The sequence below is a fragment of the Synechococcus sp. LTW-R genome, from assembly GCF_014217875.1.
Lineage (GTDB): Bacteria > Cyanobacteriota > Cyanobacteriia > PCC-6307 > Cyanobiaceae > Vulcanococcus.
Map to the genome: position 1 here is coordinate 1,031,821 of NZ_CP059060.1, position 216,534 is coordinate 1,248,354.

General features: G+C 63.1%; 232 protein-coding genes, 7 tRNA genes and 1 other RNA gene (2 of these 240 cut by a window edge). 137 read left to right on the top strand and 103 right to left on the bottom strand.

Annotated features, from left to right (window positions below):
* From H0O22_RS05870 to H0O22_RS05880, 3 genes are all read left to right on the top strand, one after another.
* Positions 1 to 1,281, top strand: the 3' portion of a protein-coding gene (locus H0O22_RS05870) for a serine protease (RefSeq protein WP_185188027.1). Its footprint begins 699 nt before the window's first position; the window shows 1,281 of its 1,980 coding nt (coding positions 700-1,980); the start codon falls outside the window, past its left edge; the stop codon is at positions 1,279 to 1,281.
* A gap of 67 nt (positions 1,282 to 1,348) precedes the next feature.
* On the top strand, positions 1,349 to 1,906 hold the full coding sequence (locus tag H0O22_RS05875) for a COP23 domain-containing protein (protein WP_185188028.1): 558 nt from the start codon (positions 1,349 to 1,351) through the stop codon (positions 1,904 to 1,906).
* Positions 1,907 to 1,912: 6 nt separating this feature from the next.
* Positions 1,913 to 2,683 (top strand): hypothetical protein, encoded by a 771-nt coding sequence (locus H0O22_RS05880; RefSeq protein ID WP_185188029.1) that lies wholly within the window; start codon positions 1,913 to 1,915, stop codon positions 2,681 to 2,683.
* Between the two features lie 8 nt (positions 2,684 to 2,691).
* Here H0O22_RS05880 and H0O22_RS05885 read toward each other — a convergent pair whose 3' ends face one another.
* A complete protein-coding gene (locus H0O22_RS05885; RefSeq protein ID WP_185188030.1) occupies positions 2,692 to 4,476 on the bottom strand; it encodes a serine protease in 1,785 nt (594 codons plus the stop codon).
* Positions 4,477 to 4,612: 136 nt separating this feature from the next.
* Between H0O22_RS05885 and H0O22_RS05890 the strand changes: the two genes are divergently transcribed.
* Both H0O22_RS05890 and H0O22_RS05895 read left to right on the top strand, forming a co-directional pair.
* A complete protein-coding gene (locus H0O22_RS05890) occupies positions 4,613 to 6,553 on the top strand; it encodes a serine protease (protein ID WP_185188031.1) in 1,941 nt (646 codons plus the stop codon).
* A gap of 252 nt (positions 6,554 to 6,805) precedes the next feature.
* Positions 6,806 to 8,812 carry a serine protease gene (locus H0O22_RS05895; protein ID WP_185188032.1) on the top strand — a complete coding sequence of 669 codons (2,007 nt, stop codon included), beginning with the start codon at positions 6,806 to 6,808 and terminating at the stop codon, positions 8,810 to 8,812.
* A gap of 28 nt (positions 8,813 to 8,840) precedes the next feature.
* Here H0O22_RS05895 and H0O22_RS05900 read toward each other — a convergent pair whose 3' ends face one another.
* Positions 8,841 to 9,875, bottom strand: a complete 1,035-nt coding sequence (locus H0O22_RS05900; RefSeq protein WP_185188033.1) for a hypothetical protein — start codon at positions 9,873 to 9,875, stop codon at positions 8,841 to 8,843.
* Positions 9,876 to 10,164: 289 nt separating this feature from the next.
* Here H0O22_RS05900 and H0O22_RS05905 point away from each other — a divergent pair, with 289 nt between their 5' ends.
* A complete protein-coding gene (locus tag H0O22_RS05905) occupies positions 10,165 to 11,289 on the top strand; it encodes a glycoside hydrolase family 10 protein (RefSeq protein ID WP_185188034.1) in 1,125 nt (374 codons plus the stop codon).
* Here H0O22_RS05905 and pepN read toward each other — a convergent pair.
* From pepN to H0O22_RS05925, 4 genes are all read right to left on the bottom strand, one after another.
* Positions 11,286 to 13,991: an aminopeptidase N gene (gene pepN, locus H0O22_RS05910; RefSeq protein WP_185188035.1), complete on the bottom strand. Its 2,706-nt coding sequence runs from the start codon at positions 13,989 to 13,991 to the stop codon at positions 11,286 to 11,288. The genes H0O22_RS05905 and pepN overlap by 4 nt on opposite strands.
* 12 nt (positions 13,992 to 14,003) lie before the next feature.
* Complete coding sequence (locus tag H0O22_RS05915; RefSeq protein WP_185188036.1) at positions 14,004 to 14,501, bottom strand: hypothetical protein; 498 nt, start codon at positions 14,499 to 14,501, stop codon at positions 14,004 to 14,006.
* 92 nt (positions 14,502 to 14,593) lie between these two features.
* Positions 14,594 to 15,007 (bottom strand): cAMP phosphodiesterase, encoded by a 414-nt coding sequence (locus tag H0O22_RS05920; RefSeq protein WP_185188037.1) that lies wholly within the window; start codon positions 15,005 to 15,007, stop codon positions 14,594 to 14,596.
* Between the two features lie 43 nt (positions 15,008 to 15,050).
* Positions 15,051 to 15,587 carry a hypothetical protein gene (locus H0O22_RS05925; protein ID WP_185188038.1) on the bottom strand — a complete coding sequence of 179 codons (537 nt, stop codon included), beginning with the start codon at positions 15,585 to 15,587 and terminating at the stop codon, positions 15,051 to 15,053.
* A gap of 205 nt (positions 15,588 to 15,792) precedes the next feature.
* On the opposite strand from H0O22_RS05925, the gene H0O22_RS05930 reads away from it, so the two are divergent.
* Together H0O22_RS05930 and H0O22_RS05935 are read left to right on the top strand one after the other, a co-directional pair.
* Entirely contained in the window at positions 15,793 to 16,962 is a 1,170-nt protein-coding gene (locus H0O22_RS05930) for a histidine kinase (protein WP_185188039.1), read from the top strand.
* Between the two features lie 123 nt (positions 16,963 to 17,085).
* A tRNA-Glu gene (locus H0O22_RS05935) sits at positions 17,086 to 17,158 on the top strand.
* An 80-nt stretch (positions 17,159 to 17,238) separates the two neighbouring features.
* Here H0O22_RS05935 and H0O22_RS05940 read toward each other — a convergent pair.
* Complete coding sequence (locus H0O22_RS05940; RefSeq protein WP_185188331.1) at positions 17,239 to 17,709, bottom strand: SRPBCC family protein; 471 nt, start codon at positions 17,707 to 17,709, stop codon at positions 17,239 to 17,241.
* Between the two features lie 231 nt (positions 17,710 to 17,940).
* Between H0O22_RS05940 and H0O22_RS05945 the strand changes: the two genes are divergently transcribed.
* The 7 genes from H0O22_RS05945 (at position 17,941) to H0O22_RS05975 (ending at position 25,228) form a co-directional block, all read left to right on the top strand.
* On the top strand, positions 17,941 to 19,107 hold the full coding sequence (locus H0O22_RS05945; RefSeq protein ID WP_185188040.1) for a phycobilisome linker polypeptide: 1,167 nt from the start codon (positions 17,941 to 17,943) through the stop codon (positions 19,105 to 19,107).
* 115 nt (positions 19,108 to 19,222) lie between these two features.
* Positions 19,223 to 20,746, top strand: a complete 1,524-nt coding sequence (zwf, locus tag H0O22_RS05950) for a glucose-6-phosphate dehydrogenase (protein WP_185188041.1) — start codon at positions 19,223 to 19,225, stop codon at positions 20,744 to 20,746.
* 39 nt (positions 20,747 to 20,785) lie between these two features.
* Positions 20,786 to 22,090 (top strand): glucose-6-phosphate dehydrogenase assembly protein OpcA, encoded by a 1,305-nt coding sequence (locus H0O22_RS05955; protein WP_185188042.1) that lies wholly within the window; start codon positions 20,786 to 20,788, stop codon positions 22,088 to 22,090.
* Positions 22,091 to 22,098: 8 nt separating this feature from the next.
* Positions 22,099 to 23,457 (top strand): cobyrinate a,c-diamide synthase, encoded by a 1,359-nt coding sequence (locus H0O22_RS05960; protein WP_185188043.1) that lies wholly within the window; start codon positions 22,099 to 22,101, stop codon positions 23,455 to 23,457.
* A gap of 6 nt (positions 23,458 to 23,463) precedes the next feature.
* The gene (locus H0O22_RS05965; protein WP_185188044.1) at positions 23,464 to 24,066 is read left to right on the top strand and encodes a histidine phosphatase family protein; all 603 of its coding nucleotides are present in this window, start codon (positions 23,464 to 23,466) and stop codon (positions 24,064 to 24,066) included.
* 55 nt (positions 24,067 to 24,121) lie between these two features.
* The gene (locus H0O22_RS05970) at positions 24,122 to 24,541 is read left to right on the top strand and encodes an acylphosphatase (protein WP_185188045.1); all 420 of its coding nucleotides are present in this window, start codon (positions 24,122 to 24,124) and stop codon (positions 24,539 to 24,541) included.
* Positions 24,542 to 25,228: a GAP family protein gene (locus tag H0O22_RS05975; protein WP_185188046.1), complete on the top strand. Its 687-nt coding sequence runs from the start codon at positions 24,542 to 24,544 to the stop codon at positions 25,226 to 25,228.
* Here the strand turns inward: H0O22_RS05975 and H0O22_RS05980 are convergent.
* The 4 genes from H0O22_RS05980 to folD are packed head-to-tail and all read right to left on the bottom strand — an operon-like array spanning position 25,221 to position 29,049.
* Positions 25,221 to 26,681, bottom strand: coding sequence for an ATP-dependent RecD-like DNA helicase (locus H0O22_RS05980; protein ID WP_185188047.1), 1,461 nt, complete (start codon positions 26,679 to 26,681; stop codon positions 25,221 to 25,223). The two genes, H0O22_RS05975 and H0O22_RS05980, sit on opposite strands and share 8 nt — an antisense overlap.
* Positions 26,674 to 27,162, bottom strand: a complete 489-nt coding sequence (locus tag H0O22_RS05985) for a divergent PAP2 family protein (RefSeq protein ID WP_185188048.1) — start codon at positions 27,160 to 27,162, stop codon at positions 26,674 to 26,676. Before H0O22_RS05985 ends, H0O22_RS05980 begins: the two co-directional genes overlap by 8 nt.
* Entirely contained in the window at positions 27,159 to 28,097 is a 939-nt protein-coding gene (crtE, locus tag H0O22_RS05990; protein WP_185188049.1) for a geranylgeranyl diphosphate synthase CrtE, read from the bottom strand. The genes H0O22_RS05985 and crtE overlap by 4 nt, the downstream gene beginning before the upstream one ends.
* Before the next feature lie 55 nt (positions 28,098 to 28,152).
* Positions 28,153 to 29,049: a bifunctional methylenetetrahydrofolate dehydrogenase/methenyltetrahydrofolate cyclohydrolase FolD gene (gene folD, locus H0O22_RS05995; protein ID WP_185188050.1), complete on the bottom strand. Its 897-nt coding sequence runs from the start codon at positions 29,047 to 29,049 to the stop codon at positions 28,153 to 28,155.
* Positions 29,050 to 29,195: 146 nt separating this feature from the next.
* Between folD and H0O22_RS06000 the strand changes: the two genes are divergently transcribed.
* Together H0O22_RS06000 and H0O22_RS06005 are read left to right on the top strand one after the other, a co-directional pair.
* Positions 29,196 to 31,226 (top strand): HDIG domain-containing metalloprotein, encoded by a 2,031-nt coding sequence (locus H0O22_RS06000; protein ID WP_255439566.1) that lies wholly within the window; start codon positions 29,196 to 29,198, stop codon positions 31,224 to 31,226.
* A complete protein-coding gene (locus H0O22_RS06005) occupies positions 31,226 to 32,524 on the top strand; it encodes a Rieske 2Fe-2S domain-containing protein (RefSeq protein WP_185188052.1) in 1,299 nt (432 codons plus the stop codon). Before H0O22_RS06000 ends, H0O22_RS06005 begins: the two co-directional genes overlap by 1 nt.
* On the opposite strand, the gene H0O22_RS06010 is transcribed toward H0O22_RS06005, so the two are convergent.
* Complete coding sequence (locus tag H0O22_RS06010; protein ID WP_370521489.1) at positions 32,521 to 33,153, bottom strand: RluA family pseudouridine synthase; 633 nt, start codon at positions 33,151 to 33,153, stop codon at positions 32,521 to 32,523. The two genes, H0O22_RS06005 and H0O22_RS06010, sit on opposite strands and share 4 nt — an antisense overlap.
* Positions 33,154 to 33,197: 44 nt before the next feature.
* Here H0O22_RS06010 and H0O22_RS06015 point away from each other — a divergent pair, with 44 nt between their 5' ends.
* Positions 33,198 to 33,569, top strand: a complete 372-nt coding sequence (locus H0O22_RS06015) for a hypothetical protein (protein WP_185188053.1) — start codon at positions 33,198 to 33,200, stop codon at positions 33,567 to 33,569.
* Positions 33,570 to 33,572: 3 nt separating this feature from the next.
* Here H0O22_RS06015 and H0O22_RS06020 read toward each other — a convergent pair whose 3' ends face one another.
* The 4 genes from H0O22_RS06020 to H0O22_RS06035 all read right to left on the bottom strand — a co-directional run bounded on the left by H0O22_RS06020 (position 33,573) and on the right by H0O22_RS06035 (position 34,952).
* On the bottom strand, positions 33,573 to 33,875 hold the full coding sequence (locus H0O22_RS06020; protein WP_185188054.1) for a hypothetical protein: 303 nt from the start codon (positions 33,873 to 33,875) through the stop codon (positions 33,573 to 33,575).
* A 32-nt stretch (positions 33,876 to 33,907) separates the two neighbouring features.
* Complete coding sequence (locus H0O22_RS06025) at positions 33,908 to 34,189, bottom strand: cell division protein SepF (RefSeq protein WP_185188055.1); 282 nt, start codon at positions 34,187 to 34,189, stop codon at positions 33,908 to 33,910.
* A 16-nt stretch (positions 34,190 to 34,205) separates the two neighbouring features.
* Positions 34,206 to 34,484, bottom strand: a complete 279-nt coding sequence (locus H0O22_RS06030; protein ID WP_185188056.1) for a hypothetical protein — start codon at positions 34,482 to 34,484, stop codon at positions 34,206 to 34,208.
* A gap of 102 nt (positions 34,485 to 34,586) precedes the next feature.
* A complete protein-coding gene (locus H0O22_RS06035; RefSeq protein ID WP_185188057.1) occupies positions 34,587 to 34,952 on the bottom strand; it encodes an AbrB family transcriptional regulator in 366 nt (121 codons plus the stop codon).
* 138 nt (positions 34,953 to 35,090) lie between these two features.
* On the opposite strand from H0O22_RS06035, the gene H0O22_RS06040 reads away from it, so the two are divergent.
* Positions 35,091 to 35,288, top strand: coding sequence for a hypothetical protein (locus tag H0O22_RS06040; protein ID WP_185188058.1), 198 nt, complete (start codon positions 35,091 to 35,093; stop codon positions 35,286 to 35,288).
* Here the strand turns inward: H0O22_RS06040 and H0O22_RS06045 are convergent.
* Both H0O22_RS06045 and H0O22_RS06050 read right to left on the bottom strand, forming a co-directional pair.
* Entirely contained in the window at positions 35,285 to 35,752 is a 468-nt protein-coding gene (locus H0O22_RS06045) for a DUF427 domain-containing protein (RefSeq protein WP_185188059.1), read from the bottom strand. The genes H0O22_RS06040 and H0O22_RS06045 overlap by 4 nt on opposite strands.
* Before the next feature lie 11 nt (positions 35,753 to 35,763).
* Positions 35,764 to 36,009 (bottom strand): Nif11-like leader peptide family RiPP precursor, encoded by a 246-nt coding sequence (locus H0O22_RS06050; protein WP_185188060.1) that lies wholly within the window; start codon positions 36,007 to 36,009, stop codon positions 35,764 to 35,766.
* Between the two features lie 93 nt (positions 36,010 to 36,102).
* On the opposite strand from H0O22_RS06050, the gene H0O22_RS06055 reads away from it, so the two are divergent.
* Positions 36,103 to 36,468: a hypothetical protein gene (locus H0O22_RS06055; RefSeq protein WP_185188061.1), complete on the top strand. Its 366-nt coding sequence runs from the start codon at positions 36,103 to 36,105 to the stop codon at positions 36,466 to 36,468.
* Positions 36,469 to 36,476: 8 nt separating this feature from the next.
* On the top strand, positions 36,477 to 37,628 hold the full coding sequence (locus H0O22_RS06060; RefSeq protein ID WP_185188062.1) for an aminotransferase class I/II-fold pyridoxal phosphate-dependent enzyme: 1,152 nt from the start codon (positions 36,477 to 36,479) through the stop codon (positions 37,626 to 37,628).
* Here H0O22_RS06060 and H0O22_RS06065 read toward each other — a convergent pair whose 3' ends face one another.
* The 3 genes from H0O22_RS06065 to H0O22_RS06075 form a co-directional block, all read right to left on the bottom strand.
* Positions 37,629 to 38,465, bottom strand: a complete 837-nt coding sequence (locus H0O22_RS06065) for a carbohydrate ABC transporter permease (protein WP_185188063.1) — start codon at positions 38,463 to 38,465, stop codon at positions 37,629 to 37,631. It abuts the gene before it with no gap.
* Positions 38,465 to 40,105, bottom strand: a complete 1,641-nt coding sequence (locus tag H0O22_RS06070) for a 2-isopropylmalate synthase (RefSeq protein WP_185188064.1) — start codon at positions 40,103 to 40,105, stop codon at positions 38,465 to 38,467. Before H0O22_RS06070 ends, H0O22_RS06065 begins: the two co-directional genes overlap by 1 nt.
* A gap of 73 nt (positions 40,106 to 40,178) precedes the next feature.
* The gene (locus tag H0O22_RS06075; protein WP_185188065.1) at positions 40,179 to 40,685 is read right to left on the bottom strand and encodes an NYN domain-containing protein; all 507 of its coding nucleotides are present in this window, start codon (positions 40,683 to 40,685) and stop codon (positions 40,179 to 40,181) included.
* A gap of 66 nt (positions 40,686 to 40,751) precedes the next feature.
* On the opposite strand from H0O22_RS06075, the gene H0O22_RS06080 reads away from it, so the two are divergent.
* Positions 40,752 to 42,338 (top strand): glycoside hydrolase family 57 protein, encoded by a 1,587-nt coding sequence (locus H0O22_RS06080; RefSeq protein ID WP_255439513.1) that lies wholly within the window; start codon positions 40,752 to 40,754, stop codon positions 42,336 to 42,338.
* On the top strand, positions 42,335 to 43,360 hold the full coding sequence (arsS, locus tag H0O22_RS06085) for an arsenosugar biosynthesis radical SAM (seleno)protein ArsS (RefSeq protein ID WP_185188066.1): 1,026 nt from the start codon (positions 42,335 to 42,337) through the stop codon (positions 43,358 to 43,360). The genes H0O22_RS06080 and arsS overlap by 4 nt, the downstream gene beginning before the upstream one ends.
* On the opposite strand, the gene crtL is transcribed toward arsS, so the two are convergent.
* Both crtL and gyrA read right to left on the bottom strand, forming a co-directional pair.
* Positions 43,350 to 44,597: a lycopene beta cyclase gene (crtL, locus tag H0O22_RS06090; protein ID WP_185188067.1), complete on the bottom strand. Its 1,248-nt coding sequence runs from the start codon at positions 44,595 to 44,597 to the stop codon at positions 43,350 to 43,352. The two genes, arsS and crtL, sit on opposite strands and share 11 nt — an antisense overlap.
* Positions 44,598 to 44,637: 40 nt before the next feature.
* A complete protein-coding gene (gene gyrA, locus H0O22_RS06095; RefSeq protein ID WP_185188068.1) occupies positions 44,638 to 47,286 on the bottom strand; it encodes a DNA gyrase subunit A in 2,649 nt (882 codons plus the stop codon).
* Positions 47,287 to 47,331: 45 nt separating this feature from the next.
* Here gyrA and H0O22_RS06100 point away from each other — a divergent pair, with 45 nt between their 5' ends.
* The 7 genes from H0O22_RS06100 to rsmD all read left to right on the top strand — a co-directional run bounded on the left by H0O22_RS06100 (position 47,332) and on the right by rsmD (position 53,237).
* A complete protein-coding gene (locus tag H0O22_RS06100; protein WP_185188069.1) occupies positions 47,332 to 48,474 on the top strand; it encodes a homocysteine biosynthesis protein in 1,143 nt (380 codons plus the stop codon).
* 69 nt (positions 48,475 to 48,543) lie between these two features.
* Entirely contained in the window at positions 48,544 to 49,182 is a 639-nt protein-coding gene (locus tag H0O22_RS06105; RefSeq protein WP_185188070.1) for a CAAD domain-containing protein, read from the top strand.
* A 69-nt stretch (positions 49,183 to 49,251) separates the two neighbouring features.
* Positions 49,252 to 50,415, top strand: coding sequence for a GuaB3 family IMP dehydrogenase-related protein (locus tag H0O22_RS06110; RefSeq protein WP_185188071.1), 1,164 nt, complete (start codon positions 49,252 to 49,254; stop codon positions 50,413 to 50,415).
* Between the two features lie 197 nt (positions 50,416 to 50,612).
* Entirely contained in the window at positions 50,613 to 50,936 is a 324-nt protein-coding gene (trxA, locus tag H0O22_RS06115; protein WP_185188072.1) for a thioredoxin, read from the top strand.
* A gap of 74 nt (positions 50,937 to 51,010) precedes the next feature.
* Entirely contained in the window at positions 51,011 to 52,069 is a 1,059-nt protein-coding gene (locus tag H0O22_RS06120; protein WP_185188073.1) for a TIGR00730 family Rossman fold protein, read from the top strand.
* Positions 52,066 to 52,692 (top strand): imidazole glycerol phosphate synthase subunit HisH, encoded by a 627-nt coding sequence (gene hisH, locus H0O22_RS06125; protein WP_185188074.1) that lies wholly within the window; start codon positions 52,066 to 52,068, stop codon positions 52,690 to 52,692. Before H0O22_RS06120 ends, hisH begins: the two co-directional genes overlap by 4 nt.
* A complete protein-coding gene (gene rsmD / locus H0O22_RS06130) occupies positions 52,689 to 53,237 on the top strand; it encodes a 16S rRNA (guanine(966)-N(2))-methyltransferase RsmD (RefSeq protein ID WP_185188075.1) in 549 nt (182 codons plus the stop codon). The genes hisH and rsmD overlap by 4 nt, the downstream gene beginning before the upstream one ends.
* Before the next feature lie 2 nt (positions 53,238 to 53,239).
* Here the strand turns inward: rsmD and petG are convergent, their stop codons facing one another.
* Positions 53,240 to 53,353: a cytochrome b6-f complex subunit V gene (gene petG / locus H0O22_RS06135; RefSeq protein ID WP_006041770.1), complete on the bottom strand. Its 114-nt coding sequence runs from the start codon at positions 53,351 to 53,353 to the stop codon at positions 53,240 to 53,242.
* Positions 53,354 to 53,471: 118 nt separating this feature from the next.
* Here petG and H0O22_RS06140 point away from each other — a divergent pair, with 118 nt between their 5' ends.
* The 7 genes from H0O22_RS06140 to H0O22_RS06170 are packed head-to-tail and all read left to right on the top strand — an operon-like array spanning position 53,472 to position 59,146.
* Positions 53,472 to 53,813 (top strand): c-type cytochrome, encoded by a 342-nt coding sequence (locus tag H0O22_RS06140; RefSeq protein ID WP_370521509.1) that lies wholly within the window; start codon positions 53,472 to 53,474, stop codon positions 53,811 to 53,813.
* A complete protein-coding gene (locus H0O22_RS06145) occupies positions 53,810 to 54,526 on the top strand; it encodes an RNA methyltransferase (RefSeq protein WP_185188077.1) in 717 nt (238 codons plus the stop codon). The genes H0O22_RS06140 and H0O22_RS06145 overlap by 4 nt, the downstream gene beginning before the upstream one ends.
* 28 nt (positions 54,527 to 54,554) lie before the next feature.
* Complete coding sequence (locus H0O22_RS06150; RefSeq protein ID WP_255439518.1) at positions 54,555 to 55,661, top strand: serine hydrolase; 1,107 nt, start codon at positions 54,555 to 54,557, stop codon at positions 55,659 to 55,661.
* A gap of 11 nt (positions 55,662 to 55,672) precedes the next feature.
* Positions 55,673 to 56,998: a DUF3370 domain-containing protein gene (locus tag H0O22_RS06155; protein ID WP_185188078.1), complete on the top strand. Its 1,326-nt coding sequence runs from the start codon at positions 55,673 to 55,675 to the stop codon at positions 56,996 to 56,998.
* Complete coding sequence (gene bchI, locus H0O22_RS06160) at positions 56,995 to 58,083, top strand: magnesium chelatase ATPase subunit I (protein WP_185188079.1); 1,089 nt, start codon at positions 56,995 to 56,997, stop codon at positions 58,081 to 58,083. Before H0O22_RS06155 ends, bchI begins: the two co-directional genes overlap by 4 nt.
* A gap of 5 nt (positions 58,084 to 58,088) precedes the next feature.
* A complete protein-coding gene (gene ruvC / locus H0O22_RS06165) occupies positions 58,089 to 58,562 on the top strand; it encodes a crossover junction endodeoxyribonuclease RuvC (RefSeq protein WP_185188080.1) in 474 nt (157 codons plus the stop codon).
* Between the two features lie 32 nt (positions 58,563 to 58,594).
* Positions 58,595 to 59,146, top strand: a complete 552-nt coding sequence (locus H0O22_RS06170) for a 5-formyltetrahydrofolate cyclo-ligase (RefSeq protein WP_255439519.1) — start codon at positions 58,595 to 58,597, stop codon at positions 59,144 to 59,146.
* A gap of 40 nt (positions 59,147 to 59,186) precedes the next feature.
* Here H0O22_RS06170 and H0O22_RS06175 read toward each other — a convergent pair whose 3' ends face one another.
* Complete coding sequence (locus H0O22_RS06175; RefSeq protein ID WP_185188082.1) at positions 59,187 to 59,333, bottom strand: hypothetical protein; 147 nt, start codon at positions 59,331 to 59,333, stop codon at positions 59,187 to 59,189.
* Positions 59,334 to 59,405: 72 nt separating this feature from the next.
* On the opposite strand from H0O22_RS06175, the gene H0O22_RS06180 reads away from it, so the two are divergent.
* The 6 genes from H0O22_RS06180 to H0O22_RS06205 all read left to right on the top strand — a co-directional run bounded on the left by H0O22_RS06180 (position 59,406) and on the right by H0O22_RS06205 (position 64,631).
* Positions 59,406 to 59,852 (top strand): hypothetical protein, encoded by a 447-nt coding sequence (locus H0O22_RS06180; RefSeq protein ID WP_185188083.1) that lies wholly within the window; start codon positions 59,406 to 59,408, stop codon positions 59,850 to 59,852.
* Entirely contained in the window at positions 59,852 to 60,274 is a 423-nt protein-coding gene (locus H0O22_RS06185) for a SufE family protein (protein ID WP_185188084.1), read from the top strand. Before H0O22_RS06180 ends, H0O22_RS06185 begins: the two co-directional genes overlap by 1 nt.
* A gap of 48 nt (positions 60,275 to 60,322) precedes the next feature.
* Positions 60,323 to 61,633: a homoserine dehydrogenase gene (locus H0O22_RS06190; protein ID WP_185188085.1), complete on the top strand. Its 1,311-nt coding sequence runs from the start codon at positions 60,323 to 60,325 to the stop codon at positions 61,631 to 61,633.
* 162 nt (positions 61,634 to 61,795) lie between these two features.
* Positions 61,796 to 61,996 carry a hypothetical protein gene (locus H0O22_RS06195; protein ID WP_185188086.1) on the top strand — a complete coding sequence of 67 codons (201 nt, stop codon included), beginning with the start codon at positions 61,796 to 61,798 and terminating at the stop codon, positions 61,994 to 61,996.
* Positions 61,993 to 63,615, top strand: coding sequence for an ABC transporter substrate-binding protein (locus tag H0O22_RS06200; protein WP_370521491.1), 1,623 nt, complete (start codon positions 61,993 to 61,995; stop codon positions 63,613 to 63,615). Before H0O22_RS06195 ends, H0O22_RS06200 begins: the two co-directional genes overlap by 4 nt.
* A complete protein-coding gene (locus H0O22_RS06205) occupies positions 63,612 to 64,631 on the top strand; it encodes an ABC transporter permease (protein ID WP_185188087.1) in 1,020 nt (339 codons plus the stop codon). Before H0O22_RS06200 ends, H0O22_RS06205 begins: the two co-directional genes overlap by 4 nt.
* Here the strand turns inward: H0O22_RS06205 and H0O22_RS06210 are convergent.
* On the bottom strand, positions 64,576 to 66,237 hold the full coding sequence (locus H0O22_RS06210; RefSeq protein WP_255439521.1) for an alpha/beta hydrolase: 1,662 nt from the start codon (positions 66,235 to 66,237) through the stop codon (positions 64,576 to 64,578). The genes H0O22_RS06205 and H0O22_RS06210 overlap by 56 nt on opposite strands.
* A 2-nt stretch (positions 66,238 to 66,239) precedes the next feature.
* On the opposite strand from H0O22_RS06210, the gene H0O22_RS06215 reads away from it, so the two are divergent.
* Complete coding sequence (locus tag H0O22_RS06215; protein ID WP_255439522.1) at positions 66,240 to 67,457, top strand: MFS transporter; 1,218 nt, start codon at positions 66,240 to 66,242, stop codon at positions 67,455 to 67,457.
* Here H0O22_RS06215 and H0O22_RS06220 read toward each other — a convergent pair.
* Complete coding sequence (locus H0O22_RS06220; protein WP_185188088.1) at positions 67,454 to 67,624, bottom strand: hypothetical protein; 171 nt, start codon at positions 67,622 to 67,624, stop codon at positions 67,454 to 67,456. The genes H0O22_RS06215 and H0O22_RS06220 overlap by 4 nt on opposite strands.
* A 185-nt stretch (positions 67,625 to 67,809) precedes the next feature.
* Here H0O22_RS06220 and H0O22_RS06225 point away from each other — a divergent pair, with 185 nt between their 5' ends.
* Positions 67,810 to 67,992, top strand: a complete 183-nt coding sequence (locus H0O22_RS06225; RefSeq protein WP_185188089.1) for a hypothetical protein — start codon at positions 67,810 to 67,812, stop codon at positions 67,990 to 67,992.
* Here H0O22_RS06225 and H0O22_RS06230 read toward each other — a convergent pair.
* Positions 67,982 to 68,455 (bottom strand): early protein (E6), encoded by a 474-nt coding sequence (locus H0O22_RS06230; protein WP_185188090.1) that lies wholly within the window; start codon positions 68,453 to 68,455, stop codon positions 67,982 to 67,984. The two genes, H0O22_RS06225 and H0O22_RS06230, sit on opposite strands and share 11 nt — an antisense overlap.
* A 59-nt stretch (positions 68,456 to 68,514) precedes the next feature.
* Here H0O22_RS06230 and H0O22_RS06235 point away from each other — a divergent pair, with 59 nt between their 5' ends.
* Together H0O22_RS06235 and arfB are read left to right on the top strand one after the other, a co-directional pair.
* On the top strand, positions 68,515 to 68,751 hold the full coding sequence (locus H0O22_RS06235) for a hypothetical protein (protein ID WP_185188091.1): 237 nt from the start codon (positions 68,515 to 68,517) through the stop codon (positions 68,749 to 68,751).
* 14 nt (positions 68,752 to 68,765) lie between these two features.
* Entirely contained in the window at positions 68,766 to 69,206 is a 441-nt protein-coding gene (gene arfB, locus H0O22_RS06240) for an alternative ribosome rescue aminoacyl-tRNA hydrolase ArfB (protein WP_185188092.1), read from the top strand.
* A 3-nt stretch (positions 69,207 to 69,209) separates the two neighbouring features.
* On the opposite strand, the gene H0O22_RS06245 is transcribed toward arfB, so the two are convergent.
* Together H0O22_RS06245 and H0O22_RS06250 are read right to left on the bottom strand one after the other, a co-directional pair.
* The gene (locus H0O22_RS06245; RefSeq protein WP_370521492.1) at positions 69,210 to 69,458 is read right to left on the bottom strand and encodes a Nif11-like leader peptide family natural product precursor; all 249 of its coding nucleotides are present in this window, start codon (positions 69,456 to 69,458) and stop codon (positions 69,210 to 69,212) included.
* A 20-nt stretch (positions 69,459 to 69,478) separates the two neighbouring features.
* Entirely contained in the window at positions 69,479 to 71,515 is a 2,037-nt protein-coding gene (locus H0O22_RS06250) for a hypothetical protein (RefSeq protein ID WP_185188093.1), read from the bottom strand.
* Positions 71,516 to 71,830: 315 nt separating this feature from the next.
* Here H0O22_RS06250 and H0O22_RS06255 point away from each other — a divergent pair, with 315 nt between their 5' ends.
* From H0O22_RS06255 to H0O22_RS06270, 4 genes are all read left to right on the top strand, one after another.
* Positions 71,831 to 72,004 (top strand): hypothetical protein, encoded by a 174-nt coding sequence (locus H0O22_RS06255; RefSeq protein ID WP_185188094.1) that lies wholly within the window; start codon positions 71,831 to 71,833, stop codon positions 72,002 to 72,004.
* 37 nt (positions 72,005 to 72,041) lie between these two features.
* Positions 72,042 to 72,293, top strand: coding sequence for a hypothetical protein (locus H0O22_RS06260; RefSeq protein WP_185188095.1), 252 nt, complete (start codon positions 72,042 to 72,044; stop codon positions 72,291 to 72,293).
* Positions 72,294 to 72,978: 685 nt separating this feature from the next.
* On the top strand, positions 72,979 to 74,787 hold the full coding sequence (locus H0O22_RS06265) for an FkbM family methyltransferase (protein WP_185188096.1): 1,809 nt from the start codon (positions 72,979 to 72,981) through the stop codon (positions 74,785 to 74,787).
* 910 nt (positions 74,788 to 75,697) lie between these two features.
* Positions 75,698 to 76,099, top strand: a complete 402-nt coding sequence (locus H0O22_RS06270) for a hypothetical protein (protein WP_185188097.1) — start codon at positions 75,698 to 75,700, stop codon at positions 76,097 to 76,099.
* 97 nt (positions 76,100 to 76,196) lie between these two features.
* Here H0O22_RS06270 and H0O22_RS06275 read toward each other — a convergent pair whose 3' ends face one another.
* Positions 76,197 to 76,970 (bottom strand): outer membrane protein, encoded by a 774-nt coding sequence (locus H0O22_RS06275; protein WP_185188339.1) that lies wholly within the window; start codon positions 76,968 to 76,970, stop codon positions 76,197 to 76,199.
* An 822-nt stretch (positions 76,971 to 77,792) separates the two neighbouring features.
* On the opposite strand from H0O22_RS06275, the gene H0O22_RS06280 reads away from it, so the two are divergent.
* Positions 77,793 to 78,827 carry an inverse autotransporter beta domain-containing protein gene (locus H0O22_RS06280; RefSeq protein ID WP_255439523.1) on the top strand — a complete coding sequence of 345 codons (1,035 nt, stop codon included), beginning with the start codon at positions 77,793 to 77,795 and terminating at the stop codon, positions 78,825 to 78,827.
* A gap of 537 nt (positions 78,828 to 79,364) precedes the next feature.
* A complete protein-coding gene (locus H0O22_RS06285) occupies positions 79,365 to 80,372 on the top strand; it encodes a carbamoyl-phosphate synthase L chain (RefSeq protein ID WP_255439524.1) in 1,008 nt (335 codons plus the stop codon).
* Positions 80,373 to 80,469: 97 nt separating this feature from the next.
* Here H0O22_RS06285 and ychF read toward each other — a convergent pair whose 3' ends face one another.
* Positions 80,470 to 81,561 (bottom strand): redox-regulated ATPase YchF, encoded by a 1,092-nt coding sequence (gene ychF, locus H0O22_RS06290; RefSeq protein WP_185188098.1) that lies wholly within the window; start codon positions 81,559 to 81,561, stop codon positions 80,470 to 80,472.
* A gap of 115 nt (positions 81,562 to 81,676) precedes the next feature.
* On the opposite strand from ychF, the gene H0O22_RS06295 reads away from it, so the two are divergent.
* Positions 81,677 to 82,876, top strand: a complete 1,200-nt coding sequence (locus tag H0O22_RS06295) for an efflux RND transporter periplasmic adaptor subunit (RefSeq protein ID WP_185188099.1) — start codon at positions 81,677 to 81,679, stop codon at positions 82,874 to 82,876.
* 1 nt (position 82,877) lies between these two features.
* Here H0O22_RS06295 and wecB read toward each other — a convergent pair whose 3' ends face one another.
* On the bottom strand, positions 82,878 to 84,011 hold the full coding sequence (gene wecB / locus H0O22_RS06300; protein ID WP_185188100.1) for a non-hydrolyzing UDP-N-acetylglucosamine 2-epimerase: 1,134 nt from the start codon (positions 84,009 to 84,011) through the stop codon (positions 82,878 to 82,880).
* Positions 84,012 to 84,114: 103 nt separating this feature from the next.
* Here wecB and H0O22_RS06305 point away from each other — a divergent pair, with 103 nt between their 5' ends.
* On the top strand, positions 84,115 to 85,293 hold the full coding sequence (locus tag H0O22_RS06305; RefSeq protein WP_255439525.1) for a type IV pilus twitching motility protein PilT: 1,179 nt from the start codon (positions 84,115 to 84,117) through the stop codon (positions 85,291 to 85,293).
* A 10-nt stretch (positions 85,294 to 85,303) separates the two neighbouring features.
* Here H0O22_RS06305 and H0O22_RS06310 read toward each other — a convergent pair whose 3' ends face one another.
* Positions 85,304 to 85,486 (bottom strand): high light inducible protein, encoded by a 183-nt coding sequence (locus tag H0O22_RS06310; protein ID WP_185188102.1) that lies wholly within the window; start codon positions 85,484 to 85,486, stop codon positions 85,304 to 85,306.
* Between the two features lie 36 nt (positions 85,487 to 85,522).
* A complete protein-coding gene (gene tsaD, locus H0O22_RS06315; protein WP_185188103.1) occupies positions 85,523 to 86,590 on the bottom strand; it encodes a tRNA (adenosine(37)-N6)-threonylcarbamoyltransferase complex transferase subunit TsaD in 1,068 nt (355 codons plus the stop codon).
* A gap of 65 nt (positions 86,591 to 86,655) precedes the next feature.
* On the opposite strand from tsaD, the gene H0O22_RS06320 reads away from it, so the two are divergent.
* Positions 86,656 to 87,135: a Photosystem I reaction center subunit III gene (locus H0O22_RS06320; protein ID WP_185188340.1), complete on the top strand. Its 480-nt coding sequence runs from the start codon at positions 86,656 to 86,658 to the stop codon at positions 87,133 to 87,135.
* Positions 87,136 to 87,174: 39 nt separating this feature from the next.
* Positions 87,175 to 87,291, top strand: coding sequence for a photosystem I reaction center subunit IX (psaJ, locus tag H0O22_RS06325; RefSeq protein WP_010303754.1), 117 nt, complete (start codon positions 87,175 to 87,177; stop codon positions 87,289 to 87,291).
* Positions 87,292 to 87,354: 63 nt separating this feature from the next.
* Here psaJ and gmk read toward each other — a convergent pair whose 3' ends face one another.
* Complete coding sequence (gene gmk, locus H0O22_RS06330; RefSeq protein WP_185188104.1) at positions 87,355 to 87,924, bottom strand: guanylate kinase; 570 nt, start codon at positions 87,922 to 87,924, stop codon at positions 87,355 to 87,357.
* Between the two features lie 59 nt (positions 87,925 to 87,983).
* Between gmk and H0O22_RS06335 the strand changes: the two genes are divergently transcribed.
* Positions 87,984 to 89,675: an NFACT family protein gene (locus tag H0O22_RS06335; protein WP_185188105.1), complete on the top strand. Its 1,692-nt coding sequence runs from the start codon at positions 87,984 to 87,986 to the stop codon at positions 89,673 to 89,675.
* A gap of 4 nt (positions 89,676 to 89,679) precedes the next feature.
* Positions 89,680 to 90,528, top strand: coding sequence for a twin-arginine translocase subunit TatC (gene tatC / locus H0O22_RS06340; protein ID WP_255439528.1), 849 nt, complete (start codon positions 89,680 to 89,682; stop codon positions 90,526 to 90,528).
* Position 90,529: 1 nt separating this feature from the next.
* On the opposite strand, the gene H0O22_RS06345 is transcribed toward tatC, so the two are convergent.
* Positions 90,530 to 90,898 carry a DUF3067 family protein gene (locus tag H0O22_RS06345; protein ID WP_255439529.1) on the bottom strand — a complete coding sequence of 123 codons (369 nt, stop codon included), beginning with the start codon at positions 90,896 to 90,898 and terminating at the stop codon, positions 90,530 to 90,532.
* A gap of 98 nt (positions 90,899 to 90,996) precedes the next feature.
* On the opposite strand from H0O22_RS06345, the gene petC reads away from it, so the two are divergent.
* From petC to H0O22_RS06370, 5 genes are all read left to right on the top strand, one after another.
* Complete coding sequence (gene petC / locus H0O22_RS06350) at positions 90,997 to 91,545, top strand: cytochrome b6-f complex iron-sulfur subunit (protein ID WP_185188106.1); 549 nt, start codon at positions 90,997 to 90,999, stop codon at positions 91,543 to 91,545.
* A gap of 38 nt (positions 91,546 to 91,583) precedes the next feature.
* A complete protein-coding gene (gene petA, locus H0O22_RS06355) occupies positions 91,584 to 92,516 on the top strand; it encodes a cytochrome f (protein WP_185188343.1) in 933 nt (310 codons plus the stop codon).
* Positions 92,516 to 93,370, top strand: coding sequence for a prolipoprotein diacylglyceryl transferase (lgt, locus tag H0O22_RS06360; protein ID WP_185188107.1), 855 nt, complete (start codon positions 92,516 to 92,518; stop codon positions 93,368 to 93,370). The genes petA and lgt overlap by 1 nt, the downstream gene beginning before the upstream one ends.
* Positions 93,367 to 94,140, top strand: coding sequence for a precorrin-4 C(11)-methyltransferase (gene cobM / locus H0O22_RS06365; protein WP_185188108.1), 774 nt, complete (start codon positions 93,367 to 93,369; stop codon positions 94,138 to 94,140). Before lgt ends, cobM begins: the two co-directional genes overlap by 4 nt.
* A gap of 55 nt (positions 94,141 to 94,195) precedes the next feature.
* Positions 94,196 to 94,267, top strand: a tRNA-Val gene (locus H0O22_RS06370).
* A gap of 67 nt (positions 94,268 to 94,334) precedes the next feature.
* Here H0O22_RS06370 and H0O22_RS06375 read toward each other — a convergent pair.
* The gene (locus tag H0O22_RS06375) at positions 94,335 to 95,927 is read right to left on the bottom strand and encodes a Ppx/GppA phosphatase family protein (protein WP_185188109.1); all 1,593 of its coding nucleotides are present in this window, start codon (positions 95,925 to 95,927) and stop codon (positions 94,335 to 94,337) included.
* Between the two features lie 71 nt (positions 95,928 to 95,998).
* Between H0O22_RS06375 and H0O22_RS06380 the strand changes: the two genes are divergently transcribed.
* Positions 95,999 to 96,904, top strand: a complete 906-nt coding sequence (locus H0O22_RS06380) for a 4-hydroxybenzoate polyprenyltransferase (RefSeq protein WP_185188110.1) — start codon at positions 95,999 to 96,001, stop codon at positions 96,902 to 96,904.
* Positions 96,901 to 97,809, top strand: a complete 909-nt coding sequence (locus tag H0O22_RS06385) for an LD-carboxypeptidase (protein WP_185188111.1) — start codon at positions 96,901 to 96,903, stop codon at positions 97,807 to 97,809. The genes H0O22_RS06380 and H0O22_RS06385 overlap by 4 nt, the downstream gene beginning before the upstream one ends.
* Here H0O22_RS06385 and ispD read toward each other — a convergent pair.
* On the bottom strand, positions 97,806 to 98,483 hold the full coding sequence (gene ispD, locus H0O22_RS06390; RefSeq protein WP_185188112.1) for a 2-C-methyl-D-erythritol 4-phosphate cytidylyltransferase: 678 nt from the start codon (positions 98,481 to 98,483) through the stop codon (positions 97,806 to 97,808). The genes H0O22_RS06385 and ispD overlap by 4 nt on opposite strands.
* A gap of 73 nt (positions 98,484 to 98,556) precedes the next feature.
* Here ispD and H0O22_RS06395 point away from each other — a divergent pair, with 73 nt between their 5' ends.
* Genes H0O22_RS06395 through fabG form a run of 3 tightly spaced genes read left to right on the top strand, consistent with a single transcriptional unit; the run spans position 98,557 to position 101,299 of the window.
* Positions 98,557 to 99,390: a glycosyltransferase family 9 protein gene (locus H0O22_RS06395; protein ID WP_185188113.1), complete on the top strand. Its 834-nt coding sequence runs from the start codon at positions 98,557 to 98,559 to the stop codon at positions 99,388 to 99,390.
* A complete protein-coding gene (locus tag H0O22_RS06400; RefSeq protein ID WP_370521494.1) occupies positions 99,387 to 100,520 on the top strand; it encodes a TrkA family potassium uptake protein in 1,134 nt (377 codons plus the stop codon). The genes H0O22_RS06395 and H0O22_RS06400 overlap by 4 nt, the downstream gene beginning before the upstream one ends.
* Positions 100,521 to 100,546: 26 nt before the next feature.
* Positions 100,547 to 101,299, top strand: a complete 753-nt coding sequence (fabG, locus tag H0O22_RS06405; RefSeq protein WP_185188115.1) for a 3-oxoacyl-[acyl-carrier-protein] reductase — start codon at positions 100,547 to 100,549, stop codon at positions 101,297 to 101,299.
* Positions 101,300 to 101,302: 3 nt separating this feature from the next.
* Here fabG and H0O22_RS06410 read toward each other — a convergent pair whose 3' ends face one another.
* The gene (locus tag H0O22_RS06410) at positions 101,303 to 101,551 is read right to left on the bottom strand and encodes a hypothetical protein (RefSeq protein ID WP_185188475.1); all 249 of its coding nucleotides are present in this window, start codon (positions 101,549 to 101,551) and stop codon (positions 101,303 to 101,305) included.
* Positions 101,552 to 101,680: 129 nt separating this feature from the next.
* Here H0O22_RS06410 and groL point away from each other — a divergent pair, with 129 nt between their 5' ends.
* Positions 101,681 to 103,351 (top strand): chaperonin GroEL, encoded by a 1,671-nt coding sequence (gene groL, locus H0O22_RS06415; RefSeq protein ID WP_185188116.1) that lies wholly within the window; start codon positions 101,681 to 101,683, stop codon positions 103,349 to 103,351.
* Between the two features lie 7 nt (positions 103,352 to 103,358).
* Here groL and H0O22_RS06420 read toward each other — a convergent pair whose 3' ends face one another.
* The 7 genes from H0O22_RS06420 to H0O22_RS06450 all read right to left on the bottom strand — a co-directional run bounded on the left by H0O22_RS06420 (position 103,359) and on the right by H0O22_RS06450 (position 108,743).
* On the bottom strand, positions 103,359 to 103,550 hold the full coding sequence (locus H0O22_RS06420) for a hypothetical protein (protein ID WP_185188476.1): 192 nt from the start codon (positions 103,548 to 103,550) through the stop codon (positions 103,359 to 103,361).
* Between the two features lie 90 nt (positions 103,551 to 103,640).
* Positions 103,641 to 104,330 (bottom strand): N-acetylmannosamine-6-phosphate 2-epimerase, encoded by a 690-nt coding sequence (locus tag H0O22_RS06425; RefSeq protein WP_185188117.1) that lies wholly within the window; start codon positions 104,328 to 104,330, stop codon positions 103,641 to 103,643.
* Positions 104,320 to 104,847, bottom strand: coding sequence for a hypothetical protein (locus H0O22_RS06430; RefSeq protein ID WP_185188118.1), 528 nt, complete (start codon positions 104,845 to 104,847; stop codon positions 104,320 to 104,322). The genes H0O22_RS06425 and H0O22_RS06430 overlap by 11 nt, the downstream gene beginning before the upstream one ends.
* A gap of 18 nt (positions 104,848 to 104,865) precedes the next feature.
* Positions 104,866 to 105,732 carry an ABC transporter permease gene (locus H0O22_RS06435; RefSeq protein ID WP_185188119.1) on the bottom strand — a complete coding sequence of 289 codons (867 nt, stop codon included), beginning with the start codon at positions 105,730 to 105,732 and terminating at the stop codon, positions 104,866 to 104,868.
* A gap of 51 nt (positions 105,733 to 105,783) precedes the next feature.
* Entirely contained in the window at positions 105,784 to 106,803 is a 1,020-nt protein-coding gene (locus tag H0O22_RS06440) for an ATP-binding cassette domain-containing protein (protein ID WP_370521510.1), read from the bottom strand.
* Between the two features lie 49 nt (positions 106,804 to 106,852).
* Positions 106,853 to 107,869, bottom strand: coding sequence for a heme o synthase (locus tag H0O22_RS06445; protein ID WP_255439530.1), 1,017 nt, complete (start codon positions 107,867 to 107,869; stop codon positions 106,853 to 106,855).
* Positions 107,862 to 108,743 carry a heme A synthase gene (locus H0O22_RS06450; RefSeq protein WP_185188121.1) on the bottom strand — a complete coding sequence of 294 codons (882 nt, stop codon included), beginning with the start codon at positions 108,741 to 108,743 and terminating at the stop codon, positions 107,862 to 107,864. The genes H0O22_RS06445 and H0O22_RS06450 overlap by 8 nt, the downstream gene beginning before the upstream one ends.
* A gap of 205 nt (positions 108,744 to 108,948) precedes the next feature.
* On the opposite strand from H0O22_RS06450, the gene H0O22_RS06455 reads away from it, so the two are divergent.
* The 4 genes from H0O22_RS06455 (at position 108,949) to H0O22_RS06470 (ending at position 112,568) form a co-directional block, all read left to right on the top strand.
* Positions 108,949 to 109,788: a cytochrome c oxidase subunit II gene (locus tag H0O22_RS06455; protein ID WP_185188122.1), complete on the top strand. Its 840-nt coding sequence runs from the start codon at positions 108,949 to 108,951 to the stop codon at positions 109,786 to 109,788.
* Positions 109,785 to 111,461, top strand: a complete 1,677-nt coding sequence (ctaD, locus tag H0O22_RS06460; protein WP_185188123.1) for a cytochrome c oxidase subunit I — start codon at positions 109,785 to 109,787, stop codon at positions 111,459 to 111,461. Before H0O22_RS06455 ends, ctaD begins: the two co-directional genes overlap by 4 nt.
* A 5-nt stretch (positions 111,462 to 111,466) precedes the next feature.
* Positions 111,467 to 112,069, top strand: a complete 603-nt coding sequence (locus tag H0O22_RS06465) for a cytochrome c oxidase subunit 3 (RefSeq protein WP_185188124.1) — start codon at positions 111,467 to 111,469, stop codon at positions 112,067 to 112,069.
* Between the two features lie 127 nt (positions 112,070 to 112,196).
* The gene (locus tag H0O22_RS06470; protein ID WP_185188345.1) at positions 112,197 to 112,568 is read left to right on the top strand and encodes an AbrB family transcriptional regulator; all 372 of its coding nucleotides are present in this window, start codon (positions 112,197 to 112,199) and stop codon (positions 112,566 to 112,568) included.
* A gap of 17 nt (positions 112,569 to 112,585) precedes the next feature.
* Here the strand turns inward: H0O22_RS06470 and H0O22_RS06475 are convergent, their stop codons facing one another.
* Both H0O22_RS06475 and H0O22_RS06480 read right to left on the bottom strand, forming a co-directional pair.
* On the bottom strand, positions 112,586 to 113,170 hold the full coding sequence (locus H0O22_RS06475) for a DUF308 domain-containing protein (RefSeq protein ID WP_185188125.1): 585 nt from the start codon (positions 113,168 to 113,170) through the stop codon (positions 112,586 to 112,588).
* Positions 113,171 to 113,225: 55 nt separating this feature from the next.
* Positions 113,226 to 113,891: a riboflavin synthase gene (locus tag H0O22_RS06480; RefSeq protein WP_185188126.1), complete on the bottom strand. Its 666-nt coding sequence runs from the start codon at positions 113,889 to 113,891 to the stop codon at positions 113,226 to 113,228.
* Between the two features lie 55 nt (positions 113,892 to 113,946).
* Between H0O22_RS06480 and H0O22_RS06485 the strand changes: the two genes are divergently transcribed.
* Together H0O22_RS06485 and H0O22_RS06490 are read left to right on the top strand one after the other, a co-directional pair.
* A complete protein-coding gene (locus H0O22_RS06485) occupies positions 113,947 to 114,489 on the top strand; it encodes a bifunctional nuclease family protein (RefSeq protein ID WP_185188127.1) in 543 nt (180 codons plus the stop codon).
* A gap of 52 nt (positions 114,490 to 114,541) precedes the next feature.
* Positions 114,542 to 115,603 carry an aldo/keto reductase gene (locus tag H0O22_RS06490; protein ID WP_185188128.1) on the top strand — a complete coding sequence of 354 codons (1,062 nt, stop codon included), beginning with the start codon at positions 114,542 to 114,544 and terminating at the stop codon, positions 115,601 to 115,603.
* Here the strand turns inward: H0O22_RS06490 and H0O22_RS06495 are convergent.
* Genes H0O22_RS06495 through topA form a run of 5 tightly spaced genes read right to left on the bottom strand, consistent with a single transcriptional unit; the run spans position 115,600 to position 121,623 of the window.
* A complete protein-coding gene (locus H0O22_RS06495; protein ID WP_255439531.1) occupies positions 115,600 to 116,679 on the bottom strand; it encodes a hypothetical protein in 1,080 nt (359 codons plus the stop codon). The genes H0O22_RS06490 and H0O22_RS06495 overlap by 4 nt on opposite strands.
* A gap of 24 nt (positions 116,680 to 116,703) precedes the next feature.
* Complete coding sequence (gene cobT / locus H0O22_RS06500) at positions 116,704 to 117,822, bottom strand: nicotinate mononucleotide-dependent phosphoribosyltransferase CobT (protein WP_185188129.1); 1,119 nt, start codon at positions 117,820 to 117,822, stop codon at positions 116,704 to 116,706.
* Positions 117,819 to 118,457, bottom strand: a complete 639-nt coding sequence (locus H0O22_RS06505) for a DUF2232 domain-containing protein (protein ID WP_185188130.1) — start codon at positions 118,455 to 118,457, stop codon at positions 117,819 to 117,821. The genes cobT and H0O22_RS06505 overlap by 4 nt, the downstream gene beginning before the upstream one ends.
* A 14-nt stretch (positions 118,458 to 118,471) precedes the next feature.
* Positions 118,472 to 118,906 carry a hypothetical protein gene (locus H0O22_RS06510; RefSeq protein WP_185188131.1) on the bottom strand — a complete coding sequence of 145 codons (435 nt, stop codon included), beginning with the start codon at positions 118,904 to 118,906 and terminating at the stop codon, positions 118,472 to 118,474.
* A complete protein-coding gene (gene topA, locus H0O22_RS06515; protein WP_185188132.1) occupies positions 118,906 to 121,623 on the bottom strand; it encodes a type I DNA topoisomerase in 2,718 nt (905 codons plus the stop codon). Before topA ends, H0O22_RS06510 begins: the two co-directional genes overlap by 1 nt.
* 131 nt (positions 121,624 to 121,754) lie before the next feature.
* Between topA and H0O22_RS06520 the strand changes: the two genes are divergently transcribed.
* Complete coding sequence (locus tag H0O22_RS06520; RefSeq protein ID WP_185188347.1) at positions 121,755 to 123,326, top strand: NAD(P)H-quinone oxidoreductase subunit N; 1,572 nt, start codon at positions 121,755 to 121,757, stop codon at positions 123,324 to 123,326.
* On the top strand, positions 123,326 to 124,027 hold the full coding sequence (locus tag H0O22_RS06525; RefSeq protein ID WP_185188133.1) for an ABC transporter ATP-binding protein: 702 nt from the start codon (positions 123,326 to 123,328) through the stop codon (positions 124,025 to 124,027). Before H0O22_RS06520 ends, H0O22_RS06525 begins: the two co-directional genes overlap by 1 nt.
* On the opposite strand, the gene H0O22_RS06530 is transcribed toward H0O22_RS06525, so the two are convergent.
* From H0O22_RS06530 to H0O22_RS06550, 5 genes are read right to left on the bottom strand one after another with little or no spacing between them, the layout of a single operon-like run.
* Positions 124,024 to 124,974 carry a M23 family metallopeptidase gene (locus H0O22_RS06530; protein ID WP_185188134.1) on the bottom strand — a complete coding sequence of 317 codons (951 nt, stop codon included), beginning with the start codon at positions 124,972 to 124,974 and terminating at the stop codon, positions 124,024 to 124,026. The genes H0O22_RS06525 and H0O22_RS06530 overlap by 4 nt on opposite strands.
* 38 nt (positions 124,975 to 125,012) lie before the next feature.
* Positions 125,013 to 125,759 (bottom strand): biotin--[acetyl-CoA-carboxylase] ligase, encoded by a 747-nt coding sequence (locus H0O22_RS06535; RefSeq protein WP_185188135.1) that lies wholly within the window; start codon positions 125,757 to 125,759, stop codon positions 125,013 to 125,015.
* Entirely contained in the window at positions 125,741 to 126,949 is a 1,209-nt protein-coding gene (locus tag H0O22_RS06540) for an aminotransferase class I/II-fold pyridoxal phosphate-dependent enzyme (protein WP_185188136.1), read from the bottom strand. The genes H0O22_RS06535 and H0O22_RS06540 overlap by 19 nt, the downstream gene beginning before the upstream one ends.
* Positions 126,936 to 127,268 (bottom strand): co-chaperone YbbN, encoded by a 333-nt coding sequence (locus tag H0O22_RS06545; RefSeq protein ID WP_185188137.1) that lies wholly within the window; start codon positions 127,266 to 127,268, stop codon positions 126,936 to 126,938. The genes H0O22_RS06540 and H0O22_RS06545 overlap by 14 nt, the downstream gene beginning before the upstream one ends.
* 24 nt (positions 127,269 to 127,292) lie before the next feature.
* Positions 127,293 to 128,060, bottom strand: a complete 768-nt coding sequence (locus H0O22_RS06550; protein ID WP_185188138.1) for a PspA/IM30 family protein — start codon at positions 128,058 to 128,060, stop codon at positions 127,293 to 127,295.
* Between the two features lie 76 nt (positions 128,061 to 128,136).
* On the opposite strand from H0O22_RS06550, the gene H0O22_RS06555 reads away from it, so the two are divergent.
* Positions 128,137 to 128,706, top strand: coding sequence for a DUF721 domain-containing protein (locus H0O22_RS06555; RefSeq protein WP_185188139.1), 570 nt, complete (start codon positions 128,137 to 128,139; stop codon positions 128,704 to 128,706).
* Here the strand turns inward: H0O22_RS06555 and H0O22_RS06560 are convergent.
* From H0O22_RS06560 to H0O22_RS06570, 3 genes are all read right to left on the bottom strand, one after another.
* The gene (locus tag H0O22_RS06560) at positions 128,700 to 130,472 is read right to left on the bottom strand and encodes a glycosyltransferase family 39 protein (protein WP_185188348.1); all 1,773 of its coding nucleotides are present in this window, start codon (positions 130,470 to 130,472) and stop codon (positions 128,700 to 128,702) included. The two genes, H0O22_RS06555 and H0O22_RS06560, sit on opposite strands and share 7 nt — an antisense overlap.
* 63 nt (positions 130,473 to 130,535) lie before the next feature.
* Positions 130,536 to 131,624 (bottom strand): glycosyltransferase family 4 protein, encoded by a 1,089-nt coding sequence (locus tag H0O22_RS06565; RefSeq protein WP_185188140.1) that lies wholly within the window; start codon positions 131,622 to 131,624, stop codon positions 130,536 to 130,538.
* Positions 131,621 to 132,547, bottom strand: coding sequence for a DMT family transporter (locus H0O22_RS06570; protein WP_185188349.1), 927 nt, complete (start codon positions 132,545 to 132,547; stop codon positions 131,621 to 131,623). Before H0O22_RS06570 ends, H0O22_RS06565 begins: the two co-directional genes overlap by 4 nt.
* A 77-nt stretch (positions 132,548 to 132,624) precedes the next feature.
* Between H0O22_RS06570 and sppA the strand changes: the two genes are divergently transcribed.
* The 11 genes from sppA (at position 132,625) to H0O22_RS06625 (ending at position 139,311) form a co-directional block, all read left to right on the top strand.
* Positions 132,625 to 133,437: a signal peptide peptidase SppA gene (gene sppA / locus H0O22_RS06575; protein WP_185188141.1), complete on the top strand. Its 813-nt coding sequence runs from the start codon at positions 132,625 to 132,627 to the stop codon at positions 133,435 to 133,437.
* Positions 133,434 to 133,805 (top strand): chorismate mutase, encoded by a 372-nt coding sequence (gene aroH / locus H0O22_RS06580; protein WP_185188142.1) that lies wholly within the window; start codon positions 133,434 to 133,436, stop codon positions 133,803 to 133,805. Before sppA ends, aroH begins: the two co-directional genes overlap by 4 nt.
* 105 nt (positions 133,806 to 133,910) lie before the next feature.
* Entirely contained in the window at positions 133,911 to 134,507 is a 597-nt protein-coding gene (locus H0O22_RS06585) for a DUF2808 domain-containing protein (protein WP_185188143.1), read from the top strand.
* A gap of 57 nt (positions 134,508 to 134,564) precedes the next feature.
* Positions 134,565 to 134,702 carry a 50S ribosomal protein L34 gene (rpmH, locus tag H0O22_RS06590; protein WP_185188144.1) on the top strand — a complete coding sequence of 46 codons (138 nt, stop codon included), beginning with the start codon at positions 134,565 to 134,567 and terminating at the stop codon, positions 134,700 to 134,702.
* Positions 134,703 to 134,776: 74 nt separating this feature from the next.
* Positions 134,777 to 135,157 (top strand): ribonuclease P protein component, encoded by a 381-nt coding sequence (gene rnpA / locus H0O22_RS06595; protein ID WP_185188145.1) that lies wholly within the window; start codon positions 134,777 to 134,779, stop codon positions 135,155 to 135,157.
* Positions 135,154 to 135,606, top strand: a complete 453-nt coding sequence (locus H0O22_RS06600; protein WP_185188146.1) for a PH domain-containing protein — start codon at positions 135,154 to 135,156, stop codon at positions 135,604 to 135,606. Before rnpA ends, H0O22_RS06600 begins: the two co-directional genes overlap by 4 nt.
* Positions 135,607 to 135,647: 41 nt before the next feature.
* A complete protein-coding gene (gene yidC / locus H0O22_RS06605) occupies positions 135,648 to 136,784 on the top strand; it encodes a membrane protein insertase YidC (protein ID WP_185188147.1) in 1,137 nt (378 codons plus the stop codon).
* A 3-nt stretch (positions 136,785 to 136,787) separates the two neighbouring features.
* A complete protein-coding gene (locus tag H0O22_RS06610; RefSeq protein ID WP_185188148.1) occupies positions 136,788 to 137,330 on the top strand; it encodes a DUF177 domain-containing protein in 543 nt (180 codons plus the stop codon).
* Positions 137,327 to 138,814 carry an AAA family ATPase gene (locus tag H0O22_RS06615; protein WP_185188149.1) on the top strand — a complete coding sequence of 496 codons (1,488 nt, stop codon included), beginning with the start codon at positions 137,327 to 137,329 and terminating at the stop codon, positions 138,812 to 138,814. Before H0O22_RS06610 ends, H0O22_RS06615 begins: the two co-directional genes overlap by 4 nt.
* 69 nt (positions 138,815 to 138,883) lie before the next feature.
* On the top strand, positions 138,884 to 139,066 hold the full coding sequence (locus tag H0O22_RS06620) for a hypothetical protein (protein ID WP_185188477.1): 183 nt from the start codon (positions 138,884 to 138,886) through the stop codon (positions 139,064 to 139,066).
* 20 nt (positions 139,067 to 139,086) lie between these two features.
* Positions 139,087 to 139,311 (top strand): RNA recognition motif-containing protein, encoded by a 225-nt coding sequence (locus H0O22_RS06625; RefSeq protein WP_185188150.1) that lies wholly within the window; start codon positions 139,087 to 139,089, stop codon positions 139,309 to 139,311.
* Here H0O22_RS06625 and H0O22_RS06630 read toward each other — a convergent pair.
* Positions 139,308 to 139,469, bottom strand: a complete 162-nt coding sequence (locus H0O22_RS06630) for a hypothetical protein (protein ID WP_185188151.1) — start codon at positions 139,467 to 139,469, stop codon at positions 139,308 to 139,310. The genes H0O22_RS06625 and H0O22_RS06630 overlap by 4 nt on opposite strands.
* 200 nt (positions 139,470 to 139,669) lie before the next feature.
* Here H0O22_RS06630 and H0O22_RS06635 point away from each other — a divergent pair, with 200 nt between their 5' ends.
* Positions 139,670 to 139,867, top strand: a complete 198-nt coding sequence (locus tag H0O22_RS06635; protein WP_185188152.1) for a hypothetical protein — start codon at positions 139,670 to 139,672, stop codon at positions 139,865 to 139,867.
* 59 nt (positions 139,868 to 139,926) lie between these two features.
* Complete coding sequence (locus H0O22_RS06640; RefSeq protein ID WP_185188153.1) at positions 139,927 to 140,157, top strand: hypothetical protein; 231 nt, start codon at positions 139,927 to 139,929, stop codon at positions 140,155 to 140,157.
* On the opposite strand, the gene H0O22_RS06645 is transcribed toward H0O22_RS06640, so the two are convergent.
* Entirely contained in the window at positions 140,154 to 140,303 is a 150-nt protein-coding gene (locus H0O22_RS06645) for a hypothetical protein (RefSeq protein ID WP_185188154.1), read from the bottom strand. The two genes, H0O22_RS06640 and H0O22_RS06645, sit on opposite strands and share 4 nt — an antisense overlap.
* A gap of 153 nt (positions 140,304 to 140,456) precedes the next feature.
* On the opposite strand from H0O22_RS06645, the gene H0O22_RS06650 reads away from it, so the two are divergent.
* Both H0O22_RS06650 and H0O22_RS06655 read left to right on the top strand, forming a co-directional pair.
* Positions 140,457 to 140,657, top strand: coding sequence for a hypothetical protein (locus H0O22_RS06650; protein WP_185188155.1), 201 nt, complete (start codon positions 140,457 to 140,459; stop codon positions 140,655 to 140,657).
* An 8-nt stretch (positions 140,658 to 140,665) separates the two neighbouring features.
* The gene (locus H0O22_RS06655; protein ID WP_185188156.1) at positions 140,666 to 140,833 is read left to right on the top strand and encodes a hypothetical protein; all 168 of its coding nucleotides are present in this window, start codon (positions 140,666 to 140,668) and stop codon (positions 140,831 to 140,833) included.
* A 291-nt stretch (positions 140,834 to 141,124) separates the two neighbouring features.
* Here H0O22_RS06655 and H0O22_RS06660 read toward each other — a convergent pair whose 3' ends face one another.
* Complete coding sequence (locus H0O22_RS06660; protein WP_185188157.1) at positions 141,125 to 141,448, bottom strand: DUF3104 domain-containing protein; 324 nt, start codon at positions 141,446 to 141,448, stop codon at positions 141,125 to 141,127.
* A gap of 449 nt (positions 141,449 to 141,897) precedes the next feature.
* A complete protein-coding gene (locus H0O22_RS06665; RefSeq protein ID WP_185188158.1) occupies positions 141,898 to 142,647 on the bottom strand; it encodes a hypothetical protein in 750 nt (249 codons plus the stop codon).
* A gap of 791 nt (positions 142,648 to 143,438) precedes the next feature.
* On the opposite strand from H0O22_RS06665, the gene H0O22_RS06670 reads away from it, so the two are divergent.
* The gene (locus H0O22_RS06670) at positions 143,439 to 143,711 is read left to right on the top strand and encodes a DUF3303 domain-containing protein (protein ID WP_185188159.1); all 273 of its coding nucleotides are present in this window, start codon (positions 143,439 to 143,441) and stop codon (positions 143,709 to 143,711) included.
* Between the two features lie 824 nt (positions 143,712 to 144,535).
* On the opposite strand, the gene H0O22_RS06675 is transcribed toward H0O22_RS06670, so the two are convergent.
* The 4 genes from H0O22_RS06675 to H0O22_RS06690 form a co-directional block, all read right to left on the bottom strand.
* A complete protein-coding gene (locus tag H0O22_RS06675) occupies positions 144,536 to 145,387 on the bottom strand; it encodes an outer membrane protein (RefSeq protein ID WP_185188160.1) in 852 nt (283 codons plus the stop codon).
* 303 nt (positions 145,388 to 145,690) lie between these two features.
* Positions 145,691 to 146,119, bottom strand: coding sequence for a hypothetical protein (locus H0O22_RS06680; protein ID WP_185188161.1), 429 nt, complete (start codon positions 146,117 to 146,119; stop codon positions 145,691 to 145,693).
* Positions 146,120 to 146,167: 48 nt separating this feature from the next.
* Positions 146,168 to 146,563: a hypothetical protein gene (locus tag H0O22_RS06685; protein WP_185188162.1), complete on the bottom strand. Its 396-nt coding sequence runs from the start codon at positions 146,561 to 146,563 to the stop codon at positions 146,168 to 146,170.
* A gap of 716 nt (positions 146,564 to 147,279) precedes the next feature.
* Positions 147,280 to 148,470, bottom strand: a complete 1,191-nt coding sequence (locus H0O22_RS06690; RefSeq protein ID WP_185188478.1) for a tyrosine-type recombinase/integrase — start codon at positions 148,468 to 148,470, stop codon at positions 147,280 to 147,282.
* On the opposite strand from H0O22_RS06690, the gene H0O22_RS06695 reads away from it, so the two are divergent.
* Complete coding sequence (locus tag H0O22_RS06695; protein ID WP_185188163.1) at positions 148,427 to 149,647, top strand: aminotransferase class V-fold PLP-dependent enzyme; 1,221 nt, start codon at positions 148,427 to 148,429, stop codon at positions 149,645 to 149,647. The two genes, H0O22_RS06690 and H0O22_RS06695, sit on opposite strands and share 44 nt — an antisense overlap.
* Here the strand turns inward: H0O22_RS06695 and H0O22_RS06700 are convergent.
* From H0O22_RS06700 to yidD, 3 genes are all read right to left on the bottom strand, one after another.
* Complete coding sequence (locus tag H0O22_RS06700) at positions 149,644 to 151,155, bottom strand: UDP-N-acetylmuramoyl-L-alanyl-D-glutamate--2,6-diaminopimelate ligase (protein WP_185188164.1); 1,512 nt, start codon at positions 151,153 to 151,155, stop codon at positions 149,644 to 149,646. The two genes, H0O22_RS06695 and H0O22_RS06700, sit on opposite strands and share 4 nt — an antisense overlap.
* A 104-nt stretch (positions 151,156 to 151,259) precedes the next feature.
* The gene (locus tag H0O22_RS06705; protein WP_185188165.1) at positions 151,260 to 151,514 is read right to left on the bottom strand and encodes a glutaredoxin family protein; all 255 of its coding nucleotides are present in this window, start codon (positions 151,512 to 151,514) and stop codon (positions 151,260 to 151,262) included.
* Entirely contained in the window at positions 151,514 to 151,741 is a 228-nt protein-coding gene (gene yidD, locus H0O22_RS06710) for a membrane protein insertion efficiency factor YidD (protein ID WP_185188166.1), read from the bottom strand. Before yidD ends, H0O22_RS06705 begins: the two co-directional genes overlap by 1 nt.
* 131 nt (positions 151,742 to 151,872) lie before the next feature.
* On the opposite strand from yidD, the gene rpsD reads away from it, so the two are divergent.
* From rpsD to H0O22_RS06725, 3 genes are all read left to right on the top strand, one after another.
* Positions 151,873 to 152,481, top strand: coding sequence for a 30S ribosomal protein S4 (gene rpsD / locus H0O22_RS06715; protein WP_185188167.1), 609 nt, complete (start codon positions 151,873 to 151,875; stop codon positions 152,479 to 152,481).
* Between the two features lie 132 nt (positions 152,482 to 152,613).
* A complete protein-coding gene (locus H0O22_RS06720; RefSeq protein WP_185188168.1) occupies positions 152,614 to 154,359 on the top strand; it encodes an SGNH/GDSL hydrolase family protein in 1,746 nt (581 codons plus the stop codon).
* A 387-nt stretch (positions 154,360 to 154,746) separates the two neighbouring features.
* Positions 154,747 to 156,477, top strand: coding sequence for an SGNH/GDSL hydrolase family protein (locus tag H0O22_RS06725; protein ID WP_185188169.1), 1,731 nt, complete (start codon positions 154,747 to 154,749; stop codon positions 156,475 to 156,477).
* Positions 156,478 to 156,545: 68 nt separating this feature from the next.
* On the opposite strand, the gene trpC is transcribed toward H0O22_RS06725, so the two are convergent.
* The 5 genes from trpC to H0O22_RS06750 all read right to left on the bottom strand — a co-directional run bounded on the left by trpC (position 156,546) and on the right by H0O22_RS06750 (position 160,165).
* Positions 156,546 to 157,430: an indole-3-glycerol phosphate synthase TrpC gene (gene trpC, locus H0O22_RS06730; RefSeq protein WP_185188170.1), complete on the bottom strand. Its 885-nt coding sequence runs from the start codon at positions 157,428 to 157,430 to the stop codon at positions 156,546 to 156,548.
* 10 nt (positions 157,431 to 157,440) lie between these two features.
* Positions 157,441 to 158,883: a dihydrolipoyl dehydrogenase gene (gene lpdA / locus H0O22_RS06735; protein ID WP_185188171.1), complete on the bottom strand. Its 1,443-nt coding sequence runs from the start codon at positions 158,881 to 158,883 to the stop codon at positions 157,441 to 157,443.
* A gap of 35 nt (positions 158,884 to 158,918) precedes the next feature.
* Complete coding sequence (locus H0O22_RS06740) at positions 158,919 to 159,725, bottom strand: RNA methyltransferase (protein ID WP_185188172.1); 807 nt, start codon at positions 159,723 to 159,725, stop codon at positions 158,919 to 158,921.
* Positions 159,725 to 159,973, bottom strand: coding sequence for a hypothetical protein (locus H0O22_RS06745; protein ID WP_185188173.1), 249 nt, complete (start codon positions 159,971 to 159,973; stop codon positions 159,725 to 159,727). Before H0O22_RS06745 ends, H0O22_RS06740 begins: the two co-directional genes overlap by 1 nt.
* A 108-nt stretch (positions 159,974 to 160,081) precedes the next feature.
* Positions 160,082 to 160,165 (bottom strand) — tRNA-Leu (locus H0O22_RS06750).
* A gap of 186 nt (positions 160,166 to 160,351) precedes the next feature.
* Here H0O22_RS06750 and murA point away from each other — a divergent pair.
* The 5 genes from murA (at position 160,352) to H0O22_RS06775 (ending at position 164,722) form a co-directional block, all read left to right on the top strand.
* Complete coding sequence (murA, locus tag H0O22_RS06755) at positions 160,352 to 161,647, top strand: UDP-N-acetylglucosamine 1-carboxyvinyltransferase (protein ID WP_185188174.1); 1,296 nt, start codon at positions 160,352 to 160,354, stop codon at positions 161,645 to 161,647.
* Positions 161,648 to 161,666: 19 nt separating this feature from the next.
* Positions 161,667 to 161,748: transfer RNA gene (locus tag H0O22_RS06760), tRNA-Leu, on the top strand.
* A 41-nt stretch (positions 161,749 to 161,789) separates the two neighbouring features.
* Entirely contained in the window at positions 161,790 to 163,004 is a 1,215-nt protein-coding gene (locus H0O22_RS06765) for an aspartate aminotransferase family protein (protein ID WP_185188175.1), read from the top strand.
* A complete protein-coding gene (locus H0O22_RS06770) occupies positions 162,974 to 164,173 on the top strand; it encodes a folylpolyglutamate synthase/dihydrofolate synthase family protein (RefSeq protein ID WP_185188176.1) in 1,200 nt (399 codons plus the stop codon). Before H0O22_RS06765 ends, H0O22_RS06770 begins: the two co-directional genes overlap by 31 nt.
* A 21-nt stretch (positions 164,174 to 164,194) precedes the next feature.
* Positions 164,195 to 164,722 (top strand): pentapeptide repeat-containing protein, encoded by a 528-nt coding sequence (locus H0O22_RS06775; RefSeq protein WP_185188177.1) that lies wholly within the window; start codon positions 164,195 to 164,197, stop codon positions 164,720 to 164,722.
* On the opposite strand, the gene H0O22_RS06780 is transcribed toward H0O22_RS06775, so the two are convergent.
* The 3 genes from H0O22_RS06780 to H0O22_RS06790 are packed head-to-tail and all read right to left on the bottom strand — an operon-like array spanning position 164,719 to position 167,830.
* On the bottom strand, positions 164,719 to 166,116 hold the full coding sequence (locus H0O22_RS06780) for an FAD-binding oxidoreductase (RefSeq protein ID WP_185188178.1): 1,398 nt from the start codon (positions 166,114 to 166,116) through the stop codon (positions 164,719 to 164,721). The two genes, H0O22_RS06775 and H0O22_RS06780, sit on opposite strands and share 4 nt — an antisense overlap.
* Positions 166,116 to 167,408, bottom strand: a complete 1,293-nt coding sequence (locus H0O22_RS06785) for an amidohydrolase family protein (RefSeq protein WP_185188179.1) — start codon at positions 167,406 to 167,408, stop codon at positions 166,116 to 166,118. The genes H0O22_RS06780 and H0O22_RS06785 overlap by 1 nt, the downstream gene beginning before the upstream one ends.
* Positions 167,405 to 167,830: a DUF4359 domain-containing protein gene (locus H0O22_RS06790; protein WP_185188180.1), complete on the bottom strand. Its 426-nt coding sequence runs from the start codon at positions 167,828 to 167,830 to the stop codon at positions 167,405 to 167,407. Before H0O22_RS06790 ends, H0O22_RS06785 begins: the two co-directional genes overlap by 4 nt.
* 40 nt (positions 167,831 to 167,870) lie before the next feature.
* On the opposite strand from H0O22_RS06790, the gene H0O22_RS06795 reads away from it, so the two are divergent.
* Positions 167,871 to 167,943, top strand: a tRNA-His gene (locus H0O22_RS06795).
* A 67-nt stretch (positions 167,944 to 168,010) separates the two neighbouring features.
* Here the strand turns inward: H0O22_RS06795 and H0O22_RS06800 are convergent.
* Positions 168,011 to 169,072, bottom strand: a complete 1,062-nt coding sequence (locus H0O22_RS06800) for a DUF1611 domain-containing protein (RefSeq protein ID WP_185188181.1) — start codon at positions 169,070 to 169,072, stop codon at positions 168,011 to 168,013.
* A complete protein-coding gene (locus H0O22_RS06805) occupies positions 169,072 to 170,127 on the bottom strand; it encodes a dipeptide epimerase (protein WP_185188182.1) in 1,056 nt (351 codons plus the stop codon). The genes H0O22_RS06800 and H0O22_RS06805 overlap by 1 nt, the downstream gene beginning before the upstream one ends.
* 70 nt (positions 170,128 to 170,197) lie before the next feature.
* Between H0O22_RS06805 and miaB the strand changes: the two genes are divergently transcribed.
* The 5 genes from miaB to ftsZ all read left to right on the top strand — a co-directional run bounded on the left by miaB (position 170,198) and on the right by ftsZ (position 175,213).
* Positions 170,198 to 171,583: a tRNA (N6-isopentenyl adenosine(37)-C2)-methylthiotransferase MiaB gene (miaB, locus tag H0O22_RS06810; RefSeq protein ID WP_185188183.1), complete on the top strand. Its 1,386-nt coding sequence runs from the start codon at positions 170,198 to 170,200 to the stop codon at positions 171,581 to 171,583.
* A gap of 53 nt (positions 171,584 to 171,636) precedes the next feature.
* Positions 171,637 to 172,731: a D-alanine--D-alanine ligase family protein gene (locus tag H0O22_RS06815; RefSeq protein WP_185188184.1), complete on the top strand. Its 1,095-nt coding sequence runs from the start codon at positions 171,637 to 171,639 to the stop codon at positions 172,729 to 172,731.
* Positions 172,728 to 173,138 carry a hypothetical protein gene (locus H0O22_RS06820; RefSeq protein ID WP_185188185.1) on the top strand — a complete coding sequence of 137 codons (411 nt, stop codon included), beginning with the start codon at positions 172,728 to 172,730 and terminating at the stop codon, positions 173,136 to 173,138. The genes H0O22_RS06815 and H0O22_RS06820 overlap by 4 nt, the downstream gene beginning before the upstream one ends.
* A complete protein-coding gene (locus tag H0O22_RS06825; protein ID WP_185188186.1) occupies positions 173,135 to 173,974 on the top strand; it encodes a cell division protein FtsQ/DivIB in 840 nt (279 codons plus the stop codon). Before H0O22_RS06820 ends, H0O22_RS06825 begins: the two co-directional genes overlap by 4 nt.
* A gap of 96 nt (positions 173,975 to 174,070) precedes the next feature.
* Positions 174,071 to 175,213, top strand: a complete 1,143-nt coding sequence (gene ftsZ / locus H0O22_RS06830) for a cell division protein FtsZ (RefSeq protein WP_029626421.1) — start codon at positions 174,071 to 174,073, stop codon at positions 175,211 to 175,213.
* A gap of 61 nt (positions 175,214 to 175,274) precedes the next feature.
* Here the strand turns inward: ftsZ and ffs are convergent.
* An RNA gene (gene ffs / locus H0O22_RS06835) (signal recognition particle sRNA small type) lies at positions 175,275 to 175,371 on the bottom strand.
* Positions 175,372 to 175,415: 44 nt separating this feature from the next.
* On the opposite strand from ffs, the gene panB reads away from it, so the two are divergent.
* Complete coding sequence (gene panB, locus H0O22_RS06840) at positions 175,416 to 176,252, top strand: 3-methyl-2-oxobutanoate hydroxymethyltransferase (RefSeq protein ID WP_185188187.1); 837 nt, start codon at positions 175,416 to 175,418, stop codon at positions 176,250 to 176,252.
* On the opposite strand, the gene hemW is transcribed toward panB, so the two are convergent.
* Positions 176,155 to 177,357 carry a radical SAM family heme chaperone HemW gene (gene hemW / locus H0O22_RS06845; protein WP_255439572.1) on the bottom strand — a complete coding sequence of 401 codons (1,203 nt, stop codon included), beginning with the start codon at positions 177,355 to 177,357 and terminating at the stop codon, positions 176,155 to 176,157. The genes panB and hemW overlap by 98 nt on opposite strands.
* A gap of 79 nt (positions 177,358 to 177,436) precedes the next feature.
* Here hemW and H0O22_RS06850 point away from each other — a divergent pair, with 79 nt between their 5' ends.
* From H0O22_RS06850 to cbiB, 5 genes are read left to right on the top strand one after another with little or no spacing between them, the layout of a single operon-like run.
* Positions 177,437 to 178,624: a PIN/TRAM domain-containing protein gene (locus tag H0O22_RS06850; RefSeq protein WP_185186000.1), complete on the top strand. Its 1,188-nt coding sequence runs from the start codon at positions 177,437 to 177,439 to the stop codon at positions 178,622 to 178,624.
* A 32-nt stretch (positions 178,625 to 178,656) separates the two neighbouring features.
* A complete protein-coding gene (locus H0O22_RS06855; RefSeq protein ID WP_185186001.1) occupies positions 178,657 to 179,334 on the top strand; it encodes an ATP-dependent Clp protease proteolytic subunit in 678 nt (225 codons plus the stop codon).
* A gap of 36 nt (positions 179,335 to 179,370) precedes the next feature.
* Positions 179,371 to 179,973: an ATP-dependent Clp protease proteolytic subunit gene (locus H0O22_RS06860; RefSeq protein ID WP_185186002.1), complete on the top strand. Its 603-nt coding sequence runs from the start codon at positions 179,371 to 179,373 to the stop codon at positions 179,971 to 179,973.
* Between the two features lie 59 nt (positions 179,974 to 180,032).
* Entirely contained in the window at positions 180,033 to 181,028 is a 996-nt protein-coding gene (ilvC, locus tag H0O22_RS06865; RefSeq protein WP_185186003.1) for a ketol-acid reductoisomerase, read from the top strand.
* 11 nt (positions 181,029 to 181,039) lie between these two features.
* The gene (cbiB, locus tag H0O22_RS06870; protein ID WP_185186004.1) at positions 181,040 to 182,065 is read left to right on the top strand and encodes an adenosylcobinamide-phosphate synthase CbiB; all 1,026 of its coding nucleotides are present in this window, start codon (positions 181,040 to 181,042) and stop codon (positions 182,063 to 182,065) included.
* Here cbiB and H0O22_RS06875 read toward each other — a convergent pair.
* Both H0O22_RS06875 and H0O22_RS06880 read right to left on the bottom strand, forming a co-directional pair.
* The gene (locus H0O22_RS06875; RefSeq protein ID WP_185186005.1) at positions 182,039 to 182,722 is read right to left on the bottom strand and encodes a sugar transferase; all 684 of its coding nucleotides are present in this window, start codon (positions 182,720 to 182,722) and stop codon (positions 182,039 to 182,041) included. The genes cbiB and H0O22_RS06875 overlap by 27 nt on opposite strands.
* Before the next feature lie 76 nt (positions 182,723 to 182,798).
* Positions 182,799 to 183,995: a glycosyltransferase gene (locus H0O22_RS06880; RefSeq protein ID WP_185186006.1), complete on the bottom strand. Its 1,197-nt coding sequence runs from the start codon at positions 183,993 to 183,995 to the stop codon at positions 182,799 to 182,801.
* A 116-nt stretch (positions 183,996 to 184,111) separates the two neighbouring features.
* Here H0O22_RS06880 and H0O22_RS06885 point away from each other — a divergent pair, with 116 nt between their 5' ends.
* Positions 184,112 to 184,354, top strand: a complete 243-nt coding sequence (locus tag H0O22_RS06885; RefSeq protein WP_185186007.1) for a hypothetical protein — start codon at positions 184,112 to 184,114, stop codon at positions 184,352 to 184,354.
* A gap of 10 nt (positions 184,355 to 184,364) precedes the next feature.
* On the opposite strand, the gene H0O22_RS06890 is transcribed toward H0O22_RS06885, so the two are convergent.
* The 8 genes from H0O22_RS06890 to hisF form a co-directional block, all read right to left on the bottom strand.
* A tRNA-Ser gene (locus H0O22_RS06890) sits at positions 184,365 to 184,449 on the bottom strand.
* Between the two features lie 36 nt (positions 184,450 to 184,485).
* Entirely contained in the window at positions 184,486 to 184,965 is a 480-nt protein-coding gene (locus H0O22_RS13340) for a hypothetical protein (RefSeq protein ID WP_255439186.1), read from the bottom strand.
* The gene (locus tag H0O22_RS06895) at positions 184,905 to 186,464 is read right to left on the bottom strand and encodes a ComEC/Rec2 family competence protein (RefSeq protein WP_255439188.1); all 1,560 of its coding nucleotides are present in this window, start codon (positions 186,462 to 186,464) and stop codon (positions 184,905 to 184,907) included. The genes H0O22_RS13340 and H0O22_RS06895 overlap by 61 nt, the downstream gene beginning before the upstream one ends.
* Positions 186,465 to 186,502: 38 nt before the next feature.
* Entirely contained in the window at positions 186,503 to 187,390 is an 888-nt protein-coding gene (gene glyQ, locus H0O22_RS06900) for a glycine--tRNA ligase subunit alpha (RefSeq protein ID WP_185186008.1), read from the bottom strand.
* Between the two features lie 38 nt (positions 187,391 to 187,428).
* A complete protein-coding gene (locus H0O22_RS06905) occupies positions 187,429 to 188,379 on the bottom strand; it encodes a kinase (protein ID WP_185186009.1) in 951 nt (316 codons plus the stop codon).
* A 2-nt stretch (positions 188,380 to 188,381) separates the two neighbouring features.
* Positions 188,382 to 189,116 carry a bifunctional demethylmenaquinone methyltransferase/2-methoxy-6-polyprenyl-1,4-benzoquinol methylase UbiE gene (gene ubiE, locus H0O22_RS06910; RefSeq protein WP_185186010.1) on the bottom strand — a complete coding sequence of 245 codons (735 nt, stop codon included), beginning with the start codon at positions 189,114 to 189,116 and terminating at the stop codon, positions 188,382 to 188,384.
* Positions 189,100 to 189,417 carry a hypothetical protein gene (locus tag H0O22_RS06915; RefSeq protein WP_185186011.1) on the bottom strand — a complete coding sequence of 106 codons (318 nt, stop codon included), beginning with the start codon at positions 189,415 to 189,417 and terminating at the stop codon, positions 189,100 to 189,102. Before H0O22_RS06915 ends, ubiE begins: the two co-directional genes overlap by 17 nt.
* Positions 189,418 to 189,456: 39 nt before the next feature.
* Positions 189,457 to 190,248 (bottom strand): imidazole glycerol phosphate synthase subunit HisF, encoded by a 792-nt coding sequence (gene hisF / locus H0O22_RS06920; protein ID WP_185186012.1) that lies wholly within the window; start codon positions 190,246 to 190,248, stop codon positions 189,457 to 189,459.
* 54 nt (positions 190,249 to 190,302) lie between these two features.
* Between hisF and H0O22_RS06925 the strand changes: the two genes are divergently transcribed.
* From H0O22_RS06925 to H0O22_RS06935, 3 genes are all read left to right on the top strand, one after another.
* Positions 190,303 to 190,515, top strand: coding sequence for a DUF2862 domain-containing protein (locus H0O22_RS06925; RefSeq protein WP_010312876.1), 213 nt, complete (start codon positions 190,303 to 190,305; stop codon positions 190,513 to 190,515).
* 71 nt (positions 190,516 to 190,586) lie between these two features.
* A complete protein-coding gene (gene chlG, locus H0O22_RS06930; RefSeq protein WP_255439573.1) occupies positions 190,587 to 191,510 on the top strand; it encodes a chlorophyll synthase ChlG in 924 nt (307 codons plus the stop codon).
* Positions 191,507 to 193,573 (top strand): transglycosylase domain-containing protein, encoded by a 2,067-nt coding sequence (locus tag H0O22_RS06935; protein ID WP_185186014.1) that lies wholly within the window; start codon positions 191,507 to 191,509, stop codon positions 193,571 to 193,573. Before chlG ends, H0O22_RS06935 begins: the two co-directional genes overlap by 4 nt.
* Here the strand turns inward: H0O22_RS06935 and H0O22_RS06940 are convergent.
* Together H0O22_RS06940 and H0O22_RS06945 are read right to left on the bottom strand one after the other, a co-directional pair.
* The gene (locus H0O22_RS06940) at positions 193,570 to 194,895 is read right to left on the bottom strand and encodes a 16S rRNA (cytosine(967)-C(5))-methyltransferase (RefSeq protein WP_185186015.1); all 1,326 of its coding nucleotides are present in this window, start codon (positions 194,893 to 194,895) and stop codon (positions 193,570 to 193,572) included. The two genes, H0O22_RS06935 and H0O22_RS06940, sit on opposite strands and share 4 nt — an antisense overlap.
* Positions 194,892 to 195,224 carry an MGMT family protein gene (locus H0O22_RS06945; protein WP_185186016.1) on the bottom strand — a complete coding sequence of 111 codons (333 nt, stop codon included), beginning with the start codon at positions 195,222 to 195,224 and terminating at the stop codon, positions 194,892 to 194,894. The genes H0O22_RS06940 and H0O22_RS06945 overlap by 4 nt, the downstream gene beginning before the upstream one ends.
* 50 nt (positions 195,225 to 195,274) lie before the next feature.
* Here H0O22_RS06945 and trmH point away from each other — a divergent pair, with 50 nt between their 5' ends.
* The 3 genes from trmH (at position 195,275) to H0O22_RS06960 (ending at position 196,624) form a co-directional block, all read left to right on the top strand.
* Complete coding sequence (gene trmH / locus H0O22_RS06950) at positions 195,275 to 195,970, top strand: tRNA (guanosine(18)-2'-O)-methyltransferase TrmH (RefSeq protein ID WP_185186017.1); 696 nt, start codon at positions 195,275 to 195,277, stop codon at positions 195,968 to 195,970.
* Between the two features lie 67 nt (positions 195,971 to 196,037).
* Positions 196,038 to 196,271, top strand: coding sequence for a type II toxin-antitoxin system HicA family toxin (locus tag H0O22_RS06955; protein WP_255439191.1), 234 nt, complete (start codon positions 196,038 to 196,040; stop codon positions 196,269 to 196,271).
* Positions 196,272 to 196,294: 23 nt separating this feature from the next.
* Positions 196,295 to 196,624, top strand: coding sequence for a type II toxin-antitoxin system HicB family antitoxin (locus H0O22_RS06960; protein WP_185186018.1), 330 nt, complete (start codon positions 196,295 to 196,297; stop codon positions 196,622 to 196,624).
* Positions 196,625 to 196,627: 3 nt separating this feature from the next.
* On the opposite strand, the gene H0O22_RS06965 is transcribed toward H0O22_RS06960, so the two are convergent.
* Positions 196,628 to 197,452: an ABC transporter permease gene (locus H0O22_RS06965; RefSeq protein ID WP_185186019.1), complete on the bottom strand. Its 825-nt coding sequence runs from the start codon at positions 197,450 to 197,452 to the stop codon at positions 196,628 to 196,630.
* Between the two features lie 95 nt (positions 197,453 to 197,547).
* On the opposite strand from H0O22_RS06965, the gene H0O22_RS06970 reads away from it, so the two are divergent.
* From H0O22_RS06970 to H0O22_RS06990, 5 genes are all read left to right on the top strand, one after another.
* Complete coding sequence (locus H0O22_RS06970) at positions 197,548 to 198,261, top strand: response regulator transcription factor (protein WP_185186020.1); 714 nt, start codon at positions 197,548 to 197,550, stop codon at positions 198,259 to 198,261.
* Positions 198,258 to 198,506 (top strand): hypothetical protein, encoded by a 249-nt coding sequence (locus tag H0O22_RS06975; RefSeq protein ID WP_185186021.1) that lies wholly within the window; start codon positions 198,258 to 198,260, stop codon positions 198,504 to 198,506. Before H0O22_RS06970 ends, H0O22_RS06975 begins: the two co-directional genes overlap by 4 nt.
* Positions 198,503 to 199,225: a peptidylprolyl isomerase gene (locus H0O22_RS06980; RefSeq protein WP_185186022.1), complete on the top strand. Its 723-nt coding sequence runs from the start codon at positions 198,503 to 198,505 to the stop codon at positions 199,223 to 199,225. Before H0O22_RS06975 ends, H0O22_RS06980 begins: the two co-directional genes overlap by 4 nt.
* Before the next feature lie 10 nt (positions 199,226 to 199,235).
* Positions 199,236 to 202,187, top strand: a complete 2,952-nt coding sequence (locus H0O22_RS06985) for a peptidase domain-containing ABC transporter (protein WP_185186023.1) — start codon at positions 199,236 to 199,238, stop codon at positions 202,185 to 202,187.
* A 68-nt stretch (positions 202,188 to 202,255) separates the two neighbouring features.
* Entirely contained in the window at positions 202,256 to 203,347 is a 1,092-nt protein-coding gene (locus H0O22_RS06990) for an HlyD family secretion protein (protein ID WP_185186024.1), read from the top strand.
* 455 nt (positions 203,348 to 203,802) lie between these two features.
* Here H0O22_RS06990 and H0O22_RS06995 read toward each other — a convergent pair whose 3' ends face one another.
* A complete protein-coding gene (locus H0O22_RS06995) occupies positions 203,803 to 204,387 on the bottom strand; it encodes an alpha/beta hydrolase (RefSeq protein WP_185186025.1) in 585 nt (194 codons plus the stop codon).
* Positions 204,387 to 206,195, bottom strand: a complete 1,809-nt coding sequence (gene lepA / locus H0O22_RS07000; RefSeq protein ID WP_185186026.1) for a translation elongation factor 4 — start codon at positions 206,193 to 206,195, stop codon at positions 204,387 to 204,389. The genes H0O22_RS06995 and lepA overlap by 1 nt, the downstream gene beginning before the upstream one ends.
* Positions 206,196 to 206,282: 87 nt before the next feature.
* On the opposite strand from lepA, the gene H0O22_RS07005 reads away from it, so the two are divergent.
* Positions 206,283 to 206,561: a NifU family protein gene (locus tag H0O22_RS07005; protein ID WP_010312903.1), complete on the top strand. Its 279-nt coding sequence runs from the start codon at positions 206,283 to 206,285 to the stop codon at positions 206,559 to 206,561.
* Positions 206,562 to 206,604: 43 nt separating this feature from the next.
* Positions 206,605 to 207,885 (top strand): serine--tRNA ligase, encoded by a 1,281-nt coding sequence (gene serS / locus H0O22_RS07010; RefSeq protein ID WP_185186027.1) that lies wholly within the window; start codon positions 206,605 to 206,607, stop codon positions 207,883 to 207,885.
* On the opposite strand, the gene mqo is transcribed toward serS, so the two are convergent.
* Positions 207,882 to 209,321 (bottom strand): malate dehydrogenase (quinone), encoded by a 1,440-nt coding sequence (gene mqo / locus H0O22_RS07015; RefSeq protein ID WP_185186028.1) that lies wholly within the window; start codon positions 209,319 to 209,321, stop codon positions 207,882 to 207,884. The two genes, serS and mqo, sit on opposite strands and share 4 nt — an antisense overlap.
* An 87-nt stretch (positions 209,322 to 209,408) precedes the next feature.
* Between mqo and rseP the strand changes: the two genes are divergently transcribed.
* From rseP to H0O22_RS07030, 3 genes are all read left to right on the top strand, one after another.
* Positions 209,409 to 210,497 carry an RIP metalloprotease RseP gene (gene rseP, locus H0O22_RS07020; protein WP_185186029.1) on the top strand — a complete coding sequence of 363 codons (1,089 nt, stop codon included), beginning with the start codon at positions 209,409 to 209,411 and terminating at the stop codon, positions 210,495 to 210,497.
* Between the two features lie 41 nt (positions 210,498 to 210,538).
* Complete coding sequence (gene rpsN / locus H0O22_RS07025) at positions 210,539 to 210,841, top strand: 30S ribosomal protein S14 (RefSeq protein ID WP_010312910.1); 303 nt, start codon at positions 210,539 to 210,541, stop codon at positions 210,839 to 210,841.
* Between the two features lie 158 nt (positions 210,842 to 210,999).
* Entirely contained in the window at positions 211,000 to 213,132 is a 2,133-nt protein-coding gene (locus tag H0O22_RS07030) for a polyribonucleotide nucleotidyltransferase (protein ID WP_185186030.1), read from the top strand.
* 40 nt (positions 213,133 to 213,172) lie between these two features.
* Here H0O22_RS07030 and H0O22_RS07035 read toward each other — a convergent pair whose 3' ends face one another.
* A complete protein-coding gene (locus H0O22_RS07035; protein WP_185188352.1) occupies positions 213,173 to 214,093 on the bottom strand; it encodes a 3'(2'),5'-bisphosphate nucleotidase CysQ in 921 nt (306 codons plus the stop codon).
* 22 nt (positions 214,094 to 214,115) lie between these two features.
* On the opposite strand from H0O22_RS07035, the gene rsmI reads away from it, so the two are divergent.
* Both rsmI and H0O22_RS07045 read left to right on the top strand, forming a co-directional pair.
* Complete coding sequence (gene rsmI / locus H0O22_RS07040) at positions 214,116 to 214,973, top strand: 16S rRNA (cytidine(1402)-2'-O)-methyltransferase (RefSeq protein ID WP_185186031.1); 858 nt, start codon at positions 214,116 to 214,118, stop codon at positions 214,971 to 214,973.
* A complete protein-coding gene (locus tag H0O22_RS07045) occupies positions 214,973 to 215,215 on the top strand; it encodes a hypothetical protein (RefSeq protein WP_185186032.1) in 243 nt (80 codons plus the stop codon). The genes rsmI and H0O22_RS07045 overlap by 1 nt, the downstream gene beginning before the upstream one ends.
* On the opposite strand, the gene H0O22_RS07050 is transcribed toward H0O22_RS07045, so the two are convergent.
* Positions 215,194 to 215,925 (bottom strand): helix-turn-helix domain-containing protein, encoded by a 732-nt coding sequence (locus H0O22_RS07050; protein ID WP_185188353.1) that lies wholly within the window; start codon positions 215,923 to 215,925, stop codon positions 215,194 to 215,196. The genes H0O22_RS07045 and H0O22_RS07050 overlap by 22 nt on opposite strands.
* Positions 215,926 to 215,993: 68 nt before the next feature.
* Between H0O22_RS07050 and H0O22_RS07055 the strand changes: the two genes are divergently transcribed.
* Positions 215,994 to 216,067 (top strand) — tRNA-Arg (locus H0O22_RS07055).
* A gap of 231 nt (positions 216,068 to 216,298) precedes the next feature.
* Positions 216,299 to 216,534, top strand: the beginning of a protein-coding gene (locus H0O22_RS07060; RefSeq protein WP_185186033.1) for a site-specific integrase. 871 nt of this gene lie beyond the right edge of the window; 236 of the gene's 1,107 nt are visible here — the first part of the coding sequence; the start codon lies at positions 216,299 to 216,301; its stop codon lies off the right edge, out of view.

The following is a 216,534-nucleotide window of genomic DNA, read 5'->3' on the forward strand; positions in this document are numbered from 1 at the left end:
TATCTTCTTAAAGCCATCGACCGAGTAGATCTGATCGAGACCAATAGAGTTCGCGGCAAAGAGAACGAATACATAGCAAAGGCCATCCAATTGGTAGAGGAAAGCAAGCGGATGCACATGCTACTTGTGTATGAGTCGGAAGCGTTTGCGAGCAATGAAAGCAAGGTTGTACCAGCATCGCTTACCAAGCGTGCGTTGGAGATGGTAAACAAGGCGATAGAAATAAACCCACAGGGCTACTATTATTACCTACGCGGCAAGTACAGGTTTAATTGCATAAACTATAGCCTCGCCTGCGGGAACGGTGGCTCAAAGAGTATTAAAGAGGATTTTAGAAAAGCCATTGAACTGGAGCCTGATTTGGCCGAAGCATATGTCGCCCTTGCAAAGGAGACGAGTGCATATGAAGACCGGGATGAAGTTCTACGCTTAACCGAAAAGGCTATTTCACTAAACCCACGGCTTGTCGATGCCCACATAAGAAAGTCATTTGTAGCAGGACTTATTACCGACAGCGAAGAGGCTGGTATTTCAGGTGAACAGTGGGGAAGACTTCACGATCAAAGGCGCCAAGCATCTATCGACGTTCTTAGAAGGGCCCTCAAGATAATGCCTCTAAGTTACGAGCTTAATCGGGAGCTGGCAGATAAGCTGAAGAGTTTTGCTTGGCAACTGAATGAGGCCAACCCGCAATATAGACGTCTTCTGAAAGAATCTGTTGATCTATACACAAAAGCAATCAGCATAAAACCAATAGATGAATACGGAATTGGCTCTGACTATCAGATGAGAAGCTCAGCCTACAGATCCCTAGGTGACTTCACCAAAGCAAGGAATGACGAGATAGCCGCAGTAGAAATGATACTTTCAGGAAATTTTCCAGAAAACAAATGGCTCGGAAAACTCGCAAGTGCCTATCAGAGTATTGGGGACTTTGAGGACAAACTGGGTAACCTAGAATCCGCCAGAAGCTATTACAAGAAATCAATTGAGACCCTTAACATTGAGCCCGCGAAGAATGCATTGGGAGTGAGCATCGAGCTTCACTTGAACGAGATTCAACGGTCGGCACAGAAGAAGATGACATTAGCATATAAGAATGGTGACCTTGATGAATCATGCCTTGACTTTGACCTTTGGTTAGCAACTCACGAAGCTGGAATCAGGTGGTACTGGTTCCCAGAGAGTGAAGAACTTGATAGCTGGAAGGAACGTTGTTCAGGCAAAGTCAGCCCATATAGGTCTGTTGTTCAGGCGAGAAAGGGAAAGTACTATTTTTGAGCTGATTGCTAAGTCAAGTTGCGCGAATGCGTGCTGATATAAAGTGGTACCAGTGATCTTGGAAGTGATGAGGCTTCACGCCTTGGCAGTTGCGAGCGTCCTTGCGGTTCAGCCATCTGTACACGCGGCTGAACCTCTTGCATCCAGCATCTCCTGCATGGATGCTGAAGGAATCCCGGCGACCGTGGTCTCCACCAAGAGCGGCAAGCGGGTCCCGATCATCTACTGGAAGAGCGAGACCTTCAGCAGCTCAGGCTGGAACCCAACTCGCCGCTGCAAAGAAGTCTCCGCTCGTTTCCAGGAGTACCACCAAGCAGGAACACTGGAGTTCATCACCACTGGTCGGATGAACGGAATGCCAGTGCTTTGTGTCTCCAAGACCGACGGCGGCGGCTGCGCTGGTCTCCTCTACACGCTTAAGCCTGGTCAGAACGCAACTGCAACACTCAAGAAGCTCTTTGACATTAGAAATAAGCCTGGTGCAGCTCCTCTTGAGGAGACAACCGCTCGTCTCTACGTGAACTTCGAGACTGTCGTCCGAAACAAGGCTGCATCAGGGGTGACGTCCAGTCCGTCCTTGGTGAAGCCTGTAGCTGGTCCGAATCAGTCTGCACCGCTTTTCTGATCAGCCATGAGACAGATCGTCGTTCGCGCAGGCCTGCTTGCTGCTCAAGCTCTGGGTCTAATTGCTGTCTCGGCAGGCGGTGTCAAGGCGGACACGAATAAGGACGTTCAGGATTTCATTGGGCTGATTAAGCAGACCGGCACCAAGGTCCAAAAGAGCGATAAATGTCCCGGTGATACCTATGGTTTTTACCAGCAACCACAGAAAGACGGTACGGGTGACCGAATTGTCTTCTGTACAAACAACATTGACCTAGAGGATACCAGTGCTGTCTGGGAGGTTCTTGCTCACGAGGGTGCTCACGTCATGCAGGCCTGTAATGGCGGTCTGCTTTGGAAAGACGAGTACCACCCACGGATTCTGAGGAACCTCAAGGAACGCGCTCCTCACTACGCCAAGATCCTGGATCAGTACAGGGGGCGGGACAAGATGTATGAGCTTGAGGCCTTCGATATGGAGCTCAAGACCGCTCAGAACGTCATTCGATACTTCCGGGAGTTCTGCAAAGAGGCAGAAGAAACGCCACAGACAGCTGAGGCTCAACCAGCTCCAACAGGGAGAAACAGCTCGGTCGGTTCTGTGCTAGCAGTGGTTGGTGGAGAAGAATCCTTCAAGACACTGATGGCTTGGGCTGCAGAGAATCTGACAATTCAAGAGCAGCAACAGTTAATGGCGATTCTTAAGTCAGGGAACATAGAACAGATTAAGAAAACTCTAATTGCACTACAGAACCGGTTTAATCAGACTCAGAGTTACCAGAATTACAGATTATTCTAGGCTTGCGATTACTTACAGTAGTCTTCGAGCGAGCCCTGCATCTTGTCATATCTTAAGGCCAACTTCCAATCTCTACAGGCGCCAACAATGTCGTTAAGACGGGATTTGGCCATGGTTCGCAATGCATAAAGCTGGGCCATCGGGAAGGGGGCATCTGGAGCAAGGGGCAATGCTTTATTAACTAAATCAATCGTTTTCCCCGGTGAACCAATCCCTTGCTTCATAAGTTCATAGCCTATTCTGTAGCGCAAGCAGTCATCTTTGTCATAAGAACAATACTCCGGAGAATTTAGATAGTATTTCTCATACAGCGAGCCATCAAGAGTCACAAAGGAAGAAGAACTAGCAAGCTTCCAGTAAGGCTCCCAGTTATTTGGATCGAGGTCTCTGGCCTTCTCGTAAGCTGTGATTGATTGCAGAGTATTCTCTCGCTTAAGTGAAGGGTTAGCAGAAGTCGATCTGGCTCTGATGTAGTCGCCATAGGCAACATAAGCATCAGAGCTTGATGGAACTCTGGTCATCATTTCATCAATCACCAGCTTTCTTTCTCGCTTATCAGTGTATGTTCCAAGCAGTGCAATATATCCACTGACGGTGTTCGGCTCTAACCTAATCGCTGTTCTGTAATCACGCCTAGAGCGCAGCCTATCGGACTCTGCCGAGCCACGCTGAATATATAGAGATGCATTCTTAGGGTCCAGTCTTATTGCATTACTAAAGTCATCAACAGCATTTAGTTTTTGAAGTGCTATTTCTTGATCGACTGCGTCTACGGAAATCTGGAGCGGGATGGTGATCCTGTACATAGGGAATGCCTTCCTGGCAGCACCACGAAGCTCATAGGCTTTAGCACTGGGCTTAATCTGAAGAGCCAACGTAGATAGACGGATAACTTCACGAGCACGAGACTGATCGATACGTGGGTCGTTCAAGGTCATCCGTTCACGGAAAAGAAGAGACGATGTATTGGCAGCAGCAACTAGATACTCATCAAATCGAGAACTACTAGTACCTCCTGGCATCGGAGTAGCAGATGGGACTGCTCGGACTGATGTATTAGACCTCCCCAGGACAGAGTCCTCCTTCCTCGACAACGTACCGTACAAATTAATTGGCAGAGCAAGGTTTGTACCCGTCTTTACTGATACACCTGACTGCTCAGTAGCTTTGAAATCTGTTTCACCTCGCCCATGTATCCCCACTAAAAGACCGAAACTATTAATGACGGCACCACCACTCATTCCAGGTAGCGTACGGTTCGTATAAAGTATTTGATAACCATCTGGAAGTGGAGCAGGACTATAAGCAATCACTTGACCCGGCAAGAATCGCATGATTCGAACCGGGACTGCTGTTGTTGAGAGCGGAAAACCTGCAACATAGATTTTAGCCCCTTGACTAATTTTGTCAGCGCTTCCAATTTCAACGGGCTTATACACTTTAGAGCTTTTAAATGTAATAGCCGCCATGTCTACATTGCCTATTCTCCTTGCATTCACAATGCTTGTCTTATGACTTGCACCGTCAGGCGTCTTAATGACAATTTCTTCACCAAGCCGATTTCCATTGATTACATGCCAGGCGGTTAATACTGTATATTCTTCACCACGACGATCTACGAGAACTCCTGAGCCTTCAGTAGCACCTTCCACTAACACACTCGCACTTCTCGCCACTTCAGCAATTTCTGAAGCAGTCTTTGCTATGCACGGCAATGGTGAAATAAATAGAGCAAAAGTAAGCCCAAAGACTCTTCCATACAGAGTGTTTTTTACTAATGAATGGAGAGCCATCGCTTATAAGCCCTGGAAAGCAGAGCAAGGAGCAAAGAATGCTAGAGTATTGTATACCAAGTATTGACGGAAGAGATCCTTGAGTTTAAACAGGGCAATAGTTACTTGTGCACTATTAAGCTTAGCCGCTGGGTGCATGCAGAGTAGTTATTCATTAGATGAGGACAGCGGCATCAAACATAACAATGATTATGAGGTCAAAGTCATATCACCTGGGGCTTCTGCATTGGGGAAGAGGGAGCTAAGCCAAAAGTCAAAGGATATTTCACTATTAGTACAGGGTCCATCATCACCAGGAAGTGGCGTAATTATTGCAAGGACAGGAGCAAATTATTATGCACTTACCGCATGGCATGTACTTAAAAACTATGTAGAAGGAGAAGAGCTGCAGGTACGGACATCAGACGGCCAATGGCATGATGTAGTGTCATCCTCCATCAAGAAGATACAAGGAGTGGATATAGCCGAATTCACTTTTAGATCAAGAAATAAGTATGCAATAGCTGAGGTTGGCAATTTAAAGAGTCTCAGTCCCGGAGATGATGTATTTGTTTCGGGTTTCCCACTGCCAACAAGTTCAGTGCCGAAGAGCATTCACAGGTTTTTAGAAGGAAGTCTTGTAGCCCTTTCGGGGCAATCACAAGCCGATGGATATGATCTTTTATACTCTAATCCAACCCTGCCAGGAATGAGTGGGGGGCCTGTACTCTCCAAAAGAGGAGGATTAATCGGAGTGCATGGTAGAGCCGAGACTGACGTTACTCTTAGCGAGCAAGAAGGTATTGCTGTCAAGACCGGAATCAATCAGGCGATTCCAATCACACATGTATTAAAGCAGTTAAATGTAGGTTCAGTCCAAAAGGATCTATCACTTCCAGATGAGCATCAGCAACTGATTGCAGCAGCTACTCAGAAGATTGATTTGATTAAGACGATAAGAGAATCTACGCACCGAACAGAGTGGAAAAATGACCAGCGCAGAAACGAACTTAACGGAATGTCTGCTTCTCTTGCAAAGCAAGCCGTAGACCTAGTTTCAGCTTCGATCGTTCACAAGAAAGTCGGATATTCATATTACCTTCGTGGAACTTACAAGTTAGTAGCGAATGGATATCAACTCGATCAATACTCAGAAGATAGTATTTTAAGCGACTTCAAGAAAGCACTAAGCCTCGATGATCAGATAGCCCCGGCATATTTACGAATAGCAAGCATGATGGAATTTAACAATTACGAACTTGGAGACAAGAAGAACTTGGATGTAATCCGGTATTATGAAAAGGCACTTAGCCTTGACCCTTTTCTTGAGGAGGGTTACCTAAGGTACGGTGCAATTTACTGGGATCCCGACCATGTAGAAAAGAAATTAGCGATTTACGAGCGTGGGCTCAAGAAGATTCCAACCAGTGCGCGGCTTAACTGGGAAGTAGCTAACAATATATTGGCAATTGCAGTGAAAAGATCTATCAAGCTACAGAACGAAAAGACAGATGCAATGATCAAGAAGAACGCATATGACTTTGATAACCAGCCAGCACAAAATAAAAGGATTAGAGAAGAAGTGGCTAAGGAGATGGGTTATAGGAAGATCCTGTTGCGAGCTGAGAAGCTATTGGATACCTCGTTGGCCATGAACCCTGGAGACAGTTTTTGGGCAAGAAGATATAGAGCAGATGTCAGGGACAAGCTAGGAAACAAGAAGGGTGCAATCGATGACTATTCAATTCATATCTCTACCTCAACATTAGTTTGGCCTGAAGACCTCGCCAAGCTGAGTGATCTTTACAGAGAGGCCGGCAACCATAGCGGAATAGTAGATACAGTTGATACGGCGTTTCTTCTTCAATCCAAAAAGATTGTAAAGTTCACGGATTTTACACAATACGCAAATCTCTATATAAAGAGGGCCCAAGCTTACGAAGCTATGGGAATTCACGCGAAGGCATGTGAAGATCTTGGGGGCTTCCTTGCATATGGAGGAGGTTATGAGTTTGTCGGCTCAAAGGAAGACTTTGCTTCTTGGGCCGGTAGATGCAACTGGGAAGTGCCAAAGGAGATACTAGATAACTATTTTTAATAATGCCTAAATTGCGGTGTCTCTAATAGTTAGTGGAACAATCTTCTCTTGCTGTTCGAGCTCGAGCGTTAACCGACGGCCAAAATCATCTAAAAATTCACCATAGATTTCTGAGTGCCTTCACGATGGGCCTCACAGACGACTCTCTCTCCCACTTTCTCTCTTAGGCCCCCTATCGCAGAGCTGAGCTCCTACCTGTTCAACAGTGCACTCAGCGGTGAAACAGGTCGGTCTGGGTGCCGCCAGAATGTGTTGCATAACTCTGTTACAGAACTTCCCATCCAGGACAAGGTTTTTGGGCAGGGTATGCTTATGTCAGAAAGGTACAGACTTGTGAAGCCTTTTAAAGGTGTATTAACGGCACTGCTAGTCGCTGCCTCTCAGCCGTGTGTCCATAGCCTATCTATTGGGTCGCTAGCAATACTCTCTTCTCAGTTGCCTTCGCATGCGCAGGCTGCAGAGTCTGTGGCTGAAATTGCGAAGGAAATCACAGTTCGAATTGAAGGAGCAACGCAAGGCTCTGGTGTAATCGTCAAACAAGATAGAGATACCTATATCGTCTTAACAGCTTGGCATGTGATTGGTGGACAAAGAGCTAATGAGGAGATCTCTATCTTTACTAATGATGGCTATAGGCACGAGGTATCGCTCGGATCTATTAGGAAGATTGACAACGTTGACCTTGGAACGCTTGTATTTCAAAGCTCAAGGCGTTATACGTCAGCCAACGTCGGTAGCTCCCAGAGTGTTGTCATGGGGAGCCCAGTATATGTAGCTGGATTTCCTGTCTCAACGCAAGCTGTTCCTCAAAGACTGCTGAGATTTAAAGCTGGATTCGTTGAGGCTAACGCAAAGATAGCAATGCCTAGAGGGTACCAGCTCATCTATTCAAACTCAACTCTTCCTGGAATGAGTGGAGGTTCTGTTCTTAATAGCAAGGGTGAGTTGGTAGCTATTCATGGTCAAGCTGAAATAGATAAAAACCTTACAATCAAAGCGGGCATTGCTGTTAAGAGTGGGTCCAATCAGGCTATCCCAGTTGACCATTATTCTTCATCTGGTAATTGGTCTCGCCAGACTAACGTTTCAGCCTCGTTCTCAGTTGATGACTTGATTCTGAAGGCTAGGAACCTTGAGGGTGATCCGGCCAGGCAACAGGAGTTGCTTGAGTTATCCGACAAGATTATCTCACGCAAAGAAATTCCTATCGCATATTATTTAAGAGGCTCTGCACTAAATAAGTTAGGCAACTATGAAGCATCTAAGGCTAGCCTCTCAAGAGCAATAGAGCTTCTTCCAGATTACGATGAGGCGTATTATCTGAGATCAATAATTTACCAAAAGACGGGTGACCTTGGCAAAGCTTTTTCTGATATCGAAAAAGCATTGGAGCTCGACTCCAAATATGCACCTTACTTTGCGCAGAGAGCTGATTTAAAGAATGAATCGGATGACTACAGTGGTGCTCTTAGAGATAGCAACATTGCTCTTTCCCTAGACTCCGCTTCTGCCTTTGCATTATGGACCAGGGGTGACTCTTACTACTACACAGGAAAAGATGAGCTTGCCATAAGGGACTACAACCTGTCGCTAGATCTTGATCCTAACTCTTCATATGTGCTCTATTCAAGAGGCATGGCTTTCAACGCCTTGGGGCAGCATGCGAAATCTATAAACGACTGTCGCAAGTCTGCAGAGCTAGATACGAGCTACGCAAAGCCTCTCTGGTGTATTGGCCTTAACAAATATGACTTGGAAGACTACCCGGCCGCGATAGATGCGTTTAATTCTGCGATTCGAGTCGATTCAAAGTGGTATCGACCATATTTGTGGAGGGCTAAGGCCAGGATGGCCCTTGATGATCTGGCAAGTGCTTTGGACGATATTCAGATTGCACTTGGGATCAGTCCAGATGATGCTTACTCTCGAGAGACTCGTGCCGATATCTACTACGAGCTTAAGCGCTATATGAGCGCAATTAATGACTACTCGGCTGTCCTTAATATAGAGCCAGATAATCTATACGCTCTTGTGAGTCGTGGTATTGCCTTTATGGATAATGGCGATCATGAAGAAGCCCTTACAGACTTGACTGCCTATATCGAAAGGGATGCCGATGATGACAGTGTTTATGCTCTAAGGGGGTACATCCATGAACTTATGTCTGACATGAAGTCGGCATGTGCAGATTGGAGGGTCGCCTCATCGCTTGGGAATGAGAATGCTTCCAACGAGGTTTCCTCGAAATGCTCCTCCTAGCACTTTCTATTTGGCGTCTCTTCGTCTTTTAGAAAAGCCTGAAGACCGGGTCCATCTCATTGAGCTGTCTCTCCGTTTGTTGATCTGAAGAGCCTCTTCTGAGCATTTCTTTCCTGAGAGCAATAATTTCTTGCCGTAGTGCCTCTACTTGATCCTTGTAGAAGGTTCCTTGCCTCACTAATTCACTAGTTTGAATGGCTGCATTCCTCAGAAGATCAACTGCTTCTGGATTCGTCTCAAACCGAAGTAGCAAGTCCCTGATTTCATCGATTCCCTTTCTAGTTGCGATTTCACGTTCGAGGAACTTCCTGACCTCCTCAATTTTCTGCTCGAGCCGCTTTTCTTCAAGTGACTGTGTTTTGGAGCCCCGTTGCCTGGCAAGGTCATTGAGTGCAAGCTCCAACCTCTTAGCGGCATCGCTGTACGAGTCGATGTCTTTGGCCTTCCCAAGATCAGCCTCAGCTTGCTTCGCTCGATTTAGCGCTGAATCTTCTGTTTTCTCCGACCGCTGACCGTTCCCGCATAGGCCAACCCTGCAAAGGGCATCTGGAGCTGTTGCCGTGAACAAAGCCCCAAGAAGGACAACAGATGCTCCGATACCGGCACCGATGAGTGATCCTTTGCTGGGCTTTCGCAGGCTTCCAGTTCTTGGTCGTGGTTTGGTGTGTTCCTCGGCTTCCATTGCTTCAGGCTGCCCTGAGGCGCTGGGGCTTGGCTTCTCTTCCTTTGGAGTCTCTATCGGAAGGTTCAAGACCCCGCATAGAACGGCGTCTATCGCCTCGAGTGCCTGTGGTGCAAAGACAGTTGACAGATCAGACAGAAAAGCCTGCTTCTCGATCTGTCCCTTGCCGCTGCCGCTGAGGTTCAGCAGCTTGTGAAAGCCATCACGGCTCGCCACAACCTTGAGCGCGCTTCGTAAGTCAGGGTCGTTTGGCGCGAGGTCTGCAACCAATGCCTCGAGCTTCTTGCTACCGGATGGATCGTTACTCCAGGCCTTGGCATAAAGCCCGAGCTGCTCGCCTACCCATCGACGTTGTTGGGTTTGCTCTTGGGCACCAGGCATTGGCTCGCTACTTCAGCCCTTTGCTCTTGCAATCAGGCTAGCCATGCAAATCCTCTAAAAAATTCGCCGGAAATTTCCGAGGGCCTTCACGAAGAGCAGGCAACGAGAGCTTCCCCCCCTTGGGTCACTTACCTCTGAGCTAAGGCCCCCTCCCTCTTGATACGAAGGCTCCCGGCGGTCGAACAGGTCGGGCTTGGTGCGCCAAAATGTGCTGCATAACTCTGTTGCAGTACTGGCTCAGCTGTTGCAGAATTTCCTGTCCAGGACAAGGTTTTCGGGCAATGTTCCGTTGACGCGCAGGCTGGTAGGCCTGCTGCTCCTTGGACTGCTGGCCCCCCTTGCCGGGCTGGCGAAGGAGCCTGAACCGAGACTCATTGGCGTTTGGCTGACCAACAGCCCAAGCCCGCTCTACTACTCCAGGCAGCGGATCAACGAAGCCGTCGAAGAACTCAGCGCGGCGGGCTTCAACACCCTCTACCCCAACGTCTGGAGCCGCGGCACGACCTTCCACAGGAGCCGCTGGGCACCGATGGAGCCCGCCCTGCTCCAGAGCGCCCCCAAGCTCGATCCGATCTGCCGTTTCACCGAGGCCGCCCACCGGCGCAGCCTGCGGGTGATCCCCTGGTTTGAGTACGGCCTGATGGAGCCGGCGGATGCCGCGGTGGTCCGCGAACACCCCGAGTGGGTGCTGCAGAACAGCGCCGGCGAAAGCAACGTGGCCATGCATGGCAAGCAAATGGTCTGGCTCAACCCCGCTCACCCGGGGGTGCGGGCGCGGTTCCTTGGGCTGATCGGCGAGATCGTGCAGCGCTGCAAGGTTGACGGCATTCAGCTCGATGACCACTTCGCCTGGCCCGTCGAACTGGGGTACGACCCCTACACCCGCGCGCTCTACCGCGAGGAGACCGGCGAGGAGCCACCGGAGCTGCACACCGACCGGGCCTGGATGAACTGGCGTCGACGCCAACTGACGGGTCTGTTGCGGGACTTGCGCCGCACCCTTAAAGAGAGCGGCCAGGGGAGCCCCTACGTCAGCCTCTCTCCCGGCCCGTTCCGCTTTGCCTACAACCACTGGCTGCAGGACTGGGAGATCTGGGCCCTGGGGGGCCTGATCGATGAGCTGGTGGTGCAGAACTACGCCTATTCCTTGGCAGGGTTTGAAAAAGACCTCGAGCAGCCTGCGCTGACCAAATCCAGCAGCTGGGGCATCCCCGTGGAGATCGGCATCCTGGCGGGCTTTGGCGGACGGACCACACCGCTGCCGGACCTAAGTGAACGGGTCAAGTTGGCTGTCGCCCGCGGCCACGGGGTCATTTATTTCTATTGGGAGGGCCTCTGGGGCGCCCATGCCGGTCCGGAGGGAGCCGCCCTACGGCGCGAAGGCCTCAAGCAGCTCCACCAGACCCTGCCCTAGGCCAACTGCAGGCACTGATCCACCACTTCCCGGCTGTTCGGCGAGAGGGGCGTTGCGGACAACTGCTTGAGGGCCTCCAGCATCCGCTCGGAGCGCAGCGAGCCGTAGCTTTGCCAGCGGCTGAAGACCTTGGCCATCCGCGACGCGGTGATCGGATTGCGCTGGTCCAACGCCGAAATCTGCTCGGCCATGAAGCGATAGCCGCTGCCATCGAGGGCATGGAATTGGCTGACGTTGCCAGCAAAGCCTCCGAGAACCGCCCGCAGCGAGTTCGGTGCCGCCGGATCAAACCGGGGGTGATCCATCAGCTGCCGCACCCGCTCCACCCCATCGCCAAAGGGGGTGGCCGCCTCCAGGCCAAACCAGGCATCGAGGATGACGGGCTTCTCCTGCCAGCGGTCGTGGAAGGCCTGCAGGGCCGCGTTGCGCTCAGGGCTGTCGATGGACTGCAGCGCCCGCAAACCAGCCCGCGCGAGGGTCATCGACGGCCCTGAGACCGCCGCCGCCGCCTCGGCACGAACCCCTGCGTCACCCGCCGCCACACGCCAACTCCAGATGGTGGCCGTGAGATCGCGATCGCCGACACCCTCAGGCCAGTGCTGCTGCCACTGGTTGCGGCAGCTGGCCAAGACCGTCTCGAGCGGCCCCTGGAGCTCGTCGCCCAAGCGGGTCCGCAGGGCCAAGACCGCCTCAAACAACGCCGGCGGGTCCACCGTGCCGTTTTGGGCCAGGGCCGCATCCTCCAGCTCCGGCAATCCGGGGAACGCCATCAGAGCACTGCGGTACGAATCCCCCAAGTCCCCCTCCAGCAGGATCCGCTCAAAGGCGGCCACCAGCCCCTCTTCGAGCTCGTCATTGATCGCGCCCGACGCCCGCTCCAGCAGGGCCTGACGCAGCAGGACCTGGCCGGCATCCCAGCGGGCAAAGGATTCGCTGTCGCACGCGAGCAGGTGCAGTAGCTCATTGCTAGAGCGCTCCATCGCGACGCGCACCGGGGCCGAGAAGCCGCGGGGCAAGGAGACAGCCGGTGGGTGGGAATGGGCCTCGAGTCCCACGAACAGCAGGTCCTGCTCGGCGCGGTCGATCACAAAGAGGCGACTGGCGCTGCCCCATTCAGCGGGGAGCGTGGCTGCGGCCACGTCTTTGGCGTGCTCCCCGGGCAACTGGAGCGGCAGCGGATCACCGCCTTGGCCCACCAGACCCAGCACCAGTGGGATCACGACCGGCTCCTTCTGGGGTTGCCCTGGGGTCGCTGGGGTGCTCTGACGAACGCTCAGCCGCAGGGTGCCGGCATCACCATCCCAGTGACGCTCGATCTGCAACTGGGGCGTGCCCGCCTGGCTGTACCAGCGGCGGAACTGCTGAAAATCAAAACGGGGCAACGCCGCGCCCGCAGCCCAGGCCTGCTCAGCGGCATCTTCCATCGCTTGAACGAAGTCCTGGCAGGTGGCGGCGGTGCCGTCATGACGGCTCACATAGAGAGCCATACCCCGCATGAACGTCTCCTCACCCAGCAGGGTGTGCAACACACGGATGACTTCAGATCCCTTCTCGTAAATCGTCGTTGTGTAGAAGTTGTCGATCGCCTGGTAGTGATCCGGCTGAATCGGATGGGCCGTGGGTCCCGCATCCTCACGGAACTGGGTGTTGCGCAGCAGGGCCACATCATCAATGCGCTTCACCTCCGGTGAATGCAAATCCGCCGTGAAACTCGCGTCACGGAAGACCGTGAGTCCCTCCTTCAGCGAGAGCTGGAACCAGTCCCGGCAGGTGATGCGGTTGCCCGTCCAGTTGTGGAAGTACTCGTGGCCGATGACGCTTTCGATGCGCTCCAGCTCGGCATCCGTCGCGGTCTCCGCATCCGCCAGCACCAACTTGGAGTTGAAGATGTTGAGACTCTTGTTCTCCATCGCGCCCATGTTGAAGTGGCGCACGGCGACGAGGTTGAACTCCTCGAGGTCGTACTCGAGGCCATAGCGGCGTTCATCCCAGGCCATGGAGCGCTTCAGGGAGGCCATCGCGTGGGCCGTAAAGGGCGCATCCCCGGGCTCGACATGAATCCGCAGCTGAACCGTCCGGCCGCTGCAGGTCACGAATTGATCGCGCACCTCCTCCAGGGCGCCCGCCACCAGGGCGAACAGGTAGGAGGGCTTCGGGAAGGGGTCGTCCCAGACGGCGTAGTGACGGCCGGGCTCCCCGGGAATAACCCCCGTCTCCAGGCAGTTGCCGTTGGAGAGCAGCACCGGGCAGCTGGCTTGATCGGCTTCGATGCGCACCCGGAAACGACTGAGCAGATCAGGGCGGTCGGGATGGAAGGTGATCCGCCGAAAGCCCTCGGCCTCGCATTGGGTGGTGAAGAGGCCGCCGCTTACGTAGAGCCCCTCCAGGCTGGTGTTGGTCTGGGGCTGGATCTTGACCCGGGTGCGCAGGCAGCAGGCCGCCTCTGGTGGCGCCAGCAGCACCAACTTGCCGGGCTCCAGCCGATAGGCCTCCGCGGCGAGCAGCTCACCGTCCAGCTCAATCGAGAGCAGCTCCAGTTGCTCCCCCAGGAACTCCCAGGGAGCCGCCTCGGCGGCTCCCGCGGGAACCAGCTGAAACGCGGCGTCGACCACGGTGTGATCGGCGTGCAGCTGGAACAACAGCTGGGTGTGCTCGATCGTGAACGGGGCCGGGCGGTAGTCAGCGAGGCGGACGGTGGCCATGCGGAGGAACAATTACCAAGGAACGGGACCCCGCCCCGTCGCCACGCTGCAGCCCATCTGAGAGCCGAGCAGAGCACCAAGGGGAATCGCCCATGCCCGTCCATCCTGGCGGGAGAGCGCGTAGGCCGCCGCCCCTCCGGTTAAGCCGCCCAAGAGTCGTCCGGTGTTGCAACGCTCCGGCGTGGAGCGGACCTGGCGCCAGGGTTCCCGCTGGCTGAGGTGCGATTCACGCAGCTCGCCTGCTGGAGCTTGCTGAGCGTGTGACCAGCGCTTCTTGGCCTTGAGATTGGCGCGCTGCCAACTCTCTAAATGGTGTTGACGCCAATGCTGGGCGCGTGACCAGCGCCGCTCAGCCTTCAAGCTGCCCGAATGCCAGTGGTGCTCGTGTCGCCAACGCGGGGAGTGGGCGAGCGCGGGGTTCGGCAGCAGGCTCAACAGCGGGGCTGTGGCCGCGCAAGCCAGCAACAGCGATCGTCCGCTACGCAGACCGAAGCGAAAAACGGAGGCCATCGGAGAAGGTCCAATCGGGGACCCCTCCAGACAACCTCCGCTGCAGCGCTGATCTCTGACTGAGGGCGCTCTGACCTACGACGAGATGCGACTCAAGGCTTTTTGGCTGGGGCCTTGGGTTGGGTGGTGCGTCCTTTCACCGCTTCTTCGACCTTGGCTTTGACATCAGCCGGCACCTCATTGGGGCACACCTCAACGGCGCCAAGAACGGCCGAATTGATCGAACCTCGGCGCAGCTCTTCGATCGACAGAGGCTTGGTGCCCACCTGTGCGATCTGCGACTGGTGCCCGCCTTGGATCACCTGGGCGATCGTTTCACCGGCGATCGCTACAGCTTTGTCGAAGTCGGTGTCCGCCGCGCGAGCGATACAGACGTTGAGGGCCGCGATGCGCGTGTAGAGGTTCATCTCCGCCTCCGTGGCCGGGGCGGCTTGAGCCGACAGCGGTGCGATCCAGAGCACCAAGGGCAGGATCAGCAGACCGAATTGGCTTCGAGACAAACGCACGAGAGAAGCAGCAATCGCCTGTTAATCCTGCTGCATCACTGAACTAGCTCTCGCCGCGCAAAGGTGCTCCGGCTTCTTCGACACGAATTTCATGGTGGGTTTCCACCAATTCAAGATTTCCATCGCGCCATGAGTAGATGGTGCGCGCCCTGAACTGATCCTGATTCACCAGGCGGATGTACTCGAAGATGTCCCACTCCTGGTAGTGGGACTCGAAAACAACCTCATGCTCATCCGCCTGGCGGACCTGACTCTTGGTCGGTGAGCCGCAGAGGTAGCCACGACTACGGCGCAGCTGATGGCCGCACAAGGTGGCTTCCATCGTGCCTTCGCGGACGTAACGGGGCTTGATGTCAAAGAAGTCGTATTCCTTTTCGGGCCACCAACTGAAGCGGTAGCGCGGCTCGGATTCCGCCTGGTCCTCAAACGTTTCGACCCGCAGGAGCATGTCGACCCGCAGGACCTCGTCGTCGGGGAAAAAATATTGCCGGCGTGAGCGCCACAAGCCGAGATTGCGGTTAAACCAGCGCCGCAGGGTCGTATCAAATTGAATGCGTCCAGTTCTTGGCGCTGAAGGCATCCACGAGACCGGATGGACCCGAGTCGATAGTTCCCGTTGATGGACCACTGGGACTTATCAGACAACGACTCATCACAGTCGTCATAGCGAGGCCAGCAGGACTTGCCTAACCCCCATAACGTGAAACCACAATTTCTCCAGGTTTCACCCTCCGGTGCACTCTGCTGGGGAAGCAAGCCCCGACGGAAACGAGTCGATCCGCAGGATGCCTGCGGAAGGCCCTGTTGCGCCTGATGGTCGAGGGGCTGTTGATCCGCTCTCGCTCGACGACGAAGACTCAGCGCAACGTCGACACCTGAAGTTGCTCCTGGTGGCTGGAACCCGGCACAGGGCCAGCGCTGATGTCAGGAGCCTCGTTGCGTTTCTCGAGAAGGAGGACTTTGGTTTTGAGGTGAGCCTGGAGCTCGCCGATCCTGCCCAACGGCCCGAGCTCCTCGAGCTGCACCGCCTGGTGGCGACCCCGGCGCTGATCAAGCTCGAGCCGGCACCCAAACAGGTGTTTGCCGGAAACATGCTCCTGCAACAGCTGCGCAACTGGTTGCCGCGCTGGCAGCAACTGGAGGTGGTGAGCGGCCTAGGCATGAGCCTGCGGCCGGCAGAAAGCGACGGCAGTCGGACTCAACGGGAACTGCAACTCGAAGACCAGGTCTTGGTGCTGCGCCAGGAAAACGAAACCTTGATCGAGCGGCTACGCGGCCAGGAGCGGCTGCTGCGGATGGTGGCCCACGAACTGCGCACCCCCCTTACGGCCTCCAAGCTGGCCCTCCAAAGCCTGAACCTCGGGCAGATCGATCAAACCCGCTTTCGCGATGTCCTCGATCGCCGGCTCGATGACATTGAACAGCTCTCGAAAGACCTCCTGGAGGTCGGGACCACCCGCTGGGAGGCCCTGTTCAACCCGCAACGCATTGCCCTCGGCCCCCTGGCCGCTGAAGCGATCCTCGAACTCGAGAAACGCTGGGTGGGACGGGGGCTCGAGCTGATCACCGATATCCCCAGTGACCTGCCGGATGTCTATGCCGACCAACGGCGGATGCGTCAGGTCTTCTTGAACCTGCTCGAGAACGCCTTCAAATACACGCCGGATGGCGGGAAAGTGCGAATGGCGATCTTCCACCGCACCAGCCAGTGGATTGAGGTCAGCGTCTGCGATTCCGGCCCCGGGATTCCCGTGGATGAGCAGGAGCGGATCTTTCAGGATCGGGTGCGCTTACCCCAGACCTCCTCGACCACATCAGGCTTTGGTGTGGGGCTCTCGGTCTGCAGGCGGATCACGGAAGTGCATGGCGGCCGCATCTGGGTGGTCTCCGAACCCGATGAAGGCGCCTGCTTCTACTTCACGGTGCCCGTCTGGGACGGCCAGGGGGCCAGTTGAGTTGCAGGTCATGACCTTGATTGACGAAGGGCCCCTCTGACCCGTAATTTCTTTCCATCGGGCGCGGCGTTCAAACGCCATGCACTGCAAGGGAACTTGAGTTCACCTGGCAACCGAGTCCTAGCCCCCATCGTCTAGAGGCCTAGGACACCTCCCTTTCACGGAGGCGACAGGGGTTCGAATCCCCTTGGGGGTATCCAAAGAGAAGCGGCTTCGGCCGCTTTTTTTGTGTCCAAATGCCGCCAGCTCAGCGGACTCTCCCGAGGGCGATGGACCTCAGGCCGTGGCTTGTCTGCGCTGGGCTTCGGCCTGAACCGCCCGCAGATTAGCGGCCAGATCTTCCTGCAGGCGTTGCTCAATCAAGCCGATCGGCATGCCAACGCAGCCTTGAACCGTGAGCTCGTAGAGCAAGGTCGTGCTCTCACCGTCTAAGCCGATGGTCCAGACCCCATCAAAACGGCGGAAATCACCTTTGAGCATGGTGAAGGTGAGCTGCCGGGCTTCGGGGTGCTCGGTGAGCTCCAGCTGCACTCGCGCCTTGAACTGCATCCCCATGAAGCGCTGGGCACCCTCCTGTTCAAGGCCCACAACGGCACCGCGGCGCCAGAGCAGACGGGAGGTCTGGAGATTGGGAATGAATTGACTCAGTCGGTCGTAATCGGTCAGAACGGCCCAGATCCAGCTGGGATCAATGGCCAAGCGCAGTTGAACGGCCAACCGGCGGGTCCCCCCCGGCAAGCGCTCCATCTCCTGCTGGATGGTGTCGAGCGAGCAAGCCCCTTGTCCTGAGGACGCTGCATTCAGCGTTTCGCTCAGCGATGAGGTCGAATCCGGTGGCACCGACAACTGGGTCAAGGATTGCGCCGGGGGGCTCAAACACAAGAAGCTTCAACCTAACCCGCTCTGGAATGCAACGGAGGGCGCTCCAGACCCGGAGGATTACTATGATCGCGCGCGTTCTCAGGGCAGAAGAGATCCATGCGTGTTTCGACCGCTCCATCAAGCCGCAGCGACTCACGCATGTTCACGGTTGTTGTGCGGGGTTACGGCAGTGCTCACCCCCGCAACGCCGAGCGCAGCATCAGCGTTCCCTTCTCCCGCCTGCAGGCACTGATGCAATCCATCAGTCAGCTCGGTGGAATGATCGTTTCGGTCACTCCCTCGGGCGAGGCCCCTGCCCCAACGCCCGCGGCCAAGCCTGCCCCGGCCGCCGCGGCCAAAAAAGCCCCCGCTAAAAAAGCTGCTTCTGTGTCACACGCTGCCGTTCCGGTCAATCTCTACAAGCCCAAGACCCCTTTCCTGGGAACCGTTACCGAGAACTACAGCCTGCTGGGAGAAGGTGCCATTGGCCGGGTGAACCACATCACCTTCGACCTCAAGGGTGGCGACCCCCAGCTGCATTACGTCGAAGGCCAGTCCATCGGCATCATTCCCGATGGTGAAGATGCCAACGGCAAGCCCCACAAGCTGCGCCTCTACTCGATCGCCAGCACCCGCCACGGCGACGACCTGGCGGATGACACCGTCTCCCTCTGTGTGCGCCAACTGCAGTACGAGAAGGACGGCGAGACCATCAATGGTGTCTGCTCCACCTTCCTCTGCGACATCAAGCCCGGCGCCAAGGTGAAGATCACCGGCCCCGTGGGCAAGGAAATGCTCCTGCCTGAGGACGAGGACGCCAACATCATCATGCTGGCCACCGGCACGGGCATTGCTCCGATGCGCACCTACCTGCGCCGGATGTTCGAAGCCAGCGAGCGCGAGAAGAACGGCTGGAACTTCCGCGGTAAGGCCTGGTTGTTCATGGGTGCTCCCACCACCGCAAACCTCCTGTACGAAGACGATTTCAACCGCTACGAGCGTGAGTTCCCCGAGAACTTCCGCTACACCAAGGCGATCAGCCGCGAGCAGCAAAACGCCAACGGCGGCCGCATGTACATCCAGGACCGCGTCAGCGAGAACGCTGACGAGATCTTCGCGATGATCGAAAACCCCAAGACCCACGTCTACATGTGTGGTCTACGCGGTATGGAGCCCGGCATCGACGAAGCCATGACCACCGCCGCTGCGGCCAAGGGTCTGGACTGGTCCGAGCTGCGTCCCAAGCTGAAGAAGGCCGAGCGCTGGCACGTGGAGACCTACTGAGCTCCGAGCTCAGGTCAGCCTTTGCTCAAAAGCCCGCTTCGGCGGGCTTTTTTTGTGACTACTCGCTGCCGAGCTCAGGAACCGCCGTTAAACCAAGAGCACGCGCGCCTTGCCCATGCCGGCCCAGCAAACCAACCCCCTACGGGTCGGCCTTCGACAGGAGCGCGTCATCTCACCGCAGTGCCTGGTGATCTTCGGCGCGAGCGGCGACCTCACCCACCGCAAGTTGATTCCGGCGCTGTTCGAGCTGTTCCGGCAACGGCGCCTACCGACTGAATTCGCGATCCTCGGCTGCGCGCGGCGGCCCTGGAGTGATGAGGATTTCCGGGAGCGGATGGCCGAAGCGATGGCCAGCGAAATCCAGCAGCACCAAAGCGCCTGGGAGCAATTCAGCGGCTGCCTCTTCTATGAGCCGGTGGACCTGCAAAAGGACGAGGACGTCGTCAGTTTGGGCACGCGGCTCGAGGCCCTGGATCGCCTGAAGGCCACCCGCGGCAACCGCACCTTCTATCTCTCCGTTTCACCGGCGTTCTACGGCAGTGGCTGCCGGGCCCTGGCCAAGGCTGGACTGCTGCAGGACCCCAGCCGCAGCCGGGTTGTCATCGAGAAACCCTTTGGCACGGACTACAGCAGTGCCCAAACCCTGAACCGGATTGTTCAGAGCTGCGGTAAGGAATCCCAGATCTTCCGCATCGACCACTACCTGGGCAAAGAGACCGTCCAGAACATCCTGGTCCTGCGCTTCGCGAACGCGATCTTCGAGCCGATCTGGAACCGGAACTACATCTCCAGCGTCCAGATCACGGCCGCCGAGACCGTCGGCGTCGAGGAGCGGGCCGGGTACTACGAGACCAGCGGTGCCCTGCGGGACATGGTGCAGAACCACCTCACCCAGATGCTGGCCCTCACCGCCATGGAAGCGCCGGGCCACTTCGACCCTGAGGCGATCCGCAACGAGAAAGCCAAGGTGCTGCAGGCCGCCCGCCTGGCCAATGAGGACGAACCCTGGAAATGCTGTGTCCGGGGACAGTACAGCCGCGGCGGCAGCCCCGCCAACCCCCTGGCGGGCTATCGCGAGGAGCCGGGTGTGAATCCAGACAGCACCACCGAAACCTATGTCGCGATGAAGCTCTTCATCGACAACTGGCGTTGGCAAGGGGTCCCCTTCTATCTGCGCACGGGCAAACGTCTCCCCAAACGCCTCTCGGAAGTCGTCCTGACCTTCCGCAAGGCTCCCGTCCAACTCTTCGATGCGGCTGGGGGAACGCCGACGGCGAACCAACTGGTGCTGCGGATCCAGCCGGATGAAGGGGCTGGCTTTGTCTTCGACGTGAAGGCGCCGGGGTCGGGCATGCGCAGCCGTCCCGTCGACATGCACTTCAGCTACGACGAAAGCTTCGGCGAGCCCTCGGATGAGGGCTACGTGCGCCTGTTGGCCGACGCGATGCTCGGCGATCCCACCCTGTTCACCCGCAGCGACGAGGTGGAAGCGGCCTGGAGGCTCTACACGCCGCTGCTCGAACTGATTGAAGACGCCCCAGCACGTCTCCCGGTGTACCCCTACGAAGCCCGGACCTGGGGGCCAGCCGCCTCCGATTCGCTCCTGGCCGAGGACGGCCTGATGTGGAGACGCCCGTAACCCTCCCGCTTTTCGTCGTTCTCTTCCTCAGCGATCCCCATGGCTCCCCAACTGACCCTTCAGGCCCCGATCGAGATGGCACCCCAAGAGGTGCCGGCCTATCTGAACCGGCTCTGGAGTGACCATCTCAAGGACTCCAGCGGTGCCTCGACCTTCACCCTGGTGGTCTGGGAGCCCTCCTGGCTGCAGCAGCAGCTGATCCGCACTGGCCGCGCCGAGGGCCCCTTGAGCGGTTTGCTGAACGATGAACTGCTCGCGGCCGCCCGGCGGGCAAGCGGCGAATTGGGGCTCCCCACTGGGACAGCGCCCACCGCACCCCAGGTGGCCTGGGCCCTTGGACAGGAGGCCGGTCAGCACCAAGCGCAGGATCTACGCGGGCAATTCGTCGACCGCGCCATCAGCGCCCACCAACCCAGGCGACTGATCACCCTGGCGCCCACCCTGGCCGCGGACCAGCAGTTGCAATCGATGGTGGCCGCTTACTGCCCGCTGCCGGAGGAGCGGGGAACCAACAACGATGCCTGTGGCGATGTCGTGGTCCTGCGCGGGGGCATGGGAGCCATGTCCCAGGGCTTGTCGATGCTGCAGGAGCTGATCCCCTCTGACCTGCCCTGCTGGGTCTGGTGGAACGGGAGCATGGATGAGTCGCCCGAATTGCTGGAGGGATTGGCGACCCTGCCCCGGCGTCTGGTGGTGGATAGCTCCATCGGCGAGCCCCGGCGCTGCCTGGATCTGCTGGCTCAGCGCATTGCCCTCGGCCAAGCCGTCAATGACCTCAATTGGCTAAGGCTGCGGACCTGGAGGGAATCGTTGGCGATGGTCTTCGACCCCCCCAGCCGCCAAAGCGCCCTCGATCAGGTGGTCCAACTGGACATCGATGTCGAAGGCCAGCACCCGGTCAAGGGACTGCTGCTGGCCGCCTGGATTGCCGATCGGCTCGGCTGGCATCTGGTCAGCAGTTTCTGGGTCGATGGCGCCAGCCCCGAAGAGCGGGGTGTGGGGGCCGAATTCCAGCGCACCGATGGTCAGAGCGTGCAGTTCCGGCTGATGCCCGTGCCGGTTGGGGTGAGCAAGGTTCACCCCGGTGCGCTGGTGGGCCTGCGCTTGATCTGTGCCCCGCCCAACCGTTCACCCCTGTGCGTGATCCTCTGCTCGGAGTCGGGCGGCTGCATGCGCCTGGAGGCCGGTGGTGTCGCCTCAATGGAACTCGCGGAGGAAGTGGTGCCCCTGCCCAACGAGAGCGAGGAGATGGAAATGGCCCGTCTGCTCGGAGGCGGCCATGACAGCACCAACCCCTTGATGGCCGCCGCCGTCGCCCTCGCTGCCAAGCTGCTGCCCAGTTAGGAACCCCCATGCCCTGCCTGATTGCCGCTCCTGCCAGCGGCAGCGGCAAGACCCTGGTGAGCCTGGCCCTTGCGGCCCTGGCCCACCGCCGCGGCCTGAGCCTGCAGACCTTCAAAGTTGGGCCGGACTATCTCGACCCGCAGCTGCTCTCGCTCGCCAGTGGCCGGGCCTGCCGCAACCTCGACGCCCTGCTCTGCGGAGGGCCCTGGCTGCAGCGGTCATTCCAGCGCCATGGCGCCCAGGCCGATCTCTGCCTCGTGGAAGGAGTGATGGGCCTCTTCGATGGCAAAGGCCCCTCAACCGAGGGGAGCTCGGCCCATGTGGCTTCGCTGTTGCAGCTACCTATCGTCCTGGTGGTGGAGGCAAGCCGGCAGGCCGGGTCCTTGGCCGCCCTGGTGCGCGGCTTCCGGGACCACGATCCAAGCCTGACCATCGCTGGCGTGGTGCTCAATGGGGTGGGCAGTCCACGCCATGAGGCGCTGCTGCGGGAGGCCCTGGCCTCGATCGCGATGCCGGTACTGGGAGCCCTGCCGAGGCACACCAGCCTGGAGCTGCCCTCGCGGCACCTAGGGCTCCTGCCGGCCCATGAACTCGAGGATGTCCAACTGCGCCTGGAGGCCTGGGCGACGCTCGCCGAAGCGCATCTGGATCTCGATCAGCTGTGGCCTTTGCTCAGCGCGCCAGCCCCGGGTGAAGCCGCGCCAGCACCAGCCGCACCGGCGAACGACCCTGTCCCGGTGGCCCTCGCCAGCGACGCCGCCTTCCACTTCCGCTACCCCGAGGCGATCGAGCTGCTCGAGCAGAACGGACTCATTGTCGAACCCTGGTCGCCGTTGGCCGATGAACCCCTACCCCAGGGGTGCCATGGTGTGATCCTCCCCGGCGGCTATCCGGAACTGCATGCGGACACCCTGACGGCGAGCTCCCGCAGCCTCGCCGCCCTGCGGCAGGCGCGGCAGATGGGCCTGCCGATCTACGCGGAATGCGGAGGCTTACTGCTGCTGGGTAAGGGCCTAGAGGACCAGGACGGCGTCCTCCACCCCATGGCGGGCCTGCTGCCTTTTCAGGCACGGCGCGGAAGCCTGAGCTTGGGCTACCGCCAGGCCTCCCCCCGCTGCGATGGCTTGGTGGTGCGCCAAGGCGAGACGCTCTGGGGCCACGAGTTCCACCGCTGGCAGCTGGATCAAGGCAATACAGGCGAGGCGGCGCTCTGGGACCTGGAGGGCTGGGGGAGCCCCGCGCGATCCGAAGGGTGGGGCGATGGCCAGCTCCATGCCAGCTGGCTACACCTGCATTGGGGAGGCTGCCCCGCCATCCCCGAGCGCTTTGCCGCCTCGGCCCGTCTGGCCGCACCCCTTGGTCGCTGATTCCTGATGGCCTCACTGCAGCTTTGGCTCCTGCGCCACGGCGCCACGGAATGGGCCGTCAATGGACGCCACACCGGCAGCACTGATCTCCCCCTGCTGCCCGAGGGCGAACGGGAAGCGCAGGCCCTAGCGCCGGTGCTCGCCCAACAGACCTTCGCGGCGGTCTTCAGCAGCCCCCTGCAGCGGGCCCGGCGCACCTGTGAGTTGGCTGGGCTGGGCGATCAAGCGCAGATCGAGCCGGGCCTGAAGGAATGGGACTACGGCGATTACGAGGGACTCACCACCCCCGAGATCCGCGCCCACGTCCCCGGTTGGAGCGTCTTCAGCCACCCCTGCCCCGGTGGCGAAAGCAGCGAACAAGTCCAGCAGCGCTGCGAGCGGGTGATTGCGCGCGCCAGCCAGGTCGCCAGTGCCGCCGACGGAGCGATCTGCCCGGTGGCGCTCTTCGCCCATGGCCACATCCTGCGCAGCCTGGCGGGCTGCTGGCTCGGGCGCGGCCCCGCCGGCGGAGCCCAGTTGGCACTTGGCACAGGCAGCTTCTGCGTCCTGGGATACGAGCGGCAAAACCGTGCCCTAATCCACTGGAATGCACCGGTGATCCAGCCGTAGCCGAAAGCCCAAACCCGTGCCACCTTGAAGACATCAGGCCTTCGCAGGGGGGTGGATGGATAAGGGGGACCGGTCAGAGCGTCAGTCGGGAACACCAGGCTGGCTGATCGCCGATACGCGGCCACTCAACCGTGGCAACCGCACCACGAAGGTGCGGCAATGGGTGCGCCAGGAGCAGCGCCACCCCAACCCAAGCGCGCTGCGCATCGAACGCTGGCAACTGCAGGTGCGGGGCCGTGTCCAGGGCGTCGGCTTCCGTGAAAGCTGCAGCCGGATGGCGAAGGACCTCAACCTGAGCGGCTGGGTCCGGAATTGCCCGGACGGATCCGTCGAGGTGCAGGCCGAAGGACAGCCCTATCAACTTACCGAATTGCGGCTCTGGTGCGAGCGCGGCCCCAGGGAGGCCGAGGTGCTGAGCGTGAGCCAAAGCCAACTCGCGCCCCTCAAGGAAGACTGGTTCGAAATTCGCCGCTAGATGACCAACGGGACCCTCTGGGCCGAATTGCTGGCCTACGGCAGTGGGATCGCCCTCAGCCCCCTCCACATCGGCCTCTTGCTGTTGCTGCTGCTGGGGCCCAACCCCCTGCGGCGCGGGGGACTCTTGGTGATGGGCTGGATGCTCACCGTGAGCGCCATGCTGGTGCTGCTTCTGACCGTGGGCCATGGCCTGCTGCTGACCATGGAGAAAGGCAGCAGCCACCGCACCGGCCTTGACCTGCTCGCGGCGGGTGTCCTCCTGGCCCTGGGTCTCAAGGAACTGCTGGACCGAAGGGAAGAGGGCGAAGAAGCCCCGGGCTGGACCCGTCAGCTCGATCGTTTGTGTGCCATGCCCTTGCCCCTGCTGCTGGGGGTGAGCTCGGCCCTCGAGGTGGTCAGCCCCGATGACCTCTTCCTGTTTGCCAAGACCGCCTCTGCGCTCTTGGCTGCAGGACTGACCCGTCTGCAGGAGACGCTCTACACCGGGGCGTTCACCCTGGCGAGCAGCACCGCCTTGCTGTTGCCCTTCCTCGCGGTGTTGATCGGCCGTGAGCAGGTGCTGCCTCTGCTGGAGCGGGGCAAAACCCTGCTCTTCAACAAGGGGGACCTGCTGGTGGGCGGCCTGAGCCTGGTGCTCGCGGGCTACCTCGGCTGGCAGGGCATCGAAGGCCTGCAGCTCAGCTAGCGGGCTTCAACCAACGGCTCCAGCGCTCGCGCTCCTGGGCCGCGCCGCCACTGGCCAAACGGTTGTCGGCACTCAGCCAGACCGCTTGGGAGGCCCGGCTAACCGCCACGTAGACCAATTGACGCCGCAGGATGTCGTCGCTGGGCCAGAAGACATCACCGGCGATGAAGACCTCGCCGAAGGTGCTGCCCTGGCTGCGGTGCACCGTCAACACCGCCGCGGGTCCCAGGGACGCAAAGGCATCGCGCACCAGGAAATAGCGGCGCCAGAGGCTGCGGCCCTGCTGCTTGCCCGCCTCCCGGGCCTGTAGACGCAGGGAGCGGAGCACCCCATCGAGGCTTTGGCGCCCGGCACTGCCCACCGGCGGCAGCAGACGCAGGGTCAACCGGGTTTCGCCGGCCTCGACGTCGGCATTGAGGGTCTCGATCACCGTTGGGGTCAGGCCATCACCGACGCCGACCCCAAAGTCCGCGAGATCGCATCGCTCGGGGGTGACATCACGGACCACCAGTTCGCGGTTCGAGCCCAGGAGCATGTCGGGCTCCTCGGCGGCCTCCTCCCCGGCCCGGCAGGCCGGGGCCATGACCGCCGAGCGGGTCATCAGCACCTCCCCCGGCAACACGGGCAGTTGATCGGCCATCTCACCGTGGATGGCGCGGCGCGCCAGGGGGACCAACTGCTCGAGGGCCCGGTTCGTGTAGCAGAGAATCCTGGCGTGATCAGGGTTATCGAGCTCCGCACCCCGCTTGAGAGCCGCCTGGGCCGCCTCCAGCCATTGGGAACGTGGCAGGACCGCGACCTGTCCCTGGGGGTCTCGCACCAGGCCCAAGGCTGGCGGCTGACGGCAGGGGAGATCTCCGCTGCGCAAACCGGTGGCGAGCTGCAGGACTGGTCCCTGATGGCGCACCACCTCACTCAAGCTGGCGTTGACGGAGCGACCCATCGAAAACACGGGGCTCTCGGGCTCCCCCACGGGGGGGAGCTGGGCGGGATCCCCGACAAAGACCAAGCGAGTCTTGAAGGGATGGGCGCAGCGCAGAGCAATCTCGAGGAGCGCGCTGTCGACCATCGAGGCCTCGTCGATCAGCACCAGGGAGAGGTTTTCGAGCGACCCCGCGGTCTGCTCGGTTTCCTCACAGCGCTCCAGATCCCCCTGACGTTTGAGCTTCAGCCGCAGCAGGCGATGGATCGTGCTCGGATACCAGGTGGGTTGAAGCCCCGCCCAGGCGAGCTGCTGACGCAAGACCCCGACGGCCTTGTGGGTGGGGGCCACCACGGTCCAGCACCAATCCCGCTGCTCCACCAGGGCCAGCAGGTGACAGGAGAGGAAGGTCTTCCCGGTTCCAGCAAAACCGCTGAGCACAAACGGGGTGCCGTCGTAAGGGGCCTTGAGCCACTGCTCAAACGCCTCGGCCGCCGCCGTTTGGCCGCTGGTCAGCCCCCCCTCAGCCAATCGCTATCAAGCCCCAGTGTTGGGCCAGGCTGAGCGGAGAGCCCACAAGCACCAGCCCCGGCAGGGAGACGAGCGGACCCATCAGGCTGCCGACAAGCACCTCCAACGGCGTGTGACCCAGCTTTTCTTTAAGCGGGGTTTGCTCGTCTGAGGCCTCACTCAAGGCATTCACCCGGGCTGCCGTGAGGCCCGCGGAGTAGCGGACGTGGGAAGCGTCGTAGAGGACGACGAAACACATGGTCGCCGCCAGGGCAAAGAGTCCCGAATCAAACCCCTGCTGCCAGCCCAACGCGGCGGCCGTACCGGTCAGCAGAGCCGAATGGCTGGAGGGCATCCCACCGGTCTCGACGAGCACCTTCGGGTTCCAGCGGCGATGGACGACGAGCTCAATGACCAACTTGGAAAATTGGGCCGTGCCGCAGGCGGCGAGTCCCCACCACAGAGCCCCGTTGTCCAACAGAGCCACCAAGGGAGCACTCATCGATCGCGGCTGGTGATGTAGTCCGCCAGGGCCAGCAGGGGCGCCGCCGAGCTATTGGTGTTGAAGGGCTCGAGCGCCTGCTTGGCCTCGGCCACAAGAGCATCAGCACGCTGGCGGGATTCCTCCAAACCCAGGAGCTTGGGATAGGTCGTCTTGTCCGCCGTCAGGTCTTTACCGGCGGTCTTGCCCAGCACCTCGCTGCTGGCGGTGACATCGAGGATGTCGTCGATGATCTGGAAGGCCAGGCCGATGCCGCGGGCGTAGGTGGTCAGGGCCGCCAGGAGCGCGTCGGAGGCGCCGGCAATCAAGGCGCCGGTCAGCACACAGGAGCGCAGCAAGGCACCGGTCTTGTGCAGGTGGATGTACTCGAGGGTCTCGAGGTCAACGTCCTTGCCTTCGCATTCCAGATCCACCACCTGGCCGCCCACCAGCCCGGGGGCACCGGAGGCCAAGGAGAGCTCACCGACCACCTTCAGCAACTGCTCGGCGGGAACGCCGGGGCTGCGCAGGGCGACCATCTCAAAGGCCCGGGTCAGCAGGGCATCACCGGCGAGGATGGCGTTGGCCTCGCCATAGACCTTGTGGTTGGTGGGCATGCCACGGCGCAGGTCGTCGTTGTCCATGGCCGGCAGGTCGTCATGGATCAGCGACATGGTGTGGATCATCTCCAGCGCCACCGCGGTGGGCATCGCCAGGGCCGCATCACCGCCGGCGAGTTCACAGGCCGCTAGGCAGAGGATCGGCCGCAGGCGCTTGCCCCCCGCCAGAAGGGAGTAACGCATGGCCTCCCGCAGGCTCTCGGGACGCTCCGGTCCCAAGGAGCCATCGAGGGCCTGCTCCACCCGCTGCCGGGATGTCTCCAGGTAAGCGGCGAAATCAAAGTGGCCTGGCTCCCCCGTGGAGGTGCTGTCTGTCGTCGTCACCGCCGCGCTCATGGGAGATCTGGGCCCAGGGCCATCGCTCGGGCGGATTCTCTCAGGCCGCGCCCCGCTATGGGAGCAAATCCGCCAAGGGCTGATCCAAACCGCAGCGTTGGCACCAGCTGGCCACGGTGTTCACCAGCAGCAGGGTCACGGTCATCGGACCGACACCGCCTGGCACCGGGCTGATGGCGCTGGCGATCGGCTCCACCTCTTCAAAGCGGACATCGCCGCACAACTTCGCCTTCTCACCCGGCTCACTCGGCAGGCGATGGATGCCGACATCCACCACAACGGCCCCGGGTTTGACGTGTTCCGCGCCAATCATCCGAGGGCGACCCGCCGCCACCACCAGGACATCGGCCTGGCGGGTGAGGGCCGCCAAGTCCTGGGTGCGGGAATGACCAATGCTCACCGTGGCATTCGCGGCCTGGAGCATCAAGGCCATGGGCTGGCCCACCAGGATGCTGCGGCCGACCACCACGGCCCGCTTGCCGGAGAGCTCGACGCCAGCGGCGTCCAGCAGCGCCATGACACCGGCGGGGGTGCAACTGCGGGGGCCGGGTTCGCCCTTCAACAGTCGGCCGAGATTCAGGGTGTGGAGCCCATCGGCGTCCTTCTCGGGGTCGATCGCCGCCAACAGCGGCCGCTCGTCCAACCCCGCCGGCAGGGGGAGCTGCAGCAAAATTCCATCGACAGCCGGATCGGCATTGAGCCGTTGAATCGTGCTCAACACCTCCGCTGCTGGGGTGTCTGCGGGCAGATGGGCCCCAAGGTTGGTGATGCCGATGCGGCTGCAGGCTTTCTCTTTATTGGCGACATAGACCCCACTGGCGGGGTCATCCCCCACCCGCAGCACGGCGAGGCCAGGGGGACGCCCCGCCTGGGCCATCCGTTCAGCCACAACCCGCTCAAGCCGCTCCTCCAACGCAGCAGCCAACTGACGACCGTCGAGACGCTGAGCCATGGCGAGGGGCGGGCAATCTCCTCTCAGCATGCAACGGCAGGGCTAGCGTGGGGACCTGTCATGCCCCCGCCGTGACTCGCCTGAGCACCGTGCACCAGCTCTGGCAACGGCTCCAGCGGCTCTGGAAACAACTGTTGCGGCTGGAGATGCCGCGTCAGGTGCTCACCCCCTGGAAGCGCGGCGCCAGCACGGGGGTGGTCTTGATGGCCCTAGTGGTGGCCCTGGTCTCCAGCTGGCCCTGGTTGGTGGAGCCGAGCCTGCGGCCGGGAATTCCGGCTCCGTTTACGGCCAAGGCGCCGAAGGCCGCCACGGTGGTGGACTCCGATGCCCTCGAGCAACGGCGCTCCCAGCTGGGGGTACGGACCTATGTCCAGGTGGTCGATGAGCGCCAGAGCCAGGACCTCGAGGCGCGGCTGGATCGCCAACTCGAGGCCATCAGCCGCCTGGCGGCGAGTGATCAAGAGCAGGTCGCACCAATCGATATCGCCCCGGCGGAGCGTGCCTGGCTCAAGCGCTCCAGCCGCCGCCAGCTGCTGCGCTGGGAGGGTGAACTGCGCCAGGCGCAATCGCGCATGTTGCGCCAAGGGGTGGTCGGCAATGTGGCTCGCCAGCAGTTGGTGAAGGCGGCTCGCCATCAATTGGAAGGAATGCCCGAGCCGGAACTGGGCCTCGGCGCTCGCCTGATCGCCAATTCACTCCAGGGGCGCACCAACCTGCGCATCGACGCGGCCCTCAGTCAGCGGATGCTGGAGGAGCTCCTGACCCAACAGGGCATCCCCACCATCCAGGTGAGCAAGGGTGAACTGATTGCCCGGCAGGGGGAACCGATCAGCAAGCAGGCCTACGCGGTGCTGGATTACTTCGGCCTGGTAAACCGCCGGCCCCTGATTGGCGCCTGGTTGCTGCACTTCAGCGAAGCCTTGGCCGCCGCCAGCGTGATGGTGCTGCTGATCCGCAACCGCCGGGTCAGCCTCGAGCCCCGGCAGGCCCTGCTCGCCCTCGGCTTGCTGGCCCTGGTCCAAGGGCTGAAGCTCTGGCTCGGTGCCGCCGCAAGCCCCCTGGCCCTCTTGGTTCCGCCCACGTTGCTGCTCGCCCAAGGGCTGGGCACCACCGCTGGTCTGGCCTGGCTGGCGATGGCGAGCCTGCTTTGGCCGCTGCCCCTCTCGCCCTTTTTTGACCAGCGGATCCTGATCGCCGCGGCCGTGGCCGCGATCACCGCCGTCCTGGCGGATCGCCAGCGCAACCGGGCTCAACTGCTGCAACTGGCCCTGCTCGTTCCCCTCGGAGCCCTGCTGGCGGAATGGCTCCTGCTGCAACTGGAGCTCTTCCGCGGTGTACGCGAGGGGGGCCTGCCGATTGGAGCGGACCTCACCGGTGAAGCGCTGGTGCTGGGGGGTCTGCTGCTGGGGGTCCTGCTGATCGGCCCCATGGTCGAGAGCTTTTTTGGTCTACTCACCCGCAGCCGCCTGATGGAGTTGGCGGATCTCGAGCGACCCCTGCTGCGGCGCCTGTCCTGCGAAGCGCCGGGCACCTTTGAGCACACCCTGATGATCTGCGGCCTGGCGGAGGAGGGAGCCCGCTCCATCGGCGCCGATATCGACTTGACCCGCACCGGGGCGCTGTATCACGACGTGGGCAAACTCCATGGCCCCCAGTGGTTCATCGAAAACCAGGAAGGGGGCGACAACCCCCACGACCAACTCGATGACCCTCAACTGAGTGCCGGGATCCTCCAGGCCCACGTGGATGAGGGGCTCAAGCTCGCGAAGCGCTACCGGCTGCCGAAACCCTTGGCGGACTTCATCCCGGAGCACCAGGGCACCTTGAAGATGGGCTACTTCCTGCATGAAGCCCGCCGGCGCGACCCCAACATCCGCGAAGAGGACTTCCGCTACCGCGGCCCCACCCCCCGCAGCCGCGAAACGGCGGTCCTGATGCTGGCCGACGGTTGTGAAGCCGCCCTGCGCTCCCTGCCCCCTGACACCAGCGAGGCCCAAGCCCGTGATGTGGTGCGCAGCATCGTGGAAGCCCGCTGGCGCGACGGGCAACTCACAGGCAGTGGCCTGACCCCGGCAGAGTTGGAGCTATTGGTCCGCGCCTTTGTCCGGGTGTGGCGGCGGATGCGCCATCGCCGCATCCCCTATCCGATTCCCGCCCGCAAGAGTTTCAGCGCCTGATGTCCTCCAACCGCTGGCAGAACGCCTGGTTCCCGGTGGCGTTTCTGCGGGACCTCGATCGCGATCGCCCCACCCCCTTCACCTTGGTCGGCCAGGACCTTGTGCTCTGGTTCGACCGGCACGCGAGCGCTTGGCGAGCCTTTTCCGATGTCTGCCCGCACCGACTCGTTCCGCTCTCCGACGGACGCCTGAACGCCTCCGGTGAACTGGAGTGTCCGTATCACGGTTGGACCTTTGATGGCTCGGGCCAGTGCACGGCCCAACCTCAGGCGGAAGCCGGCAGCGGCATCAGTGGACGCAGCCACTGCCGCTCCTTCGCGACGGCCAGCGCCCAGGGATTGCTGTTCGTCTTCAGCGGCCCTAGCGAAGAGGCGAGCGAGCAGCCCCTGCCGCTGGTGCCGGTGCTCGAGGACGCGGGCTGGGTCGTGCAGGACACCTTCCGGGACCTGCCGATGGATGCCTTGACCCTGCTGGAGAACGTGCTGGATGCCAGCCACGTTCCCTTTACCCACCACGCCACGGTCGGACGCCGGGAGAACGCCGCGCCGGTCAACCTCGCCTTAACGGCCTTTGATCGCGACGGCTTTAGCGGCCTCTGGGAAGAGGGCCCGAGGCGGGGAAAGCTCGGCAGCCAGCACACCCGCTTCCTGGCTCCAGGCCTGATGTGGCATGACCTCACCGCCAAGGGGTTTGCCCGGATCTTGACGGTCGTCTACGCGGTGCCGACCCGAGCCGGCGAATGCCGCTTGATCGCCCGCTTCCCCTTCCAATTCCGTTCCCCCTGGCCGGGGCGCCTGCTGCGCCTGCGTCCCCAATGGCTCCAGCACATCGGTAATCACACCGTGCTGGAGGACGACCAACTGTTTCTGCATTGGCAGGAGCGGGTGATCGAGCAGCGGGGCGGCCGGCATGACGCCCTGCGCCAGTACCACCTGCCGACCCAGGCCGACCTCTATGTCCGAGCCCTCCATGACTGGGTGAATCGCTACGGCGGCGAGCCGTTCCCCGGCCAACGCCTACCGGCGCGGCAAAACCGTCAGGACCTGATGGAACGTTTTGAGGCCCACACCCGCCATTGCCGCAGCTGTTCCGGCGCCGATCAACGGTTGAAACGTCTACAACCGATCTGCTGGATCCTGGTGGCCGTGGCCGGGCTGACTGCGGCCTGGAGTAGTCCTGGGATCTCTGGAGCGCTCGCTCTGACGGCGGGCGTCGCCCTGGCCCTCGCCGCCTGGCGCATTCGGCGCTGGCGCCAACTGCTGCGCGCCGGCTCGGGTTTGCCTCCCCGCAACCGCTAGGGCAGGACAAATGGCACGGCGGACTCAAAGGCCATCCAGCGACCATCACTGGGGTGACTGAACGCCAAGGCGCAGGCGTGCAAATGCAACCGCGCTGCCGGCGTCTCGCCATAGAGCGGATCCCCCAAGATCGGATGCCCCAACGCCTGCAGATGCACGCGCAGCTGGTGGGAGCGACCGGTCAAGGGCTGCAAGGCCAGTCGACTGCAGCTCGAATGCTGGTCCAACAGCTGCCATCCCGTCCGGCAGGGTTTTCCCGCAGGATCGACGCCATAGAGCGGCGGCCGGTGTTGCCGCTTGGCGATGGGGAACTCGATCCAGCCCTGCCCCTCGGTGGGCACGCCGGACACGTCGGCCACATAGCGCTTCTCCATCTGCCGATCGGCAAAGGCCACGCTCAGCTGCCGATGGACCGCCGCGGATCGGGCCACGACCATCAGGCCCGAGGTGTCGCGATCAAGGCGATGGACCAAGCGTGCTTCAGGCCACTGGGACTGCACCCCCGTGATCAAGGATGCCGACAACCCTGGACCGAGACCCGGCTGGGACAGCAAACCACTGGGCTTCTCGAGCACCAACAGCGCCGGGTCGGCATGCAGCAACCAAGCGGGATCGAACAACGCAGGCACGAATGCTCGACCCTGGCCAGACTGGCCCTAGTCCTAGCCGGACCATGGCACTCGATTCGTTCAAACAGGCCCTCGCCGCGCTACTCGAGCAGGCCCCCGAGGATCCCCTCGAGCGGGACGAGTATTTCGAGTTGAACACCCTCCCCAGCTACGGCGGCAGTGGCTTTGAGGTGGTGATGTGCGATGAGGAGCACGAGATCTTCGCGGTGATCTACACCGACCGCCTCTTTGAGGAGGGTGAAGAGGGGCAAGAGGCCGTCGAAGCCTTGGTGCCTGACTTCCTCCAGGCGGCCTACGGCCTCAGCCCCGAGGAGTGGCAAGCGACCGAACCCTTTGACCTGGGCTGGCGCAGCCGCGAATACCTCTGGTTCATGGAGTTCAGCGTGCCGGGGCTCAAACCCACCTGCAGCTTCTGAGGCTCAAGAGCTCCACTGGAGCAGCTGAAGCTCACTGGAACGCCGACTGATCAGCACCAACTGGTCCCCATCGAAGGCGACAGGGAGGCCGGTGACCCGGCGCAGTTGTTGACGATCCAGCAAGGCCACACCACAGGTTTCGACCAGCAGCGCTGGCATCAGCCCGGGAGAGCCGCGCATACCGAACAAATCCAGGGCCTGGCGGACGGCGCGGGAGGAGGTGTCGCCGCCGAGGCGCTCCACCATCTGGGGCCACAGGTGATTCACGGGTTCAAAACCCGAAAGATCGAGGTCGAACAGCTGCATCCACTCACTGTCTGACCGCGGGCGGACCCGGGTCAAGCCCGATTCAGCTGGACGTAATGGGGGGCATAGAGAAAGACCCGCTCGCCCAGTCGCACCTGCTGGGCATCGAGGGCCACCGCTGCACCCGAGAGAAAGTCCACCGCCCGCTGCAGCTGGTTCTCGGGCAACGCGCTCAAGTTGACCACCACCGTGGCCTGGTCCTGCAGGGCTGTGATCGCCTCCTGCACCGCATCAAAACTGGGCGGATGGATCACGATCACCTCCGGGCCCCAGCCCGGAGTGTCCTGCTCAGATCGCGGAAGAAACGGGTCCATCAGCGCCTCAGGTCCTTCAACTCTCGGCTTCCGGTTCGTCGGGTTGAACCTCCTGGGGCCGGAAACGCTCCAGCATTTCGACCGTGGGATGAATCGTCTCGAGGGCGTCTTCGTTGTCGAGGAAGGCCTCAAAGGAGCGGAAGCGGCAAATCGTGGGTTCGATCTCGGGATCGCTGCAGACCTCTTCCCAGCTCAGATGCTTCGGCCTGAGCTCCTGGAAATGGGTCAAGGCCTCCTCCAGATCACCAGCATCACCACAGTTTTCTCCCTTCCAGAGCAACTCAAAAAAGGTCACAGCGATGGGCGATCAGGTGGGCTGAGCCTACGAAGGTCCAGGCACAAAAAAAGCTGGGCCACAACAGTGGCCCAGCCGAGCATCGAAAACGTGGCGAGAGGATCAGTCCTCTTCGGCTTCAGCGCCTGCAGGGATCAGTTTGATCTGCTTGCGGCCGAGCTTGATCTCGAATTCGTCACCGGGCTCCAGACCGAGCAGGGCCGTGTAGGCCTTGCCGACCAGGAGGTTGCCATTGCCCTGAACCGTGGCGACATAGCTGAGTTTGCGGCCACCCTTGCCGGTGCCGCCGCCACCACCGCCAATGCTCAGGCCCTTGGCCTCCAGCAATGCCTCATAAAACGCGGTGAAGTTCAGACGCTCCGAACCATCCTTCTTGTTGCTGACGTAACCGCAGGAGCGCACAAGATCAGACTTGCTGACATCACCCAGCTCTTTGACCTTGGAGAGAAGATCAGATCCGGTGAGCATTGAATAGAGATTCGGTTGACAAAAAGATAGCGAGCGAAAGAGCACTTACCCAGGGGGATGGTGTGCATGAAGAGACATTGCACACTCAAGCCACATCAATCGAGCTCCCTAAGGTCAAGCCAGACACAGCCGTTGACCATGATCGTTGGCGAAGTTTTTCTCGAGAGTGTCTCGACCGGCGTGATCACCGCTGAAGAAATCGCCTGGATCACAGCCAAACAAAGTCAATTCGACCGGCAAGAGGAAGCGATGGCCCTCAAACTCGGTCGCTTGCTCGATGAAGGCGTGATCCAAATCGGCTGCCGGATGCTCGGGGAGCACGCGGCCTCGGCCTAAATCAGCTCGGGATGATTGGGGTCCCCCTTAAAGGGGCCTTCCACCCCAGACGTAATCCAGCCGCCGTAAAAACCGCCGGGCTGCGGACGCACCAGCTCCCCGTCGATCCAGCAGCCGTCCATCAGGCCCGGATACAGCGCAATCCATCCGGCAATGGGATCAAAGCTAGGGGTGGGGTTCGCATAGCTCCAGGCCGCCTTGGCTAAGCAGCGATCGCCAAAGTCGATGTCGAAGTAGCTGGCGATCCCCTTCCACTCACAAAAGCTGCGGCCGCCAGCTGGCACCAAGGCGCCTTCGGCGAAGGATTCCGCTGGCAAGTAGTAGGTGGGTGGGTGGAAGGTCTCCAGCACACGAAAACTGCTCTGGGTTTCGGCCAAGAGCTGCCCAAAGGCGCGCACCACGATGTGCTGGCTGGAGGCCTGCAGAGCCGGGGGCCGGGGGTATTCGCAAACGCGTTCTGGCATCCGCTCAGCCCTCAACCCGGAATGAAATTGCGCAACTTGCGCGCTTCCTCTCCAGCGCGCTGCTGGAGTTCGGCGTCGCTCAGTTGATCGTCTTCACGCACCATGGCCGCGATCACATCGGACTCCTCCACCTGGAACTGGCACTCAGCCGCCCAGCGCAGCAGGTCAGAGAGGTCCATCGGTGTCTTCAGCCGTTCCGCCAACTCCGGCTTCGAGCGGGCGTACTGCAGAAAGGCGTCCAACTGCTGAAGCGACACGACCCGAACTTGCACGTGGTCCCGGTCTAACGGACGCAGCCCTCGTCAAAGGGCGGATCGCGCAGCAAACTTGCCCCAGAGACGTCCATCGGCATGGCCACCCCCCTTCCCCAATGGATGCGCCTGCTCGGTGCCGGGCTCACGGGGCTACTGGCCGTGTTGTTTGTGGTGGTACTGCAACAGACCCGTGAACAGGGTCAACGGCTGCAACAACTGCAGGAGAAGGTCCAGACCATCGAGAACGCCAACGACCTAGAGCGCACCAACGCCCTCGAAGAGCAGCTCCGCTCGACGGTGGAGCGCCTGCAGACCCTGGAGGGGATCGAGCAGAAGGTCCAAAGCCTGAGCAGCCAGGTGCAAACCCTCAGGGATTTGCAACGGAGCCGCTCCTCGCTGTTCCCCTACGACTCCAGGGAGCCCGGACCGCGCTCGCTCCCCGCCCTGCCCCAACTGCCCTAAACGCAGGGATGACCAGCGCGAGGCGCTTCCAGCAGATCCAGACACCGGTCATCCCCGTGATGGCCCAGTTGATCGCGGCGACCCCCGGGACCCTGTCGCTGGGACAAGGCGTCGCGCCCTGGGCGCCGCCACCAGAAGTGATCGAAGCCGTTCAGGGCGCCCTCCTCAACGATCCCGACCTGCATCGCTATGGACCGGTGGCCGGCGACCCGGAACTGCGGGCCGAGCTGCAGCACTGGCTCGAGCAACAGCATCAGATCGACTGCAGCGGCAGCGAAATCCTGATCACCGCCGGCAGCAACATGGCCTTCCAAGCGGTGGTGCAGGCCCTGTGTGACCCAGGGGATGAAGTCATCCTTCCGGTCCCTTATTACTTCAACCATGAGATGGCCGTCCGCATTGCCGGTGGGAGTCCGGTGGCGGTGGATGCCGGTGTGATCCCTGACCCCGATCGGCTCGAGCAGGCCATCAGCGCACGCACGCGAGCGATCGTCACGGTTTCCCCCAACAACCCCAGCGGAGCCATCGTTCCTAGGCCCGTCCTGGAGGCCATCAACCAGCTCTGCGCCCGCCACGGCCTGATCCACATCAGCGATGAGGCCTATGCCCTCTTCCACTACGGAGCCGAGCAGCCCTGGAGCCCCGGTGCGGCGAGCGGCAGCGGCGGCCACACCGTCAGCTTGGGCTCCCTCTCCAAAAGCCACGGCATGGCGGGCTATCGCATCGGCTGGGCCGTGGTGCCACCAGACTTGATGTCCGCGCTGACCAAAGTTCAGGACACGTCCCTGATCGGGCCACCGAAACTGAACCAATGGGCGGCCCGGGCGGCGTTGGCCGCAGGGGCGACCTGGTGCCACGACAAGATCGCAGGCCTCGCCGCCCGGCGGGAGCAGGTCCTCCAAGCCTTCAACGGGCATCAGCCCGGGAGGCTGCTCTGCCCACCGAACGGCGCCTTCTACGCCTTGGTCCAGGTGGAGTGCCCCCTGAGCGCCGACCAGCTCATGGAGCGGCTGATCCGCGAGCACCGCGTGGCCTTAGCTAGTGGCAGCAGCTTTGGACTTCACGGTGCCTGCCTACGCCTGAGCTACGGGATGCTCAGCGGCGACGACCTCGGCGAGGCCCTGCAGCGGCTCCAAGGGGGGCTGTTGGCCTTGAGCTAATCAGCCTTTGACTGCATCACCGGTGGCACTGGGGAGGATGAAGCGCTGCAGACCAATGAACAGCACCAGGACGGGAACGATCGAGACGACCGCACCGGCGGCGACGAGGCGCCAATCCAAGGAAAAACTGCTGGCCAGTTGCTGCAGACCCAGCGGAAGGGTGTAGAGGGACCGGTCATCCAGGATCACCAGCGGCCAGATGAAGTCACTCCAGGTGCCGATGAACACAAACATCGCCAGGGTGATCAAATCGGCCTTGGCCGCCGGAATCATCACGTTCCACCACTCACCGAGACGGCTGCAACCATCGATCCGGGCCGCTTCCTCGAGCTCGACCGGCACCCCCGCGAAGCTCTGCCGCAGCAGAAAGATGCCGAAGGCGGTGGCCGCCTGGGGAATGATCAAGGCCCACAGGGTGTTGCGCAGCCCCAGCTGCACCATGAGCAGATAAAGCGGGATCATCACCACCTGGAAGGGGATCAGGATCGTGGCCACCACCAGGGCCAGAACGAGACCCCGCCCCGCGAAGCGCATCCGCGCCAGCGGGTAAGCCGCCAGGGAGCAGAAGAGCAGGTTCGCGACTACCGCGCAGCCGCTGACAATCGTGCTGTTGAGGATGTACCCCCACATGGGGTTGTCCTCAAACAAGCGCAGGTAGGCCTCAAAGCTGGGCTGGCTCGGAAAGAGCGCCGGGGGGCTCGTGAAGATGTCTTCCGCCGGCCCCTTTAAGGAGGTGCTCACCAACCAGAGCAGGGGCACCAGCATTGCCACCGCAATCAGCAGCAAGGCGATCAACTGCAGCCCGCGCAACAGAACGGGTTGGTGACGGCCAGCCATCAAAGACGCGGGCGATCGGCGGGCGTTAAGTCACCCACCGGCAATGGGGCTTTCTGGGGATGCAGGGGAGAGCGCTGGCTGCCTGCCACGAGGCGGTTCAGGGCATTGACGAAGGCCTGGGCCGCCGCCACGACGATGTCGGTGTCGGCGGCATGGCCGGAATAGAGCACCCCATCGGCCCGCAGACGAATCGTGACCTCACCCATGGCATCGATGCCTTCGGTGACGGACTTCACGGAAAACTCCACCAGTTCGTTGGGGACACGGGCGAGCTGGTTGAGGGCCTGGCAGACCGCATCCACCGGCCCGGTGCCGATCGCGGCCTCGGTCAGCTCGGCGCCATCGCTATTGACGAGGGTGACGGTGGCGGTGGGTTGCAGGCTGGTGCCGGTGCTGACCTGCACCAGCTTCAAGCTGTAGGTCGCCTGGTCTTGCTGCTGAACCTGCTCACTGACGATGGCCTCGAGATCGCGGTCGGAGATCTCACGCTTGCGGTCCGCCAACTCCTTGAAGCGGGCAAAGGCATCGTCGAGGTCCTCGCGCTCGAGGTTGTAGCCGAGCTCCTCCAAGCGCGCGCGGAAGGCACTGCGACCGCTCAGCTTGCCCAAGGAGATGCGGTTATCGGCCAGACCGATGGTGCGGGCATCGATGATTTCGTAGGTCAGGCGGTTCTTGAGAACCCCGTCTTGGTGGATGCCACTTTCGTGGGCAAAGGCGTTGGCGCCGACGATCGCCTTGTTGGGCTGCACCGCCATGCCGGTGAGATTGCTGACCAGGCGGGAGGTTTTGTAGATCTCCTCGGTGCGGATGCCGGTGAGCGGTTCGCTGCTGCTGGCGTCGCGGCCCAGGAAGGGATTGAAGTAGCTGCGGCGCACATGCATCGCCATCACCAGCTCCTCCAAGGAGGCATTGCCGGCCCGCTCGCCGATCCCGTTGATCGTGCACTCGAGCTGGCGGGCTCCGTTCTTCACGGCCTCCAGGAAGTTGGCGACAGCCAAACCCAGATCGTTGTGGCCGTGGACTGAGATGACCGCCTGATCGATGTTGGGCACATGGCGGTTGATCCCGTCGATCAAGGCGCCAAATTCCGATGGGGTCGTGTAGCCGACGGTGTCCGGGATGTTGATGGTGGTGGCCCCGGCGGCAATCGCCGCCTCGATCACCAGGTACATGAACTCCGGATCGGAGCGGCCGGCGTCCTCGCAGGAGAACTCGACGTCCTCCACCAGGGAGCGGGCGTAGGCCACCATCTCACCGGCGATGCTCAGCACCTCAGCACGGCTCTTGCGGAGCTTGTGCTCGAGGTGGATGTCGCTGGTGGCGATAAAGGTGTGGATGCGGCGATGGGCGGCCGGCGCCACCGCATCGGCGCAGGCCTTGATGTCGCCCTTGGCCGCCCGGGCCAGGCCACAGATCACGGGGCCATCGGCCGTGCCCACGCTGGCGGCGATGCGCTGCACCGCATTGAAGTCACCAGGACTCGCGAACGGAAACCCCGCCTCGATGATGTCGACGCCAAGCCGGGACAGCTGCTGGGCGATCGCCAGCTTCTCCTCGAGGTTGAGGCTGGCCCCAGGGGATTGCTCCCCATCGCGCAGGGTCGTGTCGAAGATCAATACCCGGCCGGGATCGCGGGCCATGGCGGCTACAAGTCGGAATGGTTATGAGTTATGCCCACTCTAGTCGTGAGGGCCGGGATGCGGCTCAGCCGCTTCAGTGACCGTCGGTCTTCTCCAGCTGGGGCTTCAGGCTGGAGAGGTCAACGAAACGGTCGGCCGCGTTGCGCAATTCCCGAGGGACCATGCCCTCGGTGCTCATCAAGACGACCTTCAAACCCCGGATCCGCAGCACTTCGAGAAGGCGCTCGAGATCACGGCTGCCGCTCATCACCCAGACCTCATCGATGCGATGGGCCACGGCCATCAGGTCAATGGCGATCTCCACATCCAGGTTGGCGCGGGCGAATTGACGCTGATCGGAGTCGTGCCCAACTTCCCGCAGGGGTTTGGTGCGGACCGTGAAGCCCAGGCTGGCGAGAGCATCCCGGAACGGCCGTTGGTCCGTGGCGTCCTTCAGGCCGGTGTACCAAAAGGCCGAACCCAGCTCCACACCGGATTGCGCCGTGGCGTACTCCAGCAGCCGGCGGGGATCAAAAAACCAGCCCAGTTTTTGCTGCACGTAAAACATGCTGTGGCCATCCACCGCCAAAGCCAGCTGCATCGGCACCCCTTCGCTCCGTCGAGCCTAGAAGTTGCACCTAAAGTCCACTGACTCTGAGCAGGGGCGTTGGCCGCAGGACCCGCTGACGCTGGCGATCTAGCGCTGGTTCTCCACGCGCACCTGCCATACGTGCACTCCAGCGCACCCGGCTCCCTGGAGGAGGACTGGTACTTCCAGGCCCTCCTGGAGTGCTACTTGCCGCTGCTGGACACCCTGGAGGCCGCCGCCGCGGACCCCGCGCAGCGGCCGCGACTGACCATGGGTCTCTCGCCAACGCTCCTCTCCCTGCTGAGCAACACGCTCCTCAGCCAACGCTTTCTCCCCTGGCTGGAGGTGCGCGAGGAGCTGCTGCGCCAAGCGCCAGCGGACCATGGCGCTGCGGCTGCCGACCTCGGCCTCAAGCTCCAACGGGCCAAACAGGCCTGGGTCCAAGCGGGCGGCAATCTGCTGCCCCGCTTTCAGCGGCTGCAGCAGCTCGGGGTGCTCGATCTGCTCACCTGCGGGGCCACCCACGGCTATCTGCCGCTGCTGCGGGATTGCCCGGAAGCCGTTCGCGCGCAGCTGCTGACCGCGGTGCGCGAACACGAGCGTTTGCTCGGTGTGCGGCCCCTGGGCATCTGGCTCCCGGAATGCGCCTACTACGAAGGGCTGGATCGGCTGCTGGTCAGCTGCGGCCTGCGCTACGCGATCCTCGACGCCCACGGCCTGCTCCATGGACAGCCGCGGCCGCGCTATGGGGTCTACGCACCGATCTGCAGTCCCGGTGGGATGGCCTTCTTCGGACGGGACAGCGAATCCACCCTGCCCGTTTGGAGCGCCCGGGAGGGCTACCCCGGCGACCCCAGCTACCGGGAATTCCATCGGGATCTGGGCTGGGATCTGCCGCAGGAGGAGCTGCAGACGCGGGGCATTACCAGCCAACGCCCCCTGGGCCTCAAGCTCCATCGCGTCACCGGCAGGCAGTGCAGCCTCGAGGACAAGCAGGCCTACGAGCCCGAGCAGGCCGGGGTGACGGTGAAGCGCGACGCACAACACTTCCTGGCTGGCCGAGCCCAGCAGCTCGAGGACCTCAGCGACTCGATGGAACGCCGTCCGCTGCTGGTGGCGCCCTTCGATGCCGAGCTCTTTGGCCACTGGTGGTTTGAAGGCCCCCAATTCCTCGCTGAGCTCTTCCGCCAAGCCCCGCGCCAGGGTGTCGGCCTAGCCACCCTGCGGGAGACCCTGAGCCGCGGGGATGCCCTGCAGCTCTGCCAGCCCTCCCCCTCCAGCTGGGGGCAAGGCGGCTATCACACCTACTGGCTCAACGAAAGCAACGCCTGGGTCATCCCCGAATGGAACCGAGCCTCCCGGGCGATGGTCGATCGCGTCAGCCGCGGGGTCGGCAGCGAGCAGGCCAGGGAGTGGCTGCAGCAGGCCGGCCGGGAGTTGTTGCTCGCCCAAAGTTCAGATTGGAGCTTCATCCTCCGGGCCGGCACGACGACGGAGCTGGCGAAGGAGCGCATCGAGCGCCATCTCGAGCGCTTCTGGCTGCTGATCGAGGCGATCAACACCAACACCCCACCGCCGGAGGGATGGCTGGAGGCGGTCCAACGGGAGGACGGGCTCTTCCCCCTGATCAACGCCGCCGACTGGGCCCGGCTTCCCACCCCATGAGCGATCCCCGTCCATCTCTGCTGGCGCCCAAGGCCCAGCAGGCGTTACTCAACGCTGCGCTCCCGCCGGAGTTGGGCTTCGAGCCCACCTTGCGCAGCCATGACGCCGCCCCGCCCGAGCGCAGTCGACTGCGGGTGCTCCAACTCAATCTCGGCAAGCTCTGCAACATGCAGTGCTCCCACTGCCACGTGGATGCCGGCCCCCATCAAGGTCACACCCAGATGGGCGACGCGGTCGTCGAGGCCTGCATCGCAGCCATCGACCGGCTCAGGCCGGAGGTGCTGGATCTCACAGGTGGGGCCCCCGAACTGCACCCTCGTTTTCGCGATTTGATCCGTGCCGCCCGCGAGAGGAACTGCCATGTGATCGACCGCTGCAACCTCACGGTTCTGTTGCTGCCAGCCCTGGGCGACCTCGTGGGTTTTCTGGCGGAACACCAGGTGGAAATCGTCGCCAGCCTGCCCCAACCGGAGGAGAGCAGCACCAACGCCCAACGGGGGGAGGGCACCTGGGAGGCCTCGATAGAAGCCCTGCGCCGTCTCAATGCCAACGGCTACGGCCAAGGGGACAGTGCGCGGCAACTCACCTTGATGAGCAATCCCTGCGGCACCCAACTGCAACAGCTCACGCCCTGCGATGAGGTGCGCTGGAAGGCGGAGCTGCAGGACCAAGCCGGCGTCAGCTTCGATCGGCTCATCGGTCTGAACAACATGCCGATCGCCCGCTTCCTGCAACAGCTGCAGGCCGATGGACACGTCAACTGTTATCTGAAGCTGATCCAGGGCGCCTTCAATCCAGGGGCTCTCTCCGGACTGATGTGCCGCGACACCCTCTCGGTGGCCGCGGACGGATCGCTCTACGACTGCGACTTCAACCAGATGCTCGATCTTCCGCTGCGTGGGGGAGCCCGCATCGACGCCATCGGACTGGAGCAATGGATGGATCAACCGATCCGCTGGGGCAACCACTGCTTCGGCTGCACCGCCGGCCAGGGGAGCTCCTGCGCGGGCGCTACGGCTTAAGCAACCGCAGCATCAACGGCAGCTCCCGTCCCTGCTGCTGCATCAAGCCCAGCCGCACACTCCAGGGGGCCACGGCGAAGAGCCGCACCATCGCGCCCACCAAGGCCGGCAGGGTCAAGGTGTTGGTCAAGAAGCCGTACCACTGCGGCGTCGGAAGGGAGAAGAACGTGGCGAAGAACTGCCTGAGCTGCCCCTCGGGGTAGCGCATCAACTTCTCCAGGCCAAAGCGATAGAGCGCATGTTTGCGCTGCAGCTCCAAGGGCCAGAGGGCCTGCCAAGCCGCCCGGGCCAGGGATGGCGAGGGGAGGTTGGCATCGGCCAGGCCATCGGCAATGGCCTGAGCCAGCGCGGGTGCCCGCCGCAGCAGCGAGCCGACCATGTAGCCGGAGGCGGGATGAACCAAGGTGGCGCCACCACCGAAGGCGAGCAACTGCTGATCTAAATCCGGCAGGGGCATGTTCATCGGGAAGAGACAGAACTCCTCCTCCTCCACGGCCAGGACGTCGATGCCGCGGTGCGCGAGCCGCTTCAGCAGACGTGCCTTGAGCACGTCGTAGGGAACCGCTGGAGCCAAGGCCAAGGAGGTTTCCTCGACAAAGAACCGCCCCTCACCGAAGTCCATCGCATAGAGAAAGGTCGGAGGTCCGCAGCGGCGCTCGGCCTCACTCAGGTGGTCGCAGCGGTAATCCATCAGGACAAACTGCCCGGGCTCCACCGGGGGTTTCGAGAAGCGACCCACGATTCCGTAGGCCGCCTGCCCCGCCACCGGCCCCTCGTCCGGACGCTTGAGGAATGGGCTGTGATGGCCAGTGCAATCGAGCACCAAGCGGGCCTCGAGCCGATCCCCCTGATCGGTCGTGACCACCGAGCTCCGCTCGTGGTGCTCCATCGCCACAACGGCCCCACGCGTCCAAGCAACACCGGCAGCCTGGCAGGGGGTCAACCAATGACGCTGAAGCGCGGCCTTGTCGAAGAGGCCGTAGTCGATGCCATGGGCAAAGGGCTGACTGCCCAGGTCTGCACCGAAGTAGCTGCTCGTGTGGCTCCAGCGGTGACCGAGCAAGTGGTCCAGGCCCAAGGCATCCACCTCCGGCCCCCAGATGCCGTAGGTGTTCAGCCAGGGAGCCTCCGGTGAGGAGGGGGCAACAGCCGCGACCTTCACGCCACGCTCGACGAGCGCTGCCGCGATGCAGAGCGCCGCTGGACCAGCGCCCATCACCAAGACCTCGGCAGTCATGGGCGCACGACGATCGCCAGGTGTCTCACTGCGCGGGAAATCAGGCTTCCGTGCTCTCGTTGAGGCTCTCGCTCTCGGTCTCGGCGGTCGCGCCCTCCTCGAGCGCGTCTTCGTCCTCCTGGGCGGGAGGCACCAGAACCACTTCCGAGAGGCGATCGCCGCTGTCGAGGCGCTGCAGCTTGACGCCGGTGGCGGCGCGGGACTGCTGCGGCACCGCATCAGCCTGCATCCGCACGATCACCCCGCGCTCACTGATCAGCAGCAACTCCTCACCCGAGCCGAGCACCCGCAGGCCGACGAGCACGTCGCCGTCGCGGCGGAATTTCATCGCCCGCAGGCCCATGCCGGCACGCTTCTGCAGGCGGAACTGATCCACGGGAACGCGCTTACCCAAGCCGCTCGCGGAGGCTACGAGCACCCAGGGACCATCGCTGGGGGCGACCTCCTCCGCGTCATCGTCGTCGCTGCCGGCACTGCTGCCTTCGACGCGATCGGCGAGCTCAACCGGCAGGACGTCCATGCTCACCAGCTGATCGCCAGGGCGGAGGTTCATCGCCCGCACGCCACGGGCCGTGCGGCCCAAGGGCCGAAGCTCCTCGTCACTGAGGCGGAAGTGGATGGTCATCCCGTTCCGCGAACCAATCAGGACGCTGTCGCCCGGCTGCGCCAGACGCACCCAGGTCAGGGCATCCCCCTCCTCGAGCGAGATCGCAATCAGGCCATTGGAGCGGATGTTGGCGAAGGCCGAGAGCCGGGTGCGCTTGATGTAGCCGCCACTCGTGAGCATTACCAGAACGGCATCTTCCGCGAACTCACTGACGGCCAGCAATGAGGTGATCTGCTCCTCACGCGGGATCGGCAAGAGCTGAACGATTGGCGTGCCCTTGGCAGCCCGGCTGCAGAGGGGGACCCGGTAGGCGGGCACGGTGTAAACGACACCGCGATCCGAGAACAGCAGCAACGAGTCATGGTCGTTGCAACTGATAAACAGCCGAACCGCCTCCTCTCCCTGGGTCTTCGTGCCGGCCTTGCCACGGGTGCCGCGGCTGGTGGCTTCGAACTCACTCACCGGCATCCGCTTGAGGTAGCCGTTCTCCGTCAGCAGAACGACCGAGCGCTCGTTCGCGATCAGATCGATGTCTTCAAGACCCCCTTCGATATCGAGGATCTCGGTGCGACGCGGGGAGTCGTAGCGGGAGCGAATCACTCCCAGCTCCTCGGTGATCAAGCCATAGACCCGTTCTTTGCGGACCAGGATGTCCTTGTAATCGGTGATCTTGGCGAGCAGGTCCTCGTGCTCAAGGCGGATCTTGTCGGCCTCGAGGGCGGTCAGGCGACGCAGCTGCATCTGCAGGATCGCGTCGGCTTGGATTTCACTCAGCCCGAACTGCTGCACTAAATCCAGACGGGCGGTCGCCGTGTCAGCGGCCCCGCGGATCAAGGCAATGATCGCGTCGAGGTTGGCCAGCGCGATCAGTAGACCGAGCAGGATGTGGTCGCGCTCCTCGGCCTTGCGCAGCAGATAACGGGTCCGGCGCTCAATCGTCTCGACCCGGAACTCGAGGAAGACCTCGAGCATCTTGCGCAGGGTGAGCAGCACCGGCTCGCCGTTCACCAGCGCGAGCATGTAGGCACTGAAATTGCTCTGCAGTGGCGTGAGCTTGAACAGGTTGTTCAGCACCACCTGGGGATAGGCATCCCGGCGCAATTCGATGACGATCCGCATGCCGTCGCGGTCGGATTCGTCGCGAATGTCGGCAATCCCGTCGAGCTTCTTGTCGTTCACCAACTCGGCAATGCGCTCGATCAGCGCGGCCTTATTGGTCTGATAAGGCAACTCCGTGATGATCACGGCGTCGCGATCGGGACGCCCCTTGGCCTCGACCGTCTCAATCGCGGCCACACCGCGCATCGTGACGGAACCGCGGCCGGTTTCGTACATCTCCCGAATCCCGCGCCGACCCAGGATTTGACCGCCGGTGGGGAAGTCAGGTCCTTTGACGATGGAGGTCAGCTCACGATCGCTGACTTCGGGGTTAGCGATCAGCGCGAGCAGGCCATCAATCAGCTCGGTGAGGTTGTGGGGCGGAATGTTGGTGGCCATGCCCACCGCGATCCCCGTCGAGCCATTCAGCAGCAACTGCGGGATGCGCGCCGGCATCACCGTTGGTTCTTGCTGGGAGCCATCGAAGTTGTCGATGAAATCGACGGTTTCGCTCTCGATGTCCTCCAGCAAGCTGTCGGTCGTCAGCGCCCTCAGCCGCGATTCGGTGTATCGCATGGCGGCAGGCGGATCGTTATCCACCGAACCGAAGTTGCCGTGGCCGTCGATGAGCGGCATGCGCATGGAAAAGTCCTGCGCCATGCGCACCAGCGCGTCGTAGACGGCGGTATCACCGTGGGGGTGGTACTTACCGAGCACCTCACCCACCACACGGGCGCACTTTCGATAAGGCCGATCACTCGTGAGGCCCAGCTCGTACATGGCGTACAGGATCCGCCGGTGCACGGGTTTCAAACCATCGCGGGCATCGGGCAGCGCCCGTCCCACGATCACGCTCATCGCGTACTCCAAATAGGAGCGCGACATCTCGTTGCGAAGGTCAGCCTGAATAATTCGGCCGTCGGATCCGCCTGGTCCTTCTCCGTCCCCCGAGGGCAGCTCACGGGGTTCGGTTGGATCCGCCATTCGTGACAGCTTTGATTAGAACGCATTTTATCGGTAGTTGCGCCTGTGTCTTCCTCCCCTGGGACCATTCCCAATCGGAGCGAGACCGAGCTGCAGCAGTGGCAGCGTGAGGGGCGGCTCCAGGTCCGCAGCGCGACAGCGTTCCGTGCGCTCGCCCAAGAGCAGGGACTCGAGCAGGCCTACCGCGAAACCCATGTGGTCGTCGCCAGCGATGCCGAGCTCACGCAGCAGGCCTCCTTGGTGCTGCATCTGGGCCCCAGCGACCCACCGATCCGGGTGCGCCAAGTGCGATTTGGCCCCGCCGAAGGTCATGGCGGCCACGGCAATACCGACCTGTTAATTCCGATGGGATCGGGGGGAGCCCCCCTGCTCAGCGCCCTGCTGAAGGGTCAACGCCTCCCTCTCTCGATCGGCGGGGCCCCAAGCCAGCAGCAGCCCAAGGTCGAGCTGGAAACCGAACTGGGATTAGCGGAGATCCCCTGCGGCCGCCTGCTGCTGCACCGCGGCATCTGCGAAAACGGCGTCGTGGCCGTCAGCAGCCGGGAAGGACTGACGCCGACGCCCTGGGGGCCGGTGCTGGGGCCATGGACCAGCGCCCTCTACAGCTGTAGGGGCCCCGGCAGCATTGGTCTGAGCATGCCTGGACTCCAGGACCTCGGAGCGGGATCCCCTGTGCTGGTTGGAGGAGCGATCGGCTGGGTCAGTGGACCGGGGAGCGGTCACAACCCCGCAACCAAACGCAGCCCCAGTGGCCATGCCCTTGGCCCAGGGGCCTGCTGCGCCCTTCAGGTGGACCTCCACGGGCTGAAGCCTTCGGCGATCCGCTCCACCCGTTTGCCCGATGGCAGTAGCGGGCTGCTGGTGGCCATTGCCGCACCCATTCCGCTGTTGAACCGCAGCAGGGCCGAGCAACTGCTGGCTCCAGCAGAGGCACTCTCCGCACCTCTGTTGGACTTCGGGATCCCACGGCGCGTCCGCCCCAGCCCAGCGAGCGCGACCTACGCAGAACTCCTCAGCGGCAGCATTCGTCTTGGCGAGCGGCAACTCAGCGCCGCACCGGCCCACAGCCCGAGGCTGGCGGAAGAGGCGGCCGCCCAACTCCAGGAAATGCTGCAAAGCGGAGACTTCCCCCTGCGCTTGCCCCTCGCCCCGCTCCCCAGTGATCGGACTGTGCGGGCGCTGAACTAACCCTGCCGGAACCATCACAGACCAAAAACGGCCGTAAGCTCCCGTTTCCGTTGCGTTCTAACCAAAGCCATGGCTGATGCTGCTGCCCCCCAGCCGGACGCCGAGCAGCAGCCCGAACTCGAGGCTCTGGAGACCGGCGCGTCAGAAGCGACCCCTGACTTGAGCGAAACCGTCGCCGCCGAAGCCGACGCCCCGGCCGACGTCATTCAGGCCGAGCCGATCGTTGAGGTGGTGGAAGAGAAGCAAGAGGAGGCACCCCCGGTCCCCGCAGCCGTCCTTGAGGAGCCGGCAGCCCCCGAGCCCGAGCCCGAGCCGGCGAACGTCTGGACCCCACAGGTGGCGAGCACGACCGATGTTCCGGCCAGCCCTGCAGCCGTGTCCTCGGAAGGAGAGGGCGGCGAGTGGGAACTGCTGGTCGAGAAGGTCAAGCAGTGGATCGCCAGCGGCCAAATCCAGCAGCAGTGGGAGACGGCCCGCACCCCCATCACCCTGCTGGCGGGGCTGATCGGCGTCCTGCTGGTCCTGCGCGTCTACAGCGCCCTGCTGGGGGTGGTTGAAAGCCTGCCGCTGCTCCCCGGACTGCTGGAGCTAGTCGGGGTCATCAGCGTGGTTCGCTTCAGCCTGACCCGCCTGGTCAAGAGCAGCGATCGCCATGAGGTCATCGATGGCCTGAAGCAGCGCTGGAGCAGCTTTCGGGGCAATCGGTAGCAGACGGTCTGAAGCCAGGAGCAGTCAGGCCGGTTGATAGCTTGGCTGGATTGCTTCAAAAGGTCTCAGGTGGACATTCAGCTCGGCCGTTCCCGTACTGTGCGCCGCGCCTACGGCATCGATGAAATCGCCCTGGTGCCTGGTGGTCGCACGGTTGATCCGGCCGTCACCGACAGCAGCTGGACCCTGGGCGGAATCACGCGCGAAATTCCGATCATCGCTAGCGCCATGGACGGCGTGGTCGACGTCGGGATGTGCGTCGAGCTGGCCAAACAGGGCGCCCTCGGCGTGCTCAACCTGGAGGGCGTCCAGTGCCGCTACGACGACCCGAACCCCGCCCTGGATCGCATTGCCTCGGTGGGCAAGGAAGAGTTCGTGCCCCTGATGCAGGAGCTCTACAGCCAGCCCGTCCGGGAAGACCTGATCCGGAAGCGCATCAGTGAGATCAAGGAGCGCGGCGGCATTGCCGCAGTGAGCGGCACCCCCGTCGCAGCCTTGAAATTCGGCAAGGCCATCGCTGAGGCCGGCGCTGATCTGTTCTTCGTGCAGGCCACCGTGGTCAGCACCGAACACATCGGACCGGAAGGCCAGGAAAGCCTCGACCTCGAAGCCCTCTGCCGCGATTTCGGCGTTCCCGTGATCATTGGCAACTGCGTCACCTACGACGTCGCCCTGAAACTCATGCGCGCCGGTGCCGCTGGCGTGATGGTGGGCATCGGCCCTGGTGCCGCCTGCACCTCCCGCGGCGTGCTGGGCATCGGCATTCCCCAGGCCACCTCTGTTGCCGACTGTGCAGCGGCCCGCGACGACTACATGAAGGAAAGCGGCCGCTACGTGCCGATCGTTGCCGACGGCGGCATCGTCACCGGCGGTGACATCTGCAAGTGCCTGGCCTGCGGTGCTGATGCGGTGATGATCGGCTCCCCCATTGCCCGCTCGGCGGAAGCTCCCGGACGCGGCTTCCACTGGGGGATGGCCACGCCCAGCCCCGTCCTTCCCCGCGGCACCCGCATCAAGGTGGGGACCACCGGCAGCCTGGAGAAGATCCTGCGCGGACCGGCCTCCCTCGACGACGGCACCCAGAACCTGCTGGGCTGCATCAAGACCTCGATGGGCACCCTGGGGGCTCGCACCCTCAAGGAAATGCAGCAGGTGGAGGTCGTTGTCGCTCCGTCCCTGCTGACCGAGGGCAAGGTCTATCAGAAGGCCCAGCAATTGGGCATGGGCAAGTAGGCGATCGCGTTAGCCTCCGGAGTGTGTGGGCCCAAAACCCTCACACTCCTCACACCCCCCGGCTCGGCGCGTCCGAGCTTTCACTCTTTCAAGGGAGAAGCGCCTTCCGGCGCCAGCCCCCAGTTACGAGTTCCTCCAGGCCTCTGCCGAAGCCCAAAACTCGTTGCTAAATTCCGAAAACCCTGATCCCTGACCGGATGTCCAGCGCCGCAGCCGTCACCGACGCTTCCTTCGAGCAAGACGTGCTCAAGAGCGATGTACCCGTTCTTGTGGATTTCTGGGCTCCCTGGTGCGGCCCCTGCCGCATGGTCGCTCCGATCGTTGACGAGATCTCGAAAGAGTTCGAAGGCAAGATCAAAGTCTTCAAGCTGAACACCGACGAGAACCCCAACGTCGCCAGCCAGTACGGCATCCGCAGCATTCCCACCCTGATGGTCTTCAAGGACGGCCAAAAGGTGGACACCGTTGTCGGCGCCGTGCCCAAGACCACCCTCTCCGGCACCATCTCCAAGTACCTCTGAGCGTCAACGGCCCAGGCCTAGACCTCCCCTCAAGCCCGGCCATTGGCCGGGCTTTTCTGTCCTGATCCCCCGCGATGGCGATCGAGAGAAGTCCGCTTGAGGCGTTAGCCGATGCCCTCGAGGGCCATCCGCAACGCCGCTCGATCGAACGCAGTGTTGTGCGGCTGCTGGAGATTGCCCGCAACAGCAGCGATCCCGATGAATGGCGGCTGATCACCGGGGCCCTGGCGGACATCCGCGATGGCTTGGACGTCTTCGCCCCCCATCGTCAAACCCGCAAGGTGACCGTGTTCGGCTCCGCTCGTACCGAGCCGACCGAGGCGGCCTATCCCTTGGCCCAAGAACTCGCCCACGAAGCCGCACGGCGCGGCTTTGAGGTGATGACGGGTGCCGGCGGCGGCGTGATGGAGGCCGCCAACCGCGGAGCCGGCTGCGAGAACAGCATCGGCCTGAATGTCGATCTGCCGTTTGAGCAGCACGCCAACCGGTACGTGAACGCCTGCGATGGGCGCCTGCTGCATTTCCGCTACTTCTTCACGCGCAAGCTCTTCTTCCTGCGAGAGAGCGATGCCCTGGTGGTGATGCCCGGTGGGTTTGGCACCTTTGATGAGCTCTTCGAAGCGCTGACCCTAATCCAGACCGGCCGCACACCGCCAATCCCGGTGGTCCTTCTGGCTCCAGAGGGCGATCCTTTTTGGAGCAACTGGCTCGCGACGATCGAGGGCACCCTGCGCGATCGAGCCCTGATCTCTCCGGAGGACACCGCGCTCTTCAAGCAGGCCAGCAGCGCCGCTGAGGCCCTCGAGCAGATCAGCCACTTCTACCGGGTCTTCCACGCCGTGCAATTTGCGGAGGAGAAGCTGGAGTTGCTCCTGCACTGCCCCCTGCCCGCCACCACGGTGGTGGAGCTGAACCGTCGTTTTGATGCCCTGGTGGATGAGGGGAACATCAGCCAAGGCGAGAGCTCAGACCGCAACGGCATCCTTCGGCCCTGTCTGCGATTCCACCTGGATCGCCGCAAGGTGGGTCTGCTCTATCAACTCATCGATGTCCTGAATGGACTGCCTCTGGAGGTCCCGCCCTCGATCGAGCAACCTGGACAACGTGTCTGCACCCCTTCGCCCGCCCCATGACGCGCATCGGCCTGATCGACTACGGGATGGGCAACCTGCACTCAGTGCAGCGGGCCTTTGAACGGCTCGGCTGTGAGGTGCGGATCCTGCAGCAGGCCGAAGCCATGCAGGACTGCCAGGCCCTCGTACTCCCCGGCGTGGGTGCGTTTGACCCGGCCATGGAACGGCTGAACGCCTCTGGACTGGTGCCGGCAATCAAGACCTGGTGCAAGACAGGGCGCCCGTTGCTTGGAATTTGCCTGGGGTTGCAGCTGCTCTTTGAGGGCAGTGATGAAGGATCAGCCGCTGGCCTTGGTCTACTCGCGGGGCACATTGCAGCACTCCCCAAAGTTCCAGGGCACCCGATTCCCCACATGGGCTGGGAAGCCTTGATTCCAGGGACGCCCTCCCCGCTCCTGCCTGAGGGATCCCCCGAGAGCTGGGTGTACTTCGTGCACTCCTTCGCGGCGCAACCCAGCGACCCCAGCTGTGTGACCGCCTTGGTCTCCTTCGCGGGCCAGCCCGTCACGGCCGCGGTCTGGCAAGGCAGCGTTGGCGCCTGCCAATTCCACCCAGAAAAATCCTCTGAAGCCGGCGAGCAGCTGCTGCGGCTCTGGCTCAGCTGGGTCGAGGCCCAGGCATGAGCCTGCGGCTCAGCGGGGGACGCAAACTGCAGAGTCCCCCTGGAGAGATCGCCAGGCCGACCGCCTCGCGGGTCCGCCTGGCGGTCATGAACATGCTGGCGGCGGAGCTTCCTGGCGCCCACTGGCTGGATCTCTTCTGCGGCAGTGGCGTCATGGGCTGCGAAGCCCTCCTAAGGGGCGCATCCCAGGTCGTAGCAGTCGAGCAGGACCGGTGCGTCAGTGCGATCGCTCGCAGCAATTTGGAGACGGTGGCCTCCAGCCTGGAGCCGCGGCCAACCCTGCACGTCGTCCAACAGGAGGTCCTTCGCTGGCTAGACGCACCCCAGGGGGAGGGCTTCGATCTGGTCTATGCGGATCCCCCCTATGCCGCAGGTCTCTACGAACCCCTCCTGGAGCGGCTGGCCGCAGGGGAGTGGCTTCGGCCCCATGGCCTGGTGCTGCTGGAGCACGCAACAAAAAACCCGCCGGAGCTTCCGGCGGGCTGGGAGGTGGAGAAGCAAAAGCGCTACGGCAGTTGCAGTCTCGTGATGCTTTCACTCTGCTGAGATCAGCCGCCCAGGGCGCTGCCACGGCGGTACTGGTTCCAAGCTGCCACGAACAGGCCAAGCAAGGTCACGGGAATCAGACCGAGCACGATGCCGCAGAGCAGGGGTTCGATCATGGAAGGGCAGCCAGCTTTGGTTGCACAATTCTCCCACGCCCATGGCTGGGTTCGTGACCGATCTGCACCAACCGTGACTGCACAGCCCCCTTCCCCCGCCCAGCAACCCCAGCGGGGACTGATCTCGGCGCTGGTGCTGCTGACGGCGATCTGCGTCACGCTCGTGCTGCTGGTGGTCGTCATCCCCGCCGCCCGCAGCGATCCCTACACCCGCACCACCCTGCAATTGAGCGGCTCCGCGGAGCAGGGAGAACAGCTGTTTCTGCTGAACTGCGCCGGCTGCCACGGGATCGCCGCCCAAGGCTTGGTGGGACCCAACCTCCACAAGGTGGACAACCGCAAGAACAACCGCCAGCTGATCCAGCAGGTCGTGAGCGGACGCACCCCGCCCATGCCCCGCTTCCAGCCCGAACCCCAGGCCATGGCTGACCTCTTGGCCTACCTCCACAGCCTCTCGTGACGCTGGCTGTGGTGCTGGTAGAGCCGGCTGGCCCGCTGAATGTGGGCAGCGTCGCCCGGCTCTGCGCCAACTTCGACGTGGACGCGCTGCGCCTCGTGGCACCCCGCTGCGACCACCTCGGCGAAGAGGCCCGTCGGATGGCCGTGCATGGGGAAGCTCTGCTCGAGCGCGCCCAGCTCTTCCCCACCCTGGAGGCCGCCCTGGCGGATTGCCGGAGGGTGGTGGCCACAAGCGGGCGCATCGAGGAAGAAGCCCTACCGCTAAGCGGCCCTGCTGAGGCCCTGTCCTGGCTGCAGGGGGGCAGCTCCCCAGATACTCCAGCCGCACTGGTGTTTGGCCGGGAAGACCGGGGGCTCAGCAATGGTGAGCTGCTCCAGGCCGGACGGATCCTGCGGCTGGACACCAGCGAGGCCTACGCCTCGATGAACCTCTCCCACGCCGTCGCCGTCTGCCTGCATGAACTGCGGCGTTGCCCGCCAGCGCCGGCAGAACCCCAGCCGGAGCCCTGCCGGCGGGATCAACTGGAGGCCGCCCTGGCGGATGCGGAGGAACTGCTGCTGGAGGTGGGATTCCTCTATCCCCACACCGCCCAGGCACGCCTGGGCAAGGTTCGGGCCCTGCTGCAACGGGCCGAGATCCGCGACGAGGAGGTCGCCCTGCTGCGGGGAATGGTGCGTCAATTGCGTTGGGCATCCCGGCGAGACTGCCCCTAACGTCTGAGCCCAAGCTTCGATCGCTTCCGTGGGCGCAGGTCGGTCACAACGTTCAAACCGCTCCAGCTGGGGTGCACCGGTGCGGTTGGTGCTGCGGCTCCTGGTCATGGGACTCGGGCTCGGGGTGATTGCCGGCACCGGCTTGAAATTGCTCGCCCCAAAACTGGGGCAGGGGGCTGCCCAAGCCGCCAAACCCCAATCGCTGCTAGTCCCCCCCGGGCGACCACTGCCCCGAGGCCTTGCCCTGGGACGCTTCGAACCGCGGCTCCAGCTCACCACCTTAAGCAAGCGCTGGGCCGAACTCGCGGCCCAATACAAGGACCTCACCGTCAGCGGCTACTTGCTGGTGCTGGATGACGGCCGCTTCGCGGAGCTCGCTCCCCAACGCCCCTTACCCGCCGCCAGCTCGATCAAGACCCCGATCCTGCTGGTGGGCCTTGAGGACCTCGATGCCGGCAAGTTGCGCTGGAACGAACGCCTCGCGATGACCAAGGAAGTGGTCGGCGGGGGCGCCGGCTGGATGGCGAACAAACCCGTCGGCACCACCTTCCCCTTTTGGGAGGCGGCCAACGAGATGATCCGCGTCAGCGACAACACCGCCACCAACCTGCTGATCAAACGGGTTGGCGGCAAAACCATCCTCAATGCCCGCTTCCAAGCCCTGGGCCTCACCAACACGGCGGTGAACAACTGGCTGCCGGATTTGGACGGCACGAACACCACCAGCGCCTATGACCTGGCGCGCTCCATCGCCCTGGTGGATACGGGGGAAAAGCTCAGCCCGCGAGCGCGCGATCTCTTCCGTGAGGTCATGGGCCGATCCCGCACCAACACCCTGTTGCCCCTCGGCATGTTGATGGGACTGGGGGGCGACTCCGCGAACCCCGACAACGAACTCATGGCCCACGGGGTGACCGTCTACAACAAAACCGGCGACATCGGCATTGCCTACGCCGATGCCGGCCTGATCGAACTCCCAGACGGCAAGCGGGCCGTGGCGGCCTTCATGGTCAAAGGCCCCTTCAACGACCCGCGCTCCACCAACTTGATCCGGGCCATGGCTGGAGAAATCGCGAAGAGCCTGGTGCGCAAACCGGCCCCCGCTCCAGCCAAGCCCAAAAAGCCCACCGCCTAGGGAGAGCGTCGATGCTGCCTGTCCTCCTCGCCGCCAGCCCCGCCGCCGCCCCCCTGCTGCGCCCTCAAGAGGTCCGCGCGCTGCCGGGACGCCTCGATGGGGTTTTGATGCTGAACGACAACAACCCCGAACTCATCAGCGGGCCAGGGATCCTGCTCTCCACCTTTGGGGGGAGCAGCCACCTGGACGTGCCCCTCAACGGGCGCTTCGACCTCTTCAGCCACCACGTCTACGCGGGCACCCCCGAGCAACCGGACTCCACCATCTGGCTCGCGGTGGTGGCCCAACCGCGGGGCGATCAACCCGTTCAACTGAGCCTCTTGAGCGGCTCCACCGCCCTCTCCCAGGCCACCGATGGCCGTGAGGCCCAAGCGCCCTTCCTGCCGCTGCCGGAGCGGATGCGTCAGGACGGCTCCACCTACGCCGGTCCGGGTAGTCGAGTCGCCACAGAACTGCTCCTGCGCCAGCGCAATCCGGACCTGCCCAAACGCTGGACCCTGGCCCCAGGCGCCCCGACCACCCTGCTGCTGCTGCCCATTCCCGTGCAGGGCCTCGATCCCCTGCTGAATGGCCGCAATCTGCAGCTCCGGCTCCAGGCCAGCGGCCCGATCAGCGTGGCGACCCTGGCTGCCTTTGGAGAGGGGAACAAACCCCCAAGCACGTCTGCCCTGCAACAACTCCTGGCCTCTGGCGTCCTGAGTCCTAAGGAGCACAAACCCACCCCGCGGGGCGCCCTCGGGCGCATGGTCTATTCCCGGGTCAGCGGCGTGCAAGTCGGCAGCACCTGGAGCGCTGTCATCACCGACCCCGGTCAACCCTGCCTCTCGAGCACCTCAGCGCCCCTCTCCTGGCCGATCGCATCCCTGGAGCGCGGCACCCTGGGAACCGCCCAGGTGCAGACCGCAGAACTCAAAGCCCACTACCCCGGCACCGCCTGGGCCGCCCACGGCAACTACGGCGTCGCCTACGACATCCGAATCCCCCTCTGCAATCGCTCCAAGAGCAGCACCGAACTGGCTGTCGCCTTGGAGTCGCCGCTGAAAACCGACCAGGCCATCGGTGGACTGCGCTTCAACAGCAGCCCCTCCCGCTCCGTGATGTTTCGCGGCACGGTCGAACTCAGCGGCCTCGACGGTGATGCCAGCCGCCAGAGCTTTCATCTCGTGCAGCGGGCCGGAGCGCAGGGCCCGGAACTCGGCCGCATTCGGCTGGCCGCCGGGGGCAAGCGGGAACTGCGGGTGCGCCTGATTTACCCCGCGGATGCCACCCCGCCCCAAGTGCTCAGCCTGCTGCCTGTGAAACAATCGCCAGCACCGCCAGACAGCCTCCAGCCGTGACGCAAGCCCGCAAGCGCAGGGTCTTTCCCTTCACCGCCATCGTGGGTCAGGAGGAGATGAAGCTGGCCCTGCTGTTGAACGTGATCGATCCGCGCATTGGCGGCGTGATGATCATGGGCGACCGCGGCACCGGCAAGAGCACCACGATCCGGGCCCTGGCTGATCTGCTGCCCGAGATCGATGTGGTCGCCGGGGACCCTTACAACAGCTCCGCCCAAGACCCCGATCTGCAGAGCAGTGAGGTGCGTCAGCGCGCCGACCAGGGGGAGCAACTCCCCACCGAGAAGCGCCAGGTGCCGATGGTGGACCTGCCCCTGGGGGCCACCGAAGACCGCCTCTGCGGAACCATCGATATCGAGAAGGCCCTGAGCGAAGGTGTCCGCGCCTTTGAGCCCGGCCTGCTGGCCAAAGCCAACCGCGGCCTGCTCTACGTCGACGAAGTTAACCTGCTCGATGACCACCTGGTGGACGTGCTGCTCGACTCCGCCGCCTCCGGCTGGAACACAGTCGAACGGGAAGGCGTCAGCGTCCGCCACCCGGCCCGCTTCGTGCTGATTGGCTCGGGCAACCCGGAAGAAGGCGAACTTCGTCCCCAGCTGCTCGACCGTTTCGGCATGAGCGTCGAAGTGCGGACCGTCCGCGACCCCGAACTGCGGGTGCAGGTCGTGGACCAGCGCACCGCCTTTGACAACGATCCCGACGGCTTCAACAACGCCGTCCAAGGCACCCAAGACGGCCTGCAGGCCCGGGTGGTGGAAGCCCAGAACCGTCTGCCCCACGTCCAGATCGATGACGACCTGCGGGTTCGTATCTCCGCGATCTGCGGCGAGCTGGATGTGGACGGCCTGCGGGGCGACATCGTGACCAACCGGGCTGCCCGGGCCCTGGCCGCCTTCGAAGGCCGCACCGAGGTCACTGAAGACGATGTGGCCCGCGTGGCCGCCTGCTGCCTGCGTCACCGCCTGCGCAAGGATCCCCTGGAGCAGATCGACTCCGGCGATCGGGTCGTCAAGGTCTTCTGCAAGGTCTTCGAGCGCCCCGAAAGCAGCGACAAGGCCGCCTTCGAACTGGCCCTCGCCGCCTGAGGCCCTTGCGGATCCTCGGCATCGATCCCGGTCTGGCTCGTGTGGGCTACGGCGTGATTGATGTCGAGGAGGGCCCCGGTGGGGCCCAAACCATGCTTGATTGCGGGATCATCCGCACGGACCCCGGCCGTAGCGATGGCGATCGGATGGTCGAAATCGCCAAGGACCTGCGGGTGCTGATCCGCACCTGGAAGCCGCAGCTAGCGGCCGTCGAGAAATTCTTCTTCTACCGCTCCAGCACCACCATCTCCGTGGTCCAAGCCCGGGGGGTCCTGATGATGACCCTGGCCCGCTTCGGCGTCCCCGTGGTGGAGTTCCCACCGATGCAAATCAAGTTGGCCCTGGCTGGCCATGGCCATGCCGACAAGGACGACGTGCTCGATGCGGTGATGCGCGAGCTCAACCTCGACACCCCGCCGCGACCCGATGACGCCGCCGATGCCCTGGCGGTCGCCCTGACCGGCTGGTTCCAACGCTGATGGATGGGTCCAAAGCTGACCTGCGCCGAACGTTGAAGCAGCGGCGAATGGCGCTCCACCCCAGCACTGCCCCAAGCCTGCAACGGCAGGCCATGCAGCAGCTCCCCGGCCTTCTGCCGGAGGGCACGGCCCTGGGGCTCTACTGGCCGCTGCCCGGAGAAGTCGATCTGCGGGGCCTCGCCGAGCTTCCTCCCCTGGCAGACCGGATCGCCTTGCCCTGCATCGCGGGGGGGGAGTTGGGCTATCGCCGCTGGAGCCCCGGCGATCCCACCGCCAAGGACGACACCGGCATCCCCGCCCCCACCAACGCCGCCAGCACCCTCGAAGCCAAGCAGTTCGGCCTTCTCTTGGCCCCCGCCCTAGCTTTCGATCGAGCGGGGATCCGCCTGGGCTATGGCGGCGGCTGGTTCGACCGCCTCCGGCAACAGAGCCCCTGGAACCAGGTGCCCGCCCTAGCGGTCGTTGCGCGGGGCTGCCTCGTGGAGCAACTCCCCGCCGACCCCTGGGATGTGCCCTTCCCTGGCTGGCTGGATGAGCAGGGCGTCCATTGGCGTGATGGAGTGCAACCTCTTGAACAACCTTGAAGCGCAGGCACAGCGGCGCATCAAATTTGACAGGATCAGGTCAGTTCACGGCGGCAACGGTGGATCGCGCAGGCAACGACGCAGTCTTTTCCTCGAACAACGCAGGCCGTCCGTCCTCCGCTGACGAGCCCCGCAGCCAGATCAGCACGAGCGCTCTCTCGATGATGGTGAGCTCGATGGTCCACATGGTTCAAGCCGGACAGACCCAGACAGACAGCAACTGGTCCGCTTAAGTCGTCAGCAAAGGCCCTGAACGCCAATGCGCAGAACCGTTCTGTTTTGCCTCGTCACTCCTCTACTGATCTCAGCCCCCTCGGCCAGGGCCCACGGGATTGAGACGAGCATCAACCGACTCGAGAGCCTCAACGCCAACCTGGTGCTCCAAAGCCAGTTCTCGACAGGTGAGCCCACCACCGATGCTCTGGTGCGACTGATTGGCCCGGACGGCAGCCAGCGTGAGCTTGGGCGAACCGATGCCGCAGGTCGTCTCAGCTTCGCCCTCCCGCCAGGCAGCCAAGGCGCATGGGAACTGCAGGTCGATGGCGGCCCGGGCCACCGGGACTACCTGGAGATTCCCGTCCAGGCCGGCGAAGTGCAGCTCGATCAAATCAGCACCGGTCCCCAACGGCGCCCCCTGCTCTGGCTCAGTACCTTCGGTGCAACTGCCATGCTGCTGGGACTTCAGCGCACGCGACGCAACCGTTAATGGCCACCGGCAGCCAGAAGCTCGATCAAATCGTTGACCGCCTCAAAGGCACCGCCGATCCGAAGCGGCGCTACGAATACGTGCTCTGGCTCGCCAAAAAGTTGGAGCCCCTCCCGGAGGAATTCCGCAACGACGTCTTCAAGGTCAAAGGTTGCGTGTCCCAGGTGTACGTCGTTGGACAACTCGTGGACGGCAAGCTCCATTGGCAGGGCGATTCCGATGCCGCCATCACCAAAGGCCTGCTGGCCCTGCTGATCGAAGGAACCGAGGGCCTCGATCCGAACGCCATGGCCGGGATTGACCCGGCCTTCTTGAGTGAAACAGGTCTGCAGGCCAGCCTGACCCCCTCACGGGCCAACGGCTTCTTGAACATCTTCAAGATGATGCAGGCCCAGGCCAGCGCCCTGACCCCCGCGGCGTAAACCCGGAAGGTCGATTTCTAGGATCACTCCTTTCGGATCGGCGACAGGATGACCATCGGCATCGGCTTGCTCGGGCTCGGCACTGTGGGAGCAGGCGTTGCGGAAATCCTGCAGACCCCTGACGGTCGCCACCCACTCGTGGGAGATCTGGCGCTCAAACGCGTGGCCGTCAGGGATCTGAACCGCCCACGGCCCATCGAGCTCCCCAGCGAGATCCTCTGCACCGACCCCGAAGCGGTCGTCCAGGACCCCGCGGTCGACATCGTCGTTGAGGTCATGGGTGGCCTGGAGCCCGCCCGCAGTCTGATCCTGGCGGCAATTGCGGCTGGAAAGCCCGTCGTCACCGCCAACAAGGCTGTGATCGCGCGCCACGGCGAAGAAATTGCGGCCGCCGCCGCCGAGAAAGGCGTCTACGTGCTGATCGAAGCCGCCGTGGGCGGTGGGATCCCGATCATCGAACCCCTGAAGCAGTCCCTGGGGGGCAACCGGATCCAGCGGGTGAGCGGGATCATCAACGGCACCACCAACTACATCCTCAGCCGGATGGCCGATGAGGGCGCGGCCTACGCCGAGGTGCTGGCCGACGCCCAACGTCTTGGTTACGCCGAGGCCGATCCGGCCGCCGATGTGGGCGGTGGCGATGCCGCCGACAAGATCGCCATCCTCTCGGGCCTGGCCTACGGCGGACCGATCGAGCGGGCGGCGATTCCAACCGAAGGCATCGATCGCCTGGATGGCTGTGATGTGAACTACGCCGAGCAACTGGGCTATGTGGTGAAACTCGTCGCCCAAGCCAAGAACCTTGGCACCGCCAGCGATGGCACCGTCCAGCTGGATGTGAGGGTGAGCCCCACCCTGCTGCCGAAGGATCACCCCCTCGCCGGCGTCCATGGCGTCAACAACGCGATCCTGGTGGAAGGCGACCCCGTCGGTCGGGTGATGTTCTACGGCCCAGGCGCGGGGTCCGGCCCCACCGCATCGGCCGTGGTCGCGGACATCTTGAACATCGCCGGCATCCGCGCGGCAACCGGAAACAACGGCGGACTGGACCCCCTCTTGGCTGCCAACCGCTGGCGCAACTGCGCCCTGGTGGATGCCGGAGAGACCCTGCAACGGCACTACGTGCGCCTGCAGACCGGTGATGAAGCCGGGGTGATCGGCCGCATTGGCAGCTGCTTTGGCGACCAGGGCGTCTCGATTCGCTCGATCGTCCAGTTCGAAACCACCGGGGATGCGGCCGACGCCGAAATCGTGGTGATCACCCATGAGGTGAAACAGCAGCACTTCGCCCAGGCCCTGGCGGCGATCAAGGCACTGCCCGAGGTGAAGGCCGTCGCGGCCTGCCTGCCCACGCTCTAGTGGCAGCCCCAGGGGCACCTGGGCCAGAGTCGGGAGATCGGTTGGCGCCGTTCCCCTGACCCAACCGCCGTTGTGTAGCTCAGCGAACGTCTTGAGCGCAGACGACGCGGAACCCTGGGCGGGTCAGCTGGTTTGCGCTTCGGCCTCACCCCTCCGTTGGCCATGACCTCAGTTAGCCCCTTCCATCAAGGCGATTGCGTCACCCTCGTGAGCGATTCGCACACCTACCAAGTGGTTGGCATTGATGACAGCCACAACCGCTGCTGGGTGCGGCGCTGGCCCCTCGCCCGCCACGGCTGCCCCGTCTTTGAAATTTCCCTGCAACAGCTCGAGGGACACCAAGCCACAACCCCCGCAAATTGAAGTCTTGGGGCTTGAATGGGGCGGCTGAAACCAAGCGCCCCATCACTCGCCTCCCCGCTGCTGCCGGCCTTTTGGCCCTGTTGCCGGCCCTGCAGCTGTTGATGGGCTGCCAGCCCCCCCACCCCGTCGGTCAGCTGGTGGTGGCCAACAAGAGCAGCCTCGATTCCGTCGATCCGGTCGATGTCTATCTGCTGGCCGGAACGCAACTCCTCAGCGCCGTTGGCGATCCCCTGTACGCCGCCGATCGGCAAGGGCAACTCCAACCCAGGCTGGCGACGGCACTGCCGCAATTCAGCGCCGACGGCCTGAGCGCTCGCATCCCCCTGCGCCAAGGGGTGCGCTTCCACGACGGAACCCGCTTCGATGCCGAAGCGATGGTGTTCAACCTCAATCGCTTCCGCCGGCTCGGAAAACTGAGCTACTTGCTGGACGACCGCATCGCGTCGGTGCGCAGCGTCGGGCCGTACACGATTGAGCTGCGCCTGACGCGTCCCTACCGCGCCCTAGCGGCGCTGCTCAGTTCGATCACCTTCACCCCGGTTTCACCTACCGCCTACCGGGACTACAGCGAACGCTCATTGACGGGGCGTTTTGTCGGGACCGGTCCCTACCGCTTGGTGAGCTACAGCCCGCGCAAACAGCAGTTGCTGCCCTTCGCGGACTACTGGGGGACGCCCGCGAAGAACGCCGGGATCCACCTGATCACCCTGAGCAACTCCACCGCCTTGTTCGGCTCCCTGGTCAGCGGAGAGGTGGACGTCTTGATCTCGAGTGGGCTCGAGAGCGACCAACAGCAGGCCCTCGATGCCCGCGTGGCCCGCAGGGAGCTGGTCAGCGGAGCTGGTCCGGCGATCGAGATCGCCCTGATGGCCCTCAACAGCCAACGCAGCCCGTTTAACAGCAGGGACGTGCGGCAGGCGGTGGCCCTGAGCCTGGATCGCCGGCTGATTAGCCAGCGGGTGAGCTTTGGCCTCAGTGAACCCTTGCGCTCCCTTGTGCCCCCACCCCTAGCGGGCTCCAGCCCCCCGAGCTGGCCGGCCTATGACCCCAAGGCCGCTCGGGCGCTCTATAAGCAGGCCGGCTTCTGCAACGGGAAGCGGCTGACGCTGCCGCTGACCTTCCGATCGAACCACGCCTCCGATCGCCTCTTTGCCCTCACCTGGCAGGCCCAGCTGCGCCGCGACCTGGGGGACTGTGTGCGGCTGGAGATCACCGGGGTGGAATCCACGAGCGCCTACCGGCAGCTGGCCCAAGGCGTCTTCCCGATGATCGTTTACGACTGGATTGGGGATTACCCCGACCCCGACACTTACCTGGCTCCGCTGCTGGGCTGCCGCAGGAGCACGGGCGACCATTGCCTGGCGGGCAGCAGCGTGGACTCGGGCAGCTTCTGGACGGCGCCCGGCCTGCAAGGGCAGCTTCAGGTCAGTGAGAGTCGCACGGGAGCGGCCCGCCAAGGCAGCCTGCTCACGGTCCAGCGGATGGCCGCCAAGGGCGCCTCGTTTGTCCCCCTCTGGCAGGTCAATGCCCGCGCCTGGGGACAACGGAACCTGAGCGCCCCCCAATTTGATGGGTCCGGCCGGGTGATCCTGCAGGCGTTGGAGCTGGTCCAGCCATGAGCCGCCGCTATCACCTCTGGGGCTACCTGCTGAGCCGCCTGGCCCTCGTGCCCGTGATGCTCTGGCTGATCGCCAGCCTGGTGTTCCTGCTGCTGCGGGTTGCCCCCGGCGATCCCATCGACGCCCTGCTCGGTCCCCGGGCTCCGCAGGCCGCCCGGGAGGCCCTGCGGCAGCAACTGGGGCTCGACCAGAGCCTGCCGGTGCAGTACGGCCAGTACCTCAACGACCTGCTGCACGGCCAACTCGGGACGTCCCTGACCAACCAGGAACCCGTCACCGCCGTGATCGCCCGCAGCCTTCCCGCAAGCCTGGAGCTCGGTCTCACGGCGCTGCTGATCGCGGCGGTGGTCGGGCTTGCCGTGGGCTTCAGCGGCATCGCCCGGCCGGAGGGCAAGCTCGACCTCTCCGCCAGGCTCTATGGCATCGGCACCTATGCCATGCCCCCGTTTTGGGCCGCGATGATGGTGCAGCTGGTGTTCGCGGTCTGGCTGGGCTGGCTCCCGGTCGGCGGGCGATTCCCCGCCACGTTGATCCCGCCGGATGGCAGCGGTTTCTACCTCCTCGACAGCCTGCTGCGGGGCAACGGCCAACAGTTTTGGGGCGCGATCCGGCATCTCGTCCTGCCGGCCAGCACCCTGGGGATCCTGCTCAGCGGCATCTTTGCCAACGCCCTGCGCCTGAATCTGCGGCGGGCCTTGGATTCCGACTACGTGGAGGCGGCCCGCAGCCGCGGCCTCAGCGAAAGCCGGGTGGTGCTTCGCCATGCCCTGCCCAATGCCCTGCTGCCGGTGCTGACCATTGCCGGCATCACCGTGGCGTCTCTGATCGGTGGCGCCCTGTTGATCGAGGTGACCTACTCCTGGCCAGGGGTGGCCTACCGGCTCCAAGAAGCCATCAGCCAACGGAACTACCCGGTCGTCCAGGGAATTGTCGTGGTGGTGGCCAGCCTCGTGGTGGCGGTCAGCGTGCTGGTGGATCTGCTGGTGGCCCTGCTGGATCCACGCGTGAAGTTCTGACCTCGATCCGGCTCTCCCAGAGCTTGGCCAGCTCGTGATCGAGCACGTAGGCGCTTACCCCACCCAGGTCCCGGCGCTGGGGCGGAAGGTCCCGTTTCACTCCGCCTTGCTCCAAGCCCCAAAGGAACTCACTACTCAAGCTCAAGATCAAGTTCTGCACCCGCGTGGGATCCACACCCACCCATTCCTCGCCGAACTTGAACAGGGGCGCCTCACTGCTCGACTGCATGCGCACGGGGGAGAAGTGGCTGGCTCCCTCGAGCAGCACCAAACGGCTGCGGGGATTGGGATCAGGCAGAAATAAGCGCAGCTGTTCGCTGAGGGGGGGCGTGATCAGATCCAGACTCCCGCCCAGCATCAACACAGGCGCCTGCAGCCCCCGCAGACCGCGATAGGGCCAGAGCAAGCTGCCAAACCCGTTGAGGGTGACCACACCCGCGATCGGCTGGGCCAGCGGTTGCACCGCCGGTAGGGGCACCTCGGGAAGTTGGCACTGCAGCAGGCGCGAAAGGTTGATCAGCGGCAGGTCCGCCAGCGATCTCTTGCAACGGCGCTGCAGGCCGGGCTCCGGACGCAAACCAGCCGCCAACAGGCTCGTCAGCCCGGCCAGGGAATGGCCCATCAGCACCACCCGCCGCCCAAGACCGGGCAACCCACCCGAGTGGGCCGCAGCCACCACGGCCTGCAGGTCCCGGACGCGCCCAGGAAGGGTCTCTGCACCGGGGGGCAGGCGGCGGCCCTGGACGAGCTCACGCACCGCGAGCTCATTGCTGCCGGGGTGGTCCAGCAAGACCACGGGCCACTGCCGCTCATGCAGAGCCTGGGCCAACCAGCGCAGCTGATCGGTGCTGCCCCCCAATCCGGGCATCAAGAGCACCCAGGTGGTCGCCCCAGGCACAGGCCAGAGCTCGAGCGCCAGGTCCTCCTCGCGATGGGAGACCGGCAGACGCCAGCGTTGCGGTGCCCGATCAGCCGCCGAGCCCTGCTGCTCCAGCAAGACCCCGTCGGAGAGGGGCAACAGCGGTGTGCCCTGAGGGAGCGGCAGGGTTTGCAGCGCCTGCAGGGCCACCTTCTGCTCGAACAACTGCTGCTGCCAGCCCTGGGCCAGCTGCTGAAGGCCGTCGAGGTTGATCGTGAGCTGCCGGACCGGAAGCGCCCGCATCAACTCCAGGACAGTCACCTGCTGCTGCTCTTTCAGCAAGGCGTTCAAGGTGCTGAGCACCAGGGGGCCCGCGTTGCCGTTCTCCGTGCTGAGCAGGACGCCCAACTCTTCGGCGACGCGCTGACCGGCCCAGCTGCGCATCATCTGCTGGGTAAAGCTGCGCTGCTGCACCAACGAGGTGTTCAGCAGTTGATGCAACTGCGCTTGGCTTTGGGAATCCAAGAGGCTGAGCCAGACCCGGAGCTCACCGGAGCGGGCCTCGGGATCACGGCTCCAGCGTTCGAGCTCGGCGAGGTTCACGGGGAGATCCAGTCCATCGAGGCGGATGTCCAGTTCTTCGGCGGCCCGCAAGGGCGGAGCCAGCAGCGATCCGAAGGAGAGAACTCCGGCCAGCAGACTGCTGCACAGTGCACGGCGGCGACGCAAGCGGGTTGGCTCAACCACGGATGCAGGCAACATGCTGGAGCTGGTGGCACCAGTTTCCCCCGGCATTGCGGGAACTGGCCACTGTTCGCCTGGTGGCCAGTTTTGGCGCCGGGGGGATTTTGTACCTCACTCCGATGGTGTTTCACCAACAGGAGTTCAGCGCCGCCTCGATTGGCCTGGGGCTAGCCCTCGCCGCCCTGGCTGGAACGATCGGACGCTTCATCAGCGGGGCCCTGCTCGACCAAGGCCGCAGCTGCGGAACGCCTGTGCTGCTCGCGGCGGCCTGCGGGTTCGCTGGAGATGGCTTCCTGCTGCAGGCCAGCACCATGGCGGGCTACGTCGCCGGCCAGCTTTGCATCGGCATGGCCGGCGGTCTCTACTGGCCGGCCGTAGAACTCGCCGTGCCGCAATGCGCCTATCCCTTGCCGTCGGCCAAGGGCTATGCCCTCGTGCGCAGCACCGATGCTCTCGGCGTGGCCACCGGGACGCTGTCGGGGTCCCTGCTGGCGGCCGCGGGGCTGTTGCGAGGCGTCTACTGGATTGATATCGCGGCGGTGATCGCCCTGGCGGCTCTACTGCTGCTCAAACCTCTTCCCAGGGCTGCGAAAGCCAGCGACAGCGCAGAGGGACAACGTCCCTTGCGCCAATGGCTGCCAGCCCTGGTGCCCATGTTGGCCATTTCGGTTGTCGCCACCTCGATGCCCGCCTTGATGCAGAGCGCCCTGCCCTTGGACTTGGTGCGCGGCGGACTGAACCGAGCAGGGCAACCTGAAAGTTGGAGCGCCCTGCTGATCGGCCTGCAACTTGGCCTGTTGGTCTTGATCCAATGGCCCGTGGGACGGGCACTAGCCCTGCGGCCAGTGGGGGTGGGACTGGGACTGAGCTTGGTCTGCTTCAGCGGCGGGACCCTGCTGCTAGCGGCCTCAGCCTTCAGCCAACACGGCATTGCGCTGGTCGTGATCGCCCTGGCGGTGGTCGCCCTCGGGGAGGCCGCGTTTTTGCCGACGGCAACGGAGGCAGTCATTGAGCTCAGTCCCAAGGGCCATGGCGGCTTGGCCATGGCCCTGTTCTCCCAATGCTTTGCCCTCAGCGCCTTTGCCGCACCCCTGCTGGCCGGGATTCTGCTGGATCGCCATGGCCATGGCGTCAGCCTGTGGCTGGCCACGGCCCTCACCTGCGGCCTCAGTCTGCTGTTGGTCGGTCCTGTTCAGCGCCGATCAAAGCGGCGGCCGACCTAGGCCTTGTTCTTCGCAACCCAGGCCTCATGGGGCAGGGGCTCGGTGCCGTACTCCCAGTCGTCGTAGTCAGGGTCGTTGCGGATCTGCTTGTGCAGCTCCTTCTGACTGTCGAAATCGTGGGATTGACGGTCGTCGCCGGTGGTTTCAGGGGTGGGCTGAGCCGTCATGGCAAACCTGGAGCTGGCGTCATTCTGGAACAGCTACTTCGATTTGGAAGGCAGGAGCCGCAACCAAGCCCAGAAGAGCAACGCCACCGGAAGGATCGCGAGCAGCAGCAGGGTCAGCACAAACCGCAGCTCCTCGTCCACCGAATCCGGTCTCTCTCCGCGAGACTGATGCTGACGGATGCCCCATGCCCCTGATGCATCAGCTTTGGCTGCTGGTTCCCTGGGCCGTTTTCGCCCTGGCCGCAGGGGTCAAGTTTTGGCGGTTGACACGGCCGTTTCGGCGGCAACTCGCAGAACCCAGCACCGAGCAGGTTCGCGCCTCCCTCGAGCGGCGCTGGCGGGCGGACCAGCGGGAACTCACTGAATAGTGGCCGAGGGCCGCTGGCCGGCGCAGGCCAGGCAGCCGCCATTGATGCGATAGGGCGCCAGGTGATGCCTGAGGCACCGGGTGCCGCGGAAAAACAACACCTGTCCCTGTTCCCGGGCGTGGGCATCGGTGAGGGGCAAGGCCAGCCAGCTCTCGGGAACCCGCCCCTTGAGGGACTCCCGATTCGCCAGGGCTTCACGCCGGCGCTGCCGCTCTTCCCGGTCGTTCTTTGCGCAGACCGCCTCCACCTGGAGCTCACGGGAACAGTCCGCACAGGCCTGCACCGTGGGCTTTTTGCGCTCCAGGTTGTGGGAGAGCTTGTCGCTTGGGACCTCCCGCTCTTTGCCGCAGCTGCAGCGGCACCACCAGAAGGCATTCCCAGACTTGGAGCGTTTCTCGGACGCGCGCACAACGGTGAGTTGGCCATACACCTCACCAATGCGATTGCGCGGCTTAGAGGGCATTCACTCCAATGAACTCTGCTAAAAACCCTACGGAGGAAGATGGCGAAAACACAGGAACAATGACGCGACGCAACAGCGCACTGATTCGACTGCTTCTCTCCTTGCTCTGGCTTCTGCTGGGGGTGTTTGCCTTCCTCAGCCTCGCCCGAGTGTTCCTGTGGGCCTTGAGCTGGTATTTCATTCGTGCAGCCCTCGCCATTGGCTTGGCGTACTTCGTGATTGATCGCGTACGGCGCCTGCGTCAAATCCAGCACCTGCGGGCCATGACCTTTCGGGCCTGGCTCGACGAGGACTGATCACGTCCTTCGCCATGGCGCCAAACCTTGACCTCGTTGTTCATCCGAGACTGGTGATTCCAGCGGCGGATTTGCAGTGGTCATTCAGTCGCAGTGCAGGACCAGGTGGTCAAAACGTCAACAAGTTGGAAACGGCTGTCGAGCTCAGTTTGGACATCGCAGCCTGCACGGTTCTTGGTCCCTTTCAGAAACAACGGCTGCAATCGCGCCTCACACAATTGAGGGGCTCAAGCGTGCTTCGGATCCGTGCATCCGAGCACCGTTCGCAATACAAAAACCGCTGCCTAGCCCTTGAGAAAATGGCTGAGGCGCTGCGGGACGGCCTCGAACCAGACCCCAAGCCCCGGCGCGCCACGAAGCCCTCGAAAGCCTCCACCCGGAAACGCCTAGAGGGGAAAAAGTTCCGCGGCGATGTCAAACGCAACCGGCAACAACGACCGCGGCTGGAGGACTGAGCGCTAGACGTAGCGCCCGGGATATTCACCAGGGTGATCAATCCGTGTCACCGTCACACCGGACGCGGTGCGCCCCGAAAAGCGCAGAATCTCACTTCTGGACACTTCAAAGCCGAGCTCCTGGGCCAAGCGGGCGACGTCGTCGGCCGTGATGGCCTCTTCCACGGCTTGCCGCAGGGCGGGCTCAGCCTGAACCCGCGCCAAAAACTGCTGCAGCTGCTCAAAGGCCAAAGGATTTGCCTTCAAATGCAAGCATACTATTGCTCACGAGTTCAATCGCCGCATACAACCGAAGGATCCGGACTATTTCTATAGCCAGACCACATAACGGAAGACAGACGCCTCTGATCGAGATCTACGACTCTGCAAAAAGATCCGACCTTTCCCCTGCCAGGCATGGGAGTATCAACTATATACAATTTAGAACCACGCTTATAGACATTAGACGGGCGGTAGCCGTCAATATCAACGAGCTCTGGACCTCCATCGCGCCCAGCGGCGACAGGCCAGAATACCGGGAACCTCTCCGGCGAATCAAAACCCACGAAGAGCTCATTTTTATTACCACGCATCAATATTATGCCATTTTTTCGATAAACAGCTTTAGGATATCGTAACATCCGAGGCGAAACAATGCGAACATCAAAGGCAAGCGGATTGGCCAGACTTGTCACGCGAACGTCACATGGCACATAGACATCTTCGCCAGTCTTGTTGCGCACGTTGTCAGATTTGGATTGAAAAAGAGCCCAGCCAAGAGCCTTTACACCATCATCACCTTCAAACTCGTACGGATAACCATCTTGAACAATAAAACCCGAGTATCCATTTACAGTTTTTACCCCCGAAAACTGCTGCGCATGCATTCCCAATAAATGCCTTTCGACAACATGAAGAGGCCTACCCACTGAGTCATAAAGCGCTGAAACAAAGAAATGACTACACTTCTTATTCCTCAACTCTACAGAAATCGAGCTAAGAGCCTTATACCAAGACGAATAGTCAAAACCCCCAAATCCTGAACGCTCCGAGAAGCATAGAGCAGCAATAACTGACACTCCCCCAACCAGATTCCGCAGACCACTGTTAAAGGCAAAACGAATACGAGACAAAGAGAGAACCAAAAAAGGAGCGGTGAAATAAATCACCACTGGAAGCACCCGACTTGGGACTCTGAGGGCTTTCGCCCCAGGTATCAAATGCACGACAAAGGAATAGAGGGTGGGTAGATTAGCGACCTGAACAACACCCAGCCAACAAAGAATAGCCAATAAGAACCACTTAAAGAAAACCTTCCTAGAGCCATCGGAGCCAAAAAACATCTCAAAAGAAGATGATGATCTAGAAAGAGAAATAGACCAAACAGCAACGCCAATAGAAGCAATGAATAGAGCGATAAATAAGTAGCCCGGGAAAAGACTTTGCTCCCAACCATCAACTACAGGACGCTCTCCCCAAAAGAAATGCCAGTCGATTGGCGACGGCACCATCATTGTATCTACACCATTAATCAGCGAAAGAGGCTTAGGCATTTGAGAAGGGTCCAGATGTCCACGATCTCCAAAATCAGAGATCGTCCTGAGATAAGGGATATGGAAGCAGCCTGCCGCGACAAGAAGGCCCATCAATAGCAATACGAGATTCCTTGTTTTTTTCAGATGATTTAAGCTAGCCACCAAAAAGCGAGGCCAGCTATTTTTCACCCAACATGCTAGAGGCGAGACATGGGTTCGCCCGAGGAAGTTTCCAGAAAATACTGCAAGTACCAACTCAACCATCAATGCCAAGACCAATACATAGGCTGTAAACACATACACGTAAATACCAATAAATAACTGCAAAGTCAAGAAGATCAAGGCCAGAACAACGGCCTTACTCCATTCCCCGGCCTCACCCGCAAAAAAGGATGCAACACTAAGAATTAAAGGACCAACGAAAAATAGGGGTAATAGCTGAATATGGCTTAGTCCGTCGTTTATGGCGACTGGCGAAAAAACACAGGAACACGTAACAACGGTCAGGAGAAAAGGATTAGAAGATGACGACAAGCGGCATAGAGACCATCTTAAAGAAAGATAGTTAAAAACAAGTACAATGAGCAACAAAAGTGAAAAAGCATGCGCATTACCAAGCGCCAACCTCAATACAGAATAAATCATGCCAGGAATCAACAAATGATCCGAATATGCAAAAACATTTCGATAAGGCCAGAAGAAGTCAGGAGAGAAGTATTCTCTAAAAAGAGAGCCATAAGATTTAAAGTTATTTTCCAAGAAATACATATTTAGAAGCCCGTCTCCGCCGGTCACGGTACGAGCTCCAAGAGACAAGAGTGCGTCATCCATCACAAGGATGGACAATAGAATTGGCAGAAAAATCCAGTGAAATAGATTGCTCGCAGAGAAAGCTGTGCGACTCAAGGGAAAGAATGAGATCTTGAGACCACGATACAGGTAGAGGAAGAGATATTCTTTGACTTAAGGTGGCTTTTCCAAATAGTTATATAGAAAGTTCAGCGTCATTTGTGATTTTCCAACCAAGCCAATGTCGCTACAAGCACAGCCGACCGTGGTCTGGGGTGCAGCGGAGTCCAGTGATTCCGGGCAGGCTGACGGGGTCAGCAGATGCCCTCTCGGCCTGAATGGAAGCCACCTATCCCCGTGGTCGTCACTCCAGACCTCGAGCCCCTGCCGGCTCGATCCCTTTGGCAGGAATGGCCGGAGCGCACCTTCTGCATTCCCGCTCGAACCATCCAGAACGATGGGCTGAGCTGGGAGGAACTCCTCGGCCAGCGCTGAACAGCCCAAACTGGTGCCACCGTCCGATCGCCCCTCCATGCCAGGCCCCGCCGTGAGCGCACAAGAGAAAAGCGAGTGGGCGAACTTTGTGATCCAGGAAGTCGTGAGCTTCCTGGGGGCAAGCAAAGAGGAGATCTACGCCAATTACGCCGCCCAGAGCGAAGGCAAACTCAGCCGCGAAACCATCGAGGAAGCCGGCCTCATGGATTTCGAGATCGCCCTGACGTATCTGAACGAGCGCAGCTCCGGACTGGGCCGGGGCTTCCTTGGAATGAACCTGATTCGCTAGCGACTCGAATAGACACTGACGAATATCTTGACAACCATTAACGCGTGGGAATGGATCTCAGCCTAAAATCATAAGCAGACATTCCACAGGCCGTACAGGCGGCATACGAGCAGGCAAGAATGTCGTCCAACACAGCTGAACACCTCTCACATAACATCTGGACTTGCACAGCCTATCAGCGGACCCAAGTATTAAAAAGGTACAAAATGCTTTTGCTTATTCAAGCCTCTGAAGAGACGAAAAGAGTTCACAAGACAGAGTACGCAATAGAGAAAGCAGGTGGGATGACGTCGACCTGACAGAAAGCAGTAAAAACGTAGCCAACCAGAGAGGAGGCAAAGAATTTGCACAGCCCCCTAAAGCATTACAAACATCTTTTTTTGATAGTCGCGAAGCCCAAACAAAGAAAAAACCAAGCGACAGCAAAACCACTCCCCAAGAAAACTAAAAAGAGCCAAGACAATGAGGCTGGGGGGAACGATCGCAAAGCATGAATAAAGCAAGAAACAAATCGACGACATCTGGCACACAACGCCGAAGACCCAAACCAAGAGACGTTCACAATTCGTCACACCAAGTTAAAACATGCAGGCAAAGGGTCAGCTGCAGAAAAAGCAAGTAAACACCTGAAAACCAGCGGCAAGGGGAAATGCAGTAGGATAAGCAATAAGAGTCCAACACCCAAATGAACACCCAGGAGCACATCATTGTTGAATGCCCTCCTTATGGGGCATTCAAGGTGGCGGCGACTTCTGAGTTCATTCGCTGGAGAGCCACATCATTTCACACAAAAGAACCCACTACAATTCAGTGGCTACAGACTCTAGAAAAAGATTCAATCTTAATAGATGTAGGCGCTAACATCGGAATTTATACCGTCCCAGCCGCTCTCTTTCATGTCAAGAAAGTAATAGCAGTCGAGCCAGAAATTAAAAGCTACAATGAGCTAATCAAGAATATCGAAATCAATGGTATCGACGAGGTTGTAGAAGCCTTGCCTCTAGCCATATCGACAGAATTTGAAAATTGCATTTCAAACCTATACCTTACAAGCGACGAGCCGGGCTCGAGCTGCCACCAGGTTGGTCGCAATCAAAATTACTTACTTAACCCTTCAGATCAAGAAAGGAAAAGAAGATCTATTTATTGTATTTCACTATCATCTATTGTGCAGAAAGTTCGTGATGAGCATCCCAAGTCTCCAATTCATATCAAGGTTGACGTAGATGGGATCGAAGAAGATGTTTGCCAGTCACTTTTCGATTCAAGGACCTTGAACTATGTCAACACGCTGCAGGTTGAACTAAACCCAGCAATACCTCAACATGGGTCTCTTATCAAGAGGTTGCAAGATCATGGATTCAGCTATTCGAAATTACAAGTTACAACGGCATGCAGGAAAAGCGGCAGCTTTGAAGGGTTTGCCGAGTATGTATTTCGTCGATACATTACTCGTGGGCTTGCATCGAACCTGCCGGAAAGCGTAAGAAGCCGGTACTATTTTGTTAATGATGAGAATGATTTGTCCGATATTTCAGGATGCATACTTGGATCTGGCCTAAATCATACTTCAGTCAACAATCCCTTTTCAAGTACTCATAATCCGGCTCTAATATCAACAAGCCCTCCGGCGCTTGTGCTGCCCAGACTTATTCACAGCAGCGATTGCCTTAAAATATTCACTTCGCTTGGACAATGCATTGAAGACTCGAAAGATTTCGGATTTGAGTCTAATTCAGGTTTCAATAAAGATGAAAATCGACGTGCGATATCAACCGAGAAGTTGCTCCATGTTGATAGACCATATGTGAATCAACTGGCTCAGCAGTTCTCAAATATTGAGATACCCAGGTCAATCCTAAAGAAAAGCATGCCTTTATTGAAGTCATATTTAGGCATTGAAGAGAAAGAACCCTTTATACCTGGTTTAAAATTGACTGTAAGGCTAAGGCATTTTCTTGATCTTCAAGGGTTTTATCTCTGCGGTCATCATGATTCACCTGATACTTTACTTGCACTGATTTGCCCTTTAACTCCATCCTCCACCACTACTTCTTTCTTTAATACAGCTCCTGAGACGGCTGCTCGATTTAAATCACCTAAGTCATCACGCTTTGAATCTCAATTCAGAGCGGGACATTTTTATGAAGAACTACCAAGCGATGACGGTATCTACAGAGTAGTAAATGCAAATGGAGAAACCTTGTACTGTAGTCATGTGCACAGCGCACGTCTGCAACATGGTGACACTTTAGTTATTCCTAATTTACGATCAAAAGCCTTCTCTAAACCAGACGCGAATAATCTTGATTCCCTTAACCGGTTTGCTCACGGGGTCTTCCCTCCGATCCCAGACCTGTTGAGGCCAGTACTGTTGGCGGACTATATAGTTTCCAAGCAGAAGGATAAGGACACCTACTCTACTCTATTCGAAACCCGATCAGATAGCTCTTTCCACATACATTTATGCCCATTAAGTGATTTACTGAAGTAACACATAAAGAATGAGTGAGCGCCAATAACCATAACCTTTGCGGCATTTTACGCTAGATTCTGCAATAAATCAAGAGTCCCTAAAAATACCGGCCTCTTTATTCTGCCGATTGGAGGCTGTTCAGTTGGCATTGTATATTGTTTGTTTCACGAAGTGAATTGCCAATCTCCAACCAATCTGGCGCGAGCAATTAACAAGCCAAGACAATCCTTCCAGTGAGACAAGGAAGGCTTGATAAAGATTTTACCAAGCATATTTATCTGATGATTATGAACGGCGGCTCCTGCTAAACATCTATTCCAGTAGCAAACCGGTTAAATCTGAGTGGAGGGCAATAAACGGTTGAGAAGCCCTCCAATGGCTTTGACAAACGCTGGAAGACGTTCTGGTGAATTACCGGAATGAAGTAACAACAAAGCTTAGATAGAAGGTACTTACTCGCATCTTTTTCTTGTGCTGTCACGATGACTAGGCACGGTCTAGGACATTTTTAATGCATGGGAGTTCGAGCAAGACTCCATTCAATCCAAACTCACTAGCGCTCTTAAGGAATGCCTGAACAGGATTGTCTAAACAAGGCAGGAGCCGATTCCACTCATCGCACCAAAGTGCTGCATCGAACGATGCTTACGAGACACATCGTGTCAGGCTTTGGGCAAATTGGTAGAGGAAGTCGGTGTGAGAGCCTTCCCGACTACGCACGACCTGGCAACCCGCACCAGACACTATAAACCTGAACATTACGTTGCGGGAAATGGCAAACAAGCAACCCAGTCGATAGCCAAACCTCTTGGCATGGCTGGATGATTACACATTAAAGAGGAACTCAATACCTTCCAGTCATAGCAACGGATCTCTGCCGAGAAGCAGCCGTGGACTGTTAGTAGACTTATTTGGCGCCTGAGTCGGCTTGCCCGCTGCCTTGTCTACTGTCAAAGTAATACGTATGAACTGCTTGCTTGGTGCTCTAGATAGAGTTGAACGGAAGCAAGACAGGTTGATGCGTCATTTTCTACCGCTGCTTATTGGCGTGATTGTGACGCCACTTAGCGCCGCAGCACACAACGAGATGGTGGTGGCGCACGCAGTTGATGAAGGCGACACGACCCTTCCCGTGAGTCGTGGAAGGGTTGACACCGGTTCTACAGAGCAGATTTACCTGATGCTCAAGGACGGTGGTTCCTTCTCCGTACCCATCCCAATGACAAACCGGTTCACGTGTGAACTGGAGGGTAAGAAGTGGGTAGAGACGCCCATCAAGGGCGTAGACGGGCGCTGGAAGGCATTCTGGTGTGTCGCTGGGATGAAGTGAAGCGGATCTGTTGGAATAACACGTTTTAGGTAGCAATAAAAAAACCGCCCTTTCGGGCGGCCCTGATTGGTTTGGCGTGAAGAAATCGGAGATCAGATCACTTGCCGAAGCGATAACGGAAGCCACCACGAACGCCGAAGTTATTCAGTGAACCAATCCCGATGTTGTTGATGGTCACAGAGCTGTTTCCGGTGTACAGGACTTCAGCAAACAAGTCAGCCTGTGCAGCCGCTTCGTAGGAGACACCCAACTTGGCCTGGTAACCAAATGCACCTGCGCTGCCGCCCTGGGTCTGCAGGTCGCCAATCGTTCCGGTGTAGCCGAGAGCTGTGCCAGTTGCCGAGAAGGTCTGGTCGGGAATGGAAACATTGGTGTAACCAATGCCACCACCCACGTAAGGAGTGAACTTAGTCTTGGTTTGGATGTCGTAGTAGCCAGACACCAGAACACTATTGGTGCTGAGCGTGCCAGAGGTACTCAGGCTTCCGACGCCTGTGTAGGAGGTGCCATCGATTGTGACGGTACCGCTGCCCGTGGAGGAACCAATCGCGTAGCGGCCAAGCTCATAAGTCAACTCAGCACGCAGGCTGTTGCCGAAGTCGTAGCCAACACCGGCTACTAGGCCAACACCACCACCTAAACCAGTGGTGACATTGAAGTCCTCGGACCAATTAATTCCAGAAATAGTTCCGCTGTCTTTATAGGTAACAGCAGGATCGCCCGCCCATGTGCCACCAACACCGACAGTTACGTATGCGCCTGAAGTGTTGTCGCTCGTTGCTTCTTGAGCGCAGACAGGTGCCGCAAAAGCGACGGCGGAAGCTGCAGCTGCAGAAAACAGAAGACGAAGCTTTATTTCCTCACGCTGAATAGCAGTTTCATTTCACCAGCCAGTCAGTCCCACCCCCTAGACAGCCTAGGCCACTACCCATACCGGCCCAATTCGTGCTTTCGGCATAGCCATAGCCGGATTGATTTCGACTTAGCTGTAGCCGGAGCGCTTAATCTCGCAATTTTTTTGCAGAGTCCCTGTGCCACAGACGATCTGAAGCGTCTAGTGATAATTATTCTTGGCTCGCGAGGGCGACCTGGACCCGGCATGTCGCCCAGTCATGTAGCCAGTGATACAACTGTCAGCGTCTGCTCGATGGTGGTAGCGAATGCCGTTCCCACGCCTTATGTGAAGTCCGCTGGAAACATCTAGAGGCTTTGCACGCTGAACCAACTCACCAAGTGGATGAAGTGCCTACCTAAGACCACCACATGGACTGACGCGCGGCGTAAAGATTCAGAGCCTTTGAACGGTAGACAAAACTTTTGAGTAGACCGTCAAACCCCTTGGCATGACTGGATGCTTACACGTTGAAGAGGAACTCCATACCTTTTAGTCATAGCAATGGGTCTCAGCCGAAAAGCGGCAGTAGACTTTTCAAGCCGTCAAACCAGTAGATAAAGCATCTTGTCTACCCAGATTCAGCTCACACTCACCACTGCCTGGACTTCCGCAGGGCTGCACTAATCCAGAGCACAGGGGACGCCGCCAATGCTCCAGTTCATTGGAATCGGTGACGCCGCAGGAATCGTCTAGGGAGTCTCGTCTGCCTTCATCCTGATGCCACCCAGTCAACTGCTCTAAGCCCAGTTGCAATTGGGCTTGTAGCGGCGAACCTCGCTGCAATTGTGCTTGTGAGTGATGCAGCAGTCCCTTCGGCTATCGCTGGCGGCACTGGGCACAGCAGCTCTCTCGCTCGCTTCACTGCCTGCGGTCAGCGCCAAACCTGCTCAAGTGGCTCAAGGGTCAGCCAGTGACCTGGGCGTGATGAGCATCAGCCTCAAGGACGTCGTCAAGCCTCGGGTTGGTGTTCAGGCTCAAACCCAAGCCGCTGGCACACCCAACCAAGCAGGTTTGGGTGGCTTCCTTCCCTTGGTGGTCGGCAGCAACAGCGTCTTCTTTGCTGATCTGCTGGCGAATGCCAACTTCGCTGACATCAATAACTCCAGCAGCATCATCAACACCACCGTTGCTGGCACCACCATTTCCACCTCATCACGCCTGGGCTATCGCTGGCTGAACGGTGACCGCAGTTGGATGTATGGAGTGAATGCGGGTTATGACACCCGACCGATGAGCACAGGTCCTGCGGACACAGGCATCACTGTTTATGCCTCACGCACCGCTTTCTTCCAGCAGGCTGCCGTCAATGCAGAAGCGGTAAGCGACCAGTGGGCATTCAATGCTTATGCGCTTATTCCAACGGGTGACACCGAGCAGGTCCTCAACACCGTCTATCAAGGCGGCGCACTGGACACCTACGGCTTGGATGCGGGTTACAACCTGACGCCAGCCCTAAGAGCCTCTGTTGGGTACTACTACCAAAACGGTGACTGCGGCAATGCCGATGGCTCTGGCGTCTTGGGTCGCCTCGATTATGCCATCAACAACGGACTAACGGTTGGCACCAACCTCTCGTATGACAGTACCTTCAAGTCACGCTTCTCAGCTGACATCAAGTGGCGCTTCAATACAAACGGCGGTCCTGGCAAAGAAACACGGAAAACCAATACCGCCGTTACAGCCCTAACATCAACGCCAAGCAATAGGGATGTGCGGGTGCACGATTCTGGACCCCTCCCGGGCTGCGTCCAGCCTGACACTTGTAGTGTATACGTATGCATCCCCGGGTCGCCGCCTGTATGCTCTTGGTACTGCCTGGATTGCGGAGCTTGATTGAACCCTAAAAGTCCCCAAAGCTCCTGCAAAAGCAGGGGCTTTTTATTTCTTCAGTCACACCAATAAGCCAATAAACCAGCCTCCAATACCTGGAACCATTGCCATCAACGCAACCTGACGACAGCCTCGTCAAGGCACGGAATAGAAGTCGCCCCAGGACAAACGTCGGCTGCGGCACGTTTTCTATACATTGAAGAGGAACTCCATACCTTCCAGTCATAGCAATAGATCTCAGCCGAAAAGCGGCAGTAGACTTTTAGTAGACTTTTCAAGCCGTCGAACCAGTAGACAAAGCATCTTGTCTACCCAGATTCAGCTCACACTCACCACTGCCTGGACTTCCGCTGGGCGGCACTAATCCAGAGCACAGGGGAAGCCGCCAATGCTCCATTCATTGGAATCGGGGAAGAAGCAGGAATCGTCTAGGGAGTCTCGTCTGCCTTCATCCTGGTGCCGTCCAGTCAACTGCTCTAATCACAGTGGCAATGGGGCTTGTTCTGGCAAAACTACTGCCAGCAGTTGAGCGTGTCTGTGATGCGGCAGTCCCTTCGTTTATCGCTGGCAGCACTCGGCACAGCAGCTCTCTCCATCGCCTCGCTGCCTGGAGTTAGCGCCAAGCCTGCTCAGGCGGCTCAAGGCACGGCTAGTGACCTTGGCGTGATGAGCATTCAGCTCAAGGACATCGTCAAACCGCAAGTCGGCATCCAGGCTCAAACCCAAGCCGCTGGCACCCCCAACCAAGCAGGTCTGGGCGGCTTCCTTCCCCTGTTGGTCGGCAGCAACAGCGTCTTCTTTGCTGATGTCCTGGCAAATGCCAACTTCTCAGACTGGGGTAACAGCAGCAGCATCATCAACACCACCGTTGCTGGCACCACCATCTCCACCTCATCGCGCCTGGGCTATCGCTGGCTGAATGGCGACCGCAGTTGGATGTATGGACTGAATGCGGGCTATGACACCCGACCGATGAGCACGGGTCCTGCAGACACAGGCATCCCTGTCTATGCCTCACGCACCGCCTTCTTCCAGCAGGCTGCCGTCAATGCAGAAGCGGTGAGCGATAAGTGGGCATTCAATGCTTATGCGCTCATTCCCACTGGCACCACCAACGCCCAACTCAACACCGTCTATCAAGGCGGCTCGCTTGACACCTATGGCTTGGATGCTGGCTACAACCTCACGAAAGCCTTGAGAGCATCTATTGGTTACTACTACCAAAACGGTGACAGCTGCGATGCCGATGGCTCTGGCGTCTTGGGTCGCCTCGCTTATGCCATCAATAACGGACTAACGGTTGGCACCAACCTCTCTTATGACAGTGCCTTCAAGTCACGCTTCTCCGCTGATATCAAGTGGCGCTTCAATACCAATGCAGGTCCTGGCAAAGAAACAACGAAAACCAATACTGCCGTTACCGCTCTAACATCAAAAACAAATAATAGGGATGTGCGGGTGCATGATCAGACGCTGCGTGAGTGGTGCAAAAATAATCCTCGATGGTCCAATATGCCTGTATGTACTGGGTGCCTTAATTGCTACTAAGCTTGATCATTCAAGCCGTTCTTGCCGAGAACTGAGCTCTCAACAGCTCGTAACCAAGGTCAAAGCCCATGCAACCGCATCAGACGCAGACAATTTTCTATACATTGAAGAGGAACTCCATCACATCACCCTCTTCAACAACGTACTCCTTACCTTCAGCGCGCAGCCATCCTTTGTTGCGCGCTTCTGCCAGGGAACCGGCTTCAAGCAGCTGCTTGTAGCCAATGGTTTGCGCGCGAATGAAGCCGCGTTCGAAGTCCGTGTGGATCACACCGGCGGCCTGGGGAGCGGTCATGCCGGCCTTGATCGTCCAAGCCCGGGTTTCCTTCTCACCGGTCGTGAAATAGGTGCGCAAGCCCAGCAGGCTGTAGGTGGCACGAATCAGGCTTTGCAGGCCACCTTCTTCAACGCCTAATCCCTCCAGGAATTCCGCGCGATCCTCTTCCGGCAGCTCGATCAGTTCGGCCTCCACCTGCGCAGAAATCCGCACAGTTCCAGCGCCCTCTTTCTCGGCGAGCACGGCCACTTCCTCGCAGTAGGCATTGCCGCTGGAGAGGTCGTCTTCGCTGACATTGGTGGCGTAGATGATCGGCTTTGCCGTCAGCAAACCCAAGGGTTTGATCATCGCGGCCTCTTCTTCCGTGAGGCTGATGCTGCGGGCGGCACCACCCTGCTCGAGCACCGCCTGGATGCGCTCAAGGGCCTCGTCTTCCACCTGGGCTTCCTTACTGGTGCGCACCTGCTTCTTCAGACGCTCCCGGCGCTTCTCCACCTGGGAGAGATCCGCCAGACCGAGCTCCAGGTTGATCACCTCGGCATCGCGGGCCGGACCGACGGAGCCACTGACGTGGATGACGTCGTCGTTCTCAAAGCAACGCACGACGTGGACGATGGCGTCCACCTCACGAATATTCGCCAGGAACTTGTTCCCCAGACCTTCCCCTTGGCTGGCGCCCTTCACCAGGCCGGCGATATCGACAAACTCCACCCGCGTAGGAATCAGCTCCTTGCTGCTGCTCAGATCCGAGAGCTGCTGCAGCCTGGGATCCGGAACCGCGACCACACCGGAGTTCGGCTCAATGGTGCAGAAGGGGTAGTTGGCAGCTTCAGCCTGGGCGTTGGCCACCAAGGCGTTGAAGAGAGTCGACTTGCCCACATTGGGCAGCCCCACGATTCCGGCTTTAAGCATCGATGGAATCTACGGTTTGCCCCCCATGACGGTGATCCGTCCCTGACCGAACCCCCGCCAGTTCCCCGCTGACAGGAAGACTGGTGAGACACCAGGAGCCCCACAGGTCAGCGCGATGCTCCAACAACCCCGTCGCAAACAACCTGTTGTCACCTGGCTGCAATGCAACACCTTGAGCCTCAAACGCCTCGCCACAGATCGCCCCTGGCTGGCTCGGCGCCGCTTCTGGGCAGCAGCCCTGGCCGGGACCGTCGCGATTGCCGGCGGCGCAACCGCCCTGAACCTCAGCCGCAGCGCCAAGCAGGCCCGCAGCCTGAGCACCTACACCGCAGTCGCCCAAGAGGGATCGCTGCCGGGGCTCGTCACCGCCAGCGGTGAACTAGAGGCCTTCCGGCTCGTCAACGTCAGCCCCAAACGCCAGGGGGTCCTCAAAACCCTCTACGTCGAGGAGGGCGACAGCGTTCAGGCGGGTCAGGCCCTGGCCTTGATGGATGGTGGTGACCTGACGGACCGGCTGGAGGAGCTCTCCGCCCAACTGCAATCGGCCAAAGCGCAACTGGCCCGCAGCCAGAGCGAGCTCCAACGCCGGGAGAACCTCGTCCGCAACGGCGCCATCAGCCAGGACAACTACAACAGTGCGAAGGCCACCTATTTGGTGGACCGTGCCGCCGTGGATGCCGCCCAGCAACGGCTCGAGCAGCGCGAGATGGAGCGCAGTGAATTGATCGTTCGTGCCCCCTTCGCCGGGATCATCACCGCACGGTTCGCCGACCCCGGGGCCTACGTGACCCCGACCACCTCGGCGTCAGCCTCCGCCGGCGCGAGCAGTTCCTCCATCGTCGAGCTCGCCCAAGGGCTCGAAGCGGTGGCCAAGGTTCCCGAGAGCGACATCGGTCGGATCAAGCTCAGACAAACCGGCTCGGTGCGGGTCGACGCCTTCCCCGATCGCCGCTTCAAAGCCCAGGTGCGTCAGATCGCACCGCGGGCGGCCAAGCTCAACAACGTCACCTCCTTTGAGGTCACCCTGAAGTTCGTGGAGCCGGCGCCTGAATTGCGCATTGGCATGACGGCCGACATCGACTTCAACACCGGCGATCTCCCCCCGCGCACCCTGGTGCCCACCGTGGCGGTCGTCACCGAACGCGGTAAGCCCGGTGTCCTGCTGGTGGGCCCCGGCAACCAGCCGAAGTTCCAAGCCGTCACCCTGGGGGCCACCAGCGGCCGCAACACCCAAATCCTTGATGGCCTCCAGGCCGGGACGCGGGTCTTCATCGACCTCCCCCCCTGGGCGAAGCGCAAGAGCGACTCGAACTAACTCACTCGGCCGCCGCGTGGCGGCGCTCGTTGAGGAAACTGCGGCAGGCATCCAGGATGCGCGTGCTGGCCTGGCCATCCCCAAACGGGTTGTGGGCCCGCGCCATCTCCTCGTAGGCCTCCGCGTTGTCCAGCAACAGGGAGGCCTCCCGCAGGATGTCGGCGGAGTCCGTGCCAATCAACTTGGCGGTGCCGGCGTCCACGGCCTCGGGCCGCTCGGTGGTGCGCCGGAGCACCAGGACCGGCTTACCCAGGGCCGGAGCCTCCTCCTGAAGACCGCCTGAATCAGTCAGCAGCAGCGTCGAGCCACGCATCGCGGCCACCAGGCGGGCGTAATCCAGGGGCTCCGTCAGGAATGCCCGCGGATGATCACCCAGCAACGCCTGCAGGGGTTCCCGCACGGTGGGATTGCGATGCAAGGGCAGGAGCAAGGCCGTATCGGGGTAGCGCTCCAGCACAGCCAAGAAGCCCTTGCCGATCTCCTTTAGCCGCTCGCCCCAGTTCTCGCGGCGATGCACTGTCGCCAGGATCACGCGCTGCTTCTCAAAGTCCAAACCCGGCAGCTCAAAGGGCAGAGCCTTTTTCGCCATCAACAGCAGGGCGTCGATGACGGTGTTGCCGGTCGTGATGGTCTGACCGACCACGCCAGAGGCAGCCAAGTTGCGGGCCGACACGTGGGTCGGGGCGAAGTGCAGCAGGGCGACCTGGGAGATCAGACGGCGGTTGGCCTCCTCTGGGTAGGGATCAAAGATGTTGTCGGTGCGCAGTCCCGCCTCCACATGACCGACGGGGATCTGCTCATAGAACGCCGCCAACGCTGAGGCAAAGGCCGTTGTCGTGTCCCCCTGCACCAAGACCAAATCGGGGGGGAACTGCTCAAACTCCGCCTTCAATCCCTGCAGCGCGGCACAGGTGATGTGGGTCAGGGTCTGCTTGGGGGCCATCAAGGCCAAGTCGTGATCGGCCTGCAGATCAAACAGGTCCATCACCTGGGTCACCATCTCCCGGTGTTGGCCGGTGAGCACCACCCGGGTGTTGAAGTCATCGGACTGCTGGAACGCCTGGATGACCGGAGCGAGCTTGATCGCCTCCGGACGTGTGCCCAACACGATGCAGACGTTGTGGGGAGCGCTCACTCGAGGGGCTGCGGGCAGTCATTTGGATCCTAAAGATGGCGGGCAGAAAAGCGGCCCACCCTTCGCTTTGCCGCAACAGTGGCGGCAGCGAGGCTGCGGGGCAGTGAGCAACAGTTCGCCCTTCCCGATCGGGCTGTTTCCAAACCAGGGACACGCCCCCAAAACCACTCCCATCCCGCAAGCGCAAGAGCTGGATGGTTCCCTGCAAGGCCGCCAACCCAGTTCGCTCCAGGGCATCGTCAAGCTCGCCGCCGAGCAGGGGTTCTCCGATGTCCATCTCGGAGTCGGCGAAGAACCCCGCTACCGCGACCGCGGCGAGATGCTGCGCACCGGTTGGCCCGTCACCGAAGCCGCTGGCTTCCAGGCCTGGCTTCGGGAAATGCTGAGCCCTGCCCAGGTGGATGCCTTCCAGCGGGACAAGGAGTTCGACGGCTCCCACGCCTTCCCCTTTGTCAGGGTGCGCATCAACCTGCTGGAGTCCCTGCGGGGGCCCGCCATGGTGCTCCGGTTGATCCCCCAGACCATCGCAACCCTGGAGGAGCTCAAGCTCCCCGCCGTGCTGCAGGAGCTCGCCTCCAAACCCAAGGGCCTCGTGCTGATCACAGGCCCCACCGGATCAGGGAAAACCACCACCCTCGCCGCGATGATCGACTGGATCAATCGCAACCGGGCCTGCCACATCCTCAGGATTGAGGACCCGGTCGAATTCGTCCACAGCAGCCAGCAGTCCTTGATTCGGCACCGCGAGGTGGGGCCCCACACCAAGCACTTCCACAACGCCCTGAGGGCCGCCCTTCGGGAAGACCCCGACGTGATCTTGATCGGTGAACTGCGCGACGGAGAGACCCTCACCACTGCCCTGGAGGCCTCGCAAACCGGTCACCTGGTGTTCGCCACCCTCCACACCAACTCAGAGGTGAAAACCGTGGAGCGGGTGCTCGGGATGGTCCCGCCCCAGGACCAGCCCAGCCTCCGCCGGTCCCTGGCCGAGAGCCTGCTGGGGGTCATCGCCCAGGGGCTCATCAAAACCAGCGACGGCAAACGGGCCGCCTTTCACGACATCTTGATCAACACCGACGCCTGCAAGGACTACATCGAGCGCGGTGAACTCGAGGAGATCGAGTCGATCATGTCCCGCAGCGGTTTTGACGGCATGCAGACCGCCAACCAATCGCTCATCGCTCTGGTCGAAGAGGGTCGTGTCGCGGGCGAGGCGGCCCTGGCCCAAAGCCTCAAGGCCAACGAGCTCGCCCAGGCCCTACGCGGCAAGGACTCGACTTAGCGCCGAAGGCTCAAACCTTTCCGGCGAGGCGGGCGATCAAGAGGACGCTCAAACCCACTGAGAGGCCAACCATCGCCATCCGGCCGTTCCAGATCTCAGCCTGGGGCGTAAAGCCTCGCTTCCACTGGTTCAGCTCTTCAGGAGCCGCTTCAACCACTTGATCCGGGGTAGGAGCGGGGTCTGCAGTGGCCATTACCTCTGCTCGCGAAGTCCGACCACCCTACGGGCCTCAGAAGGGTGGCTGGGGTTCGTAGAGAACCGGGACCTCCTCAAGGGCCAGGCGGGGGGTCACGGCCAAGCGGATCGAGCTCTGGCCGCCAGCCATGAAGCGCTGTTCAGCGGCCACGCCAATCATCGCGGCGTTGTCGGTGCAATAGGCCAGAGGCGCCACCCGCCAGTCCAGTTGCAGGGCTTGGCAGCGCTCCTGCAAACGGTCCCGCAAGCGACGGTTCGCCGCCACGCCACCCACCATGACGATGGTCTTCAAGCCTTGGTCGCGGGCACAGCGGGTTGTGCGCTCCACCAAAACATCCGCCACCACCTGCTCAAAGCTGGCCGCCACATCGGCCAAGGGGAAGGGTTCTCCGCCGCCTGCCTCCTCCGCCCGGAGCTGATTCACCAGGCGCAGAACCGCCGTTTTCAAACCGCTGAAGCTGAAGTCGTAGGGGTGAAAGCCCCCCTCCGGCAGGGACACCCGTCCCTTCGGTAAGGGAAAACGCTTGGGATCGCCGCTGGCGGCAACGGCCTGAACAGCCGGACCGCCCGGATAGCCCAGCCCGAGCAGCCGGGCCACCTTGTCAAAGGCCTCGCCAGCCGCGTCATCGCGGCTCCGGGCCAAGCGGCTGTAGGAGCCAGGCCCGTCCACGCGAATCATTTCGGTGTGCCCGCCACTGACCAGCAAGACCAAATAGGGACCGGAGGGCAACGGATCCCCCAAGTGCACCGAACAGAGGTGGCCCTCCAGGTGATGAACACCGACAAAGGGTTTGCCATGCAAACGGGCCAAGCTCCTGCCGGTCACGGATCCCACCAGCAGCGCACCGACCAACCCAGGGGCGGCTGTGGCCGCAATGGCATCCAGCTCGGCGTAGCCCACCCCGCTTTGGGCCATCACCTGCTCAATCAGGTGCGGCAGCGCTTCCACATGGCGTCTGGAGGCAATTTCTGGAACGACGCCACCCCAGCGGGCGTGCTCTTCGATCTGGGTCGCGATGGCACTGGCCAAGACCGTTTGATCGCGCACAACAGCCGCTGCTGACTCGTCACAACTTGTTTCGAGCGCCAGCAACGTGGGCATGAGGTCTGGAGGACTCTCTTACTGTTCGGAAGTGACATCCTGCCGTGCAGCAGCTGGACCTGACGATGCGCCGCCTTTTTGCTGTTCTCATTTCTGCCCTGCTGATTTTCGGCTTCGCCCCCGTGGCGAAAGCTGATGTCGCAGGACTGACCCCCTGCGCTGAAAGCGCACGCTTCCAATCCCGTGCCGCCGCCGCCTCCACCCCCCAGGCGAAGGCGCGCTTCGAGATGTACAGCCAGGCCTCCTGCGGCGCTGATGGCCTTCCCCACCTCATCGTGGACGGTCGCCTCAGCCACGCTGGCGACTTCATCATCCCCGGCATCGCCTTCCTCTACATCGCTGGTTGCATCGGCTGGGCCGGTCGCAACTACCTGATGGCGATCCGCGGTAGCAAGGATGCCGCCATGAAGGAAATCCAGATTGACCTGTCTCTGGCCTTCAAGAGCACCCTGGCCGCTGCCACCTGGCCCATCGCAGCTTTCTCTGAATTGAGCGGCGGCAAGCTGACCGAATCCGACGACAAGATCACCGTTTCCCCTCGCTGATCGCGGCGGGTTACCTCCACTCTTTCAACGTCTTTTCCGATGAAAAAGTTTCTGACCACCGCTCCGGTCTTCGCCGCGATCTGGTTCACCGTCACCGCCGGCATCCTGATCGAATTCAACCGCTTCTATCCCGATCTCCTCTTCCACCCGATGTGATCGGCAGACGCCACAGAAAAGGCCCCCAGTGGGGGCCTTTTTTATTGGAAACCGATTGGGACTTCAGCGCAGTCCCATCAACTGCTCCAACTGCTGCAGAGCCTCCGCCAAATCGCCGTTGACGATCACCGCGTCAAATTCCGAGGCAGCCTGCAATTCCACCTTGGCCCGCTCCAAGCGCTTGCTGATGGCCTCCTCGCTATCGGTGCCCCGACCGCGGATCCGTCGCTCGAGCTCCTCAAAGGAAGGGGGCTCGATAAAGATCTGAAAGCCGCTGGGGAAGCTGCGGCGCACCTGACGAGCCCCCTCCAGCTCGATCTCCAGCAGAACCGGACGCCCCGCTTGAAGCTGCGCCTCCACCGGTCCGCGCGGTGTGCCGTAGCAGTTGCCGGCGAATTCGGCCCACTCGAGCAAGCCGCCCTGAGCCACCTTCGCGTCGAAGTCGGATCGCGGCAGAAAGAAGTAGCTCTGCCCATCGACTTCACCGCTGCGAGGAGCGCGGGTCGTCGCTGAAATCGAGAGCCAGATGTCGGGGTGCCGCTCCAACAGCGCGCTCACCAGGGTCCCCTTGCCCACTCCACTGGGGCCCGTGATCAGGAACAACCTGCCGCTGGAGGAGGGCGCTTCCGCCATGGGGACTCAACCGTGGCCCTGCAGAGTAAGAGTGCCTCCGCCGCGAACCCGCGCAGACCATGGCCGCCCAGCCCCTCCAGGCCATGGATCTCACCAGCCTGCGCGCCGTGCTCGCGGAACTCAGGCCCCAGCTCGTCCCGAGTCGCTTTGAGAAGGCGCAGCAGGCCGATGGGCAGACCATTCATTTGGGGTTCCGCACCTTCGAGCGGCGGCTCTGGCTAGAGCTGAGCTGGCTCGCTGAAGCCCCCCGGCTGCTGGAAATCCCGGCGCCCCCCAAACAGGGGGATGGCAGCACCCTCGCCCAACAGCTGCAGCACGGACTCAGCGGACTCGCCCTGACCGGCCTACGGCAAGAGGGATGGGAGCGCGTGGTGGAGCTGGACTTCGCTCCAAGGCCCTCCGAGCCAGCCCAACGGAGCCTGGTCCTGGAATTGATGGGCCGCCACAGCAACCTGTTCCTGCTGGATCAGGACCGCAGGGTCGTGGCCGTGGCCCGGCAGGTGCGCGAGAGCCAATCGCGCCTGCGCCCGATCAGCACCGGCGACGTCTACCTACCGCCGCCACCCATGGGCGGTCGTGGTCCCAGCCGGACGGAGCGCTTCGAGCACTGGAAGGGGGAACTGCAGCTGCTGCCCCTTCCCCTGAAACGCGCACTGCCCAGTGCCTACCAAGGCATCAGCCCAGCCCTGGCGCGGCAACTGGTGGCTGGGCTCGGTGATGACCTGCTCAGCCAACCCGTCCAGGAGCTGAGCGACACGAGCTGGCAGCATCTCTGGGAGCGCTGGCAGCAGTGGCTTGAGGCGCTGGAGGAGGAACGCTTTGGCTTCCGCCTGGAGGAGGGCGGGGGGTACTGCTGCTGGGCAACCGGCGGCTCAGCCACCAGCCTGAATGCCGAACTGGCGGCCTATCACCAGAACCGCCTGCAGGCCCGAACCTTCAGCCAGCGTCAGCAGAGCCTCAAGCAGCGCCTCGAGCGGGCCCTCGAGCGTGAGCGCCAGCAACAGCAGCACCAACGGTCGCTCCTCGATCAAGTCGAAAGCAGCGATGGCCTCCAGGAGCAGGCCGACACCCTGCTCTGCCAAGCCAACCCCAGCCGAGAGACGATCAACGAGGCCCAAAAGCTCTACAAAAAAGCCAGGCGCCTGCGGCGCTCCGTCGCCTCCATCACCCCCAGGCTGGCGCAGCACCAACAGCAGATTGATCAGCTGGAGGACAGCCTGACCTTTCTGGAGTTGATCCAGCTGGAATGCGACCGGGACCCGCGAAGCGGGCTTCAGCAGCTCAAAGCGCTCGAGGAGGACAGCGAGCGGCTCTGGCAACGCCAACCGACGAACCGCAAGGAACGCCGGCGGCCGCAGGGGGATCCATCCCCCTTGACCCTGACCAGCTCGCGGGGACTGACGATCCAGATCGGCCGAAACCACCGCCAGAACGAATGGATCAGCCTGCAGCAGGCGCGCAAGGGGGATCTCTGGTTTCACGCCCAGGAGTGCCCCGGAAGCCACGTGGTACTGAAAAGTTCAGCCGCTCCTGCGGAGGAGAGTGACCTGCAGGCGGCGGCCAGCCTCGCGGCCCACTTCAGCCGTGCCCGCGGCAACAGACAAGTCGCCGTCGTGATGACCCCCTGCGAGCAGCTGCAACGCATTCCTGGAGCCGGTCCAGGGACCGTGCGGCACCGGGGCGGCGAGGTCCTCTGGGCGAACCCCGAGGGCGCCGAAGCGCTCCTGCGCGGCAAACCCCTTAGCCTCTAAGGCAATGAGCGATCAACCCCAGTCCCAAGGCGATCGCTCGGGTTCGGACGGCGCACCGAGCAGCGCTGGATTAGCGCCGCCGCCGCCCATCCAAGTTCCTGCGGCAGCGCCCGAGACGGCAGCCGTCGAAGCCAACGAGGAGTTTCCCTCCGAGGTGGAAATGACCCTGGTAGGCCACCTCGAGGAGCTGCGCAGCCGCGTTCTGCGCAGCCTGCTGGCGGTGGTGGTCGGCGCCGCCGCCTGCCTGCTGTTCGTACGGCCGTTGGTGCGCCTGCTAGAGGTGCCGGCCAAGGGCATTCATTTTCTGCAGCTCGCTCCGGGGGAATTCCTGCTGGTGTCCCTCAAGGTGGCGGGGTACGCCGGACTCACCCTGGCCCTTCCCTATGTCCTCTATGAGGGCCTGGCCTTTGTGCTCCCTGGCCTGACCCGCAGGGAACAAAAGCTGGTGGCACCGGCCGTCGCCGGCTCAGCGCTGCTGTTTCTGGCCGGCCTGGCCTTTGCCTGGTGGGCCTTGGTGCCCGCCGCCTTGAACTTCCTCGTGAGCTACGGCGCCGATGTGGTGGAGCCGCTCTGGTCCATCGAGCGCTATTTGGACTTTGTCCTCTTGCTGATGGTGGCAACGGCGTTGGCCTTCCAGCTCCCCGTCCTGCAAATGCTGCTGGCGGCCCTGGGGCTGGTGCGCTCCGAGGCCATGCTCGGGGCCTGGCGATTTGTGGTGATGGCCTCGGCCCTGGCTGGGGCGGTGCTGACCCCTTCGACCGACCCCATCACGATGCTGCTGCTCAGCGGGGCCATCACGGCCCTCTACCTCGTGGGGGTGGGTCTGGCTCGGGTGGTCCAACGCCCCGCCTGATCTAGAGCAGAAATTCGCTCGCGCGACCCTCCGGCAGCTCCAGGGGCAGGGTCATGGCCTTCCCCAGACGGGGTTTATCCGTCGTGGTGGTCAGCCATTCACGCACCTGTCCGGCCACCCCTAAGCCGTTCAAGGTGGCGACGAGCTCGTCCAATTTGGCGGCGTACTGCTCGGCATCCAGGGGAAAGGATTGCTGCTCCAGGTAGGCCCACATCACCTGGAGATAGAGGCGTCCTCGACGGGACGTCAGCTGCAGGTCGTAGGAGGCCTGCCAGCGAGCCCGCAGGGTTTCAAGGATCTCCGCGCTCGCCAGGGGAGCGGCAGGTGACTCAGTCACGGGAAGGCAATCCAACGAACCGCGCAACAGCATGTTGCAGGCTTCGTCCACCTGCCTGCGATTCGGGCCCGTTGCGGGAACGACAAGGTCCATAATGGCCCCCACGTCGTTGTGGCAGCCGGCCGCCCCGTATGACCCAAATTCCAGCGAGCGCCTCGAACAGTGATGTCCCTGGAATGGGTCGCCGGCAGTTCATGAATCTGCTGACCTTCGGTTCTGTGACCGGAGTTGCACTGGGCGCCCTTTATCCGGTTGCCAACTACTTCATCCCCCCCAAGGCCGCTGGCTCCGGCGGTGGTACTGCTGCCAAGGATGAGCTGGGCAACGCAGTGACCGCCAGCGGTTGGCTGAGCACCCACCGTGAGGGTGATCGCAACCTGGTCCAAGGCCTGAAGGGCGATCCCACCTACCTGGTGGTCGAAGGCAGCGATGCCATCGGCAGCTACGGCATCAATGCCATCTGCACGCACCTCGGTTGCGTCGTGCCCTGGAACGCTGCTGCGGACAAGTTTATGTGCCCTTGCCACGGCTCGCAGTACGACGCCACCGGCAAGGTTGTCCGCGGCCCTGCACCCCTCTCCCTGGCCCTGGCTCACGTCTCCGTCGAGAACGACAACGTGTTCCTGAGCCAGTGGACCGAAACTGATTTCCGCACCGGCGAGAAGCCCTGGTGGGTTTGATCTCCTCCCCAACCGTTCCCCTCTCGCCCCAACGCCCCATGCGTCGCTCCCTCTCCCTGCTGCTGAGTTCGGTTCTGGTTCTCGGCGCCCTCTTCTTTGCTCCTCAAGCCAGCTGGGCCTATCCCTTCTGGGCTCAACAGCAATACGACTATCCGCGGGAAGCCACCGGCAAACTGGCCTGCGCCAACTGCCACCTGGCGAAAAAGCCCACCCAAGTGGAACTGCCTCAAGCGGTTTTCCCCGATGAGGTGTTCAAGGTTGAAGTCGAAATTCCCTACGACACAAGCGTTCAGCAGGTCGCTGGCGACGGCTCTGCCACCGGCCTGAACGTCGGTGCCGTTGTGATGCTTCCCGACGGTTTCAAACTCGCTCCTGCTGATCGTCTGACTGACGAACTCAAGGAAGAAACCGAGGGTGTCTACGTCACCACCTGGGACGAAGAGAACCCCAACATCCTTCTCGTCGGCCCTCTTCCCGGCGACGATCACCAGAAGATCGTCTTCCCGATCCTCTCGCCCGATCCCGCAGCCGACAGCAACATCCATTTCGGCAAGTTCCAGCTCCACGTGGGCGGCAACCGCGGCCGCGGCCAGGTCTATCCCACTGGTGAGAAGAGCAACAACGGCGTGTTCAACGCCTCCGCCGCTGGCACCGTTGAAGCCATCAACGCTGGCGATGCGGGCGCTTCCGTTGTGGTCATCAAGACCGCCGACGGCAACAGCGTCAGTGACACCATCCCCGCTGGCCCCACCGTCACCGCCAAGGTGGGTGATGTCGTGGCCGCCGGTGCTGCCCTGACCAACGACCCCAACGTGGGTGGTTTCGGTCAACTGGACGCTGAAGTTGTTCTCCAAAACCCTGTCCGCATCTACGGCCTGCTGGCCTTCTTCGCCGCAGTGGCTCTGGCCCAGATCATGCTTGTTCTGAAGAAGAAGCAGATTGAAAAGGTGCAGGCCGCCGAAGGCGTTTGATGTCCCTCGCTGTATTCACCTCTCCGGGCCCCCTGCTGTTTCAGCTGGGGCCTTTTTCTTTGCGTTGGTATGGACTGCTAATCGCCATTGCGGTGCTCTGCGGTCTCGCCCTGGCCACCCGGCTTGGCAAAGAACGGGGGATCGATTCAACGCTCATTGCCGATCTCCTGCCGCTGCTGGTGCTGGCGGCCGTGGTCGGTGCGCGGATCTACTACGTCAGCTTTGAGTGGCGTCAGTACCGCTTCAATTGGCTGGATGCCCTGGCGATTTGGCGTGGTGGCATCGCCATCCACGGAGCCCTGATCGGAGGAACCTTGGCTGTGATCCTTTACAGCCGTTGGCGCAAGATCGCCTTCTGGAATCTCCTGGATGTCCTCTTGCCCTCCGTCGCCCTGGGACAGGCGATCGGCCGCTGGGGGAACTTCTTTAATTCCGAGGCGTTTGGCCTTCCGACCGACCTGCCCTGGAAATTGACCATCCCGTTTTCGAACAGGCCGGTTGAATTCCTCGATCAATCCACCTTCCACCCCACGTTCCTCTACGAGTCGATCTGGAACCTGGGGGTGCTGCTGCTGTTGCTCTGGCTGTTTCGCAGGGGGATCGAGGGGCAAATCAAGCTTCCTGCAGGGGCCCTGAGCTGCGTTTACCTAATGAGCTACAGCTGCGGACGGCTCTGGATTGAAGGGCTGCGGATCGATCCGCTCTGCCTGATGGGGACACCGCCCTACTGCGCCGGAGGCCTGCGGATGGCGCAGGTCATCAGCCTGGCCCTGATCGCCCTCGGCGGTTTGGGGCTGTACTGGCTCTACGGCCGCAAGCGTGCCCTTCCCGATCCCAGCGGAGTGACCCCATGAGCGCCGCGACGGGCAAAGTTTGGATCGTGGGTGCCGGCCCTGGTGCCCCTGATTTGTTGACCCTGCGGGCAGCACGAGCGATTGAGCAGGCCGAGGTCTTGATCTGGACCGATTCCCTGGTCAACCCGCAGCTGGCCGCCATGGCGCCGGAGAGCTGCGAACGCATTCGCACCAGCACCCTGACCTTGGAAGAGGTGATGGGATTGATGCTGGATCGGGTCAAGGAAGGCAAACGGGTGGTCCGCCTGCACGACGGCGACACCTGCCTCTACAGCGCCCTCAACGAGCAGCTGTGCCGCCTGCTGGATGCCGAGGTGGACGTGGAAGTCGTCCCCGGGCTGAGCGCTTATCAGGCCACCGCCGCCCGCCTGAAGAGTGAACTCACGATTCCGGGCCTGGTGCAAACGATCGTGATTGGCCGCGCCGGTGGCCGCACGGGCGTTCCCGAAAGCGAAGCGCTCGAACGCCTGGCCTCCCTGAAGGCCTCCCTCTGCCTCTACCTGAGTGCCAGGCACGTGGAGGAGGTGCAGCGGGAGCTGCTGTTGCACTACCCACCCGAGACCCCTGTAGCGATTGGCTATCGAGTCAGCTGGCCGGATGAATGGATCAACGTTGTCCCCCTCAAGGACATCGACCGGGTGAGCCGCGAACGGGAGCTGATTCGCACGACGCTCTATGTGGTGAGTCCAGCGCTGGCGGCCCCGGGCGAGGCCCGCTCCAAGCTCTATTCAGCGAGCCACAACCACCTGTTCCGCGGCGGAGCCGAGTAGGCCTGGCGGGCCGACCATGATCTAAGCTCAGCTGGCGCGAACGATGAGCGCACGCGGGCGATTAGCACAGCGGTAGCGCACTTCCTTCACACGGAAGGGGTCACTGGTTCGAATCCAGTATCGCCCACTTGATTGAGTCCCTCAGCCGGCTGCAGTGTTCTGCGGTCGGCTTTTTTGTCGCCAGTACACCTCGATCAGCTGACGCTCAAGCTCAGCCCAACCGCTTCCTCCACGTAGTGCTGGCAGGACTGCAGGCTCCAACGCTCCAAGTTGAGGTCCACCTCAGCGGTGAGGGGCATCAGTTGAATCGCAATGCCGTTCTCGCCATGGGCCTTGAGCACACAATCGGCAATCACCTTCTGGGGACGACGGTCCATCGCCACGGCCAAGCGCAGCAGCAACGCCATCGATGAGACGGTGCGGCGCTGATCCCGTCCTTCGATCAGCTGCCAGGACTCGTGACGCTTTTTCGGAAGGGAACGGCGGTGGTAACGGGCAATCGCCGCCACCATCAAATGCTCGCTGTCGGAGTAGCCCAGCAGATCGCCGTGGCGGACGAGATACCAGGTGTGTTTGTGATACGCACCGACATTGATGTGCTGGCCGCAGCTGTGCAGCATCGCCGCGGCCCAGAGCAACTGACGACCCTGACCATCGTCCTGGTGCAGGAGGCCCTGGCTTTGGTCGTAGAGACGCAGCGCCAGAGCCGCCACCCGTTCAGCCCGGGGGACGTCCACCCCATAGCGCTGGGCTTGGTGCAGAACCGTGCGCTGACGAATGCTGCTTTGAAAGGCGAAGCGATCAACGATCAAATCGTTGCGCAGCATCCAATCGACAATCAGCCCCTCACGCAGCGCCCGTTCACTGATCACCAACTCCTCGGCGCCGATCATCCCCATCGCCGTCTGCAGGATCAGCGCACCGGGCACGATGATCTCGGCGCGGCGTTCATTCAAGGCAGGGTGGGCCTTGCGCTCCGCAGGCGTCATCGCCAAGAGGCGATCGACAATCTCATCCAGTTTGTGCCGCGAGACCCGGTAGCCCTGCATCCGCAGGGGCGGACGGGCCTCGTCCGCGGCAGCCATCGCGGCAATGGCCATCGCCGTTCCACTGGTGGCCACCAAAACCGGCTGCTTGCCCAGGCGCTTGAGTCCTTGCCGCAGTTTCAGCACAGCGGGCTCGAGCGCCCCCTGGATGAAGGCCCGCAGGAAGGTGACGCGCTTGGCCGGGATCGGATCGTCCTGGACGAAGTCCCGCTGCAGGCGGACCGCACCAATGCGGGTGCTGGTCAAGGCGTGGGAGTCGGAGCCGTCCGCCAGCACCAACTCGGTGGAGCCCCCGCCGATGTCGATGATCACGTGGGGCTGGTCCCCAAAGGACATCCCGGAGAGGACGCCCAGGTAGATCAATCGCGCTTCTTCCGGGCCGCTGACGAGATCGACCGCCAAGCCCAGTTGTTCCTGAATCGATTGCAGAAACTCCCGGCCATTGGGGGCTTCACGAACCGCGCTGGTGGCGGCCGTGACGACATCACCAGGGGCCACACCATGGCTGGCCGCCAACTCACGGCAATGGCGCAGGGTCGTGAAAGCTCGCTCAATCGCTTCCGGGGAGAGATCTCCGCTGACCGGATCGCGCTCCCCCAATCGGGTGGTTGATTTTTCAGTGAGCACCACCGAGAAGCTGCGCAGCTCGGGATCGACGCTGGCGATCAGCAGGTGGATCGAGTTGGTGCCGATGTCGATGCCGGCGACCTGACGTGGGGCACCTCTGCGGAGCTCACTCACAGACCAATCTCTGGCGCTGAGCCACTTTCGCACTGGCCTTTAGGGTGCGGGCAACTTTTCCACTGCTGACCGTGGCTGCCGACAGCAAGGGCCTGGGATTGCTGCTCCGGGCTTGGCTGGGTCTGCTGCGCTGGGACAAACCCAGCGGTCGCTTGATCCTTCTGATTCCTGCGGGATGGAGCCTCTGGCTCCAGGGCGAGACCCCCCCCAGCCTTCCGCTGGTGGCAGCGATTGTGATCGGAGGCCTCGCCGTCAGCGGAGCCGGTTGTGTCGCCAATGACCTCTGGGATCGACGCATTGATCCCCAGGTGGAGCGGACCCGTCAACGCCCCCTCGCCAGTGGTCAGATCGGTGTCCCGGGAGCCGTCGTCCTGCTGCTGATCTGCCTGGTCGCCGCCCTGGCTGTCGTGCTGTGGGGTCTACCTGAAGCCCACTTGACCCTCTGCCTCCAGCTGGCGATCGCTGCCCTGCCTCCGGTGCTGCTTTACCCATCGGCGAAGCGCTGGTTTGCCTACCCCCAGGCAGTCCTGGCCCTGTGTTGGGGCTTTGCGGTCTTGATCCCCTGGGCCGCCGCCCGCGGCAGCCTGGACGGTGGCTGGCCCCTGCTCTGCCTTTGGCTCGCAACGGTGCTCTGGACCTTCGGTTTTGACACGGTTTACGCCATGTCCGACCGCGACGACGACCGCGAGGTCGGGGTGCGCAGCAGCGCCCTCAGCCTGGGGGACCGTGCCCCCTTAGCGGTGGCCCTTTGCTACGGCAGCGCGGGCGGCCTGTTGGCGATCGCCTCCGCTCTGCAGGGCGTTGCCCCCTGGTTCTGGCTGCTCTGGCTGGTGGTGGTCGCTGGACAACTCAAGGAAGCCCTGGCCCTGCAACGGCCGCAGCTGCCGCGCTCGGCCTACGGCCAACACTTCAAACATCAGGTGCTGCTTGGGGCGCTTCTGCTGCTCGGCTTGGTGGCTGGACGGATCTGGGCATGAGTGAGCGCCCCTGGCCCAGACCACTGCAAGCCGGCGATCGCGTCCAACTCGCCGCGGCCAGTTCCGCCCTCCAAGGCGAGGCCATCAGCCGCCTGGAAGCAGGAATCCGTGTGCTCCAGCGCTGGGGCCTGGAGGTCGAGAACCATCCCAACCTTGAGCGTCATTGGGGGTACTACGCCGGCACCGACGCCGAACGCCGGGCCGACCTGCTGCCCAAGACTCCGCTGGTGGCCTGCGTCCGCGGTGGCTGGGGCTCGGCCCGGCTGCTGGAGCAGCCCCTGATGGATGCGTTCCTGGGGGCACCCGCCCACTGGCTGCTGGGTTTCTCCGATGTCACCTCCCTGCTCTGGGCCCGGCAGGCGGCAGGCCTACCCGGGGGCATCCACGGACCGATTCTCACCAGCCTGGCGGCAGAGCCCGCATGGAGCCAAGAGCGCCTGCGGGCTCTGCTGTTTGGGGAGCCACTCCCCTCTCTTGTGGGAACGCCCTGGCAGATGGGTCAAGCGGAAGGGCCCTGCCTGGTGGGCAATCTCACCGTCGCCACCCATCTGCTGGGCACCCCCCATCTACCAGACCTGCGCGGCGTGATCCTGCTGCTCGAAGACGTCGGTGAGGCGCCCTACCGGATCGATCGCATGCTCTCCCACTGGCGACTCAGTGGCGCCCTGCAGCAGGTGGCCGGGATTGGCTTTGGCAGCTTCAGCGACTGCGAATCCGATGAGGAGGACGCCCGTGATCCCGAGCGCTCCTTTGCCCTTGAGGCGGTCCTCCAGGAGCGCTGCGGCGACTTGGGGATCCCCTTGGTTGCGGGCTTGCCCTTTGGACACCAGTGCGGCAACGCGGCACTCCCCATCGGTCGGCGGGGCCGCCTGGACGGGGAGCGCGGTGAGCTGACCCTGCTTTAGCGGGCGGAGAGAACCGCCTCAGCGATCGTCAGATCAAAGGGCGTGGTGATCTTGATGTTCGAGGGGGAAGACTCCATCACCCGCACAGGCCAACCCAGGCGCTCAAACAGGGAAGCGTCATCGGTGACGCTCCAACCCTCCTGACGGGCTTGGGCATGGGCCTGACGCAACTGCTCGACCGGGAAACCCTGGGGGGTTTGGGCGCCCCAGAGGACAGAGCGATCCGGGGTGTCCTGAATCACGCCCTCGGCGTCGACCCGCTTGATCGTGTCCGTGACCGGTGCCGCCGCGATCACGGCCGCCCCGGCATCCACCGCGGCGGAACACCGATCCATCAGGGCCGGATCCACCAAGCAGCGCGCCCCGTCGTGGATCAAGACCGAGCGCGCCTCCGGCGGAAGGGCCGCCAGGCCGTTGCAGACCGAGTCTTGACGGGTGTCCCCCCCTTGGATCCACTGCACGGGCCGGTCGGGATTAGCCGCCTTCACAAGGGCCTCGATGTCAGGACGGTCCAGCTCTTGCCCCACCACCCCAATCCAGCGAATGCTGCTCGACGCCAGGGCCGCGTCCAAGGTCCAAGCCAGCACGGGACGTCCACTGACCTCGAGCAAGAGCTTGTTGCGCTCCGCACCCATCCGCCGACCGCTACCAGCACAGGCAATCAGCAGATGCATGACGCGCTCCTGAGGACTAAGTAATCCGACCTACATACAATCAGCCAGCGATCCGCTTCACACCCGCGCGACCATGCGAGTCCTCTTTTTGGTGCCGGGTGGGGTCAGTGATCAGCTGCAGGCCATTCCGGCGGCAGCCCAGGTCGCGCAAGAGCTGAAGGCCCAAATCCAGGTGGCCTGCTCCCCGGCCGCCGCCGCCGCTTGGTCCCTGCTCCCGGCCGTGGAGAAGGTGATTCCCTTCGCCTTTGACGACGGGCCGAGCCTGGCGGATTGGGCCAACCTGCTGGGGAACGTGCGCGAGCCCGACTTCCAAGCCTGCGTCAACCTCGCCAGCGGACGGCAGGTCGACCTGATGCTCTCGATGAGCCACATCCCCACTCGTGTGGCCGCCTCGGGCTTCTCCGCCACCGCGACCGTGACTCCGGGGACGGGGTGGGGAGCCCAAGCGCTCGCCCCCTACCTGCGTCAGCTGGGGATCAACCTGGACGCAAGCCAATTCCGCCTGTCCTTGCCCAAAGGTGCCCTGGAGCAAGCGGCCGCCGCGATGCCCAGCGGCCAAGGCCCCGCACTCCTGCTCGCCCCCTCCGGAGACCGTCAGGACTGGCCCACCGAACACTGGTCTGCTCTCCCCGACGCCATCCGCGGCAAATTGCCCGATCTGCGGGTGATCAAGGCCGGTGGAGCCAACCTGCTGCAACGGGCTGCCCAACTCGCGAGCTGTGATGTGGTGCTCAGCAGTGATCCCATCACCAGCCAACTGGCCCTACTGAGCAGCATGCCCCTGGTGGCCCTCGGCCAGGACCCGGCCGCCCTGCCGGAGCGTGCCGGGGTGCAAGCGGTGGGCCAAGCCGGAGCCCTGCACAACCTCAGCACCGCCGAGGTCTTGCAAGCCCTCGGCTTGGGATGAGACCGATGCGGCAGCGACCCCGTTCACTGCCGCGTCGACGCGGCCTGCTCAGCCCGATTCGCGCGTTGGTGGCCCAGCGCCCTTGGGCGGGTCCCATCCTGGCCCTCGCCGCCGTGGTCAATGCCGGTGCGGTTGGTTACCGGCTAGTTGAGGGCTGGGACTGGGGGGATTGCTACTGGATGGTGCTGATCACCCTCAGCACGCTTGGCTTTAGCGATGAGCACACCCAGCTGATCCACACCGGCGGCCGAATCGTGACCGCGCTGCTCCTGGTGGGCGGCCTCGTGGTGGTCCAGCAAACCATCCAAAAACTGCTGGAGTTGACGAACTCAGGCTACTTTCGCCGCATCCGCCAGCGGCGCTACCGCCAACAGCTGCAGCGATCGATGAATCAGCACGTCATCCTCTGCGGCTACGGCCGGATGGGCCGCGAAATCGCAGAGCAACTCAACGGAGAGAACATCCAGCTCTTGGTCGTTGAAAACGACAGCGATCGCATCGAAGAGGCCCAACAGCGCGGCCTGACGGTGCTCCAGGGGGACGCGACCCTGGACGAAACCCTGGAGGAAGCCGGCATCCACCGCTGCCGGGCGCTGGTGGCCGCGCTGCCCAGCAATGCCGCGAATCTGTACGTGATCCTCAGTGCCAGGGGACTGGCGCCGAGGGCACGGCTGATCGCCCGCTCCGACAGTGAAGAAGCGGAAGGAAAACTGCGCCTGGCCGGGGCCGACCAGGTGGTGAGTCCCTATGTCGCCGGCGGCCGGGCCATGGCCGCCACCGCCCTGAGACCGCTGGCGGTGACCTTCATGGACCTCTTGGCCGGTAGCGATTGCGAGGTGGATGAATTTCTACTCAGCGAGCATCCCGAAGACCTCGGCGAGCTCAACGGCGCCAGCCTCTCGGAACTGCAATTGGGCCGCCGCAGTGGCTCCCTGGTGCTCGCGATCCGCAACCCCGCCGCCAGCCAACTGAGCACGGGTGCCCCAGAACCCCTGATCGCCAACCCCGGCGGCGATGTCCGTCTCGGCCCCGGCCAATTGCTGGTGGTGATGGGCAGTAAGCGCCAATTGCAGCGCTTTGGTGAACTCCTCGGTCCGGCCCTGGCCGAGGTCAAAAACATGCCCGCCTAGCCTGGACCGACTTTTCTGCGTTCTCCATGGCGGACAGCACCCCCCTTGCCGGTCAGGTTGCGCTGGTCACCGGAGCCAGCCGGGGCATCGGGGCCTCCATTGCCCGCGAGCTCGCGCAAGCCGGGGCGAAGGTGGTCGTGAACTACGCCAGCTCCCCCGCTGCCGCTGAAGCGGTTGTGGCTGAGATTCAAGCCGCAGGCGGCCAGGCCTGGGCCCACCAGGCCAACGTGGCGGAGGAAGACCAGGTGGAGGCCATGGTGAAGGCCGTCCTCGAGAAGGAAGGCCGCCTGGACGTCCTGGTGAACAACGCCGGCATCACCCGTGATGGCCTGCTGATGCGCATGAAGAGCGCCGATTGGCAGAGCGTGATCGACCTGAACCTCAGCGGCGTCTTCCTCTGCACCCGGGCCGTGAGCCGGGCCATGTTGAAGGCTCGCAACGGTCGCATCATCAACATCACCTCGGTGGTGGGCCTGATGGGCAACCCCGGCCAGGCCAACTACAGCGCCGCCAAAGCCGGCGTGATTGGCCTGACGCGCAGCAGCGCCGCTGAATTCGCCAGCCGCGGCGTGACCGTGAATGCGGTGGCTCCGGGCTTCATCGAGAGCGACATGACCGCGGAACTCGACAAGGAGCCGATCCTCAAGGCCATTCCCCTGGGCCGGATGGGCCAACCCAGCGAAGTCGCCAGCGCCGTGCGCTTCCTGGCGGCCGACCCCGCCGCGGCCTACATGACCGGCCAGGTCCTGCAGGTGGATGGCGGCATGGTGATGCGCTGAGCCCTACCCCTCAACCGGTTGGGTGAGCTCTTCCCGCAACCGCCGGATGCGCTGCAACAGGCGCAAACGGCGGCTGCGGGCCGTCGCCGTCAGAAAGATGCGCAGGGGGACATAGATCAGGGCCATCCCGAGGCCTAAGCCGGCCACGATCAGGAAGGCCATCACATTGCTGCCGGCCGTCGGATCGGCCAGGGCCTCACTCAAGGGCCCATTCAGGCCCTCGGCCAGGGCGTCGCTGATGCTGTCCTCCATCGGCGAAACCCTATCGAGCCGAACCGGTCAGCGACAGGGTTGGGGCCTGATCCATTCGGCTTTCCCCACAAGCCAATGGCCACCTCCCCATGGGAGCCTGAGGCCACTACAGCGCGATCAGCCTCCGCGATGGCCAAGCTGCTCTCCTTCTCCGATGAATCCCGCGCCTATCTCGAGCGCGGCGTGAACGCCCTCGCCGATGCGGTGAAGGTCACCATCGGTCCTAAGGGCCGCAACGTGGTGCTCGAGAAAAAGTTCGGCGCCCCCGATGTGGTCAACGACGGCGTGACCATCGCCCGGGACATCGAACTCGAAGACCCCTTCGAGAATCTGGGCGCCAAACTGCTCCTGCAGGTCGCCACCAAGACCAAGGACAAGGCCGGTGACGGCACGACGACCGCCACGGTCCTCGCCCAGGCCATGACCCGCGAAGGTCTACGCAACGTGGCCGCTGGTGCCAGCCCCGTGGGCCTGCGCCGCGGCATGGAAAAAGCCACCGCTCAGGTCGTGGCGGGCATCCAAGAGCGCTCCACCCCCGTCGCGGGTGACTCCATCCGCCAAGTGGCCACCGTCAGCTCCGGTGGCGATGAGGAAGTGGGCCGGATGGTCAGCGAGGCAATGGACAAGGTGAGCGTCGATGGCGTCATCACCGTGGAAGAGAGCAAGAGCCTGGCCACCGAACTGGAGGTCACCGAAGGCATGGCCTTCGATCGGGGCTACAGCTCCCCCTATTTCGTGACCGACAACGACCGTCGCGTTTGCGAATTCGACGATGCACTGCTCCTGGTCACCGACCGCAAGATCAGCGCGATCAACGACCTGGTGCCCGTTCTCGAGGCCGTCTCGAAAGCCGGCAAGCCGCTGGTGATCCTCTCCGAGGAAGTCGAGGGTGAGGCCCTGGCCACCCTGGTGGTCAACAAGAACCGCGGCGTCCTCCAGGTGGCCGCCGTCCGCGCCCCTGGCTTTGGCGATCGCCGCAAGGCCCAGCTCCAGGACATCGCCATCCTGACCGGCGCCAACCTGATCAGCGAAGACCGCGCCATGGCGCTGGATCAAGTGGGCTTGGAGGATCTCGGCAGCGCGCGCCGGATCACGATCAGCAAGGACGACACCACGATCGTGGCCAGTGACGCCCACCAGGCCGCCGTGCGCGACCGGGTGTCGGCGATCAAGCGCGAGCTGGAGAACACCGAGTCGGAGTACGACCGCGAGAAGCTGACCGAGCGCATCGCCAAGCTGGCCGGTGGCGTTGCGGTGATCAAAGTGGGCGCTCCCACCGAAACCGAACTGCGCAACCGCAAACTTCGCATCGAAGATGCCCTGAACGCCACCCGCGCCGCGGTGGAAGAGGGGATCGTGGCCGGCGGTGGCAGCACCCTGGTTCAGCTCGCCGCCAACCTGGACGGCCTCGCCGCCCAACTGGATGGGGATGAGCGCACCGGCGTTCAGATCGTGCAGCGCGCCCTCTCCGCTCCTCTGCACCAGATCGCAGCCAACGCTGGTTACGACCCCAACGTGGTCGCAGATCAAGTCGCCAGCAGCAGCAACGGCTTCAATGCCGCCACCGGTAGCTACGAGAACCTGCTGACCGCGGGCATTCTCGATGCCGCCAAGGTGGTCCGCCTGGCCCTGCAGGACGCTGTCTCCATCGCCTCCCTGCTGCTCACCACCGAAGCGGTGATCGCCGACAAACCCGAACCTGCCGCTGCTGCCGCCCCCGGTGGCGGTGGCATGGATCCCATGGGTGGCATGGGCGGAATGGGTGGTATGGGCGGCATGGGCATGCCCGGCATGATGTGATCCCGGACTACATCGTCCGAATCAAGCGGGCGTGAATCCGGCAGACGGCAAGGGCTTCCCTGGGCGGATTGCTGCAGAGGAGGCCCAGCTCCCTGTTCAGCGCTTCAAGCTCAGCAAAGGGGAGCCCCGTCATGGGCGTGGCCAAAAGCGTCGCGCCCAACGCCACAGAGAACAACGGCAGCGCGCGCGGGAAGTCCATCAGTTTTCCTCCCACATGAGACAACCGAGACAAACCTAGTTTGCTCACGGCTTGTGCCAAGGCCTGCTCCTTCAGAAAGCTTTTTGGCGCCTAGGCCCCCAGGGCCCGCTGGTAGGCCGCCAACTGCAGGTCCACTCCGGTGATAGCCGTGCCCACAACGACAGCGTCGGCTCCGCCATCGATGGCCTGTCGGGCCTGCTGCGCCGAAGCGATTCCCCCCTCACAAATCAGCAGCACCTCGGCTGGCAGCTGCTCCCGAAGAGATCCCAAAAGAGGCCAGGCCGGGGGCTGAAGCGACGCGGTGCCCTCGGTGTAGCCATAGAGGGTTGTCCCCACCCAATCGCAACCCCATTGAGCGGCGCGAAGGCCGTTCTCCAGGCTGTCGACATCGGCCATCAAGCACGCACCCACCTCTTGCTTGGCGCGCTGCAGCAACGCAGGCAACTGGGCACCGCCTGGGCGATCCCGTTCTGTCGCATCGAGGGCAATCACATCGGCCCCAGCGGCCCAGACCGCCTGGATCTCCGTCCAGCCTGGGGTGATGTAGACGGAACTCTCCGGAAACGTGCGCTTCCACAGCCCAATGATCAAGGCTTTGGGGCAACGACGACGTACAGCCCCGATGTGCTCGGGGCTCTCCAAGCGAACGCCCACCGCGCCGTTGTTCAGGCTCGCCTCCGCCATGGCGGCGATCACCTGCGGATCGCGCATCGGGGACCCCTCCGGAGCTTGAACCGAAACGATCAGCCCTCCCCTCAGCCTGGAGGGATCAGGCAGCACGGGACTCTCCGGCGCTCGGCAGCCAAGAGCGCAACTCGGCGAGGGCCGGATGACTCGGTGCAGGAGCAGGTCGGGAAGCGGCGGGACGCGGGCGGATGGAGCGTTTCACCGCCTCCTGGGGCATCGGGAGAGGCGCCGGCGGAGCAATGGCAGGGGCAGGGTCTGCGGCCACGACGGGCTCTGGGGCTGGTTCCGCCATGGGCTCAGGCGCGAGCTCCTCTGGGGTGGGCTCACTCTCCGCAACAACAGGCTCAGCGATGACCGCGGGCTCAGGGGCTGAATCCGCTTCTTCGAGCTCCTGAGCCCCCAAACGCCACCAACTCAGGCCCTCGGGATCCTCCCGCTCTAGCTCTTGCAGCAACGGCTCGAGACCATCGACGCCGTGGCGATGGACCCATTGCCCAACCAACCCATCCACTCCAGCTCGGTCTCGCTTGGAGAGGGCCTGCCGCAGGGAGAGGACATGGGCCTGGCGTCGGGCCTGGGGAGAAGGAGGTGGGGAAGGGCGCTGGGCCACGATCGCGTCCGGAAAAGATCAGGCGAGCTTGCGATCCAACAACGGGCGGATCAGCAGGAACAAACCCACCGCCAGGGCGGCCAGAACCCCCAAACAGGCTGCAGCCGTCAAATCCCCATAGGGGGCATGCAAAACCACAGCAGAAAGGGAGAAGTGACCGGCGTAGGCGGCGCGAATCGGCTCAATCGCGAAGGTAAGGGGATTTACGGCCGCTAGCCAGCCCAACCAGGCCGGCATAAAGGAAATCGGGGCCAGAGCCGTACTGGCAAACAGCAGGGGCAAGTTGGCCACAAAGATCACGGCAATCAGCTCGATGTGCCCCGGCAGCGCAAAGGCCAAGCCCAAACTCAGGCCCGTGACGGCAAAGACCAACAAGAGCAAGGTCAGCAGCACCAGCAGCAAGCCACCGCCGCCGGGCCAGCCGTACCCCAACACCCAGGCTGTGGCCATGATCGCGACGCTCTGCACCAGGCTGAGCGCGGTGATGTAGAGCACCGAGGCCAAGACAATCGAGCTGCGGGAACGCAAGGGGGCCACCAGCAGGCGATTGAGGAAGCCGAACTCGCGGTCGAACATCACCGGCAGGCCGGCATTGAGGGCCGCACTGAAGGCCGTGAAGACGATCACACCGGCCCCAAGGAAGCGTCCGTAGCTCATGCCCTCGGGCAGAAGTCCTTCGGGGGCATTCGCAAAGAGGGCGCCGAAGAGAACCAACCAAATCAAGGGCTGCAGGACCCCAGCCACCAACGTCGAGGGACGGCGGGCCAGTTGCAGAAACAGACGGCGAGTGAGGGCCAGGGTTTCCTGGGTCAGATCAGCCAGCGCCGAGCGCTGCGCGTTCGCGCTGGGTGCCGGACTGAGCAAGGAGGAGGAAGCGCTGGTCATGTCAGAAAGCAGAAAAGTCCATCCCGGGGGAATCCCGAATCGAAACAGGGGTCAACGCATCGACTGCTTGCGCTCAGCCTTGGCATCACGGACACCGGCCACCGCCAATTCGGCATCCATCAATGTGCGGCCCGTGGCCTGCAGGTAGACGTCATCCAGGCTTGGGCGGCTTTGGGCCAAGGCGAAGACCGGCAGTTGGGCCTCGGCCAACTGGCGCCGCAGTTGCTCCACGACACCATCGTTTTCGACCACCAGGTTCAAGGAGAAGCCTTGGGCACGGTTCACGACCACCTGGCGCACCCCGGGGCAGGCCTGCAGCAGCTGTTGGACCCGCAGGGCCTCGGGCTCATCGCTGAATTCCCGAATCCGCAGGGTGACGCGGTCACCGCCGAGGGCGGCTTTGAGCTCAGACGGGGGACCCGAAGCGATCACGCGGCCCCCCTCGATGATCGCCAGCTGATCTGCCAGGGCATCGACCTCTTCGAGGTAATGGCTGCTGAGCAGCACCGTGGTCCCTTGATCCCGCAGTTGATGGAGGACCGTCCAGATGGCGGCGCGACTCTCAATATCCAGACCAACGGTGGGTTCATCCAGCACCAGAACATCCGGCCGGTGCAGCAGTCCCGAGGCCAAATCCAAGCGGCGACGCATCCCGCCGGAGTAGGTGCCGCTGCGGCGATCGATCCAGTCGGCCATGCCCAACAGCTCAATCAGCTCGGCGATGCGCTGATCCCGCGCTGAGCGGGGCAGGTGATAGAGATCACCCTGCAACTGGAGCAGCTCACGGCCGCTGAGGATTTTGTCGAGGGCGACCTCCTGGGCCACGTAGCCCAGGCGCTCGCGAACGCCCCTAGGGTCGGCCAGGGCATCCAGCCCAGCCACCTGAACCCGGCCGCTGGATGGGGCCAACAACGTGGCCAGGATGCGCAGGGTGGTGGTTTTACCTGCCCCGTTGGGGCCGAGCAATCCAAACAGGCTGCCCGCGGGAACCTGCAGATTCAGACCATTGAGGGCGTCAACGGCTTTCTCGCCTTTGCCGTAGCGCTTGGAGACGTTCTCCAGATCAATCACTGGATGAGTCACCGCCGCCGACCTCGCTGAAGCACTAGAGGTTTCGAATCTAGAAAGCGCTGCTGACCAGCGATGCGGCCAGGGTGAAACCTGCGTTGCCGGACCCACTCCAACCGAGCAGGGCGAAGCCCTGCTCGGAGAACTGCTCGCCGGCCGGCATGCGCGCCATCAACAGCAGCAAACAGACACCAAAGAGGTAGAAGATCGACCAGCGAAAGAGACCCTTGGCCCGCTGAAGATCGTCGGGGTCTTGCTGCAACATCCAGGTCATCTGCAGCAGCCGAGCGTTGAACGGCAGCAGCAAGAGCCCATAGAGCAAACCACCGCCGGGCAAGGCCCAGACCCCCACCAGACTGAGCACCACGGTGGCCAGGGCGTACCAGCGAATGGCCTCAGCCGTGGCACCACTGCCCTTCACCACCGGAAGCATCGGAATGCCCACAGCGCGGTAGTCCTCCTTAAGCAACAAGGCCAAGGCCCAGAAATGGGCGGGCGTCCAGAGCATCACCAGGGCAAACAACCACCAACTGCCCAGGCCCAGGTGGCCGGTGGCGGCGGCGGCGCCCACCAGCGGAGGAATGGCGCCGGCCACACCGCCGATAACGATGTTTTGGGTGGTGCGCGGCTTGAGCAGCACCGTATAGAGCAGCACGTAGCTGCAGAGGCCCAACAGCGACAAGCTCGCGGCCAGACAATTCACACCCCCCACCAAGAGGGTGGCTGCCGTCAGGGTCAGGGTGACGGCAATGGCGAAGGCCGTCGCGATGGAGAGGCGACCGGAGGGAAGGGCACGGCCGCTGGTCCGCTGCATGCGGCCATCGAGCTCCTGCTCCCAGAGACAGTTCAAAACACCCGCCGCTGCCGCCGCCAAGGCTCCGCCGCCCAAGGTGCAGGCCAAGCGCAAGGGAGGCAGCGGCCAGCCCTCCGACAGCGCCATCCCACCGAGGGTCGTGGCTAAGAGCAGGGGAATCAACCGCGGCTTGGCGATCTCCAACCAGGGGGGCAACTTGACCCGCTTCCGGGAGGGAACCACCTCCTCTCGCGTCAAGGTCAGCGAATTAACCACGAAGCACCTCCGGCCAACTACGAACGGTCAAGGCCGCCAAAACTGCAACCAGCAGAGCCGCCCCGAGCTGGTGGGCCACCGTCACCGCGGGGACGGACAAACTGAGCCGCAAACTCAGGACGCCCAGGGCGATCTGAAGCAACACCAACAGGGCCGCAGCCAAGGCCAAGGGGCGATCACTGGGACGTTTCCAGAGCAGAAGTCCGGAACCGAGCAGCACTAGAACCCCCACCGGCCGCGCACCAAGGCGATGCAGCAAAAGCAAGGAGCAGCCCTCACCCGCGCTTAAGCAACGGCCCGCCGCCCACTGACTGGCCATCAACCCCCCGAGGAGGCATTGCACCAGAACAGCCAGGGCTAGAACCGCGGCCAAACCAGCCCAGAGGAGAGAGCGGCTCGACGTCGGAGCGAGCGAGCCGGTCCTGAGCAATTCACTCAGACCACTGAGGAGAGCCACCAGCACCAGAGCGGTGAGCAGGTGCGCCGTCACCACAGGGAAGGGCAGCAACAGGGTCACCGTTAAGGCCCCTAAGCCGGCCTGAACGGCCACCAACACCAAGCTAAGGCTGGACAACAGCGGGAAGCCCTTGGGCAACTCGCGTCGCCACCACCAGCTCGCCGTGGTGAGCACCAGCAGGCCGACACCCACGACGAAGGCATCGAGGCGATGGAACCATTCCAGGAAGACCTGGAGGTTCATCTGACGACCTGGCAAGAGGGAGCCGTAGCAAAGGGGCCAGTCGGGGCAAGCCAGCCCGGCCTCCATCACCCGCGTCGCGCCACCAATGACCACCAGTGCAATCAGGGCCACCAAAAGGTGGGCGCAGAGCGCGGCTAAACCGTCTCGTTTGCTGGGCTGTGTGGCGCCGAACATCTCAGGGGAGAAGGGCGGTTGGCGTCAACCTAGTGATGCCTCCGCGGCTTCGCTGACCAGCGCGACACGCAGTCCAAAAGCGACACCAATAGTGATCAACGGGTGAGCATTCCCTCACCGATCAGCGACGGATTACTGCAAAGAACCACGAACGACGCGTCAACCGCCAACCCTCCATAGGCTGATGGCGATCGAATCCAGGACCATGCGGATTCCTCCCGCAATCCTCACCCTGATCACCGGCATGGCCCTCGTTTTGTTGGGCCTATGGATCGGGCAGAACGTCAACCTCCTCCCGGTGGATGCCAGCGCGAATGCGCCGGTTTACGACGAACTCTTCAAGGTTCTCTTCAGCATTGGGACCATCCTCTTTGTCGGGATTGTTGGGCTGATCGTCTACAGCCTGGTGAAATTTCGCCGCAAGCCAGGTGAAACCGGTGATGGTGAAGCCGTCGAGGGAAACCTTCCGCTTGAGATCCTCTGGACCGCTATCCCCGCGATAGTCGTCCTCTTCGTCGGCATCTACAGCTACGACATCTACGACCGAATGGGCGGCATGGCGCCGCTCAACGACCACAGCATGCACGCCATGGGCGGGGAGATGGAGGAGTCCCGCACCTGGGGCGGCATCAGTCCGGTCAGCCTTGAAAGTGATGGCGCCTCTGCTCCACTGCCGATCGATGTGACGGCCATGCAGTTCGCCTTCATCTTTCACTACCCCGATGCGGAGATCACCAGCGGTGAGCTCCATGTGCCCATGGGGCAGCCAGTAGCCCTTCATATGAATGCGAATGACGTCATCCATGCCTTTTGGGTGCCGGAATTCCGGCTCAAGCAGGACGTCATCCCCGGTCAACCCACCCTGTTGAGCTTTACCGCCACCCGCCCGGGCCGCTATCCGATTGTCTGCGCGGAGCTCTGCGGTCCTTACCACGGCGGCATGCGCTCAACGGTGATCGTCGATGAGCCCGAGACGTTCGAAGCCTGGGTAAACCAAAACAGTCCGATTGCGAACGCCGCTCCCCAGACCCCGGTGCAGTCATGACCATCAGCCTGACCCCCGAGCACAGCACGCCGCTCCAACCCCAAGGCTGGCTTCGCTATCTCAGCTTCAGCACCGATCACAAGGTGATCGGACTGCAATATCTGGTCTGCGGCTTCATTTTTTATCTGATCGGCGGCGCCCTCGCCGGTGCCATTCGAACCGAGCTGCTCACTCCGATTTCGGACTTCCTCCCGCGGGAGACCTACAACGAAGTCCTGACCCTGCACGGGACCGTGATGATCTTTTTGTGGATTGTCCCGGTGGTCAATGGCGCCTTCGGCAACTACCTGATCCCCTTCTATGTGGGCGCCCGGGACATGGCCTTCCCTCGGCTGAATGCCGTGGCGTTTTGGCTGATTCCCCCCGCCGGATTGCTGTTGATCAGCAGTTACTTCATCGCCAGCGCGGCCCAATCCGGTTGGACGGCCTATCCCCCCTTAAGCATCACAACCCCGGCAACAGGTCAGATCATCTGGATCCTGAGCGTGCTGCTCCTGGGCGGTAGCTCGATCTTTGGCGGGATCAACTTCATCGCCACGATCCTCAAATTGCGGCGTCCCGGGCTGAAGCTCATGCAGCTACCGATGTACTGCTGGGCGATGCTCGGCACCAGCATCCTGGTGGTGCTCTCCACCCCCGTTCTGGCTGGAACGCTGGTGCTACTGAGCTTCGACATCATTGCCCACACCGGCTTTTTCAACCCCAGCCTGGGGGGGAATGCGGTGGTTTACCAGCACCTCTTCTGGTTCTATTCCCACCCGGCGGTTTACATCATGGTGCTGCCGGCCTTTGGCCTGGTGAGCGAAATCCTGCCCATCCATTGCCGTAAGCCCCTCTTCGGCTACACGACGATGGTGTATTCGATCATGGGCATCGTCTTCCTTGGCCTGATCGTCTGGGCCCACCACATGTTCACGAGCGGCACGCCTCCCTGGATGCGGCTGTTCTTCACCATCGCCACCTCCTTTATCGCCGTTCCCACCGGCATCAAATTCTTCAACTGGCTCGCGACGATGTGGGGAGGCCGCATTGCCCTCAACAGCGCAATGCTGTTCTCCTGTGGCTTCATCATCAACTTTGTCTTCGGCGGCATCACGGGTGTCGCCCTGGCCCAGGTCCCCTTTGACATCCATGTGCACGACACCTACTTCGTCGTCGCCCACTTCCACTACATCGTCTATGGAGGCACGGTCTTTGTGATCTTCGCCTCGATCTACCACTGGTACCCGAAGGTGACCGGGCGATTGCTGAATGAAGATCTGGGCCGACTGCACTTCCTGTTCACCTTCGTCGGCTTCAACCTCTGCTTCGCGCCGCAGCACTGGCTGGGACTGAATGGCATGCCAAGGCGTGTCGCTGAATACGACCCCCAGTTCGAGCTGATCAACCAGCTCAGCAGTATCGGCGCCCTGCTGATGGCGATCAGCACCCTGCCCTTCCTGCTGAACGTCGTCCTCAGTGCCTTCAACGGCGCCCCGGCCGGCGACAACCCCTGGAATGCCCTGACGCCCGAGTGGCTCACCAGTTCCCCCCCACCCGTAGAGAACTGGAAAGGCGAAGCTCCGTTGGTGACAGAGCCCTATGGCTATGGCATCCCCGCCGGCGAACTCCCCTTAGCCGCCACCTCGGGCTCTGAGCTCTGGAAGCTCGGCAACTCTGACCAGCGCTCCTGAACACCATGACCAGCCTGACTCCCAGCGAATCCCTGAGCCAACAGGAGGCCAGCGAAGCGCACGAGCACCATGGCGACTTCCGGATGTTCGGCCTCGCCACCTTTCTGGTTGCCGATGGCATGACCTTCGCCGGGTTCTTCGCGGCGTATCTGACCTTCCGCGCCGTCAACCCGTTGCCATCCGGAGCGACCTACGAACTCGAGCTGGTGCTGCCCACCATCAACACCCTCCTGCTGCTGATCAGCAGCTTCACTTTCCATCGCGCTGGCGCGGCGATGAAACGCAACCAACGGGCCCTGGGCCAGCGTTGGTTACTGGTCAGTGCCGCCCTTGGCTTTGCGTTTCTGGCCGGGCAAATGAAGGAGTACTTCGAGCTCCCCTTTGGCCTCACCGACAACCTCTTTGCCAGCACCTTCTATGCCATCACCGGCTTCCACGGTCTGCACGTGACCTTGGGCGGCTTGATGATCCTGATCGTCTGGTGGCAGTGCCGCGAGGGTGGTCGGGTGAGCCAAGACAACCTCTTCCCCTTGGAGGCCGCGGAGCTTTATTGGCACTTCGTCGATGGCATCTGGGTGGTCCTCTACGGAATCCTTTATCTGCTGTAGGGCCGCTGTTTGATCACAGTTCTTGCAAGTTGCCCTTGCGAAGCATTGCTTGGGATCGGCACAATCGGGCCGCCAGCACCCCAACGCACCGGTGTTCGTCGAAGAGAAGACAACCAAGCCAACCGAGATGTTGGAAGGCAAGGCGCTGCTGGATAAGGCTCGCTCCCTCAGCAATCGCCCGGAGGATCAGATCGCCAGGGCCTGCGGTTACGTCGGTCCCAGTGGCCGTCTCCTCAAAAAAAGCTTCTACCGCGCCCTCGTTGAAGCGAAGGGCTACAAGCTGCCCAGCCAGAGCGGCGGCGGCAGTGGCACCAAAGGCCGCCAAGCCGAGTTCCGCACCAAGGTGCACGGCAATGGAAACCTGCTGATCGGGAACGCCTACACGCGTCGCATGGGGCTGGAGCCTGGCCAGGAATTCAAGATCGAAATCCATAAAGAAACGGGCTCCATTTGGCTCCTGCCCCTCGAGGGGGACGGCGGCACAAAAGAAGCCCTCTGAACGGCGCGCTTGAGCGCTTAGCGGTCGTCCGGTCCGTGGAAAGCGGCACTGAACACCAAGAGGTCAATCCCGCTGAAGAGGAAGCTGATCCCCACCAGGATTCCGAGCACGCTCAACAGTCCCAGACCCTTCATCGAAACGATGATCAAGCCGAGGATGAAGGTGACGATGCCATTGGCCAAACCCCAGCCCCAGCCGGCCATCTCGGTGTGGGACAGGGAGACGATGCTGGCCACCACGCCTTCCACCAGGAAGACGATGCCGATGGCGAAGGCCAAGGCCGCCACCTGAGCCGCTGCCGGTTCCACGCCGGCGCTGAACTGCTGAATGATCCAAGCGCCGGTCACCACAAACAAGGTGGAGACCACGAGCCGCCAGAAGCAGTGCCATTTGCTCAGCTGCCTGGAGCGGTTGAGGCTGTTCACCCAGCCGATGATCCCGCCCACCAGAAAAGCCAGGGCCACCACCACCGTCACCCAGGCGGAGGCAATCATCGGGAAAATCAGGGCAAGAACGCCCAGCACCAGCAACAGGATGCCTTCGGCGACGGTGAAGCTGCGCAGGGCGCCCACCGCCAAACCGGACTTGTCGTCAGAAGCCATGAAGTGTTCAGCAGGAACACGAACTCCCGGAACGTAGGCATGGCCTCTGGGGTTGTCAGCTCCAGCCGTGCTCTTTCAACCAGGCATCACTGATCGGAGCCGTTGACGGACCCGATCCCGACGCGCCGTGCTGAAGCAAGCGTTCGGTGTACTTCGCCAGCAGATCGGCCTCCAAATTCACCGCCGTGCCCCGCTCCAGATGCTGCAGGGTCGTGCTGCTCCAGGTGTGGGGAATCACCGCGATCCAAAACTCGGATCCATCAGCGCTGCACCCCGCCACGGTCAGGCTGATGCCGTCAACAGCGACGCTGGCCTTCTCGCAGATGTAGCGGCCGAAGGCCGGATCCTGCCAACGCAGCCTGAGGGCCCAGGACGCGCTTTGCTGCTCGACCGCCACCACATGGCCCAGGCCATCGACGTGGCCGCTCACCAGATGACCGCCGAGACGATCCTGAAGACGCAGGGCCGGCTCCAGGTTGACCCAGCCCCCTCGGTCGGCCTTCGCCGAGAGGGTCGTACGGCTCAGGGTCTCCTCGCTGACGTCGGCCTGAAAACCGCTGGCGGAGCGTTCGGTCACGGTCAAACAGACCCCGTCGACGGCAACGCTGTCCCCCAGGGCCAACTGGGCAGGGTCGAGCTCAGAACCCGGAGGGATCTGCAGCGTCACGCCGCCACTGCGGCGCTGCAGCTGTCCGGTGGTCTGAACCAGCCCTGTGAACATGCGGTGGCCCGATCAACACTGGCCATAATCGGGCAGCAGGGAGAGCGGGCAAGTCATGGTCGAAATGCAAGTGGCCGGCATGGCCCTCGATGCCGCCAGTCGCAGTCCGATCGTTCTGCTTCGCGACCCATCGGGCCGCCGTCAGGTGCCGATCTGGATCGACCAGGCCCAGGCCCAAAACATCATGGCCGGGCTCAGCGACCAGGCTCCGCCCCGGCCCCTCAGCCATGACCTGATGGTGGAGCTCCTGCAGGCCGGGGGCCTGCAGCTCACCAAGGTCATCGTTCACGCCATCGAAGACAGCACCTTTCGTGCCGTCTTGAAACTGCAGACGGCTGGCGAGGAGGAAGTGGAGCTGGATGCCCGCCCCAGCGACGCCATCGCCCTGGCGATCCGCACCGGCAGTGGGATCTGGATGCTGGAGGAAGTGGTCGCCGACGCCTCCATTCCCGTCGATGCGGAGGCGGACGCCGAAGACGCCGCCGATTTCCGCCGCTTCATCGACGGCATCAGTCCCGCTGAACTGGTCCGGCACATCAACCAAGCCCAGACCGACGTGGAATCCTCCGCGGAACAGCCGGAGGAAGACGCTGGCTGAACGCCGCCCCTTTGGCCGGGGAGCCCCGGTCTCCCCGTTCTGCCTTGGCACGATGCGGGCCACCACGGGCCCGCAGCAGATGGCGGAGGTGCTCGCCGCGGCCCTAGCCGCGGGCATCAACCACATCGAAACCGCCCCGGCCTATGGCCCCGCGGAGGCCTTCCTGGGCCAAGCCCTCAGCCAGTGGCGGGGATCGGAGCCGCTGGTGATCACCAGCAAGCTGCTCCCGGGCATCGCGCTGGAGGAGGGCAAGGCCCAACTGCGCGGGATCTTGCAACGCCTAGGGCTCGAGCGGCTCGACAACCTGGCCATCCACGGCCTGAACCGACCTGAGCATCTGGACTGGGCCCTGCGGGGAGCCGGGGCGGAGCTGCTGCGCTGGGCCCTGGCGGAGGGATTGGTCGGCCAAGTGGGGTTCTCCAGCCACGGTGAGCTCCCGCTGATTGAAACCGCCCTCGCCTCAGGGCGCTTCAGCTTCTGCAGCCTCCATCTGCACTGGTTCGATCAGACCCGAATTCCCCTGGCCCAGGCCGCGCTCCGGGAGGGCATGGGCGTGCTCGCCATCTCGCCCGCCGACAAGGGGGGTCGGCTCTATGCACCGCCTGAGCAACTCCGCGCCGATTGCGCTCCCTTTGAGCCGCTGGAGTTGGCCTACCGCTTCCTGCTGGATGCAGGTATCTCAAGCCTGACCCTGGGGGCCGCCCAAGCCAGCGACCTGGATCTCGCCAAGCGTCTGACTGCGGAGGAGGGCCGCTGGCTTGAGCCCAGCCATCGCCAGGCCCTGGATCGCGCTTGGCAGGCCGGCCAAAGCCGTCTTTCCGCCAGCGCCTGCCAGCAGTGCCGGGCCTGCCTGCCCTGCCCCAACGCGGTGCCCATCCCCGAGCTCCTGCGCCTGCGCAACCTGGACCTCGGCCACGGCATGGGTGCCTTTGCCCAAGAGCGCTACAACCTGATCGGCCGAGCCGGGCATTGGTGGGAAAGCGTGAACGCGTCCGCCTGCTCGGGCTGCGGTGATTGCCTGCCGCGCTGCCCCCACAACCTGCCCATTCCAGAGCTGCTGGCGGAGACCCATGAACGGCTGGCCGCCGCACCGCGGCGCCGGCTCTGGGGTTAGCGGCTCAGGGCTTGATCCCAGAGGGTCTGCCAGCGGCTGCGCTCAGCCGGGCTGAAGACCGGAAGGCTGTTGCAGCGCTGCAGGACGGCCTCACTGGGAAGCAGAAGCGGCCGTAGCCGCTCCGGCCAACGCCGCAGCACCGGCTCCAACTGATAGTGGGGAAGGGGCGGCACCCAGCCAGCCGCCAACAGACGATCCAGAAGAGGCAGCGAGAGGCCATCGCGAATCCACTCCAAGGGCAGGGGCGGATCCAGCAGTGCACGGTCCTGGGGGGCCAAGCGCAGCAAGAACTGCCACCAGAGCGGGGAGCCGGACTCCGGCAACACAGCCGACAAACGGGGATCTTTCTTCAGCAGCGGAATCGCCCGGTGGCTTGGGACCACGGCGGCCTCCGCCTCACCCGCCAACAGCAAATTCAGTCCGTCCCGCTCATCGAGGGCCAGGGCCTGATCCGCCAGAGCGGACACCTGCTTCGGCAGCGCTGGGGCATTTAGGGATTGGGGGTCATCGCTGGAGAGTCCCAGCTGACGCAACGCCAGCTCAATCACCACCCGCGGGCTGGAGGGGAGCACCACCTTTCCCCGCAGGCTGGGATCGAGGAGCAAGGACCAACCCTGCTGGCGCTGTCGCCAGAGGTCAGGGCGACTGCGCAGCAGCAACAACCACGTCCCAAAGGCCCAGGGGAAGGCCACGGGCACGGAGCCCTCAGGAGCAAACAAGCGACTGGGGGCTTGGGCCATGGGCGCCAGCTGCGCCAGCAGGGCGGAGGCCTCCAGGGGTTGGAGCCGGGCACGATCGAGCTGCTGGGCCCAGCCATCACCGAGGGCCAGCAGGGCCGCACCGCTCAGGCCCTGCTCCTGGAGCGCGGAGCGATCCACCACGCTCAGCAGCTGCTCGGGGCGCTCCAACCGTTGGGACTGCCAGGGAGAGGGCAGCTCCTGCAACCAGGCCTTGGGCAGATCCCCCTTCACGCTCAATAGCTGCGGCGCCCCCAGGCGCACGGGGGCGCATCCAGCCGCCGTGCCCAGGGCCACCACCGAACCCATCAGTTGCAGGAGTTGGCGGCGGGAGGTCACAACCGAGGGCAACACGCCTTGAACCTAGGCGGAGTGCAGCAGCTGATCACAGGCCAGCTCACAGGCGGACACCAGCTCCTGCAGCGGGCGGCCACTGAGCTGCCATAGGGCCGCCAAGCCGCCAGCACCCACCCCCTCTTTGACGTAGCCCCGCTCGTAATCGAGCAACTCCGGCCGGCGGCTGTCCGTGAAGCGCAAGCACGTGGCGAAGGCCAGCGGCTCAACGCCAAAGCGGCTGGCCAACTGCGCCAGCAGCCCCTGGAAATCACTGGCCGATTCATGGGCCACCCAAGCGGTGGTGACCACGGCCGACTGGCGGCCCAACCGTTGACGCTCCTCCGGACGGCAGGCCGCCATGGCCAGGGCCCAGACCGCCGCCATCTGGCTGCCGCCCGCCAAGAGCAGCGGTGCACCGCCCAGAGCCGCCCGCTTGAGCAGGGCCGCAGCCACCACCTGCATCGGGTCCCCCACGGCCGCCAAAACGGCCTGGGGCCCTGTGCCCTCGGGCAGCTGGGCCGCCGCCAACCCCTCTTGCACCAGCCGTTGCTTCAGCTGGTGATCGGGCTGGCGGACACTGCCGCTCACCAGACCCATGGAGGGCACCCCCAGGGCCTCCAGCACCGCCAGAGCCGTTGTGGTGCCGCCAGGAACGCATTCACTGAGCAGCACCGGTTGTCCGGTGCGCGCCAAGCTCCGACCCCAGCGCTCCCCCCAGGACCAAAGCCTCTGCACCCGATCCGGAGCCATCGCCGCCCCCGTACTGAGGCAGCGGGCCGGCGACTGGTTCAGCTGGAGATGGGGAATGGCGGGAGCGACAGGGGCCCCCAGGTCCAGCACCAAGGGCGGCAAGTTCAACCCCTGCAGCACGGCCCAGGCGATCACGGCCGGTGTGACCCCAGCCGGCAGGGGCGGCAAGGCATGGGGCCGCTCGGCGGCGGGGCCCTGCCAGAGCAACTCCGCATCCGCTGCGGCCGTAAGGCGGCGGGAGTCCGGTGTTGCACCAGCCGCCGAGATGCCCTCAACGGCCGCCGTGTCCGTCCCCGCCAGCAGCAACAGCACCCGGGTCTGGGGCACAGCGGCAGCCAAACGCTGACACCACTGCTCCGCCAGCTCGGGCGCTCCGCTAAGGCGCTCCAGGCTCAAAGCGGATCGAGGGCGAGCAGGGGCCGCAGCAGCGCCGGCGGCTCACTGATCGGGCTCTTCAGCCGCGGGAAGATCCACAGGGCCACCGCATGCAACGCCAGCACATAGATCAGGTTTTGCAGCAGCACCAAAGCCAAGGCCATCAGCTGCACCTGCAACAGATCCGGTCCGCCACCGATGTGGACCAAGCCCAGCAGGCGATCGAGCACCTGGGAGGCCGCGGAGGTGATCAGCACCCACAGGTTTTCCCCCAGCAGGATCGAGAGCACGGCCACCCGCACCAGGAAACCACCAGCGCCGATCAACAACCCCACACCCCAGCTCAGGTACCAACTCAGGCGACGGCTCCAGCACCAGCCGAGCCACAGGGCCAAGAAGCCATAGGGGAAGAGCACCAACGGGCCCCGGATCGGCCCCATCAAGGCCACCAGCAGCAAGGCCGCCACGGTGACCCCTTCCACAGCGCAGCGGCCGTTATGGCGCAGCTGCAACAGAGCCAAGGGCAGGGGCAAGGCCAACCGGAACAGCGCTCCGCCCACCGGGAGGTAGTAGAGGCCCACCCAGAGCAACGCGGTGGCCGCCGCCAGATAAGCCGTATCGGTGAGCTGTCGGGCCTGACGGCGACTCAAAGACATGGTGGAAGGACGGCCTAGCGCGGATCAGGCGCTGCGCTGCGGGTGGGCGTCGTCCCATTGGAAACGCGCTCGATGGTCTCCACTTCAAAGGCCAAACCCGCCGCGCGCAAGGCCTGGGTCAGCACCTCCGCAGGGGCGGAGGGATCCGCGGCCGGCAGTTTGATCGTCACCCGATAGGGGGCCGGCGGCGCACTGCGGCGCGGCGCAGCAGGAGCCGGGTCCGGCTTCGGGGCGGGCTTGGGCGCGGCCGCGACCGCCTCGGTCTTGGCGGCGGGAGCGGGTGCCGCGGGTTTCGCCTGAGTGGCAGGCACTGAGGCAGGAGGCGATGCTGGAGTTGCCGGGAGCGGGGCCGAGAAACTCCGGGACAACTGATCACCCAGGGGTGTGCCCTGGCATCCGGCCAAGGCGCCAGCCAACAGCAGCAGAGACCCCCAGCGCAGAGGCGCCATCAGCTGTCAGCCGCCTTGATGATCCTCACAGCGCTCGCCCGCAGACGTCCGGTCTTGGTGGTGGCCGGAGCTTTCTTCGCCGCTGGCTTCTTGGCGGCGGGCTTCTTCGCCGCTGTGGATTTGGCCGCGGTCTTGCGACCCTTGCCCTTGCCTGAGGCGGCCTTGGCGGCGAGCAATTCGACCGCCTGCTCGAGGGTGATCGTGTCCGCCGTGGTGCCCTCAGGAAGCGAGGCGTTCACCTTGCCCTGCTTCACATAAAGGCCATAGGGGCCATCAAAGAGCTGGATCGTTTCATCGGCCCCCTCGGGGGTCCCAAGGTCCTTGAGGGCCGTACGGCCACCGCGCCCGCGCTTGGGCATTGCAAGGAGTTCCAGGGCACGGGAGAGGCCCACCATCAGCACGTCGTCCTCGGCCTTGAGGGAGCGGTAGTCCTTCTCCCCCTTGCCCTTGTGGTGGACCACATAGGGGCCAAAGCGACCCAGACCGGCTTCCACCTTCCCGCCATCGGGGTGTTCGCCGAGGTGCCTGGGGAGACGCAACAAGCCCAGGGCATCTTCGAGGCTGAGGTCCTCGGGCTTGGTGCCCTTGGGGAGCGAGGCGCGTTTGGGCTTGGGGTTGTCGTCACTGACCTGGCCCCGCTGCACATAGGGTCCGTATTGGCCGAAGAGCAGATAGACCAAATCGCCGGTCTCGGGATCTTCGCCGAGGGCCTCGGGACCATCGGCCTTCTGCTTCAGGATCAGCTCCGCTTTTTCGGAGTCCAGATCCGCTGGGGTGATCTCGTTGGGAAGGGTGGCCTTCAGCACGTCCTCGCTGCCGTCTTCCGCCACCCGCTTGGTTTCGAGATAGGCGCCAAAACGACCGATCCGCACCACGCAGGGGAGACCCTCGAGGGCAATCGTGCGTGAGGCGGTGGGGTCAATGTCCCCTTCCCGCTGCTGCACTTGGGTCTCGAGCCCCTTGTCCCCCTTGTAAAAGCTCTCCAGGTAGGGCAGCCACTGCACCTTGCCGGTGGAGATGTCGTCGAGGGTCCCCTCCATCCGCGCGGTGAAGCTGGTGTCCACCAGATCCGGGAAGTGCTCCTCCAGCAGGGCGGTCACGGCAAAGGCCGTGAAGCTGGGGGTCAGCGAGTTGTTCTGCAGCGTCGCGTAACCGCGATCGACGATGGTGCCGATGATCGAGGCGTAGGTGGAGGGGCGACCGATGCCTTCCTTCTCGAGCATCTTCACCAGGGCAGCCTCGCTGTAGCGAGCCGGGGGCTGGGTTTGGTGACCCAGCGCTTCGACGGCCTTGCAACTGGGACTGTCGCCGGTTTTCAGGCTTGGCAGCAGGACTTCCTGCCCTTCGAGGGCGGCATCGGGGTCATCGCTGCCCTCGACATAGGCCCGGAAGAAACCGGGGAAGTCAATGCGCTTGCCATTGGCGCGGAAGCTGGCGGGCCCAAGGCTGCCGCCATCGACCTCCAGCTCAACGCTGAGCATGGTCAGACGCGCCTCGGCCATCTGGGAGGCCACGGTGCGCTTCCAGATCAGCTCGTAAAGGGCCAGATCCCGGCCATCCAGGCCGGTGGCCGAGGGGTCCCTGAAGCTCTCACCCGCCGGGCGAATCGCCTCATGGGCCTCCTGGGCATTGCGGGCCTTGGTGGAGAACTGACGGGGGGAGCCGCTCAGGTACTCCTTGCCGTATTTCTCAGCCACGCAGTTGCGGGCCGCGTTGATGGCTTGGTCACTGAGGTGCACCGAGTCGGTGCGCATGTAGGTGATGAAGCCCCGCTCGTACAGCCCCTGGGCCGTGCGCATCGTCTCGCGCGCCGACAGGCGGAGCTTGCGGTTGGCCTCCTGCTGCAGGGTGCTGGTGGTGAAGGGCGCCACCGGTTTCCGGGTGGTGGGCTTTTCCTCGACGGAGGACACCCGCCAAGGAGCCGCCAAGACCGCTTCGCGCAGGCTGCGGGCGTCGGCCTCGCTCAGCAGGCGAACTTTGCTGCCGGCCTTCAGCCCACCGGTGTTCTCGTCGAAATCCGAACCGCCGGCAATGCGCTCGCCCTTGAGGTGGGTCAGCTTGGCGTCAAAGCCGCTGCTGCCCTGGGCCAGCTCAGCCTTGAGATCCCAGTAACTGCCGCTCTTGAACGCCCGCCGGGCCCGCTCCCGTTGCACCAGCAAGCGGACGGCCACGGACTGAACCCGGCCCGCGCTCAGGCCCCAAGCCACCTTTTTCCAGAGGAGCGGCGAGAGGGTGTAGCCCACCAGGCGATCCAGGATGCGCCGCGTTTCCTGGGCATGGACAAGCTCCATGTCGAGCTCGCGGGTCTGCTCCAGGGCTCGCCCGATGGCTTCCTTGGTGATCTCGTGGAACACCATCCGCTTGACCGGAACCTTCGGGTTCAGGAGCTGCAGCAGGTGCCAGCTGATGGACTCACCTTCGCGGTCTTCGTCGGTCGCGAGGAGCAGTTGATCGGCGCCTTTAAGGGCGTCCTTCAGTTCTTTGACCGTCTTCTTCTTGTCCTTCGGAACCACGTAGAGCGGTTCGAAATCTTTGGTCGTGTTCACGCCGAGGTTCGCCCACTTCTCGCCCTTGTGGGCCGCGGGGATCTCGCTGGCGTTGTTGGGCAAGTCGCGCACGTGCCCCATTGAGGCCTCAACCTTGAAGTCCTTCGGCAAGAACCCGCGGATGGTGCGGGCCTTGGTGGGGCTTTCAACGATGACGAGGGTGTGCGCCACAGGCAGGCGGTGAACCGCTTCCCTCTTTATCGCACCGACCGTCAACCCCGGCGAGAAACTCCGAAGGTTGACGCCAGCGCGGCTACAGTCCAGCCCAACGGGCGTGATCCAAAACAGCTGTGCTTTCTCTTCTGGCTGCCGCCGACACCGTTACGACTGCGGCTGCTCCAGCGGTGAACGCCATCACCTCGCTGCAACTCAATGCAGGAGCCATCGCCCCGGAAGGTGCGGTCCTGCTGGCGATGGTGGCCTGCCTGCTCGTCGATCTGGCGGGCGAGAAAGCGGCTGCGCGTTGGGTCCCCCTCTTTTCTTATGTCGGTCTCGGCGGTGCGCTGGGCTTGCTGGCCCTGCAATGGGATGCGGCGCCCCTTGAGCCCTCCTTCCTCGGCGCCTTCCTGGCCGACAACCTCGCGATCGCCTTTCGGGCTGTGGTGGCGGCCTCAACCCTGGTGTCCCTGCTGATCAGCTGGCGCTACGTCGAGCGGGCCGGAACGCCCGTCGGTGAGTACGCCTCGATCCTGTTGGCCGCCACCCTCGGAGCGATGCTGCTCTGCGGAGCCACGGACCTGGTCAGCATCTTCGTCTCGCTCGAAACGCTGTCGGTCGCGAGTTACCTGCTGTCGGGCTACATGAAGCGCGACGCCCGCAGCTCTGAGGCGGCGCTCAAGTATCTCTTGGTGGGCTCGGCGGCCGCCGCGGTCTTCCTCTATGGCGCCTCGCTCCTCTACGGCCTGACCGGCGGCAGAACCAGCCTCGAAGCGGTTGGCATTGCGCTCCAGACCAGCGCCTCGCCGGTCGCGGCCCTCGCCCTGGTGTTCGTGCTCGCCACGGTTGCCTTCAAGATCGCAGCGGTGCCGTTCCACCAGTGGACCCCTGACGTCTACGAGGGCTCCCCGACTCCCGTGGTGGCCTTCCTCTCCGTGGGCTCCAAAGCCGCCGGTTTCGCCCTGGCTTTGCGCATCCTGGTGGGCTGCTTTGAACCCTTCGAAGCGCAGTGGAAGCTCCTGTTCACGGTCCTGGCGATCCTGAGCATGGTTCTGGGCAACGTGGTGGCCCTGGCTCAGACGTCCATGAAGCGGATGCTGGCCTACAGCTCGATTGGACAGGCCGGCTTCGTGATGATTGGCCTGGTCTGCGGCACCGAAGACGGCTACGCCGCCATGGTCCTCTACATGGCCGCCTACCTGTTCATGAACCTGGGGGCCTTCGCCTGCATCATCCTGTTCTCCCTGCGCACCGGCAGTGATCGGATCAGCGATTACGCGGGTCTCTATCAAAAGGATCCTCTGATCACCCTGGGCCTGAGCCTCTGCCTGCTCTCCCTCGGTGGCATTCCGCCGATGCTTGGCTTCTTCGGCAAGATCTATCTCTTCTTTGCCGGCTGGGCCGATCAGCAGTACCTGCTGGTGGTGGTCGGCCTGCTGACCTCTGTGGTCTCGATCTACTACTACATCTCGGTCATCAAAATGATGGTCGTGAAGGAGCCCCATGAGGCCTCCGACGTGGTCAAGTCCTACCCCGAGGTCAACTGGAGCCTGGCTGGACTGCAGCCCCTCCGCGCCGCCCTGGTGTCCTGCGTGGCCGTGACCGCCGTCGGTGGCATCCTCTCCAACCCGCTCTTCACCTGGGCGAGCGGTGCCGTTGCAGGCACCCCGATGCTGCAGAAAGCACTCGCCTCGGCCGCCGGCCTCCCGGTTGACTGATGGCCGGAGCGGTCGTCGCCGAACTCGATCACATCCGCAAGACCTACGGCAGCGGAGACACCACGGTTGTCGCCCTCGATGACCTGACCATGAGTGTGCGGCGCGGCGAATATGTCGCCGTGATGGGCACCTCGGGTTCAGGCAAGAGCACGGCCATGAACATCCTGGGCTGCCTGGATCGCCCCAGCAGTGGCAGCTATCGCCTGAACGGCACCGCCGTCGAGCAGCTCACGGACGATCAGCTCGCCGATCTGCGCAACCGCGAACTGGGATTCATCTTTCAGCAGTTTCATCTCCTTCAGGAGCTCACCGCCCTGGAAAACGTGATGCTGCCGATGGTCTACGCCGGGGTTCCCGCCGAGGAGCGCGAGGAACGCGGCATCCGCTCGCTCCAGCGCATCGGCCTTGGCGAGCGGCTCCACAACAAGCCCAACCAACTCTCCGGCGGTCAGCAACAGCGGGTCGCCTTGGCGCGGGCGATCATCAACCAACCCAACCTGCTGCTGGCGGACGAACCCACAGGGGCCCTGGATTCCCGCACCACCGCCGAGGTTTTGGACCTCTTTGATGAGCTACACCGGCAGCAGGGCATGACGATCGTGCTGGTCACCCATGAACACGATGTGGCGGCCCGAGCCCAACGGGTGGTGCATTTCCACGACGGTCGTCTGGTGAGCAGCGGGGCTGGCTCTCAGGTTTAGCCGCGAGGCCGCTCCAGGCTGCTGATCAGCTGCCCCATCAAGAGGGCAACCGCGTCCGTTCCGCGCAGGGCGGAACCCGGGTCGAACTCTCCGGGATCCACCGCGACCCAGCCCCCGGAGACCGGCTGCCGCAACTCGAAATGCAGATGGGGCCCCGTGCTCAAGCCCGTGCTGCCCACCCGGCCGAGCACCTCCCCCTGCAGCACGCGATCACCGGCGCGGACATACAGCTCAGACAGGTGGCCATAGAGGCTGCGGCGCCGCGGCCGCTGGTGCTCGACCTCCACCGCCAAGCCATAGCCACCGGCCAATCCGCTGCTGACCACCCGACCCGCCAAGGCCGCCACCACCGGTGTGCCCTCTGGGGCCGCCAGGTCATCGCCGGCATGGAGACGCCAGCCCCCCAACAGGGGATGCAGCCGCCAACCAAAACCACTCGACTTGAAGGCGGAGCCAATGATCGGCAGCAGCAAACGCCGGTTGCCATTGCCCGCCACCGGCGCCGGCCTCGGGGTCACACGAAACACCCTCGCCAGGTCAAAACGCCCACCCAGCAGGGCCGAGACCGGAACCGAGAGTGGCGGGCGCCGTGCCCCTTCCCGGCGCAGCCCCCAGCGCAGGGCGATGCCACCGCGGCATTCCCGCGCCGAAAGGGCACCGGTGCGGCAGGCCTTCTGAAACGCCCCCACATCCAGGGGCTGCAGCGCGGCTCCGCCCCCCCGCAGGGCCCGCCGCTCCGAAGGGGTCACGATGCCCTGCCGCACCAGGGCATCGAGGGACTGGTCAAAGCGCTTCGGGGGCGGAACCGCCTGAAGCTGCTGCAGGGAAGGCCGCAGCGGGGGCTCGGGCGCCGGCAACGGAGGGGGTTCGAGCGGCTCAGAGCCCAGCGGTGCCGCCAGGAGCAACGGCGTGAGGAGCAGCCAACGGAGCCGTGGGGGGCGAATCACAACCACCGCAGTAGAAGCGAAATCAACTCTAGGGAGCGCTAAAAACGCCGCCGCAACACCGTCGAGCCAGAGGCATTTTCAAGCTGCAATCCCCCATCCAGGCTGAGGCCGGTGATGCTCCAGCGCTGGCCGTCATGGTCCAAGGGACCGGGGTTCCACAGACGCTGCTGGGCCTGACGCCGCACCAACTCCGGCTGCTCCGCCGCAGCGGCCGCCCATTCGAGGGCACGCAAGACGCGGGCGCCTAAGACCGCAGGGCGCTGGCGGACGCGCAGCTGCTGCAGGCTCACCGCCCCCGCCGGAACGGAATTGGTGCCGTTCAGGCCCAGGCCCACCCGGGCGTGGCGGACGCGACCAGCCCGCCAGGTCAGGCGCGGCAGGAACCCACACAGCTTCAGGCTCGACACCAGCAGGTCATTGGGCCATTTGATCGCAGGCTCCAAGCCCAGCTCCTCCAACTGCAGGGCCACACCGACCGAGACGGCCAAGGCCAGGGAGGCCGAGCGATCCGGGTCCGGCGGCCAGGGCAAGGCGGCACTCAACCAGAGGCCTCCAGCGGGAGAGGACCAAACGCGGCCCTGCTGGCCATGGCCAAAGCCCTGGCGGTGCGCCACGACCACCCGTGCCGCCGCCCCGATCGGCTCACGCTGAAGCCACCGGTCCAGTTCCAGCTCCGTGCTGGCACAGATGGATCGCACCTGAATGCGCCAGGGCAGGGGGTAGTCCCCGGGGACTTGGCGCAACTGATGCACCAGCGTCGCAGCGCTTAAAGGCTGTTCAGCCATGCCCCCATGCGCTTGGCCCCAGCCTCCAGGGCCGCCGTGTCATGGACGAGCGCCAGACGGGCGAATCCTTCTCCCCCCTCACCAAAACCATTGCCCGGAGTGAGACACACACCCGTGGCATCCAGCAGCTGGGCGCAGAACTGCTCGGAATCCCAGCCGCGCTGGCGTGCCTGCTCCGGCAAGGTCAACCAGAGGTAGAGCGCCATCGAGGGGCGCTGCACCGGCCATCCCGCCGCCGTAAAGGCCGCCATCATTCGGTCCCGGCGCTCCCGGTAGATGGGTTTGAGCCGCTCGGGCCAGTCCGGCGCCTGCTCCAGGGCTGCGATCCCCCCCGCCTGCAGGGCCAAGGACTGGTTGAAATCCACCACACCCTTGAGTTGGCGCAGGGCCTGGATCAACGGGGCCGCACCGATCGCGAAGGCCATCCGGAACCCCCCCAAACACCAGCCCTTCGAGAAGGAGAAGAACTCAATGCCGCATTGGCGCCAATGGGGTGAGCGAAGCAGGGACGGAGCCTCACCCTCCAGGGCCAAGTCGACATACGGGTTGTCGTGGGCTAAGACCAGGCCATGGCGCACCGCCCGCGCCGCGGCTTCATCGACCCAGGCCTGCTCACCGGTGGTGGCCGTTGGGTTGTGGGGGAAGCCCAGAACCATCAACTTCAGCGCGTCCCACTCGGCAGGACTGAGCTGATCAAAGTTGGGGGCAAAACCAGTCGTCGGATCCAACCGCAGAAAACGCGGCTGGGCCGAGGCCAAGCGCAGACCGCCGAGGTGGGAGGGATAGAAGGGATCGAGCAGGAGCGCGGAATCCCCGGGGTTCAACACCGCCAAGGGCAGATGGGCCGTTCCCTCCTGGGAACCCACCAGAAAAAGCACCTCGGTGGCTGGATCCACCGCCACGCCAAAGCGACGCTGGGCCCAAGCGGCGACCGCCTCCCTCAGCGGTTCCGTGGCGCCATGCAGGCAATAGGAGGCGCTTGCGGGATCCCCCAAACGCTGGCGGATCGCCTCAATCGCCACCGGCGGGGGTTGAAGATCGGTCGACCCCAACGAGAGATCGAGCAAAGGGGACAGCCCGGCCTCAGGCCGGGCGCGGTAGGCCACCTTGCGTTGGTCGTTGCGGGCAAAAACGCCGCTGCCTAAGCCACGAACCCGTTCAGAAATCGAGAACGGATCAGAGTTGGGCATCCAAGAAAGCCTCGAGCTGGGGCTTGGCCATCGCACCTTCGTGGCGGGCGATCTCTTGGCCGTCCTTAAAGAGCACCAAGGCGGGCAGGCCCTGGACTTGCATCCGATCGCGGCTCGCGGGGTTGGGATCCGCCTCCAGCTTGCCCACGGTAAGACGTCCGGCGTAGGCCTCAGCCGCCCAATCCATCATCGGGGCCATCAGACGGCAGGGGCCGCACCAGGTGGCCCAAACGTCCACCAGGACAGGGGTCGAGCACTCCAGCACCTCGGCCTGGAAGTTGGCATCGGTGAGCTGAAGAACGGACACGGCAGCAGTCATGGGTCAGGCGATTGTATGGAGGGCTTAAAGCTTGTCGATCGAACGCCTGAGCTCTTCAAGCTCCGTATCAACCTCGCTCACCTGGACGGGCTGCACCCCTTCCCCACCGGCGGGCAAAGAGGGCGCTGCTGCGGATCCCGACAGCTTGCCCTTGAGGGCTTCGAGCTCGGAATCGACTTCGGGTGCCCCTTCCAGGGCAGCGAACTGACTTTCCAGATCAGCCCCAGCCAATTCAGCGGCGGCCTGGCTGCGGGCTTCGAGGGCTTGCACCTTCTCCTCCATCTGCTCGAAAGCCGCCATGGCCGAATTCGTGCCGAGATTGCCCACGGCGCTCTGGAGTTGCTCCTGGGCTTGGGCGGCTTGGGCCCGCGCCTTGAGCATGTCCTTTTTGGTTTTGGCTTCGGCGATCTTGCTCTCGAGTTGCACCAGGCTCTTTTTGAGCTGATCCACCTGGCCGCATTGGCTTTGCAGCTGCCCCTGCAGGGCCGTCGCCGTGTCCTGGCAGGTCTTGCGGCGCCCGAGGGCTTCACGGGCCAGGTCCTCTTCCCCTTTCTTCAGCGCCAACTCGGCCCGTTCGTACCAGGTCTTGGCCTGGGCGTCGGCCTGATCGGCCTGGTTCTGAATGCGCTTTTTGCTGGCGATGGCCGTCGCGACGGCCTGGCGCAGTTTGACGAGATCGGCCTGCATGTCCGCGACCGACTGGTCGAGGATCTTCACGGGATCTTCAGCCGCACTCAGGGCTGCGTTGGCGTTGGCACGAACCAGCCGGCCGAGGCGATCAAAAAAGCCCATGGAGCGAGCAGAGCTGAGGCCGAGACTAACCAGGGTGGGCTGCCCTGCACAGCGCCACCTCCACTAGGGTCCGTCCATGGGCATCGCCCCCCGCAACCAGACCCGCCGCCAAGGGGACGTCAACCTCTTGGTGCCGCCGCCTTGGCCGCCGATTCAAGGTCTCGGCGAAACCCTGAGCGGCCTGCAGCGGGAGTGGAAAGACGAAGGCAGCCTGGCGGGGCTCTGGCAGGCCTGGCCGCGGATTGCCGGCCCCCAACTCGCTCCCCATTGCCTCCCCTTGCGGCTCCACGGCGGACGGCTCGTCGTGGGGGCCAGTCACCCCCAATGGCTCCAGGCCCTGCGCTTCAACAAGCACCAGCTGCTTGGCGCCCTGCGCGGGGCGGGCTTTGCCGTGAAGGATCTGCAGTTCCAGCAACACCAGAGCACCCCCCTGCCCCCAGCCGGCAGCGGGCTGGAAGAGGAGGTCTGGGCTCAGCACCCCAGCCGCGTCGATGTCTTTGGCATGGGCTCCTGCCCCCAGTGCAAGCGCCCCTCACCGCTCGGGGAACTTCAGCGTTGGGGGCACTGCAGCTTCTGCCAACGGGACACCATGGACAACGGCGTCGCGATGGGGAGGCCGAGCCTGGAGTCAGAGTCAGATCAGTAGCGCTCGGGCCGGGGATCCTGCCAATCCGGAGCCAGACCGGCCCGTTGACCCAGGGCTTGGGACCACTGGGCTAAAGCGGGCCGAGGGACCCGCCAGAGTTCATAGAGGCCAACGCTGCCCAGGCGCTGGTGAGGAACCCCACGCCAGTGGGGCAATGCGGCGGTGTTGCCATCAATGACCACCAGAACGCTGGACCCGGGGGTGGCCGGCGTCGGGACCTGGCCGCGACGCACCTCCTTGGCCAGCCGATCCGTAAGGTTCAGCGGACCATTGGGCTGCACCCCCTCGTAAACCACGACTTGCTGGGTGTAGTAGTGCAGCGAGGGCTTGAGGATGCCCACCATCGCCAGGGGTTCCTGGGGCCGCCGCTGCTCGAGCACCAAGGCCGCCATGCGGCGCACGGGAAGCTGCCGCAAACGATCCCCCAGCTCCACCATCGGCACCAGTGCCGTCAGAACGAATGCGCCCATGCCCAACTGCTGCACCAAGAGCCAGCCCCGGCGGGTACTGGAGGGTCCCCACCAAAGCAGCAGCGCCGCCACTCCGCCCAGGCCGAAACAGAGGGAAGCCCGCTGAACGGCGCCACTGGCCAACAGCGACGCGGAGAGGGTGGGCATCTCCGGTTCATTGATCAGGGGAACCCAGAGCTGTCCGGCCGCCAGGCCGGCGGTCAGCACCGCAACCAGGGCCAGGGTCGATCCGCGCAGGGTCGCGGCCCGCCAGCCGGGGCGCAGCTGTTGGGCAGCCAGGGCAATCAGAAGGCCAGCGGCGGGCGTCGCGGGGATCCAGTAGCTCGGAAGTTTGGTGGCCGCCGCCGTGAAGAAGACAAAGACCGCCAGCAGCCAACAGGCCGCAAAGCGTTGGAGGGACTGCTCGGGGGACACCGGCCGGGGACGCAGGGCTCCGACCAGGCCCGCCAGCAGCAACGGGGTGAAGGGGAGCGATGCCACCACCAAGACCGGCAAGAAAAACCACCAGGGCTGCAGGTGGTTGTTGACCACACCGGTGAAGCGCTGAAGGTTGTGGTAACCAAAAAAGCTGTCCCAGTAGGGCTGGCCTTCCACGAGCAGCTCCAAGACGTACCAAGGCAACGCCACCGCCGCGGTGAGGGCCAGGCCGCGCCAGGGTCTCCAGAGGGCCCAAAGACCAGGAAGATCCCGCTGCAGCAGGGCAAACAACAAGGCCGTCAGGCCGGCTAGCGCCACCGCGACGGGCCCCTTCGCGAGCACCGCCAGACCGAGGACGAACCACGGGAGCCACCAGCGGCAGAGCCCGGCATAGCGCCACCAGAAGAGCAGCAGTGCCGCCGACAAGAGGCCGCTGAACAGGGCATCACTGACGGAGATGCGACTCCAGAGCAGCACCAACGGCGAGAGCGCAAAGGCCAGGGCCGCCGTCACGGCCGTGATCGCCTCTTGCGGGGGATCGGGCCACTGGCCCTGGGGAGAGGGCTGGGGCCGGCGCAGCAAGGTCCAGGCCAGCAGCAGCATCAGGCCGATGGAACTCAGGGCGGACGGCAGGCGAGAGGCCCAGGTGCCCAGCGGGTTCCAGAGGCTCTGGCCGGGCAGGGCGTAGCCCAAGCCCATCAGCCAATAGACGAGGGGAGGTTTGTCGTAGCGAGGCAAACCGTTGACGCGGGGGGTCAGCCAATCCCCGGTGTCCGCCATCGCCTTGGCGGAGGCGGCAAACAACGGTGGCGTCTCATCCACCAAGCCGGTCAGGCCCAGCCGCCAGACGAACAGCAACAGGCCGAAGACCCCGACCATCAGCAGCACCAACCAGGGCTTGCCGTTCCGGGGCACCACAGCGGATCGCAAGGGGGCTTGACCCTATCGCTCTTTCCTGAGCAAGCCGGCCTGCAGCCACTGCTCGAGCCGCTCCGCCAGGACGGCCTTCGACGCCTGCTCTTCCACCCACTGGCGGCACTGACGGCGATCGATCTGATCCACCCGTTCCAGGGCGTCGGCTAAGGCGGACGGCTGATCCGGCTCCACCAACCAGCCGTTCAGGCCCGGCTGAACCAATTCCCCGGGGCCGCCGCGGCGGTAGGCCACCACGGGTACACCGCAGGCCATGGCCTCCACCACAACATTCCCGTAGGCCTCGTTCCACTTCGGGGTGTTGAGCAGGGCGCGGCAGCGGCCCAGCTCGGCCTGGAGCGCGGCGGTGGGCAAAAAGCCCCGCCAATCCAAGGTGCCGGGCGCCACGGAGGCCTCGACCCGCTCCGCATAGCCGGGATCCTCCACCAGCCCCCACACCGCCAGGGTTTGGCCGACTTGAGCCGCGGCCGCCGCCGCGTCCTCCAACCCTTTCTCAGGGGCCACCCGGCCCACCCAACCCAGGAGCGGATCGGGTTCGAGGCAGAGGCTGTAGTCCGCGAGATCAAAACCATTCCCCACCACAACGGGAGGCTGCGGCAGGTCGAAATCAGCGGCTTGGCTGGCGGTATGGAAAGCCAGACGCCGCTGATCCCAACGGGCCAGCTCGGCAATGGCCGCATCCATGACCTGGTTGACCGAGCCCATGCTCACCAGGTGAAAGACCGGCACCTCCACCAGAGGCGTCAGCCAAAACGGCAGCCAGTCGTAGCCGAGGTTCAAGACGACATCGATGGGCTCCTGCAAGGCCCGCTGCCAGAGCCGGGGCAGCAGGCCCTGGGCTGGCATCCAAACGTCGGAGGCCCGGGGGGCGTGCTGGCAACTCTCTTGGGGGGCACCGGGTTCCAACAGCAGGGCGGCCCCCTGACAACTGGGGGGCAAGCTCGAGCCCTCAGCCGCGGCCACCGTCAGGCGATGGCCGCGCTCGAGAAGCCCGCTCACCACGCTCAACAGGGTGAGCTCCACGCCCCCGGCCTTGCCACTGCCCAAGGGCCCCAGGGCGGGAGCGACCACCAGGATCGAGAGGGGGCGTGCACTCATGCGGTGACCTCCTGCTCGAGCTGCCAGAGCTGGATGCGTCGGTTGATCAAAACCACGCTCAAGAGCGCCAGGGCTGCCCCCAACCACTGCAAGGGTGTCAATGTCTCCTGGAGCAAGACCACGCCACAGAGCAACGCAAAAACGGGGGTCAAAAACGTAAGGGCCGTGAAGCTGGTCAGTTCACCGTGGTTGGCGAACCAGAAGAACAGCCCATAGGCCAGGGCACTGCCAAAGAGCGCCGCATAGGCCATCAGCAGCCAATCGAGGCCGGACCATTGGGGCCAGGGGCCCAGGGACGCTGGATTCCAGAGCGGCTCCAGCGCCGACCCCGCGAGCAGCGGCAAGGCCCCAAGCGCCAGGTGCCAACCGGTGACCGCCACCGGATCGCTATGGCGGCAGGCGTAGCGGCTCAACACCGTCCCCAGGGCCATGGCCAACGCCGCCGCCAACATCCAGAGCTCACCGTGGCTCCAGGCGGCCTCCCCGAGAACTTCCGGCCCCATCAGCCACCACTGCCGCAGCAGGGACTCCGGCAACCCCAAACAAAGGATGCCGAGCAAGCCCACGAGCAAGCCCACCCAACCCACGGGGTTGATCGCCTCACCAAACAGGCTGCGGGCCAGCAGGGCCACCAGCAAGGGCTGAGAATCAATCAGGACCGAGCCCAAGCCAGCTCCCGTGCCCCCCAGGCCCCGCGCCAGCAAGCCCTGAAAGGCCGTGGCATCCACGATGGCGAAGAGGGCAAACCAGAGCCAATCGCGGCGATCGACCGCCAGGGAGCGGCCCAGGACCTGGGCCGCCAGTAGGACCACGAGCCCGGCCGGGAGCAACCGCATCCAGGCCAAGGTGAGTGGTCCGGCCCCATCGAGCAGGGGCCGCATCGCAGCCATCGCCGTCCCCCAGAGGGCAAAGGGGAGCACCATGGCCAGCCAGCGCAGGTTCACCGGCTTCAACCGCCCACAAGCTCCTTTTTAAGATCCAGCCACTGCAGATCGACTCGATGCCCTGGCCCTGGCGACGCAAGTCACGCCGCAAACTCGCGCGCATTGCCATTGAAGGGCCCATCGCCTCGGGCACGCGCAAACGGGTGCTGAAGGCCCTACGCGAGGTCGAAAAGCGGGAGTTCCCCGCCCTCTTACTCCGCATCGACAGCCCCGGCGGAACCGTTGGGGACAGCCAGGAAATTCATGCAGCCCTGCTGCGACTGCGCGAGAAGAACTGCAAGGTCATCGCCAGCTTCGGCAACATCTCCGCCTCCGGTGGCGTCTACATCGGTGTCGCCGCCGACAAGATCGTCTCCAACCCCGGCTCGATCACCGGCTCCATTGGCGTGATCCTGCGGGGCAACAACCTGTCCCGCCTGCTGGAGCGCATCGGCATCCAGTTCGAGACGGTCAAGAGCGGCCTTTATAAGGACATCCTGTCCCCCGATCGCGCCCTCAGTGCCGGCGAGCGGCAGCTGCTGCAGGACCTGATCGACTCCAGCTACGGACAGTTCGTGACGGCCGTTGCTCAAGGGCGCGGCCTCAGCGAGGAGGAGGTGCGTCGCTTTGCCGATGGTCGGGTCTTCAGCGGTGCCCAAGCCAAAGACCTGGGTCTGGTGGATGAACTCGGAGATGAGGAGCAGGCCCGGCGCTTGGCCTGTGAATTGGCTGAGTTGGATCTGGAGAAAACCAAACCGATCACCTTTGGCCAAGAGAAGAACCGCTTTGCGGGCGTCATCCCCGGCCGATCCCTGTTCTCCCTCGCCCTGCAGTGGCTCAAGCTGGAGCTCAGCACCAGCGGCCAACCCCTTTGGCTGCATCGTCCATGAGCCCTGAGCAATCGCTCCGCGCCCTCCGGGGCGCCACCACGGCGACGGCGAACAGCCGCGAAGCCATCCAAGAGGCGGTGGAGGAGCTGCTGAATGCGCTGGTGGAGCGCAACAACCTGAGCGGCGAGCACATCCTCTCGCTCACCTTTTCAGTCACCACCGATCTGGACGCCTGCTTCCCAGCGGCCATCGCGCGGCAGCGGCCGGGCTGGGGCGGGGTGGCCCTGCTGGACTGCCAGCAAATGGCCGTCGCCGGCGACCTGAAGCGCTGTATCCGTCTTCTCGCCCACGTCTGGCTCGAGCAACCGGCACGCCACGCCTACCTCCGGGACGCCGCCAAGCTCAGGCCCGACCTGGCCCAGTCCTGAGCAGTCGCATCTGGTCACAACTGCCAGCTGCTTCGCCGCCCACCGAGGTCGGCCCAACTCCCCTACCCCCTGAGAATGGACCCAACGGTCCATGTTTGAGGCGCAATGATCAATCGCAAGTTGAAACGGACTGCACTCCAGCTCGCCGCCCTGGCTGGTTGTGGCGCAGCCCTCACCGGCGCCCAGCTGGGCTTGTCCCCCAAAGCGGCTCTGGCGCAAGGGACCCCCAGCATCATGGAGTTCCGCTGGGACAACACCAAGGACTACCGGAAGCTCTACTACTTCACGACGAACACGGTTCGTCAACAGCGTGCTGAATACTATTTTCTGCTGAAACCGAAGGATCGCAAAACAGCGATCTTGAAGTTGGCCATCTCGATTCCCCAAAGCTTCGACACAACGCTTGATCCCAACAAAATCAAGCTCTGCTACATGAAGTCGGGGAGCATGACCAAGCGCACCCGCTGCGAAGAGACCATCCCCGCGACGGTGGAGGTCACCACGGATGGCCGCTCGATCGAAATCTTCCCGGACACCCCGGTGCCCGTCGGCAAGACCATTGGCGTCTACATGCAGGTGATCAACCCGCCCAGCGCTGGGATGTTCCAGCTCAACGCCTTGGCCCAGGCCCCTGGCGCCGTACCGATCTCCGGTTACCTGGGCAGCTGGCTGATCCAGGTGGATGCCACCTCGGATTTCTGAGTCACCCCGACTGATAAATTGTCGGATCGACGTTGAAGGCGCAGCCGAGCCGGAGCCATGACCAAGCGCACCCTTGAAGGAACCAGCCGTAAGCGCAAACGGGTGTCCGGTTTCCGTGTTCGCATGCGGACCCACACCGGTCGTCGCGTGATCCGCTCCCGCCGCAAGCGCGGCCGGGCCCGTCTGTCGGTCTGATCCCCGCCACCCTCTGAAGGCTTCACCCCGAAGCCAACAACGCCCCCTCAGCCCATCCCGCGTAGCCCCAAGCCATGGCGCTCTCTCGGGAACACAGGCTGAGGGGGCGTTTTGTCTTTGATCGGATCTACCAAAAAGGTCGGCGCATCCACGGCCAGTGGATGGTCCTGAGGACCCTGCGCGCCGAACCCCAGCTGCTGAAGAGCGATCCCAGGGATCGCCATCCACTGAGCTGCCGCCTCGGGGTGGTAGTGAGCAGCAAAGTCAGCAAGCGTTCGGTGCAACGCAACCGCCTGAGGCGACTGTTGCATGGCCACCTCAGCCGCCAGCTCTCCCACCAAGGCGAAGGGTTGTGGCTGCTGATCTCGCTGAAACCCGGCAGCGCAGACGCAGAAGAGCAGGTCCTCCTGGGAGAATGTTCTGAACTCCTTGCCAAGGCAGGACTGAGACCATGAGCGCCGCCTCCCAACCCGCTCCCGTGGCCCCGGGGGCCAGCATCAACGAAGAGGTCTTCTATGAGGGCGGGCCAGCCAAAGGTGATCTGATCACCAACCTGCTGTTTGGTCTCACCCTGATCGGCATTCCGTTTGCCGTTGGTGCTCTGGTGCGCGCCCTCTGGCTTCGTTTCCGGATCACCAGCCGTCGAGTGGAAGTGACCGGCGGCTGGCTCGGCCGCGACCGCACCCAGGTGGTCTACAGCCAGATCCGTGAGGTGCGCTCGGTCTCCCGTGGCTTCGGCTTTTGGGGTGACATGGTCCTCGTCCTCAGCGACGGCATGAAGCTGGAAATGCGTGCCGTGCCCCGCTACCGCGATGCCCAGGCCTTCATCGAGGCCCGACTGAAGGGCGGTTCCGCCGCCAAGAGCTCTGGCACCGCCGGTTTCGGTAGCGACGCCGCCGCCTGAGACACTGACTCACACCTTTCACCCCCTCCGTTAGCGACGCCGTGATCGGATACATCTCCGACAACCTGCTGCTGCCAATCCTGGATTTCTTCTACGGATTGGTACCGAGCTATGGGCTCGCGATCATTGCCCTAACGGTGGTGATTCGCCTGGCTCTCTTCCCGCTGAGCGCGGGCTCGATCCGCAATGCCCGCCGCATGCGGATCGCCCAGCCGGTGATGCAAAAGCGCCAGGCCGAGATCAAAGCGAAATACGCCAACAACCCCCAAAAGCAACAGGAGGAACTGGGCTCCTTGATGAAGGAGTTCGGCAGCCCCCTCTCCGGCTGCCTGCCCCTCTTGGTGCAGATGCCGATCCTGTTTGCGCTGTTTGCCACCCTGCGGGGATCACCGTTCGCCGACGTCCCCTACACCCTGAATCTCAAGGTGTTGCCGGCCGATCAAATCGCCGCGGTCGAGCCGAAGCCGTTCAACAGCGCCAGTCACTCCATCTTTGTGACCAGCACGGATCACGTCCCCGTGATCGCCAGCTTGGAGAAGGGCACCAAGTTGGGGGTGGGGGATACCGAGACCGTCAGCCTGCACACCAAGGATGGCTCCAGCTTCGCCTCCGTCCTGAGCGGCGTTGAGAACGGCTCCTCCTTTGCCCCCACCTGGTCCGTCACCAAGGGTGAGGGCGTGGTCAGCGTCGACCAAAACGGTGCCATCCACGCCATTTCGGCTGGTGACGCCACCGTCGAGGCCAAGATCCCTGGCCTGGCTGCCCGCAGTGGGTTCCTCTTCATCAAGGCCCTGGGCCAGGTCGGCTTTTACACCGACGGCGCCATCAACTGGGACATCGCCATCCTGGTGGGCGGCTTCGGCATCACCCTGTTCCTGAGCCAGATCCTCTCGGGCATGGGCATGCCCGCCAACCCCCAACAGGCCACCGCCAACAAGATCACCCCCGTGATGATCACCGGGATGTTCCTGTTCTTCCCCCTGCCCGCAGGGGTGCTGCTCTACATGGTCATCGCCAACGTCTTCCAGGCGATCCAGACCTTCCTGCTGACCCGCGAGGCCCTGCCGGACAACCTGCAGACCATCCTCGATCAGCAACTCGCCGCCGAGGCCAAAACCGTGACGGCGACGGTGACCGGTGGCAGCCGCATGCCGTTCGAACCGAAGGGCAAGAAGTAGGCCATGGGCGACGGCCTCCAGACCGGTGATCCCCTCCATCCAGTGCCGCTCCAGGAGCTCCAGCTTCTTGAGCAGGGCAAACACTGGAGCATCGATAAGCGGCTCACTAAGCTCGACAGCCTGACCCCCGTCCGCGGTCACCTGCACGCGGTCCATCGCGGCAATATTTTGGAGTTGGACGGCGAAGCCAACACCATCGTCACCCTCTGCTGTGACCGCTGCCTGCAGCAGTTCAACCATCCCCTGAGCTTTCAAACCCGCGAGGTCCTCTGGCTCGGCGAACAGGCCAGGGAGCAGGGCATGGATCTGGAGAGCGTGCTCGAGGCCGGCGGTGACGTCATCGACCTGGATCCCGATGCGCTCACCGAAAGCATGGATCCCCGGGCGGATTTCGAGCCCGAGCACTGGGTCTTTGAGCAACTCAATCTCCAGCTGCCCGTCGTCAATCGCTGCGGAGCGGACTGCCCCGGTCCCAAGCTGAAGGCTGAGCCCGGCGATGAGCCGATGGACCCCCGCTGGGCGGCCCTGAAGAAACTGAACCCATGAGTCAGGCCTGGGCTGACCACCTCGATCTGCTGATCCGGGCCAGGACGCCCATTCTCTGGATCCGCAGCCAAGAGGAGGAACGCATCGCCAACCTGCTCGCTGAAGCGGCGAAGCGCCTCGATCAACGGTCCCTGGCCCGCTGGGATTACATCAGTGGCTTGAAGGGCTGGGCCGGCCGCGATGGGGAAGCCGCCCGCAATCCGTTAGCGGCCCTGGAAAGCCTGAGCGCCTTGCCGGCTGAGCAACCCGCCCTGTTGGTGCTCCACGATTTCCATCGATACGCGGACGACAGCAGCATCTGCCGCAAGCTCCGCAACCTGGCCTCGAGCCTGCGCCAACGCCCGCAAACCCTCGTGATCACGGCCGCGGAGTGGCAACTCCCCCGGGAACTGGAGGAGTGCATCACCCTGTTGGATCTTCCGCTGCCCAACCAACAGGAGATCCAGACGTTGCTCGGGAACATCGCCCAAGCCAGCGGACAAGCCATGGGAGCGGAGCTGCTGGAGCAACTCACCCACAGCTGCAGTGGCCTCAGTGAGCAGCGCATCCGGCAGGTGGCCGCCAGGGGCCTCGCCAGCCGCGGCCAGCTGGGCAGTGCGGACCTCGACGAGGTGCTCGAGGAAAAACGCCAGGCGATTGCCCGCAGCGAACTGCTGGAGTACTGCCCGACCGAAGCCACCCCAGCCGACATCGGCGGACTCGATGCCCTGAAGCGCTGGCTCGAGCAACGCCACATGGCCTTCAGCGACGAGGCGCGCCGCTACGGCCTGCCACTGCCGCGGGGGGTGTTGCTGGTGGGGCCCCAGGGCACGGGCAAATCCCTTACGGCTAAGGCCATCGCCCACAGCTGGAGCATGCCGCTGCTGCGCCTGGATGTTGGACGGCTGTTTGCCGGACTGGTGGGTGCCTCAGAGGCGCGGACCCGGGACATGATTCAACGGGCCGAGGCCATGGCCCCCTGCGTGCTCTGGATTGACGAGATCGACAAGGGCTTTGGCAGTGCCGATGGCCGCAGTGACGGGGGCACCAGCCAACGGGTGTTGGCAAGTTTGCTGACCTGGATGGCGGAGAAGAGCAGCGCTGTCTTTGTCGTCGCCACCGCGAATGGTGTGGAGAAACTGCCGGCGGAGCTGCTGCGCAAAGGCCGCTTTGATGAGATTTTCCTGCTCGATCTACCCGACGCCCAAGAACGGCGAACGATCCTTGATTTGCAACTGAGGCGCCGGCGGCCGATTCATCAGATCCCCCTCGATGTTGTCGTGGACCGGACCCAGGGGTTCTCGGGAGCCGAGCTCGAGCAGGTGGTGATTGAGGCGATGCACCAGGCCTTCAGCGAATCCCGTGAGTTCGGCGAGGCTGATCTCAGCAGTGCGGCCGCCCAACTGGTGCCCTTGTCCCGCACCGCGCGCGAACAGTTGGAGCAACTGCAGCAGTGGGCCAGCAGCGGCCGGGCCCGCCCCGCCTCCACACATTGCGGCGGGTAAAGAAGACCAACGCCAGGTAAAGAAGCCCGGTGATCGGTCGCGCTGATTTCGAGGGTCGCAGCAAGCTGCATGGAACGCATCCAAGCCGCAATGGATCAACGCCCTGCCCTCGCCACACAACTGTTGGTTGCTGGCCTCGGCGCTGGTGTCATCACCAGCTACGCGGTTGCCCAAGGACAGAATCCCCTGACCGCCCTGAGCATTACGGTGTTCTCAGCCTTGGCCGCCGTGATGGTCGGCCAGGTCCTCTAGACCCGAGCCCACTTTCTGCCATGCCCGCAGACACGCTCTCGACCAGTCAGCGGGAAAGCCTGATCGACGCCCTGCGTTCCTGCCGCAGCACCGAGGAACGCTTGGCGTTTGCCAAGGACTACGCCCAAACCGGTCGCGAACCCCTTTGGGAGTTGATCTGCGATCTCTTGATCAGCCGCTCCATATCGCGGGCCGTGGCGGCCCACTGGCTGAAGGACCTGATCGAAGAAGGGAAAGCCTCTTAGCGGGAGGTCCGCTCGGCATCCGCCTTGATCGATGCCTCAAGCTGACGCCGCTTGTCTTCGATCAGGTGGGCACTGCTGACAAAGGCACAGGCCGTATGGCCATCTTTGGTGAGGCAAACCTTGTAACCGAGGCCATCGGTTGTGGGTTCAAAGTCCATCAGACGCGTGCCGATGCGCCATTAGAGCTCGCAGGTTCGAAACCAACAAGGGATTGTCACCAGTAGTGTTCAAACCCGCAACGCAAAAGACAGGCATGGACGGACGGCTTGTGGTGATCGGCTTGTTGCTCGTCTTTGCAGGCTTGTACGTCTCGGTTTACTTCGTAACCCAGGGCATCACCCCTCCCGGCTGAAGCAAAATGGTGCCCCCCAGTGCACGGTCCTGGCGCAGTTTCGCCATCAAGATTGGCCTGTTTTGGATCGCCAAGCTCTGGGTCTGCCAGGTCGATGTCACCCGGCCGATCTGCCATGTTGTCGAGCGCGGCTTTCTGCCCTGCCTGCTGACATTTGCCGTGATGGATTTCCTCGTGTTGCCCTGGCTGCGGCGCAAGCGCTAGCGAGGGCTGAACGAGGCCGCTAAAACACAAGAAAGACCCGAGCTCAGAGCCGCGACTGCATGTTCAAGATCTATCGGAAGGTCTCTGAATTTCTGGCTCGCTTTCTGACGGTTGGTCATCCCCTACGGATTCCGGCGCTGCTGATATCGCTGTTGTTTTTCTGCTTGGCCGCCACCTGGACCTTTTGGGCCACCTGGGGCGTCTTAAGCGGCGTGCTGGGCCTCTCGAATGTGATCGGAATCAGTGCCGGAGTGGGAATGAACATCGCAGTCCTCAAGTTGCCCGCTTAGACGCGGCTAAAGCGGAGATAGGCCAGATAACAAATCAGGGTTAAGGCCAAGACCTGAGCCAGGGAGGGCACCAGGAAGCAACCGACAAGAACCCCAAGCGTGAGCAAGACGATGGTGGAGGGCCGCTCGGGGTTGAGCGACTTCAAGAGTCCTCCACGAAACGGGTTCATCAAGGGAGTGCGGCTGCTCCCTTATCCAGCAGGAGCGAGGGTCCGACCAGGGGAAGAAATGCTGATGAAATATTCGGCCTTGACATCGGCAGGGCGTTGGCTTGGATCGTCCCTAACAGGGAGGGGCTGATGGCCGGCTACTGGTATCAGTTCAACAACGGCGATCTGCTCTGCTCAGCGGTGCATCCCTCCACAGTGGATTGCCAGCCAGCGGCTGCACGGCAAGGGCAAATCGTCTATCAGGTCTTCAGTAGCCGAGAACGCTTCCGGTTGCTCCGCCTGCATCGCCGCAGGGGCAACCCATCGATCGACTTCGATCAGTGCGCTTGATTCGACCCATGACAGCCACGGGCCGGGCCGTGCGCTTCATCGCCTTGATCGTCCTGATCGGGCTCTTCGTCTGGATGATGCGGCATCAACCGCGGACGCCAAAAGCCAACGGAACTGGACTTCCGGCATCCGGGATGGGCTCACCGAGGCCGGGCATGCGCAGCCTGGGGTACTGACAGAGAACTCACCACATGTTTCGCGACCTCTGCCCGGCCCTCGCCAACAAGACCTACTTCAACTAGAGACACAAGCCCCAAGAAGCCAGTGTTTGCAGTGATTTTAGGGGTGAGAGTGGAGCGGCTCTACCAACGCTTCTACCAACGCCAGAAACACAAGCAACGACAAAAAGGAGGCCCATGGGGGCTTCTGGAGTCCTTGTGTGTACGAGAAGAGGCTTCTGAAATTTGCGGTGGGAATGGCGGTCCTTAGCTGCTTCAGCAAGCCCTGCCAAGAAAGCCCAGCTCAACCTAGCGATGAGCCACTGGGCGAGATTGTGAGGACTTGATGGGCACCTTGCGTGGTCGGTGGGCTTCTGATGCCGCCAGCGGCAGCTCGCCATGCCCCTTGCGGACAATGCCGGTTACGAGGTTGGGATTCACGGTGCGCACTGCACCGCTATCGACGTCAGTGATTTGGAAGAAGGAGTTGGCGCTGCATCGTGCTCCGCCTTCGCAGTGGATGACCTGACCGACCCACCAGCCACCTTCATGTGGCTCCACCAGCACTGCGTCGCCGACGCCGACGTGCAGGAAGACCGGTTCGAGTGACGAGCTGCCGGTGATTGCCGCCATAGACCACCTGAGTAGTACCCACGTTCTATCAGGAGGCATGCCTATGGCAATAGGAAAATTGGCTCATCCCGAGAGTGCGGCCAATGCATGCTCCAGAAATAAAGAAATCCTGAGCACAACTACCGATGCTCTTCAGGATTGAGGTCGGCCATGACTGCTTAGGTGCGTGGTCCACAAGCCCGAGCTGGTTCTTACCGCCTCGCTTGTCCTAGAGGCTGCGCGACCAACCCTTGCAATCGGTTCGGGACCGAGGCCATAACCGCTCAGGAGGCGACTGGTGCATAGGTCGTTGTCCGAGACGGGGTAGTGCCAAGCTCCCCCACCTCAACACTCCCCGCTACTGAGCAGTGGGTCGGGGAGCTGTTGGGCTCACTCGTAATCCGTGACCTTGATCCTTGGCGCCGAGGGGAGGAGAGATGAGCGCAACCCAGGAGCAGGCAGGCCATATGTCAGAGCTCGGATTCTTCTGGAACCTCCCTTGAGGACGGAACTCGCGGAGCCACATGCAACGACTCTTTCTTTCTTCCGTCAGAAGAGGGCTGCCAATCTGAATAAACAACCTTCCAAGCCTTGACGGTTTCTGGACCAATTTCATTGATCCTTAGACCGGTGGATCCATCATTTGAAAGCAAGACAAAAGCTTTTCCATTCACCATGTCGTAGTTAGCCAAAGCAGCCGCAATGGCTTTGTTGACCCTAAAAACGCCATCGCACCCATTAACAACTAGATAGCCGTCACCATTCTTGATTCCAAAAGACTGAATTGATTCACTACCAGTCGTCACGCGTCGACCGAAAGACTTATTGGCAACCGTTTCTTGCCTGACCCGGATTGTGTTCCGGCCAAAGAACGAAGCAACCCTGAAGGATTTATTATAATTGCGATCAAATACACCAATCGTCGTCCCTGTGATTGGGTTTTTCAGGATTACTGGCTTGGAAAGAGGGAATTTGGTGCTCTCAAGGTCTTGCGACCTCCAGTCTTCGGTAATAGTGAAGACTTCGACGCCGGGAAAGACCCTAGGAAGCTTCTCTTGTCCATATTGAATATATTCTTCTGTTCTATATGGCGAACACAGGAGGAGCTCTTCTTTTAATACATCGCCGTATTTCTTTGGTGATATTTCATACGCTGCTGCAGGCAATGAAGAGGCGAGAAGTGTTGCGCCAGCAAGAGCTAGCAGACCGGGAGAGCGCATAAGCTTCTTTTTTCTATATCTAAGCTAGCATGACTTCTGTAGTCACTTGTAGGTGAAGGCTAATGATCGCCTCTGGACTTGTGGTGTCAGCGCTATTTGGGATGGCACTACTGAGCGCTGAATCGCCGGCGAACGCGGCTCCTTCAGTCTTGGTGGAGAGCGGCGTCAACTGCCCTGGAAGCTATGTAAAAGCAGGGAGAGGCAAGAATTGCCAAGCAGCGCCCGAATATGTAGACATCATCTACCTCGGAGAGAATATAAGGGAATCCTGCAAACCCACCTACACCCGTCTCAATGCTGGCGACAGCAAGTGGTGCGTAAAATACAGCGAGCAATACTAATACGCTCGGATAGCTTCACTTGCAAGATTGATGAGTTTACGTGGGTTTGCATCCACAACCACCTCCTTCCCGCCTTCTGCATTGCTTCCTCAATCAGCATCCATTCCGCTGCCGTGTGACGCGTCTGCCATCCGTACTGCTCGCATGCGAACACACTGAAGGCCGTGCGTCCCACGTCCTTGGCTGGTCCTAGCCGCCAAGCTCGTCCTAGTGGATGCGCCACCCCCTTGCATTGACGGCACCACCGAGGCCATAACCGCTGAGGACACGGTGGTCGTTCCTACGTGATCCGAGACGGGGGAGTGCCAAACTCCCCCACCTCAACACTCCCCGCTACTGAGCAGTGGGTCGGGGAGCTGTTGGTCCAGAGATAACTGCTTGCTCTAGTTGCGGTTGATACGCATGGATTCGCACCCTTGCGGTCACTGTGACCTGGTTAGACACGTCCCCATGACCTTTTTGATGCACTGGTCTTTCAAGACCGGCTATCACGAAATTGCCGCCAAAAAGTTCATGGCGACAGGTGCTCCTTTCCCCTCATGCAAGTCCTGGAAACGCTTCCACGCACCTGGCTCGGTAGAAGGTTGGATTCTTGTGGAGGCGGACGATGCATCTGCCTGCTACGAGCATGCGGCCGAGTGGGCTGAGTGCCTGGATTGGGAGGTAACTCCCGTTCTTTCTGACGAAGAAGCTGGTCCGCTGATTGCCAAGGTCTACGCATAGTTCTTTGCCGGGGCTCCGCCTACGCGGTCGTCCCACCTCAACACTCCCCGCGACTAAGCAGTGGGTCGGGGAGCTTATGGCGATTGCCATGAGGCCAGCGCGTTGATCATTTCCTGGGCAAGTAGCCGCATCTCAGGCGCTGAGCGGCATCTGAGGGCCCGTTGGTATGGATTGGAGCGGCTGCTGGTATGCACACCTCACCAGCTGCTTGAAGCCGTCCTGCGGCGGTCCTCAGACCCACACAAAACGTTCAACCGGTCACAAACGGCACATCCCCGCTGGAACGGCTGCCGGATCATCTCCTCACGACCTTGGGTCGGACTTCGGGAGGGTGAAGGGGTCTTCAACACCCCTTCTTTTTTTGTCTGCCTGAGTGCTGCTGGGTTGCATCAACAGACGCTGCTGCCATTCCTAGTCCAGCTGCTCAAGGCTGGTGAGCACGTCTGGGTTCATTGGAAGGTCGCCCAGTGATCGGCTAACGCTGGCATTAGTGTGAGGCGAGTGGCTGCAAATGCCAGCAAACGGACTCCCGGTATGGGGTAAATGTAGTCCTTGCCGGTGCCTGAAGTGGGTTTAGAAATTTGCGGCAGCAATCGCCTTAAACAAGAAGCGGATCAGATGAATGGCATTTCACCAATCTGCATCCAAGCAGCCCCGGGGCAACAACCTCCGCTGGACGACAGAAGAGGACGTGGGACAGCGATGGGAAATCTTTGAATACGGGCTGGGCTGCGCTAGTTCGTGAGTAGCTTGAACCATCTGGTGTTGATCAATAAAAAAGCCGCCTTATTCGGCGGCCTGGCTAACTTCTTATACCCTTCTCATCAAAGTCGAATACGAACACCTGCGCGAGCGCCATAGGAATACAGAGGAGAATAATTTAGTCCATTGATGGAGAAAGCTGTAGAGCCATTGTAAGTAGCCTCTACAAACACATCAGCTTTGCTGGTTGCTGCATATGCCACACCAGCTTTTGCAAGATAGCCGAAAGCTCCAGCGTTGCCGCCATCGACTTTTACACTTTGAGAAAATGTGCCAGTCGCTCCCGAGCTCAACGAAGCGCTACCGGACTGAGTAGGGACGGATACGTTTGTGTAGCCAATCCCACCGCCCACATAAGGAGTAAACTTGGACTTTGTCTCAATGTCATAATAAGCGCTCGCGAATATACTGTTTGTGCTGAGAGTGCCAGTTCCGGTGATAGTGAAGCCGTACGGGATATCGGTGTATGTATTGCCAAGGTTAGTGCCACTTTCATGACCACTGCCGGTGATTTCACCGATCATTGGTCCATTAAATAGATACGTTAGCTCAGCTCTAATATCGCCGAAGTCGTACCCAAAGCCAGCTTCGCCGGCAAAGCCCACCCCAAGATCAAGTTGAGGAGTAAGGAAGCCGGAATAGGCATCACCGTTATCAAATACTCCCGAGTATGACTTTTCATTGTTGCCGGTATTGTTTGTCCATGAAGCACCAGCTCCAAGCGTCGCATAGAAGCCCTTAGCCTCTTCAGAAGGGTCTTGAGCGAACACCGGAGAGCTGACAGCAAAAAAGGTAGCCGCTGCTGCTGCGATCCTGAAATGGACTCTCATCTTATGTTTGGTAGATGTTCCCCTATTTAAACGCAGGGAAAACTCATGCAGGCTTCCCTTATGGCAATACTTGACCTGACACATCTAATTCGAATCAGCGTCCATCCCTAATTGCTCGCATGTAAAGCGTTGGCCCCTGCAACCCTTCAAGTTTTGATCGGCTACGAGCATTGAAGCTCGTGGCATTTCATCTGGTGTTTGGCATGGTATTCTCGTGAGGCAGTGCTTACTTATTGCCTGGGCTATCACCGTTGTTGAAAGCAATTCAGTCCCGAAGGCCTTTCTGGCGGGCTGTTGAACTTGCTTAATCTTGAAATATAGAGGGTCTTTGGAATAATGTCGATTCAATAAAAAAATGACCTTGATCCATCGCTCCCATTTCTTTGCTCATACTTTTTGAAGGGCTACAGGTGTTAGTTCAATCTCCAGCTGCTCATATCTACTAGTGACTGTGACTGGCGCATATTTCCACTGGTCGACAAGCTCGCAGATCTGAGTCAGGGTGTATTCAATTGTGCCCAACGACTCCATTGCAATCGTCTCTTGCTGAAGGCTTGACCAGTCGATGGCCTTTACAAGTGATACAAACTGCTCAACCAGTTCACTTGTTGCAGTGTTGAGGCCTTGATTTTCTTTTGGTCCAGATGATGTTGAAATCTTGGTTGGTTCTTTACTTTCTTCCGTTACCTCACTTTTCGGAAACTGTTGTCTAAGTTCTTTAAGGCGGCGAACAGTGATTGATTGCTGTCCTGCACAGAAGTTGAAGTTCTCAAAACTAACCTCCTCTTGTGTCACTTTGAAAGGTTCAGGAGACATCCTGCTTAGCTCGTAAAGATGTGATGGAGTAAGGGTGTCAAACCACTTCTACTCATCTTTATCAGTATGCCGACTAGTTAACCAATCAGCTGTAGCTGCCAGTTTGTGTGCATTGCTCCTTTTGAAACCAACTGACTCAAGCATCCGTTGTGCTTGCTTCCTAAGTCGTTTTGACTGCCACCCGTACTTATTGCCCTTATCGAAACGATGATTTTTCTCAAGATATTCTGCTTCATTGGAAATTGCTATCGCAAGCCGTAATCCATTGTCTGCAGCCCCTCTTTGAAGAAGAGCTGTTGATTCCGCAAACTGCAGAAGATTCTTTGCCGTGTCTTCTCCGATTTCTTGGAGTATTCGCTTTAGGCTTGCAAGATGGCGTTGATCAGGGATTCCATCTTCAGTGATTGGGGTAATGAGTTTGCTTAGTGTGATTTGAGTTGACATAGGAATTATCCACACGTGTGGATTATTTATTGATTGTGATCACCACCTACTGGTCTCTTGTCCTGGTAGATGGTGATTGTGAGTCACTGGTCAATTACCCGTCTGGGTATTTCACCTAGATTCGGTTTGGGAAGTGTTGCCGTAGGCTCCGCCTGTAGCACTCACTCCGTAAAGACGAACAAGTCATCCATCGAATGATGGATTTCACCTGAGTTCATGGTGCCGCCGCTGTGTTACTCGCGTCGGGCTAACGGGGTTGGATAACGGGTACTACTGCACAGTGCCTGAAGCTGTGCTCTCCCTGGCGTCCAACAACGCGAACAACGACCTACTCCAACCAGTCATAGTTGGCATTCAGAGCTGCCCCTTTCTTTAGAGACGAATCCACTCGTCTGGTTTTACCGCCTTGAACCTGGCGTGGTCAGTTCTTCTGTGTATACGGGTCGGAGCGCCTTCTTCGTGTATACAGGTGCCATCAAGATTCCCTTCTATACATGTGGGATCTATTCCTCCTATACACCCGCCATCGCTTCTCCCTGTATAAGCCCGTTATTGTCCTCTACCTCTAAACACCCGAAATCAACGGTCTCCCTCTACACGGGGCAGATCAGTCTCTCCCCCATAAGCCCGTTACCGGTCTCCTCGTATACGCCCGTTATCGCTTTTGCCTGTATGAGCCCGTTATCACCGTTTCAAATAAGTAATCAAGAAACTCACTACAGCGATCGGACGGCTTCTACCAAGCGCTGCCAAGGAACCGAGCCATAGCTTCCAGTTACGTTCGATGGTTCATGTCCAAGCAATTTCCCGATTGTTGCCTCGTTGAAGTTCTGCTCCCTTAACCGTGTCGCAGCATGATGCCGCAGCCCATGTGGATTAACCCCTGTGATGGATTTACAAGGCTTCGACAAGTTATGCCCCCAACGTCCATCAGGACCTTGTAATCGCGGCCATACAAAGCCAGTAGAGGATCGAAGTGGGGCGAGTATCTCTTCAAGCTCAGGATGCAGTGGTATTTCTCGATGAGAAGCACTTGTCTTTAGCGAACGCTCTAGATTCGGACGTACAACAATCCTGTCTTCAAGCAAGTCCTCAACCCTCAAGCCAGAAACTTCTGATAAGCGCGCCCCTGTGTAATAAAGCACCTTGAGGACTGGGACATAGATGCTGCCGGTCCAGTCTGTGACTGGGTTAACAACATCCAGACGATCTTTCTTGACGACCTTAATGCGCTTCGCTAGGCCCCTGAAAATATGCGTTGAATTTGGCTTAACTTCTTCAAGGATCGACCAAAGTCCACTCAAATAATTGATTGTGGTCTTGGCTGTGTTGGCACTTACCCGTTCAAGCAAGTAAGTCCGGTAAGAGGCAGCGTGATCTTTGGTGCATGACAGCGGTGAACCAACACCGCAGAACCCCATGAACAGATCGAGCTGCTTGCACCAGCTATCTCGCGTCCGTCTTGCTGGCTGCTTGAGCTTGGTCGCAACAGCAATCAGATCCTCAGCCGTGTAGAGGGGCTCAGGAATCAGCTCACCGGTGACGACAGCGACCATCCGCTCTCGTTGGGCCTGACTCAAATCCGGATCAACCCGCGCTCCTTCCAGCAGAAGCTCCTGCACCTCAGGGTCGTCGAGAGCCCCTGTGCAGGGAAGCCGATCGATCTGCTCATCAGGGGTCAGCTGCAACTCCCTACGGGCAATCGCGATCTCTCGATCAGTCCTCGCCAGAAAGCCTGGAAGCCGCGCTCTGGCTTCGTTGAGGGTTTTACCACCGCCTTCCTTCCAAGTGGCTTTACAGACGATCTGACGCACGTCTGATGGCACCGCTCGTTGAAGGACGTAAGACTGACGTGCCTTGTAGATGTGGCTGGCAATTTTGGGCACCGCTACCAACGCTTCTACCAACGCAAACGCTAGTAGCCTTAGGGATCTTTGCCCAGCACTAGCCAACAAGACCTACTTCAACTACGGCGGTCAAGGTCCCCTGCCGACCCCGTCGCTGGAGGCAATCAACCAGAGCTGGAGAACCATTCAGGAGCTCGGGCCGTTCACAACCGATGTCTGGCCTTTCATCGAGCAGGAAACCAGTCGCCTGCGCAGAGCCCTCGCGGGCTGGTGCGGGGTTGGCCCCCTTCGCATGACCCTGACGGAGAACGTCACCAGCGGCTGCGTCCTACCCCTCTGGGGCTTGCCCTGGGAGGCAGGCGATGAGCTGCTGATCAGCGACTGTGAGCATCCCGGTGTTGTCGCCGCCTGCCAGGAATTGGCTCGCCGCCATCAGCTGAGCCTGGCCACCCTGCCGGTCCTCGCGCTCTGCCAGACCACCCCGCAGGCGGAACTGGAGTCCGCCGTGCTGCAGCAGCTCGAGGCCTGCCAAACCCCCCGGACCCGGCTCGTTGTCCTCTCCCATCTGCTCTGGAACACCGGGGCAGTGATGCCGATCCCGGCGGTCGCCCATCAGCTCAAACACCATCCCAAGCAACCCTGGCTGCTGGTGGATGCGGCCCAGTCCATGGGCAGCCTTCCCGTCGCCGAAGCCGCGCAGGTGTCCGACATCTATGCCTTCACCGGCCACAAGTGGTGCTGCGGCCCCGAAGGCCTTGGCGGCGTGGCCCTCTCGGAGCGGGTCCTCGAACAAGGCCAACCGACCCTGATTGGCTGGCGCAGCCTCGAGCACGAGGGCAGCGCCGGAAGCAGCTGGCACCGCGATGGGCGCCGCTTTGAAGTCGCCACCTCCTGTGTCCCCCTCCTCAGCGGCCTGCGTCAATCGCTAGAGCTCTTGACCGCAGAAGGCGATGACGACGAACGCCTCAAGAGGATCCGTCAGGGCAGTCAGCAGCTCTGGAGTGGCCTGCAATCGCTCCCGGGTTGCAGCACCCTGCTGCCGGAGGCGCCTCCCGCAGGACTCATCAGCTTCCAGCTGGAGGGCATTGAGACCGCCCAAGCCGTGACGGCCCTCGGTCAAGCCGGGATCTGGATCCGCCGCCTCGATTCCCCGGATTGCCTCCGGGCCTGCACCCACATCTGCACCACCCCCGCTGAACTCGAGGGGTTGATCGGAGCACTGGCCAAGCTCAGCTAGCAGGGTCGATTGCGCAGGGCCTTCTCGGCCTCCTCGCGGTCATCGAAATGCACCTTTGTGGTGCCCAGGATTTGGTAATCCTCGTGACCCTTGCCCGCAATGAGGACGAGGTCCTGGGGCTGGGCCTTCGCAATCGCCTCTGCGATCGCCTGGCCACGATCCACGTCGACCCGCAGGGGCGTGCCCTCTGGAATCCCTGCAACCACATCCTTGAGGATCTGATCAGGATCCTCCGTGCGTGGGTTGTCGGAGGTCACCAGCACCTGATCCGCCAGCCGCGCTGCGATGGCCGCCATCTGGGGGCGCTTGGTGCGGTCACGATCCCCGCCGCAACCAAAAACACAGATCAGTTCGCCCTGCACAAAGGGCCGGCAAGCCGTGAGGGCACTCTCGAGGCCATCGGGGGTGTGGGCGTAATCCACCAGGACCGCCGGCAAGCCTGCATCGCAGCATTCGACGCGGGCCACCTGAACCCGCTCCATCCGGCCCGGCACCCCCTTAAAGCTGCCGAGGGCCTCCAACATTGCCGACAAGGGGAGCCCCTGCTGCAGCAAAACCCCAACGGCCTCAAGCAGATTCATCAAGTTGAACTTGCCCAGCAACGGCGAGGCAAACGCTCCCTGACCGAGCGGGGTGATCAGGGTTCCGCTGACCCCCTGGGGGCCCATCTGCAACCCCTCCATCCGCAGCTCCGCGGAGGAGTTGGACTCCAGGGAGGCCCGCCAGCAACGCTCGCCCAAGCGTTCGGCCAACCGCGCTCCCCAAGGGTCATCGACATTGACGACAGCCCGGGCGTCCGGCCCCAGGAGGGGCGCATCAAACAACTTGGCCTTGGCCTCGAAGTAGTCCTCCATCGAGGGGTGGTAGTCGAGGTGGTCCTGGGTCAGGTTCGTGAAGATCGCCCCGGCAAAGCGGCAACCGCTGATCCGCTGCTGATCGAGGGCATGGGAGCTCACCTCCATCGCCGCGATCCGCGATCCGGCCTCCGCGGCCATCGCCAGTTGGGCCTGCAGCTCGTCGGAAAAGGCCGTGGTGTGCTGAGCCGTCACGCTGTGACCCGGCCAGCGGTTGATCAAGGTGCCGAATAGGGCCACTGGGTAGCCGCACTGGCTGGCCAGGTGTTCCAACAAATAGGTCGTCGTGGTCTTGCCGTTAGTGCCCGTCACACCGATCAAAGCCAGGCGCTGACTGGGTTGCTGCCAGAACTCCGCGGCCAGCAAACCAGCCCAGCGGGAGACCGGGTCAGAGACCACCAAAACCGCATCACCATCGGCGGGGGGCCGGGCTTCTGCGGCAGCGCGGCCAATCACAGCCAAGGCGGCACCGGCCTGAAGCGCCTCCGGCCAATAGGCACCGCCATCCACCGTGGCTCCAGGCAAGCCCACAAAGACAGTCCCGGTCCCCACCCGGCGGGAGTCACAGCTCACCCCGTCCACATCCACATTCCCCAGCCCAGGGGGAACCGCCAGCCCGACCTGTCGCAGCAGGGTGTGGAGCCGTTGGGACATGGAGAGGGGTTGCGACCCCGCTGTTTTAGGTCGGTTCTGAGATGAAAACGTCGCCCCTGAGACCAGTCCCGTGAGCCTCAACCAAGACAGGCTCTGGAGCGGGACTAATGGACCCCCTGCTGGGTCAGCCAGCCGGCCAACTGCGATGCCCCCAACCGGGGCGAGAACCGAGGCAAAACCCGCTCCCCGTCGGCGCCGCGGTGAATCAAGACGGGGACTTCCAGGTCAAACCGGGCCAGCAATTGGGGATCCAGGTCCACATCCACGGCTTCAAAGGGGACCGCGGCGGCGCGCAACTTCTCCTCCAAGCCCTCGCAAAGGCAACAGCCCACCCGGGTCACCAGCACCAAGGTGGCCATCAATCCGGCACCGGGTCGCAACCGCAGGGCGTCCAGGGGTGACAACGCAGCAGGCGCTTCAGCGTCAGCCAGCTGCCGCGCCAGGGGCCGTGGCGTTCAATCGCCTCCAGGCCATAGGCGCTGCAACTGGGAATGAAGCGGCAGCGGGGAGGGCCCAGCAGAGGTGAAATCGCCAGGCGATAGAAACCGATCAGGGCCAGCAGCAGACGTTGGAGCAGGCTGTTCATGGACGCTTCAGGCCGAGCGATAAGATCGTCAACTTGCGTGGCATCAAGCCTTGCAGCGGAGAGCGGTCCCAGGACCACCCCTCCATGCTCTCAGGCAAGCCACGTCTGAATCAACCTGAACAGCAGTTCCTATGTCTCGCTACCGCGGCCCTCGCCTGAGGATTACGCGGCGCTTGGGAGACCTTCCTGGTCTCACCCGTAAGTCCGCCAAGCGGTCTTATCCCCCCGGTCAGCACGGCCAAGCCCGTCGCAAGCGCTCCGAATACGCCATCCGACTCGAAGAGAAGCAGAAGCTTCGCTTCAACTACGGCATTTCCGAACGTCAGCTGGTTCGCTATGTCAAAAAGGCCCGTGCCCAAGAGGGCTCCACGGGTACCAACCTGCTGAAACTGCTCGAGAACCGTCTCGACAACGTTTGCTTCCGCCTCGGCTTCGGCCCCACCGTCCCCGGTGCCCGTCAGCTGGTGAACCATGGCCACGTGACCGTGAACGGCCGCGTTGTGGACATCGCGAGCTACCAGTGTAAGGCCGGCGATGTGGTCGCCATCCGTGAGCGCAAGCAGAGCAAGAAACTGGCTGAAGGCAACCTGGAATTCCCTGGCCTCGCCAACATCCCCCCTCACCTCGAGCTCGACAAGAACAAGCTCATCGCCAAGGTCGGCGGTAAGTGCGAGCGCGAGTGGGTCGCTCTCGAAATCAACGAACTGCTGGTGGTGGAGTACTACTCCCGCAAGGTCTGATCCCGAGTCAGACACCCCTCCGTTCACCGAGCCTCCGCAAACGCGGGGGCTTTTTTGTGACAACACAAAGGAACAGCCAAGAAATCCAATCACTCCGAAAGATTAGACTCGCAAAAGCAGACAATACAGAGCGTGCTGAGCAAGAAAGTCAAGCCTGTATTGGCCACCCTCGCCATCGCAGCTAGTGGAGCAATTGCCTCCAGCTCCATATACAGACACTTAGCAGTCGACAAAGTCGCCGTAGCATCTTTCTACATTCAACTAGACAAGCAGAGCTCAAGCGCATCCAAGCAACTCCAAAAGTCGCGGAACTACCTGACGAGCTTTTTCGAAAAGGACGTGCCGTTCTACTTTGCGGGCGCAGACGGAAAAACAACAAGAAGAGCACTCACAAACTGCACATTTCACAAAGAAGACCTAAACCATATTGACTACAGGTGCCAAGCAAGAGCAAATACCAGCTCAAGCGAAAACCTGGCTCATGGCACCGCCTATCTTTACAGGATATCGATTAATGGATACCCACGAAACGAAACCAAGCTCCTCGCGAGACTCAAGGCTAACCAAACAGAAGAACCAACAAGCAGAGCGGATAAGAAAGTTTTTTTTGATCCAATTAATCATCCAGAAACAGGAGACCCAACTCTTCAAGAATTGACAGTCCCCGTAAATATTTACGAGTCCATCAACCCTGGCCAACTGAATGGCGAGCAAGCAACAGGGCAAAACATCTCAGCCCTAAACATCGCCCTGGGATCTCTTGTCGCAGGAATTATGCTTGCAATAATCTCAAGAAGTCATAAAAAGAAGACTTTCACAATCTCAGCAGCACTCATAATCACAGGATACCTAATGGCAGAGCAGCTCAGTAGAGCAATGCACTGGAACCCACTTCCAAGAAACTCACTTCTAGCTAATTCTGCACTACTTGAGATTTTTGAGAACACTCGACTGAAAGTCTTATATCAATCATTTTCATCAGGAAAAACCGGAGAAAGGCTTGTGGATTCAACCTGGAGGAAAGGACACCTAGAGAACTACGGCCACCGAGAAAATGCTTTTGACAGAGTTAACAACTTCGACAAAGATGACAACGGAATCAGCTACAGCTCAACATGCACTACCAGAGATCCAAACAAACTCGATGTACTAGCTATTGGAGCCTCTGTAGCAGAGGGAGCTCATGCCAGCTCAGTCCCAAAAACATGGTGGAATTTATCGGCAGAAAATCTAACTCTTAAAGTTCGAGAAAACGTGTGCTTTGGAGTACTTGCCAAAGGAGGAATAAAATCAGACAGAGAGCTTGAACTCCTGGATGACTTCTTGTCAAAATACACACCCCCAAAAGCATTGGTCATTGTGCATGGACAGAATGACATCCTCAACAGGACACTAAATCTCGACTCCAAGGTGCCTGGAGCAAGACAAGATTACCGTCAAATTGGAGCGGCCTCAACAGATCAACTAGTCGCTTATTCAGAGGCCATCAGAGCGCTAGCAGCTAAGAACAATATCTCCGTTTACGAAGCCATACCACCATCTGCCATAGATAAAGCATCGCTAACTCAAGCAGAAAAAGCAATCCTTGTTGGGTACGCAGGATCAAAGCTCTACGATTGGTCTCTTCCAAGAAGAATACTCAACCATTGGTTCAACGAGGCCTCAACCAGACTAAAGCTATCAGATCTACTAAATGAAGGCTACATATTTCTAGACTTAAGAGACATATTTAATTCGACCGCTACAACATTGTTTGCAGACATTTGGCACTTCGGCGACAAAGGCCATGAGATCTTCGCAGAGCACATCACCGCAGCTCTTCACAGCCAATTTCACAAGAAAGCTAGAGTCCAGTCCAAATCAACAAAAACAAATTAATGGCACAGAAAAGGCTTCATTAAAATCAAGATCCTCCCAAGTCCAACAAGATTGCTTCAAAGATTAGAAGGTGTCACAAGTTGGAGCAGGACTAATAAACCAGCCCCCGATCAAAGTTTCCAGCGCTTGGGTGACATCCTTCTGACGCATCAACGGTTCACCCCTGGAGCCGGTCGAGATCAACATAGCTGAACAGACCCGAGACGCACTCACGAGCAGGCAGACCTTGGCACGCAGCTGGTCGGCGTGTCGCTCAATCAACTACTCAGTGGGGGCCAGATTAGTATTGAGATCTCTAGATATCCCCATTTAGTGCGTAAACTGAATCCCTCAGACATGATAAATCTCTGAGGTTTTGTACAGCACCAATATGAGAAGACTTAAACCATGAAGACAAACCCAAACATAAAGATTCCCAAAGCAGCCTGGATCATACTTCTAATTACGGCGGTCATACCCGGCACATCAGAGAAGATACTCCTAACAAGATTCAACTCAGATTGCCTTCAACAAACTGATTACTACAAAGTCAAAATAGAAACATCTGCAGCTCTCTCCCCAAGCCTGCCAAACAAAAGATCAGAGAACAAGCTCAAAGAAATAGGCTCTTACTTCCTAAGGAGAAAGCTGACACAGTCAGACTTTCCCGAAGATTTCCCATCGCACTCCGGAATATCTAAGAACATTGACCCCAGCCTCAGCAGGAGTAGAGCGGAGACCTTGCAACATTCCCCAAGCTGGTCTTGGCTTGAACAAAAGATAAATGCAGCCAACAACAGAGGACTCAACTCACAAGAAGGTTACCTAAGCAAGATCATTAATAATGGACGAAGAGGCGGACGAATTCAAATAAGAGAATGGACCAGCAACAAGCACGTGAACGGAATATCCAGCTGGATAGACAGATTCCCCCTTGCACTAACCAGTATCAAGATAGACAAGGACATTGAGGCAAAGTGCAGAACCACCCTTACTGACCAGAAACTAATTCAACGTGGACACCTTCTTCCGTGGATTACAGCCCCACAACTTTTCATAGACAGAAAGCAAGCTAATGCTTTATTCCATCCAAAGCTCCAAACCCTAATAGCAAAGACAGCTAGTACTGATTTCAAAAGACTTTATTTTGACTTGGAAGCCTCGAGGGGATACATCGTCTCCATTGGAACATCTGATTTTTCGCTATCAACTCGATTTACGCTAGCTGTTATCGCACTATTATTACTAGCCTGCAGCCACAAGAGAAAAACCACAGGCCAAAGCCAAGCGAACAGGCTTTCAAGTAATCAATGTTACCGAAGCCTAATTAAAGTACTTTTGACGAATTTATTTATTTTTGCATTTGCATGCTTTGGTGCACTTTCGGTTATAGAAATAATCTTGACTAAGACTAGCTGGCTAGACGAAGCCAGCAGCACCGCTCCCACCTATCTACCTCTCCATGAGATACTTCAATATGAGCAGGATATGCGGGAAAGATTCCTAGCTGTCAATGAATACGGTTTCGCGGATAAGCCGGTCTCTTCATATAACGAAGCTTCATCCTGCACCATCTCAATTCTAGGAGACTCGTTTGTGTGGGGGTATGGCGGGGGAGCGAAGAACGACGAGAGGTGGACAAGCCAGCTAGAGAAGCTTATTCCAAGTTGCAAGGTTCGCCATTGGGGAATCGGCGGGTGGTCCACTAAAGACCAAATCAGGTTCATGAGAGAGAAAGGGAGACTCCATCATTCGGATCTGATCATCCTGGGTTTTGTCGACAACGACCTTGATTTGAAGCCAGAAAACGAAGGAAACAATATCCAAACAATCAGGGAGCTTAAAAGCCTGATTCAACCCACGCCATTTCTTGTGCTTTTTACCCCATGGAATGGTTCAGAGCATCACCAAACAACCTTCAAGAAGGCATCTACTTTGTTCACTAGACTTGACATCCGCAACCACTCTTGCCTTAAGGATGTCCAGAACGTAGCCGGGGAAAGCGACGCCCCACGTCACATGTGGATAGGCTCCAACGTGGATAGGCATCCAGGCATTCCCATTACAGTGGCAATTGCGAATTGCGCCTTGAAGCATATATCAAACATCAAGGAACTAGAGACAACTGCAATTGAATAGATCTCTTTATTTAAAGAATAATCATGGGATCTCAGGGATCTAACGCTGATGACTTTTGCTGGCTTCCTTCAACCCCCGATCAACGTTTCCAGCGCCTGGGTGACATCGTCTTGGCGCATCAGCGATTCACCCACCAGCACCGCATCGGCACCGGCGCTCTGGACCCGGTCGAGATCATCGCGGCTGAACAGCCCCGACTCACTCACCAGCAGGCAGCCCTTGGCGCGCAGCTGGTCGCCGTAGCGCTCCATCAACTGATCCGTGGTGGCCAGATCGGTGTGGAAGGTGGCCAGGTCGCGGTTGTTGATCCCAATCAGCTGGACGCCATCGAGGGCCAAAACCCGCTCCAGTTCCGCCGCATCGTGCACCTCGACCAGCACCGTGAGTCCCAGGCTCTTGGCCACCTTGAGCAGATAGGCCATGTCCTGATCGCTCAGGATCGCCGCAATCAACAGGGCCGCATCAGCCCCGGCCGCCCGCGCCTGATAGAGCTGATAGGGCGTCAGGATGAAGTCCTTGCAAAGCAACGGCAGGTCCACGACCTGACGCACCTGCACCAGCACCTCAAAGCCCCCCTGGAAGAACGGCTTGTCGGTCAGCACCGATAGGCAGCTGGCCCCCCCAGCGGCATACCCCTGGGCAATCGCCTCCGGATCGAAGTGCTCGCGGATCACCCCCTTGCTCGGGCTGGCCTTCTTGACCTCAGCAATCACGGCCGGCTTGCAGCAGGCCGATTTCAGCGCAGCCAGGAAGTCGCGGGGGGCAGGCAGGGCCGCCACCTGACGCTTGAGTTTATCTAGGGGCACCCGATCGCGGGCCGCCGCCACTTCGCGGTCCTTCTCCCAGACGATCTTCTCGAGGATGTTGCGGGGCTCGCCCTCCTCATGGGGACAGGCGTACTCCAGGTGAGCCACCTTCACCTTCGGGTTGGGGGGCCTGCGGCGGATCTCCATGGTTCTCTCCTCAGGCGGCGACCGCCATGGCGGCTTGCTTGTAGGCCACTTCAACCACCTCGCTCAAGGTGGGGTGGGTGTGCACCTCATTGGCCAGTTGCTTCACGCTTTGGCGGCGAGCCACGGCGTTGGCGATCTCCTGAATCAGGTCAGCGGCATGGAGTCCATAGATGTGGGCACCGAGGACTTCACCGGTGGCCTTGTTGAAGAGCAGCTTCATCAAGCCATCGCTCTCCAGCTCCGCCAGGGCCTTGGAGTTGGCCTTGAAATAGCTGCGCACCGAACCCAGTTCAAAGCCCTCCTTCGCCGCCAACTCCTTGGCGTCGGCTTCGCTCAAGCCCACCGAACTGATTTCCGGATGGGTAAAGGTGGCCGCAGGGATCGAGCGGTAGTCGATCGAGCGGGGGTGCCCCAGGATGTTGTCCACGGCGACCGTGCCCTGGGCCGCTGCGGTGTGGGCCAGCATCATCTTTCCGGTCACATCACCGACCGCCCAGAGGTGGGGGACCGGCGCGCCGTTGACCAGCACCCGCAGCTGATCGTCCACGGGAATGAAGCCGCGGTTGGTCTCGATGCCGCAGGCCTCTAGGTTCAGTTCCTTGCTGGTGGGGACCCGGCCAGTGGCCACCAGGACCGCGTCGACCTCCAGGGTCTCCACGGGCTCGCGGGTCTGCATGTCCACCAGTTCGATCTGAACCGGAGCACCGGGCTTGATCGACTTGGCCAACACCCCGGAGCGGGCATCGATATCGCGGCCATCAATCAGGTTCCGGGCAGCGATCTTGGCGATGTCGGGATCGAAGGTGGGCATCACCCGATCCAGGGCCTCGATCATCGTCACTTCACAGCCCAGCGCCGTGTAGACGTCAGCGAACTCCAGTCCGATGTAGCCGCTGCCAACGATCGCCAACCAGCGGGGCAGCCACTCGAGGTTGACGGCCTCATCGCTGGTGAAGACCGTGCGGCCGTCGGTTTCGATGCCGAGGGGCACAAACGGATCAGAGCCGGTAGCGATGATCACGTCGCGGCCGGTCAGAACCCGGTCGACACCGTTGATCTCACGCACACCCACCTTCTGGGGGCCCTCCAGACGTCCGGTGCCGCGGATGATCGTGACCCCGGCGCGCTCCAGGGTCTTGGTCAGGTTGGTGCGGATCGTCGCCACCAGCTGGTTGGCGTGATCGGCGATTTTCTGGCGCTCAAAGCGCACGGGAGCGGCATGGATGCCGAAGCCCTTCAGGTGCTCCGCGTCAGCTAGCTCGCGCACGCGGCCGCTGGCAGCCAGCAGGGCCTTGGAGGGAACGCAACCGCGATTCACGCAGGTGCCGCCCATGTCGCGGCTTTCGATGATCGCCGTGCGCAGCCCGTGTTCAGCGGCGTGCTTCGCGGCGTCAAAGCCGCCGTAGCCCGCGCCAATCACGATGACGTCAAAGTCGAAACTGCCGTCGCTCACCTGAGGCCTGCCCAATTGGGGGGCATTCTCCCCTGTCAGCCCCCCAAACCCAACTTGTGTTGCTGCCGCCACCGCTCCAGCAGCAGAGGAGCCGCCGCCACGCCGACGTTTAGGGACTCCGCGGCCGTGCTGTGGGGAATGGTCACCCGATGACTGGCCAGGGCCGCCAGCTCCGAATGGAGCCCAGCTCCTTCGTTGCCCAGCAACAGCACCGTTGGCCGGGTCCAATCCAACTCCCAATAGGGAACAGTCCCGGCCTGATCCACCAGGGTGGCCACCACGTGATGGCCTGCGGCCCGCGCCTGCGCGAGTCGCTCCGCTAAGCCACTCCGATCGGGATCACGGCGGTGGGGCAGAGCAAGAGCCGCCCCCGCCGAAGCCCGCAACACCTTGGGCTGACAGGGATCAGCCCCGCCCCCCAGCCAAAGGTCATCCACCCCCGCCGCCAGGGCCGTGCGCATCAAGGTGCCGAGATTGCCGGGATCCTGGAGTTGATCTAAGGCCAACACAAAGGAGCCCAGGCCCTTCTTCTTCGGCAGGGCCTCCTGGGGCAGCGTGGCCACCACCCCATCCGGGGTCTCTGTGGTGGCCACAGCCGCCAGCACAGCCTCGCCTGCCGGCTGCAGCCGCTCCTCGGGCAGGCCGTCCAAGAGGGATCCGTGGCGCTCTAGCCAGGCCGGGGTCGCCAGCACCTGCTCGGGCAACAGGCCCAGGCGAACGAGTTCTTGAAGCTGATGGGTTCCCTCCACCAACAACAGGCCCTGCTCCCGGCGACCTTTCGGCTGATGCAGGGCGCGCAGGCGACCCACCAGGGGGTTGCGGCGGCTGGTGATCAGCTCCATCAGAAGGTTTCGTGGCGCCTCACGTGCAGGCCATCGCCCACAACGATGCTCTTGTCATCGAGGTCCAGGCCCCGGACCGCGGCCACCTCGCCCTTCAGGCCTTCGGCCTGGAGGTTTTTGATGAGCTCCTTGATCAGGACGTCTTCAATCGTTTTCTGATCAAACGCATCAGGAGTCAGGGCCTCCAGGAAGCGCCCCATCTTGGAAGCCACCACTTCCGGGGCGTTGGTGATCTTCAGAACGAGCATCGACTCAAAAACAGAAGGAAGCGCTGGGTTGAGCACCGACCCCAAAGCTGGCAAGAGCAGCGGGGTTCAGCAATAAAAAAGCTCCTCCCCGAGGGGAGGAGCCTTCAGTGCGGATGGGGAGACTTGAACTCCCACGACATTGCTGCCACTAGTACCTGAAACTAGCGCGTCTACCAATTCCGCCACATCCGCAGGGGGGGCGATGTCGCTCACGACGACCAGCGAAATTTACCCCATCAGGGTCCCCCTTCAGGAGAGGGGGGCAATCGGCGACAAACCAGGCCAGCAACGGCTTCGAGCCAGTTCGAATGCCGGCCGTCTTGCCGGTCTCATTCGTTGTTGTCAGGATAAGGCCCCTCAGGCGGGACGCCTTTAGCCATGACCGCGACGCTGGTCCCGTCTCAACAGATTCTCACCCCGCAACTGGAAATCGCCGGCGGTCGGCGCCTCTCCGGCGAGCTCCGCGTCAGTGGTGCCAAGAACTCTGCCCTGGTCTTGATGGCGGCCAGCCTGCTCACCAACGAGCAGCTGCGCCTGCGCAACGTGCCGCCCCTCACCGACATCGGTGGGATGGCCGAGATTTTGACCTCCCTCGGCGTCACCACCAGCCATGACGGCGACACCCTGGAGATGGACGGCTCCGGGCTAAGCCAGTCCGCCCCGCCCTACGAGCTGGTCAACAGCCTGCGGGCCAGCTTCTTCTGCATCGGCCCCCTTCTTGCACGCCTGGGCATCGCGCGGGTCCCCCTTCCCGGGGGCTGCCAGATCGGCACCCGCCCGGTGGTGGAGCACGTCAAAGGCCTGAAAGCCCTCGGCGCCCAAGTGACGATTGAACACGGCGTCGTCTCCGCCGTGGTCCCCGGCCGCAGCCATCGCCTGACCGGCGGCCGCATCCATCTGGACTGCCCCAGCGTGGGCGCCACCGAGACCTTGATGATGGCGGCCGCCCTCGCCGAGGGTGAGACCGTCATTGAGAACGCAGCCCTTGAACCCGAGGTCGTGGACCTCGCCGGACTGCTGCTCGCCATGGGGGCCAAGGTGCGGGGCGCCGGAACCCCCACCATCACCATCGTTGGCGTCGAGCGGTTGCACGGCGCGGACTACGCCGTCATTCCCGACCGCATCGAAGCCGGCACTTTCCTGCTGGCTGCCGCCATCACCCGCTCCTGCCTCACCATTGCCCCGGTGGTGACCGATCACCTCGGCGCCGTGCTGACCAAGCTCGAAGAGGTGGGCTGCAAGTTGGAGATTGATGGCACGAACGTGACCCTCAGCGCCGACGTGATCCAAGCGGTCGATCTGCGCACCCAACCCTTCCCTGGATTCCCCACGGACCTGCAGGCTCCCTTCATGAGCCTGTTGGCGACGGCGAACGGCAACAGCGTGGTCACCGAGAACATCTTTGAGAACCGGCTTCAACACGTCGCCGAACTCCAGCGCATGGGGGCAGCCATCCGCACCCAGGGGAACACCGCCTTCATCGAGGGCGTTCCGCGCCTGAGCGGTGCACCGGTCCAGGGCTCCGACCTGCGGGCTTCAGCCGCCATGGTGCTCGCCGGCTTAGTCGCCGATGGGATCACGACCGTGCAAGGGCTGGAGTACCTCGATCGCGGCTATGCCGATTTCGAGGGCAAGCTGAACGCGGTCGGCGCCTCGATCCGCCGACTCGGCTGACCCCTAAAGTCGCAAGCGCGGGAGCGTGCCGGAATTGGTAGACGGACTCGACTCAAAATCGAGCGCCTTCGGGCATGTGGGTTCAAGTCCCACCGCTCCTATTTCTCCCCCACCGACCACATCGCCGACTGAGACGGCGGTGATGAACACCTACGGCCGGTTCCCCTTGGAATTGGTCCGCGGCCGCGGGGTCTGGGTGTGGGACCAGCAAGGCCGCCGCTATCTCGATGCCGTGGCCGGCATTGCGGTTTGCACCCTCGGCCACAGCAGCCGCGTGATGCGCAAGGCGCTCGAGCGTCAGCTCCGCAAGCTGCAGCACGTCTCCAACCTGTATCGGATCCCTGAGCAGGAGCAACTGGCGGGCTGGATTCGGGACAACAGCTGCGCGGACAGCGTCTTCTTCTGCAACTCCGGTGCGGAAGCCAACGAAGCCGCCATCAAGCTCGCCCGCAAGCACGGCCATGTCGTGCGGGGCATCGACACCAGCAACGAGCGGGGCCCGCTGATCCTCACGGCCCAGGCCAGCTTCCACGGCCGCACCCTGGCCGCCGTCACGGCGACCGGGCAGCCGAAATACCACCAGGGGTTCGAGCCCATGGTGCAGGGGTTCCGCTACTTCCCCTACAACGACACCTCCGCCTTTGAGGCGTTGCTGCACCGCTGCGAGGCCGCCGGTCCTCGGGTTGCTGCGGTCATGCTCGAGCCGCTCCAGGGCGAAGGGGGTGTCAATCCCGGCGATGTGGCGTTTTTCCAGCGGGTGCGCGACCTCTGCGATCAATACAAGATCCTGCTGATCTTCGACGAGGTCCAGGTCGGCGTCGGCCGCACCGGGCGGCTCTGGGGCTACCAAAAGCTGGGGGTTGAACCCGACGCCTTCACCCTGGCCAAGGGGCTCGGCGGTGGATTCCCCATCGGCGCCCTCTGCGTCAAAGCCGAGGCGGATCAACTCAAGCCCGGGGAACACGCCAGCACCTTTGGCGGCAACCCCCTGGCCTGCCGGGCCGGCCTCACGGTGGCCAGCGAGCTGCAACGCCGCAACCTGCCGGCCCATGCGGAAGCGATGGGTCAGCTGCTGCAGCGGCAGTTGCTCGAGCTCGCCCAGCGCCATCCCCAATTGGTGAAGGGCGTTCGCGGCTGGGGTCTACTGCAGGGTCTCGTCCTTCAGGCGGACGGTCCCAAGGCCATTGATGTGGTCAAAGCCGCCATGGACAACGGATTGCTGCTGGTGCCCGCCGGCACTGATGTGGTGCGCTTTGTCCCCCCCCTGACGATCCAACCGCGGCATCTGCGCCTCGCGGTCAAACGACTCGAGAAAGCCCTGCTGGCGTGTCCATCCCCGACCCCTTCAGCGAGCTGATCGCTCCCTTCAGCCGCCGCGGTGTCGACCTCGGCCTGAAGCGAATCGACGCGGCTCTCGCGGAACTGGGACACCCAGAAGGCCGCTTCAGGGCTGTCCAGGTGGCCGGGACCAATGGCAAGGGCTCCATCGCCACCATGGTCGAGCGCATCGCCACAGCCGCGGGCTTGCGCTGCGGGCTTTACACCTCCCCCCATCTCCTGAGCTGGTGCGAGCGCATCCGGCTGCCGGACGGAGCCATTGCCGAAGACGCGCTCAAAGACCTGCTGCAACGGCTCCAACCGCTGGCCCTGCGTCACGACCTCACCCCGTTTGAGCTGATCACCGTCGCGGCCTTTGTCGCCTTCGCGGAAGCGGAGGTGGACCTGGCCGTCCTCGAAGTGGGACTCGGCGGGCGGCTCGATGCCACCACGGTCCACCCACGCCGCAACGTGCTGGCCTTCGCCAACATCGGCCTGGATCACGTCGAACACCTCGGCCCCACCCTCGAGGCGATCGCCCACGAGAAGGCGGCCGTGATGCATCCCGGGGCCATCGCCGTCAGTGGCCCCCAGGCCCCGGAGGTGACCGCCGTGCTCCAAGCCCAAGCCACGGCGCACGGGTGCGATCTGCGTTGGCGAGCCCCCGTAGCCAAGGACACGGAGGGGGGACCGGCCTTGGGGTTGCACGGCGCACTGCAACGCAGCAATGCCGCCGTGGCCATCGCCGCCGCCGAAGCCCTCGAGGAGACCGGCTGGCCCATCACTGAGGCGGCCATCCGCCGCGGCCTCCAACAGGCCCGCTGGCCAGGACGCCTGGAGCGCCGCCAGTTCCGCGGCCAGGCCCTGCTGATCGATGGAGCCCACAACCCCCCCGCCGCCGCCGCGCTCCGCCAGGAACTCCAGCCCGCCCAGCGGCGCTGGCTGATCGGCATGCAGCGCCACAAGGACGCCCCCGATCTGCTGCGCCACCTGCTGGAGCCCGGGGATCAGGTGCTCGTGGTGGCCCTACCCGAGCACGCCAGTTGGAGTGCGGAGGAACTCGCCCCAATGCTTCCCGGCATCGAAGCCGGCTCCGATGATCTAAACGAGAACCTGGAGTGGCTCGTGCAATCGGAGGGTCTGCCGGTGGCCTGCGGCTCCCTGTATCTGGTGGCAGCCCTCCTACCGCTGCTCGACCCGACAGACTGAAGCCCCGGCCCGATCCGCGCGATGACCTGCACCCGACTTCTCAGCTGGCTGTCGGCCGTGCTGATCCTGCTGGCGGCACCCGCCCTGACCCTGGCCCTCGACACCTCCGCTGGCGTGGGGCTGCAGGATCGCGCCCTATTCCAGGACACCGTCGATTACACCCTCACCAACCAGAGCGGCAAAGACTTCTCCGGCCAGCAACTGGCCAACACCTCCTTCGCTGGGGCCGTCGGCAAAGCCGCTGACTTCAGCGGGGCTGATCTCCACGGCGCGATCTTGACCCAGGGGGCCTTCCCAGACGCCAACTTCAACAGCGCGGACCTCTCCGATGTGCTGCTGGATCGCACCGACATGAGCGGCACCGACCTGCGCAATGCCGTCCTCGTGGGCGTGATCGCCTCCGGCAGCACCTTCACCGGCGCCCAGGTCGAGAACGCCGACTTCAGCGATGCCCTGCTGGACCGTGCCGACCAGCGCAGCCTCTGCATCAGCGCCAGCGGCACCAACCCGACCACCGGCGTCAACACCCGGGCCAGCCTCGGCTGCTAGATCCAGCCCCGCAACTTGCCCGGGTTCATCAACCCAGCTGGGTCGTAGGCCCGTTTGGCCTCCACCTGATCGGCATCCACCACCCCAAGCCCCCCGTCCTCAACGCTGATGACGTGGGGGTTGAACAGCAAACAGCCCAGGTCGCGGGCCTGATCGATTAGCTCCTGCAGGGCCGAAGCACCCCGCCAGCGCACCAAGGGGAGACAGGCGAAGCGCTGCCGGCCCTGGCTGCGGACCGCCTCAAGGTGCCAAAGCAGGTCCTCGCCCCAGCGCTGCCGCAGGGCCTCCAACGCGGGGGCCTCCGGCTGGGGCAAGAGCAACTGCAAATAGGTCCAGCCCGGCTCCTGGCTGCGCACGTGCAGGGTCGTGTGGTTCCAGGTCAGCTCCCGCAGGGGAATGCCGCGACTCTGCCCTTGGGGTGCACTCCAGCTAAGACGCCCCCCCAGCTCCAGGACCCAGGACTCCAGGGCCGGGGTCGCATCCGGGGCCGCCAGAAGCAGAACGCGATGGGCAGCGCCGCTGGCGGCTGGGCACCCCTGGGGCCAGGGCAAGCGCGCAGCGACGGCGGCCTCCAGCAAACACAAGGCCTTCAGCTCCAGTGCTGAGGCCGCCAGCTGCTGGGCCGCCGCCAGGGCAGCCGACCAGTCCTCAAACTCCAGCACCCACTGCCGCCAGGCCACCGCCGGGGCGGAGGCCATCGTCAAGGCCGTGAAAATCCCATTGGTCCCATAGGCGTGGTTGAGGGGACGCGCAGCCCGGGCATCCAGCTGCAGCAGCCGCGGCTCGGGCTCGACCGTCACCATCTCGACCCCGAGCAGATGCCCGGGGTCCCGCAGGAATCCCCAGCGCAGCGAGCCAATCCCGCCGGATCCACCGGCCACGTAGCCGCCCAGGCTGGCGGTGCGCACCGTGCTCGGCAGCAAGCGTTGCTCGCGGCCATGGGAGAGCAACTGGCGATCCAACTCCGCCAGAACGATCCCAGGTTCAGCGGTAAACACGCCCGAGCTGGCATCCACCTCCCGCAGCCGGTTCAGGCCACTGGTCTCCAGCAGCAAGCCACCGGCCAAGGGGATGCATTGGCCGTAATTCCCGGTTGCCGCGCCCCGCACCGTCAGGCTGACCCGATGGCGGCCGCAGGCCGCCGCCACCTGCAGCACCTCTGCGGCTGAGGTCACGCGAACGCCGATCTGGGCGCGCAGGCCACAGAGCAGCGGCTGAAGCACGGGCGAGTATACAAAGCCATCGGCCGCCAGGCTTTCCAGCTCCCCCCTACTTCGCAGCAAGGGCAAGCCAGCGGCCCTTAGATCCAAGGCCAGCGCCTCGAGCTGGGCGGCCGTTGCGGGGTCAGGGAGACCTGGGGGCAGGGCGCCCGGCAGGTCAGTCGTGATCTGCATCATACCACGTTGGCAAGCCGGACATCGGGATGGGCTTGATCAGGCAGCGGCAGCCAACGCCCCTGGCGCAACACCCGGCGCTGCGGGGAATGGGCCAGGAATTCAGCCCAACTGCCGGCGCTGGTTAACAGCAGATCCGCCGGTCCACCGACCCGCAACACCCCATCCCAGGCCAAGCCCAAGAGCCGCGCCGGGGTCGTCGTGAATGGCATCAACCCTTGGCGCTCCCAGGGGGGGGTGTGGGTGGCACGGAAACTCAGACGCAACAAGTCGAGCGGGTCGAAATCACCGCCGGGGTACCAGGGGTCCTGGACGTTGTCGGCCCCCAGGGCCACCGCGACCCCCTCCTGTTGCAGCAAGCGCAGGGGGGCCAGGGGACGGAAACCCGAGCTGACGCTCTGCTCACGGCCCAGCAACCAGAAATTCGTAGTGGGCAAAGCCACCACCGCCACCCCCAAGCGCTGCAACCGCTGGGCCAAAGGCCTGGCCTGGGCGGCCTTCAACAGCCCCATGCTGCTGGCGTGGCTGCAGGTGATCGGCACCCCCGGGTGAAAGCGCTCCAGCCTCTGCACCAACAGCTGAACACCGGCGGCGGGGGCCTCGGAGGACTCATCGATGTGCAGGTCAATGCCGCAGCCCAGCTCCCCGGCCAACTGCAGCAGGGCGTCGAGGTCCGCCCCATCGCGCCCGCTGCTGGGGAAGGGGGGACCCAGAACTCCGCCCAGCAATCCACCCGCGGCGGCCACCCGCCGCGCCAAGGCCGAGCCCTCACTGGAGAGCCACTGAGACAGCGGCGCGAGGGCGACCAGTTGGAGCTCAATTCGGCCTGCCCAGCGCTGCTGCAGCTCGAGCAGGGCCTGCCAGCTGGGCTCAGCGCAGGGACCACCGCTATCGATATGACTGCGCAAACCCCGCAGGCCGTAGCGCCAGGCCCGCTCCAGGGCCCGCTCACCGCGCTGCAGCGCCTGCTCAGCCGTACGGCTTTGCCCTTCCTCGAGATTCAAGGCCAGGGCAGCCTGCATCCGGCCGCTGTAGTTGGGGAACTCCGGCCAACTGAAGGCCTTATCGAGGTGGACATGGGGGTCCACCAATGGCGTCAGCGCCAAGGGCAAGCCTGAGCCGCCGCAGGGCTCGATGGCGCTGAGCTGCTCGCCCTGCCACCGCAACTCAACCGGTAATAGTCCCTGGGCATCGCCGCAGGGGAGATCGGTGCGCTCGGGATCCAGCAGGGCCCGCGGCACCAAACACTGCAGCCGCTGCTCGAGGCCTCGATCCATTCCGAATGCGATCAACGCTGCGCCAAACCCGGCGCCGCTTCCTCCGAACTCTGAACCACCAAGAGCTGCCCCGCCCCCCCCAAGGTAACCGCGCGATAGCGGGGGATCGTCAGTCCCGGCAACAGGGTCTGACCACCCAGTTCGGTCGTGTAGACGCTGAACAGCCCGGCGTTGTAGCGGTGGCTGGAGGCCGCCGCCAATTGCCCCAACACCTTGCGCTGACTGGCCACCAGCTGGGGGCAGTCCTGAATCACCAGGCGCGCGATCAGGGGAAGGGATCCAGAGCCGCACAGCTCTCGGGAGGCGGCGCGCACCAATTGGTCCCCCGCGAAGGCCTCGAAGTCATCCGTCCCAGGATTGGTCACCGCCAACGCCACCACGGCCACACCGGCCGCCGCGGCCCAGGTCCAACGCCCATCATCCGAAGAAGCAGCCATCGATTGAGAGCCGTTGCATTGGTAGGATCTACGCGCCCTGGCGGGCGTAGCCAAGTGGTTAAGGCACCGGGTTGTGGTCCCGGCATTCGGGGGTTCAAGTCCCCTCGCTCGCCCCTTCCAGAATCCCCTGATTCTCTCTGAGGGTCAGGGAATTCGCCCTATTTGGAGCAAATCGCAGCGTCAATCCAGGGCCGCCAGGAGCCCAGAGCTGCCGTGGCGCACCGGATCCCACACGTGCAGACCTGTAAGCGCTTGCAAAGACGCGCGCTCCTTCTCCGCCTGCTCCGCGGTCAACAGCGCGGTGTTCAGGCAGATCGCCCGGACCTTGGGATGCTGTCCGTCGGGGCGGGCCAGGGCCGCCAGGGCCTCATTGGCCGCGATCACCTCGGGGAGCGGCGGAATCGCCACCGGCACGGCACCCGGACGGGTGCGCACATGGGTCTGGCCGGCGCGGTGCACCAAGAGCAGGGCCGTCGGTTGGCTGCCGCGCATCAGGGGCAGGGTGGCCGTCGAACCGGGATGGCAGAGGGAGCCCTGCCCTTCCACCAGCACCAAGGTCTCCGCCGTGGCGCCCTCGGCAGCCATCAGCACTGCCGCTTCCACCGCACCGGCGGCGTAGTCGACGCGCACCGCGTCCAAGGCCACGCCATGACCACTGATCAAGATCCCGGCCTGACCGGTGCCGACAAAGCGCACATCGCGGCCCTGCCGCTGCCCCTCGCGCTGCAGCTCCAGGCAGGCGCTCATCTTGCCGACGGCCATGTCGGAGCCGACCGCCAGCACCCGCCGGCAGGGCAGCGCCGCCGAACGGGCCGTCGCCACATCCAGCTCGGGGGGCTCATGGCGCAGATCCCAAATCCACTGCCCAGGAGCCAAAGCGACGGCCGCGAACTCCGGGTCATCCGCCAGACGGCTGTGCAAACCACTGGCCAGGCTCAATCCCGCCTGCAGGGCGTGGACCACATCGCGGCGCATCTCCAGCGGCAGCCGTCCACCGGAGGGGGCCAAGCCCACCACCGCCACCTCGGGGCCACAGGCCAAGGCCGCCTCCAAATCAGCCACCACAGGAACGGAGCGCTGAATGCCCGTGACCGCCTCCAGCGACGCGCCGGCATGGGCCGGGTCAATCACCGCGACGATCGGCCCGGAGCGATAGCGCAGCATCGCCAGGCCGGTTTTGCCCGAAAGGTTGTCCAGACCGCCGTGCTGCAGCAGCACCACCGGACGCTGAGCCGACAGCATCAGCCCACCTCCTGGACGCCCAGGCCCGGGCGGTCCGCTGGTGCCAGTCGATCCCCCTGGCGATCCGGCCCCGAGAAGGGGTCATCCACCAGGTTGAGGTGGCTGTCGAGGTCCGGCCAGTGCACCAAAGGCAGCAGTTGGGCGGCGCCGCTGTTGAGCAAGCCGCCATCGGAATAGCAACCGAGCATCACCTTCAAGCCCAAGCGATGGGCGGTACGCGCCATGAGCAGTCCCTCGCTCAGCCCGCCGGATTTCACCAACTTGATGTTGATGCCATCGACATGGGGAGCCAGCCGCAGCAAATCGTTCAAGTCCCAGCAACTCTCATCAGCCACCAGGGGAATGGGCGCCAAGCGATGCAACGCCGCAAAGCCAGCCCGATCCGCCTCCCGATCCGCCAGGGGCGGTAGGGGCTGCTCCACCAGCACCACCCCCTGATCGGCCAACCACGGAATCATTTGGCGCGCACCCGCGAGGTCCCAACCGCCATTGGCATCAATCTGCAGCTCATCGCCGGGATGCAGGGCCGCCCTCACCCCCTCCACGAGCTGCCGGTCGTGGGCCAAACCATCGGGGGAGCCCAGCTTCAACTTCACCCGTGTGGCCGGCAAGAGCTGCCGCCAACGCTCCAGCCGCGCCAGCACCGACGCCAGCGATCCCAGTCCGAGGGTGACGCTGGTGGCCACACAGGCCGCGGGATCCAAGCCCCAAAGCCGATGCAGGGGTTGCCCGAGCCGCTGTCCCCACCAGTCGTGCAGCGCCAGATCCAAACCGCATCGGGCCGGGGGGCTGAGCCCAGCCAGGAGGGGCTCCAGGGCCTGACGGGGTTGGGGCCCGAGAGACTCCAGCCGTGGCGCCAGGGCCTCGAGCTCGGCGGCAATGGCGTCGGTCGCGTAGTGCCGGTGCCCCGTATCGAAGCCACCGGTCTCCCCCCGGCCCGTGATGCCGTCCTGCTCCAGCTCCAGCAGCAGGTGCTCGACAGCAGAGGTCGTGCCGCGGCTAATGGCCAAGGGCACCGCTTTGCTGAGGCGAAAACGGCTCAGACGGAGGCGCATCGGGACTCAACGGCCCCTTCAAGCTGGCACGGATCACAGTGGCGCGCCGCCCATACCGGAAACTGGTGGCATGACGGCGACACAACTGAGCGCTCCCCAAGCCACAACGGGACGGGGCAGCTACTGGATCACGACCTTCGGCTGCCAGATGAACAAGGCGGATTCCGAGCGCATGGCCGGGATCCTCGAATCCATGGGCTACAGCGAGGCCACGGCTGAACTCGAGGCCGATCTGGTCCTCTACAACACCTGCACGATCCGCGATAACGCTGAGCAGAAGGTCTACAGCTATCTAGGGCGCCAAGCCCAGCGCAAGCGCACCAACCCCAACCTCACCCTGGTGGTTGCCGGTTGCGTCGCCCAACAGGAAGGGGAATCACTGCTGCGCCGGGTGCCCGAACTGGACCTAGTGATGGGGCCCCAGCACGCCAATCGCCTCGATGTTCTGCTGAACCAGGTGGAGCAGGGCCAGCAGGTGGTGGCCACCGAAGAGCACCACATCCTTGAGGACATCACCACCGCCCGCCGGGACAGCAGCATCTGCGGCTGGGTCAACGTGATTTACGGCTGCAACGAGCGCTGCACCTACTGCGTCGTTCCCTCGGTGCGCGGCAAGGAGCAATCGCGCTTGCCCGAGGCGATCAAGCTGGAGATGGAGGGCCTGGCCGCCCAAGGCTTCAAGGAGATCACCCTGCTGGGGCAAAACATTGATGCCTACGGCCGTGACCTGCCCGGAATCACCCCGGAGGGGCGCCGGCAGCACACCCTCACCGATCTCCTCCAGTTCGTCCATGACGTGGAGGGGATTGAGCGCATCCGCTTCGCCACCAGCCACCCCCGCTACTTCACGGAACGGCTGATCGACGCCTGCGCCGACCTACCCAAGGTCTGCGAGCACTTCCACGTCCCCTTCCAGAGCGGCGACGACGATGTCCTCAAGGCGATGGCCCGGGGCTACACCGTGGAGCGTTACCGCCGCATCATCGACCGCATCCGCGATCGCATGCCCGACGCCTCGATCAGCGCCGATGTGATCGTTGCCTTCCCTGGAGAAACGGACGCGCAGTACCGGCGCACGCTGGATCTGATCGATGAGATCGGCTTCGACCAGGTCAACACCGCCGCGTATTCCCCACGGCCCAACACCCCCGCGGCCGACTGGCCCAACCAGTTGAGCGAAGAGGTCAAAGTGCAACGGCTCCAGGAGATCAACGCCCTGGTGGAGCGCAAGGCCAAGGAGCGCAGCGCCCGCTACGCCGGCCGCACCGAGCAAGTGCTGGTGGAGGGGGTGAACCCGAAACAGGCCGATCAGGTGATGGGGCGAACCCGCACGAACCGGCTGACCTTCTTCCCCGCGGCCCGCGCCGGTGGAGGCCAATGGCAAGCCGGCGATCTGGTGGATGTGCGCATCGAGGAGGTCCGGGCGTTCTCCCTCAGCGGAGTAGCCCTGTCCTGACGCTGGCTAAGGGCTGAATCACTGATACGTTTGGCCCCTGATCTGACGCCCCTATGAGCTCCGAAGCCATCAAGTTGGGTTTGGTGTTTGGGGGTGTTTCTGGCGAGCACGCCGTCTCGATTCGCTCGGCCAACACCGTCGCCGCGGCCCTGCGTTCAGGAGCTAATGCCCAGCGCTACCAAGTCGATTGCTTTTACATCGACCAGTGGGGGCACTGGTGGCCGCCGGCGGTCGCCGACGCGGTCCTGGCCAAAGGCACCCCCGCCGAGCGCAGCGAACTACCGGCAGCCCCGCTGAGACAGGGGTTTCAAGGCTTCCCCGAAGGCGCCCTCGACATGGAGCTCTGGGTGCCCGTACTCCACGGCCCCAATGGCGAAGACGGAACCATCCAGGGGCTGTTCAGCCTGATGCAGGTGCCCTTCGTCGGTTCAGGGGTCCTGGGGTCCGCGGTGGGGATGGACAAACAGGCCATGAAGGCCGCCTTTGCCGCCGCCGGCCTGCCCCAAGTGCCCTACGCCTGCGTGGATGCCAGCGAGCTCGAAGCTGAGCCCGAAACCCTCGCCCAACGCCTGGAGAGCCAACTGGGGTACCCCTGCTTCATCAAGCCCGCCAACCTGGGCTCCTCGGTCGGCATCAGCAAGGCCAGCAACCGCGCTGAGCTGCTCCAGGGACTCGCCCTCGCCGCCCAGCACGATCCCCGGATGGTGGTGGAGCAAGGCATCCAAGCCCGCGAACTGGAATGCGCCGTCCTCGGCTGCCAACAGATGCGCGCCTCGGTGCTCGGCGAGATCTGCTTTGACGCTGACTGGTACGACTACGAAACCAAATACAGCGACGGCAAAAGCCACACCGTCATCCCCGCCGAGGTGTCCGAGGCCCTGAGTGAGCGGGCACGGACCATGGCCATCGCCGCCTGCCGAGCGGTCGGTGCGTCGGGGCTCGCCCGGGTGGACTTCTTCTATGAGGAGAGCAGCGGATCGCTCTGGCTGAACGAGATCAACACCCTGCCCGGCTTCACGAGCCAGAGCATGTACCCGATGCTCTGGGCCAAGACCGGGTTACCGCTTGAGGAGTTGGTGAACGAATTGGTGCAGTTAGCGCAAGAATCGGCCCAGCCCAGCCACGCCAGGAGGACCGAAGCGGCATGAGTCACGGTCTGATCTGGCTCCCCCTGCTGGTGATCTTTCCCCTGATCACCGCCCTCGGCTGGCTGGAGCGACGCCGCCAGAACCTCTTTCGAGCTTGGGCGGAAGGGGCTGAACTCTCCAAGCTCGACGACGGCGGCGGCGCCCGTCTGATCGACGGCACCGTTGCCTGGTGCGTCTTTGAGTCCGGAAAGCTCAACGAGAAGGGATGCTTTGAAGTCAAAGGACTCGATCAGGTCGATTTGCTGGCCCTGGGCTCCGGCGAGGCGCCCCTGACGGAGGAAGCCCAGGGGGCTTGCCGGTTACGGCTGATGGGGAACGGTCAACAGGCCGATGTTCCCTTTGCCGACGCTGAGCGCGCCCGCCGCTGGCGGGATCAGCTGATGTCGCGCTCCCGCTGCGAATTGTGAGCACGGCCTCCTCGCGCTCCGGCCAGGCCCTCGAGCGCAGACGCCAACTCAGGCAAGAACGCCGGCAAGAGCGTTGGAAGCAGATCTGGCGCATTGCCGTCCTGGCGGGAAGCGCTGGGGCCCTGGGATGGGGGCTGCTCAAACAGGGTTGGGTCGTTCGCGATCCCGATCAGATCGAAGTGCTGGGGAGCCGCCAGGTCAGCCGGGCCCAGGTCATCCGTGAGGGCAACCTGCAAGTGCCGCTGCCCCTGCTGACGCTCCAGCCCAAGCAGCTGGCCCAACGCCTCTCGGCGGGCCTGCCGGTCGAACAGGTCCAGATCAATCGGCTGATGCTCCCCCCTCGGCTGCAGATCTCCCTGGTGGATCGGGAAGCCGTCGCCCAGGCCCAACGCCGCAGCCGCAAGGGCTTCGAGATGGGCTACGTCGATCGACTAGGCAACTGGATGACCCGGCGTCAACAACTGGCCGGCGCCCCGGCCACCGCACCCACGGTGCTCGTCCTGGGTTGGCAGGACCGACTGCGGCCAGCCCTGGCTCAAGTCCTGGCGGAGCGGGACGCCCTCGGCAGCCCCTTGCTGCAGGTGCGTTTTGAGGCCAACGGCAGCCTTTGGCTTCGGACCGCGGCCCTGGGCGACATCCACCTCGGCCCCACGGACGACAAGTTGGCGAAGCGCCTCGATGTGCTGCGCCACCTCTCCGCCGAGCTCCCCGGGCAGATCCGCAACCTGAAGCTGCAATCGATTGATCTCAGCGATCCAGATCAACCCGAACTGGGTCTACCGGCAAAAGCCAAACCCAAAGCAGCGCCCACCAAGGTCACGGCCCGCAACCCCTAGGCAAAACCCGTAAACGGTGACAGGGCGTTGCGCGAAAGCCCTTGGCCAGCAAAGGTATGTCGATCTAAGCCTGTGATCGGCAGGATCAACGACATAATGCAGCGAAGCACCAACGGCACTGCACCTGCTATGGAGATCGCACCCGAGGGCCTCAGTGCCGTCACCAGCAATGGCTCGGCGGGGATCGTGCCTAGTCAGTCCGCACGGATCGAGGTGATCGGCGTGGGCGGCGGCGGCAGCAATGCCGTGGGCCGCATGATCCTCTCGGATCTCGAAGGTGTTGGATATCGCGTACTGAATACCGATGCGCAGGCCCTCCTGCAATCCGCAGCGAAGCAGCGGGTCCAGCTCGGTCAGAAGCTGACCCGTGGCCTGGGGGCCGGCGGGAACCCCGCCATCGGTCAGAAAGCCGCTGAAGAGTCCCGCACGGACCTGGCCCAGACCCTCCAGGGTGCGGATCTGGTCTTCATCGCCGCTGGCATGGGCGGCGGCACCGGCACCGGTGCAGCACCGGTCGTGGCCGAAGTCGCCAAGGAGTGCGGCGCCCTGACCGTGGGCATCGTCACCAAACCGTTTGGCTTCGAAGGTCGCCGCCGCATGCGTCAGGCCGAGGAGGGCATTGCCCGCCTCTCCGAGCACGTGGACACCCTGATCGTGATCCCGAACGATCGCCTGCGGGAAGCCATCGCTGGCGCCCCGCTGCAGGATGCCTTCCGCGCCGCTGACGACGTCCTGCGCATGGGCGTCAAGGGCATCACCGACATCATCACCAAGCCCGGCCTGGTCAACGTCGACTTCGCCGATGTCCGCTCGGTCATGAACGATGCCGGCACGGCGCTGCTGGGTCTGGGTGTGGGCTCCGGCCGCTCCCGCGCCAGCGAAGCCGCCCAGGCAGCCATCAACAGCCCGCTGCTCGAGTCGGCCCGGATCGACGGAGCCAAGGGCTGCGTGATCAACATCAGCGGCGGCAAGGACATGACCCTCGAGGACATGACCACCGCCTCCGAGGTGATCTACGACGTGGTCGACCCCGAGGCCAACATCATTGTTGGTGCCGTGGTGGACGAGAAGCTGGAAGGCGAGATCCACGTGACGGTGATCGCCACGGGCTTCGAAGGCGGCGGCGCCTATCGCCCCGAGCGGCCCTTGAACAGCTTTGTCGCCGGCGATAGCGGTGAAGGTGATCTACCCGGCGCGGCGATCCCCTCCTTCCTGCTCAACCGCCAGAACAACAACTGAGCCCAGCGCTCAACGCAGCAAAAAGGGGCCCAGTGGGCCCCTTTTTTTGTCGCTGGATTGGGGTGACCCGGAATCCACGCCTGCCAAGAGCATCCCGTGTGGCTGCTCCCTTCCGGTCCTGACCAGATTTGGGCGTCCGGGCCGCATGGGTCCGAGTCGGTCGGATGCTAGCAATGAGCCCCATCCGTCCGGTGATCGCCAGGTGCGACCTGCTGATCTGCTCACGTGCAAGCAGGAGGGCCGGCCCATCGCCGTGCTGACCGCCTGGGATGCCCTCTCCGCGGCCCTCGTGGAGGACGCCGGCGCGGACGCGATCCTGGTGGGCGATTCCCTGGCCATGGTGGTGCTGGGACATGCCACCACGCTTCCAGTCACCCTGGAGGAAATGGTGATGCACACCCGGGCCGTGGGCCGTGGGCTGCAGCGCCCCAGCAATCAGCAGCCGCTGATCATCACGGACTTGCCGTTCCTCAGCTACCAGTGCGGCGTGGACCAAGCCGTGGCCGCCGCCGGGCAGGTGCTGAAGAACAGCCCCGCCTCCGCCGTGAAGCTGGAGGGCGGGGAACCGGAGACCTTGGCGGTGGTCGACCGCCTCGTGCGTTCTGGCATCCCCGTGATGGGGCACCTGGGGCTCACCCCCCAGTCGGTGCATCGCCTGGGTTATCGCCGCCAGGCCAATGACCCCATCAGCCAAGAACGGCTCAAACGCTGCGCCCGGGACCTGCAAGCCGCCGGCTGCTTCTCGCTGGTGCTCGAGCATGTGCCCGCGGCCTTGGCCGGGGCCCTGAGCCAGGAGCTGACGATCCCGGTCATTGGCATCGGCGCCGGTGAGCAGTGCGACGGTCAAGTGCGCGTCACCGCCGACCTGCTGGGACTGACGACCAAGCAACCGCCCTTCTGCCCGCCCCTGCTCAAGGGCCGCGAGCTCTGTGTTGATGCCCTCAGGGGCTGGGTGGCGGCGCTTCAACCTGATCCGACCACCACGCCAGCCACTCCCGCAGAACCGCGTTACTCAGAGCCAAGCCCTCTGGATCACTGAGGCGCCAGCGGCTGCCCTCGCGCTGCAGCAGGCCGTGCTGGAGGTAGGGCTGCCAGCGGCGCTCCAGCTCCGCCTGATCCAAACCAACCAAGAGCGGCGCGAGCTGAACACCCTCCCGCCGGCGCAGACCGACCATCACCCGCTCATCGATGGGCATGGGCTGGGGAACGGGGGTCTCCTCCCGCTCCCGTTGCAACCAGGTGGCATAGGCCTCCCGGGTACGGGGCCGGGCCTGCCGTACGCCCCACGGCGCGGCGGTCGCCCCCAGGCCAAACCCCCACCAACCGGCGCCGCTCCAATAGACGCGGTTGTGGCGTGAGGCGTGGCCCGGCTGGGCATAGTTAGAGATCTCGTAGTGGCCAAAACCCGCAGCCGCCAGGGTGACGGCGGTCAGCTCCATCAAATCGGCGGAGAGGTCCTCCTCCGGCAAGGGGAGTTGCCCGCTGGACTCCCACCGCTCAAAGACCGTCCCCGGTTCCACGATCAGGTCATAAACCGAGAGATGGGGTGGATCGAGGGCGAGGGCCTGGTCCAACTGCTGCTGCCACTGTTCGGCGGTGGCCCCCGGGAGTCCCTGGATCAGATCCAGGCTCCAACTCACGAGCTGTCCCTGAGCCCGCGCCGCCTGCAGCCAGGTGGCCGCCTCGAGCAGATCCGCGCGGCGATGCCGGCGGCCCAGACGCTCCAGCACCGCGTCATCAAAACTCTGGCCGCCGAGGCTGACGCGGTTGACCCCCGCCTGGAGATAGCCCTGCAGGCGGGCCTGATCAAAGCTGGCGGGATCAAGCTCCAGGCTGATCTCGGCACCGGGCGCGAAGCCGAAGCGCTTCCTCAGGCTGCGGAGCAGAGCCTGGAGTTGCGCGGCCGTGAGCATCGAGGGAGTGCCGCCCCCCACATAGACCGTGGAGAGCGGCGGCCCGGGGGGTGAGGCCTTGATCTCCGCCGTGATCAGCTCCAGGTAGGCCTCAATCGAGCGGCTGCCGGATTGCCCGGCCGCTCCACCGGCGCGGTCCCCCAGCGGCACCACGGGGAAGTCGCAATAGAAACAACGCCTGTGGCAGAAGGGGATGTGCAGGTAGGCGCTTCGGGGCGGCCTGGGCTCCATCGGCCGGTTACCTCCCTGGGCCAAACCCGCCGCAATAGGGCATGCTGCTTTCGAGCGACTGGCAGACACAGCACCCGCCATGGTGGACACCCTCATCCTGGTGCTGTTCGTGGTCTCCGGAGCCGCCGCAGGCTGGCTCGGAGTCGATCTGCTGCCCGAACAACAGTTAATCCGCATCCAGAACCTGGAGCAGCTGAGCTGGATCCTCGGCGGCGGCGGCGCCCTGGCGGGCCTCCTGGCAGGGGTTGTCTTTCAGCGGCTGCGGCGCCGGCTGATGGAGCAGGTGCGCACGATGCCCACCGATCTGCTGGTGAGCCGGGCCGTCGGCTTGATCCTGGGCCTGCTCGTGGCCAACCTGCTGATCTCGCCGATCTTGTTCCTCTCGCTTCCCTGGGAGCTGGTGCTGGTGAAGCCCCTGGCGGCCATTGCCGCGAACGTCTTCTTTGGCGTCTCGGGCTACAACCTCGCCGAGGTCCATGGCCGCACCCTGCTGCGGTTGTTCAACCCCAACAGCACCGAAGCCCTCCTGGTGGCCGATGGGGTCCTGATGCCCGCCAGCGCCAAGATCCTCGACACGAGCGTGATCATCGATGGCCGCATCCGCGGCCTGCTCGAGTCAGGACTGCTGGAAGGACAGGTGATCGTCGCCCAGTCGGTCATCGATGAGCTACAGACCCTGGCGGACTCCTCAAACACCGAGAAGCGCGGCAAGGGGCGCCGCGGCCTCAAGCTTCTGAGCAACCTCCGCGAGCGCTACGGCCGGCGCCTGGTGGTCAACACCACCCGCTACGAGGGCAATGGGGTCGACGACAAGCTGCTCAAGCTCACGGCGGACACCGGCGGCACCCTGCTCACGGCTGATTACAACCTCGCCAAGGTCGGCGAAGTCCAGGAGCTGAAGGTGATGAACCTCAGCGAGCTGGTCATCGCGCTGCGCCCCGAGGTGCAGCCAGGCGATGAACTCAGCATCAAGGTGGTCCGCGACGGCAAGGAATCCCACCAGGGTGTGGGCTACCTCGAGGACGGAACGATGGTGGTCGTCGATGGCGGCCACGGACTGAGCGGCGAGCGCCTCCAGGTCACCGTGACTGGCGCCCTGCAGACCCCCACTGGGCGGATGGTCTTCGCCAAGCGCGATGGCTGGGAGGGAAAAGAGAGCTCGGGTCCGACTCCACCGAAGGGAAGCGGTAGCAACGCACGCAATCGCGGCAAGGCCAGCGGAAAACGCGGCGGCAAAGGCGATCAGGACCCCGCCAACCCCCGCTAGGCTCCGGCTTCATGCAAGCAGTGGATCCGCGGATGTCGGTGTCAGCCCCCTACTACGGCGATTCAGCCGTGATGCGCACCCCACCGCCTGACCTTCCCTCCCTGTTGCTGAAGGAGCGGATCGTCTACCTGGGTTTGCCCCTGTTCAGCGATGACGATGCCAAGCGTCAGATGGGCATCGACGTCACCGAGTTGATCATTGCCCAACTCCTCTATTTGGAGTTCGACAACCCGGATAAGCCGATCTTCTTCTACATCAACTCCACCGGCACCAGCTGGTACTCGGGTGATGCCATCGGCTTTGAGACCGAAGCCTTCGCCATCGCGGACACCATCCGCTACGTGAAGCCCCCGGTGCACACCATCTGTATCGGCCAGGCCATGGGAACCGCGGCGATGATCCTCAGCGCCGGCACCAAGGGCCACCGCGCGGCCCTGCCCCACGCCTCGATCGTGCTGCACCAGCCCCGCAGCGGTGCCCGCGGCCAGGCCAGCGACATCCAAATCCGGGCCCAGGAGGTGCTGCACAACAAGCGCACCATGCTCGAGATGCTCGCGGCCAACACCGGCAAGAGCCCCGAAGAGCTCTCCAAGGCCTCCGATCGGATGACCTACCTGACTGCCGAGCAAGCGGTGGACTTCGGACTGATTGACCGGGTCCTGACGAGCCAAAAAGACCTCCCCTCAACCGTGCCCGGCGGCATCGGCTGATCCCTCTATCCCCGTCCTTCACGCACCCGACCAGCCATGCCCATCGGTACTCCGAGCGTTCCTTACCGCCTCCCCGGCAGCCAGTACGAGCGCTGGGTCGACATCTACACCCGCCTCGGCGTCGAGCGCATCCTCTTCCTCGGCTCTGAGGTCAACGACGCCATTGCCAACAGCCTGGTAGCCCAGATGCTGTACCTCGACTCCGAGGACAACAGCAAGCCGATCTACCTGTACATCAACTCCCCCGGTGGCTCGGTGACCGCGGGGCTCGCGATCTACGACACGATCCAGTACATCAAGAGCGACGTGGTGACCATCTGCGTCGGCCTGGCCGCCTCGATGGGCGCCTTCCTGCTGGGCGCCGGCACCAAGGGCAAACGCCTGGCCCTGCCCCACAGCCGAATCATGATTCACCAACCCCTGGGCGGCACCAGCCAACGCCAGGCCAGTGACATTGAGATCGAAGCGCGGGAAATCCTCCGCATGAAGGACATGCTCAACAACAACATGGCGGGCATGACCGGCCAACCGGTCGAGAAGATCGAGAAGGACACCGACCGGGACTACTTCATGAGCGCCGAGGAGGCCATGAACTACGGCCTGATCGACCGAGTGATCGCCCACCCCAGCGAAGCCTGAGGGAGCTGACCGGCGCTTTCGTAAGCTCGACCCTTGCTTAGCGCTGAACCGAGCCCCTGATGGCCAAGCTGTACTACGACACCGACGCCGATCTCAGCCTGCTGAACGGCAAAACGGTGGCCATCATTGGCTACGGCTCCCAAGGCCACGCCCACGCCCTGAACCTGAAGGACAGCGGTGTGAACGTGGTGGTGGGCCTCTACGAAGGCAGCCGCTCCGCCGAGAAGGCCAAGGCCGATGGCCTGGAAGTGCTCAGCGTGGCTGACGCCTCCGCCAAGGCGGACTGGATCATGGTGCTGCTGCCCGATGAGACCCAGAAGGCCGTCTACGACGCTGAAATCGCCCCCCACCTCAGCGCCGGCAAGGTCCTGAGCTTTGCCCACGGCTTCAACGTCCGCTTCGAGCTGATCAAGCCCCCCGCCGACGTCGACGTCGTGATGATCGCCCCCAAGGGCCCCGGTCACACCGTCCGCTGGGAGTACCAGAACGGCCAGGGCGTTCCTGCCCTGTTCGCCATCCACCAGGACGCCTCCGGCAACGCCCGTGGCCTGGCCATGGCCTACGCTAAGGGCGTCGGCGGCACCCGCGCCGGCATCCTGGAGACCAATTTCAAGGAAGAGACCGAGACCGACCTCTTCGGTGAGCAGGCCGTGCTCTGCGGCGGTCTCTCCGAGCTGGTCAAGGCTGGTTTCGAGACCCTCGTGGAAGCCGGCTACCAGCCCGAGCTGGCCTACTTCGAGTGCCTGCACGAGGTGAAGCTGATCGTTGACCTGATGGTCAAGGGCGGCCTGACCGCCATGCGGGACTCCATCTCCAACACCGCCGAGTACGGGGACTACGTCAGCGGCCCTCGCCTGATCACGGCCGAGACCAAGGCCGAAATGAAGCGCATCCTGGGCGACATCCAGGACGGCACCTTCGCCCGCAACTTCGTGGCCGAATGCGAAGCCGGTAAGCCTGAGATGCAGAAGATCCGCGACCGCGACAGCCAGCACCCGATCGAGCAAGTCGGCAAGGGGCTGCGTTCGATGTTCTCCTGGCTGAAGGCCGCCTGATTCAGGCCTTGATGCTTCCAGGCGGGGTGGATTCCTTCACGGGGATCCACCCCTTTTTGTTGGTGCTGGCTGCCGCCGGACTCGATCGCTGGATTGGCGACCCGCGCTGGTGCCTGCACCCGGTCGTGGTGATGGGCTGGTGGATTACGCAGCTGCTGCGGCTGGCGGAGCGCTGCTGCGGCGACTCCCCCCTCGGCCTGCGGCTGGCGGGGGGCGGGATCACCCTGTTGTTGGTACTGGGGAGCGGTGGCTTCGGCTGGTGGCTGGAGCAACGCAGCCGGGAGTGGCCCTGGCCGATCGGAGCAGCACTGCTGTTGGTCACCCTGGCCAGCGCCCTGGCCGGACGCAGCCTGGAGCAGGCGGTGCAAGCCGTCCTCGAGGCCCTCACCAACACCAGCGAACTGGATCCGGCGCGCCAAGCCTTGAGCTGGATCGTTGGCCGCGACACTCGGGCGTTGAACCGCCAAGAGATCCTGCGGGCCGCCGCAGAGACCGCCAGCGAGAACGCCGTCGATGGGCTCTTCGCGCCACTGTTCTGGATGCTGATCGGAGCGGCGCTCTGGCCGTACGGCGGGCCAGGCCCGTTGGCCCTCGCCTGGGGATTCAAGGCGGCGAGCACCCTCGATTCGATGCTCGGCTACCGCCGGGGGACCCTGCGGTGGCTGGGGACCGCCGGGGCCAAGCTCGATGACCTGCTGGTCTGGTTGCCCTGCCGGCTCGTCACCCTCAGCCTGCCTCTCGTACAGCTCCGTACCGCCCGGCGGGTCTTGTCCTTGGCGCGGCGGGCCCTGCTGGAGGGCAAGCCCGATCCATCACCCAACGCGGGGGTCTCCCAGGCGATCTATGCCCAATGCCTTGGGATTCAACTGGGGGGCGTCAATCGCTACGCAGACAAGACGACCAGCAAACCGCTGCTGGCTGCTGGTGCTCGGCTGCCCGAGCCAAAGGATGTGGAACACCTTCTTGCGTTGAGTCGCCGTCTTGAGGGCCTCTGGTTGCTGCTGGCCCTGTTAGTAGGCGCCGCGGTCCATCGGTAGGAGCACCACACCGATCGTGCGCAGGACGATGCCGAGGTCCAACCAAAAATTGCGGTTGCGGGCGTAGAAGAGATCGAGCTTGACCCGGGTCTCGTAGGGCAGGTTGTTGCGGCCGGAGACCTGCCAGAGGCCGGTCAATCCAGGGCGGACCGCAAGCACCTCATCCATGGTGCGGCCGTAGCGCTCCAATTCATCCCAGACGATCGGGCGGGGGCCCACCACGCTCATCTCGCCCTTGAGGACGTTGATGAACTGCGGCAGCTCATCGAGGCTGGAGCGGCGCAGGAAACGGCCAATCGGCGTGATCCGCGGATCATTTTTCAGCTTGAAGTCCCGCTCAAACTCAGCCCGCAGCACCGGGTCGGAGGCCAGAACGGCAGCCAAGACACGATCGGCGTCTTTACGCATCGTGCGGAACTTCAGGCAGCCAAAGCCCCGGTAGCCGCGGCCGATGCGGCGCTGGCAATAGAAGACGGACCCCTTGGAGCTCAGCTTGACCACGAGGGCCAGCAGCAGCAGCAACGGCGAGCCCAGGCTCAGCACCAACAGGGAAAAGCTGATGTCTCCGACGCGCTTGACGATGCGTCCACGCTTGGATTGAGCCCTCAGCCAGGAACTGGCCGTGGATTCAGCGGGAATCGAGTCAACGGCGGACAAACGGCGCGGGGATCGGGCAGGTTCCAGCTGTCATTAAAGAAGTCGGCCGTTCGAGGCGACACCCCAATGCGGTCACTCAAGCCATAGGCACAGGCAAGGCGCGGCCGCGCTCCTGACGGGCCCGTTGGTGCCGGCTCCAGCTGTGCTCAATCACCGCCTCCATGCGGGCGCGGAAACGCTCGGGGCTGAAGCCTTCCGCCCATTGCCGCAGACGTTCGGCGGGGAGTTGCTGCCAGAGCCGCTGCTGCTCAAAGATCTCCAAGGCGGCCACCAGGGAGCTGACCTCTTGATCCGGGAAGAGCAGGCCGGTGGGCTGGCGATCGCCCCGTTGGATGCAGCGCACGGTGTCCAGCAATCCGCCCTGGCCCAAGGCAATCACCGGAGCCCCGGCGGCCATCGCCTCCACGGGGGCAATCCCGAAGTCCTCAAGCCCCGCGTAGACGTAGGCGCGGCATCGGCTCAACCAGGCGTTGACATCGTCCTGGGGAAGGCGACCCAGCAGCCGAACATTGGGACCGGCCATGGCCTGCAACCGCGCCCGCTCAGGGCCATCACCAATCACCACCAAGGGCAGACCGGTGCGGTTGAAGGCCTCCACGACGAGATCGACCCGCTTGTAGGGCACCAGCCGGCAGAGGCAGAGGTAGACGTCATCGCGGGGCTGGTCCCAACGGAAGCGATCGACGTCAACCGGGGGGTGCACGACGGTGGACTCCCGGCCCCAGTAGCGGCGGATGCGTGAAGCCGTGAAGCGGGAATTCGCCAGCAACTGATCCGGACGCTGGCCGCTCAGCACATCCCATTGGCGCAGTTGATGCAGCTGCGCGCGAATCAAGGGACCGAAGCCGCGCCGGGCCAGAGCCGACTGGCGCAGGTAGGCATGCATCTGGTCCCAGGCGTAACGCACGGGGGTGTGGACATAGCTCAGATGGCACTGATCAGGGCCGGTCAACACCCCCTTGGCCACCAGGTGGCTGCTGCTGATCACCAGGGGGTAGCCCGCCAGATCAAGCTGCTCGATCGCCATCGGCAGCAGCGGCAGGTACTGCTGGACATGGCTCACGCCAAAGGGCAGGCGCTGTACAAAGGAGCTCGTGATCGAGCGACCCGCCAGCCAACTGCCGCGGCGACGGCTCTCCCCATCCACCAGGGCAAAGAGCTGGGGCTGCTGCAGGAGGGCATCCAACTCCTGGACCACCAGTTCAGAGCCCCCGACCGACCGGGGGGTGAACCACTCGTGCACCAGGGCGATCGGCCCGATTCCAGGAAGCATGGACCGCAGCCTAAGGGCGTTCCTTTGAAGTTTGATTGCCCGTCAGGTCACGAAACCTCTCAGCTGATTGCCCTCAGACGACGAACTCTGAATCCTGAGAGGACTGTGTCCGAGCCATGGCCATCCGCGAGCTGCTGGAAGACGAGCTGAAGACTCCCTCCATTGGCACAACCGATTGCTTTAGCTGGCACGCCACCTCCGTCGGCATCGCGGCGCTCTGGACCGCCGGTCAAGCGCCCACACCACCGCCCTACGACAACGCCCTGAAAGAGGGGCTCGAGGTGGGCCTCGATCTCAGCCGCGAAGAACGGGAATTTCACCAGGTCAGCCAAGGGCTTGTCCTGGTCTTCCACAGCTGATCAATAACAACGGAGAGGGTGGGATTCGAACCCACGGAAGGTTGCCCTTCAAACGATTTCGAGTCGTTCGCTTTCGACCACTCAGCCACCTCTCCAGGCGACCCGGCCAGTGTACGGATCAAGCCTCCAGCTCAGCTCTGGTGCCATCCGCTGGTGGAACCGGCAGTAGGCCACCAGGCTCGTCGCCCGTGCAGGATCTGGACCTCTCGGGCGCTGGGGACAAACCCCAGCCAGACCGCGTCGCCGCCGCGGCCCTGCCGCAGCCAACTCCACCAGGCCTGACGATCGGGCAGCACCCACCAACGCTGCCGCCCGGCCCGCAGCGCTAGGCCTCGGCTATCGGTGCTGAGGCGACGGACGGCCAGCCCCGGACTTTGCAGCTGCTGCCCCGGCACGAGCTGATCGACCGTCGGATGGGCCAGGCCTGACCAGCAGGAGTTGGGCTCCTGGGGCAGCGGATCCAGCAACAACAACCAATCGAAGCGGGCCACCCCCAGACCCTGGGCCAATTGCGCGGCGCGGCTGCAACTGCTGGGGTCCGCCTTCAGGCTCACCAGCGCAGCCCGGCCCTGGTGCCGGAGCACCAGCCACTGGCGGGGAGCCTGGCGCACCAATAGCAGTGCATCCCGGCTCTGCTGCCAGCAGCGCAACCCCACCGCGAGGGCCAGCAGGGGCAGAGCCAACAGCCGCCAGCGGCGGCCGGCCGGAAGCAGCCAGGGCAGCAGCCCCGCCAGCAGAAGCACCACCAGGAGCAGCCCCAGCTGCCCGATTGGCAACTGGGCCAGCGGCAAGCGCGCCATGAACGCCACCAATGCCAAGAGGAGCTGGGCCAGCGGCACCAGGACCGCCGCCAGCAGACCGAGCAGGGGGGGGGCATCAGCACCGCCGTCAGGGCCATCGCCATCGCCCCCAAGGTCAGCGGCGTCAGCAGCGGCGCCGCCAGGACATTGGACAAGACCGCGTAACTCGGCACCACACCGAAGTGCAGCAACTGCAGCGGCAGGGTCCAAAGCGATGCAGCGAGGGGCACCGCCATCGCCGCCGCGGCCCAGAGGGGGAGCCAGCGCTGCAGGCGCGCCTCCAGGGGCCCGGCCGAGAGGATCAAGCCACCCGTAGCGGCCGCGCTCAGCTGAAAGCCGACATCCAACAGCCAGCTGGGGCGCAGCAGCAGCATCAGGAGCAGGCAGAGCAGCAGCACCGCCAAGGGACGGGAGCGGCGGCCACGCTCCTTGAGCACAAACGCCAGGGCTCCCATCAAGAGGGCGCGGACCACCGACGCCTGGGCACCTGCCAGCAATCCAAAGAGCCCCATCGCGCCAAAGGCGGCCGGCCAGCGGATCAGGGCTGGAGCGCGGCGAGTCAACAGCAGCACCGCACCCAGCAGCACGCTCAAGTGAAAGCCGCTGGCGGCCAGGGCATGGGAAAGGCCCGCCGCCCGAAAGGCATCTCGCAGCGCGGCCGGCAACGGCACCATCGCCTGCCCCAAGACCAGCGCGGCCAGCAGCCCGCCGGGTTCCTCCCCACCGGCAAGGCGCAGCTCCGCGGCGATGTGCCGGCGGACATCCGCCATCGGTGTCGGCGGCCGGGCGATCAGGCTCCAGCGCTCGACCTCGATCTCACTCCAGACGCCTTTGCTAGGGAGCCGTTCCGCCGCGCCAGGCAGCAGGGGGTGCGGCCCGTGGCGCAGCCTCCTGAGACGCCCCTCCAGCTGCACCCGCCAGCCCTGCTGCAGCTCCGGGCAGTCGCGGAAGCGCAGGCGAACCCGTCCCAGGGGCACTTCCGCTAGGGCCTGACAGGCCGCGCCGATCGCCCGCGGATCCTGCAGCAGCCGCGCGTCCAGCTGAATGCGCAGCGACTGCTGGTGGGGCGGAATCCGCTGAACCGGATCCGTGGCGGAGGGCTGGGGCCGTCCCAGCCAGCCCCAACCACCGAGCAACAGCAGGGCCAGTAGCCAGGCCAACAGCTGGAAGAGGGACCAGCGCTTCCGGCGAGCCCAGCCGCACTGCAGCAGACCCACCACCACCACCAGGGCCAGCCGAGACGCCAGCGACAACGGCAGGACGCCAAGGGACAGGGCCGCCAAGGCCCCGCCCAAGAGCAACAACGGCAACCCTCACCCCAGTCCGGCTGGAGTGAGCGTTCCCTCCGTTAGGCCGCGACCGCCGCCTCGTTCTTGAGCAGCGGGAAGCCCAGGGCTTCGCGCTCCTCCAGCCAGGCCTCGGCGACTTGGCGGGCGAGGTTACGGATCCGGCCAATCGTCGCGGTGCGTTCCGTCACCGAGATCACCCCGCGGGCCTCCAGCAGGTTGAAGGTGTGGCTGCACTTCAGGACGAAGTCCAGGGCCGGGGCGGGCAGCTTCTTCGCCACCAGGTCCGCGGCCTCGGCCTCATAGATCGCGAACAGCTGCTTGAGCCGCTCCGGGTTGGAGGCCTCGAAGTTGTAGGTGCATTGACCCTTCTCAAACGGCAACCAGATGTCGCCATAGGAGCGGTTGCCATCCCAGGAGAGATCCCAGATGCTCTCCACGTCCTGGAGGTACATCGCCAGACGCTCCAGGCCGTAGGTGATCTCGATCGAGACCGGCCGGCAATCGATGCCGCCGCACTGCTGGAAGTAGGTGAACTGGGTCACCTCCATGCCATCCAGCCAGACCTCCCAGCCCACACCCCAGGCACCGAGGGTTGGGGACTCCCAGTTGTCCTCAACGAAGCGAATGTCGTGGTCCTTCGCGCGAATGCCCAGGGCCTCCAGCGACGCCAAATAGGTCTCCTGAATCGCGTCCGGACTGGGCTTGATCAGCACCTGGTACTGGAAGTAGTGCTGGGCCCGGTTCGGGTTATCGCCGTAGCGGCCATCGGTGGGCCGGCGACAGGGCTCCGGGTAGGCCACTGCCCAGGGCTCCGGCCCGATGGCCCGCAGCACCGTGTGGGGGCTCATCGTCCCGGCACCCTTCTCCGTGTCGTAGGGCTGAAGGATCAGGCAACCCCGCTCAGCCCAGAAGCGGTTCAGGGTCTGGATGATGTCCTGGAAATGCACGGATGCTCTGGACCGGGTGCGTCGTGCGGGGATTCTCGCTAACCGCCCGCCAGCCGAACCTCGTGCACCTGCCGCTGGGCATCAACCCGCAGCACGACATCGGCGGATCGCCCCGACACCAAGGCCGATTCCGGGATGCAGACCTGAAGACTGCGCGTCATCGTTTCGAGGTCCTGCTCAGCCAGTCCAGACCCTGACTGTTGCTGTTGGCTCTGGTTCTGCTGACGCTTCCAGGCCATCACCGTGGAAAGTGTGGTCGGGCTCAGCTGCCAGAGACCGTCCAGGAGCCGCCAGACCTCTTGATAGGGGGCCAAGTTCCGTTCGATGACGGGTCTGTAGGCCACTTCCGCCGGAGACAGGGGCGTGAGGTCAGCGCTCAGCTCCCCATGCCGGGCCGCAGCCCAGGGCCCGGCTCCAACAAACCAGCCCTCCAGGATCAACCGGTCAGCGCTGAGCAACCGAGTGCCCGCGCGATCGCCCCGGCCCTGCCGCAGAGCCTTGTCAAACAGAGGAACCGCGCAGGTCCCCTCGTCGCGCCATTGGCGCAACGCCCGGAGCAAGAGCACGACATCGTGACTTCCCGGAATACCCCGGGGCGTCTGCCACGGGTTACCGGCCATCGCGGACTCCAGCTGCATGCCTGGGAAATAGAAGTCGTCCAAAGAGACCACCTCAACGGCCATCCCCAAGCGGGCCGCTGCCGCCTTGAGCCAGGCGCAGAGGGTGGATTTGCCGCAGCCCGGCATCGCCGCCAAACCCAGCAGGGAGCCAGGCGGGGACTGCTGCACGTGATCCAGCAGGGGCAACCCCACCGAGGCAATCCAGCGGGGATCCACCCCAACGGGCCAGGCCTCGCGGGCCAAGGACAGTCCATCGATGGCCGCCCAACGCGCCAGCCAATCGGCCACGGAGTCGTAGCCCAAGGCGCCAACCAGGGCTTCAAAACCGCGGATCTCCCGGCAGCGCTCCAGCTCATGGTTGGCCTGCATCGTTAGGCGATCAGCTGCAACAGCCCCATCTGCCCGCCCGCCAGCAGCTGATGCTGGGCCTGGCTGAAGCCGGCATCCCGAGCCAACTGCTCTTGCTGGGGACCGGTCGGGAAGCGCGCCAGGCTGTCCTCCAGATAGGCGTACTGGGCTTCCAGGCCTGCCCGCTTCGCCAGGGGCACCACCAGCTGCCGCAGATAGAAGCGCTGGAACTGAGCCGTCATCCCCTGGGGATCGAGGGCCCGGTTGAAATCCAGAACAGCCGCCCGCCCGCCGGGACGGAGCAAACGACGCAATTCCTGCAGCCCAGCCGCGGGATCCGCCAGGTTGCGCAGGCCGTAGGCCATCACCGCACCATCGGCCCAGCCATCGGCGAGCTCCGTGGCCTGGGCATCGGCCTGGCGGAACTCCAGCGGCAACCAGGGGCAATGGGAGGCCCGCCGCCGGGCCTGCACAAGCGGCGCCGCCGCCGCATCCAATCCAAGGACCAAACCGGCGGGCCGGACCTTCTCCGCCAGCAGCAATGCCAAGTCGCCCGTGCCGCAGCAGAGGTCCAGCAACCGCTGCCCCGGCACCGGTTGCAGCCAGGCCACCGCCTGGCGCTTCCAGAGGCGATGCAGACCCAGGCTGAGCAGGTCATTCAGCCGGTCGTATTCGGGAGCAATCCGGTCAAACAGCTCACGGACTGCGTCGGGGTTTCCGGGCGGAATCGCAGCAGAGGGCTCAGGGCTCGGCGGCATCCCAGGGCAACGAAATCGAGTCGAGGCTGACACCTGCTGCCATCAATTTGGACTGATTGGTCTCGAGCGCCGAGAAGTAGCCCTGGGCTTCAAGTCGATCCGCAGTGGTGAAGGTCATCACCATCACCGTGGCCAAGCCGATGGCCGCCGAGCAAACCATGCAACCGGCAAGCATCAAGGAGAATTCCTTGCGGTCACTGGCCGCCTGCATCAGCTGCAGGGCCCAAGCAACCATGGCCAGCACCACAAGCACAATGGCTCCTGCCAGCACTGGGGAGTGGCTCTGATCGAGGGCCAGCACTGGTGTGGTACCGAAAACTGAGACGACTGTAACGGCGGGTTAAGCGGCGCGCGACCCCCGCTCGAGGGGCCGAATGGTGAGGCCACGGCCCAGCAGGTCGGTCTTGATCTCCTCCACCGTCAGCACCCCGTCATGCAGCAGCGAGGCCAGCAGGGCTGCCGAGGCGTGCCCGCCAGTCGCTGCGGCATCCAGGGCCTGGGCGATGTGGTCGATGCACCCGGCACCACCGCTGGCGATCACCGGCACATCCACCGCGTCCGCGACCGCCCGGGTCAGGTTCAGCTCATAGCCGGCCTGGGTGCCATCGCCATCCATGGACGTCAGCAGGATCTCGCCCGCACCGAGCTCCACCACGCGCCGGGCCCACTCGACCGCATCCAGACCGGTGTTCTCACGCCCACCTTTCACATAGACGTCCCAGCCGCCCTCGCGGCGGCGGGCATCGATGGCCACGACGATGCACTGGCAACCAAACCGTTCGGCGCCGCGGGCCACCAGTTCGGGATCGCGGACCGCCGAGGAGTTCAGGCTCACCTTGTCCGCCCCGGCCCGCAGCAATTCGGTGATGCCCTCCACCGAACTGATGCCGCCGCCGACGGTGAAGGGGATCGTGACCGCCTCGGCGGTGCGCCGCACCAGGTCCACCAAGGTGGCCCGCCCCTGGTGGCTGGCGGCAATATCCAAGAAGACCAACTCGTCGGCCCCGGAGGCGCTGTAGCGGCAGGCCAGCTCGACGGGATCGCCGGCGTCTCGCAGGCCGACGAAGTTCACCCCCTTGACCACCCGGCCATCGGCCACATCGAGGCAGGGAATGATCCGTTTGGCGACCATGGGGGCAAGGCTTGCAGCGGGTTAGCCTGACGCCACTTTTTCGTCGCGCCGGACATGTCCCAGGCTGCCATCACCGTCGGCTCGAAGGTGCGGGTCACCCGGGTGCGCGATCGCATCCCCGCCGACCTGGTTTCCGCCCTCCAAAGCGATGCCACCGGCACCGTCAAGGACTTCAAGGTCACCGACGGCAAGGGCATCGGTGTGGTGGTTGAGCTGAGCAACGGCACCACCACCTGGTTCTTCGACGACGAGATCACCGCCGCCTGAAGCCCCCGTTCGTGAGCGAATCCCCCAACCCCACCGCCGCCACTGGTGGCGGTGCCCGGCAGCTGCTGGGCATGAAAGGTGCCAGCGGCACCACCACCATCTGGAAGATCCGTCTTCAGTTGATGAAGCCGGTCACCTGGATTCCCTTGATCTGGGGGGTTCTATGTGGAGCAGCGGCCTCCGGGAACTTCCACTGGACCTTCTCTGAGGTCGGCGCTTCCATCGCCTGCATGGTGATGAGTGGCCCGCTGCTGGCTGGGTTCACCCAGACCATCAACGACTACTACGACCGCGAAATCGACGCGATCAACGAGCCCTACCGGCCGATTCCTTCTGGAGCCATTCCCCTCTGGCAGGTCAAAGCCCAGATCTGGGTCCTGCTGCTGGCTGGCCTCGGTGTGGCCTACGGCCTCGACCTCTGGGCCGGGCACGACACCCCGGTGCTCTTCCTGCTCGCCCTGGGAGGCTCGTTTGTCAGCTACATCTATTCAGCTCCCCCGCTCAAGCTCAAGCAGAACGGCTGGCTTGGGAACTACGCACTCGGGGCCAGCTACATCGCGCTGCCCTGGTGGGCGGGGCAGGCCCTCTTTGGTCACCTGACCTGGACCACCGCGATCCTGACCCTGGCCTACTCCCTGGCCGGTCTTGGCATTGCGGTGGTGAATGACTTCAAGAGCGTTGAGGGCGACCGTGCCCTGGGCCTCCAGTCCCTCCCAGTGGCCTTTGGTACTGAGAAGGCCAGCTGGATCAGCGCCGGGATGATCGATGTCTTCCAGCTCGCGATGGTGGCGGTTCTGATCGCCATCGGCCAACATTTCGCTGCGGTGCTGCTGGTGCTGTTGATCGTTCCTCAGATCACCTTCCAGGACATCTGGTTGCTGCGCGATCCAGTGGCCTTTGACGTCAAGTACCAGGCCAGTGCCCAGCCCTTCCTGGTGCTCGGCATGCTTGTCACCGCTCTGGCGATTGGGCACAGCGACCTGGTGGTGATGTGAAGCAACGGCGCCGGCGGCAGCTGATCTCAGCCGGTCTCGTTGGAGCGGGCGCCGGTCTGGCCGTGGGGCTGACCCAGACGGTCGTCACCCGCGGCGTCGACAGCTTGCTGCCGAACGTGCGCGGCGTCAGCAGCTACAACCGCCCGGGCACCTTGACCCTGCTGGCCAGCGATGGCCAGGTCATCCAGAAGCTGGGTCCCGCGACGCGAGAGAAGCTGGTCACCGGCCAGATGCCCCTGCTGGTGCAGCGGGCCTTCATCGCGGCTGAGGACCGGCGCTTCTACCAACACGACGGGATCGATCCCATCGGGATCAGCCGTGCGATGGTACGCAACATCTCCAGCGGCTCGGTCGAAGAGGGGGCCAGCACGATCACCCAGCAGCTGGCCCGGACGGTCTTCCTAAGCCAGGACCGCACGATCATCCGCAAGCTCAAGGAGGCCCTGCTCGCTGGAAAGCTCGAGCGCCAACTGAGCAAGGAACAGATCCTTCAGCAGTACCTGAACTACGTCTATCTCGGAGCAGGGGCCTACGGGGTCTCCGATGCGGCTTGGATCTACTTCTCCAAGACCCCCTCGGAGCTGAACCTGCCGGAGGCCGCCCTGATTGCGGGCTTGCCACCGGCCCCCTCGATCTACTCGCCCCTTGTCAATCCCGATCTGGCCCTGCAGCGCCGGACCATCGTGCTGCGCCGGATGCGCGAAGCCGGCTTCATTGACGATCTGCAGTTTGCGAGCGCCAATGGCTCACCGCTGTTGCTCAAGCCGGCGGAGCCGAAGTACTTCACCAGCCGCGCGCCCTACTTCACGAGCTGGGTCGCGCAGGAACTCCCCTCGATCCTCTCTAAGGAACAGCTGGAGGTGGGCGGCCTGACGATCCGCACCAGCTTGAACATCGACTGGCAGGAGAAGGCCCAAAGCACGATCAATCGCCACACCCCAGGGGCCATGGAAGGGGCCGTGGTGTCGATGGAGCCCGGCACGGGTCTGGTGCGCTCGATGGTGGGCGGCAAGGACTTCAACGACAGCCAGTTCAACCGCGCCTCCCAGGCGTTGCGCTCACCGGGTTCCACCTTCAAGTTGTTCGTCTACCTCTCGGCCCTCAAGGAGGGCATGAAGCCGGAGGACAAGATCACCGACCGCAAGGTCTGCTACGGCGGCTATTGCCCGAAGAACTTCAAGGACAAGTACTTCGGCACCGTTCCGCTCTGGAAGGCCCTGCAGAACTCCCTGAACACGGTCTCTGTGAGCCTGCTGAAGCAAGTGGGCTTCGACAAGGTGATCGCCACGGCGAACAGCCTCGGGATCACCAAGGGGCTGGGTCGCTTCTACCCGCTGGGGGTGGGCGCCACCGAGCAGACCGTGCTGGATATGACCGCGGCCTATGCGGGTGTCTTCAACCGCGGGGTGTACATCAAGCCCACCCCGTTTGAAGAAATCCTCGGACCAGGCGGCGAACTGCTTTGGAGCCGGAGGGTCAACGGCGATCAGGGCAAGCGCGTTATCCCCAGCGACATCGCAGACGCGATGCTCTGGATGCTGCAAAAGGTCGTCAGCGGCGGCACGGGCTACGGCGCGGTTCCCCCCGGCCGACCCGCCGCCGGCAAAACGGGCACCTCCGAAGGAGGCCGGGACCTGTGGTTCATCGGCGGCGTGCCCCAGCTCGTCACCGGCCTCTGGCTCGGCTACGACAACAACAAGGAGACCAAGAGCACCAGCTCCCGCGCCGTCATCGCGTGGTCGGAATACATGGCTCCGATCCTCAAGGAGCTGCCGGTGGAGCAGTTCCCGCCCAAGCCGGTGCTGAAGGGCAAGTTCAACCCCCTCAAGGCCCTCACCAAGAACCTCAAATTGGTGAAGCCGGAAGACGAGGAGACCCCGCTGGAGGAAACCACGGAGGAGACCACGGCACCCACAGCCCCCAGTCAGCCCAGCGTGAGTACGCCGGCTCCGGTTCGCCCCGCGAAGCGCCAAGACCCCTGCGGGAGCATGCAGACCAACCCGCGCTACGTCGACTGCCGCTTCGATCTGCTGGATCGGCGCCGCAGCACGCCGAACCCCTAGGCCAGGGCGAGCCGCGCCGCGAAGAAGCCATCACCGGCCCCGGCCAGTTGTCCCGGCCAGAGCTGCCAGCTCTGCTCAAGCCGCAGCTGGTTGTGATCCTTGAGGAACGTCTCGAGCAACTCGCCGTTCTCCTCGGGATGGACCGTGCAGGTGGCATAGACCAGGCGACCGCCGGGCTTGAGCATGGGCAGCAGCCCCTCCAGGAGCTGCCGCTGCAGGGTCACCAAGTCCGCAATGGCGCCGGGGTCGATCCGCCAGCGGGCATCGGCATGGCGCGCCAGAGTGCCCAGCCCCGAGCAGGGTGCATCAATCAAGAGGGCATCAAATTGACCGACCAGATCCGGCGCCTCCGACGCCAAGGCGACGGCATCCCCGTAGCGGGTCTCAATGCAGCCCAGGCCCAGGCGTTCGCTGTTGCGGACCACCCGGCGCAAACGCGCCTCACCGCGGTCGAGGGCCAGCACCTGACCTTGATCGCCCATCAGTTCCGCCAGGTGCGTGCTCTTGCCCCCCGGGGCCGCGCAGGCATCGAGCACCCGCTCACCCGGCTTGGGATCGAGCAACGGCGCAATCCGCTGAGCCGATCGGTCTTGCACGCACCAGTGACCCTCGTCGTAGCCGGGCAGATGCCGCAGATCACCGGAGCGGCCCTTGATGGTCAGGCCCGCAGCTAGGCCCTCGATCGGCTCGGCGACCACCCCCGCCGCCGCCAAGGCGGCCTGAACCGCTTCCGGGGTGGCGCGCAGGTGATTGACCCGCAGGTCCAGGGCCGGAGGGGTGTTGCAGGCCAGCGCGAAGGCTTCGGCCTGCTCGGGGCTTTGCCACTGCAGCAGGCCCGCCGCGAGCCAATCCGGCAGGGACTGGCGGATGGCCAGGGCCGCCCCGGGATCACTCGGCAAAGGCAGGGCTTCGCCGGCCTCCTGGCGGCGCAGGACGGCCCGCAACATGGCGTTGACCACCGGGGCCAGTCGGCTCAAACCGCCGCGCTTGGCGAGCTCGACTGTGGTGCTGACCGCCGCGGAGGCGGGAATGCGGTCACTGCTGAGCAGCTGATAGAGCCCCAGGTGCAACAGCCAGCGCAACTTGGGGGGCTGACGCTCCGCGGGCACCTTACCGAGTTGATCCAACCAGGCATCCAGGAGACGCCGCTGACGGATCGCGCCGTAGGCCAGTTCCGTGGCGAGGCCCCGGTCGGGGGCAGAGAGGTCCGCGCGCCCCAGCTCCCGCTCGAGGGCGCCGTCGGCGTAGGCACCGGCCGCGACCGCCTGCAGCACCTGCCATGCGACCTGACGGGAGGCCAATCCAGGAGGGGTGCTGCTCATCCCCCACAACTAGCGCCCGGCGACCAGCGGAACTCGGCCAAGGGGAGCCGGCCCTGCGCATCGACGGGAATGCCCTCGGCGATCAGCAAGTCCCGCTGCATCCAGTCGGAGCCCTCGCGGCTGAGGCTCAAGGAGATGCAGCCCTTGGCGTTGACCACCCGCTGCCAGGGGACCTCGGATGGCAGCGGCAGGCGGCGCAGGGCCCAGCCCACCTGGCGGGCGCAGCCGTAGGCGCCGATCGCCTCCGCGATTTGGCCATAGGTGGCCAGCCGTCCTGGCGGGATCTGGGCCACGGCCTGCCAGACCCGCTCATCAAAGCTCCGGTCCATGGGCTGCGAACGGCCATCAGACACGATGGATGTTGGCCCCTGCCTCGCCGATGCCGCTGCTTCCCCGCCGCTTTGAGCGCCTCCGCTCGGTGCTGAACCACCGGATGGGCGATCTAACGGTGGTGATGGAGCAGGTGGACAAGCCCCACAACCTCTCGGCGATCCTGCGCACCTGCGACGCCGTCGGGGTGCTCGAGGCCCATGTCGTGAGCCTGCCCGGCCGGCCGCGCACGTTCAACAACACCGCCAAGGGCAGCCAGAAATGGGTGCCACTGCACCCGCACCCGAGCATCGAGAGCTGTCTGCAGGGGCTCAAGGACCAAGGCTTCCGCATCTACGGAACCCACCTGAGCGTCGATGCGGTGGACTACCGCGATTGCGATTTCACCGGTCCCAGCTGCTTCCTGATGGGGGCGGAGAAGTGGGGCATGAGCGATGAGGCCCTGGCCCTGGTGGATCAGCCGGTCTTCATCCCGATGACCGGGATGGTCCAGAGCCTGAACGTCAGCGTCGCCGCGGCCACCCTGCTCTTTGAAGCCCTGCGCCAACGGGAGCGCGCCAGCAAGGTTCCGAGCGCCGGCGAGGGGATCCCAGGGGGCGAGGACTCCTACCAGCGCATCCTCTTCGAGTGGTCCTACCCCCAGGTGGCGGACTGGTGCCGCCGCGAGGGGCGCCCCTACCCGGCCCTGACCGAGGAGGGCGAGATCGCGGAGGACCTCCCCCGCACCCTGAAGCTGCGCTACTGATCTACCGGCGGGAACGCTGAGCCCAGACCCGCCAGAGGCATCGACTCTGGTACCAAAGCTCAGTACCATGGATTTGAGGCGGCGTCACCGGCGCACTCTTGAGTTGATCTACTCCCGTCCTGTCAGTGGCAGCGTCCCGTGGCGAGACATCGAGGCTCTCTTCCAAGAGCTGGGGGGTGAGATCAGCGAGCGGGCTGGCAGCCGAGTCGCCGTTGTTCTCTTCGGTGAAATTCGGGTCTTCCACAGGCCCCATACCTCACCCGACACCGACAAAGGCGCTGTTGCCGCCATCCGCCAATAGCTCGAAGACCAAGGAGTGCATCCATGACCTTGATGTCCCTGGATGGTTATCAAGCCCGGATCACCTACAACCCGGAGAGCGATCAATTCCGTGGCGAGATCCTTGGTCAGAGCGGCGGGGCCGAGTTCTACGGCTCCAATCCCGATGAACTGAGACGCGAGTTCAAGCAGTCCCTTGAGGTCTATCTCGAGGTCTGCAGGGAACGCGGCATCGCTCCCCGCAAACAGTTCTCGGGCAAGTTCAACCTGCGCATCCCACCGGATCTGCACGAACAACTCAGCCTGGAGGCCGAGGCCCAGGGGAAAAGCCTGAATGTCTTGGCCAAAGAAGCCCTACAAAAAAGCCTGAGTTAACCCCTACTGCTCCGAGCGCAGGTTGTTGCTGCTGCCGCTTAACCAACTCTCAAGCCCCTCCCCAAGGAACGAGAGCCCGAGCACGAGAACAAACATCGCTACACCGGGGTAGAGGGCCGTCCACCAGACCCCGGTGGGCAGGGCATTGAGGGCCTGCTGCAGATCACTGCCCCACTCCGGCACCGTCTCCGGCAGCCCCAGCCCCAGAAACCCCAGGCCACCAAGCACCAGCACCGCATCAGCAGCGTTCAGGGTCAGCAGGACCGGCACCGAGGTGATGACGTTGCGGAAGAGGTAGCGGCGCAGGATCCACCAGGGGCTCGCCCCCAGGGAGCGGGCCGCTTCCACGTAGAGCTCCGCCTTCACCTGGGCGGTCTGGTTGCGGACCACCCGGAAGTACTGCGGGATGTAGACGACGCAGAGGGCGGCGGCGGCATTGGGCAGGCCCTTGCCCAGCAAGAAAGCCAGCACCACCGACAAGAGCAGAACCGGCAGCGTGTAGAGCGTGTCCATCAGCAGCACCAGGACCCGGTCCAGCCAGCCACCGAGATAACCGCTGACCATCCCCAGGGGTACGCCGATCACCAGGGCCGAAATCAGGGCCACCACCACGACCTGGAGGGCTACCCCGCTGCCCGCCAGGGTGCGGCTGCAGACGTCGCGGCCGAGGCGATCCGTGCCGCACCAGTGCTGCCAGGACGGCGGCGCATAGATCGGGTTCTCCAGCCCGCCATTCACCTCAGGCAGCAGACCCAGGTGAATGAACAGCGGCGTCAGCACCGCCACCAGGGCATAGACCAGGACGATCACCACACCCCAGCGGGCCATCCGGGCCGCGAGGCTGCGGGGGCGCCAGGCGAGAAGGCGCGATGCCGCAGATGTGGGTAAGACAGGGGGAGTCATTGCGGCACACCATGCCACCGATGGCCCCAGGCAGCCAAGCCACCCGCCTGCTGGTCGCGGACGACGATCCAAAACTGCGGCAGCTCCTGGAGCTGGAGCTCGGCGAAGAGGGCTACGCGGTCCAGAGCGCCGCCAGCGGCATGGATGCCCTACTGGCGATTCGTCACGAGAAACCAGAGCTGGTGATCCTGGACTGGATGCTTCCGGACCTCAGCGGCGTCGAGGTCTGCCAACGGCTGCGCTCCACCGGACTCGGGGTGCCGGTGCTGATGCTCACCGGCCGTGATGCCGTGGCTGATCGGGTCGAGGCCCTTGATGCGGGGGCGGACGACTACCTGGTGAAGCCGTTCTCGATCGAAGAGCTCCTGGCGCGGCTACGGGCCCTGGCCCGGCGCGGGACGAACAGCGAGTCCGGCCTGCTGCAGATTGACGACCTGGTGCTGAACACCGCCAGCCATGAGGTCAGCCGAGGCGGGGCCGCAATCCACCTGAGCCTGACGGAATTCAGCCTGCTGCGGGAGCTGATGCGCGAACCGGGGCGGGTCCAGAGCCGCGAGCAGCTGCTCCACAGCGTCTGGGGCGAAGGCTTCGTCGGCGACAGCAACGTCTCGGATGTCTACGTGCGCTACCTGCGCCGCAAGCTCGAGCCCGAGGGGCAGCCGACCTTGATCCAAACGGTGCGCGGCGTGGGCTTCCTGCTCAAACCCGGGGCCCCGAAGGCCGTGGTGCCATGACACGCCTGGTGGCCGTGGTCGACGACGATCCGCGCATCCGCGAGCCCTTGGCCGCCGAGCTGGAGGGCCTGGGGGCCGAGCTCTACCGCCGCTGCACCGAGAACCTTCGCCTCGAGGCCCAGACCAAGTTCCGCAAAAGCGCCCACCAAATGGGGCAGCGGGTCTACTGCGCCGAAGAGCGGGCCCTGCTCGCCCGCGATAAGGTCCACCGCAGGGCTGAACCTTTGGTTATGCCGGGCTCATGAGCACACCACTAACGGTCGTCACCTTGGAGCAGCTCGCCGGCTGGGGCTTGCTGCAACAAGTGCAGCGTGAGTCATGCATTGACCAGCTCATCCACGAGGTAAGACCACCCGATGCCAATCAGTTAGAGACATTGCAAAAACAATGGCTCCAATCTCATGGCATCCCTAATCAGAGAGCGCTCCACGGATGGCTTAATCAGCAAGGCCTCAATGAAGAAAGCTGGACTAAGCTGATCACACGACCCTGGCTCTGGCAGCAGTGGTGCCAAGGACAGTTCAAAGACCAAATCACCAGCTACTACCTCAAGCGAAAATCACAGCTGGATCACGTGAGCTACTCATTGCTTCGCGTACGAGAGAGGACACTCGCGACGGAGCTCTATCTGCGCATCAAGGAAGGGGAAGCGACCTTCGAGCAGGTGGCCTCCGAGTATTCAGCCGGCCCCGAGCGCAACAGCGGCGGCCAACTCGGTCCGGTCCCCATGCAGCAACCCCACCCGGTCCTGGCCCGACTCCTGCAGGTCAGCAGCCCCGGCCAGCTCTGGTCCCCGAAGCAGCTAGAGAACTGGTGGATCGTGGTGCGCCTTAACCAACTCCATGCAACCGAGCTCGATACCAAAACGGCCCAACAGCTCGCTCTGGAGCTGGGCGACCAGCATCTCAAGCAGCTCTTGGAACTTTCCAACCCAACCCGAGACAATCCCCAAGACTCTGCATAAGGTATGAGCCATGGTAGATGCTCCTCCTATACGGCTCTTTGAAGGCTGGGGGCCCCTCTCGTCCCTTCCTCAAGACCTGCAGGAGCAACTGCAACCGCAGCTGCGGAGCATCAGCCTGCAGCCCGGCGAGATGCTCTACGACTTTGAGCACCTACCCCCCGGCGTTCTCTACCTCCAGCAGGGACAACTTCGCCTACTGGGGATAGATCAGCGCAATGAACTCTTCACCCTGGAGCGCTACAACAGCGGCCAACTTGTTGGCGCTGAATTACTGCTCCGTGGAATCCCCGGCCAGGCCCTTGCGGCCTCCACGGCAGTGCATGCCTCTCTCCTACCGGCCGAGCTCTTCCTGCAGCTGGTTCAGCAGCATCCGGCGCTGCTCCGCGGCTTCCGGGGGCTCCAACCTGCTGAGCTCTACGCAGTAACGGCATCCCTCAATGACCCACGGCTGCCGCCCCCCCAAGAGCTGCTGCAATGGGCCCGCGAGGAGTGCAGTGCAGGGCTCAAGGTTGAGCTACTGCCCCCGGGAGAGCAGCCGCTCAACGATGCCGCCGGTCGCTGGCTGATCAGCAGCGGCAACATCGAAGGCAAGACCCCGGGCACCCTGCTGCAGGGGGCCGCCAAGCTCACCGTGCTGGGCCGTCTCCCAGCGCGTTTATTACCGGTCCCAGCCCACTGGCCGCCCCAGCGCCAACAGGAACCGAGCAGCCAGGTGGCACCAGCCCCAAGTGAGCCCACCCCGAGCCTGCAGCTCCAGCGGGAGGCCCTTGAAGACTGGTACGGGCGGCTGCGGGATGACGGCACCTTTCCTCAGCACAACAGCACAGGCCCCGTCGAGGAGCCCCTGGCATGCCTGCGGATGCTCTCGCGGCACTTCGATCTGCCCTTCCGCCGCGATGTCCTGCGGCGGGTGCTCGACGACCAGCTCCAACGGGCCGGGAACGCGGGACTCGGCCTGCAGCAACTGGCGGCCATCTGCGATCTACTCGGCCTGCGCTGCACGCCGCTCGAACCCTCCGGCACTCAACTGTTGGAGCGCCTGCCGTTACCGGCCTTATGCGTCCTCAACGGCCATCCGGTCGTCTTCTGGCAGCAGCGGAACAGTCAACTGCTCGTCGGCGATCCCCTTCGCGGCCAGCAATGGGTTTCCTGCGACGAGCTCCTGCGCCAGAGCCAGGGTGAGGCGATTCGGCTGCTCTATCTGGAGGCCAACGCCAGCACCCCCAAGGCCCGTTTTGGCCTCAGTTGGTTCATCCCGGCCATCCGCAAGCACCGCAACAGCCTCATCCAAGTGGTGGTGGCGAGCTTCTTCGTGCAGCTGCTGGGGCTCTTCAACCCGCTGCTAATCCAGCAAATCATCGACGCGGTCATCAGCCAGGGAAATTTCGCCAGCCTCAACGTGCTCGGAACCCTGCTGGTGGCGATGGCCTTCGCCCAGGCCCTTATGGGCGCCCTGCGCACCTACCTCTTCTCGGACACCACCAACCGGATCGATATCTCGCTTGGGGCCACGATCATTCACCACCTGCTGCGGCTGCCCCTGGGGTATTTCGCAAAGCGGCCGGTGGGCGAAGTCAGCAGCCGCATCTCCGAGCTGGAGAAGATACGTCGCTTCCTCACCGGCACCGCACTGACGGTGCTGCTGGATGCGGTCTTCTCGGTGATCTATATCGGCGTGATGCTGCTCTATTCAGTGCAGCTGACTTTCTGGGCCCTTGCCGTTCTGCCCTTCTTTGTCGCCCTGACCATGGGGGTAGCGCCGGTCATCCGCCGGCAACTGCGCCAGCAGGCCGAGGCCAATGCTCGGGTCCAGAGCCATCTCGTGGAAACCCTCTCCGGCATGGAGACCGTGAAGGGCCAAGGGATGGAGCTGCCCAGCGAGTGGCGCTGGGAGCAGCTCTATGGCGGCCAGATCCAGGCCGGCTTCCGCAACACCGTCACCAGCACCGCAGCCGGCTCCGCCAGCCAATTCCTCGAGCAGATCTCGGGCCTGCTCGTGATCTGGATAGGCGCGACCCTGGTGCTCAAGGGGCAACTCACCCTGGGGCAACTGATCGCCTTCCGGATCCTCTCGGGCTATGTCACCAGCCCCCTGCTGCGGCTGGCAGGCCTCTGGCAGAACTTCCAGGAAACAGCGCTTTCGCTGGAGCGGTTGTCCGACATCGTCGACCACCGCGAGGAGATCGAGATCGCCGGCGAGAACCTGCCGCCGCTGCCACCCATTCAGGGCGCGATCACCTACGAGGGCGTCAATTTCCGCTTCGCCAGCAGCGGGCCGCTGCAGCTGCTGAACGTCAGCTTTGAGATCAAGCACGGGGAGTTCGTCGGCATCGTCGGCAGCAGCGGCTCCGGCAAGAGCACCCTGCTGAAGCTGCTCACCAGGCTCTTTGATCCGCTGGAGGGAACGATCCGCGTCGACGGCTACGACATCTCCAAGGTGGATCTCTACTCCCTGCGCTCCCAGATCGGCGTCGTGCCGCAGGACAGCCTGCTCTTTGACGGCACCGTGCAGGCCAACATCGCCCTGACCCGGCCCGAGGCGAGCTTCGAGGAGATCTCCGGCGCAGCCCAGGTGGCCTGTGCCCACGACTTCATCCAGGCCCTACCGGCCGGCTACAGCAGCTCGGTCGGTGAGCGGGGGGCAGCCCTCTCCGGTGGCCAGCGCCAACGCATGGCCATCGCCCGGATGGTGCTCAAACGCCCGCGGCTGCTGGTCATGGATGAGGCCACCAGCGCGCTCGATGTGGACACCGAGCGCCAGGTCACACGCAACCTCGCCGAGGTTTACCACGGCAGCACCGTGCTGTTCATCACCCATCGTCTCGGCAGCCTGCGTCATGCCGATCGAATCCTCGTCATGCACCAAGGCGCCGTGGTGGAGCAAGGGACCCACAGCGAGCTGATGGCCCTGGCCGGGCGCTACGCGACGTTGTACCAACAGCAGGAAGCAGGACTCGAATGAGTACACCAGACGACCAATCTCTGGTCCCCCAGTCCAGGAGTTCAATCTCGCCGCTGGAGCACCAAGAAGTGCGTTACAGGGCAGCCCCCACCTGGGCCCGGGCCCTGCTCTGGGCGATGGTCGGCAGCGTGGGCTTTGGGATTGTCTACGCCTGCATCGCCCGGATTGATGAGGTCGTCACCGCCACCGGCGAACTCCAGGCCCTAGGGGCCGAACGGCCGATCAAGGCGCCCGCACCGGGGGTCGTCAGCGCGATCCCCGTCAAGGAAGGGCAGCTGGTTGAGAAGGACCAGGTGTTGCTCCAGTTCGATCCCGAGGTCAACGACCATCGTCTGCGCTCACTCGAGGAACAGGAACGACTTGAGAAGCGCCGGTTCAGCGAGCAAAACCTGGCCTTCAAGGCGCGGGAAGAGAGCCTGGCCGCCAAGACCAGGAGCCTGAAGGCCACGGCCAACACAGAGCGGGAGATCCTCAAACGCATCGCCCCCTTGGCCGAGCAGGGCGGGATCCAGATCGTCCAGTTCCTGCAGCAAAAAAACCGCCTCCAGGAACTGCAATCAGAGATCGCACAAACCGAAGCGAACCGCCGGGAGGTGCAGTCAGAAGCCCTAAAGGCCAAGCAGGAAAGCCTCAAGGAGCTGGGCAACATCGAGCGACAGCTCACGGAAACCCGCAAAGCGAGCGAATACGAATCCCTGCGCTCCCCCCTGAAGGGCCGGGTATTTGACCTGATGCCGGCTAGCCCCGGCTATGCGGCCGCCAGTGGCGAGACTCTGCTGAAGGTGGTCCCGGATGGGGCCGTGGAAGCCAAGGTCTTCTTGACCAACGCCGATGTGGGCTTCGTTAAGCGAGACATGCCCGCTCAGGTGCGTGTCGATGCCTACCCCTTCACCCAATTCGGGAACATACCTGGAGTTCTCAAATCAATCGGGACAGAAGTGCTGCCGGCCGATCAGCAGCACCCGCAGCCCCGTTTTCCTGCCCTGGTGGTGCTCAAGCAGCAGTACCTCGAGCGCAACGGGAAGCGCTACCAGGTACGACCCGGCCAAAGCGTCTCGGTGAATCTGATCGTGCGCAACAAACCCGTGATCAGCCTGCTGACCGATGCGGTGGAGAAGGCCTGGGATGCCCTACGCGGCATCAAGTCCGATCAGAACTGACCCTTAAGCCACAGCGATGACCTCGTTGGAGAGGGGGATGACCTGATCGCCGTAATCGCCAATCAGGACCAGCCGGTCGAGATCCAGCGCTACAACCTCAAGCTCGTCTGAGGGGCCCCATGACACGCCTTTCCCCTTCCTGGGTAGTCGGCAGCGGCCGCCCAGCCACCAAAAGCCCGGCGCCGACTCCTGCTTGGGGATGGATCGGCTGCCCGCGGAATGGGTTCTGGTTACAGCCTTCCTGAAGTGATGATCGCCTCGGCGATGCTCGCGGCCGTCGTCAGCAGCTCCTTGCGGATGACCAGCTCACAGAAGAACGGCTTTACGACATCGCTGTGCTGCGCCTCGAGGCCCAGACCAACTTCAGCAAGAGCGCCCACCAACTGGGCCGACGCGACTACTGCGCCGAAGAGCGGGCCCTGCTCGCCCGCGATCAGATCAACCGCCAGGGCTGATCAGCCGTTCATTGCCGCGGCCTGGAGGCAGGCCGGCAGGAAGATCCACCAGCTCAGCACCGAGCGGCACTGCTCCGGCTTGTCGCAGGGCAGCGACGAGCAACGCACGATCGGCGGGCCGCTCAGGTTGAAGGCCATCGGCACCGGCAGCTGCTTCAGGATCCCCATCGCCGACAGCGTGCCGGACTTGGCGTTCTCGAGAATCGCGTAGCGCAGCGCTTCAATCCCGACCTTTCCGCTGGACTTCAGCGGCTTGTAGGCCTGGCTCTGCTGCACCAGAAACGCCTCGCCCGCCTTGGAGTTCAAGAAGCGCGAGAGGGCGAGGTAATCCACGCTGTAGGGCTTGGCCAGGGCCACCCGCAGGTCGGCTTCGGGCCAACCCGAGCGGATCACCAGCTGCATCAAGCGCTGGTCACTGAAGGTGCCCTCGTTGATGAACTGCTCGAGCGCCGCGTAGGGGATGCTCCAGACATCGGCTCCCGTGGTGAGCTGAAGGGCCGGATATGGCTCCTGGGGAGCAGCGATGGCCGGAGCGAGACCAGTGGAGGCGGCCAGCAGGGCCGCCAGAGCCAGAACGCGCCGCATCACTGGTTCAGCTTCAGCACGGCCATGAAGGCCTCTTGGGGCACCTCGACCTTGCCCATCGCCTTCATCCGCTTCTTGCCCTTGGCCTGCTTCTGCAGCAGTTTCTTCTTCCGGGAGATGTCCCCGCCGTAGCACTTGGCAAGCACGTCCTTGCGCATCGCGCTGATGCTCTCGGACGCGATCACCCGGCTGCCGATGGAGGCCTGGATCGGGATCTTGAACTGCTGGCGGGGGATCAGCTCCTTGAGCTTCTCCACCAGACCCTTACCCACGTTGTAGGCCTTGTCGCGGTGCACGATCGTCGTCAGGGGATCAGCCCGCTCGGCGTTGATCAAGACATCCAGGCGCACCAGATCGTTCTTGCGGTAGCCGATCAGGGAATACTCCATCGAGGCGTAGCCCTTCGTGCGCGACTTCATCTGATCGAAGAAGTCCGTCACCACCTCCGCCAGGGGCATCTCGTAGTGCAAGGTCACCCGCTCGGTGGTGATGAACTTCATATCGATGAACTCACCGCGGCGCTCCTGGCAGAGCTCCATCAGGGTGCCGTTGTAGGTGTTCGGCGTGTAGATCTCGAGCTTCACGTAGGGCTCTTCGATCGATTCGCGCTTCTGGGGATCGGGCAGCGTCGCCGGGTTGTCGACCATCAAGGTCTGCCCGTCGAGCATGTTCACCTGATAGATCACCGAGGGCGCGGTGACGATCAGATCGAGGTTGTACTCGCGCTCCAGACGCTCCTGAACGATCTCCATGTGCAGGAGACCCAGGAAGCCGCAGCGGAAGCCGAAGCCCATCGCGCTGCTGGTTTCCGGCTCGTACTTCAGGGCCGCATCGCTGAGCTGCAGCTTGTCGAGGGCATCGCGCAGGTCCGGGTACTGGTCGGCGTCGGTCGGGAATAGGCCGCAGAACACCATCGGCTTGGCCTCGGTGTAACCCGGCAGCGGCGCCTCAGCAGGGTTGTTAACCAGGGTGATCGTGTCGCCGACGCGGGCATCGGCCACGGCCTTGATCGAGGCCGCCAGATAGCCCACCTCACCGGCCTGGAGACTGTCGACCTTGCGCTGGTCCGGGGCCATCACCCCGACTTCATCGAGTTCATAGGTCTTCTTGCTGGCCATCAGCAGCACCTTGTCCTTGGTGCTGATCGAGCCCGAGATCACCCGGAAGTAGACGATCACCCCGCGGTAGGGGTCGTAATAGGAGTCAAAGATCAGCGCCCGAAGGGGTTCCTGCACCCGATCCGGCGGCGGGGGCACTCGGTCCACGACGGCCTGCAGGATCTCGGGCACGCCCAAGCCGCTCTTGGCCGAACAGGGAATCGCCCCGGTGCAGTCCAGGCCAATGATCGCTTCGATCTCTTCGCTGATCCGATCGGGATCGGCGCCTGGCAAATCGATCTTGTTGAGGACCGGAATGATCTCCAGGTCGTTCTCTAAAGCCAGATAAACGTTGGCCAGGGTCTGCGCTTCAACGCCCTGGCTGGCGTCCACCACCAGCAGCGCGCCTTCACAGGCCTGCAGGGAGCGGCTCACCTCATAGGAGAAGTCAACGTGACCGGGGGTGTCGATCAAGTTGAGGATGTAGGTCTCGCCGTCGGCCGCCTTGTACTCCATGCGCGCGGCCTGGAGCTTGATCGTGATCCCCCGCTCCCGCTCGAGCTCCATGTTGTCCAGGAACTGCTCCTGCATGTCCCGGACCGCCACCGTGCCGGTGTCCTGGAGCAGGCGATCGGCCAGGGTCGACTTCCCGTGGTCGATGTGGGCAATGATGCAGAAATTGCGGATCCGTGAAGCGGGGACGTCGGTCATGCGCTGGTGAGAGTCCCGGCTCGGACGGCCCTGATCCTAGGGAGCGGCCCCACGTTCCTAAGCTCGGCGCAACACCGTCTCAGCGCGATGAGTACCGAAACCCCAGCAGCAGCGGCCACCGAAAACGCCGATCCCCGCGCCCTCACCATCGAGAACGTCGAGCGCACCCTCGATGAGCTCCGTCCCTATCTGATGGCCGACGGCGGCAACGTGGAAGTGGTGGAAATCGACGGCCCGATCGTGAAGGTGCGCCTGCAGGGCGCCTGCGGCTCCTGCCCCAGCAGCACCATGACCTTGAAGATGGGCATCGAGCGCAAGCTGCGCGAAGCCATCCCCGAAGTCAGCGAAGTCGTCCAGGTGCTCTGAGCCCCTCCCCGTAGGCTCAGCCCACTGTCGAACCCTTGGGCCCGTGCTGGATCAGCGCCTGCTGCGCGAGAACCCTGAGCTGATCACCGAGCAGCTCGGGCGACGCGGCATGAAGCTCGATCTCACGGGCCTTCAACTGATGGCGCGCCAAGAGCGCGACCTCGAAGAAAAGCGCAGCAACCTCCAAGCCGAAGGCAACCGCATCGGCAAGGAGGTGGGCCTCAAGATCAAGGGCGGCTCGGCCCCCAACAGCCCCGAAGTCCAGGCCCTGCGGGACGAAGGCAACCGGATCAAGCAGCAGGTCGCGGTCCTTGAAGAGGAAGAGAAGACCCTCGAGGCCAAGCTCCGCGAGGAGCTGCTGACCCTGCCCAACCTGCCCTCCGCCGAGGCCCCCGACGGCAAGGACGAAAACGACAACGTCGAGATCAAAACCTGGGGCAGCCCCCGGGCCAAGAAGGACTGGCTCGAAGAGCACTGGCAGATCGCCGAGCGCCTTGGCCTCTTTGAAACCGAGCGCTCCGTGCGCATCGCCCAGAGCCGCTTTGTGACCCTGATGGGTCTCGGGGCGCGGCTCGAACGCTCACTGATCAACTTCATGCTCGACCTGCACGGCGGCAAGGGCTACCGCGAGGTCCTGCCGCCGATCATGGTCAACAGCGCCAGCCTCACCGGCTCTGGTCAGCTGCCCAAATTCGCCGAGGAGAGCTTCCGCTGCGCAGAAGACGACCTCTGGCTCACCCCCACCGCTGAGGTGCCCGTCACCTCCCTGCACCGCGGTGAGGTCATCCCCGCCGAGCAACTGCCGCTCAAGTACGTCGCCTACACCCCCTGCTTCCGCCGCGAGGCCGGCAGCTACGGCCGCGACACCCGGGGCCTCATCCGCCTGCACCAGTTCAACAAGGTGGAGCTCTACTGGTTCTGCCACCCCGACCACTCCGCGGACGCCCACCAACAGATCACCGCGGACGCCGAAGCCGTCCTTGAAGCCCTGGAGCTGCCTTACCGCAAGATCGAGCTCTGCACCGGAGACATGGGCTTCTCCGCCACCCGCACCTACGACCTCGAGGTCTGGTTGCCCGGGGCCGGCGCCTACCGCGAGATCTCCAGCTGCTCGGTCTGCGGCGACTTTCAGGCGCGCCGCTCCGCCATCCGCTGCAAGGAGGGCAAGACCACCCAGCTACTGCACACCCTCAACGGCAGTGGCCTGGCGGTGGGCCGCACCATGGCGGCCCTGCTGGAGAACGGCCAGCAGATCGACGGCTCGATCAAGATCCCCGCGGCCCTCGTGCCCTACTTCGGCGCCGAGACCATCCCCGCCGCCTAGGCGTTCAGCCCCAGCAGGCCGTTACTGCGCTGACGGATCTCGGCCAGGCGCTCGGCGCTCGCCCCCAGCTCCTCACCCCAGGAGGGAATCAGGGCCTTCAGCTTCTGCTGCCAGGCCTCGCTGCTGAAGCGCTCGCCCATGCAGCGCTGGAGCACCTGCACCATCGTGTCCACCGCCGTTGAGGCGCCGGGGGAGGCTCCCAGTAGGGCCGCCAGGGAGCCATCGGCGCTGCTCACCACCTCGGTGCCCATCTGCAGGCAACCGCGGCCATCCACCTGCTTGATGATCTGCACCCGCTGGCCCGCCACCGCCAGCTCCCAGTCGTTGGCGTTCACCTCGGGCAGGAAGTCCCGCAGGCTGTCGATCCGCTGCTTCGGGCGCTGGACGACCTGCCCGACCAGGTAGCGGACCAGATCAAAGTTCTTGGCCCCCACCTGCAGGGTCGGCAGCAGGTTGTAGGGCTTGATCGAGCGCCCCAGATCCCAAAGGGAGCCCTGCCTCAAAAAGCGAGTACTAAACCCGGCGTAGGGACCAAAGAGCAGCGCCCGCTGGCCATCAATCCAGCGGGTGTCCAGGTGGGGCACGGACATCGGCGGCGCCCCGACCGCAGCCTTGCCATAGACCTTGGCGTTGTGGGCCTCAATCACCTTGGGGTTGCGGCAGACCAACCACTGGCCGCTGACCGGGAAGGCGCCGTAGACCCGGGCCTCGGGGATGCCGGAGCGCTGCAGCAGCGGCAGGCTGCCGCCCCCGGCCCCGAGGAAGACAAACGGTGCCTCCAGCTCACCGGAGCTGGTCTGCACCCGCCAACCAACGCCACCCCGCTCGAGCCCGAGCACGGGCTGACCCAAGCGCAGATCGACGCCCTTCAGCAGGGCCCGGGTGAGGGACCCAAAGTTCACGTCGGTGCCGCGGGCCACCCGGGTGGCCGCCAGGGGTTGGTGCAGGCGGCGGCCGGCCATGACCAAGGGCATCCACTCCCGCAGTTGCTCCGCATCGGTGCTCCAGGCCATGTCGGCGAACTGGGGCGCCGCCTGCAGAGCGTCAAAACGGCGGCGCAGGTAATCGACGTTGGCCTGCCCCCAAACAAAGCTGAGGTGCGGCACCGCGCGAATGAAACCGGCGGGATCACTGAGCTGCTGGCTCTCCACCAGGGAGCTCCAGAACTCCAGGCTGCGCTCATAGGAGGCGTTGATCGCCAGGGCCTTGCCGGTGGGGATCGAGCCGTCCGCGGCCTCCGGGGTGTAGTTGAGCTCGCAGTTGGCGGCGTGGCCGGTGCCGGCGTTGTTCATCGGCCCACTGCTTTCGCAGCCAAGTTGGGGGAGCCGCTCCAGCACCACCACCTTCAGGCTGGGATCGAGCTGCCTCAGCAGGTTCGCCAGGGTGGCGCCCATGATCCCGGCGCCCACCAAGAGGGCATCGCAGCGTTCACTCATGGAGCCGGAATCAGGCGGGGCGCACGGTCACCCAACGCTATGGCCGTGCCTTCCCCCCCACAATGGACGCACTTTGGATCTGCAGGGATGGGCGTCCTGACGGCTCTGGCGATCCTGGCCGGCCTGATCGTGGTGCATGAGGCCGGGCACTTCTTTGCGGCCACCTGGCAGGGCATCCGCGTCAGTGGGTTCTCGGTGGGCTTCGGCCCGGTGCTGCTCGAGAAGCAGCGGCGGGGGGTGCAGTTCGCCCTGCGGGCGATCCCCCTGGGGGGATTCGTCTCCTTCCCCGATGACGACGAGGACAGCACTATCCCGTCCGACGACCCGGACCTGCTCAGCAATCGCCCCCTGCACCAGCGAGCCCTGGTGATCGCCGCTGGCGTGATCGCCAACCTGCTGCTCGCTTGGGCCGTGCTCCTCGCCCAGGGCGCCTTCGTCGGCATCCCGGCCGGCTTCAGCGCCACCCCCGGCGTCCTCGTCTCCGGTGTTCAACAGGGCCAGGCGGCGGCGGCCTCCGGCCTCAAGGCGGGCGATCGGATCCTGGCGGTGGACGGCCGCGACCTCGGGGGCGGCCAAACCGCGGTCAGCCAACTGGTGGAGTTGGTGAAGGGCGCCCCGGATCAAACCCTGCGCCTGCGCGCCGAGCGCCAAGGCCAGGCCCTCGAGCTCAAGCTGACCCCGGCGGATCTGAGCGGCATCGGCCGCATCGGCGCCCAACTGCAACCGAGCGGCAGCGAGGCCTTCCGCCGGCCCCGCAGTCCGATCGAGGTGATCAAACAGGCCAACCACGACCTCGCCCTGCTGACCAAGCGGACGGTGGACGGCTTTGTGACCCTGGTGACCCACTTCGGTGAAACCGCGGGCCAGGTCTCCGGTCCGGTGAAGATCGTTGAGATGGGGGCCTCCCTGGCCAAGCAGGGCGGCAGCAGCCTCTTCCTCTACACCGCCTTGATCTCGATCAACCTGGCGGTGCTGAATTCCCTGCCCCTGCCGATGCTCGATGGCGGGCAGTTTGTCCTGCTGCTGCTGGAGGGTCTGCGCCGCAAACCCCTGCCCGAGAAGTTCCAGATGGCCTTCATGCAGTCGGGCTTTGTCCTGCTCGTGGGCCTCAGCGTCGTCCTGATCGTCAAGGACACCAGCCAGCTGGCGGCGGTCCAGCAGTTGCTGGGACGCTAAGAGGTAGTCTTTCTAGTCATTGCTAACGAGATCCAGGCCGCATGGCGAAGAAGTCGATGATTGCGCGCGACGTCAAGCGCCAAAAGCTTGTTGATCGCTACGCCGCGAAGCGCGCAGCTCTGATGGCCGCCTTCGAAGCCGCTGGCGATCCGATGGAGCGCCTGGAGATCCACCGCAAGATCCAGAACCTGCCCCGCAACAGCGCCCGCGTGCGTCTGCGCAACCGTTGCTGGGCCACCGGCAAGCCCCGTGGTGTGTACCGCGATTTCGGCCTGTGCCGCAACCAGCTGCGGGAGCGCGCCCACAAAGGCGAACTGCCCGGCGTAGTCAAGTCCTCCTGGTGAGCTTCACGATCCTTTGATCGACCCCAAGGCGCCGCAAGGCGCCTTTTTTGTTGCCGGCCTGCGTTGTGGCATTCCGGAAGAGATTGCGCCTGTTTTCCGCACGTCTTCGGGCTCAGATGCAAGAATTGCTCTTGACAACAAACAAGACATAAGCCCACGTGCAAGGTCACACTCAGTCGGTCTCCTTCGATGGTCGGGAGATCCGGCTGACCACAGGTCGGTTCGCCCCGCAAGCCGGGGGTTCCGTGATGGTCGAATGCGGAGATACCTCTGTTCTCGTCACTGCCACCCGCTCCGGCGGCCGTGAGGGCATCGATTTTCTCCCGCTGATTTGCGACTACGAGGAGCGCCTCTACGCCGCGGGTCGCATCCCCGGCAGCTTCATGCGCCGCGAGAGCCGTCCCCCTGAGCGCGCCACCCTGATCGCGCGCCTGATCGACCGCCCGATGCGCCCGCTGTTCCCCAGCTGGCTGCGGGATGACCTGCAGGTCGTTGCCACCTGCATGTCCCTGGATGAGCGGGTTCCGCCCGATGTCCTGGCGGTGACGGGCGCCTCCCTGGCAACCCTGCTGGCCAAGATCCCCTTCAACGGCCCCATGGCCGCCGTGCGGGTGGGCCTGCTGGGTGATGACTTCATCCTGAACCCCAGCTACCGCGAGATCGAGCGCTCCGAGCTGGATCTGGTGGTCGCCGGCACCCCCCAGGGAGTGATCATGGTGGAAGCGGGCGCCAACCAGCTGCCCGAGCAGGACGTCATCGAAGCGATCGACTTCGGCTACGAGGCCGTCTGCGAACTGATCAAGGTCCAGCAGACCCTGCTCAAGGAGCTCGGCATCGAGCAGGTGATCCCCGAGGCCCAGACCGTCGACGCCACCCTGCCCAGCTTCCTGGAGAAGGAGTGCAGCAAGGGCATCGGCGGTGTCCTCAAGCAGTTCAGCCTGACCAAGGCCGAGCGCGACGAGCAGCTCGATGCGATCAAGGCCCAGGCAGCTGAGAAGATCAGCGGCCTCAAGGACGACGACGCCGTGAAGGTGGCCGTCAGCAGCAACGGCAAGGCCCTGGGCAACAACTACAAGGCGCTCACCAAAAAGCTGATGCGCGCCCAGATCGTCCAGGACGGCAAGCGCGTGGACGGACGCAACCTCGACGAGGTGCGTCCGATCAGCGCCGCCGCCGGTGTGCTGCCCAAGCGCGTGCACGGGTCCGGTCTGTTCCAGCGCGGCATGACCCAGGTGCTCTCCTGCGCCACCCTCGGTACCCCGAGCGACGCCCAGGAGATGGACGACCTGAACCCGTCCAACGAGAAGACCTACCTCCACCACTACAACTTCCCCCCCTACTCCGTCGGCGAAACGCGCCCGATGCGCAGCCCCGGCCGCCGCGAAATCGGCCACGGTGCCCTGGCGGAGCGGGCTCTGATCCCCGTCCTGCCCAGCAAAGAGAGCTTCCCCTACGTGCTTCGCGTGGTGTCGGAATGCCTGAGCTCGAACGGCTCTACCTCGATGGGTTCGGTCTGCGGTAGCACCCTGGCCCTGATGGATGCCGGCGTGCCCCTGAAGGCCCCCGTGAGCGGCGCCGCCATGGGCCTGATCAAGGAGGGCTCCGAGGTGCGGATCCTGACCGACATCCAAGGCATCGAGGACTTCCTCGGCGACATGGACTTCAAGGTGGCCGGCACCGAGAAGGGCATCACGGCCCTTCAGATGGACATGAAGATCACCGGTCTCGAAGTGAAGACCGTGGCTGAGGCCATCAACCAGGCCCGCCCGGCCCGTCTGCACATCCTCGAGAAGATGCTCGCGGCGATCGACAAGCCCCGCGATGTCCTGAGCCCCCACGCCCCTCGCCTGCTCAGCTTCCGGATCGACCCCGAGCTGATCGGCACCGTGATCGGCCCCGGCGGCCGCACCATCAAGGGCATCACCGAGCGCACCAACACCAAGATCGACATCGAGGACGGCGGCATCGTCACGATCGCCAGCCACGACGGTGCAGCGGCTGAGGAAGCCCAGCGCATCATCGAAGGCCTCACCCGTCGCGTCTCTGAAGGCGAAGTCTTCAGCGGTGCCGTCACCCGCGTGATCCCCATCGGCGCCTTCGTCGAGATCCTGCCCGGCAAGGAAGGCATGATCCACATCTCCCAGCTCAGCGAAGCCCGCGTGGAGAAGGTGGAAGACGTCGTCAAGGTGGGTGACCACGTCACCGTGCGCGTCCGCGAGATCGACAACCGCGGTCGCATCAACCTCACCCTGCGGGGTGTTCCACAACAGGACGAGCCGGCCCAGGCCTGATCCAGCCCAGCCCCCGCAAGGGGGCTTTTTTAATGGCTGACTAAACCGCGAAGCCCGGGTCGATGCGGCCCATCGCCTCGGCCGCTTTCGCGCAGAGCTCCTGGTGGCTGACGCCGTGGCTGGCGATCAGGCAGCCGGCCTGGCGCACATCACCGGTGTTGTAGCGGAGGGGTACACCGTCAGCGTGGGTGAAGGCCCCACCCGCCGCCTTGAGCACGGCCTCGGGAGCCGCCATGTCCCAGTCCTTCGGAGCGCTCTTGCCCGAGAGGGAGATGTAGACGTCGGTCTCGCCGCGCAGGATCGTGGCGACCTTGCCGCCGACGCTGCCGATCGCCTTGGTGTCGCCGAGGGCCAGGGCCTCCAGCAGCTGCTCGAGCCGTTGGTCCCGGTGGTTGCGGCTGGCCACCAGGACCATCTCACCAAGGGCCTGGCGGCGGCTGAGCTGGGCGGGCTGCTGCTCACCGGCGCGGTTCTCGCGCCAGGCGCGGCCCTCGGGCACCAGGCCAAACCAGAGGTCCTCAAGCAGCGGTTGCAGCACCACCCCCAAGACAGCCTCTCCGCGGTGCACGAGGGCGAGATGCACGGCGTACTCGCCGGTGCCCTGCAAAAAATCCTTGGTGCCATCGAGGGGATCCAAGATCCAGAGCCACTCGGCATCCAGGGGCTCCCCGGCGGTGAGCTGCTCCTTGGCGGTCTCCTCACTGAGCAGGGTCCAACCGGCATCGGGATAGGCCTTGGCCAGCCCCTCAAGCAGCCACTGGTTCACCGCCAGATCCGCTGCACTGACGGGGCCCTCGCCCCCTTCATCCACGCTCAGGGCCTTGGGAAAGCCGTAGGGGGGCTGCTCCCCGCGGCCGTAGGCCAACAGGATGTCCGCGGCGCCCCAGCAGAGCCGGCGCAGATCCGCCAAGAGCTGCTCCTCCGCGATGCCAGGAGGGAAGCAAGCGGCGGCGGGCATCATGGAAGGGCAAAGGAGCATTGTGATGCAGGGCGCTGAACCCGCTGCAGGCGTGCTCTATCTGGTGGGCACCCCGATCGGGAACACCGGGGACCTCTCCCCCAGGGCCAAAACCGTTCTGGCCGGGGCGGATCGCATTGCCTGCGAAGACACCCGCCGCAGCGGCCTCTTGCTGCACAACCTGGGCATCAAGAACCGGTTGGTGAGCTTCCACGAGCACAACCAGGCCACCCGCATCCCGGAATTACTGGAGGCCCTGGAAAACGGCGAAGCGATCGCGGTGATCAGCGACGCCGGCCTGCCGGGCATCTCAGACCCGGGGGAGGAGCTGGTGACGGCGGCCCGCCAGCAGGGGCGCACGGTGATCTGCGTGCCGGGCCCCTGTGCGGCGACGACAGCCCTGGTGAGCAGTGGGCTGCCCTGCGGCCGCTTCTGCTTTGAGGGCTTCCTGCCGCCGAAGACCACGGCCCGGCGAACCCGGCTGCTGGCCTTAGCCCCGGAGGAGCGCACCCTGGTCTTCTACGAGGCCCCCCACCGTCTGCTGACGGTGCTCGAAGACCTGCTGGAGCTGCTCGGGGATCGCCCCATCGCGGTGACCCGGGAACTGACCAAACGCCATGAAGAGCAGGTGGGCCCGAGCGTGTCGGTGGCCCTGGCGCACTTCCGCGAGCACCCACCCCAAGGGGAATTCACCCTGGTGCTCGGCGGAGCGGAGGTCAGCGCTAGCGAACGCCCCAGCGATGCCGACCTGCGCGAGCAGCTCAAGGCCCTCGTGGAGGGCGGCTTGAGCCGCAACGATGCCGCACGCCAACTGGCCCGGAGCACGGGCATCGCCAAACGTGAGCTCTACGCTTTGCTGCATCAAGACGACGACACCCCCTGATGCTGCTGCGCCTGCGCCTGCTTCTGGCCAGCCTTGGCGGTGGGGTGCTGCTGCTGTTGATCCTCTGTCTGGGCGCCCAGAACCTCGATCAACGCACCCGGCTCAACCTGGGCTTTGGCCGCACGGCTGAGCTCCCCACCGGATTCCTCTTGGGGGTCTCCCTGGTGATTGGGGTGATCAGCGGCGGTGCCGCAAGCGCCCTACTGGTCCCCGGCCGGGATCAGGCTTCCGGCAGGGAATAAAGCAGGCCGCCTTCCACCACCAGGCGGGTGATGCCCTGGGCCACCAGGTAGGAAGAACGGCGCTGCAGCACGTCGCTGTCGGGCACCTTGATCACGCGCTGGCTGCGACCGCACTGGCGCTTGGCCTGACGGGGGTTCGTGAAGAGCATCAGGGCCTGGCGGGCCTGCTCGGTTTCCGGCAGGGAGCCGAGCTCCGGGAATTCATTCAGGGGCTTGGCCTGAAGCTCCACGGCCTTGTCCACGAGCATGTAGACGCTGCTGGGCAGCAGGCCTGGGAGCAGGGGGATCGGATCGATCAGCTCAGCCGCTGCCGCCGCGCCGAAGGCGGTCGTCTCGGCGCTGTCATCGCCGTCGTCGAAGGTCTCGTCGTCGCCGTCATCGCCGAAGTCATCGGCGTCATCGATCGCCAGAACACCGGCGTCCTCGTCCGCCTCGTCGTCTGACGGGTTGGCCTCATCCAGGACGTGGGCCGAGGCGGGCTCGGAAGCCGGGGTCTCGACCTCCACCTCGCTCGGCTTGGCGGCGGAGCGACTGCGGGATTGCTTTTTGAGCGAGGCGAGTTCGTCGGGATCGATCCCGGCCTTCAGCACACGGCTGACCGTGTTCGGGCTGCAGCCATAGCTCGCCGCCAGGGCCTGGGCGGTCTCGCCCTGGCGGTAACGAGCGACCAGCTCCTCTTTTTGGCTTTCGCTCAGCCGTGGAGCGGGCATGACGACATCGATGTCCAGCACACCACCATAGAAGCCTTGGCTCAGCTGGCACAATGCGTCAGATCCAAGCTCCCTTAGCTCAGCTGGATAGAGCAGCTGCCTTCTAAGCAGCCGGTCGTTGGTTCGAATCCAACAGGGGGCGTAAGCAGACACGTTGCGGCATCTGGGGTTTCTACTCAGGTGCCGCAATGCTTTTCAGAGACACGTCTCAGCCTGCGAGACAGGTCAGAAGCCTTGTGGAGCCGTCAGAGCCCGTCATAATTTCACGCAGATTTCACGCGGCGTGAAAATGGCTCGGCCTGAGTGGCTCGCCCGGCTCTCCAAGAGCTTCAAGGCTCACCGACAGGGTCGATCCGGCTGGAACGTGGAGGTCATGCGCGACCGCCTGCGGGTGGTGTCGGCCGAGCTACCACCAAGACCAGACGAACCCGCCGACGCTCCGACGAAGCGCCGGGCCGTCACCCTCAAAACAGCACCAGGCCCCGCCAACGGCACCGAGGCTCTCGCCGAAGCGAGCGCGATCTTCGATTCCGTCATAGCCGGCACGTGGAGGTGGCCAGACCCCGACGGCCTCGACGCTGATGACGCTGGCCGCCTGAGCCCCAAATC

Excerpts from the sequence above, each read along its gene's own strand:
- rpsN (WP_010312910.1), top strand. The coding sequence starts at position 210,539 with ATGGCGAAGAAGTCGATGATTGCGCGCGACGTCAAGCGCCAAAAGCTT.
- H0O22_RS06175 (WP_185188082.1), bottom strand. The coding sequence starts at position 59,333 with ATGTGGACCATCGAGCTCACCATCATCGAGAGAGCGCTCGTGCTGATC.
- psaJ (WP_010303754.1), top strand. The coding sequence starts at position 87,175 with ATGAAAAAGTTTCTGACCACCGCTCCGGTCTTCGCCGCGATCTGGTTC.
- murA (WP_185188174.1), top strand. The coding sequence starts at position 160,352 with ATGACCGCGACGCTGGTCCCGTCTCAACAGATTCTCACCCCGCAACTG.
- H0O22_RS06450 (WP_185188121.1), bottom strand. The coding sequence starts at position 108,743 with ATGTTCGGCGCCACACAGCCCAGCAAACGAGACGGTTTAGCCGCGCTC.
- H0O22_RS05885 (WP_185188030.1), bottom strand. The coding sequence starts at position 4,476 with ATGGCTCTCCATTCATTAGTAAAAAACACTCTGTATGGAAGAGTCTTT.
- H0O22_RS06860 (WP_185186002.1), top strand. The coding sequence starts at position 179,371 with ATGCCCATCGGTACTCCGAGCGTTCCTTACCGCCTCCCCGGCAGCCAG.
- ispD (WP_185188112.1), bottom strand. The coding sequence starts at position 98,483 with ATGCATCTGCTGATTGCCTGTGCTGGTAGCGGTCGGCGGATGGGTGCG.
- arfB (WP_185188092.1), top strand. The coding sequence starts at position 68,766 with ATGGCGCCAAACCTTGACCTCGTTGTTCATCCGAGACTGGTGATTCCA.
- H0O22_RS06555 (WP_185188139.1), top strand. The coding sequence starts at position 128,137 with ATGGGCATCGCCCCCCGCAACCAGACCCGCCGCCAAGGGGACGTCAAC.
- H0O22_RS06335 (WP_185188105.1), top strand. The coding sequence starts at position 87,984 with ATGGCCGCCCAGCCCCTCCAGGCCATGGATCTCACCAGCCTGCGCGCC.
- H0O22_RS06385 (WP_185188111.1), top strand. The coding sequence starts at position 96,901 with ATGAGTGAGCGCCCCTGGCCCAGACCACTGCAAGCCGGCGATCGCGTC.
- H0O22_RS06195 (WP_185188086.1), top strand. The coding sequence starts at position 61,796 with ATGACCTCAGTTAGCCCCTTCCATCAAGGCGATTGCGTCACCCTCGTG.
- H0O22_RS05915 (WP_185188036.1), bottom strand. The coding sequence starts at position 14,501 with ATGGCCTCCGTTTTTCGCTTCGGTCTGCGTAGCGGACGATCGCTGTTG.
- H0O22_RS06765 (WP_185188175.1), top strand. The coding sequence starts at position 161,790 with ATGAACACCTACGGCCGGTTCCCCTTGGAATTGGTCCGCGGCCGCGGG.
- gyrA (WP_185188068.1), bottom strand. The coding sequence starts at position 47,286 with ATGGCGGATCCAACCGAACCCCGTGAGCTGCCCTCGGGGGACGGAGAA.
- H0O22_RS06665 (WP_185188158.1), bottom strand. The coding sequence starts at position 142,647 with ATGCGCTCTCCCGGTCTGCTAGCTCTTGCTGGCGCAACACTTCTCGCC.
- H0O22_RS06435 (WP_185188119.1), bottom strand. The coding sequence starts at position 105,732 with ATGACCAGCGCTTCCTCCTCCTTGCTCAGTCCGGCACCCAGCGCGAAC.
- H0O22_RS06045 (WP_185188059.1), bottom strand. The coding sequence starts at position 35,752 with ATGCCAGAACGCGTTTGCGAATACCCCCGGCCCCCGGCTCTGCAGGCC.
- arsS (WP_185188066.1), top strand. The coding sequence starts at position 42,335 with ATGAGCGATCCCCGTCCATCTCTGCTGGCGCCCAAGGCCCAGCAGGCG.
- H0O22_RS05945 (WP_185188040.1), top strand. The coding sequence starts at position 17,941 with ATGCGTGTTTCGACCGCTCCATCAAGCCGCAGCGACTCACGCATGTTC.
- H0O22_RS06880 (WP_185186006.1), bottom strand. The coding sequence starts at position 183,995 with ATGCTTCCTGGAATCGGGCCGATCGCCCTGGTGCACGAGTGGTTCACC.
- H0O22_RS06040 (WP_185188058.1), top strand. The coding sequence starts at position 35,091 with ATGATCGTTGGCGAAGTTTTTCTCGAGAGTGTCTCGACCGGCGTGATC.
- H0O22_RS06965 (WP_185186019.1), bottom strand. The coding sequence starts at position 197,452 with ATGGCCCGCTGGGGTGTGGTGATCGTCCTGGTCTATGCCCTGGTGGCG.
- H0O22_RS05955 (WP_185188042.1), top strand. The coding sequence starts at position 20,786 with ATGGCTCCCCAACTGACCCTTCAGGCCCCGATCGAGATGGCACCCCAA.
- H0O22_RS06560 (WP_185188348.1), bottom strand. The coding sequence starts at position 130,472 with ATGGTCGGGGTCTTCGGCCTGTTGCTGTTCGTCTGGCGGCTGGGCCTG.
- H0O22_RS06570 (WP_185188349.1), bottom strand. The coding sequence starts at position 132,547 with ATGGTGCTCCCCTTTGCCCTCTGGGGGACGGCGATGGCTGCGATGCGG.
- H0O22_RS06025 (WP_185188055.1), bottom strand. The coding sequence starts at position 34,189 with ATGGACCCGTTTCTTCCGCGATCTGAGCAGGACACTCCGGGCTGGGGC.
- chlG (WP_255439573.1), top strand. The coding sequence starts at position 190,587 with ATGAAAGGTGCCAGCGGCACCACCACCATCTGGAAGATCCGTCTTCAG.
- H0O22_RS06775 (WP_185188177.1), top strand. The coding sequence starts at position 164,195 with ATGACCTGCACCCGACTTCTCAGCTGGCTGTCGGCCGTGCTGATCCTG.
- gmk (WP_185188104.1), bottom strand. The coding sequence starts at position 87,924 with ATGGCGGAAGCGCCCTCCTCCAGCGGCAGGTTGTTCCTGATCACGGGC.
- H0O22_RS06235 (WP_185188091.1), top strand. The coding sequence starts at position 68,515 with ATGACGCGACGCAACAGCGCACTGATTCGACTGCTTCTCTCCTTGCTC.
- H0O22_RS06550 (WP_185188138.1), bottom strand. The coding sequence starts at position 128,060 with ATGGGCTTTTTTGATCGCCTCGGCCGGCTGGTTCGTGCCAACGCCAAC.
- H0O22_RS06265 (WP_185188096.1), top strand. The coding sequence starts at position 72,979 with ATGAACACCCAGGAGCACATCATTGTTGAATGCCCTCCTTATGGGGCA.
- H0O22_RS06685 (WP_185188162.1), bottom strand. The coding sequence starts at position 146,563 with ATGTCAACTCAAATCACACTAAGCAAACTCATTACCCCAATCACTGAA.
- H0O22_RS06700 (WP_185188164.1), bottom strand. The coding sequence starts at position 151,155 with ATGTCCCAACGGCTCCACACCCTGCTGCGACAGGTCGGGCTGGCGGTT.
- ychF (WP_185188098.1), bottom strand. The coding sequence starts at position 81,561 with ATGCTTAAAGCCGGAATCGTGGGGCTGCCCAATGTGGGCAAGTCGACT.
- H0O22_RS05880 (WP_185188029.1), top strand. The coding sequence starts at position 1,913 with ATGAGACAGATCGTCGTTCGCGCAGGCCTGCTTGCTGCTCAAGCTCTG.
- crtL (WP_185188067.1), bottom strand. The coding sequence starts at position 44,597 with ATGACTGCCGAGGTCTTGGTGATGGGCGCTGGTCCAGCGGCGCTCTGC.
- H0O22_RS06230 (WP_185188090.1), bottom strand. The coding sequence starts at position 68,455 with ATGCCCTCTAAGCCGCGCAATCGCATTGGTGAGGTGTATGGCCAACTC.
- H0O22_RS06180 (WP_185188083.1), top strand. The coding sequence starts at position 59,406 with ATGCGCAGAACCGTTCTGTTTTGCCTCGTCACTCCTCTACTGATCTCA.
- pepN (WP_185188035.1), bottom strand. The coding sequence starts at position 13,991 with ATGGCCACCGTCCGCCTCGCTGACTACCGCCCGGCCCCGTTCACGATC.
- H0O22_RS06120 (WP_185188073.1), top strand. The coding sequence starts at position 51,011 with ATGGCGATCGAGAGAAGTCCGCTTGAGGCGTTAGCCGATGCCCTCGAG.
- H0O22_RS06015 (WP_185188053.1), top strand. The coding sequence starts at position 33,198 with ATGGCACTCGATTCGTTCAAACAGGCCCTCGCCGCGCTACTCGAGCAG.
- H0O22_RS06905 (WP_185186009.1), bottom strand. The coding sequence starts at position 188,379 with ATGCAGGCCAACCATGAGCTGGAGCGCTGCCGGGAGATCCGCGGTTTT.
- H0O22_RS05890 (WP_185188031.1), top strand. The coding sequence starts at position 4,613 with ATGCAGAGTAGTTATTCATTAGATGAGGACAGCGGCATCAAACATAAC.
- yidD (WP_185188166.1), bottom strand. The coding sequence starts at position 151,741 with ATGAACAGCCTGCTCCAACGTCTGCTGCTGGCCCTGATCGGTTTCTAT.
- folD (WP_185188050.1), bottom strand. The coding sequence starts at position 29,049 with ATGGCTCAGCGTCTCGACGGTCGTCAGTTGGCTGCTGCGTTGGAGGAG.
- H0O22_RS06725 (WP_185188169.1), top strand. The coding sequence starts at position 154,747 with ATGAAGACAAACCCAAACATAAAGATTCCCAAAGCAGCCTGGATCATA.
- ilvC (WP_185186003.1), top strand. The coding sequence starts at position 180,033 with ATGGCCAAGCTGTACTACGACACCGACGCCGATCTCAGCCTGCTGAAC.
- H0O22_RS06070 (WP_185188064.1), bottom strand. The coding sequence starts at position 40,105 with ATGGCCCGCGATCCCGGCCGGGTATTGATCTTCGACACGACCCTGCGC.
- trxA (WP_185188072.1), top strand. The coding sequence starts at position 50,613 with ATGTCCAGCGCCGCAGCCGTCACCGACGCTTCCTTCGAGCAAGACGTG.
- zwf (WP_185188041.1), top strand. The coding sequence starts at position 19,223 with ATGCCGGCCCAGCAAACCAACCCCCTACGGGTCGGCCTTCGACAGGAG.
- H0O22_RS06075 (WP_185188065.1), bottom strand. The coding sequence starts at position 40,685 with ATGCAGCTGGCTTTGGCGGTGGATGGCCACAGCATGTTTTACGTGCAG.
- H0O22_RS06000 (WP_255439566.1), top strand. The coding sequence starts at position 29,196 with ATGCCGCGTCAGGTGCTCACCCCCTGGAAGCGCGGCGCCAGCACGGGG.
- hisF (WP_185186012.1), bottom strand. The coding sequence starts at position 190,248 with ATGGTCGCCAAACGGATCATTCCCTGCCTCGATGTGGCCGATGGCCGG.
- H0O22_RS05965 (WP_185188044.1), top strand. The coding sequence starts at position 23,464 with ATGGCCTCACTGCAGCTTTGGCTCCTGCGCCACGGCGCCACGGAATGG.
- H0O22_RS06055 (WP_185188061.1), top strand. The coding sequence starts at position 36,103 with ATGGCCACCCCCCTTCCCCAATGGATGCGCCTGCTCGGTGCCGGGCTC.
- H0O22_RS06320 (WP_185188340.1), top strand. The coding sequence starts at position 86,656 with ATGCGCCGCCTTTTTGCTGTTCTCATTTCTGCCCTGCTGATTTTCGGC.
- H0O22_RS06655 (WP_185188156.1), top strand. The coding sequence starts at position 140,666 with ATGACAGCCACGGGCCGGGCCGTGCGCTTCATCGCCTTGATCGTCCTG.
- H0O22_RS05925 (WP_185188038.1), bottom strand. The coding sequence starts at position 15,587 with ATGCCTTCAGCGCCAAGAACTGGACGCATTCAATTTGATACGACCCTG.
- H0O22_RS06670 (WP_185188159.1), top strand. The coding sequence starts at position 143,439 with ATGACCTTTTTGATGCACTGGTCTTTCAAGACCGGCTATCACGAAATT.
- groL (WP_185188116.1), top strand. The coding sequence starts at position 101,681 with ATGGCCAAGCTGCTCTCCTTCTCCGATGAATCCCGCGCCTATCTCGAG.
- sppA (WP_185188141.1), top strand. The coding sequence starts at position 132,625 with ATGCCCTGGCCCTGGCGACGCAAGTCACGCCGCAAACTCGCGCGCATT.
- H0O22_RS06740 (WP_185188172.1), bottom strand. The coding sequence starts at position 159,725 with ATGGAGCTGATCACCAGCCGCCGCAACCCCCTGGTGGGTCGCCTGCGC.
- H0O22_RS05900 (WP_185188033.1), bottom strand. The coding sequence starts at position 9,875 with ATGCCTGGTGCCCAAGAGCAAACCCAACAACGTCGATGGGTAGGCGAG.
- H0O22_RS06485 (WP_185188127.1), top strand. The coding sequence starts at position 113,947 with ATGGTCGAAATGCAAGTGGCCGGCATGGCCCTCGATGCCGCCAGTCGC.
- H0O22_RS06585 (WP_185188143.1), top strand. The coding sequence starts at position 133,911 with ATGATCAATCGCAAGTTGAAACGGACTGCACTCCAGCTCGCCGCCCTG.
- H0O22_RS06545 (WP_185188137.1), bottom strand. The coding sequence starts at position 127,268 with ATGACTGCTGCCGTGTCCGTTCTTCAGCTCACCGATGCCAACTTCCAG.
- ftsZ (WP_029626421.1), top strand. The coding sequence starts at position 174,071 with ATGCAGCGAAGCACCAACGGCACTGCACCTGCTATGGAGATCGCACCC.
- H0O22_RS06220 (WP_185188088.1), bottom strand. The coding sequence starts at position 67,624 with ATGACGGCTCAGCCCACCCCTGAAACCACCGGCGACGACCGTCAATCC.
- H0O22_RS07045 (WP_185186032.1), top strand. The coding sequence starts at position 214,973 with ATGCTGCTGCGCCTGCGCCTGCTTCTGGCCAGCCTTGGCGGTGGGGTG.
- H0O22_RS06995 (WP_185186025.1), bottom strand. The coding sequence starts at position 204,387 with ATGCGGCGCGTTCTGGCTCTGGCGGCCCTGCTGGCCGCCTCCACTGGT.
- H0O22_RS06780 (WP_185188178.1), bottom strand. The coding sequence starts at position 166,116 with ATGCAGATCACGACTGACCTGCCGGGCGCCCTGCCCCCAGGTCTCCCT.
- H0O22_RS06345 (WP_255439529.1), bottom strand. The coding sequence starts at position 90,898 with ATGCTGTTGCGCGGTTCGTTGGATTGCCTTCCCGTGACTGAGTCACCT.
- H0O22_RS07035 (WP_185188352.1), bottom strand. The coding sequence starts at position 214,093 with ATGATGCCCGCCGCCGCTTGCTTCCCTCCTGGCATCGCGGAGGAGCAG.
- H0O22_RS06060 (WP_185188062.1), top strand. The coding sequence starts at position 36,477 with ATGACCAGCGCGAGGCGCTTCCAGCAGATCCAGACACCGGTCATCCCC.
- hisH (WP_185188074.1), top strand. The coding sequence starts at position 52,066 with ATGACGCGCATCGGCCTGATCGACTACGGGATGGGCAACCTGCACTCA.
- H0O22_RS05930 (WP_185188039.1), top strand. The coding sequence starts at position 15,793 with ATGCCTGCGGAAGGCCCTGTTGCGCCTGATGGTCGAGGGGCTGTTGAT.
- tatC (WP_255439528.1), top strand. The coding sequence starts at position 89,680 with ATGAGCGATCAACCCCAGTCCCAAGGCGATCGCTCGGGTTCGGACGGC.
- H0O22_RS06525 (WP_185188133.1), top strand. The coding sequence starts at position 123,326 with ATGGCCGGAGCGGTCGTCGCCGAACTCGATCACATCCGCAAGACCTAC.
- H0O22_RS06475 (WP_185188125.1), bottom strand. The coding sequence starts at position 113,170 with ATGGCTTCTGACGACAAGTCCGGTTTGGCGGTGGGCGCCCTGCGCAGC.
- H0O22_RS06035 (WP_185188057.1), bottom strand. The coding sequence starts at position 34,952 with ATGCTCACCGGATCTGATCTTCTCTCCAAGGTCAAAGAGCTGGGTGAT.
- H0O22_RS06960 (WP_185186018.1), top strand. The coding sequence starts at position 196,295 with ATGACCTTGATGTCCCTGGATGGTTATCAAGCCCGGATCACCTACAAC.
- H0O22_RS06540 (WP_185188136.1), bottom strand. The coding sequence starts at position 126,949 with ATGCCCAACTCTGATCCGTTCTCGATTTCTGAACGGGTTCGTGGCTTA.
- rseP (WP_185186029.1), top strand. The coding sequence starts at position 209,409 with ATGGGCGTCCTGACGGCTCTGGCGATCCTGGCCGGCCTGATCGTGGTG.
- H0O22_RS07050 (WP_185188353.1), bottom strand. The coding sequence starts at position 215,925 with ATGCCCGCTCCACGGCTGAGCGAAAGCCAAAAAGAGGAGCTGGTCGCT.
- H0O22_RS06255 (WP_185188094.1), top strand. The coding sequence starts at position 71,831 with ATGCCCTCTCGGCCTGAATGGAAGCCACCTATCCCCGTGGTCGTCACT.
- miaB (WP_185188183.1), top strand. The coding sequence starts at position 170,198 with ATGACGGCGACACAACTGAGCGCTCCCCAAGCCACAACGGGACGGGGC.
- ubiE (WP_185186010.1), bottom strand. The coding sequence starts at position 189,116 with ATGCCGCCGAGCCCTGAGCCCTCTGCTGCGATTCCGCCCGGAAACCCC.
- H0O22_RS06970 (WP_185186020.1), top strand. The coding sequence starts at position 197,548 with ATGGCCCCAGGCAGCCAAGCCACCCGCCTGCTGGTCGCGGACGACGAT.
- H0O22_RS06705 (WP_185188165.1), bottom strand. The coding sequence starts at position 151,514 with ATGGCCACCTTGGTGCTGGTGACCCGGGTGGGCTGTTGCCTTTGCGAG.
- H0O22_RS06480 (WP_185188126.1), bottom strand. The coding sequence starts at position 113,891 with ATGTTCACAGGGCTGGTTCAGACCACCGGACAGCTGCAGCGCCGCAGT.
- petG (WP_006041770.1), bottom strand. The coding sequence starts at position 53,353 with ATGATCGAACCCCTGCTCTGCGGCATCGTGCTCGGTCTGATTCCCGTG.
- H0O22_RS06940 (WP_185186015.1), bottom strand. The coding sequence starts at position 194,895 with ATGAGCAGCACCCCTCCTGGATTGGCCTCCCGTCAGGTCGCATGGCAG.
- H0O22_RS06800 (WP_185188181.1), bottom strand. The coding sequence starts at position 169,072 with ATGCTGTCGGCTCAGCGTCCGGTGGTGCTGCTGCAGCACGGCGGTCTG.
- H0O22_RS06535 (WP_185188135.1), bottom strand. The coding sequence starts at position 125,759 with ATGGCTGAACAGCCTTTAAGCGCTGCGACGCTGGTGCATCAGTTGCGC.
- H0O22_RS06945 (WP_185186016.1), bottom strand. The coding sequence starts at position 195,224 with ATGGACCGGAGCTTTGATGAGCGGGTCTGGCAGGCCGTGGCCCAGATC.
- H0O22_RS06850 (WP_185186000.1), top strand. The coding sequence starts at position 177,437 with ATGGTGGACACCCTCATCCTGGTGCTGTTCGTGGTCTCCGGAGCCGCC.
- H0O22_RS06285 (WP_255439524.1), top strand. The coding sequence starts at position 79,365 with ATGCGGCAGTCCCTTCGTTTATCGCTGGCAGCACTCGGCACAGCAGCT.
- cobM (WP_185188108.1), top strand. The coding sequence starts at position 93,367 with ATGAGCGCCGCGACGGGCAAAGTTTGGATCGTGGGTGCCGGCCCTGGT.
- rsmD (WP_185188075.1), top strand. The coding sequence starts at position 52,689 with ATGAGCCTGCGGCTCAGCGGGGGACGCAAACTGCAGAGTCCCCCTGGA.
- H0O22_RS06490 (WP_185188128.1), top strand. The coding sequence starts at position 114,542 with ATGCGGGCCACCACGGGCCCGCAGCAGATGGCGGAGGTGCTCGCCGCG.
- H0O22_RS06020 (WP_185188054.1), bottom strand. The coding sequence starts at position 33,875 with ATGCAGCTGTTCGACCTCGATCTTTCGGGTTTTGAACCCGTGAATCAC.
- H0O22_RS06465 (WP_185188124.1), top strand. The coding sequence starts at position 111,467 with ATGACCAGCCTGACTCCCAGCGAATCCCTGAGCCAACAGGAGGCCAGC.
- H0O22_RS06630 (WP_185188151.1), bottom strand. The coding sequence starts at position 139,469 with ATGGACTTTGAACCCACAACCGATGGCCTCGGTTACAAGGTTTGCCTC.
- H0O22_RS06190 (WP_185188085.1), top strand. The coding sequence starts at position 60,323 with ATGACCATCGGCATCGGCTTGCTCGGGCTCGGCACTGTGGGAGCAGGC.
- H0O22_RS06225 (WP_185188089.1), top strand. The coding sequence starts at position 67,810 with ATGCCCCTGATGCATCAGCTTTGGCTGCTGGTTCCCTGGGCCGTTTTC.
- H0O22_RS05975 (WP_185188046.1), top strand. The coding sequence starts at position 24,542 with ATGACCAACGGGACCCTCTGGGCCGAATTGCTGGCCTACGGCAGTGGG.
- H0O22_RS06260 (WP_185188095.1), top strand. The coding sequence starts at position 72,042 with ATGCCAGGCCCCGCCGTGAGCGCACAAGAGAAAAGCGAGTGGGCGAAC.
- cbiB (WP_185186004.1), top strand. The coding sequence starts at position 181,040 with ATGCTTCCAGGCGGGGTGGATTCCTTCACGGGGATCCACCCCTTTTTG.
- H0O22_RS06620 (WP_185188477.1), top strand. The coding sequence starts at position 138,884 with ATGGAACGCATCCAAGCCGCAATGGATCAACGCCCTGCCCTCGCCACA.
- H0O22_RS06625 (WP_185188150.1), top strand. The coding sequence starts at position 139,087 with ATGCCCGCAGACACGCTCTCGACCAGTCAGCGGGAAAGCCTGATCGAC.
- crtE (WP_185188049.1), bottom strand. The coding sequence starts at position 28,097 with ATGAGCGCGGCGGTGACGACGACAGACAGCACCTCCACGGGGGAGCCA.
- H0O22_RS06650 (WP_185188155.1), top strand. The coding sequence starts at position 140,457 with ATGGCCGGCTACTGGTATCAGTTCAACAACGGCGATCTGCTCTGCTCA.
- H0O22_RS05875 (WP_185188028.1), top strand. The coding sequence starts at position 1,349 with ATGAGGCTTCACGCCTTGGCAGTTGCGAGCGTCCTTGCGGTTCAGCCA.
- mqo (WP_185186028.1), bottom strand. The coding sequence starts at position 209,321 with ATGAGTGAACGCTGCGATGCCCTCTTGGTGGGCGCCGGGATCATGGGC.
- H0O22_RS06820 (WP_185188185.1), top strand. The coding sequence starts at position 172,728 with ATGAGTCACGGTCTGATCTGGCTCCCCCTGCTGGTGATCTTTCCCCTG.
- trpC (WP_185188170.1), bottom strand. The coding sequence starts at position 157,430 with ATGGAGATCCGCCGCAGGCCCCCCAACCCGAAGGTGAAGGTGGCTCAC.
- H0O22_RS06985 (WP_185186023.1), top strand. The coding sequence starts at position 199,236 with ATGGTAGATGCTCCTCCTATACGGCTCTTTGAAGGCTGGGGGCCCCTC.
- H0O22_RS07005 (WP_010312903.1), top strand. The coding sequence starts at position 206,283 with ATGAGTACCGAAACCCCAGCAGCAGCGGCCACCGAAAACGCCGATCCC.
- H0O22_RS06980 (WP_185186022.1), top strand. The coding sequence starts at position 198,503 with ATGAGCACACCACTAACGGTCGTCACCTTGGAGCAGCTCGCCGGCTGG.
- H0O22_RS06205 (WP_185188087.1), top strand. The coding sequence starts at position 63,612 with ATGAGCCGCCGCTATCACCTCTGGGGCTACCTGCTGAGCCGCCTGGCC.
- H0O22_RS06925 (WP_010312876.1), top strand. The coding sequence starts at position 190,303 with ATGTCCCAGGCTGCCATCACCGTCGGCTCGAAGGTGCGGGTCACCCGG.
- H0O22_RS06975 (WP_185186021.1), top strand. The coding sequence starts at position 198,258 with ATGACACGCCTGGTGGCCGTGGTCGACGACGATCCGCGCATCCGCGAG.
- hemW (WP_255439572.1), bottom strand. The coding sequence starts at position 177,357 with ATGGAGCCCAGGCCGCCCCGAAGCGCCTACCTGCACATCCCCTTCTGC.
- H0O22_RS06640 (WP_185188153.1), top strand. The coding sequence starts at position 139,927 with ATGTTCAAGATCTATCGGAAGGTCTCTGAATTTCTGGCTCGCTTTCTG.
- petA (WP_185188343.1), top strand. The coding sequence starts at position 91,584 with ATGCGTCGCTCCCTCTCCCTGCTGCTGAGTTCGGTTCTGGTTCTCGGC.
- H0O22_RS06615 (WP_185188149.1), top strand. The coding sequence starts at position 137,327 with ATGAGTCAGGCCTGGGCTGACCACCTCGATCTGCTGATCCGGGCCAGG.
- H0O22_RS06855 (WP_185186001.1), top strand. The coding sequence starts at position 178,657 with ATGTCGGTGTCAGCCCCCTACTACGGCGATTCAGCCGTGATGCGCACC.
- aroH (WP_185188142.1), top strand. The coding sequence starts at position 133,434 with ATGAGCCCTGAGCAATCGCTCCGCGCCCTCCGGGGCGCCACCACGGCG.
- H0O22_RS06660 (WP_185188157.1), bottom strand. The coding sequence starts at position 141,448 with ATGGCGGCAATCACCGGCAGCTCGTCACTCGAACCGGTCTTCCTGCAC.
- H0O22_RS06065 (WP_185188063.1), bottom strand. The coding sequence starts at position 38,465 with ATGGCTGGCCGTCACCAACCCGTTCTGTTGCGCGGGCTGCAGTTGATC.
- petC (WP_185188106.1), top strand. The coding sequence starts at position 90,997 with ATGACCCAAATTCCAGCGAGCGCCTCGAACAGTGATGTCCCTGGAATG.
- ctaD (WP_185188123.1), top strand. The coding sequence starts at position 109,785 with ATGACCATCAGCCTGACCCCCGAGCACAGCACGCCGCTCCAACCCCAA.
- H0O22_RS06155 (WP_185188078.1), top strand. The coding sequence starts at position 55,673 with ATGCTGCCTGTCCTCCTCGCCGCCAGCCCCGCCGCCGCCCCCCTGCTG.
- H0O22_RS06635 (WP_185188152.1), top strand. The coding sequence starts at position 139,670 with ATGGTGCCCCCCAGTGCACGGTCCTGGCGCAGTTTCGCCATCAAGATT.
- H0O22_RS06280 (WP_255439523.1), top strand. The coding sequence starts at position 77,793 with ATGCAGCAGTCCCTTCGGCTATCGCTGGCGGCACTGGGCACAGCAGCT.
- H0O22_RS06610 (WP_185188148.1), top strand. The coding sequence starts at position 136,788 with ATGGGCGACGGCCTCCAGACCGGTGATCCCCTCCATCCAGTGCCGCTC.
- H0O22_RS06815 (WP_185188184.1), top strand. The coding sequence starts at position 171,637 with ATGAGCTCCGAAGCCATCAAGTTGGGTTTGGTGTTTGGGGGTGTTTCT.
- fabG (WP_185188115.1), top strand. The coding sequence starts at position 100,547 with ATGGCGGACAGCACCCCCCTTGCCGGTCAGGTTGCGCTGGTCACCGGA.
- H0O22_RS06295 (WP_185188099.1), top strand. The coding sequence starts at position 81,677 with ATGCTCCAACAACCCCGTCGCAAACAACCTGTTGTCACCTGGCTGCAA.
- H0O22_RS06745 (WP_185188173.1), bottom strand. The coding sequence starts at position 159,973 with ATGCTCGTTCTGAAGATCACCAACGCCCCGGAAGTGGTGGCTTCCAAG.
- rnpA (WP_185188145.1), top strand. The coding sequence starts at position 134,777 with ATGGCGCTCTCTCGGGAACACAGGCTGAGGGGGCGTTTTGTCTTTGAT.
- H0O22_RS06695 (WP_185188163.1), top strand. The coding sequence starts at position 148,427 with ATGTGGCTGGCAATTTTGGGCACCGCTACCAACGCTTCTACCAACGCA.
- H0O22_RS06470 (WP_185188345.1), top strand. The coding sequence starts at position 112,197 with ATGTTGGAAGGCAAGGCGCTGCTGGATAAGGCTCGCTCCCTCAGCAAT.
- H0O22_RS06395 (WP_185188113.1), top strand. The coding sequence starts at position 98,557 with ATGCGAGTCCTCTTTTTGGTGCCGGGTGGGGTCAGTGATCAGCTGCAG.
- H0O22_RS06420 (WP_185188476.1), bottom strand. The coding sequence starts at position 103,550 with ATGGACTTCCCGCGCGCGCTGCCGTTGTTCTCTGTGGCGTTGGGCGCG.
- H0O22_RS06410 (WP_185188475.1), bottom strand. The coding sequence starts at position 101,551 with ATGGAGGACAGCATCAGCGACGCCCTGGCCGAGGGCCTGAATGGGCCC.
- H0O22_RS05970 (WP_185188045.1), top strand. The coding sequence starts at position 24,122 with ATGGATAAGGGGGACCGGTCAGAGCGTCAGTCGGGAACACCAGGCTGG.
- H0O22_RS06955 (WP_255439191.1), top strand. The coding sequence starts at position 196,038 with ATGGATTTGAGGCGGCGTCACCGGCGCACTCTTGAGTTGATCTACTCC.
- rpmH (WP_185188144.1), top strand. The coding sequence starts at position 134,565 with ATGACCAAGCGCACCCTTGAAGGAACCAGCCGTAAGCGCAAACGGGTG.
- H0O22_RS06600 (WP_185188146.1), top strand. The coding sequence starts at position 135,154 with ATGAGCGCCGCCTCCCAACCCGCTCCCGTGGCCCCGGGGGCCAGCATC.
- H0O22_RS06680 (WP_185188161.1), bottom strand. The coding sequence starts at position 146,119 with ATGTCTCCTGAACCTTTCAAAGTGACACAAGAGGAGGTTAGTTTTGAG.
- H0O22_RS05985 (WP_185188048.1), bottom strand. The coding sequence starts at position 27,162 with ATGAGTGCTCCCTTGGTGGCTCTGTTGGACAACGGGGCTCTGTGGTGG.
- H0O22_RS06790 (WP_185188180.1), bottom strand. The coding sequence starts at position 167,830 with ATGGCTGCTTCTTCGGATGATGGGCGTTGGACCTGGGCCGCGGCGGCC.
- H0O22_RS06455 (WP_185188122.1), top strand. The coding sequence starts at position 108,949 with ATGCGGATTCCTCCCGCAATCCTCACCCTGATCACCGGCATGGCCCTC.
- H0O22_RS06310 (WP_185188102.1), bottom strand. The coding sequence starts at position 85,486 with ATGGCCACTGCAGACCCCGCTCCTACCCCGGATCAAGTGGTTGAAGCG.
- H0O22_RS06675 (WP_185188160.1), bottom strand. The coding sequence starts at position 145,387 with ATGTGTCAGGTCAAGTATTGCCATAAGGGAAGCCTGCATGAGTTTTCC.
- H0O22_RS06400 (WP_370521494.1), top strand. The coding sequence starts at position 99,387 with ATGAGACCGATGCGGCAGCGACCCCGTTCACTGCCGCGTCGACGCGGC.
- H0O22_RS06185 (WP_185188084.1), top strand. The coding sequence starts at position 59,852 with ATGGCCACCGGCAGCCAGAAGCTCGATCAAATCGTTGACCGCCTCAAA.
- H0O22_RS06805 (WP_185188182.1), bottom strand. The coding sequence starts at position 170,127 with ATGCGCCTCCGTCTGAGCCGTTTTCGCCTCAGCAAAGCGGTGCCCTTG.
- H0O22_RS05940 (WP_185188331.1), bottom strand. The coding sequence starts at position 17,709 with ATGGAGCGCTTGCCGGGGGGGACCCGCCGGTTGGCCGTTCAACTGCGC.
- H0O22_RS06215 (WP_255439522.1), top strand. The coding sequence starts at position 66,240 with ATGCAGGCAACATGCTGGAGCTGGTGGCACCAGTTTCCCCCGGCATTG.
- lepA (WP_185186026.1), bottom strand. The coding sequence starts at position 206,195 with ATGACCGACGTCCCCGCTTCACGGATCCGCAATTTCTGCATCATTGCC.
- trmH (WP_185186017.1), top strand. The coding sequence starts at position 195,275 with ATGCCGCTGCTTCCCCGCCGCTTTGAGCGCCTCCGCTCGGTGCTGAAC.
- tsaD (WP_185188103.1), bottom strand. The coding sequence starts at position 86,590 with ATGCCCACGTTGCTGGCGCTCGAAACAAGTTGTGACGAGTCAGCAGCG.
- H0O22_RS05960 (WP_185188043.1), top strand. The coding sequence starts at position 22,099 with ATGCCCTGCCTGATTGCCGCTCCTGCCAGCGGCAGCGGCAAGACCCTG.
- H0O22_RS06510 (WP_185188131.1), bottom strand. The coding sequence starts at position 118,906 with ATGGCGCCTCTGCGCTGGGGGTCTCTGCTGCTGTTGGCTGGCGCCTTG.
- H0O22_RS06565 (WP_185188140.1), bottom strand. The coding sequence starts at position 131,624 with ATGAGTGCACGCCCCCTCTCGATCCTGGTGGTCGCTCCCGCCCTGGGG.
- rpsD (WP_185188167.1), top strand. The coding sequence starts at position 151,873 with ATGTCTCGCTACCGCGGCCCTCGCCTGAGGATTACGCGGCGCTTGGGA.
- rsmI (WP_185186031.1), top strand. The coding sequence starts at position 214,116 with ATGCAGGGCGCTGAACCCGCTGCAGGCGTGCTCTATCTGGTGGGCACC.
- H0O22_RS06005 (WP_185188052.1), top strand. The coding sequence starts at position 31,226 with ATGTCCTCCAACCGCTGGCAGAACGCCTGGTTCCCGGTGGCGTTTCTG.
- lgt (WP_185188107.1), top strand. The coding sequence starts at position 92,516 with ATGTCCCTCGCTGTATTCACCTCTCCGGGCCCCCTGCTGTTTCAGCTG.
- H0O22_RS06505 (WP_185188130.1), bottom strand. The coding sequence starts at position 118,457 with ATGTCTTTGAGTCGCCGTCAGGCCCGACAGCTCACCGATACGGCTTAT.
- H0O22_RS06885 (WP_185186007.1), top strand. The coding sequence starts at position 184,112 with ATGGCCATCCGCGAGCTGCTGGAAGACGAGCTGAAGACTCCCTCCATT.
- H0O22_RS06105 (WP_185188070.1), top strand. The coding sequence starts at position 48,544 with ATGGCTGATGCTGCTGCCCCCCAGCCGGACGCCGAGCAGCAGCCCGAA.